Genomic DNA, 227,859 nt, shown 5'->3' on the forward strand with positions numbered 1-227,859 from the left:
GTGGCGGAGCTCCGAACGGTGTTCCCCCCGGAGTGACCGCCGCGGCGGACAGGCTCGCCACCGTCAGGGCCAGACCGCTGAGCAGGGACAGACGGCGGATGATGTGGTGCATCGCTCCTCCTCGAAGGCGTGGACGACGGACCGGGTGTGATCCTGGCCCCACGTTCTGAGCAAGCCCTCAGGTCGAGGGGAATGGCCGAAGGAACCACGGTGCGGTGCCAGCCCCGGGTCGACCTAGACTGCCGCCATGTTCGATCTCATCGGCGGTCTGCCGGTCCACGTCCTGGTCCTGCATGTGTACGTGGTGTTGGGGCCGATCGCCGCCCTGGCGACCCTGGTCTACCTGTTCCGCCCGGTCTGGCGGCGGGTCCTGCGGTGGCCGGTGGGCGTCCTCGCAGTCGTCGCGGGGGTAAGTGGCCTGGTCACCAAGGAGAGTGGCGAACAACTGGCGCACCGGTTGGTTCCTGACCTGGAGTCGGCATCGACGCGGGCCTCCGGCGATCCCCATGTCCAGGCGGTCCTGGACCATGCCCAGTCGGGCGACCTGGCAGGTGCCGTCGGCCTGGTCTTCATGGTCGCCACGCTGATCGCCGTGGTGTGGGCCGTGCGGGACCAGTCCGACTCGATCTTCGGCGGGTTGATGACCTCGACGGTCGTCACCCTGGTCGCCATCTCCTCTGTCGCCCTGGTGGGCTCGGTGTTCTTCGCCGGGCACAGCGGGGTCACCGCAGCGTGGGGCAACGTGATCGCGGCCACCGCCACCCCCGGTGGCAACTGAGCCGATGAGCCGGGCCCCGATCCCCGCGGGCTGGACCGCGGCGCCCCCACGCGCCGGCCGCCCCGCTTCCGTCCTCCTGGACCAGGCGGATCCCGGGACGGCACGATTGGTCGCGCACACCGAGTTCGCGACCTCCACCTCGATGAGTGAGTGGCGCGACCATGTGGTCGAGGGGCTGGGCCGTTCAGTGGCTGATTGGCTGCTGGTCGACGTCGGACCGGCCCGTGTGGCGGGGGCCCGTGGCTTCCGGGTACTGGGCGCCAGCAGTCCGAACGGCGGGACGGCACGGATCCACGAGACCTGGGGCGTGGTCCGGGACCGGCACCGGTGTACCGTCACCCTGACCTGTCGCGTCGGTGCCTACGACGACATCATCGATGCAGTGTCCGCGGCCGTCCGCGACTGGCATCCGCCGCTCGACGAGGGGGCCTGATGGGTGTCGAGTTCGACCCGGCGGCCGGCACCGTACGCCTCGGGCCGGGCTACTTCGAGACGCTGCTGGACATCTACCGCGATGGCCGCGCTCGGGAGACGGATCCCCGACTGGTCGCTGTCCTGCGCGACGCCGGCGTCCTGGGGCCAGACGGACCCCATCCGGCGCTCGCCCGTACGGTCCGGGTGCTGCTGGCAGAGCGGGCGCGGTTGCGTACGCAGCTGGCCGGGCCGCAGGGGCGCCTGGAGAGCTCGTGCTGGATGCTGGGGGAGGACGCAGCCTGGTGGGACGGGGACTCCGGCGACGGAGGCACGCTCAGCGCCCTCGCCGTCGACCAGGTCCCGGCCCGGCTGGCGCGCCTCGTCGGGCTGGGGCCGAGGCCGGCGTGGACGCCAACCCAGTACGCAGCATCTGTGCACACGCGACGCCATGTGGTCGACGCGATCCTGGGGGGCACCCCGGCGAACCGCCAGGAGGGTGCGGACATGCTCGCCCATCGGGCCCCCGAGCCATTGGCCGCCCTCGCTGCCGACCTACGGTCGGGGGAGTGGCGGGCCTGGCATGCCGAGACGGTGTGGTACCCGCCCCACCCCGAGCCCGGTGGGCCGCACGCGGGAGGCCGGGGCGTCGTGGTGGTCGACACATCGCACGGTATGCTCACGGTCGAGCCGGAGGGCGCAGGCCTGGTCTTCCTGCCCGCGAGCCCGACCCAGGTCTGGCGCAGGGTGCTGAGACTGCTCCCGCCGGCGGCCGAGATCGCTCCCTGAACCGTCGATCGGCGGGCGCCCCGGGGCCGTACGAGGCCTGAACCTGAGGTTCAGACTGATAGTTGCCCATACTCTCGACGTTGGTTGAGGGTGAAATCGTGGCACGAACAATACGAGTAATCCTGACCGCGGCAGCGTCGGTCCTTCTCGTGTTCGGTGGAGCGATCTTCTCCCCGTCCGCGCGAGCCCTCGCTCCCTCCACGTACATCGCCAAGACCGTCGAAGCGGCCCAAGGGGTCCAGCAGGACTACAAGGTTCCCGCCTCCGTGGCCCTCGCCCAGTCGATCCTCGAGTCCGGGTGGGGGGACTCCACCCTCTCCCGCGACTACAACAACTACTTCGGCATCAAGTGCACGACGACGACCAGCCAGTACCAGGCCGGTTGCGTGTCCCTGCGCACCAAGGAGTACTACGCCTCCGGTGCCACCTACATCACGGACGGGTTCCGCACGTACGACACGCCGCTCGACTCGTTCAAGGACTACGGGCGACTGCTGACCTCGCTGAGCCGGTACGGGAATGCGTTCAAGTACACGGACAACCCGGACCAGTTCATCCGCGAGATCGCCGACGGCGGGTACGCGACAGATCCCTCGTACGCTGCCTCGGTGATCAAGATCATGCGGCAGTACAACCTGTACAAGTACGACACGCTGCCGTCCAAGCCGGCGTTCGACGCTGCCAACGTCGCCGTGACCACGACCGTCAGCTCGTCTGTGTCGGCCAGCCCGTCCGAGGAGGCGAGTGCGTCGGCCAGCCCGTCCGCGTCGGCCAGCCCGTCCGCGTCCGCGTCTGCGAGCGCGAGTGCGTCGGCCAGCCCGTCCGCATCTGCGAGCGTGAGTGCGTCGGCCAGCCCGTCCGCGTCCGCATCTGCGAGCGCGAGTGCGTCGGCCAGCCCGTCCGCGTCCGCCAGTGCCTCCGCCTCCCCCAAGGCTTCAGTGCTTCCCAGCTCCACCCCGACCGCGTCGTCCGCGACGACCCGGGTGCCCCCGCCCATGGGGAACATCGATCCCGCCGCGCCGGCCGACGTCAGCAAGGTCGTCTGGGTCATCGACCCGGAGACCAAGAAGATCTTCTTCACCGGACCTGTTCTCAAGGCCGACGGCCAGGCGTACGTGAACTCCGCCTTCACGGTCGTCGACACCACCGGCGCCACGCTGGGCATCGTGACGACCGACAGCAAGGGGTGGCTCGGCGACAGCCTGACGCTTCCCTCCGGCTGGGCCTCGACCACGAGCTTCGAGGTGAAGATCGTGATCCCCGGTGGCGCAGGAACCCAGCACACCGAGGGTTCGACCACCATCGAGGATCCGACCAAGGTCCAGCCGCAGGAGACTGGCACGCTGACGGGTGCCGACCCCGAGGTCGTCTCGTCGACCGATAGTGGCCTGGACCGTGACCGGGTTCCCGAGAACCAGGTCGGCTCCTCCGCCTCGGTCTCTCCGTCGGTGTCGGCTTCGCCGGAGGCTTCTCCGTCGGTGTCGGCTTCGCCGGAGGCTTCTCCATCGGTGTCGGCTTCTCCGGAGGCTTCTCCGTCGGTGTCGGCTTCTCCGGCTCCGTCGGTATCGGCCCTTCCGCTGTTTGCGCTGCCCTCGGCCAGCCCCTCGACGGTTCCGAGCGCCCCTGAGGCCGGTGCCTCCGAGCAGCCGGCACCGCTCAGCGTCGCGGAACGCTCGAGGACGCTGCAGCCCTCGGCCAGTGCCAGCGCGCTGCCGACCCCGCGCGACACCTCCCGTGGGCATGCCAACCCGGTCGACCGTTCCGCTGAGTATGTCACTGCCAGGCTGCCGCGTACGGGTGGGCCGGCGGTGATCTTCGGCCTGATCGGTCTGGCTGTTACCGCGTCGGGTGCCACGCTGCTGGGCACCTCGCTCGGTGGTCGCCGCCGCAAGGGCTGATCCGCCCACTGAGGACAAGGAATGAGGGTGGGGCTGGCCTACGGGCCGGCTCCACCCTCATGTCCGTGGGTCAGTGCTGGTCGGAGCCGCGCGGTCGGACCGCTCCATCCTTCGATGGGCGATCCGGCCCCGCGCGCCTCACTGGCGCGTGCGCAGCTCCGGGAAGTCCTCGTAGCGGTACTCGCCGGCCTCGCGTACAGCGGGGTCGGTGGCCTTGGCGCGATCGTGCTCCTGGGCGCGCAGGACGACCCGGCGGATCTTGCCCGAGATGGTCTTGGGCAGCTCACCGAACTCGATCCGGCGTACACGCAGGTAGGGCGCGAGGTGATCCTTGGCGTGGGAGAGGATCGACAGCGCGGTCTCCCGGCTGTGCTCGATGCCCGGGGCCAGAGTGATGTAGGCCTTCGGCACGGCGAGCCGGACGGCGTCCGGCGCCGGCACCACCGCGGCCTCCTGGACGGCCGGGTGCTCCATCAGTACGCTCTCCAGCTCGAACGGGGAGATCTTGTAGTCCGAGGCCTTGAACACGTCGTCGGTCCGCCCGACGTACGTGATGTAGCCGTCGGCGTCCCGGGAGACCAGGTCGCCGGTGTGGTAGTAGCCGCCGTGGATCGCTGCGGCGTCCAGCTCGGGCATCCCGTGGTATCCGCTCATCAGGTTCAGCGGCCGGGGGTCCATCCGCAGGCAGATCTCGCCGAGGTCGGCGGGCTGGCCGGTCTCCGGGTCGACGATCTCGATCGGGACACCCGGCAGCGGCTTGCCCATCGAGCCGGCCTTCACCCGCTCCCCGGGCACGTTCCCGACGGTGGCCGTGCTCTCGGTCTGGCCGTAGCCGTCCCGGATGGTCAGGCCCCACGCATTGCGGACCTGGTTGATCACCTCGGGGTTGAGGGGCTCACCGGCACCGACGACCTCGCGCAGCGACGCCGGACGCTCGCCGAGGTCGGCCTGGATCATCATCCGCCACACGGTCGGCGGGGCACAGAACGTCGCGACGTCGACCCGGCGCAGCTGCTCCATCAGGTCGGCGGCGTCGAACCGCTGGTAGTTGTAGACGAAGATCGTGGCCTCGGCGATCCACGGGGCGAAGAAGCTGCTCCACGCGTGCTTGCCCCAACCGGGGGCACTGATGTTGAGGTGGACGTCGCCGGGGCGGACGCCGATGAAGTACGTGGTGGTCAGGTGGCCGACCGGGTAGGACAGCTGCGTGTGCTGGACCAGCTTGGGGGCCTTGGTCGTGCCGGAGGTGAAGTACTCCAGCACCGGATCGTCCGCGTCGGTGATGACCTCGCGGGGCTCGGCCGGGTGCGCGTAAGCGTCGTCGAAGGCGATCCAGCCGTCCTGGCCGGCACCCGCCACGATCCGCACGTACTCGCCCGCAACGGTGCTGAACTTGTCCGTGTCGGCGGGGTTGGTGATGACCGCCCGAACGTCCGCCCGGACCACGCGGTCGGCCAGGTCCTCGGAGGTGATCGCCTCGGCGGTCGGCAGGATGATGCCGCCCACCTTCATCACCGCGAGCATGGCGTCCCACAGTTCGATCTGGTTGCCGAGCATCAGCATGACGGTGTCGCCCTTGCCGATCCCCAGGGTGTCCAGCCAGCCGGCCACCGCATCCGAGCGGCGCACCATGTCGTCGTACGTGTAACGGGCCTCGGAGCCGTCGGTCTCGCGGATCCACAGCGCTATCCGGTCGTTGCCCCGGCCCACGGCGTCGAACCAGTCGATCGCCCAGTTGAACGGCCCGGTGATGTCGGGCCAGGTGAAGGCGGCGCACGCCTCGTCGATGCGTCCGTGGAAGGACAGCAGCAGGTCTCGGGTGGCGCGGATCTGTTCGGTGGCTCGGCTCAAGGCAGGTACCTCTGTGAGGGGATCGTGGCACTGGTTACGCCAGCGTAGGTTGAACGATACGCGCAGGGTTCGTCGCGCGGGAAGGCGGATCCGACAGCCGGCGCGGGGAGCGATTGTGTGACTCCGACAACGGGCCGAGGGGGAGCATGGGCTGTGACCGTCGGATCGATCAGGGCTGGCGGGCACGGCGACGCAGCCAGCCGGTCAGGACCGGGGTGAGCGCCAGCATCATGAACAGCCGGACCGCCTGCACCCCCGTGATGACGGTGATGTTGCTGCCAGCCCCGGCTGCGACGGCGAGCACCGCGAACATCCCGCCGGGGGTGGTGGCCAGGTAGCCGTCCATCGCGGGCAGGCCGAGCAGCCGGGCCAGCCACAGGCCGCTGGCCGCACTGGCCAGGACGAGCACGACGACCAGGCCGAAGGCGAGCGGCAGGATCCGGGCCACCATCGAGATCGCGCCGCGGGTGAAGCCGAGCGTTGCCGTCCACCCGATCACCACGTACGCCGCGGTGGACACCAACAGGGGAAGACTGGGGGTCGGCAGGCCACCCTGGATCCCGACGGCTGCGGCCACGATCATCGGTCCCAGCAGGTCACCTGCTGGCACTCGGGCCAGACGCGCCAGCGGGGCGCCCACGACCATGCAGCCGAGCCCCACCAGCGCCCCGAGGGCAGGGTCCTGGGTCGCCGGTACCGGCGGACTCGAGGCGGCGCCGAACACGTACGCGGCCACCATCGGGGTGGCGGCGGTGATCAGGAGCACCCGCGCGTACTGGAGCATCCCGACCACGCGGACATCTCCACCCAGTTCCTGGGCGACCGCCACCAGCCCGCTCGCACCACCGGCCGCCATCGACAGCACCCCGGTGACCCGGTCGACGGCCGGGTGGAGGGCAAGCAGGAAGCCGGAACCGAAGCTGATTGCCAGCGTCAACACGGTGACCGCCAGGACTGCGGCCCAGTCGTGCGCCAGCGCGCGCAGTTCGTTGCTGCTCACCATCGAGCCGAGCATCACGCCGATCGCGGCCTGGGCGACCACGTTGCCGGCCGCCGGGACAGCGCGTGGTCCGCGACCGGACAGTGCGAGGGCGATGCCACCGACCATGCCGGCCAGGATCTCGGGGGAGGGGAGTCCCACGGCCCGGGCGCCGAGCAACACCACCAGCGTCACCACGAGCAGGACGACCCAGGCGCCGACGCGGGCCCGCTGTCGGCGGATCGGGAGAGTGCTCATGGCAGCCAGTCGATCACACCTCTGTCGCGGAGCGCCCCCGGTGTCACGGGGCGGGGCTAGGGTGTTGGGCAGACCACGACGACGAGGGAGGCCGAGCACGATGAACCCCGGTGAGATGACGCCTGACGGCACCACGCCTGCAGCCACGACGCCCGCAGTCACGACGCCCGCAGCCACGACGCCCGCAGCCACGACGCCCGATACCCAGGGCCCGCAGCGGATGCGGGCCATCCAGATCACCGAGCACGGCGGGGCGGAGGTGCTCTCCTACACCGAGGTGGACGTGCCGGCGCCCGGTCCGGGCCAGGTCCGGGTTCGGGTCCGGGCCGCTGGCCTCAACCCGGCTGACACCTACATGGTCCGGGGAGGCTACGAGTTCTTCCACAACCCACTGCCGTGGGTGCCAGGCTTCGACTCCGCCGGAGACATCGAGGCTGTGGGTGAAGGAGTGGAGGGCCTGGCGGTGGGGGACCGAGTGTTCGTCGCCGGCGTCCTCGCGCCGTCCTCGGGAGCGTTCGGCCAGTACCACGTCGCCGACGCCTCGGTGGTGCGGCAGCTTCCGGACTCCGTGTCGTACGCCCAGGGTTCCGCCATCGGCGTGCCCTACCAGACCGCCTACCACGCATTGTTCCAGCGGGCCGGGCTGCGGCCCGGTGAGACCGTCCTGATCCATGGCGCCAGCGGCGGCGTCGGCCAGGCCTGCGTCCAGTTCGCCCGCGCCCACGGGGCCCGGGTGATCGCAACGGCCGGCTCGGCCGAGGGGCTCGACCTGGCGCGTACGCAGGGCGCGCACGTCGTACTCGACCACACTGCGGAGGACCACGTAGAGGCGATCCGGGCTGCCGCGCCCAAGGGCATCGATGTCGTCATCGAGATGGCAGCCAGCACCAACCTCGAGCACGACCTCGGGCTGCTCGCTCGTGGCGGTCGGGTGGCCATCGTTGGTGCCAGGACCCCGGTCGAGATCACCCCGCGCCTGGTGATGCGCACCGAGGCGGCCATCCTCGGTATCGCCCTGTGGTACATGACCCCCGGCCAGGTCGCGGAGGCACTCGCCGCGACCGCCGCCGGGCTGGAGACGGGCACGCTGTCGCCGACGGTGGGCCACGAGCTCCCGTTGGAGCGGCTGGCAGAAGGCTTCGCACTGGTCACCACCGGGCATCGCGCCGGCAAGGTCGTGCTCACCGTCGAATGATCCTGGGCGGTCGGTGGATCGGCGCCCCGTGCCGATCCACCGACCCCTCCGGCGTGTCTCGCCCGACTGGCTGACCGACCGTGTGACAGTTGTCCTGTCGTGCAACTTCCCCGGTATGGCACACGCAAGGAGCATTGCGGATGAGCACCGCTGTCGAGAGGACCCGCTTCGGCTGGTCCCGTTGGGCCGAGTCCTCCGGAGGACTGGAGCGTTCGTACACCATCTGTGCGCCCGGACTCTCGTCCTGGCGGCGTGACGTCGTGCACGTGACGCTGTTCCGTGACGACCGCCGAGGGATCATCCAGTTGGCCGCCCGCTGGCTGGTCCGCGGTCTCTTGGTCGCACTGGTGCTCGGCGGGGTGCTGGCACTGATCCTGCAGTCCAGCGTGGTCCTCATCCCGGTCACCCTCTCTGTCCTCGTCGCCGCCGCGGTGGTGCTGGCCGCGCTGCCCAACTTCGGTCGTCAGGTCGCCGAGCGGCACACCATCACCGTCACCGGGGACGCCTGCCGGGAGGTCTGTCGGATCGCTGCGGTGCTGGACCGGATCGAGCCGGACCCCTCCGACGTGGAACGCGACGACGCCCGCACCATGTGGCGGCTGGCGCACACCGACCCCAAGTTCCTGCACACCTACGGACGTACGGTGCGCGACTGGGAACTCTCGTACGACCGACTCCGTGCCACCCTGGCCCGGGATGGGTCGACTCCGACGCAGGACGTCGAGCGACGTACCGGGATCCTCACCACGGACGTGGCCTGAGGAGCCTGACCGGGGCCGGGCACCGACCGGCGATATGGGGCATTGACGGGAAACCTTGGCGTCCACCGCCCTCGGGGGTACTGAACCCCGACGTGGCGCTGGTCGGCAACCACTCGCACCGGCCGGCGCCCCTGGCCCGACCGACAACGTGGCCCGATCGAGGGGGTCCCACCCCCTGACGACAGGCCCCCGTGGGCCTAGGCTGTTCTCGTACTGCGGCGGGGGGTCGGGTACAGGAGGGTGTCACGGTGTCGTCATCGGTCGGGTCCGGTCCAGGATCCGCATCTGGGCTCTGGCGGAGCGCGCTCGAGGCCGTCTCCGTCACACTCATCGGCTTGCTGCTGGTGGCTGGGTTGGCGATGACGAGCCACGCGGTAGGTTCGCTCACCGGGCCTGATGTCGCAGCGGCCACCGGCACCCCGACCCGCGCCGTTTCCGACCAACGACTCGTGGCGGTCGGCGCCGGTGCCAACGTCACCGGACAGGTCGGGCACGATCCCGCCTCCACCGGCGCCGGCATCGGCGCCCTCACCGGCACCGACAAGGACGGGCACAAGAGCTCGCAGGCTGCCCCGCCACGCCCCGCGGCGGCGGCCGAGGTCAACTCGGAGCAGGCCTACCTGGATTCGGCGGCCGCTGTCGCGGCCCGCGCCGAGCGGGAGGCCGCGGCCCCGGCGTTCGACCAGGCGATGGTCGGGCTCAGCGCCGCAGAGCGCGCCGCCGGCCAGGGGGTCCGCGCGGGCCAGGCGCTGCACGAGGACAACCGGTTGCAGCAGGACCAGCGCAGCCAGGGGCAGGCCGAGGAGGCCGCCGGGATCGCCTCCGAGGTCGCCCGCCTCGAGGAGGAGAAGCGGCTCGCCGAGGAGGCCGCAGCCAAGCTGGCGGAGCAGGCCCGACTGGCGGAGGAAGCCCGGCTCGCGGCGGAACAGGCCGCCGCAGCGGCAGCGAACGGGACACTCCTGGAGGGCACACTCGTTCGGGTGCCCACCTTGGCCCCGGTTGCCGGCGCCTCCGTTGCGGCAGCGGTCGCACCCATAGTGCCCGGCAGGTATCAGATCGCCGCGCGCTTCGGGGCTGTCGGCACCTGGTCCCTCTACCACACGGGTGTCGACCTGGGCGCCCCCATCGGCACGCCGATCCGGGCAGCCGCGGCCGGCATCGTGACCGCGCCGGTGGCCGGGGGATGGGCCGGGACGCATGTGATCATCGAGCACGCCGACGGCTCGACCCTGTACGCGCACATGATGGCGACCACGGTAGTTCCGGGTCAGTCGGTCCGGGCAGGCGAGGTGATCGGCTTCGTCGGGATGACCGGACGTACCTTCGGGCCGCACCTGCACTTCGAGTACTACCCGCCGGGGACGAGCCAAGTGTCCCCGTACGCGGCCACGGACCCGGTCGTCTGGATGGCCCGCCGGGGGATCCAGCTCTGAGTCGGCTATCCCGCCAGCAGCTCGCGGTCGGCGACCGTGAGCTCGACCCGATTGCGCTCCACCGCGTCGATACCGACCTCGACCGTCCAGTCGTCGATCCGCCAGCGGTAGACGGCGTCCTCCTGGCCACGGATCACGTGGGGGTCGCCGAAGACGACGGTCATCTCCCGAACCACCTCGGCCTGCTCCGCCTCGACGTCGGCGGGGTCCACCGGCATGCTGGCGGTGACGGTCGCGATGTGGCCGCGCCAGCCGTCCCAGCGGCCAGGGCCGATCCCATCGATCGAGAGCACGCCCTCGGTCGGGCTGTCCTCGGGGGAACAGGCTCGCTCCGAGGCCCCGATCCGCTCCCACAGCTCGGCGCGGTCCGCGATGGGCACGAAGCCTGCCAGGGCACACCGCTCCCCGAAGTCCAGCAGTGGATGGTCGTACATGGATCTCTCCTCGGGCCGACCCGGTGGCAGCGCGCCGCAGCGGATCTGCTCATGTTACCGGACCTGCACCCCCACGATCAGGAGCGTGGCCGCACCGCTCGGACGGTCCGGACCGCTGTCAGGGGGACATGACAAGATATTGCCCATGAGTCAGCGTCCGCAGTCCGCCGAGGAATCCTCGGTCGGGATCGTCGAGACGCAGTCGGTCCGGCTGTTCGACCAGGACAATCCCCTGGTCCTGGCCAGCGGCGCCGTCGTGCCCGAGGTTGACGTGGCCTACGAGACGTACGGAACCCTGGACGAGACCGGCAGCAACGCCATCTTCATCTGCCATGCCCTCACCGGTGACGCGCACGCGGCCGGCCGGCACCGGTCCGAGGACCACCGGCCGGGCTGGTGGGACACCATGATCGGGCCGGGCAAGCCGATCGACACCGATCGCTTCTTCGTGATCGCTGACAACCTGATCGGCGGCTGCCAGGGCACCACGGGACCGGCCTCCACCAATCCGGCCACCGGACGGCCGTACGGCCTGGACTTCCCGCTGCTGCAGATCGCCGACTTCGTCACCGTGCACCGGGCGCTGCTGGACCACCTCGGGGTCCGTCGCCTGCTGTCGGTCATCGGCGGGTCGATGGGGGGGATGCAGGCGCTGCAATGGGCGCTGTCCTACCCCGAACAGGTCGGCAGCGCCGTCATCATCGCTGCCTCGAGCCGGCTCAACGCGCAGAACATCGCCTTCTCCGCGGTGGCCCGTGAGTCGATCATGCGCGACCCGGGATTCGCCGGTGGTCGCTACCTGGAGACCGGGACGAGTCCGGACACCGGCCTGTCGATCGCGCGAATGATGGCCCACATCACGTACCAGTCCGGCCAGGGCATGGACCAGAAGTTCGGCCGCCGCTACCAATTCGGGGAGGACGCGACCCGCGGGTTCGGGGTGGACTTCGCGGTGGAGAGCTATCTGGACTACCAGGGCCGGATCTTCCTGTCGCGCTTCGACGCGCTGTCCTACCTCTACCTGACCCGCGTGATGGACTACTTCGATCCCTTCGCCGAGGAGGATGCCGCCCAGGCGCTGGCCGAGGCGGGATCGCCCTGTCTGGTGCTCTCCTTCGACTCCGACTGGCGATTCGACACGACGCACTCGCGGGCGATCGTCCGCGCCCTGGAGCAGCAGAGGGTGCCGGTAAGCTTCCGGGAGATCCGCTCGCCCTGGGGACACGACTCTTTCCTGCTGACCATCGAGGACTACCACGCGACAGTGGCGGCCTTCCTGCGTCGGGTGTCCGTCGCTGCCGCGCAGGGTCGGCGTGACCGGGGAGGAGTGCGATGACCCTGCGACCGGACCAGGCCATGGTCTCCCGCTTCGTCCCCGATGGGTCCCGGGTACTGGACCTCGGCTGTGGCCGGGGGAGCCTGATGCGCTACCTGATGGATCGACGCGGTTGCACCGGTACCGGCGTGGAGATCGCCCCCGAAGCGGTGGTCGAGACGATCTCGAAGGGCGTCCCGCTCATCGAGTTGGACATCGACCGTGAACTCGACGAGTTCGGCGACAAGTCGTACGACGTGGTCGTGCTCTCCCGTGTCCTGCAGGCGACGTACAAGCCGCGGGAGGTGCTGTCCCAGATGGCCCGGATCGGCTCGCGATGTATCGTGTCGGTCCCGAACATGGGCTACTGGCGCCACCGGTGGGTGCTCATGCGCGGCCACATGCCGATGTCGAAGGAACTGCCGCACGCCTGGTACGACACCCCGAACATCCACCTGTCGACGCTGGCCGACCTGGAGGAGTTGTTCGACGTCGTCGGCCTGGACGTGTGGGAACGCCAGCTCTTCACCCCGGACGGCCGCCTGCGCAACTACCCGGACCGGGTGGCCAACCTGATGGCCGCCAACGCCATCTACGTGCTCACCCCGCGAGGCTGACCGCCGGCGGGTCCATCCACCGCCCACTGCCGACGGCCACCCGCCGCCGAAGCGGCCCTCCGGTTCAGCGCTTCGGGCCGCCGTCGGCCTGTCGCCCGCCCTCGGTCGGGGCTTCGCCCGTCCGTTTCGCGGCCGCCGAGGCCGCTGCCTTCCGGGCACCCGCGGCCAGCCAGCCCTTGAACATCGGCGCGAGTACCCGCGGCATCATCAGGTAGGTCATCACCGCGGTGATGGCCAGGGTGATGAAGAATGTCCGTACCAGGAACGGCACATTGGTCAGCAGCGCACTGCCGTCGGGGAAGACCGGCAGCACGCTGAACAGCCAGATGAAGAACGTCGCGGTCGGCCAGATGCCCAACCAGGTGACGAAGCCCATCCGGTGCTTGGGCGGGTTCATGCTGGCTGGCACGACAGCCGGCTCGAACCACGCCTCCAGGCCCGTGAGCCGGCGGTGCTGGGGCTCGCCCTCGGCAACCGCATGCATCCTGGCGAGGATCTCGGCCCGCTCGGGACTGGTGTCCCAGGCCTCGAACCCTTCATCGTCGCGGTACCGCACGACCACGTGGTAGGCCTCGCCCGGGGTCTCCGGCGGGATCAGGTCGGCACCGAGGAAGCCCGGCTTGAGCCTCATCAGCGCGAACATCTCGCGCACCATGGCCTCGTACGAGGCCTCCTGGCCGGGTTTGGCGTAGCGGGTCGCGATCCTGGTGATCGAGCCGGGCTCGGAGGGGGACTGCCTCATCGGAGTGTCTTCCTGGTCACAGGCCGAGGGCCTTGGTCAATCGGGCTGCGGGGGAGGCGATGCCGTACGCCTCGACCAGATCGTCCCACGCCGCCCGGTCCCTGACGTCAGGGGGCAGTGCGAGGTCCTCCAGCGTCGTTGGCAGGTCGAGGTCACGGACGATGGCGATCACTCGGGGGGCGACGTCCAGGTAGGGGCCGGCCTGTCGGATCGCCTCGGCGTGCCGGGCGGTCAGGCCGCCCTTCTCGACCGACCCCAGGGCAGCGGCCCGACGCACGCCGGCGAGGTCACCGTAACGGGCCAGCAGGCGGGCCGCGGTGCGGTCGCCGATCCCGGCCACCCCCGGGATCCCGTCGGAGGTGTCCCCGCGCAGGGCGGCCAGGTCGATGTACGAGCCCGGGGCGACGCCGTACGCCTCCAGGACCTCGGCCTCGTGCACCTCACGCCAGCCCGACGTCCGCCCGACGGGGGTGATCAGCCCGATCCCGCGCGCATCGTCGACCAGTTGGGTGAAGTCCCGGTCGCTGCTGGCGACGTCGACCCGCACCCGGCCGGCGAAGCGGGTGGCCAGGGTACCGATCACGTCGTCGGCCTCGGCCCCGCTCGTCCCGACGACCCGGATTCCGATCGCCTCCAGCGCGGCCCGGATCGGCGCCACCTGCTCGGCGAGCTCTGCAGGCACGTCCTCCCCCGAGCCGTCGGTCGCGACCCGATGGGCCTTGTACGACGCGAGCAGGTCGACCCGCCAGCGCGGACGCCAGTCCACGTCCCACGCGCATGCCAGGTGGGTCGGGGCCCGGTCCTCGACCAGCCGCGCGATCGCGTCGAGGGTGCCGCGCAGTGCGTTGACCGGCTGCCCAGCCGGACCGCGCAGGCTCGAGGGCACGCCGTGGAAGGCCCGGAAGTACAGGTAGGCGGTGTCGACGACGAGCAGTGTGGGCATGGCCATGGGACCATCCTGCCGTGCCCGACCGCCGGGCGTCCCAGGGACACCTGGGCAGAGCCGCGCAGGGACACCGGAGCGGGGCCTGGCGGGGTCACCTGAGCAGGGCCTGGCGCGAGGGTCGGGGTGGTGCCGGTATCGTGTGGGCATGAGCGATCCCCGCATCGGCCTGACGGTGACCCATAGTCGTTACGTCGGCCACAACCACACGCACTACTCGGGCAGCCAGGTCGATCATTCGTACACGATGTCGCTGCTGTCCGATGCCGCTACGGAGGTGTGCATCCGCACCGACGCGGACGAGGGCGCCGTGGTGGCCTACAACGAGATCGACTTCCTGGCCCCGATCTACGCCGGCGACGTGCTGGAGGTCGAGGCGTTCGTGGTCGGTGTCGGTTCGACCAGCCGCGAGCTGGGGATGGAGGCGCGGGTGATCTGCCGCGAGGCCAACCGCCTCGTCGAGGAGCACACCAAGATCGCCCCGACCGCCTCGTACGTCCTGGAGCAGCCGCTCGTGGTGGCCCGCGCCAGTGCGACGGTCGTGGTCGCCGATCCGCTCCCCGAGCCGCCGGCGCCCTGGGGCAGCCAGGTGCCGGAACTGCCCGACCGTCCCGAGCGGGACGCCAAGGCAGGCCTGAAGGACCTGCAGGACACCTGGCTGAGGTGGACCAAGGACACCCGCGAGCAGATCGAGAAGCGCGCCGCCGAGCTGCGCACCCGCTCGCAGCCGCAGGCCCCCGCCCAGGACGACATCGAGGAATGACCGACCCCATGACCGAAGCCACTACCCGACCCGAGGCTGCGCGCCCCCTCGTCGACCACGAGGAGACCCGGATCCTGGTCTGTATCCCCACCTACAACGAGGCACTCAACCTGGAGGGCATCGTCGGACGCCTGCGGACCGCGGTGCCCAGCGCCGAGGTGCTCGTGGTCGACGACAACTCCCCGGACGGCACCGGGCAGATCGCCGACCGGATGGCCACCGCCGACGCCAACGTGCACGTGCTGCACCGGGTCGGCAAGGAGGGCCTGGCCGCGGCGTACGTCGCCGCCTTCCGGTGGGGCCTGGAACGGGGCTACGACGTCCTGGTCGAGATGGATGCCGACGGCTCGCACCGTCCGGAGGAGCTGCCGCGACTGCTGGCCGCGCTGGACCGGGCGGACATGGTGAAGGGCTCGCGCTGGGTACCGGGTGGCTCGGTGGTCAACTGGCCGAAGTCGCGGGAGTACCTGTCCCGCGCGGGCAACCTCTACACCCGGCTGATGCTCGGCGTACCGGTCAAGGACATCACCGGCGGGTTCAACGTCTTCCGGGCGCAGACGCTGCGCGACATCGGCCTGGACAACATCGCCGCGGCCGGCTACTTCTTCCAGACCGACATGACGCTCCACACGATCGAGACCGGCCACCGGGTCGCCGAGGTGCCGATCACGTTCGAGGAGCGGCAGTTCGGGGAGTCGAAGCTGGACAGCAGCATCTTCTTCGAGTCGCTTGCCCGGACCACGGGCCGTGGCCTGAAGCGCCGCGGTGCCCAGTTGCGCCGAGTGGTCGGCGACCGTCGCCGCGGTGGAAGCTCCCTGAACGCATGAGCCGCACGTATTCTGTCGAAGGGCTGGTGCGCGTAGGCGCCCGGCTGCCCCTGGGGCCCTACCTGCGCGAGGTATGGGAGCGCCGCGACTTCATTGCGGCGATGGCCTCCTCGCGCATCCAGGCCGAGAACGAGCGCAACCGGCTCGGCATGGGCTGGGTACTGCTGCGCCCGCTGCTCAACGCCCTGATCTACGGCCTGATCTTCGGGTTCATCCTGGGCGGCAACCGTCCGGCCAACTACGTGCCGTACCTCATCGCCGGTGTCTTCCTGTTCGAGTTCTTCTCGAACGCGGTGCTCATCGGTGGCCGCTCGATCACCTCGAACTTCCCTCTGGTCCAGTCACTGAGCTTTCCCCGGCTGGCACTACCGGTCGCGGTCGTCTACCAGCAACTGCTCTCGTTCCTGCCCACCCTGATCCTGATGATGGTGCTGGTGATGCCGTTCGGCGGGCACATCTCCTGGCGGGTGTTCCTGCTGCTGCCGCTGACAGCGATCTTCGCTGTCTTCAACCTCGGGGTGGCGCTGGTCGTCGCGAGGTTGACGGTGCACTTCCGGGACCTGAGCCAACTGATGCCCTTCATCACGCGGATCCTGTTCTACACGGCCGGCGTCTTCTTCGACCCGGTCAGTGTGTTGAAGCACCATCCGACGGCCCTGACCGCGTACCACCTGTACCCCTTGAACGAGGTGCTCGCCATCGGGCGCTCCCTGCTCATCCCGGGCCACCATGCCCCGCTGTACTACTGGTGGGCCCTGATCATCTGGGCCGTTGTCGCCCTGGTCGTCGGCATCGTCTACTTCTGGTCCGCCGAGGAGCGCTATGGCCGAGATGAGTGATTTCACGATCGACCACCACGGCATGCCCGCTGTCGTCGTCGATGACCTGCACGTGGACTACCGGGTGCTGGCGACCGGGCGCCGGGCGGGCTCGGAGCAGCGCTCCAGCCTGTTCGAGCGGCGCCGCGAGATGCTGGTGGTGAACGCACTCAAGGGCATCAGCTTCACCGCGTACGAGAACGAGTCCATCGGAGTGATCGGTTCCAACGGTTCAGGCAAGTCCACGCTGATGCGGGCGATCACCGGTCTCACCCCGGCGTCCAAGGGAGCGGTGTACGCAGCGTCCCGCCCGAACATGCTGAGCGTCGGCGCGGCCCTCCTGCCCGACCTGAGCGGTGAGCGCAACATCATCCTGGGGGGTCTCGCCTTGGGCATGTCGAAGGCCGAGGTGGCTCGGCGCTACGACGACATCGTCGAGTTCACCGGGCTGCGGGACTTCATCCGGATGCCGATGCGGACCTACTCCAGCGGTATGTCCGCCCGACTGAAATTCGCGATCGCCACGGCCACCCAGCACGACATCCTGATCGTCGATGAGGCACTCTCGGTGGGCGACAAGGAGTTCCAGGACAAGTCGGAGGAGAGGATCCGCCAGATCCGGGAGGCGGCCGGCACGGTCTTCTTGGTCTCGCACTCGATGCCTTCGATCCTGGACACCTGCAACCGGGTGTTGTGGCTCGAGAAGGGCGACCTCCTGATGGACGGAGACCCGCAGACGGTCGTCGACGCGTACGAGAAGTCCCAGCGGGTACCCAAGGACGGGCCCGGGCTCCGCTTCGTCGAGCACGTCCAGGGTCTGCCCGCCCTCCAGAAGACGCCTCCGGCCCAGGAGGGCCAGGAGGAGCTGTTCGTCATCCGCGCCAGGCGTTGGTCGGAGCTGCTGCGCAGGTCAAGACAGCGCCTGGTCGAGGTGGTGGGCGCCGACCGCGTCATCGTCGTGCATGACGTCCGCGGCGAGGAGGACCGCGACACCCAGTGGCCGGTCGGTTGGCAAGTACTGACCCTGGATGCGGCAAAGCTTCAGGAACTGGGCCTCCTCGATGGGGATGCAGGCCTTCGGTACCAGACCGGCGACCACGCCCTGATCGCTGCTGCGGCGAGCTTCACCGCCGATCGTTACTGGCTGTTCGAGAGCGACGCCTACCTCGCTGTGGACCTCCCTCGTTTCCTCGACTCCACCCGTGGGGACGACTCCGGCATCCTCGCCCTCGAGCTGAAGTCGGCGCCGGAGAAGTGGACCTGGACGCGCCCGATGCACCAGCTGGGCTACGGCGAAGTGTATAGCTGCAAACTCCCCGTGATCCGGTTGAGTGCAGCGGCCCTGGACGAGTTGGCGTCGGCGCGACGGCATCTGACCACACTCGTGCACGATGAGCCGGACGTGGTCTATCCCAATCTGGAATCCTTCGTCCCCACCGTGCTGCAGGCCCGGGGATTCAGTGCGACCGATCTGGGAGAGCTGGCAGGAGTGGCGACCGATACGGTGAAATTCGGCGTGGGGTACTTGCTGCCGGAGGCACTGGAAGCCATGGGCGGGGAGCGGATTATCTATCCGGGCTTCGGGCCCGAGGAATTCGACGCCTATCTCGCGGATCCTGTCGTCAAGCAGATGCTCGCTTCGGCGCCGGTCTTCTGGTTCCGCGTGGAGGAGTCACTGAAGTTCCTGCCTCGAGAGTACCAGCTCGCCTATTCTGCGCGCCTCGGCGAACTGCTCGGCGACGCAGTGGCCCAGCGGATGGGCGACGAGGAGGAGTAGCGGTCCCGGCGCGGCGCTACGTCGCGCGACCCTGACGCCATCGCGCCCCGGCAGGTAACTGCTGCCGGGGCGCGATCATGCCTGCGCGTGTCAGCGGCGACGCTTCGCCGGGGGAGTGGTCCGGCGCATGTACTCGTCGGTGCTGATCGCGCCGACCTGCCGGACCTCCTCGAGGCGCTCGGAGAGCAACTCCTCCAGGTCCGCGAGGGAGCGGCGCTCCAGCAGCATGTCCCAGTGCGTACGGACGTGCTTGGCCTCCTTGACCTCACCCTCGACGCCATCGGAGCGCCTGCCCTCCTGCCCACACCGCGGGCACTCCCACACGGTGGGCAGCTCCGCCTCCTCGGCGAAGATCATCTCGAAATGGTGTCCCTGCGGGCAGTCGAAGCCGACCTCTCGACGCGGAGCGAAGTCGACGCCGACCTCGTCCTCGAAACTCTTGGCCCCGAGGCCCGATCCTCGCAACGAACGATCAGCCATGGTGGTACCTCCTAGGATGTTCCGGTCCGACCGAAGAACACCACGGCAGCGAAATTTCTTCCCGCCGATGACCATCGGTGACTATCGATCGTCGTCCAGCCTAGCGGTTCGGGCCAAGGACCGCGCCGAGCGGCCCTTGGCGGCCGGTACCCGCAGCAACATCAGGGCCCCGGCCACGAGGATCAGGACGATCGCGATGATGCCCCAGCGGTCGTTGCCGGTGGCGCCGGCGAACAGGCCGAACAGGGCGGGGGACACGAACGACACGGCCCGCCCCGAGGTGGTGTAGAGGCCGAACATCTGGCCCTCGCGCTGCGGCGGAGCCATCCGGGCCATCATGGACCGGGACGAGGACTGGGCCGGTCCGACGAACAGGCACAGCGCCAGCCCGAACACCCAGAACAGCTCCAGGCTGTGCACGCCCAGCAGGATGGTTGCGGACACGATCAGCCCGATGATCGAGCCCAGGATGACCGTACGCGCCCCCAACCGGTCCTCGAGCAGGCCGCCGGCGCCGGCACCGACGGCGGCGACGATGTTCGCCGCGACGCCGAAGATCAACACCATCGCGGATGGCATCCCGTACACGCTGACCGCCAGGACGGCACCGAAGGTGAAGACTGCGGCGAGCCCGTCGCGGTAGATCGCCGAGGCGACCAGGAACCGTACGGCGTCCGGGTCGTCGCGCCACAGGGCACGTACGTCCTGTACCAGCCTCCGGTAGGCATTCACGGGGCCGAGGCGCTGCACGCCGGTGCGGGCCGGGGGCTCCGGGACGGTGACCAGCACCGGCAGTGCGAACACCAGGTACCAGGCGGCGACCACGAGGCAGACCAGGCGCACGCCCAGCCCGTCGGTGGCGGGCACGCCGAACCAGTTCGGCTGCGCGATCAGCCCGAAATACGCGAGCAGGAGCAGCAGGATGCTGCCGGTGTAGCCCATCGCCCAGCCGAGCCCGGAGACCCGGCCCATGTCCTCGTCGACCGAGACCTGCTTGAGCATCGCGTAGTAGGACACGTTGCTGAACTCGGCGGCGACCACCCCGATGCCCATCAGCACCAGCCCGAGGACCAGGTAGGAGGGGTCGGGACGGACGGCGAACATCGCGGCCGTCGCGGCGATGACGATCCCGGTCCAGACCGCCAGGCTGCGGCGGCGGCCGCCGCCGTCGGCTTGCTGGCCCATCACCGGCGCGGTCAGCGCGATGACCAGCCCGGCGAGGGAGGTGGAGATGCTCAGGGCCGTCGCACCGCTGATCGGTCCGTTCTTGACCGCCACCGTTCCGGTCAGGTACGTGGAGAAGACGAAGGTGACGATCACCGCCTGGAAGGCCGAGGAGCCCCAGTCGTAGGACACCCACGACCATATCTGCGTCCGGCGGCTGAACCGTCCGGGCACGGGGGGTCCGGCCGGTCCGAGGTCGTGGCTCCCGGTGTCCGTCTCAGTGCTCGTCATGCCACCGGCCCCGCTCGACCAGGACGTCCTTGAGGACGTCGATCCGGTCGCTCACCAGCCCGTCGACCCCCAGGTCGATCAGCTCGCGCATCTCGTCGGCGTCGTCGATGGTCCACACGTGCACGACCTTGCCGGCCGCATGGGCGGCGTCGACCAGGGCACGCGTGACGACCCGGAACCGCTCGCCGCGGACGTCGATGTCGTCGCCCAGGGCTTCGAGCACCAGCGGGGGAAGGGACCGGACGGCCTGCGGCAGGGGATGCCAGTGCGGAACCTGCAGGGCGTTGCCCGGTGCCGCGAGGAGGCCGGCGACCGAGGGCAACAGGCGCGTGTAGCGGATCCCCGACGGGGCGACCGAGGTCGAGACCTGCGTGCCGGCCAGCCGGCGAAACGTCCGCAGCGTACGGTCGGAGAAGGAGGCGACGTTCACCCGCTGCTGGGCGTGGTGGCGGTTGAGCGCCTCGACCAGCGGTTCGATCGCGGCATCGGACTTCAGGTCGATGTTGAAGAACGTCTCCGGGAAGGTCTCGAACACCTGGTCGAGGGTCGGGATCGGATCGGTGCCGCCGATCCGCGCCTCGGTCACCTGCGCAAAGGTCAGGTCGGCGATCATTCCCGTACGATCGGTCACCCGGTCCAGCCGGTCGTCGTGGAACGCCAGCAGCACCCCGTCCCGGGTGGCGTGCACGTCGGTCTCGACGTGCGTGTAGCCCAGCGCTACCGCCTCACCGAAGGCGTGCAGGGTGTTCTCGCGCCCCACGTTCGGTGGATAGGTGGAGCCCCCACGGTGGGCCAGGGCGAGGAAGGGCTGCGCGAAGAATGCGCGATCGGCGACCGTCATGGGGCCAGTATGCGCGTATCCAGGTGTCCAGAAGGTGACCGGCGGCCGGCCGGGCGGCCAGGCTCAGGCGATCTTCTGCGCCACGAAGGTCGTGCTGGGGGAGACGAACTCCTCCTGCGCGGGCACCAGGGCCAGCTCACGGCGGCCCAGCTCCAGGGTGCGGCCCAGCAGGCCGTACATCGAGCCGGCGGTGTTCTCCACCGCGCGGCGTGAGGACCCGGTGGCCAGCAGGTGGGCCAGGAACAGGGCGGAGGTGACGTCACCGGAGCCGGTGAAGTACGCGTCCAGCCGCGGCGTGGTGACCAGGTACGCGCCGGAACCGTCGACGGCGAGCATCTGGATGGTGTCGGGGTCGGTCTCTGCGCTGACCATGGAGGTGACCAGCACGGTCTCCGGTCCGCGCTCGCGCAGTTCCTCGGCCGCCGACAGGATCTCCGCCAGCGTGTTCGTCTCCCGCCCCACCAGGTAGTCCAGTTCGAAGTGGTTGGGCGTGACGACCTGGGCGTGCGGCAGGATCCGGTCCCGGAACATCGGCGGCACGTCCTCGCGCACGAAGAAGCCCCGGCCGACGTCCCCCATCACCGGGTCGCAGCACCAGATCGCCCGCGGATTGCGCTCCTTGAGCAGGGCGTCGGCCGCCAGCACCGTCTCCCCGGTCGCACCGTTGCCGAGGTATCCCGACAGCAGGGCGTCGCAGCCGGCCAGGGCGCCCCGGTCGTCGATGCCACGGACGACCTCGAGCACGTCGGCGGGGTCGAGCAGCGGACCGCGCCAGGCGCCGTAGCCGCTGTGGTTGGAGAAGTGCACGGTCAGCACCGGCATGACCTCCAGCCCCATCCGCATCAACGGGAACGACGCCGCACTGTTGCCGGCGTGGCCGTACGCGACGGAGGACTGGATGGACATGATGGAGGTCATGGGATCCATCATGCCGCAGCCGCCCCGGGCCCCTGCCGGGTGCCGCGATCCGATCGGGCCAGCACGGCCGCCATCCCTCCCCTCGGCGGCATCCCCGCCGTCGGCCCGGACCGCGCGACGGCCCCCGACCCGCAGTGGGGTCGAGGGCCGTCGTCGGGACAGCAGGGTGCTCAGCTGGTGGTGACCTGGACGTTGGCGCCCAGGGCGTTCAGGCGGTTCGGCAGGTCCTCGTAGCCGCGGTTGATCACGTAGACGTCGCGGAGCACGGACTCGCCCTTGGCGGCGAGCATCGCCAGCAGCAGGCAGACGCCCGGACGCAGGGCCGGTGGGCAGGTGACCTCGCGGCCACGCCACTTGGTCGGACCGGTGATGATCAGCCGGTGCGGGTCGAGCAGCTGGATGTTCGCGCCGATCTTGGCCAGGTCGAGCAGGTGGATCGCCCGGTTCTCGTACACCCAGTCGTGGATCAGGGTCTGTCCCTCCGCCTCGGCGGCGATGACCGCGAAGAAGGGCAGGTTGTCGATGTTCAGGCCCGGGAACGGCAGCGGGTGGATCTTGTCGATCGGCGCCTTCAGCTGCGAGGGCCGGACAGTGATGTCGACCAGGCGGGTCCGACCGTTGTCGGCCATGTACTCCTCGGTGATGGAGAAGTCCAGGCCCATCTCCTCCAGGATGGCCAGTTCGATCTCGAGGAACTCGATCGGCGCGCGCTGGATGGTGAGCTCGGACTTGGTCACGATCGCCGCGGTGATCAGGCTCATCGCCTCGATCGGGTCCTCGGAGGGGAAGTACTCCACGTCGACGTCGATGTCCCTGACGCCACGAACGACCAGCGTGGTGGTGCCGATGCCATCGATCTGGACCCCGAGCCTCTGCAGGAAGAAGCACAGGTCCTGGACCATGTAGTTCGGCGAGGCGTTGCGGATGGTGACCGGGCCCGGGACCATGGCCGCGGCCATGATCGCGTTCTCGGTGACCGTGTCGCCGCGCTCGGTCAGGATGACGGCGCGCTTGGGGGCGTGGACGTCGGCGGCCCGGCAGTGGTAGAAGCCCTCGGTCGCGACCACGTCGAGGCCGAAGTGGCGCAGCACCTGCAGGTGGGGCTCGATCGTCCGGGCGCCGAGGTCGCAGCCACCGGCGTACGGCAGGAAGAACTCCGGGTAGGAGTGCATCAGCGGGGCGAAGAACATGATGATGGAGCGCGTCCGCCGGGCGGCGTTGACGTCCATGGCGGCCAGGTCGAGCTCGGCGGGGCGGATCAGCTCCAGGTCGGTCTCGTTGATCCAGGTGATCCGGTAGCCGATGCTGATCAGCACCTCGCAGATCCGGTTCACCTCCTCGATCTTGGCGATCTTCCGCAGGACCGTACGGCCCCGGTTCAGCAAGGAGGCACAGAGGAGGGCGACGGCGGCGTTCTTGGAGGAGCGGCAGTCGATCGCCCCCCTCAGCCGGCGACCACCCTCGATGGTCAGGTGCATGGCGGCGGGCTTGGTCGTCTGCATCGGCTGTGGCGCGAAGACTTCCTGCTCACCGGCGCTGAAGTCGGACTCGAGCGCCCGGGCGATCCTGTCGATCGCTTCCATCGACAGGGCCATCGAGCCGTTCTCCACCTCCTGGAGGGTGGCGGGCTCGGTCCGGAGCTTGGTGGCGAGTTCGGCGATCGAGAGGCCCCGCTGTTCGCGGGCGTCTCGGATCAACTTGCCGATCTGGGGGGAGGACGAACTGGAAGTCACCACGACACAGTAACCCACGGGCCTGAGCTCCATGCTGTGCACAGCAGCCGCAGCCGTCGGCACACCTCTCGGTCGCGGCGACAGGATCACTCGCGGGTCGATAGAGTTGCGGCCATGACCGCACACTTTGACGTCGTAGTCCTGGGCGCCGGTCCCGGAGGGTATGTCGCGGCAATTCGCGCCGCCCAGCTGGGCCTGAAGACCGCCATTGTCGAGAAGAAGTACTGGGGTGGTGTCTGCCTCAACGTGGGCTGCATCCCCACCAAGTCGTTGCTGCGCAACGCTGAGCTCGCGCACATCTTTACGCACGAGCGTGACTTCTTCGGCTTCAGCATCGACGGCGAGGTCAAGCTCGACTACGGCAAGGCGTACAGCCGGTCCCGTGACGTCTCCAACAAGATGGTCAAGGGCGTCCACTTCCTGATGAAGAAGAACAAGATCCAGGAGTTCGACGGCTGGGGCACCTTCACCGACGCCAAGACGATCGAGGTCACCAAGGACGACGGCTCCGTCGAGACGCTGACCGCCGAGAACATCATCATCGCGTCCGGTTCGGTGACCCGGATGCTGCCGGGGATGGAGCGCTCGGCCAACGTCGTCACCTACGAGGAGTTGATCCTCTCCGAGACGCTGCCGCAGAAGATCATCATCGGCGGCGCCGGCGCCATCGGCACCGAGTTCGCCTACGTCCTCAACTCCTACGGCGTCGACGTCACGATCGTGGAGTACCTGGACCGGATGATCCCGGTCGAGGATGCCGAGCTGGGCAAGGAGCTCGGCAAGGCCTACAAGAAGCTCGGTGTCAAGGTGATGACGGGTACCGCTGTCAAGAAGGTCGAGGACACCGGCTCCGGCGTCCGGATCACCGTGGAGCCCGCCGCCGGCGGTGACCAGCAGGTCCTCGAGGCCGACATGATGCTGTCCGCGTTCGGCTTCGCGCCCCGCACCGACGGCTACGGCCTGGAGAAGACCGGCGTCGCCCTCACCCAGCGAGGTGCGATCGAGATCGACGACTTCATGCGCACCAACGTGCCGGGCGTGTACGCCATCGGTGACGTGACGGCCAAGCTGATGCTGGCCCACACCGCCGAGGCCCAGGGCGTCGTCGCCGCGGAGACCATCGCCGGCGCCGAGACCATGCCGCTGAACTACGACATGATCCCGCACGCGACCTACTGCCAGCCCCAGATCGCTGCCTTCGGCTACACCGAGGAGAAAGCCAAGGAACTCGGCTACGACGTCAAGGTCGCCAAGTTCCCGTTCTCCGCGAACGGCAAGGCCAACGGGCTCGGTGAGACGGTCGGCTTCGTCAAGATCGTCGCCGACGCCACGTACGGGGAGATCCTCGGCGCGCACATGATCGGCCCGGAGGTCACCGAGCTGCTGCCCGAGCTCGTGCTCGCCCAGCAGTGGGACCTCACCGCCGAGGAGATCGGCCGCACGGTGCACTCGCACCCGACGCTCTCCGAGGCGATCAAGGAGGCCGCCGAGGGAATCGGTGGCCACATGATCAACCTCTGACCGCGGTCAGGCCCGGACGGTTCCGAGCCGGCACGAGCCCCGTCACCCATCGCTGGGGGACGGGGCTCCTGCCGTCGCAGCCGTCCCGGCCCTACCATGGCGTGATGGGTGCTCGCTTGTTCACCGCCATCGTCCCGCCGGATCGGGTCGTCGAGGAACTGGATGCCTTCCTCGAGCCCCGCCGGGTAGCCGAACCGCGCCTGCGCTGGACCCGCCCGGAGACCTGGCACCTCACCACCGCGTTCATGCCCGACGTGCCCGACGGGTCCCTGGACCGCCTGGTCGAGGGCCTCGACCAGGCAGCTGCACGCACCCCCGCCTTCGACCTGGCACTGGCCGGCGGGGGAGCGTTCCCCCACGCGCTGGAGACCCGGCTGCTGTGGCTCGGCGTGATGGAGGCCGCCGTGCAGCCGCTGGCGCAGCTGGCCGAGCGCAGCCGGAACGCGGCCGTCCGGTCCGGGGTCCGCGTCGACGGTGCGCGGTTCACGCCCCACCTCAGCCTGGCCAGGGCCGGCCGGCCGCTGGACACCACGCGGCTGATCCGGGTGCTGGACACGTTCGAGGCGCCAGGGTGGTTCGCCGACGAGCTGGTCCTGGTCCAGTCCCACCTGCACGACCAGGCCCGGCGCTACGAGGTGCTGGAGCGGTTCACGCTGGCCGGGCATCCGGGCGAGGAGAGGACGCGGAAGCCGTACGACACCGGCGAATGAGCCCTGGTGGCAGGAAGCCGCCCACCACCGCGTTGTCCTCCCGGCCGCGGCGCCCACTCCGGCACCCGTCGCGCGGGAGCGGCCCGGAGCCATGAAAGAGTGAAGCCATGAGCTTCCCTTCCGGCCGCCGCCTCGTCGTGGGCGCGGCGCTCGTCGACGACCTCGCCCGGCCGACCCGCATCCTTGCGGCTCGGCGCTACGCCACCTCGCAGGCGGGCGGCTGGGAGTTTCCCGGCGGCAAGGTCGAGCCCGGAGAGGCTCCGCTCGCCGCCCTGCACCGCGAACTGCGCGAGGAGCTCGACCTGCCGATCACCGTGGGCCGTGAGGTCCACGGCCCGATGCCCGACGGGGCCTGGCCCATCTCCGAGAGCTGGCGGATCCGGGTGTGGCTCGCCGAACCCGCGCGCAAGGACATCCGTCCGGGTGACGCCCATGACGCGGTGCGGTGGCTGGGCGTGGACGAGCTCGACAGCGTCGGTTGGCTGCCCGCCGACGACGCCATCGTGGCGGCCCTGCGGGCGCTGATGATCCCGGCTCGCGCCTGAGCGACACTGCACCGCTACGGATCGCCACCAGCCGGATCACCACCAGCCGACCCACCTCGCCCGGACCAGGAGGAACCACCATGACGCACCGGCCGCCGGAGCTGGGGGAGTTGTGTTCGCAGATGTCACTGGCCGCGGCCGAACCGGCCATCGGCACCGCTGCCGAGGCGACCTGCTGGGTGGTGCTGGAGCAGGACGGGCCCTGGGGTGCCAAGGCCGCGGTCCAGTCCAGGCTCGACCCCGTCCTGGGCGCCCGTATGGACCGTGCGGTCGCGGCGCTGGGTGGACGGTTCGCCCTGATGCGGGAGCCGGGAGCGCACCCCGATCGTCACCACGACGTACGACGGATCCTGGTCGCCGCCGGGCCGGTCGAGGCCCCCTGGCTGGTGGAGGGGACCATCGACGATCCCGACCAGCTGCTCCGGCTGCCCCTGGAATGCCTGGCCGACCCCTCTCCGGCACGACTCCTCGCGGCCATGCCGCAGTTGCGGATCGCCACCCGCCCGGTCCTCCTGGTGTGTACGAACGGCAAGCGGGACCGCTGCTGCGCGCTCACCGGGCGTCCGGTCGCCGACTCCGCCGGCCAGGCGTTCCCGGACCGGGTGTTCGAGACCACGCACCTGGGCGGCCACCGGTTCGCTGCCACCGCCGTGGTGCTGCCCTCGGGCCACGCGTACGCCCGCCTGGATGCCGACGCCGCGATCGCCGTCCTCGCCGCGGCCGATGAGCGCCGGATCTGCCCCGAGGTGGCCGACCCGGACCACTACCGCGGCCGCAGCGGTCTGCAGCGCCCCCAGCAGGTGGCCGAGTTCGCCTTCCGTGACGCTGTGGACGACTGGAGCGTCCCCGGTCCGCCGGTCGACCGGCCCGTCCCACTGGGCGAGGGCCGCTGGAGCGTACGGGTGGGCGGCGGGTCCGAAGGCCTCACGTTCGAGGTGGCCGCCGTCCTCACCGATCGGATGCGTCCGGAGTCCTGCGGCAAGCCCTCCGTCCCGGTACCGGAGTGGCGGACGACCCTCCTCGAGGACCCCGTGGCCGTCTGAGGGACCCACGGTCGTCCCTTCCGATGGACCGACGGGTTTTGCATTTTGCTATGGGATCATTAAGATCCCTGAATACCGGCGGGGAGTCGTTGACATCTCCCCGAGTGCCTCCCCATGAGGGATGCCGCGGTGTGATTCAGCCTGATGCCGAGGAGGCCCCGTGTCCGACGATTCCACCCCCACGACCACGACGCCGAGCGCGGCCCCGGCCGCGCGTGAGCACGTACGTGGCCCCCGGAAGGGCCGGCCCAACGGCCAGTGGGCCGTCGACGGCAAGAGCCCCCTGAACCACAACGAGGAGTACAAGCAGGAGGACGACGGCCTGAGCGTCCGCCGGCGGATCCTCGACACGTACTCCAAGGAGGGCTTCGACTCCATCGCGCCGGACGACCTCTTCGGTCGGATGCGCTGGTGGGGCCTCTACACCCAGCGTGCCCAGGGGCTGGACTCCTCCCACACCGGCAAGAGCGACGCCGAGCTCTCGGACACCTACTTCATGCAGCGGATCCGGGTCGACGGCCAGATCCTGAGCACCGAGCAGGTCCGTACGATCGCCGGCATCTCGCGGGACTTCGCCCGCAACACCCTGGACATCACCGACCGGCAGAACATCCAGCTGCACTGGGTCGCCATCGAGGACGTCCCCGAGCTGTGGGACCGCCTGGACGCGGTCGGCCTGAACACCATCACCGCCTGCGGCGACACGCCCCGCGGCTTCCTCGGCAGTCCGGTGGCCGGCATCGCCGCCGACGAGATCATCGACCCGACGCCGCTGATCGAGGAGATCCGCGAGCGCTTCATCAACGAGCCGCAGTTCACCAACCTGCCGCGCAAGTTCAAGACCGCGATCACCGGCCACCCGAGCCTGGATGTCTGCCACGAGATCAACGACATCTCCTTCGTCGGCGTCCGCCACCCGGAGCTGGGTGCCGGGTACGACCTGTGGATCGGTGGCGGCCTGTCGACCGCCCCGCGGTTCGCCGAGCGCCTCGGCGTCTTCGTCCGGCCCGAGGAGGCCGCCGATGTCTGGGCCGGGGTGATCTCGATCTTCCGCGACTACGGCTACCGCCGCCTGCGCAACAAGGCCCGGCTGAAGTTCCTGATGGCCGACTGGGGCCCGGAGAAGTTCCGCCAGGTCCTGCAGGACGAGTACTTGCACCGCGAGCTCCCGGACGGGCCCGCCGCGACCAGCAACGGCACGCCCGCCGACCATGTCGGCGTGCACGACCAGAAGGACGGCCGCAAGTACGTCGGCTTCGCCGCGACCGTCGGCCGTGTCGGTGGCGACAACTTCGCCCGGATCGCCGACCTGGCCGAGGCTGCCGGCTCGCACCGGGTCAGCCTCACCCCGCACCAGAAGCTCCTCGTCCTCGACGTTGACCCGGACAAGGTCGACCAGCTGGTCGAGGCGATGGCGGGGATCGGCCTGCAGGCCGACCCAGGCCCGTTCCGCCGTGCCACCATGGCCTGCACCGGCATCGAGTACTGCAAGCTCGCGTTCGTGGAGACCAAGGGCCTGGCCGCCCGGGTGATCGAGGACCTGGACCAGCGCTTCGACGGCGTACCGCTCGATCCGCCGATCAGCCTGAACATCAACGGCTGCCCCAACTCCTGCGCCCGGATCCAGACCGCCGACATCGGCCTCAAGGGACAGCTGCTGGGCGGGGAGTTCGGGTTCCAGATCCACCTGGGTGGTGGCCTGGCCTCCAAGGACCGCGAGGAGGCTGGCCTGGGCCGTACCGTCCGTGGTCTCAAGGTGAGCTCGGAGGACCTTCCGGGTTACGTTGATCGAGTGGTCCGGCGATTCCTGGACCAGCGACAGGGCGAAGAGACCTTCTCCGCCTGGGTAGCACGCAGTGATGAGAAGGAGTTCGTGTGACAACCGCACCCGACACAGCCCCCCGTAGTCACGGCCCCGGACGCCGTCGCACGGAGGATGAGCTGAAGGCCATCGCGGAGGAGGCGTCCGAGCGGTTCGCCGACGCCACCGCCGAGCAGGTCCTGGCCTGGGCGGCCGAGGAGTTCGGCGACGCCCTGGCGGTCGCCTGCTCGATGGCCGGGGACACCGTCCTGCCCGCCATCGTCTCCAGCGTGCACCCCGGTGTCGACGTGCTGTTCCTGGAGACCGGCTACCACTTCGCCGAGACCCTCGGGACCCGCGGCGAGATGGAGACGGTGCTGCCGGTGAACATCATCGACGTCCTGCCGGTGCTCACCGTCGCCCAGCAGGACGAGAAGTACGGCAAGGACCTCTTCGCCCGCGACCCGGGCCAGTGCTGCGCGATGCGCAAGGTCGAGCCGCTCAACCGTGAGCTCGGCGGCTACGAGGCCTGGGTGACCGGTGTCCGCCGCGAGGACAACGAGCTGCGCCGCCACGCCAGGCTGGTGGAGTGGGACAACACCCACCACATGGTCAAGATCAACCCGATCGCCGGCTGGACCTTCGACGACGTGATCGAGTACGCCGGCGAGCACGGTGTCCCGATCAACCCCCTGCTGACGGAGGGCTACCCCTCGATCGGCTGCGAACCCTGCACCCGAAAGGTGCTCCCCGGAGAAGACCCCCGGGCCGGCCGCTGGGCCGGTCTGGCCAAGACAGAATGCGGGATCCACCTGTGACGACCGAGATCGTGACCATCCTCGACGACGACAGCGACCTCCAGCCCTATGAGCTCAGCCAGCTCGACGTGCTGGAGAGCGAGTCGATCCACATCTTCCGGGAGGTGACCGCCGAGCTGGAGCGCCCCGTGCTGCTGTTCAGCGGCGGCAAGGACTCCGTGGTGATGCTGCACCTGGCGGCGAAGGCGTTCTACCCGGGTCGGGTGCCGTTCCCGGTGCTGCACGTGGACACCGGCCACAACTTCCCCGAGGTGCTCGAGTACCGCGACCGTACGGTCGAGCGGCTCGGCCTGAAGCTGATCGTGGCGAAGGTCCAGGACTACATCGACGACGGCCGGCTGGTCGAGCGTGCCGACGGCACCCGCAACCCGCTGCAGACCCAGCCGCTGCTCGATGCGATCGCCCAGGGCCGCTTCGACGCCGTGTACGGCGGCGGGCGGCGCGACGAGGAGAAGGCCCGTGCCAAGGAGCGGATCGTCAGCCTGCGCGACGAGTTCGGCCAGTGGGACCCGCGCAACCAGCGACCCGAGCTGTGGGACCTGTACAATGCCCGGCACCGTCCCGGCGAGCACGTCCGCGTGTTCCCGCTGAGCAACTGGACCGAGCTGGAGATCTGGCGCTACATCGCCAGGGAGAACATCGAGCTGCCGAGCCTCTACTACGCCCACGAGCGCGACGTCTTCCAGCGCGACGGGATGTGGCTGGCCGACGGACCGGTCTCCCGCCCCCGTGAGGGTGAGGAGATCGTCCGCAAGCTGGTGCGCTACCGCACGGTCGGCGACATGTCCTGCACCGGCGCCGTCGAGTCCGATGCGACCGACGTCTCGGGGGTCATCGCCGAGGTGGCCGCCACCACCCTGACCGAACGTGGCGCCACCCGCGCCGACGACCGCCTCTCCGAGGCGGCCATGGAGGACCGCAAGAAGGAAGGCTACTTCTGATGAGCACGCTGCTACGCCTGGCCACGGCCGGCTCCGTCGACGACGGCAAGTCGACCCTGGTGGGTCGCCTGCTGCACGACACGAAGTCGATCCTGGCCGACCAGATGGATGCGGTCGAGCGCGTCAGCCGCGAGCGGGGGATGACCGGTGCCGACCTGGCACTGCTCACCGACGGCCTGCGGGCCGAGCGCGAGCAGGGCATCACGATCGACGTGGCCTACCGCTACTTCGCCACCCCGCGGCGCTCGTTCATCCTCGCCGACTGCCCCGGCCACGTGCAGTACACCCGCAACACGGTGACCGGGTCCAGCACCGCCGACGTGATCGTGCTGCTGGTCGACGTCCGCCACGGTGTGCTCGAGCAGACCCGGCGCCACCTGGCGGTGGCCTCGCTGCTGCGGGTGCCGCACGTCATCGTCGCGGTGAACAAGATCGACCTGGCCGGTTACGCGGAGGACACCTTCCGCTCGATCGAGACCGACATCCGCCACGTCGCCGACGGACTCGGCCTGACCGACGTGATCGTGATCCCGGTCTCGGCACTGGTCGGCGACAACATCGCCGACGGGTCGGAGCGGACGCCCTGGTACGACGGACCCTCCCTGCTGGAGGTGCTGGAGGAGTTGCCGACCGGCGAGGACCCGACGCACCAGCCGTTCCGCTTCCCGGTCCAGTACGTGATCCGGCCGCAGTCCGGTGCCGTCGACGAGCGCTTCGCCGAGTATCGCGGGTACGCCGGCCGGATCGCCGCGGGTGTCGTCCGCCCCGGTGACGAGGTCGTCGTGCTGCCCTCGGGCAAGCGGTCCACGGTGGTCGGCATCGACCTGGCCGACAAGGAGCTGGAGGAGGCCTTCGCGCCGCAGTCGGTGACGCTGCGCCTGGCCGACGACATCGACATCGCCCGTGGTGACCTGATCGCCTCGGTCGACGACGCCCCGACCCCGACGCGCGACCTGGACGCCCTGGTCTGCTGGCTGGCCGAGCGCCCGCTGGTCGAGGGCAGCCGGGTGCTGGTGAAGAACGGCTCGCGCACGGTCCAGGCCGTGGTGCGGTCCCTCGACGCCAAGCTCGACCTCGACACGCTGCTGGGCGAGCACACCGAGCGGCTGGAGCTGAACGACATCGGCCGGGTCCGGCTCCGCCTGGCCTCCGAACTGCCGACCGAGGCGTACGCCCGGGCCCGCCACACCGGCGCCTTCCTGCTGGTCGACGGCCAGCAGGGCGGCACCCTCGCCGCCGGCATGGTGGTCAGCGCGGATCCGGACGGCGAGGCCGGCCCGGACTGGATCATCTGATGCTCCTGTCTGCCGTTCGCTCCCTAGGCCGTCGGGTCGCCGTCACCATCGGCGGCCCGGCGGTCCCGGGGCGGAGCGGGGCGGCATGACCCGCGTCGTGCTGGCCGCCCACGGCACCCGCGACCCCGGCGGCGCCCGCGTCATGGAGCTGCTCGCCCGGGCCGTCCGGGAGCGGTTGCCCGGCACGACCGTGGACCTCGGCTGGCTCTCGGTCCTCGAGCCGGAGCTGGCCCGGGTCCTCTCGGACGCTCCCACCGACATCGTCGTGCCGGTGCTGCTCAGCTCCGGCTACCACGTACTGGTCGACATCCCGGAGCTGGTCCACGCAGGGTCCGGGGCAACCGTCACCCCCCACCTGGGGCCGCACCGCCACGTCGTCCGCGCCCTGGCGGACCGGATCCACGAGGTCGACGCCGAGCCGGTCGCGGTCGTCCTGGCCGCGGCGGGCACCTCCCACCCGGTCGGACGCAGTGAGGCCCGCCAGGCCGCCGACATGCTGTCGGGCGTCCTCGGGGTCCCCGTAGGCGTGGCGTACGCGAGCGGCGAGGGACCGGACGTCCCCTCCGCCGTGGCAACGTTCATGGACGCCGGGGTGGCCCGGGTCACGGTGGCGCCCTACCTGCTGGCCCCCGGAATGTTCGCCGACCGGGTACGGACGGCCGCGTCGGCCGCCGGTGCCCGCTGCGCGGAGGTGCTGGCCGACCACCCTGCGATCATCGACCTGGTGGTCGAGCGAGTGCTCGGGGCCGCCGCACGCTCCGGCGGCTCCGATTCCGCACCGCGGCGGGAGAGCGCCGCGTAGACTCGTGTGCTGGCACCGGACCGCACCCTCGTGGTCGACCCGGCCCCCGGACGAAGGAGTCAGGACGCCATGGCCAATCGGGATCCGCGTGAAGCCGTGTTCGAAGCCGCCCTCGAGCGCGCCGACGTACACGATCGGGAGAACCTGCTGATCCTGCTCCGGGCCTTCTGGCGCGACCTGAGCACCGAGACCCTGTCCAAGCTGCGCCCCGAGGACGTGGTGGGTGCCGCCCTCTCCCATCGTGGCCTGGGCGAGGTGCGTCGGCCTGGGGAGTGCCTGGTCCGCGTGTTCACGCCGACCGTCGAGGCCAACGGGTGGGGCACCCGGAACACCGTCGTCCAGGTCATCAACGACGACATGGCGTTCCTCGTGGACTCGGTCACCGCGGCCCTGACCGCTGCCGGTGCCACGATCCGCTTCCTTACCCATCCCCAGCTGTCCGTGCCACGGGACGCCGAGGGGCGGCTGGTGGACGTCGCACCGATCGAGGAGGTCGAGGGGGCGGAGGGCGACGAGGCCGTCGAGGAGAAGTCCCACCGGGTCGAGGACCAGGTCGAGTCCTGGATCCACGTGGAGGTCCAGCGCACCACCGACCCTGACACGGTGCACCTGCTGGAGAGCCAGATCCGCGCCACCCTCGCCGACGTACGCACCGTCTACGAGGACTGGGAGGCGATGACCAAGCAGGCGCTGCGCTGTGCGATCGAGCTTGATCCCTACGTCGCGGCCAAGAACGCCGAGGCCCAGCAGGCATGCGACCTGCTCGACTGGCTGGCGGACGGGAACTTCGTCTTCCTGGGCTACCTGCGCTACCGACGCGACCGGGAGGGCGGACGCATCCCCGTCCCGGACAGCGGCCTGGGCCTGCTGCGCGAGGACACCGGGGACAGCGCCCTGCCGCTGACCCTGCCCTCGGCCCGGGAGGCCTGGGAGAAGTCGCTGTTCCTGGTCACCAAGGGCAACCGGCGGACGACAGTCCATCGCCGCGTCTTCCCCGACCACATCGTGGTGAAGACGTACGACAAGCAAGGACGGGAGACCGGCCACCACAGCTTCCTGGGACTGTTCACCTCCAACGCGTACAACGACTCGGTCACCAAGGTGCCCTACCTGCGCGACAAGGTGCGCGCGGTGCTGGAGCGGGCCGGCTTCACCCGGGAGGCCCACACCGGCAAGGCACTGCTCGCGGCCCTGGAGACCTATCCGCGCGACGAGATGTTCCGTTCGCCGATCGAGGAGCTCACCCGCCACGCGCTGGCGATCGTCCAGTTGCACGAGCAGACCCGGACCCGATTGTTCCTGAGCAAGGACCCGTTCGGGCGCTTCATGTCCTGCCTGGTCTACCTGCCGCGCGACCGCTACAACACCGTCGCGCGGATGAACGTGGCCGAGATCCTCCGCGAGACCTTCACCGGCGACTCGGTGGAGTACACCACGCGTGCCTCGGAGGAGGCGCTCGCCACCTTGCACTTCGTGATCCACGTCGCCCCGGACGTCGTCCTGCCCGACGTCGACCCCGACATGGTCGAGCACCAGATCGTCGAGGCCACCCGGGACTGGGACGAGGACCTGGCCGTGGCCACCGTCGAGGAGTTCGGCGAGGGCCTTGGCGACCGGTACGCCAAGGCGTTCCACGGCGGCTTCACCACCGCGTACAAGGAGGTCTTCCCGCCGCGCGTCGGCGCGGCCGACCTGCGCGAGCTGGAGGACATCAGGCCCGGCGAGCTGCGCCTGAACCTCTACACCACCCCGACCAGTCGCCCCGACGAGCGTCGGCTCAAGCTCTACAGCTACGGCCGGCTCTCGCTGAGCGCCCTGCTGCCGGTCTTCACCCACCTGGGGACCGAGGTGATCAGCGAGCGTCCGTACGTGCTGGAGCGCAGCGACGGGGCCGAGTTCCACATCTACGACTTCGCGCTCCGTCCCCAGGGCAGCGCAGGCTGGGGCGCGGGGGACAGCGACACCCGGGCCCGCTTCCAGGAGGCCTTCGCGGCGGCCTGGGAGGGTCGTACGGAGCCCGACGAGCTGGAGGGACTGGTCCTCGCGGCCGGGCTGACGTCGCGGCAGGTCGTCATCCTGCGCACCGTCACCGGCTACCTGCGCCAGGTCGGCATCGCCTACTCGCAGGCCTACCTGCGCTCCACCCTGCTCAACCACCCGCGGATCGCCGCGATGCTGGTCCGGCTCTTCGAGGTCCGGCTGTCTCCGGACCTCTTCGCCGGGACGCAGGTCGACGACTCCCGCCGGCTCGCGGAGGAGGAGATCGTCGGGGAGCTGGCCGAGCTGATCGCCTCGGTGCCCTCGCTGGAGCAGGACCGGATCCTGCGCCGGTACGTGGAGGTTATCCGGGGCACGCTGCGGACCAGCTTCTACCAGTACGACCGGCGTACGCCCGAGGATGCCGGATCGATCCAGCCCACCGTGGCACTGAAGGTCGACCCGTCCGGCATCCCCGGGATGCCCGACCCGCGACCGGCGTTCGAGATCTGGGTGTACGGACCACGCGTGGAGGGGGTGCACCTGCGCTTCGGCAAGGTCGCCCGTGGCGGCCTGCGCTGGTCGGACCGCCGCGAGGACTTCCGCACCGAGATCCTCGCGCTGGTCAAGGCCCAAGTGGTCAAGAACGCGGTGATCGTCCCGACCGGGGCCAAGGGCGGCTTCTACCCCAAGCGGCTCCCGAACCCGAACGTCGACCGCGAGGGCTGGGCCGCCCAGGGTCGTGAGGCGTACGCGACGTTCGTCGCCTCCCTGCTGGACGTGACCGACAACCTGATCGAGGGCAGCGTCGTCCCGCCCCCGCGCGTGGTGCGGCACGACGACGACGACACCTACCTGGTCGTCGCGGCGGACAAGGGCACCGCCCACTTCTCTGACCTCGCCAACGAGATTGCCCGGTCCTACGGCTTCTGGCTCGACGACGCCTTCGCCTCGGGCGGGTCGGCCGGCTACGACCACAAGGAGATGGGCATCACCGCCCGCGGCGCCTGGGAATCGGTCAAGCGGCACTTCCGCGAGCTCGGCCGGGACGTGCAGAGCGAGGCGTTCACCGTCGTCGGCATCGGCGACATGTCGGGTGACGTGTTCGGCAACGGGATGCTGCTCTCCCAGCACACCCGGCTGGTGGCCGCCTTCGACCATCGCGACATCTTCGTGGACCCCGAGCCGGACGCGGCCGTATCCTTCGCCGAGCGCCGCCGGCTCTTCGCACTGTCCCGGTCGTCCTGGCAGGACTACGACCACGGCCTGATCTCCGAGGGAGGCGGCGTCTTCTCCCGGAGCCTGAAGACCATCACGGTCACCGACCAGATGCGGGCGGCTCTGGGGATCGATCCCTCCGTGGAGACCATGACCCCGCAGGAGCTGCAACGGGCCATCCTGCTCGCGCCGGTGGACCTGCTGTGGTGCGGTGGCATCGGGACGTACGTCAAGGGCTCCGAGGAGTCGTCCTCCGACATCGGGGACCGCGCCAACGACGCGATCCGGGTCGACGGTGGCCAGTTGCGGGTGCGGGTGGTGGGCGAGGGTGCCAACCTCGCGTTCAGCCAGCGAGGCCGGATCGAGGCCGCCGGCAACGGGATCGGGATCAACACCGACGCCATCGACAACTCCGCCGGGGTGGACACCTCCGACCACGAGGTCAACCTGAAGATCCCCCTCACCGCGCTGATCCGCAGCGGTGAGATGACCTTCCGGCAGCGCGACCAGCTGCTGGTGGAGATGACCGACGACGTCGCGCAGCTGGTGCTGGAGGACAACTACCAGCAGAACCAGGTCCTCGGGCACTCCCGCGAGCGCGAGGGCCAGCGGCTGGGTGCGTACAGCCGGCTGATGGCCCAGCTGGAGGAGCGCAGCCTGCTCGACCGTGAGCTGGAGTTCCTGCCCTCGGACGCCGAGCTCCAGGTCCGGGAGAAGTCCGGGAAGGGGCTCACCAGCCCCGAGCGCGCCGTCCTGGTCGCGTACGTGAAGCTCGCCCTGAAGGACGCCATCGCGCCCAGTGGCCTGCCTGACGAGGCCTGGTTCGCCCGCGAGCTGAGGAATTACTTCCCGCGCCGGATCCGCAAGGACTATCCGCACCTGGCCGACTCCCACCCGCTGCGCCGGGAGATCATCACCAACGCCGTCGCGAACTCGGTGGTCAACCTGGGCGGGATGACCTTCACGCTGCGCGCCGAGGAGGAGACCGGGGCGACGCTGCCGGACATCTCCCGGGCGCTGGTGATAGCGCGAGAGGTCTTTGACATCAACCGGTACATGGCCCGGATCAAGGCGCTCGACAACAGGATCAGTACCCAGACCCAGGCCCGGCTGCACCGGGAGTCGCGCCGGTTGCTGGACCGCGCCACCCGCTGGTTCCTGCTGGAACGTCCCTCCGGCAGTGAGGTCGGGGCGGAGATCGACCGCTACCGTCCGGGGGTGGCGGCCTTCGAGGAGCGGATGGAGGAGCTGCTGCGCGGCGGTGAGCGCGACCGGTTCCACGCCGATGTCGTGGAGCTGGCCGGGGCCGGGGTCCCCGACGACCTCGCCCGGTGGGCGGAGGGGCTGCTGAGCGTCTTCGCGATGCTGGACGTCACCGACCTGGCCCGCGAGGCGGGGGAGGACATGACGGAGGTGGCCGAGCTCTACTTCTCGGTCTCCGAGCACTTCGCGATCGACAAGCTGCTGGACTCCATCAGTGCGCTGCCGCGCGACGACCTGTGGGACTCGATGGCTCGCAGCGCCGTCCGCGCCGATGTCTACGCGGCTGCCGAGGGCCTGACCTCCTCGGTGCTGTCGACGACCGACGGGGCGTCCGAGGTGGACGAGAGGTTGCGGCGCTGGCTCGACGCGAACGCCGCCGCCGCGGAGCGCGCGCACAGCTCGCTCGGGCAGCTGCAGAAGATCCCGGACGCCGGGCTGGCCCCGGTCTCGGTCGTCCTGCGGCACCTCAGGGCGATCTCGCGGTCGGGCTCCGCGGCGCGCTGAGCGGTCCTGTATCTGGCCGTCGGTCCGCGGGCTGGTCCGGGGGACCTAGGCTGGGGCCCGGACATTCGATACGGAGGACCCATGCCTGAACTGCGTTCCCGGGCCACGACCCATGGTCGCAACATGGCCGGAGCCCGCGCCCTCTGGCGCGCCACCGGCTTGACGAACGAGGACTTCGGGAAGCCGATCATTGCGATCGCCAACTCGTTCACGCAGTTCGTCCCCGGCCACGTACACCTCAAGGACATGGGCCAGTTGGTGGCCGAGGCAGTCAAGGAGGCCGGCGGCATCGGTCGGGAATTCAACTCCATCGCCGTCGACGACGGCATCGCGATGGGCCACGACGGCATGCTGTACAGCCTGCCCAGCCGCGAGCTGATCGCCGACTCGGTGGAGTTCATGGTGAACGCGCACAAGGCCGATGCGCTGGTGTGCATCTCGAACTGCGACAAGATCACCCCCGGCATGCTGCTCGCCGCCCTGCGCCTCAACATCCCCACCGTCTTCGTGTCCGGTGGCCCGATGGAGGCCGGCACGGCGGTGATCCACGCGGACGGCACCGCCGAGACCCGCTTGGACCTGATCGATGCCATGGTCTCCGCGGTGGACCCCAACGTGACCGACGACGAGATCACCCGGATCGAGGAGAATGCCTGCCCGACCTGCGGCTCGTGCTCGGGCATGTTCACCGCCAACTCGATGAACTGCCTCACCGAGGTGATGGGCCTGTCGCTGCCGGGCAACGGATCGACCCTCGCCACCGCTGCGGCCCGCAAGGGCCTGTTCGAGCGGGCCGGAGCCCTGGCCGTCGACATCGCCAAGCGCTACTACCACGAGGGCGACGAATCGGTGCTGCCCCGCAGCATCGCCACCAAGGACGCCTTCACCAACGCGATGACGCTCGACATCGGCATGGGCGGGTCCACCAACACGATCCTGCACCTGCTCGCCGCCGCCCAGGAGGCCGGCGTCGACTTCGACCAGGACGACATCGACGCGCTCTCCCGGCACACTCCCTGCATCTGCAAGGTGGCCCCGAACACGCACAACTACTACATGGAGGATGTCCACCGGGCCGGCGGCATCCCGGCGATCATGGGCGAGTTCGCCCGTGCGGGGATGCTGAGGAGCGGCGTCCACGCGGTGCACAGCCCGGACCTGGCCAGCTGGCTGGACGACTGGGACATCCGCAGCGGCAGGACCACCGACCAGGCGCTCGAACTGTTCCACGCCGCCCCCGGCGGGGTCCGTACCACCGAGCCGTTCGGCTCGACCAACCGCTGGAAGACCCTGGACACCGACGCGGAGAACGGCTGCATCCGCTCGGTGGAGCACGCGTACACCACCGACGGTGGCCTGGCGATCCTCAAGGGCAACATCGCCGTGGACGGCTGCGTGGTGAAGACCGCCGGCGTCCCCGAGGACCAGTGGACCTTCAGCGGGCCCGCCAAGGTGACCGAGTCCCAGGACGAGGCCGTCGAGGCGATCCTGGGCGGCCGCATCGTCGCCGGTGACGTGGTGATCGTGCGGTACGAGGGTCCCAAGGGCGGACCGGGCATGCAGGAGATGCTGTACCCGACGTCCTACCTGAAGGGCGTCGGGCTCGGGCCGAAGTGTGCGCTGGTCACCGACGGCCGGTTCTCCGGCGGATCCTCGGGCCTGTCGATCGGCCACGTCTCCCCGGAGGCGGCCTCCGGCGGTGCCATCGGCCTGGTCGAGGATGGCGACATCATCGAGATCTCGATCCCGGATCGTACGATCAACGTCAAGCTGTCCGACGAGGAGCTCGCCGCCCGCCGCGCAGCGCGGGACGAGAAGGGCTGGAAGCCGGTGAACCGTGACCGGCCGCTCTCGAACGCGCTGAAGATCTTCGGCGCCCTGGCGCAGTCGGCGGACAAGGGCGCGGCCCGCCGCCAGCTGGACTGACCAGCCCTCCGGGCACCCCGGAACCGACAGCGACAAGGGCCACCACGCACATCGGCGCGTGGTGGCCCTGTCGTCCTTGCGGGCGGTCATGGATACTGGAACATCGTCGTTTCCGTCGCCCACCCGTGGAGGAGGTCCGCCATGAACGTTCTCATCGTCTGCGAATCGAGCTTCGGCAACACCCGTCACGTCGCCGAGGCGATCGCCGCCGGACTGAGGAAGGAAGGCCACCAGGCCCATCTGTACCCCGTCGACCAGGCACCGCGGGAGATCTCCAGGGACGTCGACCTGCTGCTGGTCGGCACCCCGACCCACAACATGACGATGACCACCGCCGCCACGCGTGCGCGCGCGGTCGACGAGGGGGCGACCGAATCCCCGACGATCGGCATCCACGAGTGGATAGAGCTGGTCACCCCGATGCGGCACCTGCCGGTCCGCACCTTCGACACCCGTACGACCGGTGGTTTCCTGCCCAGCGCGGCCAGGGATGCGACCCGTGCGCTGAAGTCCAATGGCTTCCACGCAGCCAAGACCGGACAGTCGTTCCTGGTCGACCCGATCACCTCTGGATTGCGTGACGGGGAGCTGGAGCGCGCCCTCAACTGGGGGATGTCGCTGGGCTCGGTCGTGTCCGGCACCCCGAGGGCCGGCTGAGGGGCGTCCTTGCCGCACCGTCCGGTGGACCGGCCTCTGGTGGGTAGTCCGGCCGCTGGGTAAGGTCAACCTCAGATCGCAGGCCGGGCGGCGCTCGCACTGCGAGCAGCTCAGCCGTCCGATCACCACTCGTAGCCCGAGCACCACTCGGCATTCCCGAGCAACACTGAGGAGTCACCTATGGCATCGACCGCTTTGAAGGGCAATCCCGTCGCGACAGTCGGCGAGCTGCCGACCGTCGGCTCGAAGGCCCCCGAGTCCTTCCTGATCGGATCCGACCTGGCCGCCATCACCCGGGAGTCCTTCGCGGGGCGCCGCATCGTGCTGAACATCTTCCCCAGCATCGACACCGCCACCTGCGCCACCTCGGTCCGCACGTTCAACAAGCTGGCCGCCGACCTGGACAACACCAGCGTCGTCTGCGCCTCCGCCGACCTGCCGTTCGCGGCGAGCCGCTTCTGCGGGGCCGAGGGCCTCGAGAACGTGGTCACGGGCTCGTCGTTCCGCTCGGACTTCGGCCAGGCCTTCGGCGTGACGATGACCGATGGCCCGCTGGAGGGGCTGCTGGCCCGCTCCGTCGTGGTGCTCGACGTCGACGGCACCGTGCTGCACTCGCAGCTGGTCCCCGAGATCACCGAGGAGCCGAACTACGACGCAGCGCTCGCCGTCCTGGCCTGATCAGACCTGCCCGAACGCCCGGCCCCTCACGGGCCGGGCGTTCGGCGTCCCCGAGGAGCACCCCGTGACCCCTGACTTCTGTCCCTGCCAGAGCGGCCGGACGTACGACGACTGCTGCGGCCCGCTGCTGGCCGGTGCCCGCACCGCCACCACCGCCGAGGAGCTGATGCGCTCGCGCTACACCGCGTTCGCCCGCGGCGACGCCGATCATCTGCTCCGTACCTGGGCTCCCGCCACCCGACCCGAGCCGCTCGACCTCGACGACGGCCTGGCCTGGCGGCGACTGCAGGTGCTGGAGACGACGGCCGGCGGCCCCGGCGACGAGGAGGGATGGGTCCGGTTCATCGCCCACTACCGCTCCGGGACCGATCGGGGAACGCTCAGCGAGCACAGCCACTTCGTCCGCCTGCGCGGATCCTGGTACTACCTGGACGGCGAGATCGGCTGATCTCCGGCCATCAGGTCGATCAGGCGGCGCAGGTCGGTGATCCGCTCGCCGTCCTCGACGACGGGGATACCCGGCGTCTCGAGGATCACGCAGTCCAGCCCCACCTGGCGGGAGGCGACCGCATCGATCGCCCGGTCACCGACCGCCAGGCAGTCGGCCGGGTCCAGGCCGTTGCGATCGAGCACGGCACGGTACATCTGCGGGTCGGGCTTGCGCGGGAACCCGTCACTGGCACACACCAGGTCGTCGACGTCCAGACCGGTGGCGGCGAGCAGGGCCGACGCGCTGGTCCGGTCACGGTTGGTCACCACGATGTTGCGCCCGCCGACGGAACGTACGTGCGAGAGCACCTCCCTCGCCCCGGCCATCACCGGGGGTGGGGTGGTCGTCCAGGACCGCTTCAGCCGGGCGTACGCGGCATCGAGGTCGGTGTGCGGGACCCCGTAGCGCTCCGACAGTTCGTCGATGGCCACCGCGATCGCCCGGCGGGTCAGCCGCGCCACCAGGTCCTCCTCGATCGGCTCGCCGTGAGCGCGCACCACCCGGGCGAGCGTGCGGTCGACGGAAGGATAGGTGTCGATCAGGGTGCCGCCCATGTCCCAGACGATGCTGTGGTACCTCACCCGGCCATTCTCCCCGATGCCGGAGCTTGCCGCGGGGCCAACCTCGGTCCTGGCCGGGTGCGCCGACCGGCAGCGGTCGGGCACGGGGGGCCGGCGGGGGCACTAGGGTGGGCCTGCCGGAGGCCTCTCCGGGCAGCGGACAACTCCAGACCCCAGGGGGATCACACCATGATGCAGTCGTTCAGCCGCCGAACCATGTTGGCGGGGACCGGCCTTGCCGCCGCCGCGATCGGCACTCCGCTGCTGGGTGGCTGCTCGGGGACACAGTCCGCCGCCGGTGGCCTGTCCACCTCGCGCGTGCCCGTAGGCGGGGGACTCATCCTCGAGGCCGACCACAAGGTCGTCACGCAGCCGACGGCCGGGACGTTCAAGGCCTTCAGCAGCACCTGCCCGCATGCCGGCTGCGCCGTCAGCCGGGTGACCGCGGAGTCGATCGAGTGCACCTGTCACGGCAGCCACTTCTCCCTGGCCGACGGCGCGCGCATGAGCGGCCCGGCGACCACCGGACTGACCGAGGTGCCCGTCACCGTCGCCGGCGACACGCTCACCATCGGCTGAATCCGGCACGCCTGCCGCTGGGCCAGGTGCGTCCAGGCCTGCTGGCCGACGCTCGTGGCAGGCCACGGGACTAGACTGTGACAAGGCACACATCCGGGCGCGTTCCGGGTTCCCGGATCAGATCGGTGCCGGGGGGGAGCGCAACATGTCGTACGTCATCACTCGACGAAGCCTGCTCGGCGGGACAGGTCTGGCCGTCGCAGCAGTCACCGGTTCATCCTTGTTGGCCGGGTGCTCCGATACCTCGGGCGGCTCGGGCTCGGGTGGCATCCCGGTCAAGGACGTGCCGGTCGGGTCGGCGTACATCCAGCAGAACGGCGACTACGTGGTCATCCAGCCGACCGCCGGGCACTTCCGTGCCTTCAGCAGGGTCTGCCCGCACGCCGGCTGCAAGGTCAACAAGGTGGAGGGTGACAACATCGTCTGCCCGTGCCACGGCAGTCGGTACTCTGTGGTGGACGGCAGCCGGGTCAGTGGACCGACGCCCCGGGGCCTGACCGAGGTGCCCGTCAAGGTCGATGGGAAGACTCTGGAGGTCGGGTGAGTGCAGACGTCGTGGCCACGGTGGTGGCGGGCCTGCTGGTTCTGGTGGGCCTGGTCGGCATCGTGGTCCCCGTCCTGCCCGGGACCATCACCGTCCTCGTGGGGCTGCTGCTCTGGGCGGTTGTCATCGGTGGCCCGATCGGCTGGGTCACCTTCGCCATCGGCGCGGCCTTCTGCCTGGTCGGCGTCACGGCCACGTACGTCCTGACCGGTCGGACCCTGAAGCGCGCCAGCATCCCGAACCGATCGGTCGTCATCGGCCTGCTGGCCGGTGTCGTGGGGATGTTCGTGATCCCCGTCGTGGGGCTGCCGATCGGCTTCGCCGCCGGCCTGTTCCTGTCCGAGCTTGCACGTGTCCGCGAGCCGGCCACTGCGCTGCGTACGTCGGGGCAGGCGCTGCGGGCCACGGGAATCGGCATGCTCGTCGAGTTCGGGTGTGCCAGCGCGGCCGGGATCGTCTGGATGGCCGGCGCCGCGGTCCGCTTCCTCTGAGCCGGACCGCATCACCGGCTCACGACCCGGGAGGTCTCAGGCCGCCGCCGACGTACTGAGCGCGTGGGTCCGGGTGTAGCCGGTGGCCAGGTCGGTGATCCGTACCCGGACGATGCCGTTCGCGTCGATCTCGTACCGCTCCTCGACCATCGGGCCGTTCGTACGCCGGATCTCCACCGTCGTGACATCGGCCCCCTCCGACTGGAGGGCAGGGTCGAACGGGAACAGGATCTGGGCGAACGGCATGATGTCGCCGCGAGGCTCCCCCGACCGGTCGACCTCGGTGTACTCCACGAAGCGGTACCAGCCGACGTTGTGGGCGGCGCGATAGCGGCGCGTGATGACCACGTCACCGTGCTCGGGCACCCGCTGGTCCCGGGTGACGATCGGATCGAAGCTGACCGTCGTGCCGGCGTCCGCCTCACGGAAGACGCCGAAACCGCGCGACAGCTTGTCGGTGAGCGAGTAGCCGGCGTCCTCGTCGGCCGCGATGGCCAGGCCGATCGCCGTCGAGGCGGCCGGATAGGGGGAGCGGTACACCCGTCGGCCGAAGGTCTCACGCAGGAGCCGGGGGACGAGGGGAAGCCCGGAGGCGCCGCCGACCAGGTAGATGCCGGCGATGTCGGAGGCCAACGTGGAGCTGCCGTCGAGGTCCTCCACGAGGGGGGCCATCGCCTGCATCGAGGCCTGGACCAGCGGGGTGGCGCGTTCGTAGAAGTCGGCGACCGGCACCGTGAGCTGCTGGCCGTCCAGCTCGAGCAGGATGCGGCGGGACTGTGGCGACAGGTGCTCCTTGGCGTCCCGGCAGTCGTCCAGCAGGGCAAGGTAGGTCCGCAGGTCGATGTCGTCCAGGGTGAGGCCGGCGGCCTCGAGCGCGCAGTCGGCCAGGGCGGCGTCGAAGTCGTCGCCCCCGAGCATGTTGAGGCCCAGGGAGCCGACGATCTCGTGGTCGACGCCGTCCACGCTCACCAGCGAGGCGTCGAATGTGCCGCCACCCAGGTCGTACACGATGACCCGGGTCCGGCGGGAACTCAGGGTGCGGCCCTGGCGGTGGGTGTACTCGAACCCCGCGGCGGAGGGCTCGTTCAGCATCGCGGAGACCGCGAACCCTGCGCGGCGGAAGGCCTCCAGCGTCAGGAACCGCTGCGCGCCGTGGGCGTGGGCGGGCACCGCGACGACGGTCGCCTCGGCCTGTGCCGGGTCGTACTCGTCGCTGATGCTGGAGTTGGTGGCGAGCGCCTCCTTCAGCGCCCCCAGGTACCCCACCATCAGGTCGAGCAGGGCCACCTCCCGGTCACCGACGGTGATGGTGGTGTGGGCGTTCACGTCGCCGGCGCCGAGGGCACGCTTGAAGGACCGCACCAGGGTGGCGCCGTTGTTCGCAGCGGTCAGGGCATCGAAACCGTACCGGAGCCGGTCACCGTCGAGGGCGACGACTGAGGGGAAGTACTCCTGGGCGTCCCCCGCGGCATCGGGGAAGCTGACGACGGGGTAATTGCCCCGATCGACGAGGGCCACCGTGGTGCGGGTCGTGCCGAAATCTATCCCGAGACGCATACGAGGAGCCTACCAACCCTCGGGACCTCCTCGAACTGTCGCCGGGGGCTGTCCCCGGACCTAGTAGAGGGTGAGCGCCCAGCGTGCCGTACCGGCCCAGGCACAGGCCCACAGCACGCTGACGAAGGTGCCGATGATGAACCGTTCGGCGGCTGCACTCGTCGTCGCCTTGAGCTCCGGGTACCTGGCGAGGGCCTTGACCGCCACGCTGACCGCAACACCGTTCGGGTAGCCGGCGGCGATGCTGACGAAGACGGCCAGCCGCTCGAGGTTGCCGATCCAGCGGCCCCCACGCAGGATGCTGCCGGCGGCCTGCAGGCTGGCCGGCGACTCCTGTCCGGGTGGTGTCCCGGCTCCTCCTGGGGTGTCGGCGCCCGGCTGGCCCGGTCCACCGGTGGGTCCGGAGCCGATGCCCTCGGGCCGTTCCGGAGCCGCGGACAGCGCCCGTCCCGCGTCGGCCCGGTCGATCCGGCGGAACACCCACGTCACCAGTGGGCTGCCGGGCAGGACCGCGACCGCGCCGAAGGCGATCATGACTCCGGTGTCGAGCAGGAGGTGGACCAGGTCGGGCATCACTGTGCTCCTTCGGTGGCGGCACGGGCGAGGAGCTCGGCGGCGAGCGCCGCTCCTCGGCGTCCCTCGGAATAGGCGGCGCGGGCGGCTCGTTGGCTGGCGGCCGAGGGGGAGATGCCAAGTCCGGCGGCGGCCGCCCGGTTGGTGAGCCCCCGGTCGAGCAGGTCGCAGACCTCCCAGCCCTCGGGGGAGCGGCGGGACAGCAGGTATCCCCACAGCAGGAGGGCGGTCTCCGCCTGCCAGCCGGCCCGGCCCGGGTCCTCCGCCGGGAGGTCCTCCCTGCTGTCTCGGACGGCCAGCCCGACGGGGTTCCCCCGGGCGGCCTCGATCGCCTCCCGGGCTGCGAGGTAGGCCCCGCCACGCGCCGCCCGGGTCGAGTCCGGCAGCGGCCGCTCGACCGGGCCGACCCCGATGCCGATCCTCCACTGTCCCTGCCGCAGCAGCACCTGCAGGGTGGCGACGACGGCGTGGGCGGAGGAGAGCAGGCCCTGGATCTCGTCACCGGCCGTACGTTCGAACCCGAGCAGCACGTCCTGCTGCGGGAGCGCCGCCAGGGCGTCCAGGGCGGCGGGGACCGCGTCGGCGCCCCGGCGACTACGACGCTGGTCGGCGGTCACCACGAACGGGGTCATCAAGCCCTTGTCCTTCATATCTCACAATTTAGCCCAGAAGCTTCATGGATCCCATGCATCGGGACGGCCCCCCGCCTGTCCCTGTTCCACATGGGAGCACCCGGGGCCGATCAGCTGGCGCACCCGCCTGCAACGCGAAAAGCTGTGTCCACACCCGCTAATGCATGCCACGACCAGGAGGACCCAGTGTCGGACCCCGAAGACCGCAAGTACATGCTGACCAACCACAACCTCGGACTCGACCTGATGCGAGCCACCGAGGCTGCCGCCCTCGCCGCGGCACGCTGGGCGGGACGGGGGCAGAAGGAGTCCGGCGACGGGGCGGCCGTGGGAGCCATGCGCGAGATCCTCTCGCACGTACGGATCGACGGCACGATCGTGATCGGCGAGGGTGAGAAGGACGAGGCCCCGATGCTCGCCAACGGCGAGAAGGTCGGCAACGGCGATGGTCCGGCGATGGACATCGCCGTCGACCCGGTGGACGGTACCCGCCTGCTCGCCTGGGGGATGCGCAACTCGATCGCGCTGCTGGCCGGCGCCGAGGGCGGGTCGATGTACAACCCGAAGGAGTGCTTCTACATGGAGAAGCTCGTCGTCGGTGCCGACGCCGCCGACGTGATCGAGCTGGACGCCCCCATCGCCGAGAACCTGCGCCGGGTCGCCAAGGCCAAGGGCAAGGGCGTGGACCAGATCACCGTGGGCGTGCTGAACCGCGAGCGCCACAACGACCTGATCAACGCCATCCGCGAGGCCGGCGCGGCCACCCGCCTGTTCACCGATGGTGACGTCGCCGCCGCCGTGATGGCGGCGCACCCGGACATGCCGGCCCTGGACATGATGGCCGGCATCGGCGGCAGCCCGGAGGGCGTCGTCACCGCGTGCGCGATGAAGGCCCTCGGCGGACGGATCCTGGCCCGGCTGTGGCCGACCTCCAGTGAGGAGCGCCAGCGTACGATCGACGCCGGCCACGACCTCGACCGGATCCTCGACACCAACGACCTGGTCACCAGCGACAACACCATCTTCGTGGCCACCGGTATCACCCCGGGCGACCTGGTGGAGGGTGTCACCTACCTGCCCAACGGAGGCGCGCACACCCAGTCGATCGTGATGCGGTCGGCCTCCGGCACGATCCGCTACGTCGACGCCTACCACCACCTGGACAAGGTGGAGGCCTACCGCCAGCGCCACGAGGTCGCCGGTATCGACTGGAAGTGAGACCTGGAATCCCGCTGTCCGCCTTCGCCGGCGGACAGCGGGACCCGGAATGGACCCAAGGAACGACAGAAGGATGGCGGTGGACCAGGTCCACCGCCATCCTTCTGTCGTTTGGAGCACTCGGGCGGCGATCGTCGAGGAGCGCCGCCCGAGTGCGGGGCCGACTACGTCAGAACGGTCGTGAAGCGCTCGTTGAGCTCGCGGGCGTGGTAGAAGATGCCCTTGCCGAGCTGGTCGACGGTCCACGTGACGGTGGGGCGGTCGGCGAAGGACAGGTAGCCGCCGGCGAAGACCTCGTTGCGGTTGCCGGCCGGGTCGAAGAAGTAGACCGTCTTGCCGCGAGTGATGCCGTGGCGGGTCGGGCCGACGTCGATCGGGACATCGTCCATCGACATCAGGTCGGCGGCGCGGTTGACCTCCCAGCCCTCCTCCAGACGGAAGGCGAAGTGGTGCAGCTTGGCCTCGGGGCCCTCGATGAACGCGAGCTGGTGGATCTGGTTCGACCCGGTCATCCAGCAGCCGATCTTGTGGGCGTCGTCGTCGAGCGAGGTCGCGACCTGCTCGGCGGTCCAGAAACCGAAGACGTCCTTCATGAACTTCTCCATGAGCGCGACGTCCGGGGTGGTGATCAGCGAGTGGTCCAGCGCGGGGGCGCCGATGCCACGCAGGTCACGCGGGAAGGCCTCCGGGTTGACGTTGCCGACGTCGACCTGGCCACTGGTGATGTCGTGGTAGACCTCGAAGACGTGGCCGGAAGGCGTGAAGATGCGGACACCGTCACCGACCTCCAGGTTGTCGCCCTTGGAGAAGCGCTCGGTGCTGGCACCGAACTTCTGGGCGTTGTTCTCGATCTCGGCCAGGTCCTCGGCGTACTGGGCCTTCCAGCCGTACTTGACGACGCCGACGCCGCCCTCCTCGAGGACGACGGAGTGGTGGTCCCACTCGTCCCAGCCGCGGAAGTACACCTTGTTGTCGACCGCGGCGACCTCGTTCAGGCCCAGCGTCTGGGTGTAGTGCTGACGAGCTTCGGCCATATCGGTGACTCGCACGTGGGCATAGCCCATACGCATGATTGCCATGATTACTCCTTCGTACGATGGCGGCGGTCCCCCGTCCGGTCCCCGAGGGGGCCCGGCTCCGGGTGTGGACCGTGACCTGAACGCTAGCTGGCCCGAGCTGTGATCCGGGTCACGATTCCGTCTTCCGGCACGCGCCCCCGGACTTCGGGCATTAACCGGGGTGGAGGCTGGGCAATACCCGAGGCCTATCGACTGCGGCACGGGTGGAACCACCCCCTGCCGGAAGCGGGAATGTTCGGGCCGGAGGGGGCGTTCTACTACTGAATGCCCGCGAAGATCCGGAGGAAATGGTGACCACGTCGAACCCGCTCTTTTCCTACGAGAGCCATGTCGACCCGCGCCCCGTACGTGCCCACACCCTGGTGGTGACGATGGGGAGCTTCGTCGACGCCGGCCATATCCAGCGATTGGTCAACGACCAGGTCACCGACCGGCTCGAGAACCACCGCCTGGGCCACTTCGACGCCGACACCCTCGTGGACTACCGCGGCAACCGGCCGCCGATCGTCTTCGCCCACGACCACTTCACCCGGTACGAGGCGCCCGAACTGACCCTGGTGCAGGCCACCGACGCCAAGGGCACCCCGTTCCTGCTGCTCACCGGACCGGAGCCGGACTTCCGCTGGGAGGAGATGGCCGCAGCCATCGAGCGGATCATCGACGACCACGAGGTTCGCCTCACCGTGATGGTGCAGGGCGTCCCGATGCCGACCCCGCACACCCGTCCGGTGCACGTGACCCAGTGGGCCAGCCGTCCCGAGCTGATCCCGGACAACCGCCCGATGTTCGGCACGATCGCGATGAGCGCCGCCTTCCCGGCCATGCTCGCGGTCCGGCTGGGGGAGGCGGGCCACGACGTGATCGGCCTTTCGGCCGGCATCCCGCAGTACCTGGCGCCCGGTGACTACCCGGACGGCGCCATCGCCGCCATCCACGCCCTGGGCTCGGTCTCGGAGCTCGCGCTCCCCACCGCCGGTCTCGAGCTCGTCTCGGGTGCCGTCCGCGCGGAGATCGACAAGCAGGTCGAGCAGTCCGAGGAGGCCCGCGAGATGGTCGCCGAGCTGGAGGCCAACTACGACCGCTTCACGGCGCGCCACCCGCTGCTGCCGGCCGCCGACGCGGCCGACCTCCCCACCGCCGACGAGATCGCCGCCGAGGCCGAGAAGTTCCTGCGCAGCCTCGACGAGCCGCCGGAGGAATGACCTCGCGGCAGTCCAGACCGGGCCGGTCTGCGCGGAGCGCCGCCGTCTGCCGGGCACGCACGCCCGGGGTGCCCGCCATCGGCCGCGGATGGGGTCGTACGCTGGTCGGTGATGAGCACTACATCTGTATCCACGGCCCCGACCACGTCCGACCTGCTGACCGGATGGGGTCGCACCGCGCCCTCCCGCGCCGACGTGCTGCACCCGTACGACGTCGAGACGCTGGTCGACGCCGTACGGCGGGCGGCAGATCGACGGTCCGAGGGCGGGCGCGGCGTCCTGGCCCGCGGCCTGGGACGCTCGTACGGCGATGTCGCACAGAACGCCGGCGGCCTGGTCATCGACATGACCGGCCTGGCCACGATCCACTCGATCGACCCGGACGCCGCAGAGGTCGACGTGGACGCCGGGGTCAGCCTGGACGCGCTGATGAAGGCGGCCCTCCCGTACGGGCTGTGGATCCCCGTCCTGCCCGGCACCCGCCAGGTGACCGTCGGTGGGGCGATCGGCAACGACGTCCACGGCAAGAACCACCACAGTGCCGGCTCGTTCGGCGACCACGTGCGGTCCATGCAGCTGCTGGTGGCCGACGGCCGGGTGCTCGAGGTCTCGCCGGAGGGCACGCCGGACGACCCGGACGCCTCGATCTTCTGGGCCACGATCGGCGGCATCGGCCTCACCGGCATCATCCTGCGCGTACGCCTGGCGATGACCCGGACCGAGACGGCCTACTTCATCGCCGACGGCATCGTCACCCACGACCTGGACGAGACGATCGCCGTGCACTCGGACGGGTCGGAGTCGCGCTACGAGTACTCCAGCGCCTGGTTCGACGCCATCAGCGCCCCGCCGAAGCTCGGACGAGCGGCCATCTCGCGCGGCTCGCTGGCGAAGCTGGACCAGCTTCCGGCCAAGCTACGCAAGGATCCGCTGGCCTTCGACGCCCCGACCCTGCTCACGCTCCCCGACGTCTTCCCGAACGGGCTGGCCAACAAGGTGACATTCGGTGCGCTGGGCACCGCCTGGTACCTGAAGAGCGGCAACTACACCGGCAAGGTGCAGAACCTGACGCAGTTCTACCACCCGCTCGACCTGTTCGGGGAGTGGAACCGGGCGTACGGCACCGAGGGGTTCCTGCAGTACCAGTTCGTCGTCCCGCCGGCGGCGGTCGAGGAGTTCAAGAGCATCATCGGCGACATCCAGAGGTCGGGTCACTACTCCTTCCTCAACGTGTTCAAGCTCTTCGGACAGGGCAACCCGGCCCCGCTCAGCTACCCGATGCCCGGCTGGAACGTCTGCGTCGACTTCCCGATCCGCCGCGGCCTGGACACCTTCCTGAACGAGCTGGACAAGCGGGTGCTCGAGTTCGGCGGACGGCTGTACACCGCCAAGGACTCCCGCACCAGTGCGGAGAACTTCCACCGGATGTATCCCAGGCTCCAGGAGTGGATCGCCACGCGTCGCCGGGTCGATCCCGAGGGGCTGTTCGTCTCCGACATGGCCCGACGCCTGGAGCTGGTCTGACCTCCGGCGGCCGTCGGCACCGTCGCCGTCCCGGGTCGCCGGGCGCGGAGACATCCGGCACCCGGCCGTCCTGCGGCACGACGACCGGTGCCCGCCATTGGGCGGCCGCGTACGCTCGACATATGCCGCAGACCTCCGCAACCTCCCAGGATCCCGCCCGGTCGACCCGACCGAGCGCAGCCGAGCGCTTCCTGGCGATGCGGCTCCGGCTGTGGCGGCTCCTCCCGGGCTGGCTGCGGCGGATCCTCCCGGAGAGCTTCATCGGGTTCGCGATCCTCAACCTGACCACGTTCGCGGTGGACATGGCAGTGCTGGCCGCCCTGTTCCGCCTGGCCCAGTTGCCTTACCCGCTGGCCACCACCATCGGCTACCTGACCGCGCTGGTGCTGGCGTACTTCCTCAACCGCTGGCTGAACTTCCATTCCCATGGCGCTGTCGGTCCCCAGTCCGCGCGCTACGTCTTCGTGGCCGCGGTGAACTACTTCGCCCTCCTCCAGGGCGTGGGCAGCGGGCTGCAGGCCCTGGGCGTCAACTTCCTCCTCGCGCGGATCATCGCCGCCTGTTGCGAGGGGATCTGGACGTACGTCGGGATGCGCTGGATCGTCTTCCGCACCGATGGACGCAGCGAGGCCCCGGCCGCACCGGCAGCCTCCACGACCTCCGTCTCCACGACGGCCGTCTCCACGACTGCCGCGGCCACCTCCGGGGCCGACCCGGAGGACGAGCTGGAACAGGCGCCGGTCCGGTCCTGAACCGGGATCGATCCTGGGCCGGGATCGAGCGGATCCCATTCCTTCGAGGGGGCCAGATCTCAGCGCTTCGAGGGGGCCCCGTCGCCCTCGGGAGCCGCGGGGCCCGTCGGCTCGGCGTCCGGGTCGACCGCTGACGGCGGAACCGAGCCACGCAGCAACGTACGGCGCAGCACCCAGTCGATGATCGGCCCCAGCGCCATCCCGGCGGCGATCGCCACCACGATGCCGAGGAACTGGTGGTGCTCGAACCATGCTCCGGCCAGGCTGCCGACGAGCACGCAGTACATCGCCCACAGGGACGAGCTGACCGCCACCACCTTGCGGTAGCGGTGCCGCGAGTAGCCGACCAATCCGCACATCATGTTGATCGCGATCCGCACGCCGGGGATGAAGCGGCCGATGATGATCAGGGTGGCGCCGCGGGCGAACAGTTCCTTGCGGGCCCAGGCGAAGGCCCGGGCGATCTTGGGCCGCTGGAACAGCCGGTTCTCGTGCAGCCAGCGCATCCGCCCGATCTGGTAGGCGATGTTGTCGCCGCACCAGGCGGCGAGGGCGGACACCAGGAACAGGACCAGCAGTAGTCCGCGGTGGCCGTGCACGAGGACCGACGCCATCGAGATCACCAGGGACTCGCTGGGCACGACCGGGACCACCGCGTCGAAGATGATGAACGGCACCAGTGCCAGGTATCCCCAGACCGATGTTGCGGCACCGAGGATGAAGGCGGTGATGTCGTTGAGCATGCGGTCGTCGTCTCCCAGGGTCGGTCCCACCAGTCTGGCATGTCCGCGCAAGGCGTCCGGAGCCCGTGCCGGCCGACGGGCGCTAGGGTCGTGCCATGGCTGAGACAGAGAACGAGAAGCCCGTCGTCGACCTCCCGCAGGGGCCTGCGCCGGTGAACCTGGAGATCAAGGACCTCTCGGTGGGTGACGGTCCCGCCGCGGCCAAGGGCGACACGGTCCGGGTGCACTACGTGGGAGTGGCCCTGGGGACCGGCCGGGAGTTCGACTCCTCCTGGGAACGTGGCGAACCGCTCGCCTTCACCCTCGGTGGCCGCCAGGTGATCCGTGGCTGGGACATGGGCATCAAGGGCATGAAGGTCGGCGGTCGGCGCCGACTGGTCATCCCCAGCTTCCTCGGCTACGGCTCGCAGGGGGCCGGGCCCGAGATCGCTCCGGGGGAGACACTGGTCTTCGTCTGCGACCTGGTCGGCATCGGCGACGAGGGCTGAACCGACGCCGTCCGCCGGTACCGGCGCCGCCTACGATGGGCCGCCTACGATGGAAGGCGTGGCCTGCTGGGCAGGTGGTGACGGACCGGAGGACCTGTGGAGACTGCACTGATCATCTTCGGCGTGCTCGCGGTGATGGCCGCCCTCGCCGGCGGCGCAGCGCTGAGCGTGCTCGTCCACCGGGCCGTCGTGACCTACCGGGCGCGGCGCCCGATCACCATGGGTGAGCGGAGCACGACACCTGCCGAGGTGTTCTGGGAGGCCCGGGAACTGTCCGAGTCGCCCCACGTCCGGGCCATCGCCAGGCGCGACATCGGTACGTCCGAACAGGCCGTGCTGGCGGTCCAGGAGACCTTGGCCTCGCTGCCGCCGAACCATCGGGCCGACGCGCGGCTGCAGCACGAGCTGCTGAGCTCGGCCCGCGCGGCGCGCGCCTCCACCACCGACGGCGTCCGGCTGGCCGAGCAGGGCAGCCCCCGGGAACTGGCGGCGGGCGTCTCGGAGGGGCTGCTCAACGCCCTCTCGCAGACGGCGCTGCCCGGTCGTCCCGCGATCACCGCCGCGCTGGAATCGGGTCGGACCGCCCAGGCGATCCCCGGGACCGGGATCGAGGCCGTGGACCGGGCCGTGCGGAGCGTACAGGGCTGGCTGGGGACGTACGTCCCGGTCGCCGCGCGCCCGGGTTTCAACGCCCTGGGCGGCACCGTCGGCCAGCTGACCTCGGGCCTGGGTGCGATGGCGCGTGACCTGGCCCAGTCGTTCAGCTCCTCGACCGGCTTCGACTTCGGGGCACTCGGTACCTCGACCGGTCCCGCGGGCAGCAGGCTACTGCGCTCGATGGACGACCTCGGCCAGCAGGTCTCGCCCGCGATGCTGCACCAGCTCGTCGAGCGCAGCGACGAGGCCGTCGCCCACGTGACCGCCTGCGTCGACCAACTGGAACGCGAGTTCCGCCCGGCCGGCCGGCGCGAGACCTGGCGCCGGACCTACTGGCCGAGCCTGGGGGACGTCGTCGCCCAGGACGCCCTCGTGCACGGCCGCCAAGTGCTGGTGCGCGAGAACGAGACGCATCGGGCCCTGCAGGACGCGGTCCGGTCACTCGACCTGGCCGAGGCCCGGGTCCGCGGCACCGCCTGGGCACTGGTCCAGCGCGACGTCCGACCCGGCACGTTCGTGGGACCGGACCTGGCGTCGTTCGCCGGACAGCTGGAGGACTACGTCAGCGAGCAGCGCCGGTCGTCACGCTGACCCCTGGTCGGGGATGGGGAAACGCGCACCGATCATCCCGCCCACCATGGCGCGCAGGGGCCCGGTCAGTCCCTGGCGTACGTGCTGAAGAAGTTGCGCAGGAACCGACGGGCATGTGGCACGGGGGAGCGCCGGGCGACCTCCTTGAGGTCCTCCGACTCGTGCGGCTCGAAGTAGCCGTGGTGCTTGTACTCCTCGATCCGCGTGCAGAGCCCATCGGCGTCCAGCTCCGGATGGAACTGGGTGGCGTACACGTGCTCCTTCACCCGGAACATCTGGACGGGGCAGGCATCCGACGTCGCCAGCAGCACGGCGCTCGCCGGCAGCTCGCGGACCGCCTCCTTGTGGCCGACGAACGCCTCGAAACGACTCGGGACCCCCGCGCATACAGGGTCCTTGCGGGCGGCCAGGGTCAGCTCCACGGTCACCGGACCGACCGGCTCGCCATAGGTGCGGTCGATCACGGCACCCTGGTGCGAGCCCAGCGTGCCGATCCCGTAGCAGGCACCCAGGAAGGGGAAGTCCTGCTCCACCACGTCGTCGAGCACCCGGGCGAGGTCGGCCTCCACCCGCAACTGGAGTTCCGACTTGGTCTCGACCGGATCAGAGGAGTTGAACGGGCTGCCACCCAGGACGATGCCGGAGTACGCGTCCAGGTCAATGGTCTCCAGCGGGGTCCGGTCCAGCCGCATCCAGTCGAGCTGGCCGGGCTTGAGCCCACCCAGGCGGGCGAAGGCCGCGAACTCCTCCTCGGCGATACCGTCCTCGGCCCGGGTGGCCAGCAGCAGAAAGGGGCGCATGGGTGCATTGTGCCGTGTCGTGGGGGCCGATGGCCCGGTGCGCCGCTGCGTGGCACGCCGGCGAGTGCTCCCGCGCCAAATTCCGGCCTGCCATCGGGGAGTGGATAGCATGCTTCGTGTCCGGACGGTAGTGGAGGAGACGGTGATGGAGACCTTGGCGGCACTGGTCTCGCGCACCTCGTCCGGCTGGCTCGATGCGATGGCGCTCCACCTGGACGTGGCCCGGATGCTGCAGGATCCGCTGGGCCAGACGGCCGCGATCCTGGTCGCCGTCGGCGCCTGCCTGTCGACCCTGCTCGGCCGGTCCGTGGTGCTGGCCGTCAACCGGATGCGACGACTGGGACTGCTCTTCGCGCTGCTGCTGAACTTCGGCACCCTGGTGCTGACCTACGTGGTGCTCGGCCTCCTCGTCTGGGGCGCCGGCACCGCGATCCTCGACGTACGGGCGGATCCGCGCGATGTCACCTGGGCGGTGGTATGGGCCGCCTCGCCGCTGGTGCTCGGGTTCGCCACCGCGATGCCCATCCTGGGTATTGCCGTCGACCGCGGTCTGGGGCTGTGGTCGGTGCTGATCCTGTGGTCCATCATCGACGACGTCTACGGCACCAGCGGTCTGGCCGGTGGAGCGATCGCGGTTGGTGCCTGGCTGGTCACCTGGTTGCTGCAGAGCCTGTACGCCCCTCTGCTGGCCCGCGCCCGGGACTGGATCTGGCGGCGCGCGACCGGCCGCCCCCTGTACGACTCCGCGCGCTTCGTCCTCGACCAGGCCAGCATCGACTTCAGCGAGTCCCAGCTCGACTGGCCCGCCGCCTCTCCGGCGGGCGAGGCCATCGAGGCCTCCCGCGGCACCCCGGCCGTGTCCCACCCCGGGGAGCGCCGGACCGGCGCGGGCGAGAAGCACCGCGGGAGGAGGCGATGATCACCCAGGTCCTGGTGGGGTTCCTCCTCCTCTTGCTCTTCTTCGTCCTGATCGCGCCGACCGAGTCGATGCGGTGGTGGGCCACCCAGAGTCCCGACGAGGCGCAGGAACGCGCGGACCGGGTCTCCGACCTGCTCAACGCCGCAGAGGGCGGCCAGGACGACAAGCTCAGCTACATCGTCTACATCTCGGGGGTCGGGGCGTTCGAGCCGGAGGCGAGCCTGGCAGGGGAGCGCCCGCTGCTCGAGGCGGTCCGAACCAGACTGGACGGCATCGGTCTGGTCAGCCAGATCTACCCCTACTCGATGACCAACCAGGGTCTGTTGGAGGCGCGCCTGAGCAGCTGGTGGTGGCGGATCGTGCAACGGCACACCGCCGGTGGCCCGGCGGCTCCGCTGGCCCGGATCGTGATCAACTTCCGCAACGCCCTCCAGGTGGGGGTGTCGCTGGACCGCCGGTACGGGCCGCTGTACTCCCTCGGCATCGCCAACGTCATCTGGGACGAACTGCTCGAGGCCGGCTACCACCCCGCCGACCAGCGGCCGATCGTGCTGCTGTCCTGGAGCGGCGGGGCCCAGATCGCCCTGGGTGCCAGCTGGTACCTGGCGGCCACCGGCGCACCGGTCCACCTGTTGTCGATCGGCGGCTTCATGGACTCCGATCCGGGCTTCGACAAGCTCACCCACGCCTGGCTGTTCAAGGGCACACGGGACTGGGTGCAGGGCGTGGCCCGGCTGTTCCCGGGACGCTGGCCGATCAATCGCACGAGCTCCTGGAACCGCGCCCTGGCCGAGGGACGACTGTCGATCAGTACGATCGGGCCGCTCAAGCACCTTGGCCGCGGCAGCTACCTGTCGCAGGGAGTGAAGATGCCGGACGGACGGACGGGCCGGGAGATCACCACCGACACCATCTGCGAGACCCTGATCGGGGCAGGCCTGGCGGTGCCGCGGGCGCCGGGCAAGCAGCCCGAGCCGGTCAAGCCGCCGGCGACGAGCGCTCCGGCCGTCAGTCGTGGTGTCCCGCGAGGGACGCCAGGTCGACAGTCCCGGACCTGACCAGCAACGGCAGGATGAGATCGTTCTCCTTGGCCTGGTGGGAGTCGAACGTCGCGGACAACGCCCGGCCCCAGGCCGCGGCGGCCAGAGGCGGGTCGATCTCACGTACCGCGTCGGCCATGGCGCGGATCAGTACGTGCTCGCGCAGCATGGCATCGATGAGCAGGGCGGCCTCGGGTAGCCCGGCGGCAGCGGGGTAGGTGCCCCGTTCCTCCTCCTCCGCGTGCGGCAGCAGCACGTCCTCGGTCCAGGCGACCAGTGCGGCGCGCTCCCGCGAGGAGTCCCGGCCCTCGAGGGCGGCGGCCCGCAACTCGGTGGCCAGCCGCTCCAGCTCGACGACCATGTGCGCATGGTGGTGACGCATCTGCTCGGCGACGGCCTCGTTGCTGCTCATGGGATTCTCCCTTCGGTGTCCTCCGGCCGATCCGGGGTGTTGCTTCCAGCCAACACCGAAGCGCGTGAGGATGGCTGCCCTTTCGCCCAAATCGCCGGCAGCTTACGGTGGGACGCTCGCTCGGACCCCTGCCGGCGAGCGTCCCGACGCCCCGCGTGCCCCGGAGGAGGGCGGCGCCACATGGTATTTTGACCGGCATGACGACCCCCGAACCAGGCGTTCCCGCCAGCGACTTCGTCCGCGACACCGTACGCCGCGACAACGAGCAGGGAACCTACGGTGGCCGGGTCCAGACCCGCTTCCCCCCGGAGCCGAACGGCTACCTGCACATCGGCCACGCGAAGGCGATCACCGTCGACTTCGGGGTCGCCGAGGACTTCGGTGGCATCTGCAACCTGCGCTTCGACGACACGAACCCGGAGACCGAGGAGGACGAGTTCGTCCGGTCGATCCTGGCCGACGTCGCCTGGCTCGGCTACACCCCGAACGAGGTGGTCTACGCGTCGGACTACTTCGAGCAGCTCTACCACTGGGCCGAGCACCTGATCAAGCACGGCCTGGCGTACGTCGACGAGCAGGACACCGAGGCGATCTCCGTCCAGCGGGGCGGCTACGGCAACCCGGGCATCGAGAGCCCGTTCCGGGACACCCCGGTGCAGGAGAACCTGGCGAAGTTCCACGGGATGCGCGCGGGGAAGTACGCCGACGGCGCCATGGTGCTGCGGGCCAAGATCGACATGCAGCACGAGAACATGCAGCTGCGCGACCCGATCATGTACCGCATCCGCCGCGGACACCACCACCGCACCGGCGACGCGTGGTGCATCTACCCGACCTATGACTGGGCCCACGGCCAGAGTGATGCGATCGAGCGGGTCACGCACTCGCTGTGCACGCTGGAGTTCGACAGCCACCGGCCGCTGTACGACTGGTTCCTGGAGCACCTGCCGCTGCCCGCCGAGAAGCCGAAGCAGGTGGAGTTCGCCCGCCTCGAGCTGACCCACACCGTCACCTCGAAGCGTCGCCTCGCCACGCTGGTCAACGAGGGTCTCGTCGACGGCTGGGACGACCCCCGTCTGCCCACCCTCAGCGGCCTGCGCCGGCGCGGCTACCCGGCCTCTGCGATCACCGACTTCTGCCGGTACGTCGGGGTGACCCGGACCAACAGCCGGCCCAGCATCGAGCTGCTGGAGTCCTTCGTCCGCAAGCAGTTGAACGCCACGGCACAGCGCCGGATGGCGGTGATCCGCCCGCTCAGGGTCGTGCTCACCAACTGGCCGACCGAGGCCGACGGGACGCCCGTGGTGGAGTACTTCGACGTGGTCAACAATCCCGAGGACGAGGCGGACGGGGTCCGGCAGGTCCCGTTCACCGGTGAGCTGTACATCGAGCAGGAGGACTTCGCCGAGGTCCCGCCGCCGAAGTACTTCCGGCTCTCGCCGGGGCGTGAGGTGCGGCTGCGCGGGGCGTACTTCATCACCGCCACCGACGTGGTGAAGGACGCCGACGGCAGGGTTGTCGAGGTGCACTGCACGTACGATCCGCAGACCCGCGGCGGCAACGCCTCCGACGGACGCAAGGTGAAGTCGACGATGCACTGGGTCTCGGCCGCCCATGCGGTCGATGCGACAGCGGTGCTGTACGACCGGTTGTTCAGCGCCGAGGTTCCCGGCGCCGAGACCGGCGAGCCGCTGGACGACCTCAACCCCGCCTCGCGCGAGGTGCTGGCCGGCTGCAAGGTCGAGGCCGCGCTGGCCGACACCGCACCGGGCCAGGTGGTGCAGTTCGAGCGGATCGGCTACTTCGCGCACGACCCGCGGACGCCGATGCTGTTCCACCGCACCGTCGGGCTCAAGGACGAGTGGGCGGCGATCCAGAAGCGCCAGGGGAAGTAGCAGCCGGGGCAGGCAGGATCCGGGTGCCCTGGTCCGCTCGGGCCACGGCTCGCGGCCGTGCTGCCGCTCGTGTCCGTGGGCTTCACTAGAGTGGGGGGCACCAGTACCCGCCGCTCGAAAGGTGCCCGTATGTCCGCGATCCTGATGGTGCTCACCTCCCACGACCAGCTCGGCGACACCGGCCGGAAGACCGGCTTCTGGCTGGAGGAGTTCGCAGCCCCGTACTACGTCTTCGTCGATGCCGGCCAGCAGGTGACCCTGGCGTCTCCCGCGGGCGGGCAGCCGCCGCTGGACCCGAAGAGTGACGACGAGGGTGCCCAGACCGAGGCGACCCGTCGGTTCAAGGAGGACCCGGCCGCCCAGCAGGCCCTGGCCACCACGCTGCGGCTGGCCGACGTCGACCCCGAGGCATATGACGCGGTGTTCTACCCGGGCGGCCACGGCGTGGTCTGGGACCTGCCAGTGGATGAGGACAACCTGCGCGTGCTGCGCTCCTTCACCACCACCGACCGTCCGCTGGCGGCGGTCTGCCACGCTCCGGCGATCTTCCGCGACGCCGTCGACGCCCAGGGCGAGCCGTTCGTCAAGGGTCGCCGGGTCACCGGCTTCACCAACACCGAGGAGGAGGGCGTCGAACTGACCGAGATCGTCCCCTTCCTGGTCGAGGACGCCCTGCGGGCCAACGGGGCCGAGTACTCCAAGGGGCCGGACTGGGGCGCCCATGTCATCCGCGACGGCAACCTGGTGACCGGGCAGAACCCGGCCTCCTCGGCCGCCGCCGCCGAGCAGTTGCTCGACGTGCTGGCGGGTCGCTGAGACTCAGTTGGCCCCGGTCGGTGGCCACGTCTCGCCACTGGCCGGGGTGCCCGGCTCGTCGAAGTCACCGCGCGTGAGCGGCACCCACTGCTCGGCCTGCGCCGGCTGGCGCGAGGACGGGAAGCCCTTCAGCGATCCGGTGGGCTGCGCGTCCCACTCCTCGAAGGTGAGCGGTGAGGCGAGCCAGCGGGCGAGCAGCGCGTACGTCGCCTCGAGCGAGGACACCTGCGTACGCTCCCAGCCGTGGCTGCCGTCCAGGCCGAACGCCACCAGGGCCGCCCGGGCCATCGCACCGGCCTCGATCGCGGCGGCGACGTCGGAGCGGTAGAAGTGGAAGATGTCCCGGGTGTACGGGATCCGGTCCGCGGCCGCCATCCGGCACAGCCGCCGGGTCAGGTGGTAGTCGAAGGGGCCGTGCAGGTCGGCCATCGGGATGGTCACGCCGTGCTCGATCGAGTGCTGGCCCGGCGCGCAGACCGCGTTGTCGATCGAGACGAGTTCGGCGACCTCGGGCGAGAGGCCGCCGCTGGCGCCGTGACCGACCTCCTCGGTGATGGTCACCATCAGGTCGGTGCGGTGCGGCAGCACCAGCTCGCCGCGGGAGGCAGCCCGGGCCAGCGCAAGAGCGATCGCGACGCCGGCCTTCCCGTCCAGGTGGCGGGAGACGATGAAGCCGGTGTCGGTCAGCTCGGGACTGGCGGCCAGCGCCACCGTGTCGCCGACCTGGATCCCGAGCCGGCGCAGCCCCTCGGCGTCGGAGACCTGGGCATCCACCCGGACCTCGACGTTGTCCCAGTCGCCGGGCTGGGAGTCGATCGCGTCGCCGAAGGCGTGGCCGCTGGCCAGCAGCGTCATGATCGTGCCGGTGAGGAAGTGCTCGGTCCCGTCGCGGAAGATCCTTACCCGGCTGCCCGCCGCGAAACGGGCGGAGAAGGTGCCGATCGGGATCACCTTCAGCCGGCCGTTGTCCTTCAGGTCGGCGACCATGCACCCGATGGTGTCGGCGTGGACGACCAGGGCCCGGTCGGTGGTCGGCGAGGCCCCGGGCAACTGCGCGACCATGGCACCTCGCCGGGTCAGGCTGAACGGCAGTCCGAGGTCGGTGACGATGTCGCCGACGAGCTGCATGACGGCATCGGTGCGCCCGGACGGGCTGGGGGTCTGGAGCAGGGACAACAGCGTGTCCAGCATCCAGTTGCGGTCCTCCTCACCCATCAGCGGCACGGGGGAGCCGGGTACCGATCGGGGGCCGTGGGAGGCAGGGGTGGGGGACAGCGGAGCAGGGTTCAGTGGCACAGGGGGTCCTTGCGGGGAACGGTCGGGCGTGGCGGGGGAGGCGTCGGGTCAGGGCATGCCGACGGCGTCGCCGGGGCCGGTGGTGTCCGGTCCGGGGCGACCAGGTGGGGTCGGCTGCCAGGCCCACGAGGTCGACATCGACCGGGGGAACAGGAAGTCGATGTAGGCCCGGGCGGTGGGCCGCGGCTCGTGGTTCGCCAGTCCCGGCCGCTCGTTCGCCTCGATGAACACGTACTTCTCCCCGTCCACGCGTGGCACCATCAGGTCGATCCCGGTGACCGGGATGTCGAGTGCCGCGGCGGCGGTGACGGCGGCCTGCGCGAGGGTGGGATGCAGCTCGTCGGTGACGTCGTGGATCGTGCCGCCGGTGTGCAGGTTGGCGGTGCGCCGGACCCGTAGGTGCTCCCCGCGGGGCAGCACCTCGTCCAGGTCCCAGCCCTCCTCGCGGACGGTGGCCTCGGTGAGCTCGTCCAGCGGGATCCTGGACTCCCCGCCGGTCGCGGCCTCGCGCCGGCGGCTCTGCGCGATGATCAGCTCGCGGACCGTACGGGTGCCGTTGCCGATCACCTCGGCCGGGTGCCGGACCGCGGCGGCCACCACGGCACCGTCGATCACCACGATGCGTAGGTCGTCGCCGGCACACTGCTCCTCCAGCAGGACCGAGGTGCCGGAACCGCCTGCCCGGGCCAGGGCCTCGTCGAGGTCGGCGTGGCCGGTGACGTTGACGGTGATGCCCTGGCCCTGCTCACCGCTGGCCGGCTTCACCACGACAGCGCCGACCTGGTCCAGGAAGGCGTGGTCGTCCTCGTCGAAGGTGGCCGTCCGTCCCCGGGCGACCTCCACCCCGGCCGCCGAGACGACCTTGCGGGTGATCCGCTTGTCGTCGCACCGGCTCATCGCCACCGCCGAGGTCAGCTCGGACAGCGACTCGCGCATCGCCACCGTGCGGCCGCCGTACTCCAGCCGCAGGTAGCCGCCCTCGGCGTCCAGGACGGTGACGTTGATGCCGCGTCGGATCGCCTCGTCGGCGATGATCCGGGCGTACGGGTTGAGGTGGTCCAGGTCGTCGGGGGCCGCGGTGAACAGGTGCTCGTTGATCGCGTTCTTCCGCTTGATGCCGAGGATCGGGACCTGGACGAAGCCGAGCTTCTCGTACAGCCGGATGGCCGGCAGGTTGTCGTGGATCACCGACAGGTCGACGTAGGCACGGCCCCGCTCCTGGAACAGCTCGAGCAGCGTACGCACCAGCAGCTCGCCGACACCGGGCCGGGGACAGGCCGGGTCGACCGCCAGGCACCACAGGCTGGAACCGCCCTCGGGGTCGTCGAACAGGACGGCGTGGTCGACCCCGGTGACGGTGCCGAGGACCTCACCCGTGGCGTCGTCGACGGCCACCAGGTAGAGCACCGAGGCGGCATGCTCCTCGTTGTGCCACATCAGGGCCACGTCGGCCGGCACCATGTGGTTACGTACGTAGACCCGGTTCATCTCGGCGCACTCGCCGGCGGAATCGGGCGCCCGGACGCTCACGCCGGGGACCTCGCGTGCCGGTGGCCGCCAGCCCGCCAGCTCCACCCGGTAGGTGAAGCTGGGGTCGATGAAGTACTCCTGCGGGTGCTGGGAGACGAAGACGTGCGGGGCGCCCAGGTACAGGCAGATGTCCCGCCGCCCGGACGCCTCGGCGCGCAGCACCTCGCCGAGCGACTCGGGGTCGTCGAAGGTCTGGCCCATCACCAGGCGTCCCCAGCCGAGGTCCTGCACCACGTTGCGCGGTGTCCTCATGCGGCCACCCCCGTGATGCCATGCTTGTCCAGCCATAGCTCGAGCAGCGCGACCTGCCACAACGGATTGCCGCGCAGCGGGGTGAGCCGGCCGTTCGGGTCGGCGAGCAGTGCATCGACCGCCTCGGGTCGGAAGAGCCCTCGCTGCCTGGCGGCAGAGCTACCGAGCGCGTCGCGGACCAGGTCCAGGTAGGGGCCCTGCAGGTGCTTCAGGGCGGGCACGGGGAAGTAGCCCTTGGGCCGGTCGATCACCTCGTGCGGGATCACCCGGCGGGCGGCCTGCTTGAGCACGCCCTTGCCGTCGTGGGCGGTCTTCAGGTGCGGCGGGCAGGTGGCGGCCAGCTCGACCAGCTGGTGGTCGAGGAAGGGCACCCGGCCCTCCAGCCCCCAGGCCATCGTCATGTTGTCGACCCGCTTCACCGGGTCGTCGACGAGCATCACCGTGGTGTCCAGCCGCAGCGCCCGGTCGGTGGCGGTGTCGGCCCCCGGGTGCGCGAAGTGCCTTCGGACGTATTCCTCGGAGACGTCGGAGTCGACGTGCCACTGCGGTTGCAGCAGTGCGCCGACGTCCCGGTGGCCACGGTCGAAGAACGCTCGACGGTAGCTGGCGAGGGCCGCCTCGACGTCGTCGTCGGCGGCCTGCGCCATCGGCGGGTACCAGTGGTAGCCGGCGAAGACCTCGTCGGCGCCCTGGCCGGACTGGACCACCTTGACGTGCTTGCTGACCTCCTCCGACAACAGGTAGAACGCCACCGCGTCATGGCTGATCATCGGCTCGCTCATCGCCCCGATCGCGCCCTCGAGCGCCGGCAGCATCCGTGCGGTGTCGATCCGGATCTGGTGGTGGTCGGTGCCGTAGTGCCGGGCGACCAGGTCGGAGTACTGGAACTCGTCGCCGCGCTCGCCGCCGAAGGCCTCGAAGCCGATCGAGAAGGTCTTCAGGCCGTGCTGGCCGGCCTCGGCGAGCAGGCCGACGATCAGGCTGGAGTCCAGCCCACCCGAGAGCAGGGCCCCGACCGGGACGTCGGCCACCAGCCGTCGCTCCACCGCGGTGCGCAGCGCGGCGATGGTCGCATCCTCCCAGTCCCGGTCGCTCCAGCCCGCGCGCTCCGCGCTGCGGGTGAAGACCGGTTCCCAGTAGGTCCGCTCGGTCGTCGTACCGTCCGCCTCGATCCGCATCAGCGTGCCGGGGGAGAGCTTGCGGACCCCGCGCAGGATGGTGTGCGGGGCCGGCACCACGGAGTGGAAGGTCAGGTAGTGGTGCAGTGCCTCGGGGTCGATCCGGGTGTCGACGCCGCCGGCCGCGACCAGGGCGGGCAGGGCGGAGGCGAAGCGTACGGCGTCGCTGGTCCGCGACCAGTAGAGCGGCTTGATGCCGAGCCGATCCCGGCCCAGCAGAACCCGGCCGGAGTCACGCTCGGCGATCGCGAAGGCGAACATCCCTTGCAGGTGCTCCACGACGTCCTCGCCCCACTCGACGTAGCCGCGCAGCAGCACCTCGGTGTCGGAGTGGGAGGTGAACCGGTGCCCCTTGGCCTGCAGCTGTTCGCGCAGCTCGGGGTAGTTGTAGATACAGCCGTTGAAGGCGATGGACAGGCCGGAGGCCGGGTCGGTCATCGGCTGCCCACCTGCCGCCGACAGGTCGATGATGGCCAGCCGGCGGTGGCCGAGACCGAGGTGGCCCTGAGCCCAGACCCCTGAGCCGTCGGGGCCCCGGGGCACCATCGCATCGTTCATGGCGGCGATGGCCACGACGTCGGCGTTGCGCCCGAAGGCGATTTCTCCAGCGATACCACACATAGGGTGCTTCCGTCTCGGGGGACGCCGACCCGGCTGCCGACCACCGGGCCGACGAGCTCCCGCGTGACGCCGTGGGGTGTCCGAGGCGCCGAGCCGACGCGGGTTGTGGTCCCCACCATACGTGAGCGTCCGGGGCAGCCCGAAAGATCGGCCTCCTACGGCCTGTCGGGGTCGAATGGGGAAGCGTAAGTTGGTCAGGAGGTTCCTCCGGCGGAGCAGCCGCCGAAGCTCTCGCAAAGGAGCGGGAAATGAAGGCACTCGTCTACCACGGCCCCGACGCAAAGGCGTGGGAGGAGGTCCCGGACCCGACGATCCAGGACCCCACCGACTGCATCGTCAGGGTCGAGGCCACGACCATCTGTGGCACCGACCTGCATATCCTGAAGGGCGACGTCCCGGCCGTCACCGACGGACGGGTCCTGGGCCACGAGGCCGTCGGCACCGTCACCGAGATCGGCCCCGCCGTCACCAACTTCGCCGTCGGGGACCGGGTGATCGTCTCCTGCATCACCAGCTGCGGCACCTGCAGCTACTGCCGCAAGGGCCTGCCGAGCCACTGCCAGACCGTTGGCGGCATCGGCTGGATCCTCGGCCACCTGATCAACGGGACCCAGGCCGAGTACGTCAGGATACCCTTCGCCAACACGAGCCTCTACCACCTGCCCGAGGGCGTCAGTGCGGAGCAGGGCCTGTTCATCTCCGACATCCTGCCCACCGGCTACGAGATCGGCGTCCGGGACGGTGGCGTCCATCCCGGCGACGTGGTCGCGGTGGTCGGTGCGGGGCCGGTCGGACTGGCCGCGATCATGACAGCCGGGCTGCACGGCGCCTCCCGGATCGTCGCCATCGACCTCGACGACAGCCGGCTGGCCGCGGCCGCGCGAGACTTCGGTGCTACCCACACGGTGAACTCGGGAGACGCCGACTGGGCCGACCAGGTGATGGCGCTCACCGACGGGCTGGGCGTCGACGTCGCGATCGAAGCGGTCGGTGTTCCGGCCACGTTCGCCGCGGCACTCAAGGTCGTCCGCCCCGGCGGCCAGGTGGCGAACATCGGTGTGCACGGCGAGGCCGTCGAACTGCCGATCAACGAGAAGTGGATCGACAACATCCGGATCTCGATGGGCCTGGTGAACGCCGTCACCGGCGAGATGCTGCTGCGCATGGTCGCGGAGGGGAAGCTGCCGGCGGGCAAGCTGGGAACGCACCACTTCACACTGGACGAGATCGACAAGGCGTACGACGTCTTCGGCCACGCGGCCGAGCACCAGGCCCTCAAGGTGGTGATGACGGCGGCGTCCTGACCGGATCGGGGCCCACGATGATCCGGCCCTGACTCCGGGTACCCGAAGGGGTCGGCAGGCGCCGGACCGGCTCGGAGCCGGTCCGGCCCGGTCCGCCCGGGCCCGATCAGCGCACGATCGTGCGCAGCTCGGCCCGCAGGCGGCGGAAGTGGTCGATCGGGTGGGCCTCGCCGCCCTCGAGCTCCAGTTCGCCCCAGTGCCGCCAGGTCGCCCGCCACACGGCCACCGCCACCTCGGCGACCAGCAGGACCGCGAGCCGGTCGGCCCCCTCGAAGCTGGCGGCCAACCGGTCGCGGAGCCGTTCGGTGAGCACCTCCTCCTGTGTCGCCGCGAGGGCGCGCAGGTCGGGCTCGCGCGCCAGCAATCGCGTCACGCGACGGTACTCGACCATCTCGGGGTCGTTCTCCTGGCCGACGGCTGCCTGCAGGAGGCCCTCGATGTCCTCCAGGACCGAGGAGAGTTCGGCGCTGCCCAGCTCCAGGGTGTCGATCGCCTCGAGGAGGCGTCGCTGGCCGGGGAGGGCCGCCTGTTCCTTGCTGGTGAAGTAGCGGAAGAACGTCCGCGACGAGATGCCGACCCGCTCGGCTATCTGTTGCACCGTCGTCTCGCGCACGCCCTGGGACTCGAAGAGCTCCAGGGCGGCCTGGTGGATGGCGTCGGAAGTCTCCGTACGTCGGCGGCTGCGCAGGTCGTCGGCGGGTTGGGCGGTCACCATCACTTGGTAGCACCTCTTCCGGCTGTTGGGGGGACGGTCCGCCAACTCCCGGAGAGGGGCGGCGTTCCATTCTCGCTTTGTGTCACAAAGTGACATTGTGGCAGAGTGTGACATCGCACGGCATTCTTGTGGTGCGTCTGACAGATGAAGAGGAAAGGTGACCTATGGACGATCAGTCCCGGATCCCCGATGAAACGGCCAATGGCGGCCCCACCCACAACCGTCCCTTGCAGAGCCGCGCCCAGAAGGTCATCGAGGACATCGTCTTCGAGCAGCCGGCCTCGGTCTCCGAGTTGACCGAGCACGAGGTCGAGCAGATCGAACCGGAGCACATCACCGGCCGTGTCACCGCCACCATCAGCGTCCTCGTCCTGGCCGCCCTCGTGGCCATGCTGAACGAGACAGCCCTCAGCGTCGCCCTGCCCGCAGTGATGGCCGACCTCAACGTCGTCGCCTCGACCGCCCAGTGGCTGACCACCGGCTTCATGCTCGTGATGGCCATCGTCATCCCGACCACGGGCTTCCTGCTCCAGCGCTTCACCACCCGCGCGCTCTTCGGTGCCGCCATCGTGGTGTTCCTCGCGGGCACCGTGCTCGCAGCCTTCGCCCCCTCCTTCGGCTGGCTGCTGATCGCCCGCTTCCTGCAGGCCGGCGGTACTGCCGTCATCCTGCCGCAGCTGATGGCCACCACCCTGACGGCCGTCCCGGTCAAGCACCGTGGCACCGTCATGGGCCTGAACTCCGTCGTCATCTCCGCCGCCCCGGCGCTCGGCCCGACGATGTCCGGCTTCGTCGTCGATGCCCTCGGCTGGCGCTGGCTGTTCGGGATCATGGCGCCGATCGCGCTGGTCCTGCTCATCGCCGGCCTGGTCATCCTGCGCACCGATGGTGACACCCGCAAGGCTCCGTTCGACGTCCCCTCGGTGATCCTGGCCGCTCTCGGCTTCGGTGGCCTGGTCTACGGCCTGTCCTCCATCGGTGCGGTCCTGAACGGCGCCTGGGTGCCGCTGGTCGTCCTCGTCATCGGCCTGGCCGCCCTCGTGGTGTTCGTTAACCGCCAGCTCCAGCTCCAGCGCCGGACCGGCGCGGCCCTGCTGGACCTTGCCCCCTTCAGCGTCCCGACCTTCCGTTGGTCGGTCATCATCGTGGTCATCGCCATGGCCACCATGCTCGGCACCGTGATGGTGCTGCCGATCCACCTGCAGCTCGGCATGGGCGTCAGCACCATGCTGACCGGTCTGCTGCTCCTGCCCGGTGGCCTGATCCAGGGCGTCATCTCGCCCGCCGCGGGCAAGCTGTATGACGTCTTCGGCCCCCGACCGCTGGTCATCCCCGGCGTGGTCCTGCTTGCCGTGGGCCAGTTCTGGATGAGCACCATCGGCACCCAGACCCCGCTGTGGTACGTCGTCTCTGCCCATGTCCTGTTCTGTATCGGCATGGCAGCTGTCATGACCCCGCTGATGACCGTCAGCCTGAGCTCGCTGCCCCGGCACCTGTACGGACACGGCTCCGCGATCATGAATACCCTCCAGCAGCTGGCCGGTGCGGCCGGCACCGCGATCCTGATCGCAGCCATGTCGCTCGGCGCAGCTCGGGCCGCCACCGGTGGGGCAGAGGCAGCTACTGCCCAGGCCACCGGCACCCAGCTCGCCTTCATCGTCGGCGGCATCATCGCCCTGGTTGCGGTGGCCGTCTCGCCGCTGGTCAAGCGCCTCCCCGTTGCCCCGTCGGCCGCCCCTGCCGAGGCGTCCGCGGCCGAGGACCAGACCGAGTCGGTCAGCGTCAACGCCTGACACACGCGTTCGCCACTCGGGCCGCAGCGGGACTCTCCCGCTGCGGCCCGAGTCCATCCCCGCTCAACGGGACGGCCAATTCGGGGTGAGCCGAATCTGACGCCCCAGCCAGTGGCCCTCCCTCGCCCCGCTCGAAGAACGACGCAGGGACGGGGATCGTCACGGTTCTCGCTCCAGGGTGGCGAGTCGAGGTATCAGATTCGGCTCACCGCACGGGGGTCCGGCCCGATTGTCCGCTTCCGCCTGATGCACGAGTGCCGCCCGCCCCGATGGGCGGACGGCACTCGTCGGTTCCGGGCGGGGCCGGGGGGATCAGCGCTTGGCGTTCTCCACGTTCGCGTTGCTCGGGTCACCGAACGGGCCGGTGATGGCCAGGGTGTAGCCCGGGCCCTGGATGTTCACGAACAGCGTGCTGCCGGCCTGGTTGAAGGCGGGGCCGCAGAACTCGGAGTCGCCGGACGTGTTGAGGGCCAGCGGGTAGGCCTTGCCCTCCTTGGTCACGCCGACCAGGTGCGACTTGCCGTCGCCGTCCTCGGCCAGGATCAGGCCGCCGTCGGGGGAGACGGTGATGTTGTCCGGGCCGTCGAAGTTGTTGCCCTCGGCGTCCGGGTCGGTGTTGACCGCGAAGATGGTCTTCAGGGTGACGGTCTGCGACTTCGGGTCGTAAAACCAGACCTGGCCGTCGTGTTCCTTGGCCGAGCCGTCGCTCGTGCGGGCGAAGCTGGCGACGAAGTAGGTGCCGCCGTCGGCCCACCACATGCCCTCGAGCTTGCGCGAGCGGGTGATCTCGCCATCGGCGAACTGCTTGCGGATGGAGGTGACCTTGGCGTCGCGATCGGGGACGTCGATCCACTGGACCTTGTAACGGGTGCCCGGCTGGGTCGCCTCGGACAGGTCGCCGACGAAGGTGGAGCCGGCGAAGCATTTCATCGCCTCGAGGACTCCGGCGGTGTCACCGCCCTCGGACTTGGCCAGGTTGACCAGGGCCTCCTTGCCACCCTTGAAGCCCTTGGGGGCGGTCCAGCGGAAGAAGAGGCCGTTCGGGTTGCCGGCGTCCTCGGTGCCGTAGACGGTCCAGTCGCTCGGGTCGATGGCGACGGCCTCGTGCGCGTAGCGGCCGAGGAACTTCAGCGGGACGTTCGACTTGCCGTAGTTGGCGGCCTGGGAGGTCGGGTCGACCTCGAAGACGTAGCCGTGGTCCTTCTGCAGGCCGCCGGCCTTCGCCTTGGCCTCGGTCTCCTCGCAGGTGAGCCAGGTACCCCACGGGGACACGCCGCCGGCGCAGTTGTTGTGCGTGCCGGCGACCGAGACGTACTGCTGGGTGTTGTTGTTGGCGGCATCGACGACGATCGTCGTGGTACCGCCGATGCTCATGGCGTCGTAGACCAGGCGCTCGTCGACATGGGGGACAGGGAACTTCTCGCTGCCGCTGTTCTCATGGTTGGTGACCAGGACCGAGCCACCGTTGGACCCCGGGAAGACACCCATGGCGTCGGGATCGGACGGGTGCACCAGGCCACCAGCTGTCTCGCCGGCCTTGGCGATCACCTTGTAGTCAAAGCCCTCGGGCAGGGCCAGGACGGCGCCTGGCTTGTGGACGAGCTTGCCGTAGCCCAGTGACGGACGGGTGTCGGCGGCCGCTGTGCGGACGAACGGTGCGAGGCTGCCGGCGCCGGCCAGGGCGAAGCCCAGGCTGACGGCCGAGCCGCCGAGGAAGCCACGGCGCGAGACGTTGGAAGTCATTCTTCTCCTTCGGGACTGCTCAGGGGATAGGTAAACCTCACCTACCTTGTCCCGCTCCCGTCAACTCAGGGAGCCCTCAGGATGACCACGAGGTGAACGACTCCCGACCGTTGGGTGACGCAGGGCATTGAGGGCCCCCGGGAGGTCCTCGCCAGGAATCACTCCGCGTCGTACACGCCCCTGAGTAGCCGGGGGACCGGGACGTCTCCCTCGGGCCGGGACGCCAGGGCCCGTGCCCACGAGACCAGGGCGGACACGTCGATGCCATAGGGCTCCTCGGCCGCGTACGGCTCGAGGGCATCGGCGCCCCGGGTCGTCACCGCGACCGCGCCGTGCGTGTTGCCGCGCCGCTGGTGGGTGAGCCCGACGGCGAGCTGCGCGAGTCCTTGCCAGAGCCCGCGATGCGCGGGATCCGACGCCTTCCACTGGTCCTCGAACACCTCGTGGGCGTGGAAGGGCATTTCGCGATCCAGGTAGTCCTGCGCGGCGTCGAGGGCCTCGGCGGCGGTCCGGGACCGGTACTCGACCTTCTCGATCCCACTGGTTCCGCGGGGCAGCGGACGTCCGAGGCCGTCCCGAGGACGAGCGTTCTCGGGACGGCCCTCGGCATTGCGGTCACGGGTGGTCATGTCCCCAGTGTGCCGCGACGTCCGCGGCTGTGGCGGGTCGCCAGCCCGGGCCCCGGCGCAGTCGGTCTCGTCTGCCGTGTCAGTCGCGCGGCAGGGCGGAGGCGATCACACCGGTCAGCACGCCGATGCCCACGGTCAGGGCCGACACGCCGTAGGCCAGGACGGAGGTGAAGAGGGAGGCCCGCAGGAAGTTGGCCTGCATCACCATCTCGCGGGTGCCGGCGATCTCGCCCGCACGCTCGGTGTCACCGGCGGCGTTCGCCTCCATCCACTCCTCGCTGATCTCGGCGAAGGTGCGGCCACCGCCCATGTTCAGCGCGTGCTTCTCGATCACCGCTGCCTGGGCGAAGGCGGTGATCGGGTCGGCGACGGGTCGGCCCTTGAACTTCTCGGAGTCCGGGTGGACCTCGATCTTCTGGGCCTTGAGCTGCTGGGTGATGACGACCCAGGCCGCGCCACCGGCGGTGACAAGGAGGGGACTGGCCAGACGCAGCAGGACACGAGCAGTACTCATGGGGGGTTCCTCTTCCGTAGGGGGATGTTCAGCCGTCAGCCTATGCCGAGAACATCTGGCCGCTCAGTACGCGACCACCCGGGCGAGGATCCGGCGGGTCGCTGGACCGGATGCCGGCCGGGTCCCTCGGCACCGCCTCGATGCCGCCTCGGTGGCACCGAGGTCAGGCGTCGCTGGTGCGCGCGGCGAGACGGCGTACGGACAGTCCCTGGAGGATCATCGAGGCGGCCAGGCAGGCGCCGACCCCCTCACCTGCCCGCATCCGCAGTGCCAGTAACGGCTCCAGGCCCAGCTCGTCGAGTACGACCCGATGGGCCCGCTCCCTACTGACCTGTCCCGCGACGAGGTAGGCCTGCACCGCCGGTTCGATCCTGGCCGCGCACAGCCCCGGCAGGGAACCGGCCAGGCCGTCCAGGACCACCGGGGAGCCGGCCTCGACCGCACCCAGCACCACGCCGGTCAGGACGGCGATCTCCCCACCGCCCAGGACCGCCAACAGCTCGGAAACGCCGTTGTGGCCGCTGACCGACTCGGTCGGCGCCTCTGCGGGTGTCCCGGCCCGCCAGCGCGCCAGGGCCGCCTCGACGACCCGCTGCTTGCGGGCCAGCATCGCGGCATCGGCGCCCGAGCCCAGCCCGACCGCCTGTCCGGGCTCCAGACCGGTCAGGGCACAGGTCAGGGCCGCGGCCACCGTGGTGTTGCCGATCCCGACCTCGCCGATCGCCACCAGCCCATGGCGGGCCACCTCCCGCCCGATCTCCCGACCGGCCTCCAGCATCCGGTCCACATCGGCGCGGCCGAGGGCGTCGGAACCGGCGAGGTCACCTCGCGGGCCTGACGGGAGCACGTGGCGGACGCCGGGGACCGGGCCCCCGTCGATCCCGGCATCGATGACCAGGTGCGCGAGACCGGCCGAGGTCGCGGCGGCCACGCCGACCGAGCGGCCGGCCGCGGCTGCCTCCACCACGTCGCGTCCCGCGCTGGACGGGAAGGCACTGACGCCGTACGCAGCCACCGGATGGTCCGCGCCCGCCAGCACGAGGATGCCGCTGTCGAGGGCGGCACCGCCGATCGCGGTGATCCGGTTCAGGACCCGGTCCAGGAGGCCGAGGGACTCGGGTGGTGACAGCAGCTCGTCGCTGCCGTCGGTCGCCTCGACCATCCGGTCGGCCGCCGGTGCGGTGACCTTCAGGTGGGAAGCGGGACGTGCGGGTTGGTCGGCGTGGGGCCAGTGGTCGTGCAGCAGGACGTCTTCCACGGGGAGGCGCCGGGACCAGGCGGCCCGCTCCAGGCCGGGGGAGGGCGGGCGCTCGTCCGGCCAGCCCAGGCAGAGCCAGCCCAGTGTCTCGACCCCCTCGGGCAGGCCCAGCAGCCCGGCCAGTTCGGCGGGTTCGAAGAGGGTCACCCAGCCCATGCCGAGCCCGAGGGCTCGCGAGGTGAGCCACATGTTCTCGATCGCCGCCGCGCACGACCACATGTCGGCGTCAGGAAAGGTGGCCCGGCCGAGTACCCCGTCGGCAGGGACCCGCCGGTCACACGCCACGACGATGCCCAACGGGGCCTCGCGCAGTCCCTCCAGCTTGAGGTCCAGCAGGCGTGCGGCCCGGTCCTCGGTCATCCCGGCGGCCTGCCGGACCCGTCCGCGGTCGGCCATGGCGGCCGCCCGGTCGCGGATGCCCGGATCGCCGACGACGATGAACCGCCAGGGTTGCGAATGCCCCACGGAGGGACCGTGGTGGCCGGCCGTCACCACCCGCTCCACCAACGCGGCCGGCACCGGGTCGGGACGGTAGCGGCGGATGTCGCGGCGCGCGTCGATGATCCGGGTCAATGCATCGACGTCCGCCTCCGGGAACCCCCAGCCGGCCGGGTCGTCGCGGCGCGTCCGGGCCGAGGTGGTGTCGCCGACGGTCGGCACCGGCCGCGGCCACGTCATCGGTGCGCCCGGTCGCTCTCGTGTGTCATCGCTCATGGTCCGCTTCCTCCTGGTGCCCGATGCCTGGTCATGCACGCCAGGAGTCCGCCCCTTGGCGGGTGGCAGGGAAGGCTCGACGTGACGCCGTTGTCACGCCGAGCGGTGGACGGCATTCAGGTGGCCGGGAACTCTCGTACCCGCGTGCGATCTGCCGTCGGGGCCAAGTTACGACATGTCTGCGGGGCGCTCGTGGTGGGGGTCGGAACCGGGGCACACGGGCCGGGGCCGTCAGCTGTCGGCCGACGGACGGGAACGGCCGCGCTTGACCTCGGAGCGCCGATGCTTGGTCTCGAGTCGGCGGCGCCGCGAACCTCGCGTGGGGCGGGTCGGCCGCCGTGGCGGTGGTGGTGGTCCCAGTGACGTACGGAGGAGAGCGGCCATCCGTTCCCGAGCGGCGCGGCGGTTGCGCAGCTGGGAGCGGAACTCGGCGGCCTCCACGGTGAGGATGGTGTCGGCCAGCCTCCCGGCGAGCTGTTCGGCCAGTCGCTCCCGCTGTGCGGTGGTCAGCATGTCCAGGGCGGCGAGGTCGAGGCTGAGCTGCACCCGCGAATCGGAGGTGTTGACACCCTGGCCACCGGGGCCGGAGGCGTGCGTGAAGCGCTCCCGCAGCAGGTCGCCGGGGATGACGAGGCCTTCGGGCAGGCCGGGTCCGGGCGCGACGAGGAGGTCTTCCACCCGTCCAGTGTCGTCCCTCTCGGCGCACCTACGCTGGTGGTGGGAGTGAGGAGGTCCCGGGGATGGCGACGGTGTGCTTCGTGGGACTGGACGAGCTGGGGCTCGCCCAGCTCGCCGAGGGGATGGCGCGCGCCCGTGCCGAGGGCGACTTCACCACCGACAGTGCCAACCGGCAGCCGTACGACGAGGTCGCCCCGCAGGTGTGCCGGGAGATGGCGGCCACGCGCCGTCCGGTGGAGCTGGCCCGACCGCGGCTCCTGCAGCCCGACGAGTTCGCCCGGCACCAACAGGTCATCGTGCTGGGGTTCCGCAATCCCCAGGGGTTCGTCGCGCTGCCCGCCGGGATCCGGCCGTCGGCCGAGGTGTGGGCGATCGACCCGGCCGGCCCGGACGAGGACCAGGCGCACTGGCTGCACGGCGTGCGTCGCGGGCTGGAACGGCGCCTGGCCCGACTGGTGTACGACCTGAAGTCCCCGGACCGGGAGTGCTGCCACAGCGGCTGCGTGAACTGCGTGCTGGACCGCTGACCCTGCTGCATGCCCCACAGCCTGGCCGGGTGGCACGGCCCGGGGAATACTCCCGGGTCGGCGATGCGCTACAACGACTGACCGTCCGACCACAGAGGAGCGCAGATGAGCCGCATCATCCAGAGGTTTTCCATCGCCGAGGGTCCCTGGCCGGGCGTGGACCCGTTCCTCTTCACCGCCCACCACCTGGATGCCTTCCCTGCCGCCGATGGCGACAGCATGCGCCCTTCGTCGGGGCGGGAGGGTCGCCAGGAGGGGATGGACTTCTCCGGCAAGGACGGCTGGAGCATGTACCACGGCGAGACGGTCCCGGGGTTCCCGCAGCATCCGCACCGCGGCTTCGAGACCATCACGGTGGTCGAGGAGGGACTGGTCGACCACACCGACTCCGAGGGTGCCGTGGCCCGCTACGGCGCCGGCGACACCCAGTGGCTGACCGCCGGCCGCGGGGTGGCGCATGCCGAGATGTTCCCGCTGGTCCACGACGACGCACCCAACCCGCTGCACCTGTTCCAGATCTGGATCAACCTGGCGCCCGAGGACAAGCAGGCCGACCCGCACTTCGCCATGTTCTGGGCCGAGGACACCCCGGTGGTCGAGGTGCAGGACGTCGCGGGACGTACGTCCCGGGTGAAGGTCGTCGCCGGAGTGTACGGGGAGGCCCGCCCGCTCACCCCGCCGCCGCACTCCTGGGCGGCACGGCCCGAGGCCGGGGTGGCGGTCTGGCATGCGACGCTGGAGCCGGGGGCGACCCTGACGCTGCCGGCGGCCACCGTCGCGCAGGTCGTCCGGACCATCTACGCCTACGACGGTGAGCTCACGGTCGATGGCCAGACGCTGGTCGCCGAGGGTGCGGTGGTGGAGGCGGACAGCCCGCTGCCGGTGACCGCCGGGGGCGACGGCGCCCGGCTGCTGGTCCTGCAGGGGCGTCCGATCGGGGCGCCGGTGGTCCAGCAGGGACCGTTCGTGGCGAACTCGCGGGACGAGCTGGTGCAGGCGTTCACCGACTACCGGGCCGGGGAGTTCGGCCGGTGGACCCTGCCGGTCGACGACCCGGTGCAGCCCCGGGAGGCCGGCCGCTTCGCCCGCTATCCGGACGGGACCGTCCTGACGCCCGCTGGGCCCACGTCCAGCTGAGCTCAGGCCCCGCGGGGCGCGTACATGATCACTGCGACCCCTGCCAGGCAGAGCAGGGCGCCGGCCACGTCGAACCTGTCGGGCCGGAAGCCATCGATGGCCATTCCCCACAGCAGCGAACCGGCGACGAACACCCCGCCGTACGCCGCCAGGATCCGGCCGAAGTTGGCTTCCGGCTGCAAGGTCGCGACGAACCCGTAGAGCCCGAGGGCGATCACGCCAGCCCCGATCCAGGCCCAGCCGCGGTGCTCTCGCACCCCCTGCCAGACCAGCCAGGCGCCGCCGATCTCGGCGAGTGCCGCCGCGACGAACAGGACCAGGGACCGTACGACATCCATCCCCGGACCCTAGCCCGCCCGGGCCACCAGCAGGGCACCGCCCAGCGCCAGTACGTTCACCAGCACCGTGCCGCACAGGCCCAGCAGCACCGATCGGCCGCTCGCCCGGGCCAGGGCCGCCCGGCTCACGCCCAGGCCGAGGGCGAACATCGCCATCGACAGCAGCAGGGTCTGGGCGGTACCCGCCAGGGCGAGGGCGGGGGCGGGCAGGGTCACCGAGCTGCGCAGCAGCACCGCCAGGACGAACCCGACCACGAACGGCTGGACCAGCGGCGGCCGGCGCCCGCTGGTGCCCGTCAGGCGGCGCTGCTGGATGCCGAGGACCACGGTGACCGGGGCGAGCAGGACGACGCGGGCGAGCTTGACCACCACGGCTGTGGCCAGCAGTGTCCCACCCCCGGCGATGCCGCCGATCGCGACGACCTGCGCCACCTCGTGCGTACCGCCACCGGCCCAGATCGCGACGACCTGCGGCGGCAGACCCGCCACCCGGGCGACCAGGGGGACGATCGGGATCATCGCGGTGCCGAAGAGCACCACCAGGGCCACCGCGGTCGCGACGTACTCCTTGCGCGGGCGGATCACGCCCTCGACGGCCGCGACGGCGGCGGCGCCGCAGATCGAGCAGCCGCTGGCCACCAGGAGGGCGCCCTCCCGCGGCAACCCGAGCGCCCGCCCGATGCCGTAGGTACCGAGCAGGCCGACGGTGACGATCACCGTCACCAGGGCGAGCACGGCCCAGCCCAGGCCGGCGATCGCCTGCAGGCTGATCCCCAGGCCCAGCAGGACGATCCCCGCCCGCAGCAGGTGGCGGGCGGCGAGGCCGACCCCCGGCTGCCAGGCCTCGACCGGGCGACGGGCATTGGCGACCAGCACGCCCAGCAGGATCGCCACCAGCAGGGGACTGGCCGCCGGGACGAAGTGGCGGACCACCAGCCCGACCAGGGCGGCGGCGAGGCAGGCGACCAGTCCTGGTAGCAGGGCCCGGCCGGTCGAAGGGCGAGGACCGGAGACGGCAGGGTCCGACACCTGCTCCACGCGGGGGAGAGGCGCCATCGGGGTCTGCAGCTGGTTCGTCACGCCACCAGTCTTCGGCCGGGCGGACATGGTCGGTAGTCCCCGGATCGGCAGCAGCCCCTATCATTCGGATATGACTCAGTGTCCGAGCCTGGAGGTCCTCGGCCTCCTGGTCGCCGTTGCCGAGCACGGCAGCCTCGGGGCGGGAGCGCGTGCGGTCGGGATGGCCGAACCCAATGCGAGCCGCGCGGTCCGGCGGCTGGAGCGTGAGCTCGGGTTGGTGCTGTTCCGGCGTACGCCGCGGGGGAGCCAGCCCACCGACGCCGGGCAGTTGCTGGTCGCCTGGGCACGGCCCCTGCTGGCCCAGGCGGATGCCCTGGCGCTCGGGCTGCGGTCGCTGGAGTCGGCCGCGGCCGGTGAGCTCGACGTGGCCGCGTCGATGACCATCGCCGAGCACCTGGTGCCCGGCTGGTTGGCGCGGCTGCGTCGCCAGCACCCGAACGACAGGGTGCACCTGAGGATCGAGAACTCGGCCGAGGTGGCGCGACTGGTGCATGACGGCGAGGTGGACCTGGGCTTCGTCGAGGTCGACGTCCCGACCCCCGGCCTGCGCCACCACGTGGTCACCCACGACCGGTTGCACCTGGTGGTCGCGCCGGGCCACCCCTGGCAGGAGCGTACGGCGGTGGCGCCCGACGAGCTGGCCCGGACCCCGCTGGTCACCCGCGAGGTCGGCTCGGGGACGCGGGCCGTGCTGGAACACGCCCTGGCGCCCCGGATCCTGGCCCCGGCGGCGCTCGTCCTCAACAGCAACGCCGGGGTGCGGGCGAGCGTACGGGCCGGGGTAGCCCCGGCCGTGCTGAGCGAACTGGTCGTCGAGGACCTGGTCCGTGCCGGCCACCTGGTGGTCGTCCCGATCGAGGGCCTGGACCTGGTCCGCCCCCTGCACGCCGTGTGGCGGACGGGCCAGCCGCCCCGCGGGATCGCCGCCCAGCTCGTCGCGGTCGCCGAGGGCGCTGTCACCGAGAGTGGGACCGGCTCTTGACCACACCACCGCGATGATTAATACACTGCAGCCGGAGTTAAGCGACGAGAGGACCTCCATGACCGTCGAGCAAGCCACCGATCCGGCCCTGGCCGCCGCGGCCCTGGACCAGGCCGGCGACGCCATCATCGCCATCGACCACGCCGGCACCATCACGCTGTGGAACCAGAAGTGCACCGAGCTCTTCGGCTTCACGGCCGAGCAGGCCATCGGGGAGCCCGTCGAGATCATCATCCCGGAGAACCTGCGGACCGCCCACGAGCACGGCTTCGGTGCCGCCATGGAGTCGGGCCACCTCGCCTCGGACGGTCGGGCCCGCCGGACCAAGGGCATCACGGCCGACGGCGGTAAGGTCTACGTGACCATGACCTTCGCCGTGATCAACGATGCCGAGGGTACGGCCATCGGTGCCGTCGCTGTGGCGCGGGAGTACGTCAAGGAGTCCTGATGGGCGTCCCTGCCCACGCCGGCGTGCCCGAGGGGGCCCTCCCGCATCGTCGACCGGCGCCCTTTCCCTCCCCAGGAGCATCCGTGAGCGAGACGATGGCAGGGGTTGTCCGAGGGTGCCTTCGTGCCGTGGCCGTCGTCCTCCTCGGCGGCCTGGCCGCGGGCGTGGTCGGTGGCGGGATGGTCCTCCTGCTGCACGTCGTGCAGGCCCTGGCGTACGGCGCCCACGGCCCGCACCTGATCGACGAGATCATCGGGGCCTCCCCGCTGCGCCGGGTGCTGGCCCCGACGATCGGCGGGGTGCTGGCCGGGCTGGGCTGGTGGGGGCTACGGCGCCGCGGCCCGATGGTGACGCTGGAGAAGGCCATCGGATCCGCCCCAGACCAGACCGCCCCACCAGGAGGTGGGGCTCCCGGCCCACGCAGCAGCCTTCGCGTCCTGCCGATCACCCTCGACGCGATGCTGCAGATCCTGGTGGTCGGTTCCGGCGCCTCGATCGGTCGCGAGGGTGCGCCGCGGCAGACCGCCGCCGTGCTCGCCGACCTGGTCCGGCGCCGCCTCGGCGTTGACGAGCCCTTCGGCCGGATCGTGCTCGCCGCTGCGGCCGGAGCAGGCCTGGCCGCGGTCTACAACGTCCCGACGGCGGGGGCACTGTTCGCCCTGGAGGTGCTGCTGCGCACCCGGGCGCCGAGAGCGGTGGCCACCGCGGTGGCGATGTCCGCGATCGCGACCGTGACCGCTTGGCCGGTCGTCGGCCGGGAGGCGGTCTACGCGTTCGCCCCGGCGGCCTCGCCCGACCTCGCCACCCTGGCCTGGCTGCTGGTCGCGATGCCACTGGCCGCGCTGCTGGGACACGGTTTCGACACCCTGCGCGACGGGGCCACACGCCGGCGCCCCTCACCCGGGTGGCGGTTGCCCGTGATGATCGGCTCGGCCGGCACCGTCGTCGGCGCCCTGTCCATCCTGCTGCCGGAGCTGCCGGGCAACGGCAAGGACATCATGCAGGTGGCCTTCGCCGGCCAGGGTGGACTGCTGTTCTTGGCGGTCATGGTCGTGCTCAAGCCCCTCGCCACGACGCTCTATATCCGGGCCGGGGCCGTCGGTGGCCTGCTGACACCGGCTCTGGCGACGGGGGCCGCCCTCGGCGCAGCGGCGTCACTGCTCGTCCAACCCTCTGCCGGACCGGCCGACGTCGCTCTGTGGGCCCTGGTCGGAGCCGCCGGGGTCCTCGCGGTGACCCAGCGCGCGCCGTTCTTCGCTGCGGCGATGGCCTGGGAACTGACCCGCCCGCCGCTCTGGACGGTGCCGGTGCTGGTGGCCGTAGCCTACGGTGCGGTCATCCTGGACCGGACGGCGCGCCAGCGGGTGCTCAGCGGTGGCCGGCGCGTCCTCCGACGCTGAGCAACCTGCGGCCTGGCCGTACGATCAGGCGGGGGAGTCCGCGAGCCAGGACTCGGCGGCACGGGCGGCGTCCAGGCCACCGGCGGCGTACGCCTCCCAGTCCCGGCCTGCTCCGGCCCGCCGGTCGACCTCCGCTTGCCACTCGCCAACCAGCCCCGCGACGATCGTCCGCAGGTCGGCGCTCCCCGCGGAACGCAGCCGGCGGCCCAACCTCCCGAGAGCGGCAGCACGACCCTCGTGGTACTTGTACGCGGGGAAGGGGCGTCCATCGCGACCCATCGCACAGGTCGACGTGTTCCCGCCCAGCGAGGTCATCGCCGCGGCCGCGGCTGCCCGCTCCTGTCGGATCCGGTCGACCAGGCCGTGGGCGTCGGGGGAGCTGTCGGACATGCCATGAAATATACCCACCTGGGTATGTGGGCGGGCGGGTGCTGCCGGGCGTCCGGGTCACCGGCCCGTGGGGGAGGCAGCTCGAGTTGACCGGCCGGCCGTCCTGGGCACGGACGGGTGCCCTTGCCGGATCCAGCAGGGGCACCCGTCCACGAGGCAGACTCGACGTGGATCAGCCGACGGTGAGCTCCTTGTCCGTGACCGCGCCGAGGGCGGCACCGATCGGGCAGTTCTCCTTGGCCCACTTCGCGGCCGCGCCGAACTCGGCGTCCGACATGCCGGGGACGTCCCCCTTCACGTTGATGGCGATCTTCTCGATCCCCACGCCGACGTTGAAGGTCACCGTCACCGACGTGTCGATGCTGTTCGGCGGGAAGTCGTTGCCGGCGAGCTTGTTGGCCAGCGCCATCGTGAAGCAGGTGGCGTACGAGGCGGCCAGCAGTTCCTCGGGATTGGTGGCGTCGGCGCCCGCTTCGGCGCGCTTGGCCCATGAGACGTCGAAGGAAGCGATGCCCGAGGTGGTCAGCGCAGTGGTGCCGCTGCCGGACATGAGGTCGCCGTCCCAATGGGTGGTGGACGTGGAACTGGTGAGATTTCCCATCTGATGTCCTCCTGTGCGTTGGCTTGCTGTGCGTTACCCCCAGCCTCACGAGTACGGCCGGATGCGTCAAGGGCCGGGCGGTCCCGAACCGGTCCGGGCCGGGGCTCCGACACGCCCGGCGGTCGTTCGGGCACACTGGGGGCAGGTGCCCGCGGCCGAGCGCTCGCGCCACCTGACCCGAGCTGTACCGAAGGCTCGTTCCACCGCATGCCCTCACCGACCCGCTCGTACCGCCGAGCCGGCGGCCGACCCGGAGGTCCCCATGGCCCAGATCCTTCTCTTCCACCACGCCTATGGCCTGACCGACGGGATCCTGGCGCTCGCCGAGCGGTTCCGTGCCGCCGGCCACACGGTGCACACCCCCGACCTGTTCGAGGGTCGGCGCTTCTCCAGCGACGACGAGGCCTTCCCGTACGTGGAGGCCCTGGGCGGGGGGATCGTGATGGAACGTGGTGACGACGCGGCGGCGGCCCTGCCCTTCGACCTGGTCTACATCGGTGTCTCGCTGGGCGTGATGCCGGCCCAGCGGCTGGCCCAGACCCGCCCTGGCGCCCGGGCCGCGATCCTGCTGGAGGCCTGCGTGCCGCGCACCGTGTTCGCCGACGAATGGCCCGCCGGGGTGGCCGTCCAGGTGCACGGCCACGACAAGGACCCGTTCTTCGCCGGTGAGGGCGACCTGGAGTCCGCCCGGGAGCTCGTCTCCTCGGTCGAGGACGCCGACCTGTTCCTGTACCCGGGGGACCGCCACCGGTTCACCGATTCCAGCCTCGACTCCTACGACGAGCAGGCCACCGACCTGGTCGTGCAGCGGGCCCTGGGGCTACTCGCCAGGCTCGGCTGAGGCCGCTGCGCCGCCACGCACGCAGACGTGACCGATCCGTCATGCCGACGAAACAGGGACGGCCCTAGAATCCGGTCCATGGCAGCCCCACAGGTGCCCGTGACGACCCGTCCCGGCGCCGTCCGGATCCCCGCTGCGGAGCACCCATGGTGACCCGCAGCGTCGATCCGTTCATCGGCTGCGAGCCGACCGACCTGGCGCCCCGTACCGGCATCGCGGCCACCTGGTGGTCGCCGAAGCCGCAGATCGGCAACACCCACCCGGGAGCCACGTTCCCGCTCGGGATGGTCTCCGCCGCGCCGTACTCCGGTGCCTACCCGACCGGCTACGGTCGCTACGACCTGTGCACCGAGGGTGTGCCCGAGCAGCTCTTCGAGCACCAGCAGGTCTCCGGGATCACGCACTTCCAGCAGTCCGGGACCGGTGCCATCCGTCGGTACTACAACTACTTCCGCGTCACCCCGACACTGGACCGCCTCGACGACCTCGGCCGTTCCTGGCGGTTGCACGACGAGGAGGCCGCACCGGGGTGGTACGCGGCGACGCTGGACTCGGGAATCCGCTTCGAGGTCACCGTCGGCCCGCGCAGCGCGGTGCACCGCTTCACCTTCCCCGCCCACCACGACGCCCGGGTGATCGTCGACTTCTCCCACGGCGGGCTGCAGATCCCCTTCGGTGGGACGTTCCCCCTGCGCGCCGCGCTCCAGGTGCTGGGCCCGGGCAGGGCATCGGGGGAGGTCGTGATGGAGGGTGCGCCACTGGCCGCCCACCTGGAGTGCACCGCCCCCCGGTGGCGGACCATGCTCTGGTACGACCACCGGCTGATGCCGGGCGGCTCCCGCCTCGACTTCTCCTCGATCCGCCCGACCACACTCCGCCCGTTCGGCATCATGTGTGCCGGCCCCACCACCGCCGGGCAGGTGGTCGAGCTGCTGATCGGGTTCTCCCTACGCGGCACCGAACAGGCCGAGCGCAACCTTCGCGGCGACCTGCCCGACGAGCGCGAGGCGTTCGAGTCCCGCCGGAGCCTGACCGTACGATCCTGGAACGATGTGCTGGACCGGGTCCGGGTCGACGCACCGAGTGCCGAGCGGCAGACGGTCTTCGACACGGCCCTCTACCACTCCCTGGTCAAGCCGTGCCTCGCGCCGGGGGAGTCGCCGTTCTGGCCCTCGGCCTCGGACGGCCCGTTCGCCTTCGACATCTGCACCATGTGGGACATCTACCGTACGCAACTGCCGCTGCTGACCACCGTGCTGCCAGAGCGGGCGGTCGAGCTGGCCACCGCGCTGATCACCATCTCCGAGGAGGAGGGCAACCTGCCGATCGGCTACCGGATGGCCAAGGGGACCGACCGGTTCAGTCGCCAGGGCAGCGCACTGGCCCACACCTTCCTGGCCGACCTGTGCCAGCGCGGGCTGCCCGGGATCGACTGGGACTGGGTGCTCACCCACCTACAGCTGGACCTGCGCCGCGGCTACGGCGAGGACTACCTGCGCCTGGGCGAGGCCCATCCGCTCAGCCACACCCTGGACCTGGCGACGGGATACTGGTGCACCGCCCGGATCGCCGAACGGCTCGGCGACACCGTCCTGGCCCCCGAGCTGGACCGGCTCGCCGACGGCTGGCGCATTGCCTGCGACGAGGATGGCCTGCTGCGTCCCTCGACCTACTACGAGGGCACGCACTGGAACTACTCCTTCCGGCTGCTCCCCGACATGGCCGGCCGGATCGCCCTCGCCGGTGGTGACGCCGCCTTCGTGGCCCTGCTGGACAGGTTCTTCGGGTACGGGCAGCCGGCGGTGACCCAGCCCGGAGTCGCACCCGGGCGGGCCGAACTGGCGGCCGGTGCCGCCCTCGGCCGCTTCCAGGGCCTCAACAACGAGCCGGACATGGACGCCCCGTGGGCCTACACGTACGCCGGCCGACCCGACCGCACCGCCGAGGTGGTGCATGCAGTGGTCAACCAGCAGTTCGGCACCGGCCGCGGCGGCCTGCCCGGCAACGACGACTCCGGCGGCCTCAGCTCCTGGTACGTCTGGGCCGCGCTGGGCCTGTTCCCGGTCGCCGGCCAGAACCGGTTCCTGCTCCACCCACCCGCCCACGCCCATGCCCGGATAGACCTGGGGGACACCGACCTGACCATCGACACCCGCGGCTTCCGGCCGCCCGAACCGGACCGACCACCCCAGTACGTCGCCGCCGTCACCCTCGACGGTCGCCGGCTGACCGCCGCCTGGATCGACGGCAGCACCCTCCACCGAGGCGGCGAACTCGTCGTCGACCTCGTCGACCATCCCACCGACTGGGCAACCGCCCGACGTCCCCCCTCGGCTTCGACCTCCAAGGAGATCACCCCGTGAACGTACGCCCCGACCGCCGACTCGTCATCGTCGTCCGCGCCGACCCGGTCATCTGCGGCCATTCGGGCGAGGCCCGCAACCTCGCCGAGGCCGCCCTGCACCGCGGATTCGACGACGTCCGCATCCTCAGCTGGCCGATCGAACGCCTGCAGGCCACCGGCCTGCCCCTCAAGCCCCTTGACTCGATCCTGCCGTACAGCCCCGGGATCACCGTCGAGCGACCCGACCCGGTGGGCGACTACAAGGTCCCCGACGGCCGCTACCTCGCCGGACTGACCGGGCGACTGGTCGAGCTGTTCACCGACGGGGTGCCGACCGTGTGCCTGTCCCTCTACCTCAGCCCGCACACCGTCGCCGTCACCGACGCGGTCCGGGCCGCCCGCGACACCGGCCTGCCGATGGACGTGGTCACCCTGGCCGAGGCGGTCGGGTCCGACGTCACCAACGTGGTCCGCAGCTGCGTGGAGAGCGGCCGGTACGGTGCCGCCGCCCACCTGCTGAGCAGCTACCTGGCCCAGGACCACTGCCTGGCCGTCTCGGAGTACACCCGGGAGATGATCATCGAGGAGGCCGCCCTGCTCGACCTGCAGCACGGCACCACCTTCGCCGCCCGCTGCCGGGAACGGATCGGGATCTCCTACCCGGCCATCGACACCTCGGCGTTCCTCGACCTTGACCCCGCCGAGACCCGCTCGCGACTAGCGGGGCGTGGCCTGGAACCCGGCGGCTACGTGCTGTTCCTGTCCCGGCTCAGCTCGGCCAAGGGCGTGGAGGACCTGATCGCCGGCTACGCCGCGAGCCGGGCCAAGGCCCGCGTGCAGCTGGTCATCGCCGGCCGGGGACCGGCGGAGGAGGAGCTGCGGCGGGTGGCCGCCCAGTCCCCGTTGGCCGACCGGATCCACTTCCTGACCGACGTGGACGACGCAGAGAAGCCGCACCTGATGGCCGGCTCGGCCGCGTACGTCCTGGCCAGCAAGCCCCAGAAGGACTTCATCGAGACCTTCGGGATCGCGTTGACCGAGTCGATGCTCGCCGGCGGTGGCCCGGTCGTCACCACCGACGTCGGGGGCATCCTGGAGGCCGTCGGGCCGTGGGCGGCGATCGTGCCGCACAGCGACCCGGCCGCGATCACCGCGGCGATCGACCACGCCATCTACGACATGACCGACGAGCAGCGCTTCCAGCTCGCCGCGCATGCCCGCGACCATGCCCTGCAGTTCGATCGGCTGGCGATCTTCGACCGGATGATGGCCAGGCTGGAGGTCCCGCAGTCGGTGCAGGCTCCCGCCTGAGTTGCCGGACCGGTCCTGCGGGCGGAGACTGGCGCAATGGTCCGGTCCGCGCAGGACGACCCGGCGGGAACCCCCGGCCCTTCGCTGGCCCGGGGCTCCCGCCGGGGCCGCCTCACCCTGGCCGCCGTCACCCTCGGGTCGGGCATCGCCCTGCTGGACGGCACGGTGGTCACCATCGCACTGCCCACGATCGGCCGGGAACTGGGCAGCTCGCTCGGCGGCCTGCAATGGGTCAACAACGGCTACCTGCTCGCGCTCGCCTCGCTGATCCTGGTCGGGGGCAGCCTGGGGGACCGCCTCGGCCGCCGCCGGATCTACCTGGTCGGTGTGGTCTGGTTCGCCCTGGCGTCGGCCGGGTGTGCGCTCGCACCGAGCACCGAGTGGCTGGTCGCCGCGCGCATCCTGCAGGGAATCGGGGCGGCCCTACTGACCCCTGGTGGACTGGCGATCATCCAGGCCTCCTTCCGGCCCGAGGACCGGGCGGGGGCGATCGGTGCCTGGGCCGGGGTCTCCGGGACGGCCAGCGCGGCCGGCCCTTTCGTCGGGGGCTGGGTGCTGGCCCACCTCGGCTGGCCGGGGATCTTCCTGATCAACGTCCCGCTCTGCGCCCTGGTCGTCGGCCTGGCCCTGGTGGCCGTGCCGGAGACGCGGGACACCCACGTCCAGGGTCGGGCAGCCTTCGACCTGCCGGGGGCGGGGCTGACCCTGGTCCTCCTCTCGATCACCACCTTCCTGCTGATCAGCGGCTCCGCGCTGCCGACCGCCGGGTTGGTGGCCGGCGTGCTGGTGGCCGCAGTGGCGGGGGTCGCCTTCATCGCGGTCGAGCGCCGGGCCCGCTCCCCGCTGGTGCCGCTGGCGCTGTTCTCCTCCCGGGTGTTCAGCACGGCCAACCTGATGACCTTCCTGGTCTACGGCGCGCTGGGGGCGGTCGGCTTCTTCCTGGTCCTCCAGCTGCAGACCAGCGCCGGCTTCACCCCGCTGGAGTCAGGACTGGCCAACCTGCCCACAACGGTCCTGCTGCTGCTCTTCTCCTCGCGGATGGCGGTGCTGGCCAGGCGCACCGGGCCGCGGCTGCCGATGAGTGCGGGACCACTGGTCTGCGCTGTCGGCGTCCTGTGGCTCTCGAGGGTCGGTGCCGGATCCGGGTGGGGCATCGTGCTGGGCGCGATGAGCGTCTTCGGCCTCGGCCTGACCATCCTGGTGGCACCGCTGACCGCCGCCGTCCTCGCAGCCGCCCCGGACCGGTTCACCGGTGCGGCCAGCGGGATCAACAATGCGGTGGCCCGGACCGGTGCCCTGCTCGCCATCGCCGCCCTGCCTGCCCTGGTCGGCCTGGCCGGCTCGGACTACCGGGACCCGGACGTGTTCACCGCGGGCTACCGGACGGCCTCGTACGTGATCGCCGGGCTGCTCACGGCCGGCGGCCTGGTCAGCTGGCTGGGGTTGGGCGGCTCGGCGAAAATCGTCACGCCCGCAGCCGGGCGGGAATAGGATTCCGCCCATGAACCAGCGTCCCCGGCAGGGGCCGGTGCGGACGCTGCCCGGTCTGCGAGCGACGACGATCGTCGCGCTGTGGCTGGGGATCGTCACGGTGCTCATGATCGTGGGGGCACTGGGCTACGTCTGGCTGCAGAAGGGCTGGAGCTTCTTCGACGGCTTGTACATGTCGGTGAACGTGCTGGCCACCTTGGGCTTCGGCGGCGACCACGCCCTGGGCCGGGCGGGCAAGGTCTGGACGATGGTGCTCTCGGTGATGTCCGTGGGCGTCATCTTCGGCACCGTCGGACTGATGGCGCAGTTGCTCATCGAACAGGCCGGTAGCGGCCGACGGAGGGACAGACGGATGCAGAAGCAGATCGACAGGCTCCAGGGCCACTACATCATCTGCGGCTACGGCCGGGTCGGCTCGATGGTCGCGGACGAGCTGATCGGGGAGGGCCGTGACGTCGTCGTGGTGGACATCGACCAGACGTCCACGGTCCGGGCGCAGGAGGACGGCCTGTTGACGGTGCCCGGGACGGCCACCGACGACGAAACCCTGCTGCAGGCCGGCATCGTGCGGGCCCGCGGGCTGGTCACCTGCGTCGACTCCGACCCCGACAACGTCTTCGTGGTGCTGACCGCCCGCGCGCTCAATCCCGACCTCTTCATCGTCGGACGGGCCGGGTCGAAGGAGGTGCTGGCCAAGCTGCAGCAGGCCGGCGCCGACCGGGCGGTCTCCCCGTACGTGATGGGCGGTCGGCGGATGGCCCAACTGGCGATCCGCCCGGCCGTGGTGGACTTCATCGACTCCGCGATGTCCACCTCGACGCTCGACTTCTCCATCGAGGAGATCCCGGTACCGGCCGACAGTCGCCTGGTGGGGATGACGGTCGGCCGGCTGCGGGCGCACGGGATCTTCACGCTGGCGATCCTGAAGGGGGCGGCCGCCTACCGCCATGCCCCGCTCGACGACCAGCTGATCGAGAGCGAGGACCACCTGATCGTCTCCGGCACCAGCGATTCCCTGCGCGCCCTCGACGAGGTCTGAGCCGTCAGGTCTGAGCCGACGAGGTCCGGACCCTACCGGCGCCGTTCGCCGCGGACCGTGCCGCTGCCCTTCAGGTGCACCTGCATGGTCCCGTTCGACGTACGGGTCTCCAGGTAGGGCTGCGCCGCGACCAGGGTGCTCAGCTTGCGATGGCCGAAGTCCCGCGGGTCGAAGTCGGTGTGCGCCCGGTTCAGGTGCTGGCCGAGCAGGCTGAGGCCCACCCACCCGTCGTCCCCGCTGGTCGCGTTGACCGCCCGGACCAGGGCGCTCTGCAGGTTGATGCCGCTGGACTGCGGACCGGCGTCGGCCTCGGCGACCGGCTCCGCGGTGTCCTCCGGAGCCGCCGCTGCCCCTGGGATCGTTGCTCTCCCAGGCGTCATCGCGCCGGCGTCCGACGGCGTCGTGGCGGAGGCCGGGACTGCCGCGGTCGGTTCGGGCACCGCTTCCGAGTCGAGGTCCTTGTCCAGCAGCTCGAGGTAGATGAACTGGTCGACCGCCTTGCGGAGCGACTCGGGGGTATGACGACGCCCGAGCCCGAACACCTTCTTGCCGGACTCCCGCAGCCGGGTCGCCAGCCGGGTGAAGTCGGAGTCGGAGGAGACCAGCGCGAACGCCTCCACGTTGCCCATCCACAGCAGGTCCATCGCGTCGATGATCAGGGCGGAGTCGGTGGAGTTCTTCCCGACGGTGTATGCGAACTGCTGGACCGGCGTGATGGCGAGCCGGTTCAGTTCCCGCTTCCAGCCGGCCAGCCGGCCGGTGGTCCAGTCGCCGTACGCGCGCTTGATGGTGGGCGTGCCGTACGTGGCCAGCTCCTCCAGCACCGCCTCGGCGTGACTGGCCGAGACGTTGTCGCAGTCGATCAGCACGGCGATGCGGGTGGAGGCGCTGGTGTTGGTGTCCATAGTGCTCAGGATAGGGGCGTCGGTCCGGGCTCAGCGGAAGTCGGCGCCGAGACGGCCGTAGCGCTGGAGGATCCGGGGCACCTCGTAGTGCATCGTCTCGTAGACCTCCCGGGCCGCATCCGAGACGACGATCCGGGTCTCGGAGGAGTCCCCGCGCAACAGGTCGTAGCCGTCCTGCAGCGTGTCGACCACGCCGAGCGCCTGGGCGCCCAGGATCGCCGCGCCCAGCCCGGACCCCTCGGCCGCCCCGGTGACGATGAGGGGGCGGTTGAGCACCCCGGCGACCACGTCGCGCCAGAGCTGGGAGCGGAAGACGCCCCCGGTGGCGCGGACCTCCTCGACCCGGTTGATCATCCGCAGCCGCCGCAGGATCGTCCACAGCTGGTAGGCCACGCCCTCGACGCCGGCCCGCAGGAAGTGGTCGGGGGTGTGGGCCTGGCGGACGTGCAGGAACGCGCCGCGAATCTCGGAGTCCCACAGCGAGGCGCGCTCGGCGACCAGGTAGGGGATCATCAGCAGGCCGTCCGAGCCCGGCGGGATCATCGCCCCGCGTCGGCAGGCCTCGGCGTCGTCGGCGCCGGGTGCGTACGTCTCGGTCAGCCAGCGCTGCACCATGCCGCCGTTGCTGACCGCGCCGCCGGCCACCCAGACGTCACTGGTCAGTGCGTAGCAGAACAGTCCCGACACCACGGCAGGGGTGCGCACCACCATGCGTACGGCTCCGCTGGTGCCGATCGACAGGCCGGCCTTGCCCGGCTCCATCGCGCCGGTGCCGAGGTTGCCCAGCGGACCGTCGCCTGCGCCGAGGACGACGGGCAGTCCGGCGGGCAGGCCCAGGGTCGCGGCGGTGGCCGGGGCGAGCGGGAGGATGTCGGTGGTGTTGCGGATCGGAGGCAGCTGGTCGGGTCGGATGCCGGTCAGCTCGATCGCCTCGGGGTTCCAGGTCCGCGCCTCCATGTCGAGCATGCCGCTGCCCGAGGCGGTGGACAGCTCGGTGGCGACCTGGCCGGTCAGGACCACCAGGATCCAGTCCTTCAGGCCGATCCAGTGCGCGGTGCCGGCGAGCAGGTCGGGGTGGGTGTCGCGGAACCAGCGCAGCTTCACCAGTGGGGACATCGGGTGGGTCGGGGTGCCGCTGGTGTAGTGCAGGCGCGGGCCGGTGGAGTGCTCGTTCAGTATTTCGGCCTGGGCCCAGGCGCGAGAGTCCGCCCAGGTCAGCAGCTCGGTGACCGGCCGCAGGCTGGCGTCCAGTCCGATCAGTCCGTGCATCGCGGTGCTGATCGAGATGCCGATCACCCGGCCCGCGTCGATCCTTGCGACCGCCTCCCGCATCGCCTCGAGCACGCCGCGCGCGATCGCGTCAGGGTCCTGGATGTGCCAGCCGGGCTGGGGGTTCAGCAGCGGGTACTCGCGGGAGACCGTCAGGCGTACGTCGCCGTCGAGGGAGAAGAGGGACGCCTTCGCCGCGGTGGTGCCGACGTCCAGGCCGAGGATGATGTCGCTGGCGGGGCTCATGGGTGGGATCGTTCCTTCCGCGATGGCATTGCCTCCACGCTAGAGGGGGCTGGTGCCGACGTCGCGGGGATGCCGGATGTTTCCGGACGGTCCCTACCGGCTCGGGGCAGGTAGCTGGGCTGCAGAGCTGGTGGTCCGCAGATCTGGATGGTCCGGGCGTCAGGCGGTGATCCCGCCGCCGGTCACGGGCAGGGTCGCGCCCACCACGTAGCTGGACTCCTGGGAGGCCAGGAACACGTACGCCGGTGCGAGTTCGGCCGGTTGCCCGGCGCGGCCCATCGGCACGCCCTCGCCGAAGCTGGCCAGCTTCTCCTTCGGCTGGCCGAACGAGGGCTGCAGCGGGGTCCAGATCGGGCCGGGGGCGACGGCGTTGACCCGGATGCCCTTCTCGATCAGCTGCTGGGCCAGGCCCTTGGTGAACGTGTTGATCGCGCCCTTGGTGGTCGCGTAGTCCAGCAGGGTCGGAGAGGGCTGGTAGGCCTGGATCGAGGTCGTGTTGATGATCGAGGACCCCGGCTCCAGGTGCGGTAGTGCCGCCCGGACCAGCCAGAACATCGCGTAGATGTTCGTCTTCATCGTCCGGTCCAGCTGTTCGTCGGAGATGTCCTCGATCGAGGGGGTCCAGATCTGGCGGCCGGCATTGTTGACCAGGACGTCGAGCCCGCCCAGGCCCTCGACCGCCTCGCGGATGACGCGGTCGCACTCGGCCGAGGTGCTGATGTCGGCCTCGATGGTCACGGCCGTACGACCGGCCTGCTCGATCAGGGAGGCGATCCGCCGGGCGTCCTCGGCCTCGGCGGGCAGGTAGGTGATGGCCACGTCGGCGCCCTCACGGGCGAAGGCGATCGCCACCGCGGCGCCGATGCCGGAGTCGCCGCCGGTTATCAACGCCTTGCGCCCCTCCAGGCGGCCCGAGCCGCGGTAGCTGTCCTCGCCGTGGTCCGCCGGCGGCTGCAGCTCGGCATCGAGGCCGGGCTCGGGCTGGGTCTGCTCCCCGGGCGAGACCTGCGGGTACTGCGTACGTGGGTCCTGCATGCTGTACTGGTCGCTCATAAGTCGACATTAGTGCGATGTGCGGTGCATGACCAGTGCCCCTAGGAACTCCCTCGCTGCCCCGGGGCGCGACCGAGGGTGGGACCCGGCGAGACTTCCCTGTGGCCGGGCTGAGGCAGGCATACCCCCCCCGGCACTGCAGCGTGTGCTCCAGATCACCTACGGTGCTAATGGTCCTGCCAATGGAGGTGGGCCGGTTCCGGAGGGGGCAGATATGAAGAAGATCCTGGCGGCAGCCGCACTGGCCGCCGTACCGCTGATGGCGGCGGGAGTGCCGGCCCATGCCGCACCCAGCTACCAGCCGAACAGGGCGGGCAACGGCGTGACCCAGATGACGCTGGAGTGTGACAACGGGCAGACGGTGGACGTCCTGGTCGCGGGCAACCACAGCAGTGACATGGGTGGCTGGGCCGCCGCCCGCGTGGTGGGCGATGGTGTCCTGCTGCCCACCTCGTTCACCTTCGCCCTGGTCGACCTGAACGATCCCGCCACTCCGCTCTGGCAGGGAGTACAGGCCAAGGGTGGCGGCAAGGCCCAGTCCCGGCAGCAGACGATCACCTGTTCGGTGCTGATGCCCGCCGATGCGACGATCGGTGAGGTCCTGTCCACTGCACCGGGACCGATCACTGTGCCCGAGGACCAGCTCGGTGATCCGGCAGGCTTCCTGCTCACGGTGACGGCTGTTCCCAGACCCTGAGCATCGGCGACGTGACGGCCGCGGCTGGCGAGCCGCGGCCGCCACTCACTTGTCAGCGTGTTCCCGCGCCAGCTGGTACCTGGCCAGTGTGACCTTCCGCTCCCGGTCGTGGTCGACGATCCGGTCGGGGTAGCCTTGGTCCGGACCCTTCGGGGACTTCCACGGCTCGTGGGCCAGCACGCCGGGCAGGTGGCGCAGCTCGGGCACCCAGCGGCGTACGTAGTCGCCGTCGGGGTCGAACTTCTTGCCCTGCAGCACCGGATTGAAGACCCGGAAGTAGGGCGCGGCGTCGGTCCCGGTGCCGGCGGTCCACTGCCAGCCGTGCGCGTTGGAGGCGAGATCCGCATCGATCAGGCGCTGCTCGAACCACGCCGCGCCGGCCGGCCACCACTGGTGCAGGTCCTTGGTCAGGAAGCTGGCGGTGATCATCCTCACCCGGTTGTGCATCCAGCCGGTCGCCAGCAGCTGGCGCATCCCGGCGTCCACGATCGGGTAGCCGGTGCGCCCCTGCTGCCAGGCCTGCCGCAGCTCCGTGTCGTCGTCGTACGCCAATCCCTGCAGCTGTGGGCGCAGGTCGCGCGCCAGGCTTTCCGGGTGGCGCCACAGCACGTCGGCGTAGAACTCGCGCCAGGCCAGCTCGGTGGCGTACGTCGTGGCGCCGGGCCCCGAGCAGGACGCCAGGTCGAACAGCAGCGTGCGGGGGTGCACCGCACCGAGGGCCAGGTAGGGCGACATCATCGAGGTGCCATCGAGGTCGGGCCGGTCGCGGTGGTCAGCATAGTCGGCCAGGCCGTGCTCCAGGAACTGTGCCCACCGGCGCAGCGCCGCCTCCTCGCCGGCCTCGGGAAGCTCGGGCAGGCCCGGTCGCCCGGCGACCTCGGTGACCATCCGCCAGACGTCCTCGTCGCCACCGGGGTGCAGCAGGCGCACGCCCTCCGGTTCCTCGGCGGGGGCGCGCCACCCGTGGTCACGCCACGCCCAGCTGAACGGGGTGAAGACCTGGAACCCCGCTCCTTGCCGGTTCACCACCCGCCCGGGAGTCACCGCGTACGGGCTGCCCGTCTCCACCCAGGCGATCCTGTGGCGCTCCAGCTGCTCCCGCACGCGGGCGTCCCGGGCCGCCCCGGCCGGCTCGGTCTCCCTCGACACGTGTACGGAGGTGGCCCCGATCGCCGAGGCCAGTTCGGGGATGAGCTCGACCGGGTCACCCCGGCGCAGGGACAGCCGGCCCTCGTACGACTCCCGCAGCGCCAGCAGGGTCCGTGCCAGCCAGGCCTGCCGCACCTCACCCGCGGGCTCGAAGAACTCCGGGTCGACGACGAACACGGCAGCCACGCCCGCATCCTCGCCGGCCGCACGGGCGGCGGCACCCAGTGCCGGCAGGTCGGCTCGGCGCAGGTCGCGGCGCAGCCACAGCAGTGCGGTCATCTCAGGGCCCTTCCTCGGTGGTGCTGGGGTCCGACGGCAGCCGCAAGCTACCACGGCCCGACCTGCCGATCACGTCGCCCGCGCGAGGGGGGTCGTGGTGTGAGGCGAGCCGCGCCCGGGTCCTTCCCGGGACCGGGCGCGGTAGCGTGACGTGGGTGAGGATCGCCACCTGGAACGTGAACTCGGCCAAGCAGCGAGTGCCGCGCCTGCTGCCCTGGCTGGAGGAGCGACGCCCCGACGTCGTCTGCCTGCAGGAGACCAAGTTGTCGGATGCCGCCTTCGAGGACCTGTTCGCCGCGCCCCTCGCGGAGCTGGGCTACCAGGCGGCCCACCACGGACAGGGCCAGTGGAACGGGGTGGCCCTGCTGTCCCGGGTGGGTCTGGACGACGTCGAAGCCGGCTTCGCGGGCCAGCCCGACTTCGGTGGCCGGGCCGAGGCACGGGCGATCAGCGCCACGTGCGGCGGCGTCCGGGTCCACAGCCTGTACGTCCCGAACGGCCGCGAAGTCGGCTCGGACCACTACGCGTACAAGCTGGAGTGGCTCGAGGCGCTGGCCACGACCCTCCCCTCGGGACCGGCCGAGGTCGCGCTGTGCGGGGACATGAACATCGCGCCCGCCGATGCTGACGTGTTCGACCCGGCGGCCTTCGTGGGCCACACCCATGTGACGCCGGCCGAGCGGGAGCGGCTGGCAGCCTTCGGACTGACCGACCTTGTCAGGGCACACTGGCCCCGGGCGCGGGTGTTCTCCTACTGGGACTACCGGGCCGGGATGTTCCACCAGGACCTTGGCATGCGGATCGACCTGGTGCTCGCGTCCGCGCCGGTGGCCGAGCGGGTCGCGGCCGCCTGGGTGGACCGTGCCGCCCGCAAGGGGACCGGCCCGAGCGACCACGCCCCTGTCATCGTGGACCTCGACGAGGCCCCGGACGGGGACATCGGCCCGGTCGTGCCCCCGCCGTCGAATCCCCGCCGTGGCGGGCGCACCCGACTGCCCCAGGAACGCTGAACAGGTCCGGCCCGCCGTCCCCCAGAGGGATCACCGGTAGACGATGACCTTGTCGCCGACGCGGACCTGGTCGAAGAGGCGCGCGATGCCGTTGTAGTCACGGACGTTCACGCAGCCGTGGGAGGAACCGTTGTAGCCGTTGGCGGCGAAGTCCGGGGAGTAGTGCACGGCCTGTCCGCCGGAGAAGAACATCGCGAACGGCATCGGGGTGTGGTAGATCGTCGAGACGTGGTCGCGTGACTTCCACTCCACCTGGAACTGCCCTTCCCTGGTGGGAGTCAGCTCGGAGCCGAAGCGTACGGCGAACCTCGACTGCGGCTTGCCGTCGATCACCCAGACCATCGTGCGGGTGGTCTTGCTGATGCACAGGGCCCGTCCGGTCATGCATCGTGGATCCAGGCCGGAGGCGCTCGGTGCGGGGGGAGCGTTGGTGAGCTCGGCCGCCGTGGGGGTCCGGGTCATCGCGTAGAGGCGATTCAGTGTCGTCCGGTCGACCGCGCCGGTGACCGGCAGGCCACGCTTGGCCTGGAACCCCCGGACGGCCGCGGTGGTGGCGTCACCGTAGTAGCCGGTCACAGCCCCGGAGAACCAGCCGATCTGCTTCAGCCGGGCCTGGAGGTCCTTGACCTCCGATCCTGTGGCTCCGTGCTGCATCAGTGCCGGCCCCGCCTTCGCGGTCGGGGTGGCCGATGGTGAGGGCTTGGAGGTGCTGGGGGTGGGGGTCGGGCTGGCGGACGGGGAGGACGTGGCACTCGCGGTCGGCGTGGGCGCTGTGGACGGGCTCGGCGTCGGCGTGGGCGAGACGGACGGGCTCACCGTCGGCGTTTCGGTGGGGGTGGTGCTCGCAGCCGGGGTGGGGGCGGCCGCTGGAGTCCCGGTCCCCGAGGGCGCGCACCCCGCGACGACCAGGGCGACCGACGCGACGAGCGCGAGGATCCAGCCGCGCAACCGGCGAGTTGATGACATGACGGTCCTCCGACCTTTCAAGCCACGCCGTACGTCATCGTCGACGCAGGCATCGGAACCGCCGCTGTCCACAAAGCTGGGGGTGGTCCGGGACAGCTCAGATCCTCTTCCCATCATGCGTGCGCCGCCTCCCGAAAGCACGTGCGACGAACCCGATCAGAGGAATCGTTATCGCTTCCTTCCCGATTCGTGATGCCACGGTTGTATAGGAGCGGAGCGAGGCGGAGGGTGTCCAGGTCCTTGCCCGAGCCCGATGGCTCTGCGGCTTGCCGTCCGGTCAGCGGATCGCCCCGACCTGGTGTGCCCTGCCGGGACCGACCTCAGGGCAGGATCCAGGCCATCGCCTGGTTGTAAGGGGTGGGGATCGCATGCCGGGCGCCGAGAGCGACGACGCGACCGGCGAAGATGCCGACCTCGGTGGGGCGACCGGCCAGCACGTCCTGGTACATCGAGGTCAGGCCCTGCGGGGGCTGGCCGGCCAGGACCTTGTGCCAGGTGTCGAGGTCGGCCGGTCCCAGGTCGATGCCCTCGGCCCCCGCCACGGCGATCACCTCGGCCATCAGCGCGAGCATCAGCGAGCGGGCCGGGCCCTCGGACCGGAACCGCCCATAGGGGGCGCGGATCACTGCCGAGGCCTGGTTGATGCCCACGTTGACCATGAACTTCCACCACATCTCGTGGCGCATGTCGGCGGGTGCCTCCCAGGCCAGGCCCGCGCGGTCCAGGGCGACCTGGACCGCGACGAGGCGCTCGGCCGTGCCCAGGCCGCCGCCGGTCCCGATGGCCAGCCGACCGGCCTGCCGGTAGGTGATGCTGGTCCCGTCGCGCTGCGCATCCATGGCCAGCGCGATACAGAGGAGCACGCGCTCGGCACCGTAGCGCCGGGCGATCGCCTCCTCGCTGTCGAGGCCGTTGAGTACGGACAGGAACGTCGTCCGCTCCCCGACCAGCGGAGCGACCTCCTCGATCGCCTCGGCCAGCTGGTGGTGCTTGACGGCGATCACCACGAGGTCCGCAGGCCCAGTCGTGACGGTCCCGGCCGGGTCGACGACCTCGGCCGCCACGGGCACGCCGTTGACGCTCAGGCCGGGGGAGCGCAGGCGTTCGGCCCGGTCCCCGCGCGCGACGAGCCACGTGGTCAGGCCCCCGGCGGCGAAGTGGGCGGCGTACATCGCCCCCATGGCTCCGGCACCCACCACGGCAACGGTCTGGATCGGTCGAGCAGTCACCCGGCCAGCGTAGCCAAGTCCTGGAGGACAGACGGCTGCCCGCCGGAGGGGTGAAACTGGGACGAACACGTCGATGTTGGGAGGTAGCGGCATGGATCACCTGGCTTTCCGACCCTCGCAACCACTCGGTCGGTCAAGATGAGCCCCATCCCGGGCGGGGGCGCCGTCGCCGTCTTCGACGAGCACGCAGGCGGGTACGACAGCTGGTTCGATGCCCATCCCGACGTCTTCGGTGCCGAGCTCGCGGCCATCGCCGGCCTGCTCGACCCGGTCCGGACCGCCGCGGGCCCGCAGGCCCAGGGACTGGAGATCGGGGTCGGGACCGGGCGGTTCGCGGCTGCCCTGGGCGTCGGCCAGGGCCTCGAGCCGGCTCCTCGGATGGCGGCGATCGCCCGGTCTCGGGGCATCTCCGTCGTCCGTGGGCTGGCCGAAGCGCTGCCCTATGCGAGGGGGTGCTTCACCTGGACGCTCTTCGTCACCTCGTTGTGCTTCGTCGTCGACCCCGCTCGTGCCCTGGTGGAGGCGCGGCGGGTGACGAGGTCCGGCGGGGTCGTCCTGGTGGCCTACCTCAATCGGGCCAGTCCCGAGGGGCGTGACCTTGCCGCGCACCGGGCGGAGAGCCCGTACTACTCCCAGGCCCACCTGCTGTCCACGGCCGAGGTCGAGGCGCTGCTGCAGGGTACCGGGCTCGTGCCGGACGAGGCGGCCCAGGTGCTCACCGACGCCGCCGGTCGACCCGAGGTCGTGCGCGGGGCCAACCGGGGGCTGTTCTGCGTGGTCCGGGCCCGGGTGCGCTGAGGCGGGCCGGTCCCGGATGTCGCAGGTCCCCGGCCGGGATCCGCGCCGTCGCAGAAGTGTCGGTGACCCGTGGCACCGTAGGTCCTGCTGAGGAACGACGGAGGGGGAGACCGATGGGGCGGAACAACCAGGAACGGCGCCGGACCAAGCACGCGGCACGCAAGCGGACGCCACCGGGCGCGCCGGCGTGGATGCGGCACGAACCGCCGGGCAGGGACCATTCCACGTCGACCGGTGCGGCCGGGCCGCGACAGGCCCATCGCCTGGCGCCGGACGAGGGTGCAGTGCTCGCAGCACGCGCCACGGTGCTGGCCCGGGGTGCCGGCGAGGCGCTGGTCCGCGGGGACGGCTCCTCGGCCGAGTCGGCGCTGGATGCCCTTGTCGCCCTGGCGCCCGGGCCCGCCGAGTTGCGGATCGTGCAGCAGGCGATCATCGACCTGCTACGTACGGCGATCCGGGCGGCCTGGAAGCGCGGGTGGCAGCCCCGCGACGTGTACGAGGTGCTGGGCCGCGGTGATGACCGTTTGGCCACCGAACTGGCCGGGGACGTGATGGCGGATGACCTGGCCGGCTATGCCCGACCGCTGGTGGACCCGCGCTGGTTCGAGCAGCTGTCCGGGATCGGGGCCTCGGTGTGGTGGCCGGCGGACAGCACGTGGCCCCGCGCCCGGTCGGCTGCCTCGTCGGCGAATGCCTCGTCGGCAGGGTGGGCCCTGGTGCTGGAGGCCGCCGTCGGACTGCTGGGCCGGTTGAACCGGCTCGGAACACTGCAGGCGTTCCTGCCGTTGCCCGGCCACGCGTCCGCGACCGCAGCGCCCCCCGCCCATGTGGACGACTCGGTCCTGCACCGGGTGCGGCAGATGCTGGCCCAGGCCGAGTCGACGTCGTTCGAGGCGGAGGCCGACAGCTTCACCGCTGCCGCCCAACGGCTGATGGCGCGCTACAGCATCGACCAGGCCATGCTCGCCGCCACCGGACAGGTGGGGCCGGCCACCGGCCCCACCGGCCGCCGGATCTGGGTGGCCCGACCGTACGTGAAGGAGAAGGTAGTCCTGCTGAACGAGGTCGCCGATGCCAATCGCGCACGCGCGGTCTGGGCCAAGGAGTTGGACATGGTCTCCCTTCTGGGCCACGAACCGGACCTGGACGCGGTCGAGACCCTCTACACCTCGCTCCTGGTCCAGGCCACGCGGGCGATGTACGCCGAGGGCAAACAGGTGGCCTCCTGGGGCGGATCGGGCACCCGAGGGTTCCGACAGTCGTTCCTGGCCGCCTACGCCCTGCGCATCGGCGAACGGCTGCGCGCGGCGTCGGTGGAGGAGACGCAGGCGGCAGCCGCGGAGGCCACTCGCCAGGGCGGACGTGCACTCGTGCCGATCCTGCAGGCACGAGAGGAGGCTGTCGACGGGTTCACCGAGGAATTGTTCCCCGGACTGGTCCACCACCGGGTGTCCGCGGGCAGTGACCCGCAGGGCTGGGCCAAGGGGCGCCAGGCGGCCGACCGCGCCGAACTGGCGGATGGGACGGGCAATCGGCTCGGCAGATGAGGAGATGATCGCAGCCCCACCGCTTGATACCCCCACCCGTATAAGGGAGACTGGATTCCTCGCGCCGGACCGGCTGCGACCGCGACGCCCCAGGAGGCCCCTCGATGACCGAACGCGTGTGCTACTTGTTCTCCTGCCCGAGGTTCGGGACCTGCGAGCGGCATCGCGGCGGTGCCTGCTCCACCCGGGCGGCGGACTACTCCTCCACGCTCGGCCCGGCGGACGAGATCCTGCCGGGGGAGTGCACCCCGGAGCAGGGCTTCCCGTTCTACCTGCCGGACTCCTGGACGCGGCGCAAGCTGTTCCGGGAGCGGATGGGCCTGGAGAACTGACCCCCGTGGCACCGCGGGGTTGGCGGAGCCTGCCCCCGATCCGGGCCTAGGCTGGGGCTGGAGCACAGGCGGTACCCGCCACGGTCCGCTGTGGCCCAAGGGACTCGCCGCACGAAGGGAGCCGGATGGACACCGACGTGATCGTCATCGGCGCTGGTCTCGCGGGCCTGCGCGCCGCGCAGCAGCTCACCACAGCAGGCCACGCCGTGGTCGTCCTGGAGGCCCAGGATCGCGTCGGCGGACGGGTGCGCACCGATGCGATGGACGGCTTCCTGGTCGACCACGGCTTCCAGTTGCTCAACCCGCGCTATGACGAGGTGCGCGCCAGCCTGGACCTGGCAGCCCTGGACCTGCACGAGTTCGGTCGCGGCGTCGCCATAAGGGACGCGGGCCGGGTGACCGTCCTGGCAGACCCCCTCCGGCACCCGGGGCTGGCCGCCCGGGCCTTCGGCAGCCGGTACCTGCGTCCCGGCCAGCTGGCAGCGCTCGGGTCCTGGGCCGCGGGCACGCGCTCGGCGGACCAGGACGAGTCGCTGGCGGCCTCCTTCGACCGGGCCGGGCTGACCGGTCCGATGCGCGCCCTGGCCGAGGTGTTCCTGTCCGGAGTCCTCGCCGACACCCGGGCGGAGACCTCTGCGGAGTTCGCCCGTTCCCTGGTCGGCTGGTTCCTCAAGGGCACCCCGTCCCTGCCGGCCGCCGGCATGGCGGCGGTCCCGGCTCAGCTGGCCACCGGGCTGGACGTCCGACTGTCCCGGCGCGCGGACGCGCTGACCCGTGGCGCGGACGGGGTGCAGGTCGATGCTGCGGGGGAGAGGCTGGCGGCCCGTGCGGTGGTCGTCGCCGTCGACCCGGTGGAGCGCCGGGAGTTGGCCGATGGTCCGGTGGTCCCGATGCGTGGGCTGGAGACGTGGTGGTTCGCCACCGAGCAGCCTCCTAGCAATCTGCCGTTCCTCCATGTCGACCCCGAACGGCGGGGGCCGGTGGCGAACACGGCCGTGATCAGCAACGTCGTCCCCAGCTACGCACCCGCCGGGAGCCATCTGGTCGAGTGCTCGGTCGTCAAGGACGGCGCGGCGCACTCCGAGGGGGACGTCCGTACGCATGCGGCCCTGATCTACGGGGTTCCCACGGACGACTGGCAGGTGGTGGCCCACCATGACCTGCCCCGCAGCCTGCCGGCCATGCCTCCCGGGCGCACTCGCCCCGATATCGACCTGGGCGGTGGAGTCTTTGTCGCGGGCGACCATGTCGAGGGCGCATCGATCCAGGGTGCGATGCTCTCGGGACGGCATGCCGCCGAAGCGGTGGCGGCCTTCCTGTCGAGGCGGGACTGAGTCGCGGCCTGGTGGGCGTCAGGCCCTGGCCTGCTGGTGGCTGCGCCGCCTCCCGTCCAGCACGGCGACCGTGATCGCGGCCAGGAAAGAGAATTCGGTGATGTGCAAGGACATCGAGAAGGCACCCGAATAGGTCGCGTTCGCGATGCCGGCCACGTGGTCCCCCCGACGCGCGAGCGCCGGAAGGGAGGCGTAGAACGCCAGGGTCATCGCGGTGATCGAGATCGTGGCCCCGATGCGCTGCATGGTCTGCTGGAGGGCGGCAGCCGTCGATGACCGCATGGCCGGGACCTGCTCCAGGGTGAGCGCCACGTTCGGCGTGATGACCGCACCGGAGAAGGCGCCGGTGACCAGCAACAAGGCGCCGAGGAGCCAGGGGTTCACCGAGTCCGGATGCAGGTTCGTCATGGCGTCGACGCTGAGGAATCCCACCAGTGCCCCGGCGAGGCTGGTGGTGACCAGCCGTCGCCCCCACTTGTTGACCCAGCGCCCGGCCCGCGCGGCCGCGGTGGCGGAGCCGATCGCGAACGGCATCTGGGTCAGCCCCGCCTGCCAGGCAGGCATCCCCAGACCCGCCTGCAGGTAGAGCGCCAGGGACAGGAAGAATCCGGCGAAGCCGAGGAAGTACAGCATGCCGATCACCGTCCCGTAGACGTACGACTGCGTGCGTACGAGCTCGCCGGGAGCAACGACGGAGTGGCCGACGGCATCCTCTCGGCGCTCCCAGACGACGAACACGACGATGCCGACCACCGCCACCACCAGCAGCCACCACGGGGCATCCGACACCCGCGCCCTCGAGGTGGCGAGCACGAACGGCAGCATGATCGCGATGGTGCTGATCGAGACCAGCAGGATGCCGGGCACGTCGAGACGGAGGCTGGTGCGCGCCTCGCGGTTGTCCGCAGGCAGCCGACGGGCGGCCAACGGCACGATGATCGCGGCGATCGGTACGTTGATGAAGAAGATCGAGCGCCACCCGAGTTGCTCGGGCAGGGCGGAGACGAGGAAGCCGCCCAGGACGGGTCCCACCGCCGTGGAGACCCCCACGACCATGCCTAGATAGCCGAACGCGCGGGCCCGAGGCGGGCCGGTGAACAGCTGCTGGATGAACCCCGACACGGTGGGGATCAGGATCGCGCCCGTCATTCCCTGGACCAACCGCAGGACGATCAGCATCGCCGGGGTGAGGGACAGCCCGCACAGGAGCGAGACCAGACCGAAGCCGCTCGCCCCGACCAGGAACATCCGCTTGCGTCCGTAGACGTCGGCGGCCCTGCCGGCAGCAGCGAGGGCCAGGGCGAACGAGAGGGAATATCCCGCGACGATCCATTGCTCATGGGTCGGGTTCGCCCCGAGCTCACGGCTCAGGGTGGGCAACGCCACGTTCACGATCGAGGTGTCGAGCAGCGCCATGAAGGACGCCGTGACGATGACGGCGAACAGCCGCCACGGTGGCGGGTCTGGCTTCTCGGCGCTCACCCCTCCGAGGCTAGCCCGCTGCCCGGCGGCAGGGAACCGTCCGTGACCGTCAGGGGTCCAGACAGCCGGGGCTGGTGGCCGCCGGAGGCGGGGGAGCCCGGCGCGATGGAGACGGGTGGGAGACTGGTCACGATGAGTGAGAAGACGGCCGAGCCGGCCCATGTCAGCGTCGAGGGGGTCTCGCGCCATTTCGGTGCGGGGGAGTCGCGCGTCGAGGTGCTGCACGACGTCTCCTTCGCCGTGGACAGGGGAGCCTGCTGCGTGATCGTCGGCGCCTCCGGGTCGGGCAAGTCCACCCTCCTCAACGCCATCGGCGGACTCGACAGCCCTGATGCCGGCACGATCCACGTCGCCGGCCAGGAGGTCACGTCCTTGTCACCGCGCGGGCTGACCCGGTACCGCCGCCAGCACGTCGGCTTCGTGTTCCAGTTCTACAACCTGGTGCCGGACCTGACCGTCCGGGAGAACATCCAGGTCACCGCCCAGTTGGTCCGCCGTCCGCTGGACATCGACGACCTGCTGCGGCACCTGGGCATGTACGAGCACCGGCTGAAGTTCCCGGCCCAGCTTTCCGGCGGCCAGCAGCAGCGCTGCGCGATCGCCCGGGCCCTGGTGAAGGGGTCGGACGTGCTGCTGTGCGACGAGCCGACCGGGGCCCTGGACCGCCACACCTCCCAGCAGATGCTGGAACTGCTCGACGACGTCCACCGTCGGTACCGGGCCACGTTGGTCCTGGTGACGCACAACGAGGCGATCACAGCCATGGCCGACCAGGTGATCGAGCTGCGCGACGGCCTGATCGTACGGAACGAGACCAACCCCCACCCGCGCGCTGCCGGAGACCTCGACTGGTGAACGGTCCGGCCCTGCTGCTCACCCTGCGGCGCAACTGGCGCAGCTTCCGCACCACCTGGGCGCGCTGGAGCGCGATACTGGTGCTGCTCACGATCGGACTGGGGGTCGTGGTCGGCCTGCTGACCTCGGCGACCGCGACACTGCGGGGCATCGACGAGGGTGCCCGCAGCGGGGGCCTCGCCGACGGGACGGTCATCACCGAGGTCCCGTTGACCCCCGGCCAGCTCGCCGACGCCGAGGCCGTGGGGGCCACCATCCTCCCCACCCCGTACGTGGACGTCCCCGGCAGATCCGCCGGCGAGGACACCACGGTCCGGGCCTTCCGGTCCGACCAGGCCGTCAGCCGCGCCACGGTCGATGCCGGCACGCTGCCGACCGGCCCCGACCAGGTCCTGGTCGAGAAGCTGCATGCGGCTGCCCTCGGCCTGCGGGTGGGTGACCAGGTGACAGTCTCGGGCCGGGTGCTGCGGATCAGCGGTGTCGGCAGCCTGCCCGACTACACGCTGGCCAGTCCCCAGCTCGGCCAGACCAGCGACCCGGAGCGGTTCGCCCTGATGGTGGTGACACCGGCCACCTTCGAGGCGCTGGCCGCGCAGCATCCCGACCAGGCCGTCTCGGCCTACGGGTACGTGCTGCACGGAGCCTCCGCCGACAAGCTGCGCGAGCACCTGCAGCGGGTCACGCTCGACCCTGCCCTCGCCCACAACTCGTACGTCGCCCGGGCGGTCGCCGCGGCCCGGGGGGCCGGACTGCCGCTCAGCTATCCCGCGATGTCGCTGTTCCTGCCCGCCGACGACAACCCGCGGATCACCGGCGCCATCTCGGATGCGCGGACGACGATGAACGTGACACTGGTGACCACGATCCTGGTGATGGTCCTGGTCGCGTACGTGCTGGGGGAGTTCTCCCGGGACCGGATCCTGCGCGACTCGGTGGTGATCGGCACCCAGTCGGCGCTGGGCACCAGTGAGTCGGCCCTGCTGCGCTACTACCTGGCGCTGCCACTGGCCGTCACCGTACTCGGCTCGCTGCTCGGCACCGTCCTCGGTCGGGGCCTGGCGCCCAACCTGGACATCATCACCGGCTACTACTCCTTCCCCGCCGTGCCGGTCGAGCCGTCGGCACTGATCGTGGCGACCGGCATCGGCGTCCCGCTCGCCGTCGTGGCGCTGGTGAACGTCTTCGTCGTACGGACCGCGCTGCACCGACCCACGCAGGAACTGCTCCGCCCCCAGGTCACGGCGGGCCCCTCCCTGCCGCTGCGCCTGGAGCGGATGCCGTTCGTGCCGATGTTCCGGCTGCGCCAGGCCATGCGGACGCTCGGCAGCTACCTGCTGATCGTGGCGGGCCTGTTCCTGTGCATCCTGCTGATGGTCTTCGGGCTGGGGATGCGCAGCTCGATGGACACCTACCTGGCCCGGGCCGAGACAGACATCAGCTTCCACGACTACTACACGCTTCGGTTCCCCGACCTCAGCGGCGTACCGGCTGGGGCGCACCAGGCCGTCGCCGTGCCGCTGCAGGTGCTCCAGGACGGCGGGCCCGGCAAGACCCTGACGGTGCTCGGCGTCCCCCCGGACAGCCGGTACTTCCCGGCGGACGTGGCGGGACTCGGACCCAACCAGCTGGTGCTCTCCCGGGCCGCGGCGCACAAGTATCGCCTGGGTGTCGGCGACACGATCGCGCTCAGCGACGGCTCGCTGAACTGGGCCTTCCGGATCGTCGGGATCGCCGACTACACCACCAGCGCCTTCGGCTTCACCACCCCGGCGAACGCCCAGTCGCTGCTCGACCCCGCCATCCCGGTCGCGAGCGAGCGGATGACCACCGCGGCCGGAGGCAAGGCCGTGCCGTACTACAACGCCCTGTTCTCCGACCATCCGCTCGACCTGGACCCCGACCGGGTCCTCACCCACAGCACCCGCGACGAGATGTTGGCGGGGGTGGCCAAGTTCAACGCGTTGCTGACCCGTATCGTCGCGCTGGTCACCTGGTCCTCGATGCTGATCATGGTGGTGGTGCTCTACGTCCTGATCCGCATGGTCGTTGCCCGGCAGCGCTACTCCATCTCACTGCTCAAGGCACTCGGCTACACCGACCGGGAGGTGGGCCGGCTCTACCTCGACAACTACCTCTGGCTGGTGGTGGGCAGCGTGGCACTGGCGATCCCGGTGTCAGTGGGGATCATGAGCCAGGTCTGGCGGCTGATGACCGCCCACCTGCCGATCGGCATCCCCTTCCTGCTCAGCGTCCGCGACGTCGCGGTGATGGTCGGGCTGGCCCTGGGCGCGTACGCCGTGGTGCGCGTGGTCACCTCGCACGACACCCGGTCGGTACCGGTGACCGAGGTCCTGAAGTTCCGGGAGTGACCGGTGGGGACGAGTCTGCACCGGTGACCAGCCGCGGAACCAGCCACCGCAGGGCCGGCCGAGGCCGATGACCCGCTTCTACGGCGTACTCTGGTCGGGTGGTGCTGCTCATCCTCGTGCTGGTGGCCGTGGCCCTGTCGGCGGGATTGCGGCATGGGTGGCGCTGGACGCTGTGGCTCCGCCGCCAGTGGCGGCGGGTGCAGCCTCCTGTGTGGACGTGGGTACGGAGTGCTCCGCTGACGTACGGCTACCTGGGCCTGCTCGGGTTCACGACCTGGCTGCTGGTGCGTACCCGCCCTGCCCTGCGCACCGAGTTCCTCGCGGCGCAGAGCACCAACCTGCACCAGCTCAGCATCAACCCGGTCGGCGTCCTGCTGCGCAGTGCCTTCTACGTCACCCCCCTCGAACTGGCCGGCTGGCTGGTGGCGTTCACGCTGGTGCTGGCCCCGCTTGAGCGCTGGGTGGGCCGCTGGCGGATGCTGGCCGGTTTCTGGACCGGCCATGTCGGTGCCACCCTCCTCACGGCAGCGGTCATCGCGTGGAGCGTCAGCCACCACCGGGTCCCGGCCGGCATTTCCTTCTCGGTCGATGTCGGGGCCAGCTACGGCTTCATGGCCCTGCTGGCGATGGCCGGCTACTGGTTCACCGGGTGGCTGCGCTGGGTGTGGGCAGTCGGCTTCACCCTGGTGTGGGGCGCACCGGTGATCGCGGAGCCGAACTTCACCAACGCCGGACACCTGGTCGCCTTCCTGCTGGGCCTGGCGATGTATCCGGTGGTTCGCAGCCTGCCACCGCAGGCGATGGCGGCGCGGGGATGGCGACACCGGCCCGGGCACTGACCCTGCCGACCACGACTGCCTCCCCTGGTTCACAGCCGGGCTGCTGCACGGCGAGCTCGGATCACTGCCGACGCCTGACCTGGACGGCGACGTCGAGGGCGACATCCTCGAGGCCCGCAAGGCGCTGGGCGTGCCCGGCATGCAGGTCGATGCCAAGTAGCCCCCTTCAGCGCCGCGCGCCGATGCCCTCGGTCCGATAGATCCGGTCCAGCTGCTCGGCCACGCGCCTCACATCAAGCTCCTCCGCGGCGCACCGCCCGGCAGCAGTCAGATCGGGGAGCCGACCGGCCAGCAGGTCGCGTACGCTGCGTTCGACGTCACTCACGAAGGCCTCACCGTGCCCCCGGACCATGTGGGTGACCTGCCCGTCGGGGAGCCAGTCGCGATAGATCGGGATGTCGCGGACGATGACCGGTGCGCCGCAGGCGAGCGCCTCCAGCAGGACGATGCCCTCGGTCTCCTCCTTGGTGAGGAAGCAGAACGCATCGGCCCCGCAGTAGGCGTCCCGCAGCACCTCCTTGGCCACGTAGCCCGGGAAGTGGCAGTTGGGCGGCGCCGTGGAGACGGCGGTGGCGACGTCCCGGGTGACCAGGCGAGGGTCCGTCTGGCCGTACCAGAGGAAGTGCACCTCGGGCATCCGGCGGGCAGCGGCCACCCAGTCGAGGATGCCCTTGCGCACCATCTGGAGGCCCACGCTCACCACCACCGCGGCGTCAGGCTCCAGTCCCAGGGCCCCTCGCAACCTGTTCCGGGCCGTGGGATCGGGCCGGAAGAATCCCGTGTCGACACCGTTCGAGAGCACGTGGATGGTGGTGCGGATCCCGTAGGCCGGCCGGGTGATGATCGAACGTGCATACGGGGTGGGGGTGACGACCGCGTCGCCAAGGCGGTAGATCGAGGCGATCCAGCGGCGGAACGCTCCGGCGAGGCGGTTCGCGCCGGTGAACGAGTCGCGGAAGTCCTCCTCGGTGGAGTGCGCCCACACCAGCACCGGACGCCGACGCAATCGGGCCCAGAGAGCCAGTAGCGGCGTGTCGGGGAACGGCGTGTTGAGGTGGATCACGTCGAACGGCCCGAACGGGTTGGTCACCACCTCGTGCCCGAGCGACCGCACGGCCCACTGCTGGTGGCGGATCGCCTCGCCGACCCCCGACTGGGTGGCCAGCGACGTGAGCCCGGTGGGGAAGAGGACCCGGATCACCAATGCAGGACCCTCTCCACTAGCGCACTGACGCCGAGCCCGTAGGCCATCAGGGACCAGGGCTTGCCCAGCACGATGATCAGCACGAACGTACGCCACCGCATCCGGGTGGTCCCGGCCAGGTAGCAGAGCAGGTCATCGGGCGCGACGGGGAGGGCGATCGCCAGGGCCAGGGCCCGGGTGAAGTGGGCGCTGCGCGTCCAGCCGAGGTAGCGCTCTACCGTCCTGGGCGCGAACATCCGCTCGACGATACCGAGACCGATCCGCCGTGCGATCAGGAAGTTGAGCAACGAGGCGGGGACGATCGAGATGTAGTTGAAGATGGTCCCCTCGACCGGGCCGAAGAGCACCGGGGCGGCGATCACCAGCAGGCCGGCGGGAATGATCGGGAACACCACCGACGCGCCGTTGGCCAGCAGGAAGATCAGTGGGCCGAAGAAGCCCAGGGAGTCGATGAAGGACCGCAGGCTGGCCAGGGAGTCCAGCACCCCGCTCTGCAGGCCCACGAGGATGATCGCCACGGAAATGGCGAAGCCGACCAGCGGGACCAGCAGCCTGGCCCAGCGCAGGGGGTCGCGGGGCCGCAGCGGGCCTTGGTGGGTGGGAGGGTCGACCGACCCCGGGTCGGAGCCGCTCATGTCACCCGGCGACCAGTACCCGATCAGCGCGGAGGTGGCGTCGCCGTTGGGTGCTGGCGTAGACGTCGAGGACGCTGCAGCCGAACGCCCGCGCGCTGAAGCGCTCCGCATGCGTGGCGGCGGCCCGGGACAGCTGGCCGAGCTGGGCCGGATCGGCCAGCATCCGGGTGAGGGCGGCGTCGAAGCCGGCGCTGTCGTCGTACTGCCAACCGGTCACGCCGTCCAGGACGACGCCGGCCAGGGACGGGTCACGGCGGCACAGCAGGGGCAGGCCGCAGGCCAGCGCCTCGATGTACGTCAGGCCCTGTGTCTCGCTGAGCGATGCACTGACGTACACGTCACCCAGACGGTAGTAGGTCGGCACCTCGGTGTGGTCCACGGGACCGGCGAACCGGACCCGCCTGCTGATCCCGAGAGCTGCCGCCAACTCCTGCAGCTTCGAGCGGTGCGGACCGTCCCCGACGACCACCAGGGTGATCGCCTCGACACGGCTGGCCGCGAAGTCCTTGAGGACTTCCTCGAGGTTCTTCTCCTTGGCCAGACGACTCACCGACACCAGGACGCGGTCGCCCTCCGGGATGTGCAGACGCTTTCGAAGCGCCTGGACATCGGCACGCTCGTCCGCGCTGCGTGCCGGACGGAACAAGTCCAGGTCGAGGCCCGTGGGGACCACCCGGATCGGCGGGGTCACCCGGTAGCCGGTGAGCAGCCGGCTCACCTTGAGCGTCGGCGCGATGACGGCGTCGGTCCGATTGAGCATCCTGCGGGAAAAGGTGGCGGCCACCTTCTTTCCGACCGTGAGGCTCGGCGAGTAGTAGTGGGTGTAGTCCTCATAGATCGTGTGGTACGTGTGTACCCAGGGCACCTGGAGTTCACGGACGAGGCGTCGGGCCCACACGTAGGTGGTGAACTCGGTATGGGAGTGCACCACCTGCGGCGCCCATCGCAGGATGTCCTGCTGGATAGGGTCCTGGCGCAGGGTGCCGAAGCGGGCCGACTCGTAGACGAGGGAGGCGGGCATCGATCCGAGCCCGTACAGGTCACCCTCGTGGTGCGAGGAGCGACCGTCGGCAAGCGTGAGGACCCGCACGTCGTGCCCGGCACGGATGAGCTCCCGCTTGAGGGTGGTGACACTGGCGACAACCCCGTTTACCGCGCCCCACCAATCCGTGCACAGCAGGACGCGCAGTGGCTCAGCGGTTGTCTCGTTCATGGCTCCATCAGATCGTTCCCCCGGTACCGGGCCTCCCGGCCGGCCCGACCCACGGTGCGCAGGATGCTGCCGTCGGTGTCTCGGACCGCCCCGATACCGGGTCGCCCATCGGCAGGCTAGCAGGCGTGGAGCGCAGCCCTTGCGCCCGGACGCGGGACGACTGGCGCGTCTCGGTGATGATCCTCCGGCTGCCGGCCCGAATTTCCTGCATCGCCGCGTGCCTTCCTCCTTGGTTCCCGCTAGTGCTCCTGCTGTCGCCGGACCATCTCGGCGACCCATAGCGGCACGTACGGCGAGGTGCAGTTCGGGGGAGTGGGATAGTCCTTCAGCACCTCGAGGCGCTCCCCGATGGCCAGCACGCGGTCGCGGTGCTCGGGGTACTCGATGCCGATGTTTCCCAGGGTCTCGTTCATCGCCCACTGCAGGCGATCGGGAGCGTCCTTCAGCTGAGCCTCGATGACGTCCAGCAACCCGTCCAGGTCGATGCCCTCCGGCTGCTTGCGTACGCGTTCGGTGGTGAGCGCCCACCCGGCACTTGCCACCACCGGATCCGGATCCGCGAACCAGGCCAGCCGGAGCGCCTCGGCGTAGGGGCTCTTCTTCACCACGTAGTTGACCAGCCAGTCCTGCACCTTGGGCGTACGCGCCTCGCGCAGCATCGCGTCCAGCTCGTCGCGCCCGAACGACTTGGGGCGGCAGACCAGGATCGCCAGCAGCCGGGCGGCGCTGTCCCGGGTCAGCCAGAGTTCACCGGCCAGGCCCTGCTGGGTCTTCAGTCGCTTGGCGACGCCACGAAGCTGGGTGAGGTTCACCGCGTGGTCGTCGCCGTGCCGGTCGTTGACCTGCCGGACCCGTGGGTCCTCGAGCTCGGCCAACTCGGCCATGATCTCGGCCACAGTCGTCACGGTCATTCCGGTTCCTGTTCCCCTGGGAGGGCACCAGCGTACGAGGGCAGCGGGCCGACCGGGTACCCGATCGGCCAGGGTGGCCTGCGCCCTTACCCCCGTCCACCAGAACGTCTTCGTCGCCCTCTCATTCCTCGCTCTGGGCCCTCGACCGGAGCGTTCTTCCCCCGGGCGCGTTCCCTGGTCCGGAAGCGGACACAGGAGCGCGAGCCAGACTGACGGCCCGCGCTCCTGCGCATCCTCCCGTTGTTCTATCTCCGAACCGCCGGTCTCCGTGGGTGGGCCAGCGGAGCGCGGCCGGGATCAGAGGTCCCCGGGTGCTCCTCCATGCTCGGCGGCCGCGGCGTCGGCCTTCGCATCGTCGACGGCCCGCCTGGCCATCTCGGCCGCCTGGTCGAGCGTCGCGGCCACGTCGTACGCCGGGTGGGCGCCGCCGGTCAGCGCTCGGGGACCGTCATCTGGGCCTTCCCGGTCCTGTTCGAGGGCATCCGGCGCATCCGCCCCGGGATCGGTGGGCGGGGCGGGTACCTGCGAGGCCTGCGGACGGGTGCCGGCGGGGGACTGGTCGGAGAACGCCTCGGTGACGGTCTGGATCGCGCGGGTGAGTTCGCCGGGGATGACCCACAGGGTGTTGTTGTCGCCCTCGGCCAGTTGCGGCAGCATCTCCAGGTACTTGTAGGCCAGTACCTTCGGGTCGGCGTCGTTGCGATGGACGGCCTGGAACACCAGGTCGATGGCCTTCGCCTCGCCGTCGGCACGCAGGATCGCTGCCTGCTGGTCACCCTGGGCCTCCAGGATCGACTGCTGCCGGGTTCCTTCGGCGGTGAGGATCTTCGCCTGCCGTTCGCCCTCGGCGTGCAGGATCGTGGCGCGCTTGTCCCGCTCGGCGCGCATCTGCTTCTCCATCGCCTCCTTGATGGTGGCCGGTGGATCGATCGCCTTGATCTCCACGCGGTTCATCCGGATGCCCCACTTGCCGGTGGCGTCGTCGAGGACCGTCCGCAGCTGGGCGTTGATCTCCTCGCGCGAGGTCAGCGTGCGCTCCAGGTCCATGCTGCCGATCACGTTGCGCAGGGTGGTGACGGTGAGCTGGTCGATGGCCTGCAGGTAGTTCGCCACCTCGTAGACGGCGGCGCGCGGGTCGGTGATCTGGTAGTACAGCACGGTGTCGATGTTCACCACGAGGTTGTCCTGGGTGATCACCGGTTGGGGGGCGGAGGTGAACACCTGCTCGCGGATGTCGAGGCGGCTGTTGATCCGGTCCACCGCCGGGATGATGAAGTTCAGGCCGGGCTGCAGGGTGGTGCGGTAGCGGCCGAATCGTTCGATGATGTACCGGCGCGCCTGGGGGACGACGCGGACGGTACCCATGACAAAGAAGACCATCAGGATCGCTGCGACGATGATCGGTACCAGCACGAAATCCATGGCTCCTCGCCTCCGTTCAGTGTGTGGGGATCAGGGCAGGAGTTCACGGGGGTAGACGACGGCCCGTGCGCCGTCGATCTCCATGACCTCGACAGTTGTTCCGACGGGGATGACCTGGGACTCGTCGAAGGATCGGGCGGACCACTCGTCCCCGGCGAGCTTGACCAGGCCCTGGTCCGCGGTGACCTCCTTCAGCACCACTGCGGAACGGCCGATCAGGGCATCAGTGCCCTCGCGGGACAGCGGAGGAGTGTTCAGCTGGCGGCGGGCGATCGGGCGGACGACCAGCAGGCCGAGCGCTCCTGACACGGAGAAGGCCAGGATCTGGGCCAGGAGTGAGCCGCCGAGGCCGGCGACCACTGCAGCGACCAGGGCTGCTGCGGCGAGCAGGCCCAGGGCCAGGGTGAGGGTGAAGATCTCGGCAGCACCCAGCACTGCGGCCACGATGAGCCACAGGAACCACTGCATGGGTTCGGCCTCCCCTCTGAGGGCGTACGACAAGGCTAGCGGGTGGCGCCAACGACTGGCGTGGTGCTGGTCGAGCCCAGGCCGCGACCACTCCACGGGCCACGCCATCCGGCGACCGAACCGGAGTCACGAAACAAGAAACGAAACACGCAGACCGCGTGGTTTCGCGAACGTCGTGAAGTTTCGTACGACCCCGGTTGCGCGCGATGCTGATGTTTCGCATGGTCCGGATGACCAAGCCGGCACGGCGGAGAGAGTGGTCGGGGGGACTGTCGAGGCCGACACCGGAGCACCTTCCGCGAAACCCGACGGCTGACCCCGACGAAACCATGTCGTGCAAGACCGGCGGGCCGATGCGAAAGCTGCACGAAAGGTTCGCCTCCGAGTTTCGCAATGCTTCAGCACGCGGCTTTCGCGGAGTCGTTGGCTTTCGGATGTTTGGCTCGCGGTCCGGACTCCGGACGGGGCGTGGCGATGTTTCGCGGGTCACGTCCCCGGCGCCGCTGCCGCACAGGTCGGCCGGCGGTGACGAGTTCCCCTGGCCACGTGCGACAGCACGAGCGTGGTGGGCGCAAGTAGCGCGCGAACTATGGCAGGATGCGGTTTCGTGAATGATTTGCTGACGACGGCCGACGTCGCGACCCTGTTGCAGGTTTCTCCGCAGCGGGTGCGTTCGCTTGCCCGGGACGAGGTGCTCCCGGCGGTCCGTGACGAAGGCGGTGCCGGCTGGCTGTTCCGGGCCACCGATGTGCGGGACTACCAGGAGCGCCGCACGGTGCGTCGGGGGCCGAGGTCCCAGCACGAGGGGGGCCGCCCGGCGGCGGTTCCCGCTCGTGAGGAGATGACCTCGACACCGCGGCCGGATCCTGCCCGGCTGCGGGCCGACACCGAGGCCCTGCGTACGGAGAACGAGGCGCTGCGTACGGAGAACGAGGCACTGCGGGCCGAAGTCGCCCGGCTGCGCACCGAGCACGAGGACCTGGCGACCAGGTTGCAGCGGTCGCTGGCGCTCAGCGAGGTGCTGGTCCGGGAGTTGGGGTGATCCAGTAGGCCCAGGCCAACCGGCGGACGGTCGAGAGGCGCTGGGGGGCATCGATCTCGGGCTCGAGGGTGGCCAGGGTCCCGATGGCGCGCTGGTGGGCCCGGACCAGGCCCCGGGCGTGCAGCGGCATTCCGGGGGGGACGTTGCGCCCGTTGGGTGCGCAGGTGACGAACAGTGCCCGGTGGTCGGCTCCCTCGAGGGCGCTGACCAGTCGGCGGCGCAGGCCCATCCAGACGCGTACGGCTCCCCATCCCCAGGGCGGGAGCGGGGCGTACACCTCGCCGTCCTCGGGGTCCTCCTGCCAGGCGGCCGGCAGGTGCTGCGGGGGGTCGGTGCGGATCCAGGCGCCGGTACCGGTGCTCCGGAGGTCGTCGGTACGCAGGGAGACCAGCTGCTCGCTGGTGAGGCCGGCGGCGGCGACCAGGGCGATGGCTGCCGCGGCGCGGCTCATCATGTCGTTGTCCTGGTGACGCAGCGCCCGCACGGTGAGGACGGTGTGTTCGGCCAGGTGGGGGGTCAGCTCGATCAGGGGGGTGGGGTCGTGGACCGCCGGGGGAGCGGGTTGCTGGGTGCGGGTGGCCAGCCAGCGCAGCGCCGAGGCGCGGGCCCGGACCGTACGGGGCGACTCGGGGATGATCCGTTCCGGGCCGCCGGCGCGCCGGCGCAGGCGGCCCTCGGTGGCCGCAGCCAGGTAGTCCTGGACGGCCGCGGGGGAGAGCAGGTCGGCCACGGTGACGCGTGCCATCGCCTTGACGCCGGCGCCTTGCGTGTAGTGGTCCAGGGCCCCGGTGATGGCCCATTCGCGTTGTCGGGTGGTGGAGGAGGAAGCGTGCGAGGAGAGCTCGTCGATGAGGTCGGGGAGCACGGCCAGGACCCGGTCAGAGGGTGAAAGCACTATCACGAGGCAATAATAACAGGCCTGGGCGACCCTCCCCTCATTGCTCTCCGGAACCCCCCACGTACCTGAACGGGGGCGGGGCGGAGTCATCACCGAGGGAGAGGTGCCCAGGCCTGTTATCAGATCTTCGTGGAGGGACGATCTGAGCGAGGCAGCCGCCCCAGGAATTCCCTGCCGCCGACGGCCCCCTCCAGGTCCCGGGGGCGGCTCGTCTGGAGCGCTGATCTGCGATCATCACCCGACCACGGAACCGACCCTGGCGGGGGAGAGTGCCGACGAGCGAGCACGGCGTGGGGGCCCACTGCAGGGCGACTTCCCAAAATCTTGGCGAGGCCCGACCATCATGGAGGGGCCGACCGGCACCGCCGGAGGCGACCACCAGCTACGAGAGAAGGACCGGCTCATTCATGTCAACAGTTGGCCACCCTGCCGTCGGAGTGCCCGGGAGGGCTGCGGACGATGAGGGGATCTTCCGCCGTTCGCCCTATCCGCTGGTACTGATCACCCTGGCGATCATCGCCGTGCTGGTCATCACCGGCGCGGGCTTCCTGCTGAAGTACGTCCCGCTCGACCGGGGCCTGTCGCTGTGGCTCAACGGGTTCCATGTCGGCGTCATCGGAGCGCTGACCTCAGCGGTGTACCACGTGTTCAGCCCAGGACCCGCGATCGCCCTCACCATCCTCGCCGCTGCCGTCATCTGGTGGGTCCACAAGGACCTGCGCCCCGCCGTGGCGTTCGGGGGAGTGGTCGCCGTGACCTGGCTGCCCTCGGCGATTGTGAAGCTGCTCGTGCACCGCCCACGCCCGGACACGGCCCTGCAGCCCCACCACTTCGTCCCCGTCCAGGTGGACGCGTCCTATCCGAGCGGTCACATGGTCTTCATCGTCGCCATCGTCATCGCCCTGGTGTACGTCCTGCGGGACACCCGGTGGTACCGGCTGACCGTGGCCCTCGGCACGATTCTCGCCGTGGTCGTGGGCCTGTCCCTGATGATCGATGGCGTGCACTATCCGACCGATGTGGCCGCCTCGATCGCCTGGTCACTCGCCATCGCCCCGGCCGTCCGCGTGGTCGGTGTCGACCTGGTCATGCCGCAGCTGCGCTTCCTGAACCGGAGCAGCGCCCAGCGCGCCCTCCCGCGCTAGCGTCCGGTCCGACGCGGCTCACAGGCCCGCCACCACCCATGGACTGGACGGGGGCGCCGGCCGTGTCACGATCTCCCCGCAGTCCAGGGATCGCGCCGGGTGCATCGGGACCGCGAACCGCCGGTCCGGTCCCAACCCACGGGACGGCCGGTTCTCGAACTCCAGCGCCGCCTGGATCAGGCTGCGCATCCTCCTGATCCCGGACCATGCCACCCAGGCGAGGATGCCGGCCGTCGGCAGCTCGACGAACACTGCCAGGGCGACCTCCCGAAGCAGTTCCTGCAGGGTCACGGTCGTCATGATGTCGAACCAGGCGTCCATCACGAAGATCGGCAGTGTTCCCAGCGCGATCAGCGGCGCGGCCCAGTGCCCACGGCGCAGGGCCACGCCCGTCAGGGCCAGGCCGAGCACCTCGAGCGCATCGATGCCGACCCAGGTCAGCTGCCAGTTGGCCAGGCCGGTCCAGGCCACCGACCAGTCCTGGGCGAACAGGTCGACGGGCAGGACCAGGCCGAGCCAGTACGCCCAGAGGGCGAGGACGGTCGCGGCACCGATGAGCCCGGCACCGACTCGTGGACGGGCCAGCACCGGCACCGGCGGGAGCGGGACACGCATCTGTGGGGCAGCCATGACTGAAGATTGCTGCCCGATTCTGTGCGGGGCATCGGAAGACACCCCGACCACCACTGAGAAGGAGCAGGCCCCGAGGAGCGGGGGGAGCGATGCCCTCCCGGTGGGTCGGGGACGGGCACTCGATCGCGGACGCCGTTCAGGCCTGACGGAGGAACCTGAAGTAGAAGGCCGCGAAGACCAGGACGATGCCGACGTTGGCCATCAGGCGCGGCCAGAGGTGGCCCCGGAAGAACAGCAGGTCCACCCCCACCACGAGCACTACCATCACCAGCACGTACAGCACCGATGCCATGGTCAGGTGTCTTGCCATTATCTGCTCCTGCCGACCGGCCGGTTGGGCGCCGGCCACCCCTTCAGGATGCTTCGCAGAGGCCTGTCCGGCAAGAGTGGGAGGGGGAAGGGGTCCGTCGGTCACATAGCTGGCGGGAGCAAGCAACCCCTTGTATCGCGTATAGATACACGATACGCTTTGCCGGTGATCGTCAGCTTCCGGCACAAGGGTCTGGAGCAGCTCTATCGCACGGGGACCAAGAAGGGTGTCCAGGCCACCCACGTGCCGAAGCTGCTCCGCATCCTGTCAGCACTCGATGTGGCCGACAGCCCGGACGACCTGTCGATCCCATCGTTCCGCACCCAGCAGCTGAAGGGTGACCTGACCGGACACTGGTCGATCTGGGTGAACGGCAATTGGCGGGTGACCTTCCGATTCATCGAGGCGGATGTGGAACTGGTCGATTATCAGGACTACCACTGAGAAGGCAGGTGATGGCAATGATGAAGAATCCGGTGCATCCGGGAGAGATCTTGCGGGAGGACGTGCTGGCCCACCTCGGCCTGACCGTGAGTGAGGCGGCGTCGCGTCTGGGCATCTCGCGAGTGGCCCTGAGCCGGGTGTTGCACGGCCACGCGGGGATCAGCCCGAACCTCGCCGTTCGACTGGAGGAGGCCGGAGTCGGAACAGCCCGGGCATGGCTTGCCATGCAGGCTGCCCATGACCTGGCCAACGAGCGCGCAGCCGCACGTCCCAAGGTGCGCAGGCTCGACGACGTCGCCTGACGTCCGGCCAGTCAGCTAGGAGGCCGACAGGGGATGGGCAGCAACCGCTGCCGCGAGCTCTCCCGGGAGCTCATCCAGGTACTGTCCCGTAGTGGCGATGGAGGAGTGGCCGAGCATCTGCGCGACGACCTTCACGTCCCAGCCGGCCGACAACATGATCGTGGCAGCCGTATGGCGCAGGGCATGAGGCGTCACCTCCCTGGCCTTCTCCGGCGCCGCGAGCAGGACCCGTTGTTCGGCCCGGCGCAGCAACCGCTGGACATCCCGCGGATTCAGGCGGGCGCCCCGACCGGTACGGACCAAGGCCCGGGCAGAGTCCTCGCGCTGGTCCTGCGGCAGCTGGGGCCCCGGCGCCGGCCGTACGGCGAGGTAGGCATCGCGCCGTGCGACGAGCCAGGGGGAGAGGGGGACCTTGCGTACCTTGCCGCCCTTGCCATCGATCCGCCACACCACCTGGCCGTCCTCCATCCGCATGTCATCCAGATTGGCCTGACAGAGCTCAGAGACGCGAGGTCCCAGGATCGACAGCACCGAGAGGATGAAGCGGTCCCGGGCCCAGTTGCGTTCGTGCGGACGGGCAGTCGCAGGATCCTCCTCACCGGGTCCGAACTCCAGCAGCGCCAGGGCCTGGTCACCGGTCAGGGCCGTCCGGGCGATCCGCAGCCCACCGCGGACTGTCGGGTTGAGGACCGACCACTGCATGGGGGAGAGCTGTACCCAGCCGTTCTGGGCCGCGTGGCTGAAGAACTTGGAGACCGATTGCCGGAACCTCTTCTGGGTCGCCACACTGATCCCGGGGGCATGCTTGCGCGTCGGGTCGACGAACCGTCGGTCGGGGAGTGAGCCGAACCGAGCGATGGCCGTGTCGACGTCCTGGCCGGTGATGTCATCCACGACGACGTCACCACCGAGGATCCTGGTGAAGTCCGCCAGGTCGGCGGCGTAGTTGTCGCGGGTGGCAGGGGAGAGGTTGCCGACCGTCACCTGTGCGGAGACTGCGTCGAGATAGCGGTCGACCGCAGCGCCCAGCGTGATGCGTAGCGCCTTCGGCGGTGCCACCATGGTTACCCCTCCAATTTTCCGAAATCGCCCAGCGTCGTCCTTTTGTAGTACTACGACATTAAAGCCGAGACCGGTCGGGGCGTCGCAACACAGGCGAGTGGACCACCGCGCACGCCGACACCCGACCTCCAGGCACCCACGTCACCGATCCGCACGCACCGACGATTCAAGCGCACGGGTCAGACACTTGCCGCCCAAGCCGTCCCGTGGTCACCAGTCGCCGACCTGGACCAGGTGTACGAATCCGTCGGCGGATCGATTCGAACACCGACACAGCCAAGCGGAGATTCGACGACAGGAAGAGCCCAGCGCGGTGCGAACCCAGAGCGCCGGGCTCGCCTGGACGCCCAGCACGCCGAGGAGGAGGCGAGCAGCGCAGGGGTGCGCGCACAGCAAGCCCGAAGGGGAGCCGCAGAGTCCTCTCTCAGGGCTCCAGATTTCCTGTTTCTGACATAATGTGCATTATCGGTCATGTCAGACCAAGACTCTGGGCCACCGCCCGGGCTCTCGCCGCCTCATCAACCAGATGGCCGATCGACGGCGCTACCGCGGTTTCGGGCAAGTTCCAGAGGCAATCTCCAGGCGATCGCACCGACGAAAGGCAGAGTGGCTCCGGTTTACCGGGACCGGCGCGAGGTCACCCATGGCCGGTGCTTGCACGGGCTCCACCATGTCGTGGCACGCGAAGGCCAACCAGCCCCTGCCGGGCCGGCATCACAGCAGTCGGGCCCTCGACTGCTGCTTTACTTTCATCGCCAAGCACTACCCCTGCACGACATCCTTTGATTCATCACAATCCATTGCTAGCATCTACCCCAGGAGGTGCTAGCAATGGCCACGATCACCGTCCGGGGTCTCCCCGATGAGGTTCGCGACGCACTCAAGCGACGCGCCGCCAGAAAGGGCCACTCCATGGAGGCCGAGGCCCGCGAGATTCTTGCTGACACCATCAGGGCCGACATACAGGTACCCAACGCCCTGGTTGCCCTCCACCTGGCGACTCGCGAAAATCCTGTCGACCTGGAACTCCCCGAGCGCAACGTCGAGCCACCCCGCGAGGTGTTCTGATGCGGGTGGCGCTCGACACCAATGTCGTGTCGGAGGTCATCAAGCCGCACTGTGACCCCAACGTCCTGAGCTGGATTCGCGGGCTCGCCACGGCGGATCTCGCACTGCCGGCTCCTTGTCTTGCCGAGTTGCATGTGGGCCTCCATCTGCTTCCAAACGGTGCGCGGCGGCAGCGACTCGAGCGCGCCGTGGAGGCCTTCATCGACGAGATCCCCATGATCCTGCCTTTCGACCGCAGCGCCGCCGAAGCTTTTGCCGATATTGCCACCGCACCAGGACGGCCTCGTCCGACCATGGACGCCCTGATCGCGTCCATCTGCGTAGGCCAGGGACTTCCCTTGGCCACCCGCAACGTCCGCGACTTCGCCGGCTGCGGCATGGGGCTCATCAACCCCTGGGAACCGTGACCCGGCAGGGGCCCCAGGTAGGAGGTCGAGGCCAGGTGGGCTCGCTCAGGTGTCCTCCCCCGCCTTACCGTTTGGCTGTTCCCGGGACCCAAGCGAGGCAGCGCTCATCGCCACCCTGCGAGAAATGGGCTTGGCTCCGGGAACCTCGCGGTTTCCGAAGCCAAGCAATCGAGCGGCCAACGAGCCCATACCCTATCCCGAAAAAAGCTCTGAGGCGGGGCGGTGGGCATCTCTCGCCCGCTCCTTCGCGGCCACCCAAGTCACTGTGCAAGGATCGCGCAAATGTCAGTCTTTAGGCGGGTACCTGGATTCCTGAAGCGATCCCGGAAAACGCTCCGAGGCATCGAGCCATGATCAAGAGCCCTTCGGCCAGTCCTCCGGGGTTGGCTGATCCGGGTCCTCGACCTTGTCGGAATGGTCGGTCCAGCGGTCCTTGGGCCGGTAGCCCAACTCCAGCATGGTGTTGGTGATGTCCCAGCGCCGGTTCGGGTTGTCCGAGACCGCGTAGTACAGGCCGAACCGCACCTTCGCCTCGATCGCGCAGCGTACGACCTGTTCGGTGTCGTCCTCGCTGAGCCACATGGCGCGCAGCACGTCCTTGTCCGGGCCCTCGTCGGGATCCGCGATCGACCAGCCGATGCGCAGCGCGATGAAGTCGATGCCGTACTCGTCGTGGTAATAGCGGCCGATCGCCTCGCCGAACACCTTCGACAACCCGTAGAACGAGTCAGGGCGGGGCGGGGTCGTCGAGTACACCGGCCACTCCCCCAGCCTGTCGTACATGCCGAACGCATGGTTGGACGAGGCGTAGACGAAGCGGCGCACGCCCTTGGCGCGGGCGGCTTCGAGCACGTTGCGCATCCCAATGATGTTGGCGTCCAGCACGTCCTGCCAACTGGCCTCTGGGGACGATGCGCCGGCCAAATGGACCACGGTGTCCACGCCGTCCATCAGGGCCTCGATCGCCGGGTAGTCGTCCAGTTCGGCCCGGCGCAGCCGCTTCGCCATCTCCTCGGAATGCGTGTGCCGACCGTGCAGCACCAGGTCGTAGTCCGCGTCGAGCCGCTCGAACAGCAGCGATCCGATACCTCCGGTGGCCCCGGTGATCAGCACTCGGCGCCTGGGATCCGTCGGCGGCTTCAGGTCATGGGGGTCCTGCGGTGTGACAGCCATGGTTCACCATTTCCTCTGCTCGGATGCACCACCATCCCCGTCGACGACCCGGGCGCCGGGCAGCGGCGCGCCGGGTCATCGCGGGATGTCCGGGTCGGACTCAGAGTTCGTCGATCGCTTTCACGAACACGTCGAGGTCCCCCGGGTTGCGGGAGGTGACGAGCGTCCAGCCGTTGGCGTCGTCCTTGACCAGGGCCTGGTCCTGCCAGGTCGCGCCGGCATTCTCCAGATCGGTGCGGATCGAGGGGTAGGACGTCAGGTCCTTGCCCTTGGTCAGTCCATCCTCGACCAGGATCCAGCCGGCGTGGCAGATCGCGGCGATCGACCGACCGGCTCCGGCCTGGGCCTTCACGAGCCGGCGGATGCCCTCATCGGTGCGACCGTGGTCGGCATTGAGTGCACCGCCCGGCAGGACGATCACGTCGTACGTGCCGGTGGCCTCGGCGACCGTCGTATCAGCGGGCACCTTGTCGGCCGGGTCCTTGTCGTGCTTGAGCGTCTGTACCGGATCGCCGCTGGGAGTGGCCAGCGTGACGTCGTGGCCCAGTTCCTTGAGCTTCTCCAGGGGCACGACCAGCTCGTCGCGCTCGGTGCCGTACTCGGTGGACAGGATCAGGATGTTCTTCTTGGGCATCTGTCGCGGTCCCTTCACTCGGATGTGACCATCTCCGGCAGGCGGCCCCGCCGGCCCCTTCCAATCTAGCCGCAGCAGCCCGATCAGCAAGGGAAATGTCGACACATCGCCAGCGAATCAGCCACACGGGAGGCGTACGGCTCCGAGGCCCCCGTTCCGCGTACGGAACCAGACCGCGCCGCACTCGCAGCGCAACAGCGTCACGGTGGCTGGCTGTTGGCACCGCCGTGCGGTCGCTCAGACCGCGCGGGCGCAGGTCCAGCCGTACGGCATCGTCCCTGAGGCAAGGAAGTCCTTGATGACAGTGGCGTCATAGGAGGACAGTGCCCTGTTCGCCACCGGATAGACGATCGGCTCCTCCTTGGCGTTGTGGTTCTCCAGCAGGGTGGTCAGGGCCTCCAGGTCGCCGGTGACGTCGGCGCCGGCCGAGCCGTCGGTGATCGCGGTCTGGAGCGCATCCAGCACGGACCAGATCTCGCCGTGCTCGCGCTCCATCACCATGATGGGCATGACGAGGCCAGCCTCCCGCAGCTGGGGGAACATCATCGCCTCCTCCACGTAGATGTGGCGACGCAACAGGTCCATCGAAGCCCGGAATGCCTCGTCAGGCATCTCGCCGTTGCCGAAGCGCACGATGTCCTCGTCGATGCTGCGGTGTTCTGCCTCGAGGATCGCCCCGACCGTCTGCTCGTCCATCTGCCAACCTCCATGGGGTGCGGCTGTTCGTGTGCTCATCGTGTCACGCCCCCGAGCACTCCGGTCTCCGGCAGCGTCCGCAGCCCCGGAGTGGCGGCGACGTCCTGGCGTACGCTGCCGAGCACCACCTCCCCCTCGGGCGCGTACCCGCGGCCAGTGACCTCGTACCACTCCCCCCCCCCGGCAGCCACAGGCGCGGCACGGTCTGCTCGATCTGGGGCCGGGTGCCCGTTGTGTCCGGGCAGATCACGGTGGTGCAGCCCAGCGTGCCCACCGACAATTTCTCCACCAGGGCGTTCTGCCGGCGCCATCCGCTGCACGGCCAGCGTGAGTGACAGCGTCCCGTGGGAGCCAGTGGTGAGCGTCGGATGGGGCGAGGGAAGAGGTCAGTCCAGGTCGATCCAGTAGCGCCGGTACGGCCGCCCGGCCAGCCCGGGCACCACGTCCTGGAACACTCCCCCCGCGCCCTCGATGGTTCGCCGCGAGCCGATGTTGTCCACGTCGCAGGACACCATCACGCGCCCCAACCCCCGCTCCCGGGCGATGTCGAGGATGCCTGCCATCGCGAAGCGGGCCAGTCCGCGCCGACGCGCCGAGGGCCGGACTCCATACCCCACGTGCCCGCCGACCGCAGCCAGGAACTCGTTGAGCTCGTGGCGCAACTGCACCGATCCGAGCACCGCATCGTCCTCGACGATCCACCGAGTGGTGGAGGTGACGAAGGACGGCTTGCGGGGGACGGTCTCCTCGGCCAGCAGCGTACGAACCCAGGTGGCGAACCCGTCCGGAGTGCTGACGTCGTCCTCGGGCTCCAAGCTGAAGCCGTGCATCAGGCCCTCACCCCACTCCTCCACCAGCTCGAGGAAGGAGGCGTGGAATCGGATGTCGGGCTCGACGAGCACTGGTGCCATCGGTGTCGGTCCCCTGTCGTCGTCGCGGATTGCGGCGCTCCATCCTACCGAGCACGCCGAGCGGCGGTGAGTCCCTCGATGATCTCCTCATCCGACAGGATTCCCGGCAGGGGGATCACCATCGTCCAGTCCCACTCGTCCTTAGTGCCGTCTCCTCCTTGGCGTGAGCAGTGCGCGGCCGTCGTGGATCCCGGTCAGGCGCCCACGTACGCCGCCAGGTGCTGGCCGGTGAGGGTGGACCGGGCCGCGACCAGGTCGGCCGGGGTGCCCTCGAAGACCACCCGGCCGCCGTCGTGGCCGGCACCCGGTCCCAGGTCGATGATCCAGTCCGCATGCGCCATCACGGCCTGGTGGTGCTCGACCACGATGACCGACTTGCCCGAGTCCACGAGCCGGTCCAGCAGGGCCAGCAGTTGTTCGACGTCGGCCAGGTGCAGCCCGTTCGTCGGCTCGTCCAGCACGTAGATGCCGCCCTTGTCGCCCAGGTGGGTGGCCAGCTTCAGCCGCTGGCGCTCGCCACCGGAGAGCGTGGTCAGCGGCTGGCCGATCGTCAGGTAGCCGAGCCCGACGTCGGCCAGGCGCTGCAGGATGGTGTGGGCCGCCGGGGTACGCGACTCCCCCACCCCGAAGAATTCGAGCGCCTCGTCGACCGGCATCGCCAGCACCTCGCTGATGTCGCGACCGCTCAGGTGGTACTCCAGCACTGCCGGCTCGTACCGCTTGCCCTCGCACACCTCGCAGGTGGTGGAGACGGTCGCCATGAACCCGAGTTCGGTGTACGTGACGCCGGCGCCGTTGCAGTTCGGACAGGCTCCCTCGGAGTTGGAGCTGAACAGGGCCGGCTTGACACCGTTGGCCTTGGCGAAGGCCTTGCGGATCGGCTCGAGCAGCCCGGTGTAGGTGGCCGGATTGCTGCGCCGTGACCCCCGGATGGCGCCCTGGTCGATCGCCACCACCTCCGCGCCGACGGGCAGCGAGTCGTGCACCAGGGAACTCTTGCCGGACCCCGCCACGCCGGTGACCACCGTCAGCACCCCCAGCGGGATGTCGACGTCGACGTCGCGCAGGTTGTGGGCGCTGGCGCCGCGAATCTCCAGCGCCCCGGTGGCCGTACGGACCGAACGCTTCAGCGCGGCCCGGTCGTCGAGGTGCCGACCGGTCAGGGTGTCGCTCCCCCGCAGCTGCGCCACCGTCCCCTCGAAGCAGATCTCGCCGCCCGCGCTGCCGGCTCCGGGCCCCAGGTCGACCACGTGGTCGGCGATCTCGATCATCTCCGGCTTGTGCTCGATGACGAGCACGGTGTTGCCCTTGTCCCGCAGTTCGAGCAGCAGCGTGTTCATCCGGGCGATGTCGTGCGGGTGCAGGCCGATGCTGGGCTCGTCGAAGACGTACGTGACGTCGGTGAGCGAGGAGCCCAGGTGCCGGATCATCTTGGTCCGCTGCGCCTCACCGCCCGACAGGGTGCCGGAGGGCCGGTCCAGCGACAGGTAGCCCAGCCCGATCGCGACGAAGGAGTCCAGGACGTGCTGCAGCCCGGCGACCAGCGGCCGCACCGACGGCTCGTCGAGGTCCCGCAGCCACTCGGCCAGGTCGGTGACCTGCATCGAGCAGGCCTCGGCGATGTTGAGGCCCTTGATCCGGGAGGAGCGCGCGGCCTCGCTGAGCCGGGTGCCGCCGCAGTCCGGGCAGACGATGAACGTCACCGCCCGGTCGACGAACTCGCGGATGTGCGGCTGCATCGACTCCCTGTCCTTGGACAGCATCGACTTCTGGATCCGCAGGACCAGGCCCTCGTAGGTGGAGTTGATCCCCCGGAACTTCATCCTGGTCGGCTCGCGGTACAGGAAGTCGTACCGCTCCTTCTCCGTGTAGTCCCGGATCGGCTTGGCCGGGTCGAGGAGGCCGGACTCGGAGTAGAAGCGGACGTTCCAGCCGCCCGCGTTGTAGCCCGGGATGGTCAGCGCGCCCTCGTCGAGCGACTTGGTGTCGTCGAACAGTTGGGTGAGGTCGAAGTCGGTGACGTTGCCCATCCCCTCGCAGCGCGGGCACATGCCGCCCTGGATGCTGAAGGTGCGCTTCACGGCCTTCTGGTGCTGTCCCTTCTGGACGGTCATCGCGCCGCTGGCCGATACCGAGGGGATATTGAAGGAGTACGCCCGGGGTGAGCCGAGTCGCGGCTCGGCGATCCGGCTGAACAGCAGCCGCAGCACCGCCACGGCGTCGGTCGCGGTCCCCACCGTGGAGCGGGGATTGCCGCCCATCCGCTCCTGGTCGACGATCAGTGCCGGGGTGAGACCCTCCAGCAGGTCGACGTCCGGGCGGGCCATCGTTGGCATGAAGCCCTGCACGAAGGTGCTGTAGGTCTCGTTGATCATCCGCTGGGACTCCGCGGCGATCGTGGCGAAGACCAGCGAACTCTTCCCCGAGCCGGAGACCCCGGTGAAGACGGTCAGCCGTCGCTTCGGGATCTCCAGGCTGATGTCCTTGAGGTTGTTCTCGCGGGCGCCCTGGACGCGGATCCGGTCATGGCTGTCGGCGAGGAAGGGTTGGGGCTCCAGGCTCGGGGCTGTGCTCATCGGTCTTCTCTCCGGTGCGTGGACGGGTCAGCGCACCTCGTCGGTGCCCAGGTCGATCGTCAGGATCTGCATCACCGTCAACGGCAGCGGAACGACCCCCCGCGAGACCAGGAACACCACGGACGGCGCCGCCTCGGCCATGTTGCTGGTCAGGATGTAGGTCAGGAACTTGCGGATGTTCTCGTAGACGCCGCGACCCTCGTCGATCGCCCGCACGATCGACCCGAAGTGGTCATCGGTGAGGACCATGTCCGCGGCTTCCTCGGACACGTCGGTGCCGGTGCGGCCCATCGCGATGCCGATGTCGGCCTTCTTCAACGCGGGCGCGTCGTTCACCCCGTCGCCGGTGACCGCGACGATCTCCCCCATCGCCTGCAGCGCCTCGACGACCCGGAACTTCTGCTCCGGGGCGACCCGGGCGAAGATCGCCTCACCGCGCAGTGCCTCGGTCAGCTCTGCATCGGACATCCGCTCCAGCTCCGGACCCGGGATGATCCGCGGATCGTCCCCGCGCACGATGCCGATGCTGCGGGCTATCGACTCGGCCGTCAGTCCGTAGTCCCCGGTGATCATGATGATCCGGATGCTGGCCCGATGACAGGTCGCGACCGCCTCCGAGACCCCCTCGCGCGGTGGATCCTCCATCGCGACCAGCCCGAGGAAGGTGAGCTCCCGCTCGGCCTCCTCGGTGGTCAGGCCGGTCGGGTCCACTCCCGCCTCGACGGTACGGATCGCCACGGCCAGTACCCGTAGACCGTTCCGGGCGAAGTCGTCGTTCACCGCGGCGATGTCACGGCGGTCCTGGTCGCTCATCTCCTCCCGTATCCCTTGGCGGATGATCCCGCTGCACAGCTGCGGCACCTCCTGCGGAGCACCCTTGACGTACGCGATGTTGCGGCCGTCGACCCGGTGGACGGCCGTCATGCGCTTGCGGCGGGAGTCGAACGGAAGTTCCTTCACCCGGGGACGGTCCCGGTGCAACGCGTCGACGTCGAGACCGCCCTTCGACGCCACGACGAGCAGGCACGCCTCGGTGGGGTCGCCTTGCACGCTCCACTCCTGCTCCCCCGTCGCCGGCTCGTGCACCGTGCTGTTGTTGCACAGGCTGATCGTCTCTAGCAGCGCGCGCAATCCGGGGTTGCTGGCGACGTCCTGGCGTACGCCGTCGAGCAGGACCTGGCCCTCGGGCGCGTACCCCCGCCCGGTCACCTCGTAGGACTCCCCCGGCAGCCACAGCCGCAACACCGTCATCTCGTTCTGGGTCAGGGTGCCGGTCTTGTCGGAGCAGATCACCGTGGTGCAGCCCAGCGTCTCCACCGACGAGAGCTTCTTGACCAGCGCGTTCTGCTTGGCCATCCGCTGGACGGCCAGGGCCAGGGACAGCGTCACCGTCGGCAGCAGGCCCTCGGGGATGAAGGCCACGATCATGCCCAGGCCGAAGACGAACGAGCGGCCCCAAGGCTCGCCCACGAACAGGACGGCCACCAGCACAAAGAACGCCCCCAGCGCCAGCGCGAGGACCGACAACTGGCGGGTCAGGCGGCCGAGCTCCTTCTGGAGCGGGCTGGGCTCGTCGTGCACCGACTGGGTCAGGTCGGCGATCCGGCCGAACTCGGTGTGCATGCCGGTGGACGTGACCACCACCCGGCCATCACCGCTGGACACGGTGGTGCCGGCGTAGACCATGTTCGTCAGCTGCGCCATCGGCAGGTCCTCGTCGATGGACCGGGCGTTCTTGTGGACCGGGCGCGACTCCCCACTGAGCGTGGACTGGTCGACCTGCAGGTCGTTGGCCTCGACCACTCGGGCATCGGCACTGATCCGGTCGCCCTCGGTGACCAGCACCAGGTCCCCCGGCACCAACTCCTCGCTCGGGACCTGGCAGACATCACCGTCGCGTACGACGGTCGCGCAGCTGGTCAGCATCTTCTTGAGTTCCTCGGTGGCCCGCTCGGCGCGGTACTCCTGCCAGAAACCGAACACGCCGTTGATGACGTTGACCGCGAAGACGGCGACACCGATCTCGACGATGCCGGCCACCAGGGCGATGAGTCCCGCGACCCACAGCAGGATCGCCATCGGGCTGGTGAACTCCGACAGGAAGGTCAGGATGACCGGCCGCTGCTTCTGCTCGCGCAGCACATTGGGGCCGTAGTGGGCCAGCAGCTCGCGTGCACGGTCCGGGGCGAGACCACGCTCATCGGAGCCGAGCAGCTCCAGGACCTTGTGCGCCTCGAGACGGTGCACCCCTGCCCCGGGCAGCTCGGAGGCTGTGGCGGTGGCCGATCCCCTGGCTGTGGTCATGCTCCTCACCCCCGGACGGAGCCGCCCGCCCCGACGTCCGCAGGTACAGACCATCCCGTCTCGACACGCTAGTGCGCTCAGCTGAGACGACACGAAGAGCGTGGTTGCCCCCGGGTGGCTCGCGATCCTGTGGCGGGCGAGGGGCCCCGAGGTGTCGGACCCCTCCAGTAGCCTTGCGGCAGCCGCTCGACACAGGAGACGCCCATGGCCAGCGACGGCGTACGCCCCGACCCGGAGTCCGTGCTGTCCCGGTTCTCCCCTGCCACCGCGGCCTGGTTCTCCGGGGCCTTCGCCTCGCCCACCCACGCGCAGGTGGGGGCCTGGGACGCCGTTTCCTCGGGACGGCACGCGCTTGTGGTCGCCCCCACCGGCTCCGGCAAGACCCTCGCCGCGTTCCTGTGGGCACTGGACAGCCTGCTGCGCGACAGCGAGGCCGCCCAGGACGGGGCACGGACCCGTACGACCCGGGTGCTGTACGTCTCCCCGCTCAAGGCCCTCGGCGTGGACGTGGAGCGCAACCTGCGCGCCCCGCTGGTCGGCATCACCGCGACCGCCCGCCGACTCGGCCTGTCTGCGCCCGAGGTCCGGGTCGGCGTACGCTCCGGCGACACCCCGCCCCAGGAGCGGCGCCGGCTGGTGAAGGATCCCCCGGACATCCTGATCACCACCCCGGAGTCACTGTTCCTGATGCTCACCTCCCAGGCCCGCTCGGCGCTGGCCGGGGTGGAGACGGTGATCATCGACGAGGTGCACGCGGTCGCGGGCACCAAGCGTGGCGCGCACCTGGCGGTCAGCCTGGAGCGGCTGGACGCCCTGCTGGCGCGGCCGGCCCAACGGATCGGGCTGTCCGCCACCGTGGAGCCGGCCGAGGAGGTCGCCCGGTTCCTGGGCGGGATCCAGCCGGTCCGCGTGGTCGCCCCACGGGCCGAGAAGTCCTGGCAGCTGACCGTCACCGTGCCTGTTCCCGACATGACCGAACTGCCTGCCCTCGCCGAGGGCCAGCAGGAGGCTCCCCGGACCGGCCTGCAGCCGCACGCCTCGATCTGGCCGCACGTGGAGGAGCGGATCGTCGACCTGGTGGCGGCGCACCGCTCCACGATCGTCTTCGTCAACTCCCGGCGGACCGCCGAGCGCCTCACCGCCCGGCTGAACGAGATCCGACAGGAGCGCAGCCCGGACGAGGACCCCGACGAGGGGACGGAGTTCGCCCGGGCCCACCACGGATCGGTCTCGAAGGAGCAGCGGGCCCTGGTCGAGGATGGCCTGAAGACCGGTCGGCTGCGCTGCGTGGTCGCCACCAGTTCGCTGGAACTGGGCATCGACATGGGCTCGGTGGAGCTGGTCATCCAGGTCGAGGCGCCGCCGTCGGTGGCCTCCGGGCTGCAGCGGGTGGGCCGCGCCGGCCACCAGGTGGGCGAGACCTCCGTCGGCTGGTTCTTCCCCAAGCACCGCGGCGACCTGGTGAACACCACGGTGGTGGTGGAGCGGATGCGTGCCGGCCGGATCGAGTCCCTGGCCGTACCGGCCAATCCGCTGGACATCCTGGCCCAGCAGACGGTGGCGGCCTGTGCCCTCGACGAGATCGATGCCGAGGAGTGGTTCGACCGGGTGCGGCGCTCGGCACCGTTCGCGACCCTGCCGCACTCGGCGTACGAGTCGGTGCTGGACCTGTTGTCAGGGCGCTACCCCTCCGACGAGTTCGCCGAGCTGCGGCCTCGGCTGGTCTGGGACCGGGAGGCCGGCGTGCTGGCCGGGCGGCCCGGCGCCCAGCGCCTCGCCGTCACCTCCGGCGGCACGATCCCCGACCGAGGGCTGTTCGGGGTCTTCCTGGCCGGCTCGGAGGCCGGGTCGTCGGGCCGGACCGGTGGACGTCGGGTCGGTGAGCTGGACGAGGAGATGGTGTACGAGTCCCGGGTCGGGGACGTGATCACCCTGGGCGCCACCTCCTGGCAGGTCCAGCAGATCACCCACGACCGCGTGCTGGTGGTCCCGGCCTTCGGCCAGCCCGGCCGGGTCCCCTTCTGGCGAGGTGATGCGGAGGGCCGGCCGGTGCAGCTGGGCACCGCCGTGGGGGCCTTCCGCCGTGAGGTGACCGCACGAGCGGGCACCGCGACCGCCGATCAGGTCCAGGAGCGACTGGCGGCGGCCGGGCTGGACCAGTGGGCCCGCGACAACCTCACCGCCTACCTGGCCGAACAGCAGGAGGCGACCGGCGTCCTGCCGACCGAGAAGACGCTGGTGGTGGAGCGGTTCCGTGACGAGCTGGGCGACTGGCGGGTCGCGCTGCACTCCCCCTACGGCCTGCCGGTGCACGCCCCCTGGGCGCTCGCTGTCGCGGCACGGCTGCAGGCCCGCTACGGGATGGACGGCCAGGCCATGGCCGCCGACGATGGGATCGTGCTGCGGGTGCCGATGATGGAGGACGAGCCGCCCGGCGCCGACCTGTTCCTGTTCGACCCCGACGAGCTCGAGGAGCTGGTCACCCGCGAGGTGGGAGGGTCGGCGCTGTTCGCGTCCCGGTTCCGGGAGAACGCCGCGCGGGCGCTGCTGCTGCCGCGCCGCGACCCGGGACGGCGCTCCCCCTTGTGGCAGCAGCGACAACGCTCGGCCCAGCTGCTGGAGGTGGCCCGCAAGTACCCACAGTTCCCGATCGTGCTGGAGACCGTGCGCGAGTGCCTGCAGGACGTCTACGACCTGCCCGCCCTCAAGGGCCTGGCCGCGCAGGTCGGCTCCCGGGCCGTCCGCCTGGTCGAGACCACCACCGCAAACCCTTCCCCGTTCGCGCAGTCGCTGCTGTTCGGCTACGTCGCCCAGTTCCTCTACGAGGGCGACTCGCCGCTGGCCGAACGTCGGGCCGCCGCGCTCTCCCTCGACCCGAGCCTGCTCAACGAGCTGCTGGGCCGGGCCGAGCTGCGCGACCTGCTCGACCCGGCGGTGATCGCGTCGGTGGAGGCGGACCTGCAGCGGCTGTCCCCGCAGCGCAGGGTCCGCGGCGCCGAGGGGCTGGCCGACGCGCTGCGGTTGCTCGGCCCGCTGACCGTCGACGAGGCGGCCGCGCGCCTGGCGGCCGAGGAGGACAACGTTCGGAGCGGTCGCGAAACTTTCGAGAATCAAGAAGAAACCAAGGAAACCTCAAAGAGTGAGGGGTTTGGGGAAAGCCGAAACCTACGGGAAATGGGAACCCCTCCCTCGAACGAAAGCCTTTCCGGATCCAGGTCCGCGGACGAACCTCGAAACCTTGACAAGAGCGGGGGGCTGGGAGCTTCGCACGGTTCGCCGACCCCCGGGAAACCAAAGAAACCTGAAGCTCCGGCGGAGCCTGCGAAACAGCACGAAACAGCGAACATCCGGGCGCGAGCCCTGCTGGACCTGTTGGTACAGGAACGACGGGCGCTCCAGTTGCGGATCGGCGGCGAAGCGACGTACGCGGTCGTGCAGGACGCGGCCAGGCTCAGGGACGCCCTGGGCGTGGCTCTCCCGATGGGCGTGCCGCTGGCCTTCCTGGAGCCGGTGCCCGACCCCTTGGGCGATGTGGTCTCCCGCTACGCGCGCACCCACGGCCCGTTCACCGCGGCCGAGGCAGGCCGGGCGCTCGGGCTGGGCCCCGCGGTCGTGCTGCAGGTACTGCAGCGGTTGGCCGCCGAGCACCGGGTGACGGAGGGGGAGTTCCGGCCGGCCCACTCCCCCACTGGCCGATCCACCCCGTTGGACACCGAGTGGTGCGACGTGGAGGTCCTCCGCCGGATCCGGCGCCGGTCCCTGGCTGTCCTGCGGGCCGAGGTCGAACCGGTCGAGCAGCCAGCGTACGCCCGGTTCCTGGCCGACTGGCAGCACCTGGACGCCCCGGCCGGCGGCGGCTCGCCGGCGACCCTGCGCGGCGTGGACGGGGTCGCGACGGTCCTGGAGCAGTTGGCAGGCGTCGCGGTCCCGGCCAGCGCCTGGGAGAGCCACGTCCTGCCGGCCCGGGTCGCCGACTACTCCCCCGGCCAGCTCGACGAGTTGCTGGCCGGCGGGGAGTTCCTCTGGAGCGGCACCGCGCCCGCCACCGGCAACGACGGCTGGATCGCGTTCCACCCGGCCGAGACCGCCGACCTGACAGTGACCCGCGCGGAGGACTTCGAGCCCGGTCCGCTGCACCAGGCGCTGCTGGCCGCCCTGTCCGGCGGCGGGGCCTGGTTCGTCGGCCCGCTGGTGGACCGGGCCCAACAGGTGCTGGCCTCCCTGCCGGACGCGCCCGAGAGGGAGGCCTCCGGGATGGGTGCCGCCGCCGAGTGGGTGCAGGCGCTGTGGGACCTGGTCTGGGCCGGGCTGGTCGGCAACGACACCTTCGCCCCGGTCCGTGGCCTCCTCGGCCTGGGCCGTACCGCCCACCGGCAGCGGTCCCGACCGCCCCGGGTCCGCAGTGCCCGATCGGGCGGGCTCGGCCGTTCGGGGCGGCTGGCCCGCCTGCGGGAGCTGGGCGGCCCGCTTCCTGCCGGCACCACCGGCGCGTCGGCAGGCGTAGGGCTGGCGCTGTCCCCGTTCGAGGCCGCGCGGGTGGCGGGCCGCTGGTCGCTGCTGCCCGCGCCGACCGACGATCCCACGGTCCGCTCCCATGCCGCCGCCGAGGTGCTGCTGGACCGGTACGGCGTCATCACGCGCGGCGCGGTGGTGGCCGAGGAGGTCCCCGGAGGCTTCGCGACCCAGTACCGGCTGCTGACCCGGATGGAGGAGGCCGGTCAGGTGCGCCGCGGCTACTTCGTGGAGCACCTGGGCGCCGCCCAGTTCTCCACCGGCGCGACCGTCGACCGATTGCGTGGCTTCGCCCGGGCGGACGACGAGGAGGTCCCCTCGCCCACTGATCCTGCGCCGTGGCGCGAAACGCCGGACCGCCCGGCCCGGCATGCCCTCGCCCTGGCCGCCACCGACCCGGCCAACCCGTACGGTGCTGCCCTGCCCTGGCCCGAACTGCCGGCCGACGCCGACGGCGTCCGACCCACCGGACACAGGCCGGGTCGGAAGGCCGGCGCAGTGGTGGTGCTGGTGGAGGGCCGGCTGGTGCTGTACGTGGAGCGCGGCGGGCGGACCCTGCTGTGGTTCGCCGAGGACCCGACCGACGTACGGCTGCTGGACCCGACCGCCACGGCACTGGCCTGTGCGCTGCGCACCGCACAGGTGGAGAAGATGGCCCTGGAGAAGGTGAACGGACGATCGCTGCTGGCCACCCCCCTGGCGGAGGCACTGCTGCGCGCAGGCTTCTACTCCTCGCCCTCAGGGGTTAGGTTCAGGGCATGACCGAGTCGCCCACACTCCCCGGCACCCCCTCCGTCACCCCGTTCCTGATGTTCGAGGGCTCGGCCCGCCAGGCCGTCGAGTTCTACGTCGAGACCTTTGCGCCCGTCGTGGGGGGCACGCAGGTCACCTCCCTGGAGTTGTACGGAGCCGACGGGCCCGGCCCCGAGGGGACGGTGGCCGCCTGCTCGTTCACCGTGGCCGGTCAGCCGATCCGAGCCTTCGACTCGTTCGTGCACCACGGGTTCACCTTCACCCCGGCCGTGTCCTTCTTCGTCGAGCTGCCGAGCGCCGCGGACGTCCGTACGCTCGCCGCCACCCTCGGTGAGGGCGGCGGGGAACTGATGCCGCCGGACGCGTACGGCTTCTCCGAGTTGTTCGCCTGGGTCAACGACCGCTGGGGCGTGTCCTGGCAGCTCAACTCCGCCACCCCCGCGGAGCCGGGTGCCTGAGGGCGACTCGCTGGTCCGGCTGGCCGACCGGCTGCGACCGGTCCTGGAGGGCCGGCGCCTGACCCGGACCGACTTCCGCGTCCCGCAGCTGGCGGTGCTGGACCTGACCGGCCGCACCGTCGAGGAGGTCCGGCCACGGGCCAAGTACCTGCTGATGAGGGCCGGTGACCTGACCGTTGTCTCCCACCTGAAGATGGAGGGCAGCTGGGAGGCCTACCCGCTCATCGGCCCAGCCGGAGGCCCACAGGCCCCCCGCTGGCGGCACCCGGGCTGGCAGGCCCGCTGCGTACTGGAGACCGCCGAGCACCAGGTCGTCGGGTTCCAGCTGGGGCTGCTGGAGGTCGTCCCCACCTCCGGCGTCGAGGACCGGTTGGGCTTCCTCGGGCCCGACTTGCTGGACCCGGCCTGGCAGGACCCGGCGCAGGCCGAGGGATTGCTGGCCGAGGGCGTACGCCGCCTGCGGCAGGATCCCGAGCGGCCGATCGGGCTGGCCCTGCTCGACCAGCGGCTGGTCTCCGGGATCGGGAACATCTACCGCTGCGAGACGCTGCTCCTGGCCGGACTGGACCCGCATCGGCCGGTCTCCTCCGTGCCGGACCTGCCCGGGCTCGTCCTGCTGGCCCGGGACCTGTTGCGCGCCAACGTCTCGCCCCACCCCGGCGGCGACCTGCGCACCACCACCGGCGTCGAACCCCGGGCGGAGGCACCGTACGGGGTCAGGGTGCTGGTGCCCACCACCACGGGCGGCCCAGCAGAGGCGGCCGGACGGCGGACACCCATCCGCGGCCTGCCCACCCGCCGTACGCCGGCGTACTGGGTCTACGGGCGTGAGCACGAGGGGTGCCTGCGCTGCGGCGGGCCGGTCCGTCGGGAGGACTACGTCGACCCGCGTGATCCGGCCTCGGGCGCCCGCCAGCTGTGGTGGTGCCCGCGCTGCCAGCGCTGAGCCCTGCGCCCGACCTGGTCGGGCACCTCCATCCCCCCGGGCACCATCCGCCCCGGGCACCATCCGCCTGGGCTCGGGGGAGCGTCCCTGACCCGGCCCGGAACGCTCCCCCGAACACCCCTCGCGAGCTGGTCGATGGCCCCCCAGCGCGCCACGATGGAGACATGCAGACCTCTTCGTACGACCCCACCACCGGTCGCGCACCCTCGATGACCTCCGGCGAGGAGCGTTCGGTCGCCTCCCTGGCCCACCTGTCGGCTATCATCGCGATGATCGTCAGCGCCGGCTGGCTCAGCTTCATCGGCCCGCTCGTGGTCTGGTTCCTCTACAAGGACCGCAGCGCCTTCGTCCGCAACGCAGCCGCCGGCTCCTTCAACTTCAACATCTGGGCCTGGGTAATGAACGTAGTCGCCTGGATCCTGGCGTTCACCGTGGTCCTCCTGCCCGTCGCCGTCATCCTGTGGGTGGTGGCCGGCGTGATGACCCTGTGGTGCCACATCCGGGGCGCGATCGTCGCGCAGCACGGCCAGGCCTACCGCTACCCGGCCAGCATCGGCCTGCTGCACTGACCCGGTGGACAACCGCCACCGCGATGAGCGGGGCCGGTGACACCGGTGCGCTCGGGGCCTACCCTCGGAGCATGAGCGACACTTCCGTGGAGGAGCTCCACGCCGTCGTCCACGGTCATGTCCAGGGCGTCGGCTTCCGCTTCTGGACCGAGCGCCAGGCCGCCAGGCTCGGCCTGGTCGGCTGGGTGGCCAACCGCAACGACGGCAGCGTCGAGATCGTCGCGCAGGGCACCCACGACCAGGTCGTCGCGATGCTGCGCAAGCTGAAGTCCCCGATGACCCCCGGCAGCGTCGACTTCCTCGACCGGGAGATCCGTACGCCCACCCAACGGTTCCGCGACTTCCGCGTCACGTACTGAGGGAGCCGCCCGCGGGTCAGCGCTGCGGAGTGGACCGCACCGGGCGGTCCGGGGTCCGGTGATGAGAGCATGTCCCCCGTGAATGGGCGACGGGCGTGGTTGGTGTGGTTGACAGGTGTGCTCGTCTACGCGGTGGCCGTCATGCAGCGCAGCAGCTTCGGGGTCGCCGGACTCGAGGCCGCCCAGCACTTCAGCGCCGGCGCCGGCATCGTGTCGATGTTCGTGGTCCTGCAGCTGGGCGTGTACGCCGCCGCCCAGGTCCCGGTCGGCCTGGCGCTGGACCGGCTCGGCTCGCGCACCGTGGTCACCGCCGGAGCCCTGGTGATGGCCGTCGGCCAGCTGATGGTCGGCTCGACCGACTCGATCACGGTCGCGATCATCGGCCGGATCCTGGTCGGCCTGGGCGATGCGATGACGTTCAACTCGGTGATCCGCCTGGTCCCCTACTGGTTCGCCAACCACCGGGTGCCGATCATGACCCAGCTGACCGGCATGCTCGGCCAGCTCGGGCAGATCCTCAGCGCCGTCCCGTTCCTGTCGGTGCTGGTCACCTACGGCTGGCGTCCGGCGTTCTTCGCGGCAGCCGGGACGGCGGTCCTCGGCGCCGCCCTGATGTGGGTCTTCGGCCGCAATGCCCCGCCCGGGCGGTGGCAGCCGGACACGACGGCCTCACTCGGTGCGGTCACCGCGAGCCTGCGGGCCATCCTCCGGGAACCGCACACCTCGGTCGGCTTCTGGATCCACTTCACCACCTGCTTCTCCACCATGATGTTCCCGCTGATGTGGGGCTATCCCTACCTCACCGCGGGCCTGGGCTACTCCCCCGCGGTGGCCAGCGCCCTGTTGTCCGTCTTCGCCCTGGTCGCGATCCCCGTCGGCCCGCTTGTCGGCCGGCTGACCGCCCGCCATCCCCGGCACCGCTCCGGCCTCGCCCTGGCGCTGATCACCCTCCAGCTGGTCGCCTGGACCGGCGTCCTGCTGTGGCCCGGGGTGCCGCCGGTCTGGGCACTGGTCGTGCTGATCACCGCGCTGGCGATGGGCGGCCCGGGCTCCAACATCGGCTTCGACTACGTCCGTACATCGCAACCGCCCCAGCGCGTCGGGACCGGAACGGGCATCGTGCTGATGGGCGGGTTCACCGCGGCCCTGGTCAGCGTGCTGTTCATCGGTCTGGCCCTGGACCTGCTGACCGGCGGGGGCGGCTACGACCAGCGCTCCTTCACGATCGGCATGACCACCCAGGCGCCGATCTACGCCGTCGGCCTGGCCGGGATCCTGCTCTCCCGCCGCCGTCTGCGCACCCACCCCAGGTGAGCCGCCGGGCCGGCGCGAACCCCCCGGCCCAGGCCGAGACCCCGATGGCACAGGATTTCCCCTGTCCCCCTGCGGGGCATGAGATAGTGGCCCAAACATCAGAACGGAGTTGTCCTGTGCCGAGTCGATCCCCCGTGGAGACCCTGCGGTTCCTGGCCGCACCCACCGATGTCCTCTTCGACGGGGAGAACATCGTCAACGGCGGGAAGATCCTGGAATGGATCGACAAGGCGGCGTATGCCGTCGCCGCCGGCTGGAGCGGCAGCTACTGCGTGACCGCCTACGTCGGCCACGTCTCCTTCCGCCACGGCATCCCCTCCGGGCACCTGGTGGAGGTCGAGGCCCGGATCATCTACACCGGCCGTACGTCGATGCACATCCAGTGCACCGTCCGCAACGCCGACCCGAAGCGACTGTCCTGGACCGAGGCCACCAGCTGCCTGGTGATCTTCGTCGCGACCGACGGCAAGGGCAAGTCGGTCCCGGTGGTCGAGTTCGACCCGATCACCGCCAGCGAGCGGGCCCACGCCCGGGCCGCGATCGGCCGGGCGGACATCCGCCGCGAGATCGAGAACCAGATGGCCCAGCAGGTCTACACCGCCGCGGGCACCGCGCCGCGGATGGTCACCCGCTTCCTGGCCCAGCCGACCGACGTCAACTGGGGTGGCAAGGTCCACGGTGGTACCGCGATGGAGTGGATCGACCAGGCCGCCTGGCTCTGCGCCACCCAGTGGTCCGGCATGACGCCGACGGTGGTCTACTCCGGCGGCGTACGGTTCTACCGGCCCATCCACATCGGCCACGTCGTCGAGCTGGAGGCGCGCCTGCTGCGCACCAACCGCAAGACGATGGACATCGCCGTGCACGTACGCTCCGGTGACCCCCGCACCCCCGAGCGCCAGCTGACCACCCACTGCGCCATCACGTACGGCGTCCGCGGTGACGACGACCGGCTGGTCGACATCCCGCAGTGGGAGCCGCAGAACGACGAGGACCGGGCCCTGGCGGACCACGCCTACCGGCTTCGCAAGATTCGCGGCCACCGCGTACCCGGCCTGTCCACCGGCTAGCCCCACCGGCGACGGCACCGCCCTCCCCCGCGTCGCTGCCGGCCCACGCCTCGCTAGGCTGGCCGACAGCTACCCCGACCAGGGAACAGGAGGGGATGGGATGTCCTCGTCGTTCATATCGGCCGCCCAGCTCATGCAGGAAATGGCGGACGGCACCATCAAGCAGGTCAACCCGTTCACCGGGACCGAGGTCTGGACCGTCCCGGGCCGGGCGCACCGCCCGCTCGGGATCCACCATCCGGACCCGCAGCCGCTCCGCAACGAGGACCACGGCCGCTGGTGTTCGTTCTGCGAGTCCCGCTACCTGGAGACCCCGCCGGAGAAGAGCAGGCTCGTGCGCGAGGGGGACACCTGGCAGCGGCACGACGGGGTCCCCGCCGACCGCCTCCACGACAGCGTGGCCGAGTTCCGACGCATCCCCAATCTGTTCGAGATCGTCTCCTACGACTACTGGGACAAGAACTACGGCTACCGGATGCCCGCGGAGCTCCAGCGGCGGATGGACGACTACCTGGCCACCACCATCGGGCGGGACCACGTCTTCCGGATCATCCAGGCCAGGATGAAGGCCGCCGGGCTGGACGCGAGCGACTGGGCCTCCCTGACCGAGGACGAGCGCCGCGAGCACGCAGCCGGATTCTTCGGCGGTGGCCACGACGTCATCGTGGCCCGTCGACACTTCGCCGACGGCGCGTTCGACGACACGGGACTGGCCTCCTCCGGCACGCTCACGCCCGAGGAGCACTACCAGTACACCCAGTTCACGATCAGGGGGATGCAGGACCTGTACCGGAACAACCGCTACGTCCGGTACGTCGCGACGTTCCAGAACTGGCTCAAGCCCGCCGGCGCCTCGTTCGACCACCTGCACAAGCAACTGGTGGCCATCGACGAGCGCGGCATGAGCAACGAGCTGGAGATCGAGCGGCTGCGGGCCAACCCCAACCTGTTCAACGACGCGGCGGTCAACTACGCCGGCTACCACAACCTGGTGATCGCCGAGAACGACGAGGCCGTCGCCTTCGCCGGCTTCGGGCACCGCTACCCGACCCTCGAGGTGTACTCCAAGAGCTCGGCCGCCACGCCGTGGGAGGCCAGCGACGCCGAGGTCCGGTCGATGTCGGACCTGCTGCACGCCTGCCACTCCGCGACCGGCGCCGACGTGCCCTCCAACGAGGAGTGGTACCACCGGCCGGTCGACTCGCTGGAGCCTGCGCCCTGGCGGATCATGCTGAAGTGGCGGGTGTCCAACCTGGCCGGCTTCGAGGGGGGCACCAAGATCTACCTCAACACGCTGTCCCCGACGACCGTCCGGGACCGGGTGGTGCCCAAGCTCTACGAGCTGCGTGACCAGGGCAAGATCGCGCCGATGCGGATCGCGACCGAGGCACGCTGCGAGCCGAACTCACTGCGCTACATCGACCAGCTGCGCTGGTACTGATCGGCCAGCTGCGCTGGTAGTGAACGACTGTGGGGGCCGGTGCCAAGCACCGGCCCCCACAGGATCGAGGCGTCGAGGAGCCGCCGCTCAGCTGGCGTGCTGCTGGAGGAAGGCCACGGCCCGACCCCAGGCGAGCTTGGCGAGCTCGGGGTTGTAGGTGCCCATCAGGTTCTCGTCATTGTGGAAGGCGTGACCGGCGTCGTAGTAGAAGTCCTCGACCTCCACACCTGCCTCGTCGCGGATCTGCTGCGCCTGCTCGTGGGCCTTCGCGACAGGGAACATCCTGTCCTGCTCCGCGTAGTGGCCCTGCACGGCGGCCTTCAGCCCGGAGAAGGAGCCGGGGACGCCCTGGCCGACACCGTAGAAGGGCACCGCGGCGGAGATCCGGTCCCCCTGCTGGACGGCCAGGGCGAGGACGAAGCCGCCGCCCATGCAGAACCCGATCACCCCGACGCGTTCACCGGTGACGAAGTCCTGCCCGAGCAGGTAGTCCACTGCGCCGCCGAGCAGCCGGGCACCCTCCTCGGCCGGGAGCCTGGACATCAGCTCACTGGCCTCCTTGGAGTCATGGGTGGTCCACCCGCCGAACAGGTCGGGGGCCAGCGCCACGAAGCCCTCGGCCGCCAGCCGGTCGCAGATGCTCTTGATGTGGTCGGTGAGACCCCACCACTCCTGCACCACGATCACGCCCGGCCCCTCCCCGGACTCGGGGCGGGCGAGGTAGCCGTAGGCCTCGCCCTCGGTGGAGGGGAAGGTCACGTTCTGGTAGGGCGTCTTAACGGCCATGGGTCCTCCTAGAGTCGCTCCGCGGGCCCCCTTCGGGGCGGAATGCGGCCAGTCTAGGGGACACGTTCGTCACTGGAAGGGCGTCGGGTCGCCGGCCCCCACCCGGTCCACGACGACCTCGTCGCCGGTGAAGTTGACCACGGTGGTCGGCTCCACGCCGCAGTCGCCCGAATCGATCACGGCGTCGACCTGGTGGTCGAGCGCCTCCTTGATCTGCCAGCCGTCGGTGAGCGGCTCATCGTAGCCGGGCAGCAGCAGGGTGCTCGACATCAGCGGCTCGCCCAGCGCATCGAGGAGGGCCTGGGCCGTGACGTGGTCGGGCACCCGGACGCCGACGGTGCGCTTCTTGGCATGGATCATCGCCTTGGGCACCTCGCGGGTCGCCGGCAGGATGAAGGTGTACGGCCCGGGGGTCGCCGCCTTGACGGCGCGGAAGACCGCATTGTCCATCTGCACGTACTGCCCGAGCTGGGCAAAGTTCGAGCAGACGAGCGTGAAGTGGTGCTTGTCGTCCAGCCGGCGGATCTGGCGGATGCGATCCAGCCCCTCCTTGTTGCCGAGCAGGCAGCCCAGCGCGTAGCAGGAATCGGTGGGGTAGGCCACCAGTCCCCCCTTGCGCAGGATGTCCACGGCCTGCTGGATGGAGCGCGACTGCGGGTTCACCGGATGGACGTCGAAGTACTTCGCCATGGGGGCCAGCGTACTCGGCACCCCTCCCCGCCGGTGGTCCGGCGCACTAGTCTGCTGGGGTGACCTACGAGATCTTCACCGTCCCCCTGGCCGAACTCCGTACGCGGACGTCGATGAAGTGGCGTCGCTACCCCGAGGACGTCCTGCCGCTGTGGGTCGCGGAAATGGACTGCCGAGTCGCCGAACCGGTCGCCGCCGCCCTGCACGCCGCGATCGACCGCGGGGACACCGGGTACCCGGCCGGCCCGGTCTACGAGGAGGCGACGACCCGCTTCGCCGCGGACGCCTGGGGCCTGGAGCTGGACCCGGACCGGATCGGCCTGATGCCCGACGTGATGGGTGGCATCCGCAACGCCCTGCAGGTGGTCACCGCCCCGGGCGACCACGTGGTGGTCAACCCGCCGGTGTACATGCCGTTCTTCCCCGCCGTCACGGGCACCGGCCGCCGGCTGCTGGAGGTCCCGATGCAGGCCGACGGCAGCCTGGACCTGGCCGGACTGGAGGAGGCCTTCACCGGGCGTCGCGGCCCGCGACCGACCGCCTACCTGATGTCCAGCCCGCACAACCCCACGAGCCGGGCCCACGGCGCCGAGGAACTCGCCACCGTCGCCCGCCTCGCCGCGGAGAACAACATCCGGGTCGTGGTCGACGCGATCCATGCCCCGCTGACCGCGCCGGACGTCCCGTACGTGCCGTACCTGGCGCAGGCCGGCGCCGAAGATGCCCTGGTCCTGTTCTCCGCCTCCAAGGCCTGGAACCTGGCCGGCCTCAAGGCAGCGGTGATGGTCGCCGGCCCCGCCGCCGTCGACAGCCTGGCCGCGGTGCCGTACGACGCGGCCCGGGGCGCCGCCAGCCACCTGGCCGTGCTCAGCCACGCGGTCGCCCTCGACGAGGGCCGGCCCTGGCTGGCCCAGCTGCGCACCGAACTCGCCGCGAACCGTGAGCTGCTGGACCGGCTGCTGGCCGCCCACCTGCCGCAGGTCACCCAGCTGCCCGGCAATGCCACCTACCTGGCCTGGCTCGACTGCACCGCGCTGGGGCTGGACGACCCTCAGCGCCACTTCCTGGACCGGGCCCGGGTCGCGCTGAACCCCGGGCCGGCGTTCGGTGCGCCGGGTGAGGGCCACGTACGCCTCAACCTCGCCACCTCGCCGGAGATCCTGACCCGGGCGGTCGAGCAGATGGCGGCCAGCCTGTAGGAGGTCTCAGGGCACCGCGACCAGGTCCGCGGTGGCCCGCGAGGTGCCGGTCACCGACCCGATCCCGACCAGGGACAGGAAGATGGTCGGCACCTGCGACCTGGTCTCGACCGCCACCCGGGGACCGGGTAGCACCTGGACCGTACCCGCGACGTCCGGGTCGGCCGCCAGCACCTCCCGTGCCGCGGCAGCCGCCACCCCGGTGTCGGGGCGACCTTCCAGTGCTCCGGCGGCGGCCGCATCGGTCGCGGCCCGGGCGGCCTGTTCGGCGACCGCGGAGGCCCGCCGGGTCGCGCTCACCTGTTGGCCGCCGTCCACGACCAGTCCGGCCATCAGGACCAGCGCGGTGGTCACCACCAGCACCATCACCGAGAGGGCCTGGCCCCGGCTGTCACGCAGCGGTGTCCGCCTCGTCGTGAGGTCGGCCGTGCGGCCGTCCTGAACCCACCGGACCATGTCGTCTCCCCCACTCCCACCGTCGACCTCCGGGCACGTTGCATGATGGCACGGCCGAGGGCCGCCCCGCCGAGAGTGCTCCGGGGGCCGCCCCCTAGGGTGAGTCCGTACACCAAGCACGAACGAAAGGTCTTCACATGCCGGGCAAAGTAGCTCTGTTGACGGCGGGTGGCTTCGCACCCTGCCTGTCCTCGGCCGTCGGCGGTCTCATCCAGCGCTACACCGAGATCGCCCCTGAACGGGAGATCATCGCCTACCGGCACGGGTACCAGGGTCTGCTCGAGGGCGAGTACTACACCATCACCCCGGCCGTCCGCCAGAGCGCAGGACTGCTGCACACCTTCGGCGGCTCCCCGATCGGCAACTCGCGCGTCAAGCTCACCAACGAGAAGGACCTGCTGGCCCGCAGGCTGATCCAGCCCGGCGAGAATGCCCTCAAGGTGGCGGCCGACCGCCTCGTCGCCGACGGGGTCGAGATCCTGCACACCATCGGTGGCGACGACACCAACACCACCGCCGCGGACCTGGCCGCCTACCTGCGCGAACACGACTACGAGCTGACGGTCGTCGGCCTGCCCAAGACGATCGACAACGACGTGGTCCCGATCCGCACCTCCCTCGGCGCACGCACGGCCGCCGAGTACGGCGCGATCTTCGCCCGCAACATCGTGGCCGAGCACAACTCGGTCGCCCGCCAGCTGATCGTGCACGAGGTGATGGGTCGCAACTGTGGCTGGCTCACCGGTGCGACGGCCCACGAGTACCGCAACTGGCTCGACACCCTGGCCTGGCTGCCGGATATCGGCCTGAGTCGCGAGGCCTGGGAGGTCCACGCGGTGTACGTCCCCGAGGACGCGTTCGACGTGGATGACGAGGCGATCCGGCTCAGGGAGATCATGGACCGGGTCGGCAATGTCACGATCTTCCTGTCGGAGGGTGCCGGCGTCGAGGCGATCGTGCGCGAGATGGAGGAGGCCGGTGAGGAGGTCCCGCGGGACGCCTTCGGCCACGTCCGGCTCGACAAGATCAACCCGGGCAGCTGGTTCGCCCACCAGTTCGCCGAGCGCCTCGGCGCCGAGAAGGTCCTGGTGCAGAAGTCCGGCTACTTCGCCCGTTCGGCCGCCCCGGTCGAGTACGACGTCGACCTGATCTCCGAGATGTGCGACCTCGCCGTGGAATCGGCCCTGGAAGGCGTGCCCGGCGTGATCGGCCATGACGAGGAGCGTGGCGACGAGCTGCGGGCGATCGAGTTCGAGCGGATCAAGGGTGGCAAGCCGTTCGACGTGACCCAGGACTGGTTCACCGAGATGCTGCGCCAGATCGGCCAGCCGATGCCGAAGTCGACCGCTCCGCTGAGCGACTGATCGCCCCTCCCTCGCCGCGCCCCTGACCAGGGAGCCCGAAGAACGCCGACCGGTCATGACGAAGGGCTGTCCGCCTCATCGCGGACAGCCCTTCTGCTTGTGCGGCCGGCTGCTCGTGCGGGCACTCAGTCGGAGTCCCTGCCGCCGGGCATGAAGCGGGTCGCGAACCCGGTGACCGCAGCGAGGACCGCCCCGATCCCGACGCCCGCCACTGCGCCCGTGACCCAGCCGACCTGCAGGGAGGCGCGCGCATTGCGTACGGCGGAGGCCCGGCTCACCTGTGACGCTGTCCCGGCCCCGGTATCCGGAGCTGTCGCTGTTTCGGTGGCAGTGCCGGTGGCAGTGCCAGCCGCACTCGCCGCGGTGGAGGTCATCGCGGTGGAGGTCATCGCCTCGTCGGACCGCCCCGCCGGTACTTCGAGCCCTGGCCGGCCCGCTCCCGCGGCGGTGCGCCCGGAAGTGTGCGACTCTGCTTCGGCGGACTCGGGTTCGCCTCCGGCCCGCTTGCCAGCGTCCGGCCGGTGCTCCTCCTTGTCGAAGGGGCCACCGATGGGCAGCCCGCTGGCCGCCCGCAGCCGCTCTCCCCACGTACGATGCTCGTCCTCCTGGTCGGCCTGGTCGGCAGCGAGGGCTTCCTCCCGTTCCTGCCGGCCCTCGGCGGCACGGACGTCCGCGGCGGTCACCGGACTCTCCTCCACCTGGGCCAGCGGCTCGTCGAACTCCTGGAGCAGGACCGGATTGGCCTGCTGGATCGCGGTCGCCATCCACGCGGCGACGTACAGGATCAGGCGGGCGAAGAGGTTGAAGAACAACATCAGCACGATGACGGGGCCGAAGAGCGCGGCCGCTGGGTTCCCGAGGAAGCTACTGACCAGGAAGCTGGCCAGGTACTGCAGGATCGCCAGCCCGACCGACCCGATCACCGCGGCCCACGCCTTGACCCGGAACGGGAAGCGCTTCTCGGGGAAGACCGACAGCACGTACATGAACAGGACCCAGCCGGCCACGGCTGAGCCGATCGGGCCGACGAGGCGCAGCCCCACCTCGATGCCGGCGACCCCCTCGAGGCCCATCACTCGGACCAGCCAACCGGTGAGGGTGGTGGAGGCGTTGGCGAGGGCGAAGGTGAGCGGGATCAGCACCAGCAGGCCCAGCAGCAGGACGATGTTGACCAGCTTCTCCAGGATGAAATTGGGCCCGCCCTCGGACATGTCGAAGTCGGGCCTGGTCTGCGCCCGGATGGCACCCTTCAGGTTGCCGGCCCAACCCGCTGCCGAGTAGAGCGCCGACAGCAGGCCGACGATGCCGACCCCGGCCCAGTTCCTGAGGAAGTTCTCGATCAGTGCGCCGATGTTCTTCTGCAGGTCCGGTCCCATGCCGGAGATCTGGCTGGTCACCGCGTCCTGCACCTGCTGGAGCAGGTCCGGCCGGATCACGGTGAGGGTGAAGCCCAGGGCCGCGAAGGCGAACATCAGCACCGGCACCAGCGCGAGGACAGAGAAATACGTGATCGCGCCGGCGAACTGGTTGCCCAGCCGATTCGAGAATCGGTCCTGCATGCGCAGCACGTGCGCCACCCACGGCTTGTGCTTGAAATCGGCCAGCATGTCCTTGAACCTGCCCATCGCTGCTCCCTCGAAAGAGTCGACAGATCACCGCTCCTCGACACTATCCGAACCGCGCCCCGGCGCACAGGAACACGCGAACGGCCGCCCCTGTCGGGACGGCCGTGAGGGTGGGTGCCTTGGCGCACCCGGCAGGGCGGGGTCAGCTGGCGGCTCGGCGACGTCGCCGCGCCGCCAGCTCGTCCCCCTGCTGCGGACCCTCTGCATGCTCGGAGTTGCGCTCGGCCGGGAGGGCGGCCAGTGATCCCTCGACGTCGCGCCAGACCGATCCGATGGCGATGCCGAACATCCCCTGTCCGCCCTTGAGCACGTCGATGACCTGGTCGTCGCTGGTGCACTCGTACACCGACGCACCATCACTGATCAGCGTCACCTCGGTCAGGTCCTCCACTCCGCGGTCCCGCAGGTAGTCGACCGCCGTACGGATCTGCTGCAGCGACACACCGGCGCTCAGCAGGCGCTTGATCACCTTCAGCATCAGGATGTCTCGGAAGCTGTAGAGGCGGGCCGAGCCCGAACCGCTCGCGCCGCGGACCTCGGGGGTGACCAGGCCAATACGGGCCCAGTAGTCGAGCTGGCGGTAGGTGATGTCGGCGGCCTTGGCCGCGATCGGGCCCCGGAAGCCGACGTCGTCCGGCATGGGCGAGAAGTTGCCGTCGAAGAGGGCCTGCTGTGCGACCGGCGACTCCGGCTCCTGAGCGGTGGTACCCGACGTGCTGCTCATGATCTCCGCCTTCCGACGTGGTGCTACTGGCGTGCTGACAACGTCGACACTAACCTCGGGGCAGCCGGGCACCCGGTGCCGCCAGCACGACACGCCAGCGACTCCCCTCAAGCTCAGGGTCGGGTTGAGGGTTCAGGTGAGACTCTACGCCGAGCGCTGATCGTCGGCATCCCCGTCGTCATCGGGATCGTCGCCTTCGTCCCCGGGACCGTCCGGCCCCTCCTCCACCTCGAAGTCGTCGGCACTGACGTGGTCGAGGAATTCGCGGAACTTCTCGACCTCCTCCTCGGCCTCTTCCTCCTCCTCGAAGCCTGCGGTGTCGAGGACGTCGTCGGCGCAGTACACCGGCGCGGAGCACCGAAGGGCCAGGGCGATGGCGTCGGAAGGTCGGGCGCTGATCTCGACGCCGTCGACGAGCAACACGGCGTAGAACGTCCCACCGTCGAGTTCGGTGATGTGCACCTCTTTGATCCGATGTCCGAGTCCGGCCAAGGTATCGATCAGCAGGTCGTGCGTCAGCGGTCGGGGTGGGCGAAGACCTTCGAGTGCCTCGGCGATCGCATTGGCCTCGTTCCAGCCGATCCAGATCGGGACCATGCGATGGCCGCCCGCCTCGCGCAGCAACACGATCGGCTCGTTGTTCGGCATCTGGGCCCGAACTCCGACCACGTCCATCTCGCGCATGGCTCCAGACTACCCGGGGGCGAGGCGTACGCCACCCGTGCGGAGGATCGGGCTCAGGCTCTCATCCCAGCTCGCGCTGCACGCCGGAGCGCACCATGGCGAGGTGGGTGACATTGATCAGGCGGGTGAGTTCCTCGATCGTCTGGCGGGAGCTGCCACGCCGCGTGTGGGCCGCTGTCGCCTGGTTGATCAGCCCGACCTCCTTGTCGGCCGCGATCTTGATCTGGCGCAGGTGACGGGGGTCGATGCCGTAGCTGGCCAGCTGCTTGGCCGCCACCGCGACGGCGAAGGCGTCCTGGTCGTAGTAGTGCGTGCCGCGCCGTGGCGTCACGACCAGCAGCCGTTCGAGCTCGGCGAGGATGGGCTCGGAGATGCCGGACTTCTCGATCAGCTCGACACGGCTGAGCCGGACCGGACGGTGCCTGCGCTGGTCGTTGCCGTTCGCGCCCGGATTGCCGTTCGTGTTCCCGTGGTGGTGCACCGGATCAGCGGGGGGTGGATCATCCGGCACCTGCGCCGAACGAACCGCCGGCGCCGTCCCCTGCGGCGCCGGCACACCTGGGCTCGGGGTATCGATCTTGGGCGGTGTCAGTCCCCGGTCGATCTGGTCAAGGTGCTCACGAATGACCTTCAGCGGCAGGTAATGCGTCCGCTGCATCGTGAGGATGTAGTGCAGCCGCCTGACGTCACCCACCGAGTACTTTCGGTACCCGGAGGGTGCTCGCTCGGGACTGAGTAGTCCTTCGGTCTCCAGATAGCGGATCTTGGAGATCGACAGGTCCGGGAACTCCGGCGTCAGCTCTTTAACCACCCACCCGATCGAGTGTCGGGCTTCAGCCATCAGCGCGTGCCGTGCCCGGCTGCGTAGTAGACCATACGGAACTTCCCGATCTGGACCTCGTCGCCATCCTGCAGCAGGATGTCGCCGTCGACCAGGCTTCGGTTCACGTACGTCCCGTTGAGGCTGCCGACGTCTCGCAACAGCACCTGGTCCCCCACGCGCAGGAACTTCACGTGGTGGCGCGACACGGTGATGTCGTCCAGGAAGACGTCGGAGTGCGGGTGGCGTCCGGCGGTGATCTCGTCCCGGTCCAGCAGGAAGCGGGCACCGACGTTGGGGCCGCGTCGGACCACCAGCAGGGAGGATCCCTGCGGGAGGGCGCTGACGGCAGCCTTCTCCTCAGGGTTCAGCTCGCCCGCCTCGTCCTCGTCGGGGACGATCGGGATGACCTTGGTCGCCTCGGACGCCGTGACCAGGCGCTCGCCGCACTGGGAGCAGAACCTGCTGCCTTCGGAGTTCTCATAGCCACAGGAGGGGCACAACATAGTCGATTCGTTCCTTGGTCTCGGCGGGAAGGGGGGTCAGGAGTCGATGATGTCGGCGTACGCGTCGGCCTCGAGCAGATCGTCGAGACCATCGTCATCGGACATCTCGACCTCGAAGAGCCATCCGTCCCCATAGGGGTCGTCGTTCACCAGCTCGGCGTTCGTGTCGATCTCTGCGTTGACTGCGCTGACCACGCCGGCAACGGGCGAGAGGATGTCACCTGCGCTCTTGACGGATTCGATCTCCCCGACCACATCCCCCACCACGATCTCGTCGCCCACGCTGGGCAGCGAGACGGAGACCACCTCGCGCAGCTGGTCAGCGGCGTACTCGGTGAAACCGATCCGAACCGAACGTCCGTTGCCGGACCTGATCCACAGGTGATCCTCGCTGTACTTGAGGTCTTCGGGAAGATCCATCCTGCCTCCTGCGTCTGGACGTGCCGTTGTCGCTGAACACTGAACCCTAGCCTAATGCCGCGCCGGGAGTCGCGGTCAGCGGGTCGGGCCGGGTCCGGATGAAAGTCGTGCCGCTAGTTGCCGGGGGTGCTCGGGGCCGGAGCGGAACCCTTTTGAGGGCGAGCGTACCGAGGTGCCTGCGGTTGGTGCAGCGAACTGATCACAAGATTGTCCGATCGTGTGATGGTTACGTGGCCGCCGACCCGCGGGTCGGTGATCTGGCTCACCAGGCCGCCGCGGAAGCGGGCGGCCTCCTCGAGCGAGTGCGGGTCGCCGATGACCTCCATCTTGATGGGGGTGGACACGGCCTGTCCGTCGATGATGATCCCGGAGGGTCCGGTGCTGAACCAACTGCTCGCCACGATGCGCACCGTGCCGTTGACCTGGATCGCTTCCGCGCCGGCGTCCCGCATCTCCTCGACGGCGTCCAGCAGCGTACCGGGCTTGATGTTGTTCGCAGGGTCGGAGATCGTCAGCGTGATGCCCGGGCCCTGTGCAGCCAGGGTGCCCGCAAGGATGCCCAACGAGGTGAGGCGCTGCTCGGCCTGCGCCCTGGCCAGCGCGGCACTGTCCTGGCCCGACTCCAGCTCGGTCTGCGCCTGCCGCAGGGACTCCAGCTCACCCTGGAGCCGCTGGGACTCCTGGTTGAGCCCGTCGATCATGCCGACCAGATCGGACTGGCGCAGCGAACTGTAGGAGTCGACCTGGTCGCGGGTGTGGATCTGGGTCACGACGGCGAACGAGAAGGCGGCCAGCACGATGGCGATCACGCTCTGGCTGAAGTCCGGCCGCAGCCAGTCGCTGAGCGTCAGGCGGTGGCCTCCCCGGCCCGTACTGCGCGGCGGCGTGGACTCCTCGGGGGCTTGCGGCTCCTCGACCGGAAGGCTGGCGACCGGCGCCCCTTCCTCCTCGTCGGGTTCCAGCCCAGTCGGCGGGGTGGAGGTCTCCTGGACGACCGGGTCCGCATCCGTGCCGACTGCGGCTGCGGGCACGACGCCCGACCGCGGCGTGGTGGGCGACTCGCTCTCGGACTCCGAAGGGGTGGGCGTGTCGCGCTCGGACTTCGAAGGGGCGTCGCCCACGTCCTCCGTCAGGTCCTCCGCGGGGAGGACGGGTGCGACCGCACCGCCCTCGGACTCCGGGGTGACGGGATGTTCGGTCTCGACCTCGGGTTGAATCTCGGTCTCAGGCCCAGCGCCGTCATCCCGCTGCGCTTCATTCCCTTGCTCGGGCGCGTCCACCGACTGCGTCTCGGTTGCGAGTGGCGGCTCTGCCCCAGCACCTGACCCGGGCTCAGCTATCGGCTCCGCCTCAGCCTCAACGTCCGCCTCAGCCTCAACGTCCGACTGCGCCTCAACGTCCGACTGCGCCTCAACGTCCGACTGCGCCTCAACGTCCGACTGCGCCTCAACGTCCGACTGCGGACTGCTTGCCGCGGCCTGCCGGTCCTGGTCCGCCGAGGTCGTCCCTTCAGCAGGTCCCGCAGCAGGCAGGTCCACCGAGTCGTCGACCGTCTCTGTGTCCTCCCCCACTTCCGGGTCGATGGCGGGGCGTACGGCCGTGGAATCGTCGGAGTCGGAGGACACCGCGGGGCGTACGGTCGTCGCGGAGTCCGCCTCATCGGGGGATCCGCCGGTCGACTCGGATGCCGGGACGTGCCCGGAGCGGCCTGCCGGGTCGTCGGGCACTGCCTCCTCGGGCCTCGGTCGGAAGAGCTCGTCCTCAGGCATGGAAGATCGCCCGTCGGATGGCAGCGGCGTTGGTGAAGATGCGGATGCCGAGCACGACGACCACGCCGGTCGACAGCTGGGAGCCCACGCCGATCTGGTCACCCACCCACACGATCAGCGCCGAGATGAGGACGTTGGAGAAGAAGGACACGACGAAGACCCGGTCACTGAAGCGGCCCTCGAGCCATGCCCTGAACGCACCGAACAGTGCATCCATCGCGGCGATGATCGCGATGGGCAGGTACGGCTGCAGGACCGGTGGGACCGAGGGCTGGACGAAGATGCCGAGCAGGATGCCGACGACCAGTCCGATGATCGGGATCACGGATTGCCTCCCTTTGCATAGCGCAGCGTCACCCGGCTGGCCGCCGGTAGCTCGAGCGCCTTCTCACGAGTGATGTTCATGGTCATGCCGAGGTTGTTCTGCAGGTAGGACCACCAGGTTCCCCCTTCGGTCGCCACGAACCGCTGCTGGAGCGTCTCCGGGTCCCCGATCACCTCGACAGTGTACGGACGTGTTAGCGAACGATAGTCGACAGTGATGGCGTCACCGGCACCGCGGATGGCGGTCAGGGTGGTGAGGCGATGGCCGTTGATGCTGATCGCCTCGGCACCCGCCTGCCACAGCCCGTTCGTCATTTGCTGGAGGTCGGTATCGATCACGCGGGAGTTCGGATCGTTGCTGGTCGCGTCGTCCACGACAATGGTCAGACCTGGACCGGTGACGGCGGTCGACGCGCTGGCCACGGCAAGGCTGTCCGACTGCGCGTTGATCCGCTGGCTGCCCGCGTCGTTGGCGAGCGCCTGCTGCTGCAGGTCGTACACCTTGGCCTGGGTCGTCGCGATCTCGTTGCGCAACGCATCCTGCTGCTGTTGCGACTGCTCGATGCTCTGCACCATGGCCTGGCGATCCTTCTCGATCTGGGGAGCGGCGCGGGTGGTCATCACGGCAGACATGGCGAACAGCATCGCGGCGATCGCGAAGACCGGCAGTTGCATCCACCTGGCACTGCGGCCACCCTGGGACCAGGCCCGCTCACGGGTGTAGTCGGGGTCGACCGCATTGACCTGGATCTCCCGCAACAGGTCCATACTCGCGTCCGGGCGCGACGAAGCCGTCGCCCGAGCCCCCCGCGCAGTGTTCACGCGTCTAACTTATGCGATGTTCCACAACGGCCCCGCCTGACGTTCCCCGGCGGCGGGCCAGCAGCCCGGCGAGGAGGAGTCCGCCCAGCCCGATCGTAGCGGCGATCCCTTGGTAGGCGGGGCCGAAGCGTACGGCCGGGGTGATGGTGCTGGACAGTGGCACGTCCACCGTCATCACGGCCGGGGTGTACCAGGGCTCGCGCGCCAGTTCTCGGCCGTCGGGGCCGAACGCGGCCGTGTGGCCGACGGTGGAGACCTGGACCACCGAGCGTCCGGTCTCCACGGCGCGGAGCCGGGCGAAGGCCAACTGCTGGTCCAGCTCGTCGGTCCGGCCGAAGTCGGCGTTGTTGGTCGGCGAGACCAGCCAGGTGGCACCGTCGCGGACCGAGGTACGGCCCAGGGCGTCGTCGATGATGTCGTAGCAGATGGCCACGCCCACCGGTGCCGGGACCCCCGATCGGGTACTCAGCGGCAGCACCGGGCTACCGGTGCCCGGCGTGTAGTCCCGGCCGATGAGTCCGACCAGGTTCGGCACGATCTTCTCGTAGACCGACCGGTCGGGGACGTACTCGCCGAAGGGGACCGGGTTGTGCTTGTCGTAGATGTGCCGCTGGCCCCCGGTGACGGGCCAGACGTACTCGGACTGGTAGCTCGTCCCGTCCCGCTCGGTGCCGGAGCCGAGCAGGAAGGGTGCGCCGTAGCGGGCGACCAAGGCGTCGAACTGGGACGCCAGTTGCGGGTAGCGGGTGGGATCCCATTCGGCCGAGCCCTCGGGCCAGACGACCACGTCGGGCTTGCTCGCCGGGTCGAGCAGGCCGGTGGCCCTCAGGTGGGCGGCCAGGACGTCGCCCGGCGCTCCGCCCATGAAGTACCCGGCGCGCTCGTCGCCGCCCTGGACCCCGGCCACCCGGATGGTTCCGGCGGTCGCCACCCGATACCCGGGAAGCGCCGCCAGCCCGAGGGACAGCAGGGCCACCCCCGCCAGCGGCCACACCCGCAGGGACGGGCGGACGCCGGCGGTGAGCAGCAGGCGTACGGCCTGCACCAGCCATTCGGCCACCAGGACAAGGACGAAGCCGGTACCGGCCAGGCCCAGCCAGGAGACGACCTCGAGCAGTGGGCTCCACGCCAGCGACTGCGCCAGCCGGCCCCAGGCGAATCCGCCGTACGGCCATGAGCTGGACAGTGCGTCCCGCGCGGTCCACAGGCCGGCCACGACCGCGGGCACCACCAGCCACGAGCCGATCGGTCCGGGCCAGGCCCTCCGGCCCCACCGGTGGGCCCAGGCGATCGCGACGTAGCCGAGCGCCCAGCCCAGGGCCATCATCGTGCCCAGGGCGAGCCATGGGAGCCAGCCCAGGAACAGGCTCGACCAGTGCACCAGCGGCAGGTAGAAGGCCCAGCCGCCGAGCAGTCCGGCGGCCAGCACCGTACGCGCTCGCGACTCCACCGCAGCGGAGGCGAGGACCAACCCCAGAGCGGGCACGAGCAGCCACCACCAGCCGGGCTGCGGGAAGGCCTGGCGCATCGCGAGCCCGCCGGCGACGGCCATCGCCACCACCACCCAGCCGGGCGTGGAGGGTCTCGGCCGGGTCTGCTCCGCGACCACTGCAGCGGGGGCCGGCAGTGGGCCTGCGGACATGGTGGTCTCCGGCGCGGTCATTGCTGGGTGAGGAGCTCGGCCTGGGCACGGACCGCGAACAGCCGTTGGGCCACGGTGACGGTACCGGCGGCGGCGAGCAGGACGACGGCGACCTCGACGGCCCAGGGCACGCCCAGGCCGGCGAGCAGCAGGCCGAGCAGGACCACCACGAGCCGATCGGCCCGGGCGGCGATCCCGACGTCGGCACGAAAGCCCTCGGCCTCGGCACGCGCCTTCACGTACGAGGTGATCTGGCCGACCGCCAGGGCCCAACCGGCGACCCCGACCAGCACGGACGGCGCGCCGACCTGGACCAGGTGGACCAGCGTCGCGGTCATCACCGCTGCGTCGCTGACCCGGTCCAGGGTCGCGTCGAGGAAGGCCCCGTAGCGGGAGGTCCGTCCGCTGAGCCGAGCCATCTGGCCGTCGATCGAGTCCGACAGCACCAGCAGGCCCATGCCCAGCGCGCCCTGCCAGAGCAGGCCGTAGGGAACCGTCAGGAAGGCGACGGCGACCAGGGCGAGCGTGCCGGCCCAGGTCACGGCGTTCGGCGAGATGCCCAGGGACAGCAGCAGGCGGGCCGGGGGCGTCACGACCTGCCGCCACCCGTGGCGGAAGCGTTCCAGCATCAGGCGGTCCCGCCGGTGACTGGAGCGGCCCACTCCCCCGCGGCCCAGGCCGTGGCCAGCAGCTCCCGCGTCTCGCCCAGGATCTGCGGGACGGCCTTGGTCTGCGCGATGATCGGGAAGAAGTTGGCGTCGCCCCGCCAGCGCGGCACCACGTGCTGGTGCAGGTGCGCAGCGATCCCGGCACCCGCGACCTCGCCCTGGTTCATGCCCAGGTTGAAGCCCTGCGGGTGGCTGACCGCCCGCATCACCGTCATCGCGGTCCGGGTCAGCTCGCCGACCTCGGTCATCTCCTCCACCGTCAGCTCGGTGAAGTCCGGCACGTGCCGGTAGGGACAGACCAGCATGTGCCCGGCGTTGTACGGATAGAGGTTGAGCAGGACGTACCCTGTCCGTCCCCGGTGGACGATCAGGCCGTCCTCGTCGGAGCCGCTCGGTGCGGTGCAGAACGGGCAGGTGTCCCCGGCCTCGCCCCGCGGGTGCTTGTCGGCGCTGACGTACGCCTGGCGGTGCGCCACCCACAGGCGGTCGAACACGTCCGGGTCGCCGGCCATCGTCGCGGCGTCGACGCTGACCGGCTCCTGCCCGTCCTGGAACCCCATCGGTTCAGACCTGCACCTTCCGCGCGATGGCGTCGACGATCTCCTCGATCGCCTCCTCCACCGGCACGCCGTTCTTCTGCTCACCGCTGCGATAGCGGAACGAGACGGCTCCCGCGGCGCGGTCGTCGCCACCGGCGATCAGCATGTACGGCACCTTCTGCTTCTGGGCGTTGCGGATCTTCTTCTGCATCCGGTCGTCGGAGGAGTCCACCTCGACGCGGACGCCGCGCGCCCGCAGCTTGGCGGCGACCTCCTCGAGGTACTCGGTGAACTCACCGGCGACCGGGATCCCGACCACCTGGACCGGGGCCAGCCACACCGGGAACGCGCCGGCGTAGTGCTCCAGCAGGACGCCGAAGAACCGCTCGATTGACCCGAACAGTGCCCGGTGGATCATCACCGGCTGCTGGCGGCTGCCGTCGGCGGCGGTGTACTCCAGGTCGAACAGGCCCGGCTCGAAGAAGTCCAGCTGGATCGTGGACAACTGCCAGGTCCGGCCGATCGCGTCCTTGGCCTGGACCGAGATCTTCGGGCCGTAGAAGGCGGCGCCGCCCGGGTCGTCCACCAGCTCCAGCCCGGAGGACTGGGCGACCTCGGCGAGCGTACGGGTCGCCTCCTCCCAGGTCGCGTCATCCCCGACCGACTTCTCCGGATCACGCGTCGACAGCTCGAGGTAGAAGTCGTCCAGGCCGTAGTCCTTGAGCAGGTCGAGGACGAAGGTGAGCAACCGGGTCAGCTCGTCCTTCATCTGTTCGCGGCTGCAGTAGATGTGCGCATCGTCCTGGGTGAAGCCGCGTGCGCGGGTGAGGCCGTGCACCACGCCGGACTTCTCGTAGCGGTACACCGAGCCGAACTCGAACAGCCGCAGCGGCAGCTCGCGGTAGGAGCGCCCCCGGGACTGGAAGATCAGGTTGTGCATCGGGCAGTTCATCGGCTTGAGGTAGTAGTCGATGCCCTGCTTGGTGACGTTGCCGTCCGCGTCCCGCTCCTCGTCGACCCGCATCGGCGGGTACATCCCGTCCGCATACCAGTCGAGGTGCTTGGAGGTCTCGAACAGGTGGCCCTTGGTGATGTGCGGGGTGGAGACGAAGGAGTAGCCGGCCTCCAGGTGGCGCTGCCGGGAGTAGTTCTCCATCTGCATCTTGATCAGCTCGCCCTTGGGGTGGAACACCGGCAGGCCGGAGCCGATCTCCTCGGGGAAGGAGAACAGGTCGAGCTCGCTGCCGAGCTTGCGGTGGTCGCGCTTGGCGGCCTCCTCCATCCGGGTCCGGTAGGCCTGCAGCTCCTCCTTGGAGGGCCACGCGGTGCCGTACAGGCGCTGGAGCTGCTGGTTCTTCTGGTCACCGCGCCAGTACGCGGCCGACGAGCGGGTCAGCGCGAAGGCCGGGATGTAGCCGGTGTGCGGGACGTGCGGCCCGCGGCACAGGTCTTCCCAGGCGCGCTCGCCGTTGCGGCGGACGTTCTCGTAGATCGTCAGCTCGCCGGCCCCGACCTCCATGCTGGAGCCGTCCTCGGCGTTGGCCGAGCCCTTGTCGGTGATCAGCTCGAGCTTGAACGGCTCGTCGGCCAGCTCGGCGCGGGCCTCGTCGTCGCTGACGACGCGGCGGCGGAAGCTCTGCTTCTCCTTGACGATCCGCTGCATCTGCTTCTCGAGCGCCTTGAGGTCCTCCGGGGTGAAGGGCTCGGCGACCTGGAAGTCGTAGTAGAAGCCGTCGGTGATCGGCGGGCCGATGCCGAGCTTGGCCTCTTCGTGCAGGTTCTGCACGGCCTGGGCCGCGACGTGCGCGCAGGAGTGGCGCAGGATGTTCAGCCCGTCGGGGCTGTCGATCAGCACCGGCTCGACCGAGGCGCCGTCGGGAAGCGGCAGGTGGAGATCCCTGATCTGCCCGTCGACCCGGCAGGCCACGATCGTACGATCCTGGCCGAACAGGTCCAGACCCGTGGTGCCGTCGTCGAGGGTCTCCTGCGAGGTGGTGGACTCCCGGACCAGGGTGACGTTGATGGACACGGCGCATTCCCTTCTCCCCGCACGGGGGTCGCACACAAACCGGGTGTGCGGCCGTACGGGCTCGTGATCGCAGACGCCGGGGGCGGCGCCGCGTCCGAAGCTTAGCGCGCCGGGCGGTCCCGGCCTCCGCACCGCGGTAGGCAGACCTCAGGCGCCACCGATCTGCACGGGGACGCGGAGCTGGCCGAGCAGCCCCAACTGGTCGAAGTACCCGACGACACTGGTGACACCGCCCGGTCCGACGGTGATGACGTCGATCCCCGGCAGGTCCACCGAAGCACCCGTCGGTCCGCCGAGTCCGGGGAAGGGCCCGGTGTTGGTCCCGGTCATGTGCCACGCGACGACAGTGCGGTCGGCCTCGGCCGTGGTCTCGTCCACGGAGAAGGCGAGGTCGGGGAACACCCCCAGCAGTGCCGCGGCATAACCCGCGATGGCGTCACCGGTCACCGGTTCGGGCAGGCTCGGGTCCTGGTAGGTGCCCTCCTCACTGAAGACGGCCACGAGGGCTGAGGGGTCGTGGCCGTTCCAGGCGCGGAAGTAGGCCTCCACCAGATCTTCGGACGATCCGGTGGATGGCGGAGTCGTGGTGATGTCGGTCATGGTGTCCCCCGGTTGCCTAGGTGTGATACAAGTCACATCGTAGGCCTGATCGGGTTCGCGCACCGGCCCGACGGTCAGACGGCCCCGGAGAGGCGCCGCTGGGCAGACCGGACGAAGCCCCGCACCAGGAGGGCCGTACGGGTGGCCAGCGATCGATCGTGGTCGGCCAGGGCCGCCCTGTCCTCCACCCAGGCGGGATCGTCGGCAGCGAGGGAGGCGTTGGTCCCGTAGAAGGACGTACGCCAGGTGTCGATGGTGGCCGGGGAGGCCTCGGGGTGGAACTGGACGCCCAGGTGGGGGCCGTACGCGAACGCCTGGACGCAACTCTCGCTGGAGGCGAGCACCTCCGCCCCCGGGGGCGGCACGATGTGGTCGCGATGGTGGGCGTACCACCGGCCGGCCGGGACACGCTCGGGGTCCTCGGAGCACACCTCCACCATCCCCCGCTCCCCTGCTCCGTCGGAGACGACCCTGCCGCCGGTGAGCCGGGCCAGCAGTTGGGCCCCGAAACAGATGCCGAGGACGGGGATCCCCCGCCCGATCGCCGCGCACACGAAGCGGCTCTCGGCATCGAGCCAGGGCAGGGAGTCATCGGTGCACGAGTCGAGTGAGCCCATCACCACGAGCATCCGCAGGTCTTCCAGCCGGAGCCGTGGCGCGTGGTCGGGGTGGGTGAAGGACGCGGTGCCGACATCGTGGCCGGACCGGGCAAAGGCACCGGTGAGGTGTCCGAGCATGTCTGCCTCGGCACCCGGCTGCACGCCATGGACCAGGGCGAGGACGGATTGACGCATCGGGGCTCCTCCCACTTCGGAGTATTGCCACCATGCTCCTCGGGCCATGTTGCGGCGGCGTTAACGCCACGTACCGATCCGGGGGCGGGCGTACGGAGGAACGGACAAGGCCCACGGAGATCCGTGGGCCTCGTCTCATCGGTGGGCGGTACTGGGATCGAACCAGCGACCTCTTCCGTGTCAGGGAAGCGCGCTACCGCTGCGCCAACCGCCCGAGGTGGAGACGGGATTTGAACCCGTGTACACGGATTTGCAGTCCGTTGCCTCGCCTCTCGGCCACTCCACCAGGTTCACGGGCCCGGCCGAAACCGGACCCGATCCGAGCGGACGACGGGATTCGAACCCGCGACCCTCACCTTGGCAAGGTGATGCTCTACCAGCTGAGCCACGTCCGCAACGATTCCAGCCACCCGGGATGGCGGTGGCCTTTCTCATCAACTGCTCCGCAGGCTTCCCTGCGGCGCGCTCAGGAACTCTAGCAGACTTTTCGAGGCACGTTGCCCACCCCCTCGACCGGGCCGCTCCCCCACCCGCCGAAGCCGCGAGGCATCCGGACGAGGGGCGGGCCGAAGTCGGCGGCAGGGAGGCAAAAAACCGTCCTGGCCACTTCGGCCAGGACGGTTCTTGTTCTCGGTGGGCGGTACTGGGATCGAACCAGCGACCTCTTCCGTGTCAGGGAAGCGCGCTACCGCTGCGCCAACCGCCCGAGATGGACACGGGAGTGGATCTGCCTCCCGATGGGTCCAAGGGCGAGACCCGTTTCCGAGCGGACGACGGGATTCGAACCCGCGACCCTCACCTTGGCAAGGTGATGCTCTACCAGCTGAGCCACGTCCGCAACGATTCCGACCACTTGGTACTGCGGTGGCCTTCCTCATCAACTGCTCCGCAGGTCTCCCTGCGGCGCGATCAGGAACTCTAGCAAGCCTTGTCCAGAACTTCAAATCGACCATTTCGCTCGATCGTCATCGTCCTGTTGCCGGCTGTTACCCCTGACGATGCCGCTCGCTCGTTTCCGTGCGGCGTAGAGATTTCTAGCAGAGCCCGGACGCCGGACGCAAACCACGCCACCCGACGCCCGGCGCCGGGCCCGTCGGCGACAGGTCGAGCCCTGCGCAAGCCTCGCCGGGCACCTGGAAGGCGCCAGGGCCACACCCCAGGGTGGCCGACCCCAGCGGGCACCGGTTTGGCGATCCGGCCGGATCTCGCTATTGTTGGCTCTCGCACGGGCGGTTGGCGCAGCGGTAGCGCACTTCGTTCACACCGAAGGGGTCGCTGGTTCGAATCCAGTACCGCCCACCGATTGAAAGCCGTTCTGACCAAGTGAAACACACCCGGTCAGAACGGCTTTCTTCGGTCCCGCAGGATTCACGCCGAGGCGCTTCCGGCGACACCTGACGAACTGCCCCGAGCCATTCCCCGGTGACCCGCAGCACGAGGTCTGGGTCGAAGTGATTGCAGGAGCCGCGTGAACAGTGGCGGCGAGGGGCGTATTGGGCGAAGATTCGTAGGTGAGTACCGCATTCGCACTCCGGGCCTCCGATGGCACCGAACTCCAGGTGCGTCGCTGGCTGCCGGAGGGGCCACCGACGGCGATTGTGCAGGTGGCGCACGGAATGGCCGAGCACTCCGCCCGCTACGAACGGTTCGCGCAGGCTCTCACCGCTGTGGGCTATGCGGTCTACGCCAGCGACCACCGCGGGCACGGCGGCACCGCCGCCGATGCCGACGTGGGCTACTTCGGCGACACCGACGGTTGGGACACCGTGGTGGCGGACCTTGCCGAGGTCGGGGCGCACGCGCGGGCCGAGTACCCGGACATTCCGGTGGCACTCTTCGGTCACAGCATGGGCTCGACGCTCGCCCGCGCCTACGTCACCCGCTACCCCGACGACGTGGATGCGCTCGTCCTGTCCGGCACTGCGGGCGATCCGGGCGTGGCCGGCAAGGTGGGCCTCGGTATCGCCCGCCTGGAGGCCCGGATCCGGGGACGGCGGCACGTGAGCACACTGATGAACTCATTGGTCTTCGGGCGGTTCAACGCCCCTTTCAAGCCTGCCCGTACGGACTTCGACTGGCTCTCGCGCGACCCGGCGGAGGTCGACAAGTACGTCGCCGACCCACGCTGCGGTGCCGTGTTCACCAGCGGCTTCTACTGCGACATGCTCGGTGGCCTCGCTGCGGTGAGCCGCGACGAGGTCGTCCGTCGTACGCCGCACGACCTCCCGGTGCTGCTCATCAGCGGGGAGATGGACCCGGTCGGGGGCAAGGGCGGCAGGGGCGTGAAGGGCGTGGCGGCCCAGCTACGGCGAGCAGGAGTGCGTGACGTCACCCTCAAGATCTATCCCGGCGCCCGCCACGAACTGCTCAACGAGACCAGTCGCGACGAGGTGACTACGGACGTGATCGACTGGCTCCAGCGCCACGGACTCGCGTAGGACCGGGAGGAACCCCACCCTGGGGTCGGCGTCCTGCGTCACGGCGCCCGGAGACGCCTGCGGCATCTCACACTTCGAGACCGTGTCTCACATTTTGGATCGACAACTTGCAATACTCAAGTTGGACAGGGAAAGTTCTGGTATCCACTTTTTGAGACGCCGTCTCCCACGACGGCCCTCCTGTCTAGCACGCCCCGGTCGCCGAGCCTTGATTGTCCTTCGGCTGGGGGAAAGGAACCGGCACAATGACGGCCCCGGCCCTCGTCCTGCTCGCCCATGGCCACAGCGATCCCCAGATCGCCGAAATCACCCACGTGATGCGCCACGAGCTCATGGCCAGGAGTCCGGAACTCACCGTACGTGCCGCGTATCTGGGTTCGAGTGGCCCCTCCCCCGTACAGGTCGTCTCCAAGCTGGCCCGGCTGGGCACCGAGGAGGTCGTGCTCGTCCCCCTGGAGATCGGTTGCGCCTACCGCGCCAGCGCCGTCGCCCGCGACGAGCTCGGTCGACTCACCTCGGCCTTCCCGGAGCTGCGCTTCGAGCTGGCCCGCCCGATCGGGCCCGAGCCGGTGCTGCTCACCCTGCTGGACCGTACGCTGCGGCAGGCGCTGAGCGACCACCACGTGACCGAGCTGGACGGACTCGTCCTCTCCTCGGCCGGCAGCGAGGACATCCGCAGCCGCTCGTTGCTGGCGCGTCGCACCCGGCAGTGGGGCCTGCACCACAAGCTCGCCTGTGTCACGGCGTTCACCGATGACACCGGTCCGTCGGTCGAGGACGCGATCGAGACGCTGTGGCACCAGGGCCGACGGCACATCGCCGTCGGATCGTGGTTCCTCAGTGCGTCCGACGTCTGGGTCCAGCAAGCGGAGTCCGCGCTGGCTGCGGGTGCGATCGCCGTCAGCCGCCCGATGTCGGCCGGTCCCGAGATCGCCGAGCTCGCGATGCACCGCTACCTGGTCGGCGCGATGGACCTGATCGACTTCGGCGACCTCTTGCCGGAGGAGGAGTCCTTCGAGGACGACTCCGAGGAGACCCCGAGGCTGCAGGCCATCGGCGCCTGACGGTACGGCCGGCCCGGCCTACTTCCTCGCGGGGGTCTCGAAGGTCCTCGACAGGCGCTCCTTCTCCGCCTGCACGTCGAAGTCGCCGGCCGGCCAGTCCAGGTTGAGGCCCTGCAGGTGCTCGGCCAGCAGCTGGGCCACAGCCCAGTTGCGGTACCACTTCTTGTCGGACGGGATCACGAACCAGGGTGCCGCGACGGTGTTGCAGCGCTCCAGGGCGACGGTGTAGGCGTCCTGGTAGGCCGGCCACTTCTGGCGCGCCTCGACGTCACCGGGGTTGTACTTCCAGTGCTTGTCGGGGCGCTCCAGGCGCTCCATCAGCCGTTGGCCCTGCTCGGCGTAGGACATGTGCAGGAAGCACTTGATGACCACGATGCCCCGGGCGACCAGGCCCGCCTCGAACGCGTTGATCTCGTCGTAGCGCTGCTCGATCTCCTCCGGCGGGGCGAGCTGCTCGACCCGGCTGACCAGGACGTCCTCGTAGTGCGACCGGTCGAACGTCCCCAGGAACCCCGGCTCGGGGACCTCCTTGGCGATCCGCCACAGGAAGTCGTGCTCGAGCTCCTCGGGCGTCGGCTTCTTGAAGGCCGCGACGCTGAGGCCCTGGACGTCCACCATCCCGACGGTGTGTCGCAGCACACCGCCCTTGCCGGAGGTGTCCATGCCCTGCAGCACCAGCAGGGCCGCCGGTGCCGTGTCCGGGTAGGTACGACCGTTGGCGAACAGTCGCTCCTGCAGCTGCGAGAGCGTCTCGCCGAGCTCGGTCATCCGCTCGTCCACCCCGTCCTTCTCCCCGGGATAGCCGGTGGTGGCTGCGCAGTCGTACGATCCGAGGTCGACCGGTCCGGGCGGGACGCGCAGCAGCGCGGACAGCGGGACATCGAGGCTGGGAACGTCAGGTTGTGTGGCCATTCCACGATTGTGCCGCGCCCGGGCGGCGGCGTCACGGGCCGCGGCCCGATCCGGTCGCATTACACTGGCCGACATGGACCACACCCCGGACCGGAGCCTGCCGACCCCCGCCCTGCAGCTGTCGGACGACGAGTGGCGCGACCGGCTCTCCCCCGCCGAGTACCACGTGCTGCGCGAGGCGGGCACGGAGCTGCCCTTCAGCGGCGAGTACGAGACGCTGACCGCCGAGGGCATCTACTGCTGCCGAGCCTGCGGGGCCGAGCTGTTCCGCAGCACCGAGAAGTTCGACGCGCACTGCGGCTGGCCCTCGTTCTTCACCCCGTTGGCCGAGGACCGGGTCACCTACATCGTGGACGAGAGCCTGGGCATGCGTCGCACCGAGGTGCGCTGCGCCAACTGCGGCTCGCACCTGGGCCACGTCTTCGAGGGTGAGGGCTTCGACACCCCCACCGACCTGCGCTACTGCATCAACTCGATCAGCCTGACCTTCGACCCCGAGGGGTCGGCCCGCTGATCGGTCCCGGCACGTGACAAGGGTCCGACACCCACACGGTGTCGGACCCCTTGCCGCTCGTCCGGACCGCTCAGGCGGTCGGGTTCCACCTGGCCACGAGCTCCTCGAGCTCGTAGCGCCGCCCGGTGTAGAACGGGGTCTCGATCCGGGTGTGGCGACGGGCATCCGCTCCGCGCAGGTGGCGCATCAGGTCGACGATGCGGTAGAGCTCGTCGGCCTCGAAGGCCAGCATCCACTCGTAGTCGCCCAGGGCGAACGAGGAGACCGTGTTGGCGCGGACGTCGGCGTACTCGCGAGCCATCATCCCGTGCTCGGAGAGCATCCTGCGACGCTCCTCGTCGGGCAGCAGGTACCACTCGTACGAGCGGACGAACGGGTAGACGCACACGTAGTCACGGACGTTCTCGTCGGCCATGAACGCCGGCACGTGGCCCTTGTTGAACTCGGCGGGGCGGTGCAGGGCGACCTGCGACCAGACCGGATCGAGCGTGCGGCCGAGGGCGGAGGCACGCAGCGTGTGGTAGGCCAGCTGCACGGTCTCGATCTCGGGGGCATGCCACCAGACCATGACGTCGGCGTCGGCGCGCAGGCCGGACACGTCGTACCAGCCGCGGATGGTCAGGTCCTTGTCCCCCTCGTACGGGGCCAGCGCGGCCAGGGCGTCCCGGGCCGCGGCGGCCCCGACATCGGGATCGGTCCGCCGGAAGACCGACCACATGGTGTATCGGATGGTGTCGTTGATCTCTCGCGCCTTCATCGCGGCGTTCCTTTCGTTGCGGCTCTCGTGGCTGGTGGTGTCAGCGGGTCGCTGCCTCGGCACGCAGGGCCGGGCCCTCCTCGTGCACGAGCGCGACCAGCCTGGTCAGGACATCGGGATCGGCCGTCGCCGGGACCCCGTGCCCGAGGTTGAAGATGTGGCCGGGGGCCTTGGCGCCGGCCCGGATGACGTCGCGGGCCCGCTCGGCGATGACCTCCCACGGCGCGGTGAGCAGCGCCGGGTCGAGGTTGCCCTGTACGGCGTGGAGGGGGCCGATCCGCCGGCTCGCCTCGTCCAGCGGGACCCGCCAGTCGACGCCGACGACCTCCGTGCCGGCCTGGGACATCAGGCGGAGCAGCTCACCGGTGCCGACGCCGAAGTGGATCCTCGGCACGTCGGCCACGTGCGCCATCACCCGCCCGGAGTGCGGCAGCACCCGGGTGGCGTAGTCCATCGGGGCCAGGCTGCCCGCCCAGGAGTCGAACAGCTGGATGGCCTGGGCCCCGGCGTCGACCTGCACCCGCAGGAACGTCGCCGAGATCCGCGCCAGCTTGCCGCACAGCTCGTCCCACAGCACCGGGTCGGCGGCCATCAGCGCCTTGGTCCGGGCGTAGTCCTTGCTCGGTCCCCCCTCGACCAGGTACGAGGCGAGGGTGAACGGCGCGCCGGCGAAGCCGATCAGGGCCTTGTCCGCCGGCAGCTCGGCCCGGATGCCCCGGATGGACTCGGCAATGTCGGGGATCGCCTCGGGGTGGAGCTCGGGCAGCTCGTGCACCTGCTGGGCGGTCCGGATCGGGTCGGTGATCACCGGACCGACACCGGCCTTGATCTCGAGCCCGACACCGGCCGCAGCGAGCGGCACCATGATGTCGGAGAAGAAGATCGCCGCGTCGACGTCATGGCGGCGCACGGGCTGCATGGTGATCTCCACGACCATCTCGGGTCGGCGGCAGGAGTCCAGCATCGCTGTGCCCTCGCGGACGGCGCGGTACTCGGGCAGGGAGCGGCCGGCCTGCCGCATGAACCACACCGGCAGGGCGTTCCCCTGCTCCCGAGCAGCAGCGGCCAGAAGGGTCGGTTTCTGAGTCACCCGGCCATCCTCGCACGCGCGGACGAAGCGGCGCCCGAGGTCCGGGACGCGGTGCCGAGCCGTGGGACCGCGACCCCGCGGGGTGCCCGAGGCGGGGCTCCGTACGGTGCCCGCCGGCCGCGCTCCGGTCCGGCGAGTCAATACGCACCAAGCCGTCGGCGGACGCCTACGCTGCTGGGGTGGCAGCTCACTCCGATCCCGCGTCTGCTCCACCCGCGTTCCAGCGGGTGGTGGCAGACCTCCAGGCACACCGCTGGCGTGCCGAGCTGGCGGTGGAGGAGATCCCCTCCCCCCAGCGGATCGCCCCGTACGCCGTGGCGATCGCGGCCGACGTCAGCCTCCGGGAGCACGACCTCGGCTCGGGGCGCCTGGTCATCCTGCACGACCCCGCCGGTGTCGAGTCCTGGCAGGGCCAGTTCCGCGCCGTGGCGTACGCCAAGGGCGAGGTCGACCCGGAGATGGTGACGGACACGATGCTCGCCGAGGTGGGCTGGTCCTGGCTGGTCGAGGCCCTGGAGGCCAACGGCGCGGACTACATCGCCCCCAGCGGAAACGTCGCCTGCACCTGGAGCCGTTCCTTCGGCGGCATGGAGGAGCAGCCGGCCCGTGCCGAGGTCGAGATCCGGGCCTCGTGGACCCCCCGCCTGTCCCCCACCGGTGAGGGCGTGACCGCTCACCTGAACGCCTTCGCGGAGTTGCTGGCCAACACCTGCGGGATCCCACCGCTACCCGAGGGCGTCGTGATGATGACCCCGCTGCGCCAACGACGACAGGACCGCTGACCATGTCCCCCACCGACGGCGACCCCGCCCTTCCGCACCCGACCGACGCCGACCCGCCCAGCTCGGTCGAGCATCCCACGCTGGACACCGCCACCCTCCCCGAGGAGGAGCTGCCCGTCCTGCGGGCGCCCAAGGACGGGGTGCCCGTGGTCAGTGACACCCAGGCGGCGTACGAGGAGCTGGTCGCCGCCCTCGCCGCCGGTGAGGGGCCGGTCGGCATCGACACCGAGCGAGCCCACGGCTTCCGCTACTCCCCCAAGGCCTGGCTGATCCAGCTACGCCGCCGCGGCTCGGGCACCTTCCTGCTCGACCCGGACGCGTTGGCGCCGGCCGACGAGCTGGCCGACCTCTCCGCCCTGCGGGAGGCCATCGGGGACGCCGAGTGGATCATCCACGCAGCCTCGCAGGACCTGCCCTGCCTGGTGGAGGTCGGCCTGCGGCCGAGCACGATCTTCGACACCGAGCTGGCCGGCAGGCTGCTCGGCTACCCGCGGGTCTCCCTGGGCGCGATGGCCGAGCGGTTCTGCGGTGTGCACCTGCTCAAGGAGCACTCGGCGGCGGACTGGTCGACCCGGCCGCTGCCCGAGGACTGGCTGGTCTATGCCGCCCTCGACGTCGAGCTGCTGCGCGACCTGCGCGATGCGATCGCCGAGGAGCTGCGCATCGCCGGCAAGGACGAGTGGGCGCGCCAGGAGTTCGCCTACCTGGTCCAGGAGGCGGGCACCCCGAAGACACCCCGCGAGGAGCCCTGGCGACGGGTCTCGGGCATCCACGACATCCGGTCCCGGCGCGAGCTGGCCCTGGTCCGGGAACTGTGGCAGACCCGCGAGGCGATCGCGGCACGCCGGGACAAGGCGCCCGGGCGGCTGCTCAACGATCGGGTCATCATCGCGGCGGCGACCCGCAAGGGCCTCACCGCGGGAACGGTCGGCGAGATGTCCGGCTTCCACAAGGGCGTAGCCAAGCGCTACCTCAACGACTGGTCCGACGCCGTCCGTCGGGTCGAGGCGATGGATCCGACGGACTATCCGGCCCTGCGACCTCCCCGGCGCGGCAACGGCGCCCCCCGTACGTGGCAGGGGCACCACCCCGAGGCGTACGCCCGGTTCATGGCTGCCCGGGAGGCGATGAACAAGCTCGCCGAGGAGCACCAGCTGCCGCCGGAGAACCTGCTCACGCCGGACACCTGGCACCGCCTGTGCTGGGAGCCGCCGACCCCGCTGTCCCCCGCCACGGTCGAGGAACACCTCGCGGCCGCCGGTGCCCGCCCGTGGCAGCGTGATCTCGTCCGGGACGCGTTGGCGCAGGCCCTGGCCACCACCGCCTGACGGCTAGGCGCCCTCGGGACCCCCGGGCTCCACCTCACCGGAGGGCTGTGCGCCCTCCGACACGTCCGTCGGCATGCCACCCGTCGACACGTCGTCCGTCGCCACCGCGGAGCGGTCCAGCCGCACCACGTGCTCGACCACGGAGCGGGCGATGTCCTGGCCGGTGAGTCCCAGCTCGGCGATGATCTCGCCCCGTGAGGCGTGCGCCAGGTAGCGGTCCGGGATGCCGAAGACCCGCACCGGGGTGGTGATCTCCCGTTCCGAGAGCTCCTGCTCGAGCCGTGCGCCCATGCCACCGACGACGCAGTTGTCCTCGATCGAGACCAGCAGGTCGTGGTCGGCGGCCAGGCCGAGCAGGTCCTCGCCGACCGGCAGCGCCCAGACCGGGTCGACCACGGTGTTCGAGATGCCCTGCTGGGACAGGCGGCGGCCGACCTCGATGGCGGTGCCGACCATCTGCCCATAGCCGACGACCAGCACGCGGGGACGGCCGTCGGAGGCGTACAGCACGTCGACGTCGCCGACGTGGGCGATCGCCTCGATGTCGTCGGGGAGCTTGTCCTTGGAGAAGCGGACCACCGAGGGACCGTCGGAGATGTCCGTCGCGGTGTTCAGGGCGGCCCGCAGCCGGGCGGCGTCGCGGGGCGCGGCGATGTGGATGCCGGGCACGACCTGGAACACCGACATGTCCCACATGCCGTTGTGGCTGGCCCCGTCGCTGCCGGTGATGCCGGCCCGGTCGAGCACGAAGGTCACTCCGGCCCGGTGCAGCCCCACGTCCATCAGCACCTGGTCGAAGGCGCGGTTGAGGAAGGTCGCGTACACGGCGACGACCGGGTGCAGGCCCATCGCTGCCATGCCGGCGGCCGAGGTCACGGCATGCTGCTCGGCGATGCCGACGTCGAACGTACGATCCGGGAACGTCGCCGCGAACCGGTTCAACCCGGTCGGGTGCAGCATCGCCGCCGTGATCGCCACGACATCGTCGCGCCGGGTACCGATCCGCACCAGTTCCTCGGCGAAGACGTCGGTCCAGGTCGCGGTGACGATGCTCGAGAGCGGCTCGCCGGTGTGCGCGTCGATCTGGCCGATCGCGTGGAAGCGGTCCTCCTCGTTCTGCTCGGCGGCGCGGAAGCCGTGGCCCTTCTGGGTGATGCAGTGCACGATCACCGGTCCACCGAACTCCTTGGCCTGGACCAGGGCACGCTCGACGGCCGCCTCGTCGTGTCCGTCGATCGGGCCGACGTACTTCAGGCCAAGGTCGGCGAACAGGCCCTGCGGGGCGATGACGTCCTTCAGGCCGATCTTCAGACCGTGCAGCAGTTCGTACGCGGGCCGGCCGACGAGCGGGGTCCGGCTGACCTGGCGCTTGATCAGGTCGAGCAGGTCCTCGTAGCGCCGATCGGTGCGCATCACCGCCAGGGACTGGGCCAGGCCGCCGACGGTCGGGGTGTAGGAGCGCCCGTTGTCGTTGACCACGATGACCAGGCGCAGGTCGTCCTGCACAGCGATGTTGTTCAACGCCTCCCAGGCCATCCCGCCGGTCAGTGCACCGTCACCGACGAAGGCGACGACCGTACGGTCGGTCTCGCCCTTGATCTTCAGGGCCTTCGCCATCCCCTCGGCCCAGGACAGGGCTGCCGAGGCGTGCGAGTTCTCCACCCAGTCGTGCGGGGACTCCTCGCGACTGGGATAGCCGGACAGGCCGTCGCGCTGGCGCAGCCGGTCGAAGCCCTCGCAGCGTCCGGTGAGCATCTTGTGGACGTAGCTCTGGTGCCCGGTGTCGAAGACGATCGGGTCCCGTGGGGAGTCGAACGTCCGGTGCACGGCCAGGGTGAGCTCGACCACACCGAGGTTGGGCCCCAGGTGGCCGCCGGTGCGACTCACGTGGGTGATCAGGAACTCGCGGATCTCCGCGGCCAGCTCGTCCAACTGGGCATGAGTCAGGCCACGCAGGTCCGCGGGACTCTGGATCCTCTCCAACAACGGCATGTGATCCAGTCTAGGGGTCGGCCCCCATGATCATCGACTTTCCCGGCCGGGGACGCTCCGGAGCGAGGGGCCCGGGAACCCCGGACCGTCGCCGCGCTGCCTCTCCCGGGCGGGCGTCCACCCCTGCCCACCGGTATCCTGCAAGGCAGAACGTCGGTGGTCCCGCCCGCCCGGGACGGGACGCCGCGCAGGGGGAATCCGATGCTGCAGATCTCGCACCTCACCCACCGCTTCGGGAGCAAGGTCGCCGTCGACGACCTCACCCTGGCGGTCCCCGCCGGGAGCATCACCGGGTTCATCGGTCACAACGGCGCCGGCAAGTCGACCACGCTGCGCTCAGTGGCCGGCATCCTCCCGTTCACCGCCGGGACGGTGACGGTCGAGGGCCACGACGTCCGCGCCGACCCGATCGCGGCCAAGAAGGTGATGGCCTTCCTGCCGGACAGCCCCGACCTGTACGACTTCATGACCGGCCAGGACTTCCTCGGCTTCGTCGCCGACCTGTTCCGCATCCCCGGCCCGGAACGGCGTGCCCGGATCGCCAGGTACGCCCAGGCCTACGGACTCGAGGAGGAGCTCGGCGACGTCATCGGGTCCTACAGCCACGGCATGAAGCAGAAGCTGGCCCTGATCAGCGCGTTCATGCGGCGCCCCCGGCTGCTGCTGCTCGACGAACCGTTCGTCGGCCTGGACCCGGTGGCCGCCCACACGCTCAAGGGCCACTTGCGCCGGCTGTGCGACGACGGCGGCTCCGTCCTGTTCTCCACCCACGTCCTCGAGGTCGCCCAGGCACTGTGCGACGACCTGGCCATCATCCGCCGCGGACGGCTGGTGGTCAGCGGCCCGACGGCCCAGGTGACCGGCGACTCCTCGCTCGAAGAGGTCTTCCTCGAGCTGCAGGAGTCGGCCCGATGAGGCCGGCACTGGCGCTCACCCGGGTCCAGTTGTGGGCCCTGCTGGTCGCCATGGGTCGCGGGAACCGGACCCGGCGACGCTGGTCCGTCGGCGCCCTCGTCGCTGTCGTCGCCGCGGTCACGGTGACCCTGAGTGCGGTCTACTCCTTCGGCTTCGCGGCCATGCTGGACCAGGTCGGCGCGGTCGACCTGGTCCTGGTGGTCATGCCGGCGCTGGCCGCGGTCGGCGTCATCAGCGGCGGAACCTTCGGGGTGAGCCGGTCCGTGCTCGGCGGACGCGACGACGACCTGCTGCTGGGCCTGCCGATCCGTCCCCGGACCATCGCACTGGCCAAGATGTCGGCCGTCGCCGCACAGAACGCCCTGCTGATGGTGCTGGCCGTTGTCCCCAGCGGGGTCGTGTACGGGCTGCACGAGCCGACCCACGCCTGGTTCTGGCCGGGCCTGCTGGCCGGGACGCTCGCCCTGGCCCTCGCGGCGACGGCGGTCTCCGTCGTGCTGGCGTTCCTGGTCACCCTGATCGCCCCCAGTGGCCGGGGGCGGGCCGTGGCGAACGTGGCCATCCTCCTGGTGACCAGCGGCGTCGTGTTCGCCTCGATCCCCTTCAGCCAACGGCTGCAAGGCCTGCTCGCCGACGATCCGGCGGCGTTCGCGCATACCGTGGGCAGGTGGGCGTGGGGGTTCGGGGCGGTGCGCGACCTCGCCATCGACGGCTCGGGGCAGGCCGCCGCCCTCCTGCTGGCGCTCGGCCTGCTCCCCTTCAGCGCGGTCCTCTGGGCGGTCTCGGCGGCGTACGTCCCACTCATCACCCGACGCGCGGAGAACGTGCCTGCACTGGGGCGCCACAGCCGGGTCCCGTTGTCGCGGATGCGTCCCCACTCCCCGTTCGTCGCCCTCCTGGTCCGGGAGGTGCACCGGTTCCTCAGCAGCACCGTGTACCTGGTCAACAACGGCTTCGGCGTGGTGGTGCTACTGGCCGGCGCGGCGTGGCTGGTGGCGGCCGGGGTGCCGGAGGGCATCCGGGCACTGGCGACGAGCCCGGGACTGCCGCTGCCGGTGCTGGCCGCCGGCGCCGTGTGCCTGCCGGTGGCAATGACCTGCACGACGGCCCCGAGCATCTCGCTGGAGGGCGACAGGCTGTGGATCGTACGGTCCGCGCCGGTCGACCCGCTCGTGGTGCTCGGCGCGAAGGTGGCGCTCAACCTGCTGGTGGTGGTCCCTGCCCTGCTGCCGATCAGCGTCGTCCTGGCGGTGCGGACCGACATCGGGGTGCTCGGCGGCGTGCTGGTCCTGCTGGTCGCGGCGATGTTCACGCTGGTGGTCGCCGAGACCGGCCTGCTCACCAACCTGGTCTGGCCGGTGCTCGACGCCCCTAGTGATGCGGTGGTCGTCAAGCAGAGCGTGAGCGTGCTGGTGGCCCTCGTCGGGTCGGTCGCCTGCTACGTCATCCTCGGGGTCGCCGGTGCGGGGACCGCCTCGGTCGCCGGTGCCGTGCCGGGGCTGTTGGCGATGCTGCTGGCTGCTGCGGTCCTGGCGCTGGCCATGTTCAGGATCTTGCGGAGCTGGGGCGTACGGGCGTTCAACCGGCTGGGCTGAGGTCCCCGACGACCCGCTGGCGGGGTGCCGGACCGGCTCAGAGGCGGGGCACGAAGGCCATCCCGCGCAGCGCATCGTCGACCAGGGCGATCCCCTCGCGGACCGCACGCAGCCGGACCAGCTCCTCCTGCCAGGTGCGGACCGCCTCCTCGACGACCGGCGGCTCGACCTGGTCGCGCAAACTGAGGCGGGCCCGGGCCAGGCCGTCCTCCGATGCCCGCACCTGGCCGGCCACGAACTGGGCGGCGAACTGGGCCAGGACCACCGGGTGTCGCCGCAGCACCGGGTACCCGCGGAAGTCGGCCGGGCAGCAGTCGAGCAGGAACGCCGTCGCGCTCTGCTCCCAGTCCTCCGCACCCGGCGGCAGCACGCCGCTCGGCCAACCGGGGGGCAGGAAGGGCCGTGCCCCTCCCCCGGCACCCTGGCGCGCCGTCCGGCCGCCCCGGACCTCCCGGCCCGACCGGCCCGACCGGCCGTCGGGCGTACGCCCATGGGTGTCCTGTGGGCTCACCGGCCCGCGCCCCGGGGAGCCCTGTTCCCTGAAGTCCTGTGCCATGACACCCTCCGCCGCTATTCGTACATGTGTTCGTACACCTTGAGTGTAGGAGGTGGCCCGGGAAGCGACAAGCGGCTCCTGACGGGCGCTGCGGGGTGGAGGAGGCCGGAGAACGGCGGGCTCAGCCCCAGCCGAGGGCCCGCGTGAGGGCGGCCGCGGCGGCCCCCAGTACGACCACGAGCAGGAACGGTGCCCGCAGTACGAGGGCGACCACCGCCACGACGAAGGCTGCGACGCGGGCGTCGGCGACCAGCGCCGTACCGGAGGCGAAGGTGTTCATCACGACCAGGGCGGAGAGCAGCCCGAGGGTAAGCACCCACGTGACCCGTGCCATCCGGGGGTGCTCCAGTACCCGCTCCGGCACGAGGTACCCGGTGAGCTTGAGCACGTACGCAGCCAGCGAGGCGACGATGATCCAGATCCACATGGTCATCGGGCGGCCACCTCGGAGGACGTCGGCCGGAGCGGCCGGTTCCCCCGGGGTTCACCGGGCCCCCACAGCGCCCAGGCGACGGCGACCACGGCCGCGACGAGGATCGGGATACCCACCGGCAGGAACGGGGTGGCCAGCGCGGTGGCCAGGGCGCAGACCACGGCGATGGACCCGGCCTCGCGCGAGCGCAGTCGGGGCCAGAGCAGGCCGAGGAAGGCCGCGACCGCCGCCCCGTCGAGCCCCCAGGCCCGGGTGTCCCCCACTGCCGACCCGAGCAGTGCGCCGACCAGCGTGAAGATGTTCCACAGCGTGAACACCCCGAGCCCGGCGGTCCAGAAGCCGCGACGCTCCTCCAGCGGGTCGGTCCGGCTGGACGCGACGGCGACCGACTCGTCGATGGTCACCTGCGCGAAGAGCAGCCGCCGCCAGCCGCGGGGCCGCAGCAGCGCGCTCATCGACACCCCGTAGACGGCGTTGCGTACGCCGAGCAGGGTGGCGGCCAGTGCGGCTGTGGAACCGGCCCCGCCTCCGGCGATGGTCCCGATGAAGGCGAACTGCGAGCCGCCGGTGAACATCAGCAGCGAGAGCACACAGGTCTGCAGCGTGCTGAGCCCGGCGGCCACGGCGAGGGCACCGAACGAGACGGCGTAGAGCCCGGTCGCGACCGAGACCGACAGTCCCAGGCGTACGGCCGGGGATGTCAGGAGAGCTCGCACGCGGGCATTCTAGGGGTGGACGATCACGCCGGCGGCGGCCAGTTGCCCGGCGAGACCGAGCAGTGCGTGGTCACTGCCGAGCGGTCCGACCAGGCTGAGCCCGCACGGCAGCCGTCGCCGGGTGGCCAGCGGGAGGGTCACGGTGGGCAGTCCCCCCAGGGTGGCGAGGGAGAGCAGCTGCTGGGTACGGTCGCGTCCGCGGCGGGCGGTGGCCCCGGCCCGGTCCCGCACCGGGGCGACGGTGGCGGTGGTCGGCAGCAGGAGGACCCCGTTGCCGACGAGTTCGGCAGTGGCGGCCCTGGCCGCGGCCTGGGCGCGGCGGGCCCCGCGGAGCCGGGCATCGTCCATCGCCAGCCCGGATCGGATCGCGGTCCGGACATCGGCGCCCAGCCCGGCCAGGTCCGCGTCGCCGGCCCTGTGTCGTCCGGCCACCTCGGCATCCCGGATCTGGCGGCAGGTCTGTGCCCAGCCGTCGAGGACGTCGCGGTCCTGGCCGACCATCCGCATCGGCAGCACCGAGCTGTCCCAGCGGTCGAGCACGGCCTCGATCGCGCGGACGACGTCCGGGTCGGCGAGCCCGAGCAGGTCCCTGCCGAGCAGCGCCTCGTCCAGCCCGAGCAGGCCCGCCTGGGGCAGGAGGACATCGGCGACCTCGGCCAGCACCGCCAGATCGCGTGCCACCCACCCGACCGAGTCGAAGCTGGGCGCCACCCCGGCCACGCCCTCGAGGGGGACGACACCATGGGTCGTACGGATGCCGAACAGCCCCTGGTAGGAGGCCGGCAGCAGCAGGGACCCCCACGTGTCCAGGCCAAGACCGAGGTCCGCCTGCCCGAGGGCGACGGCAGCAGTGGGCCCCGACATCGCCCCACCGGGCAGCCGGCCGGCGGCGCGCGCGTTGCGCGGCATCCCCGCAGGGTCATCTCCGGTGTCGCCCAGGCCGAGCCCGTCGATCCGGGCCAGGCCGACGACCGAGGCACCGGCCTGCTGCAGCCCGGCAAGTGCCTCCGCGGTCCGCGCAGGGGCGTCGGCACCCACGGGCAAGGATGCGAGGCTGTGTCCGGCCAGCGGGAACAGTTCGGCGGCGGCCACGGACATCCCCTCGAGCGGTCCGCTGCCAGTGGCGGCGGCCAGCGGCGCACCGGCCTGGCGCCAGACCGCCGGGTCGATCGCGGGATCGGGCTCGCCGACATGCGCCGAGGCGATCCGCCAACCCTCATCCGTACGCTCCCACAACAGCGTCATCACGCCCTGGCCGCCGGTGGCGGTCCGATGGGTGGCGGTGACCAGGGTGCCGTCGGGCCCGATCTCCCGCAGGTGGCTCTGCAGTAGCCTTCCGCAAGGGGCAAGTGGATCGGCCCGGACCGCCTCCACGATGCTCGCGAAGCCGACCACCATCCCGCCGCGGCGGACCAGCAGCGTCTGGTCGCCGGGGACGAAGAACCGTTCGACCAGACGGACGTCCCCGGCCTCCAGTGCGTCGACGAATCGGCGGAACATCGGGGCCAGCCCGGCGTCATGGCTCGGCATGCGTGGCGTCACGGTCCTCACGCTAGCGGGTTGGCCCTCCCCCGGGGACGAACGCAGGAGAACCTTCGCACAATCACCCAACGGTCAGGGACGGACGCAACGGCGCCCCGGGTACCGAGGTACCCGGGGCGCCGCGTGGTACAGGGACCGATGCGTCAGGCAGCGGCCTTCATGTGGCGCAGCACGTACTGCAGGATGCCACCGTTGCGGTAGTAGTCGGCCTCACCAGGGGTGTCGATCCGGACGACGGCCTCGAACTCGACGGTGGAACCGTCGGCCTTGGTCGCCGCGACGTGGACCGTCTTCGGGGTGGTGCCGTTGTTGAGCTCCTCGACACCGGTGATGTCGAAGGTCTCCTCACCGGTCAGGCCGAGCGACTCGTGCGACTCGCCGGCCGGGAACTGCAGCGGGAGGACGCCCATGCCGATCAGGTTCGAACGGTGGATCCGCTCGTACGACTCGGTGATGACGGCCTTCACGCCCAGCAGCGCGGTGCCCTTGGCGGCCCAGTCCCGCGAGGAGCCGGAACCGTACTCCTTGCCGCCCAGGACGACCAGCGGGGTGTTGGCGGCCTTGTAGTTGGCAGAGGCGTCGTAGACGCTGGTCACCGGGCCGTCGGCCTGGGTGAAGTCGCGGGTGACGCCACCCTCGGTGCCCGGGGCCAGCTGGTTGCGCAGCCGGATGTTGGCGAAGGTGCCGCGGATCATCACCTCGTGGTTGCCACGGCGGGAACCGTACGAGTTGAAGTCCTTGCGCTCCACACCGTTCTCGGCGAGGTACTTGCCCGCCGGGGAGTCGGCCTTGATGTTGCCGGCCGGGGAGATGTGGTCGGTGGTGACCGAGTCGCCCAGCTTCAGCAGGACGCGGGCGCCCGTGATGTCGCTGACCGGTGCCGGGGTCTCCGGCATGCCCTCGAAGTAGGGCGCCTTGCGGACGTAGGTGGAGGCGTCGTCCCACTCGAACGTGTTGCCGGTCGGGGTGGGCAGGGCCTGCCACTGTGCGTCGCCGGCGAAGACGTCGGCGTAGTCCTTGGTGAACATCTCCTTGGTGATCGAGGTGCTGACCACCTCGTCGATCTCGGCCTGGGTCGGCCAGAGGTCGCGCATGAAGACGTCGTTGCCCTCGGTGTCCTTGCCCACCGGCTCGCGGTCGAGGTCGATGTCCATGGTGCCGGCGATGGCGTAGACGACCACCAGCGGCGGGGAGGCCAGGTAGTTCATCTTGATGTCCGGGCTGATCCGGCCCTCGAAGTTGCGGTTGCCCGACAGCACGGCGGTGACCGCGAGGTCGCCGTCGTTGACGGCCTGGGAGACCTCGGGGATCAGCGGTCCGGAGTTGCCGATGCAGGTGGTGCAGCCGTAGCCGACCAGGTTGAAGCCGAGCTTCTCCATGTAGGGGGTCAGGCCGGACTGGTTGTAGTAGTCCATGACGACCTTGGAGCCGGGGGCCAGCGAGGTCTTGACCCACGGCTTGCGGGTCAGGCCCTTCTCCGCGGCCTTCTTCGCCACCAACGCGGCGCCGATCATGACGCTCGGGTTGGAGGTGTTGGTGCAGGAGGTGATCGCCGCGATGGTGACCGCACCGTGGTCCAGGTTGAACGAGTCGCCGCTGGCCAGGGTGACCGGCATCGGGTTGCTCGGCCGACCGCTGATCGGGACGCTGTCGAAGTGGTGCGGCTGGTCCTCGGGGTCCCCACCCTCGGTGTTCGCGGTGAAGCTCGGCGAGTCGGAGGCCGGGAAGGACTCCTCCGAGGCCTCGTCGATCCTGCCCTCGGCCACCTCGTCGCCGTCCTCGACGTAGTCGGCCAGGGCGGAGCGGAAGTCGCTCTTGGAGTCGCTCAGCAGGACGCGGTCCTGCGGGCGCTTCGGGCCGGCGATGCTGGGCACCACCGTGGACAGGTCGAGCTCGATGTACTCCGAGTAGGCCGGCTCATGGTCGTCGTCGTGCCACAGGCCCTGCTCCTTGGCGTACGCCTCGACGAGCGCGATCTGCTGCTCGTCGCGGCCGGTGAGCCGCAGGTAGTCGGTGGTCTTGTCGTCGATCGGGAACACGGCGATGGTCGAGCCGTACTCGGGGCTCATGTTGCCGATGGTGGCGCGGTTGGCCAGCGGCACGGCGGAGACGCCCGGGCCGTAGAACTCGACGAACTTTCCGACGACCTTGTGCTGGCGCAACATCTCGGTGATGGTGAGCACCAGGTCGGTGGCGGTGACGCCCTCCGGGAGGGTGCCGGTCAGCTTGAAGCCGACCACGCGCGGGATGAGCATGGAGACCGGCTGGCCGAGCATGGCGGCCTCGGCCTCGATGCCACCCACGCCCCAGCCGACGACGCCGAGGCCGTTGACCATGGTGGTGTGGGAGTCGGTGCCGACACAGGTGTCCGGGTAGGCCTGGAGCACGCCGTTGACCTCACGCGGGAAGATGACGCGGGCGAGGTTCTCGATGTTGACCTGGTGCACGATACCGGTGCCCGGGGGGACGACCTTGAAGTCGTCGAAGGCGCTCTGGCCCCAGCGCAGGAACTGGTAGCGCTCACGGTTGCGCTCGTACTCGACCTCGACGTTCTTGGCGAACGCCTCGGGGGTGCCGAAGTGCTCGACGATGACGGAGTGGTCGATGACCATCTCGGCCGGCGACAGCGGGTTGACCTTCGACGGGTCGCCACCCAGCTCGGTGATGGCCTCGCGCATGGTGGCCAGGTCGACCACACACGGCACGCCGGTGAAGTCCTGCATGATGACGCGAGCCGGGGTGAACTGGATCTCCTTGCTCGGCTCGGCGTTGGGATCCCACGCGGCGAGGGCCTTGATGTCCTCGGCGGTGATGTTGGCACCGTCCTCGGTGCGGAGCAGGTTCTCCAGGAGAACCTTCAGGGAGTACGGGAGGTTCTGGGAACCTTCGACCGCATCCAGACGGAAGATCTCGTAGTTCGTGCCATTGACCGAAAGTTCGGCCTTGGCACCCAGGCTGTTGACGCTCATGAAAGCAGCTCCCTCGACAAATTTCTCTCGACGTCAAGATATCACGGTTCCCGTGCTCGTACGATCCAATCACGAGAAGAGATCTCCCGCAGGCTGCTCACGCATCGGTGTGGCGCGGCCGGCCCTGTGTTCCTCGCCACGGCGGCACCCGCCTCGAGACCGGTACCCGGCTCCCTACGGCGACCGGGCAAGTCGCCAGTCCGAGCGCCCCGGCTCCCGGCACTCACATGGACCACACAGCACCCGAGGCATGCAGCCCGGTCCCGGCGGACTACGTTGGGGTTCGCAATCCATCACGCGGGAGCTCGCAGGGCCGTCGACACGGCCGCGGCGCGGGCTGAGAGGACACCGGCATCGGGTGTCGACCGCTATGACCTGACCGGGTAATGCCGGCGAAGGGAGAACAACCATGGGCACCTCTCTGCCCTCTGCTGCTACTGCCAGCGACATCACCATCGGCCCGATCCGGGGCAGCCACAAGGCCTGGGTCACCGCCACCACCGTCCGCGGGGAGGACCTGCAGGTCCCGGTGCGCCGGATCGACCTCACCAACGGCCACCACCTGGACGTGTACGACACGTCGGGCCCCTACACGGCGTACGGGTCGGCGGCCCAGGTGCATGACCTCACCACCGGCCTGCCGGGCCTGCGCGGGGACTGGGCCCACAACGAGGCGGTACCCGCCGATCCGGCGGTGCCCGGATCCCCGCTGGTCCGCACCCAGCTGGCGTGGGCTCGCAACGGGGTCATCACCCCCGAGATGAGCTACATCGCAGCGCGCGAGTGCCTGCCGGTCGACTTGGTGCGGGACGAGGTCGCCCGCGGGCGTGCCGTCATCCCGGCCAACCACCGCCACCCCGAGGCCGAACCGATGGTGATCGGCAAGCGCTTCGCGGTCAAGATCAACGCCAACATCGGCAACTCGGCGGTCCGCAGCTCGATCGCCGACGAGGTCGAGAAGATGGTCTGGGCCACCCGTTGGGGCGCCGACACGATCATGGACCTGTCGACCGGGCGCGACATCCACGAGACCCGCGAGTGGATCCTGCGGAACTCCCCCGTACCGGTCGGCACCGTGCCGATCTACCAGGCCCTGGAGAAGGTGGACGGCGACCCGACCGCCCTGACCTGGGAGGCCTACCGCGACACGGTGATCGAGCAGGCCGAACAGGGCGTGGACTACATGACCGTGCACGCCGGTGTCCTGCTGCGCTACGTGCCGCTGGCCGCCAAGCGGGTGACCGGCATCGTGTCCCGCGGTGGGTCGATCATGGCCGCCTGGTGCCTGGCGCACCACACCGAGTCGTTCCTCTACACGCACTTCGAGGAGCTGTGCGACATCCTCGCCGCGTACGACATCACCTTCTCCCTGGGTGACGGCCTGCGTCCCGGCTCCATCGCGGACGCCAACGACGCCGCCCAGCTGGCCGAACTGCGTACACTCGGCGAACTCACCGGGATCGCCAAGGCACGCGGGGTCCAGGTGATGATCGAGGGCCCGGGCCACGTCCCGATGCACAAGATCGTGGAGAACGTACGCCTGGAGGAGGAGTGGTGCGACGAGGCGCCCTTCTACACCCTCGGTCCGCTGGCCACCGACATCGCCCCCGGCTACGACCACATCACCTCCGCGATCGGCGCGGCGATGATCGCCCAGGCCGGCACCGCGATGCTGTGCTACGTCACGCCGAAGGAGCACCTGGGGCTGCCGGACCGCGATGACGTCAAGGTCGGGGTGATCACGTACAAGATCGCGGCGCACTCCGCCGACCTGGCCAAGGGCCACCCGGGCGCCCAGCAGCGCGACGACGAGCTGTCCAAGGCCCGCTTCGAGTTCCGCTGGCAGGACCAGTTCAACCTCGGCCTGGACCCCGACACGGCCGTCGAGTTCCACGACGAGACGCTGCCCGCGGAGCCGGCAAAGAACGCGCACTTCTGCTCGATGTGCGGGCCGAAGTTCTGCTCGATGCGGATCAGCCAGGACGTCCGTGACTACGCCGAGGCGCACGGATTGACCTCGGTGGAGGCGATCGAGGCCGGGATGGCCGAGAAGTCCGCCGAGTTCGCCGAGCGCGGCTCGCGGGTGTACCTGCCGGTCGTCGGCTGAGACTGGGCACCGAGGGGATCCGGCCGGGCGCCGGGTCCCCTCGGCCTTCCGTGACAGTGCGGTCGCACCGTGGCCACGGCACTGTCAGTCCCCGCCCCTAGCCTGCGGGCATGTCCTCGCGCATCGGCTCCGACTTCGGCTCCCTCGGCGACCGCACGGCCGAGGGGGCGGGGGCTCGGCAGCCGGTCGGTGCCGGCCGGGAGGGGCGTACGCACTGGGTCGAGATCGACGACGGGGCCTGGCTGCCGGGCCTGCTGGTCTCCTGGTCACGCTCACCGGCCGGCTGGCTGGCGCTGGTCGCGTGGGTGGCGGACGGACAGCTGATGGTCGCCACGGTGCCCAGTGACCGGGTGCGTCCGGTGAAGTGAGCCCGGTGCGGTGGGCCCGCCGGCACGTGGGGCACCCTTGACCGCCTTCTGCCTAGGATGGGGACGTGAACGTCTCCGCCCGCACCGAGTACGCCATCCGCGCCATGGTGCACCTGGCGACGGCGAATTCGCCCGAGCCGATGACGTTGGAGTCGGTCGCCGAGCAGGAGGACCTGCCGCGCAAGTTCATGGAGGCGATCTTCGCCGACCTGCGGCGGGCTGGTCTGGTCTCGAGCATCCGCGGCTCGCGGGGCGGCTACGTGTTGCCGCGCAGCAGCGAGCAGATCAGCGTCGGCGACATCATGCGCGCCGTCGACGGGCCCCTGTGGGAGGTCCGTGGCCTGCGCCCCCAGGACACCGAGTACCGCGGCGTCACCTCGCACCTGCCGACGCTGTGGGTGGCGGTCCGCGCCGCACTGCGGGACGTGGTGGACACCACCACCCTGGCCGATGTGGCCGCCGGGCACTTCAACGAGCACGTGACGGCCCTGACCCGGACCCCTGAGGCCTGGACCAACCGCTGACCCTCCCCCGCCCGACCCGTGCCCTTGTGGCGGCCGCCCCGCCACGGAGCGGGCCCGCCACGAAGCGAGCCCGGCCACAGCAGGGCCTCAGATGACCACGGCGGGCACGCAGATCGCCACGCACTCGATGTGGTGCGTGTTGGGGAACAGGTCGAACGAACGCAGCGACTCCAGCTCGTAGCCCTGCTTGCGCAGCCGACCGAGGTCTCGGCCGAGAGCCGCCGGGTCGCACGCCACGTACGCAATCGCCCGCGGGTTGCGGGACGCCACCGCGTCGATGACGTCCTTGCCCGCGCCGGTGCGGGGCGGGTCGAGCACGACGAGGTCGGTGGCCCGCGGCATCCGGCGGACGACCCGGTCGACCTTGCCCGCGGTGAAACGCCCCTGCGGCACGTTGGCCTGGGCCAGCTCGACGGCCCGCTTGTCGATCTCGACACCCCAGACCTGCACGCCGGCATCGACCAGGGCACCGGCGAACAGCCCGACCCCGCAGTAGAGGTCGAAGGCGCGCTCACCCGCCTCCGGGGCCAAGCCGTCCAGGACCGCCTCGACCAGGGTGTCCGCGGCCGCGGGGTGGCCCTGCCAGAAGCCGTCGGCATCGACGCGCCAGTCGCGTCCCGCCGCGTGCTCGACCAGTTCGGGTTCCCCGCTGGACAGCACTCCGTCCACCAGGACGCTCGTCCGCCCCTCGGCGGAGGTCGCCACCCGCAGGAGGTGCTCGTCCGGCCCAAGGGGGGCGGCCAGGGCGTGCGGGTTCGGCTGGGCCTCGATCGCCAGTGGGCACCCGTCCGCGGGAACCTCGACCAGCTCCTTGCTGCGGTGGCGCCGCATCGTGGCCCGGCCGTCCCGGGTCACGTACCCCATCCGGGTCCGCCAGCCGAAGGTGCCGCCGGGCAGTTCCTCGACCTCGACGTCGACGTCAATACCGGCCAGGTGGGCCAGCTGCTCGCGGATGACCGAGGCCTTGAGCTCGCGCTGGGTCTGCGGGGTGGCGTGCTGCCAGTCGCAGCCGCCGCACATCCCCGGCCCGGCGACCGGGCACCGGGGCGTCGTACGACCCGGCGAGGCCTGGAGCACCTCCACCGCGTCACCACGCCAGAAGGAGGCGTGCGAGGTGTCGGTGAGCCGGACCCGCACCACCTCCCCGGGCAGGGCATGGCGGACGAAGATGACCCGGCCGTCCAGCCGTGCGACACAGTGACCGCCGTGCGCGACGGAACCGACCTCGACCGGGCCGACGATCCCGTCCGCGGGCAGCGTCGCTTCGTCGATCCCCTGGGTGGTGCTGGTGGTCCGGCGTGCTGCTGCTTCGTCGCGGGCACTGGGGCCCGGCATGCTCGTGTTCGGCACCGGGTCAGCCCTGGATGGCGGTCGACTGGCCGGATGGCTCCGGCAGGGTACGGCGCTGGCCCGGGACGTCCGGCTGCTGGGCAGCCTGCTCGGCCTGCTCGGCGGTCGCCTGGCGGATCTGCTCCTCCAGCTCGGTCGGCAGGGTGAGCGGGATCAGGGTGCCGGGGGGCATCGGCTGGGTACCACGGCGCACCACGGTGTCCCGCAGGACCTCGCGCAGTTCGGCCGTGACGCCGGGATCGTCGACGTTGATGGCGGCCTGGCCGTAGACCACGGCGCGCAGGGCCCAGCGGGGCCCCTCGACCATGAGCATCCGGGTCGGCTGCAGGCCCTGCTGGCCGTCGGGGGTCGTCATCGGCATCATCCGGCGTACCTCGACGCCGAACGGTCCCTCGGCGAGTTCAGCGGTTCCGCCCTGCTGCCGCGAGATCTCGACGACCTCCTGGCGGACATCGGCCCACAGCCCACCGCTGCGCGGGGCGGCGTAGAGGCTGAGCTCCATCGCCGAGCCCTCGTGCTGCAGCAGGACGGCGGTCGCGCGGACGGAGGTCTGCTCGACCTGGAAGCGCACCTCCATGCCGTCGATCGGGGTGATCACCAGCGCGCCCAGGTCCATCCGGCCGATGCTGTCACCCTCGAGGTCGACCTCCTCGATGTCGAACGGCCCGTCGGTACGCCAGTCCTTGGCGTCGAGGCCGGCCCATACGTCGGTCTCCTCGGTGCCCCGCCAGTCCGTCGCCCCGGCGGCGGCCTGCTCGCCGTCGCCGGCGGTCGTGCCCTGGTCTGTCGTGGTGCCCTGGTCTGTCGTGGTGCCCTGGTCTGTCGTGGTGGCCTCGTCGGTCGCCGTGACCTGGTCGGTCGCCGTCGCGTCGTCGGCGGTGGTCGTCCCGGTGTCAGGGGACCCGGCCTGCCCGTCGGCGTCCCGGTCCTTGCGCTTGCGTCCGAAGATCATGTGTTCTCCTGTCCTGCGCCCGACCGTGTGCCGGTCGAGCCATGTCCGCCACGGCCCCGTTCGGAGCCCGGCAGCTCGCCGACCTCGGTGAATTCCGCACGGAGCACGGGCTGCACCACCAGTTGGGCGATGCGGTCACCCCGCCGGATGCTGATGGTCTGGTGCGGGTCGAGATTGATCAGGCTGACCTTGATCTCACCACGATAACCCGCATCCACAGTACCGGGGGCATTCACGATCCCCAGCCCGTACCGGGCGGCCAGCCCCGAGCGCGGATGGACGAAGCCTGCCGTGCCCGGTGGCAGGGCGATGGCCAGGCCGGTCCCGACCAGCCGGCGCTCCCCCGGCGCGAGCTCGACGTCCTCGGCGGCGTGCAGGTCCGCTCCTGCATCGAGTGCCCTGGCGTACGTGGGCACGGGCAGGTCCGGGTCGAGGCGGACGATCCGGACGGCGACGACCTGCTCGGCGGGCTCAGCGCTCACGGCCGGATCCTGCGGATCGCCTCGGCGAGCTCCTCGGGGTGGCGGGAGCTGACCAGCCAGTACGGGTGCGGGTCGGCCGGGTCGGCGACGGTGACCTCGACGGCCCGCGGGACGTAGAAGCGGGTGACCAGGAATCCCCGGGTGTCCGCTCCCCTGCCCAGGCGATGGCGCGTCTCCTCGGCACTGAGCGCGCGGGCGTCGCCCACGTAGGACGGCTCCAGGACGTTGTGGCCGCAGCGCAATCCGGACGGTTCCACGGCGATCCGCGTCGCACCCGCCATGGTCACGGCGGCGGCGAGCGCCACCAGGGCCAGGGTGACCGCGCCGGCGACCTGCGGGGGTTGGTAGACGAAGTAGACGATCGCCACCGAAAGGATCAAACCCGCGATGACGACGATCCACCACCACGAGAGTGTGAGTCGTTCCCGATATGCCACCCCGCTAGCTAACCATCTCCTTGTCCCCGGGCGGGACGGCCGCCCTAGGATGGACCCAGCGCTCACGTTGACCCAACGCCCCTGTTGACCCAACGCCCACCACGTGGAAGGACAGTCGATGGCCCTCGCCGAGACACTCGTCTACAAGGTCTACACCAGCCTCGCCGGAACGATTGCGACCGTTGGTACGCACAAGCTGCTCACTGCCGGCTGGCGCTTCGTCACCGGTGAGGAGCCCCCGGAGCCGACGGACCCCGATGCCGACGTCCGGACCGCCATCCTGTGGGCCCTCGCCAGCGCCGCCGGCCTGGCCGCGACCCAGGTCATCGCCCAGCGGATCGGCAACCGCTACCTGTACAGCAGCAGCGGGGCCAAGCCGAAGTTCCGCAAGATCGCGATGAAGATCTGACCGTTCCCACCCGGGTGGGAACGGCGAAGGGGCCCGGGCGAATGCCCGGGCCCCTTCTGCAATCCCGCACGAGGTGCGGGCAGAGTCACGACCGCACGCAGTCGGTGCAGTAGATCAGGTTGCCATCGATCTTTGCGATCTGGCTCCGCTTGCGCACCAGGAAGCAGCTCGCACAAGTGAACTCGTCCTGCTGCTTGGGCAGCACCTTGACCGTAAGTTCCTCGTGCGAGAGGTCAGCTCCCGGCAGCTCGAAGGATTCAGCAGCAGCGACCTCGTCCTCGTCCACCTGACCTGACTGCTGGTCATTGCGGCGGTTCTTGAGGCCCTCGAGCGAGTCTTCGCTCACATCCTCCTCGTTCTTACGAGGAGCGTCGTAGTCAGTGGCCATCGTGCCTTCCCAATTACAGCCCCGCGGTGGTGCGGGACTTCCCGGTGCGTTTCAATACAGGGGCATTAATACCATGCTTGTCAATACCCCGGGTGCCGGTGAGAACCCGCGGGGTCCCCACCGGCGGCAACCGGGCGCCGACCGCGTTCCGGCCGGGGACAGCAGCCGGCGGGACAGGCCACCGGATCCGCGGCTGCCGCCTCCAGCTGGTCGACCAGCCCGGCGACGAACGCCGGGTGGGTCCCTGCGGTCGGGGTCCGGCGCACCGTGATCCCCAGCTCGGCGGCCGTCGCGGCAGCCTCGACGTCCAGGTCGTAGACGACCTCCATGTGGTCGCTGACGAACCCGATCGGAGCCAGCACCACAGCATCCACGCCCCGGCCGGCCAGGTCGCGCAGGGCGTCGTTGACGTCGGGCTCGAGCCACGGGACGGCCGGCGGGCCCGAGCGCGAGCAGAAGACCAGGTCCCCGTTCAGGACCGGGCCGCCGTCCTCGGCCAGCTCGGCCAGGATCCGGTCACCGACCTGCTCCAGCTGGGCGACGTACGCGCCGCCGGGGTTCCCGGTACGCTCGGGCGAGCCTTCCGGCCCGGACGTACGGGCCATCGACATCGGGATCGAGTGGGCCACGAACAGGACGTGGGGACGCGGATGGCCCTCGCCGCGCAGCTCCTCGACCCCGGCACGGACTGCTGCCAGGTTCGCGGCAAGGAAGCCCGGCGCCAGCCCGAAGGGCAGTACCTTGTCCACCTGCAGACCCTCGGGACAGGCGCCCGCGATGTCCTCGATGTACTGGCGGCAGCCGGAGTAGGACGGGAAGGCGCTGGTGGCGACCACCAGCGCGCGGCGGGCGCCGCCGGCCGCCAGTTCCGCGAGCGTGTCCGCGAGGTAGGGGGCCCAGTTGCGGTTGCCCCAGACCAGGGGCACGTCGATGTCGCGACGGTCCAGTTCGGATCGCAGGGACGCGAGCAGGGCACGGTTCTGGTCGTTGATCGGGCTGCGCCCCCCGAACATCGCGTAGTGCTGGCCCACCACCGCGAGCCGCTCGTCCGGGATGTCCTTTCCTCGCGTGACGTTGCGCAGGAACGGAAGCACGTCCTCCTGCCGTTCCGGTCCCCCGAACGAGAGCAGGACCACGGCATCGTACGAGGCGAGAGGTGAGGTCACGCCGCGAGTATAGGTTGAGGGTTGGACTAGGGCAGTTCGGTCCCGAGCGGTATCTTGGCCGCCATGGACAGCTCCCTGACACTGCGCGAGATCCAGGACCGCCTGCGGTCCGGTTCGAGTGTCGAAGAGGTCGCTGTCGAGGCCGGCGTGGAGGCCCAGGAACTGGCCATCTACGCCGCGCCGATCATGGCCGAGCGCGAGTACATCGCCGGCCGGGCCCGCGACTCGAACGTACGCCGCTCCGGCGACTCCCCCGCGCACCGGGACCTCGATGCCGTCGTCACCGAGGAGATGCGGGCCCGCGGGATCGATCCCACGTCGGTCGTCTGGGACGCCGCCCGCGTGGAGCGGCGCCGCTGGCAGGTGCTGGCGGTGGTCACCGAGGACGGCACCACCCGCCGCGCAGTGTTCAACTACGACGTCGATGGTCGCTTCTCCGTCGCGGCGAACGAGGATGCCCGCTGGATGCTGGGCGAGCTCCCGCTCCCGCCGGTCGATCAGGAGGCCGAGCCGACGGTCGAGCTGACCGAGGAGCAGCGCCGGACCCGCTTCGAGGACGAGGACGAGGACCTGGACGATGACTGGGGCGACGACGGCCCCAGTGACATCCAGACCCTGCACGAGATGCTGAGCAACTACGAGGAGACCGTCACCGGCTACGAGGACACCCTCAGCATGTTGCGCGGCTACGGCGGCGACCGCGAGACGTACGCCGGGCCCCGGCTCGTCCCCGATCCCGACGACGTCGGGCCCACTGACGACGACTCCTCCGACCACGACCCGCCCGACGACGAACCGCCCGAGCGCCGGGCCCCCCGCGGCGACCGGTCCCGGCCGACCGTGCCCGCCCCGTCATCACGGCGCCCCCGTCCCCCGGAACCACCTCCGGCCAGTGCCGACAGGCCGGCCCCCCGAGCCCCCTCGAGCCGCCGGCCCGGGGCCGATTCCGGGGATTCCTCACCGGTCGAGGGGGAACAACCGCCCCCGCCTCCTCGTCGCCGGACCCCGCGCAAGCGTGCCCAGGTGCCGAGCTGGGACGAGATCGTCTTCGGCAGCGGGAACGACGACCACAAGGACTGACCGTCGCGCCGCGGCGACCCCCGAACCGCTCGGCTCCCCGGAGCGCTCGACACCGGAGCGAGCGCCCGAACGGGTCGGTCAGTCCTGCGGGCCGGTGGCCACCGGACGGGAGGGATCGGAGATCCAGTCGCTCCACGAGCCCGCGTACACCGCCACGCCATCGGCCCGGCCCGCGTGGCGCAGGGCCAGCAGCTGGAGCATCGCGGTCAGCCCCGAGCCGCAGGAGAGCACGTCGCCGGGAGAAACGTCGGCGAACAGACCGGCCAGTTCCCCGGGATTCCTGAGTGTCCCCTCGGCTGTGAAGACCAGCGCGGCCGGCTTGCTGCTCGCCCCGGGGATGTGGCCGGCGACGGGATCGATGGTCTCGTACTCACCCCGGAAACGGTCGGCGGCGCGGACGTCCCAGACGGCATGTCCCGCGGCCAGGGCCGACACGACACCGTCGGCATCCACCACCGGGAGTCGGCCGCGCCGACCTGTGAGGTCCCCCGGCTCGGCCCGGGTCTCCCCGGACATGATCGGCAGGCCCGCCGCCAGCCAGGCCGGCAGTCCCCCGTCGAGCACGCGGACGTCCCGGTGGCCCAGGTCCTCCAGCAGCCACCAGACCCGGGCGGCGCCGAGCTGGGATCCGCCGTCGTACACCACGACCGGACGATCGTCGCGGACACCACAGGCACGCAGCACCCGCACCGCGGTGTCGGAGTCCGGCAGCGGGTGACGACCGCCCCGACCGCGCTCGCCGCGAGGACCGCAGAGCGCCTGCTCCACGTCGACCCAGACGGCACCCGGCAGGTGCGCGTGGAGGTACTCCTGGTGGGCGTCCGGCCCTTGCAGGTTGAACCGTGCGTCGAGCAGCGTCAGTGGGGTCCCTGCCGACAGCAGGTCGACGAGCCCGGCCACGGGGATGAGCGGTGAGCGATCGGATCCGGACATGCGCGTCAGCCTCTCTGCTGGGTCGGCACGGATGCCTGTCGTGCGGAAGCGGAAGCCCCCGGCACGGAGGAGGGCAGCCCGGACGGCCGCCCGGCGGGCGTGAGGGCGTCCTGGTCGGGGGCGAAGGGCAACGGCTCGGGCGCCGAGCCGAGCGCCACGACCTTGCGGGTGATCCCGTTGCGGTGGTGCTTGCGGCAGAGCACCTCGTAGGCGATCGACCCGCCGTCCGCGCTGTCCGTACCCTCCAGGGCGACGTCCCCGACCACCTTCTGGTCGCCCTCGGTGACGATGTAGCCGTCCAGGGTCCGGGTGTTGGTCGTGCCCTTGGCACCGCACCAGCACAGCGGCGTGACCTGCAGGGTCTCGATCCTGTCGGCCAGTTCCACCAGCCGGCGCGACCCGGGGAAGATCCTGGTCCGGAAGTCGGTCAGCAGCCCGAACGCATACACGTCGATCGCCAGGTCGTCGACGATCCGGGCGAGCTGGTCGACGTGGCCCGGCCGGTAGAACTGGGCCTCGTCGCAGATCAGGTACTCGACCCGGTCGCCACGGGTCAGCGATCCGATCACGTGGTGCCAGAAGTCGAAGTCGTCGGTGACCTCGACGGCCTCCCGGGCGAGCCCGAGGCGTGAGGTCACGATCGGACGGCCCGACCGGTCATCACAGGTGAAGACCGCGCCACGCCGACCACCGGCCGTCATGGTGTGGTCCAGCTGGAGGGCCAGGGTCGACTTGCCCGACTCCATCACGCCGGTGAAGAAGACGAGCTCGGCCACTCAGTCCACCACCAGGGGGACGTACATCTCCGCCGCGGTGAGCGAACCGTGCATGCCGACCAGGCCGAACTCCCCGGGCAGGCCGCGGGTCATCAGCGCCCAGGTGCCGAGCATCGCAACGGTCACGTCGCCGTAGCGGGGCAGGACCTCGTCGGCGACCGGTCCGTACCATCCCCGGTGAACCGCCTCCTCGCGGGTCAGGACGACAGCGCGGTCCCCCAGCTCGTTGCGCCAGCGAGCGGCGACCGCCTCGGCCTGGCCCGGTTCGGTGTAGAGCTGGCGCAGCCGTCCCTCGCCGGCGACCATCTCGACGCCACGCTGGAGGACGGGGACGTCCTCCACGACGATGCGCTCGTCGGTGGGGATGTCGATCATGCCGTGGTCACCGGTCACGATGATCCGGACGTCATCGGGCAGTTCGTCGCGCAGCCGCTCGGTCAGCGCATCGATCCGGCGCAGCTGGCGCCGCCACTCCGCTGAGGCCACGCCCTGGCTGTGCCCGGTGTGGTCGAGTTCGCGTTCGTACGCGTAGACGACGCTGCGGTCCCCGGCCGTGGCGGCGGCGGAGACCAGGTGGATGCGCTGGTCCTCGTCCCGCTCGTCGTGCACCGGGAAGAACCGTCCCCCGGCCAGCGAGACGCTGGTCAGGCCGGAGCCGTCGAACCGTGCCGGCGCGACGATCCCGACCTCGGTGCCGGCCTCGCTGAGCCGACGCCAGTAGGTGGGGTGCGGCTGCAGGGCGGTCGGGTCGTCCTCGCCCTCCCAGGTCAGCATGTTCAGGAACTGGCCGGAGCGCGGATTGCGGCAGGAGTAGCCGATGATCCCGTGCTGGCCGGGCGCCAATCCGGTACCGAGCGTGGTCAGGCTGGTCGCGGTGGTGGAGGGGACGGCCGCGGTGAACCCGTCGAACGGCGCATGCTCCCCCTCACCGCGCAGCAGTGAGGCCAAGTAGGGGGCGTGGTCCGCGTGGTCGGCGAGCTGGAGGGCGCCGAGTCCGTCGATCAGGACGACCACCCATCGCTGGGCCGGCGGCAGGCCGACCAGGTCCTCGCCGCCGAGCCCGAGCCGGGACCCGATCGCGGGCAGCAGGTCCGCCAGCGTGCCGTGGCCGTAGCGTGGGACGGTGAGCTGGCCGGCGGCGGGGTAGGAGAGTCCTGCCATCCGCCTCACCATCCGTCTCGGGTGCGCTGCATCGCCAGCCCGAACCTGACCAGCTGGCCCACCGATTCGGCACCATCGGCGTCGACGCTCATCCGGATCACCAGGTCGTCGCCGACAAGCTGGCCGGTCAGGCCGTGGTCGGCCTCGCAGTTCGGGTCACCGCAGGTCGCCGGCTCCAGGTCGATCCGGGAGGCGAACCCCCAGGCGACCGTCAACAGGACCTCCTGCAGGTCGACCTTGTCGGGCTGGTAGGTCGAGGGCTCGCTGACTATCCGGCTGAGGCTGACCGAGGAGATGTGGTCGAGAGTGACGACCTCGCTGGTCGACGCAGCCTGGGCGCCGACACCGGGACTGGCGTCGGCGTCGTCGGTGTGGTTGATGATCAGCCGGGTCGGGGTGAGCAGCGCCACCGTGACGTGGCGGTGGATCCCGTCGGGGGTGATGGTCGGCTCGTGCTGCACCACGTACGAGACCATCTCCTCTCCGCCGAGGGAGATCATCACACTGTCGAAGACCAGCGCGGGGAAGTACCCGAACGACTCGATCGCGAGGCGTAGCGCATCGATGTCTGACTTCTGCTCCGGACGTATCACGTGTGCCATCCTCGCATATCACCCCAACCCGGCCACCGTCGTCTGCGCCACGCAACCGGTCCCCCGGGGCGGGTGGGACCCGTAGCGAGGCCCTCGCGGGTGTGTAGTGTCAGGACCATGTCGCGACCGTTCTTCGCCGCTCGCCTCGAGGAGGCGACCAATCGCAGGCTGGAGCGCCTCCTCCGCCGGATGGGCTGGAAGGAGCGCGTGGTCGCCTTCACCGGCTACGGCGATCCCACCTTCGTACGGGTGATGGCACGGTTGATCCTGGTGCCGGACCGCTCCACCGCCGGTGTGCTCAGCCGCGAACTGCTCAAGCGCCGGGGCTGGCGCAACTTCATGGCCCAGCCGGTGGTGCGCGGCACCATCGTGGTGCACACCACCCACGGGCCGGTCGAGGTGCCCACCGACCGCTCCGGCTACATCGACGTACGACTGGAGAACCGGGGGCTGAAGCCCGGCTGGCAGCGGCTGACCTACTCCACCATCGATGGCCGGACGACCGAGGGAGAGATCCAGATCGTCCGCTCCGACGAGGAGTTCGGCATCATCTCCGACATCGACGACACGATCATCACCACCATGCTGCCGCGCCTGTTCCTCGCCGCCTGGAACTCCTTCGTCGTGCACGAGTCGGCCCGGCAGGCCGTCCCCGGCATGGCCCAGCTCTACCACGACCTGCTCGTGGACCACCCGGGGGCACCGCTGGTCTTCGTCTCCACAGGTGCCTGGAACACCCAGCCGACGCTGACCCGCTTCCTGCACAGCCGGCACTTCCCGCTGGGCTCGATGCTGCTCACAGACTGGGGCCCCACGAACGTCGGCTGGTTCCGGTCCGGGCGCGAGCACAAGGAGCGGGAGGTGCGCCAGCTGGCCGAGGACTTCCCGAACATCCGCTGGGTGGTGTTCGGCGATGACGGCCAGCACGACCCGACCATCTACAGCGAGTTCAGCCGCGATGCCCCCGGTCGGGTGCGGGCCGTCGCGATCCGGCACCTGTCCATCGCCGAGCAGGTCCTGGCCCACGGCACCCCCGACACGTTGGAGGCCCGACAGCTGGACCGTGAGCACTCGGTCCCGTGGGTGACCGGCGACGACGGCTGGGAGCTGCGTGGCAAGCTTGGTCCGGTCCTGGCGGAGCTCGCCCCCACGAACCTCGACCCGGCCGGTCCGGGCGACACGCCGTGACCACCGATCCGTCCAAAAGGACGATTCGGGGGCGACAATGCGCCTGTCGCGCGGTTCAGCGCCGCGGAGGCTTGACGACCTAGGAGAGGACCACGATGGCTCGCAGGAGCACCCCCGTCATCGATGACGAGTTCGAGGAACACGTCATCGACGTCGATGTCTCCGACGAGATGCAGTCGTCCTTCCTGGAGTACGCCTACTCCGTCATCTACGCCCGGGCCCTCCCCGATGCCCGCGACGGGCTGAAGCCGGTCCAGCGGCGCATCCTCTACTCGATGAACGAGATGGGACTGCGCCCCGACCGCGCCCACGTGAAGTGCGCGCGCGTCGTCGGCGAGGTGATGGGCAAGTACCACCCGCACGGTGACACCGCGATCTACGACACCCTGGTCCGGCTGGGCCAGCCGTGGGCGATGCGGCTGCCGATGATCGACTCGCACGGCAACTTCGGTTCCCTCGATGCCGGCCCCGCGGCCATGCGGTACACCGAGGCCCGGATGGCCCCTGTCGCGCTGGCGATGACCGAGGGCATGGACCTCGACACTGTCGACTTCCGCCCCAACTACGACGGGCACGAGACCGAGCCGGCGGTGATGCCGGCCTCCTTCCCCAACCTGCTGGTCAACGGCTCCACCGGTATCGCCGTCGGCATGGCCACCAACATCCCGCCGCACAACCTGATCGAGGTGGTGCACGCGCTGCGGCACCTGCTCGCGCACCCGGACGCGGACCTGGACGCGATCATGCGGTTCATCCCCGGGCCCGACTTCCCCACCGGCGGCACGATCGTCGGCCTGGACGGGATCCGCGAGGCGTACGAGACCGGGCGCGGCAGCCTCAAGGTCCGTGCCAAGGCACGGATCGAGCAGGTGACCGCCCGCAAGAAGGGCATCGTGGTCACCGAGCTGCCCTACATGATCGGGCCCGAGAAGATCATCGAGCAGATCAAGGTGCTGGTGCAGGGCAAGAAGCTGCAGGGCATCTCCGACGTCAAGGACCTCTCCGACCTGCAGCACCCCACCCGCCTGGTGGTCGAGGTCAAGAATGGGTTCAATCCCGAGGCTCTCCTGGAGCAGCTCTACAAGAAGACCAAGCTGGAGGACTCCTTCGGTATCAACACCGTCGCCCTGGTCGACGGCCAGCCCCGTACGCTCAGCCTGATCGAGGCGCTGCAGGTCTACCTCGAGCACCGGCTCGAGGTCACCCTGCGCAGGGCCCTGTTCCAGCGGGCCAAGGCCGAGGACCGGCTGCACCTGGTCGAAGGACTGCTGCTCGCCATCCTCGACATCGACGACGTGATCGCGATCATCCGCCAGGCCGACGATGCCGCAGCCGCCCGGGCCCGCTTGATGGAGGCATTCGAGCTCAGCGAGGTGCAGGCGAACTACATCCTCGACATGCAGCTGCGACGGCTGACCAAGTTCTCCCGGATCGAGCTGGAGGGCGAGCGCGACGAACTCGCCGCGCGGATCGCGGAACTGACCGAGCTGATCGACTCCGAGGAGCGACGCCGCGAAGAGGTCGGCAACGACCTCCTCGCGGTTGCCAAGCAGTACGGGGACGCGCGCCGGACCGTGCTGCTCTCCGCCGCCGGCGTCTCCGCGGCGGCCACCTCCACCCCGCTCGAGGTCGCCGACGACCCCTGCTGGGTGGTCGCCTCCGCGACCGGCCTGCTGGCCCGGACCACCGACGACAGCCCGCTGCCCGCCGACGGCCCCCGGACCCACCACGACGTCATCGCCGCGATCGTCCGTACCTCGGCACGCTCCGAGGTCGGCGTGGTGACCTCGACAGGCCGACTGCTCAAGCTGCCGGCCCTGGACCTGCCGACACTGCCCCGCACCGCCGCGGCCCCCGACCTGCAGGGCGGCTCACGCCTGTCGGAGCTGCTGGCGCTCCAGCCCGGTGAGGAGTTCCGCGCCCTGGTACCGCTGCGCGCCGACTCCCCCGGCCTCGCCGTCGGCACCCGGCAGGGAGTCGTGAAGGTCATCAGGCCCGAGATCCTCGGCAAGCCCGAGTGGGAGATCATCCGGCTGGAGGCGGGCGACGAGGTCGCGGGTGCCGTCTGGCTCGACGGTGCCGCCGATTCCTCGCTGTGCTTCATCACCTCCGATGCCCAGCTGCTGCACTTCCCCGTCAGCTCCGTCCGGGCCCAGGGCCGGACCGGCGGTGGGATCGCCGGGATCAAGCTCTCCGCCGGCGCCCGGGTGATCTGGTTCGGGGCCGTTCCGCGCGACGACTCGGTCGTGGTCACGGTCGCGGCCGCCGGTGATTCCCTGGGCGTGGATGCCGGGACGGTGAAGGTCGCCCGCTTCGAGGAGTTCCCGCCCAAGGGCCGCGCCACGATGGGCGTACGCTGCCACCGCTTCCTGCGCGGAGAGACGGCCCTGCAGCAGGCCTGGGCCGGCCCGGCACCGGCGATCGCCTGTGCCGCCTCCGGCTCGCCGATCGACCTGCCCCCGGCCGACGGCAAGCGGGACGGATCAGGCGTGCCCGTCGCCCAACCCATCCTTGCGATCGGGACCAGGACGTTCGCCCTCACCGACGACGCCCCGGCGACCGGGTCCGCCGCGGACGACTTCAGCGGTGAGCAGGAATCGCTTCTGGAAGGCGACGGCTCGAGCGCCGACACGGAGTAGCCTCTCGGCCATGCGCGAAGACTTCTCCGACCTGCTCGCAAGCAACGAGCGCTATGCAGCCAGCTTCACCGACAGCAACTTCGACGGTATCGCCAAGGCGGGGGTGCTGGTAGTCACCTGTATGGACTCCCGGATCAAGCCGCTGGAGATGATCGGCCTGAAACTGGGAGACGCCAAGATCCTGCGGACTCCCGGCGGCCGGATCACCCCCGATGCCCTGATCGGCTGCATCCTCGGGGTGCACCTGCTGAACGTGGACCGGATCATGGTCGTCCCGCACAGCCGCTGTGCCGTCGGGTCGGGCGATGACAAGTTCATCGCCGACAAGGTCCGCGAAGCCACCGGCGCCGACATCTCGGGCATGGTGCTGGGCACCACTCCGGACCAGGAGGCCGGGCTCCGCTACGACGTGGAACTGCTGCGCACGCATCCGCTGCTGGCCGGGCACGACGTGCTGGTCGGCGGGTTCTACTACGACGTCGACTCCGGCAAGCTGATCCAGCACCACTGATCCAGCCGCCCTGCCCCCGTCCCGACTCCCTCCCCACGGCCCGTCGACCCCTCGGTCGACGGGCCGTCGGCCGCCCGGGGTCGATCAGATGTCGATGTGCTCCTGGTCCAGCCGGTAGGCGCCGTCGATGATGAACTCCTTGCGCGGGGCGACCTCGGTGCCCATCAGCATCTCGAAGACGCCCTCGGCGCCCTCCGCATCGTCGAGGGTGAGCCGGCGCAGCGTACGGTGCCGGGGGTCCATGGTGGTCTCCATCAGCTGGTCGGCATCCATCTCGCCCAGGCCCTTGTAGCGCTGCGGCTCCTTGAACCGGATCCCCTTCTTGGTGAACTCGGCCAGCTTGCGCTCGTACTCGGCGTCCGAGTACGTGTACACGTACTTCTCCTGGCCCTTCTTCGGGTTGATCAGCTCGAAGCGGTGCAACGGCGGCACCGCGCTGTACACGTGGCCGTGCTCGATCATCGGCCGCATGTAGCGGAAGAAGAGCGTGGCCAGCAGCGTACGGATGTGGGCGCCGTCCGAGTCGGCGTCGGCCATGAAGATGACCTTGCCGTAGCGGATCCCGTCGACGTCGAAGGACCGTCCCGAGCCGGCGCCGACGACCTGGATGATCGAGGCGCACTCGAGGTTCTTCAGCATGTCGGTGATCGAGGCCTTCTGCACGTTCAGGATCTTGCCGCGGATCGGCAGCAGCGCCTGGTACTCGGCGTTCCGCGCCCGCTGGGCGGTGCCGAGCGCCGAGTCGCCCTCGACGATGAACAGTTCGCACTTGTCGACGTCGGTGCTGCGGCAGTCCTTCAGCTTCGCCGGCAGGGTCGAGGACTCCAGCGCGTTCTTGCGGCGCTGCGCCTCCTTGTGGATCCGTGCCTGGACCCGGGTACGCGAGGCCGCGACGATCTTCTCCAGCACGGTCCGGGAGGCCTGCTTGTCATCGCGCCGCGGGGAGGAGAAGTACTTGCCCAGCTCGGACTCGACGACCCGGGTGACGATCCGGCTGACGGCCGGGGTGCCGAGCACCTCCTTGGTCTGGCCCTCGAACTGCGGCTCGGCCAGCCGGACGGTGACGACGGTGGTGAGGCCCTCGAGGATGTCCTCCTTGGAGACCTCCTCCCCGCTCTTCAGCAGGCGGGTGCCCTCCAGCGCCTTGCCGACTGCCCGGACCAGGCCGCGGTCGTAGCCCTGGACGTGGGTGCCACCGGAGGGGGTGGCGATGATGTTGACGAAGGACTTCGTCAACGTGTCGTAGCCGGTGCCCCAGCGCAGCGCGATGTCGACGCCCAGGTCGCGGGTCACGTCGGCCGGGGCCATGTGCCCCTTCTCGTCCAGGACCGGCACCGTCTCCTCGAAGGTGTCATGGCCCTGCAGGCGGATCACGTCGGTCAGCGGCTGGTCCTGGGCGAGGTACTCGCAGAACTCCGAGATACCGCCCTCGTGCAGGAACACCTCGGTGGACGGCTCCTCGCCGCGCTCGTCGGTGACCTCGATCTTCAGTCCTGGCACCAGGAAGCTGGTCTGCCGGGCCCTGTTGTGCAGGTCGGCCAGGGAGAGCTTGGCGTCCTTCAGGAAGATGTGGCGGTCGGGCCAGTAGCGGATCCTGGTGCCGGTGGTGCCCTTCGGGACCCGGCCGGACTTGACCAGGCCGCCGCCGGGGGTGAACGGGGCGTCCGGGCCATCGCCGGCGAACGTGCCAGGGATACCGCTCTGGAAGGACATCGTCCAGCGGGCGCCGTTGCGGGCCACCTCGACGTCCAGCCGGGTGGACAGGGCGTTCACCACCGAGGCACCGACGCCGTGCAGGCCACCGGAGGCCCCGTACGACCCGGAGCCGAACTTGCCGCCGGCGTGCAGCTTGGTCAGCACCACTTCCACGCCGCTGAGGCCGGTGCGCGGCTCGGTGTCGACCGGGATGCCGCGGGCATGGTCGGTGACCGTGATCGAGCCGTCGTGGCCGAGCACGACCTCGATGCTCTCGCCGAATCCACCCAGGGCCTCGTCCACGGCGTTGTCGATGATCTCCCAGAGGCAGTGCATCAGCCCCTTGGTGTCGGTCGATCCGATGTACATGGCCGGACGCTTGCGCACCGCCTCCAAGCCCTCCAGCACCATCAGGCTGCGGGCATCGTACGTACGGGGTTCGTCGGGGCGGCTGGTGGACGGCACCAGCCGAGCCTACCCGCGTCGGCCCACCAGTTCGGCGGGCGACATGCCTGCGGGCACCCAGGGATGACCCTTGTCCGGCAAGAAGGTACTGGACGTCTTGGCGTGCCGCGGTAGGCTCACAGGGAACAAGGACACGATCGCATGCGTTGCACCAGTGTTCGAGTTCCCCGCCACGAGGCACCGGCCCCAGGTCGGAGAAAGTGAGGCCACCATGAGCACGACGACCACCGCGGTCCAGGAGACCCCGCTGACCGCCGCCGATCGTTGTGATCGCTGCGGCTCCAAGGCCTACCTCCGGGTAACGCTGGCCAGCGGCGGAGAACTCCTCTTCTGCGCCCACCATGCCAAGGAGCACGCCGAGGCGCTGGCCAAGGTTGCTGCAAGGATCCAGGACGAGACGCACCTGCTGTCCTGAGATTCCCCTCCCGTACCAACAATGACGGACTCCCCGTCGCCCACCGGGCGGCGGGGAGTCCGTCGTCGTTGGGGCGCCTACGGGGCCGAGGCAGTCGGACCAACTGTCGCACGGGTGAATTCTTTCAGGCCCGGCGCGACCGTTACACCCCCCTCAGGGTGTGTAACGAAATGATAACGGTACGTACCTTGGAGATGTGGCCCGGTGTCATGCAAGGACGACATCGGCCCGACCGAGGACCTGAAGGTTCACACCCACTGCGAAGGGAACCACTCATGTTCGACGAGACCACCATCAACCAGCTCCGCGGCTCGACCATGGTCGACCAGGACGGCGACAAGGTCGGCCGCGTGGAGCAGGTCTACCTCGACGACGCGACCGGGCAGCCGACCTGGGTCACCGTCGCCACCGGTCTCTTCGGGACCCGCGAGACGTTCGTCCCGCTGGACCGGACCGCTTGGGAGGGCGACGCGCTCCGTGTCCCGTTCCAGAAGGGATTCATCAAGGACGCGCCCAACATGGAGGCCAATGGCCACCTGGATCCGTCCGAGGAGGACCAGCTCTACCGCTATTAGGGCATCAAGGGTTCCGATGGCGGCGACCTGACCAGCCGCGACGTCCGCGACACCGACGCCACGTCCGCCGCCCAGGAGCCCACGCTCCCCCAGGAGCGCGTTGACGTGGGCGACGAGCTTCGTGGCACCGGTCGGGCACGACTGCGCCGGTACGATCGGACCGGCGACGAGCGGTACTCCACCGACGCGCCCCGCGACGACGTCGACCCCGGCGGATTCCGCCGCTGACACCAGCCATGTCGGCGCAGAGCCAGGAAGAGAGGAGGGCGGACCCGTACGGGTCCGCCCTCCTCCTGCTGCGACGCACCGCCGGCCATCGGCCCTCAGGAGACTCGAACTTCCTCGACCGGGCGGTCCCAGGCGTCGGAGATCTTGGTGAGGTCCAGCCGGGGCAACTGGGCCGGGTCGAACTTCGGCGACTCACCGCTGGCGCGCTGCGTTTCGTAGTCGCGTAGCGCCAGGATCACCCACCTGCCGAGCAACAGCAGGGCTGCCAGGTTCACCACGGTGATCAGAGCCATGGCGGTGTCCATGAGCGCCCACACGGTGGTCAGCGCAAGCACCGCACCGATTCCGGTCGTGAGCACGACCACGACGCGGAGGACCCAGTAGCTCCACCGGGGCGCCCTCAGGAAGCCCATGTTTACCTCGGCGTACGCGTAGGCACCGAGGATGGACGAGAAGCCGAAGAAGAAGATGATGATCGTCATCGGCCAGGCCATCCAGCCACCCAGGCTGAAGAGCACGGCATCGGTGGTGAGCGTGCCCGCGGCCGTGGGCGTGGTGACCCCGGGCACGTAGTTCCCGGCACCGGAGGCGAAGATGATGAAGGCGGTCATCGTGCAGATGAAGAACGTGTCGAAGAAGACGCCGAACGACTGGATCAGGCCCTGCTGCACAGGGTGGCGGACGGTGGCGGTGGCCGCCGCATTCGGGTTGGTGCCCATACCCGCCTCGTTGGAGAACAGCCCGCGGCGGACGCCGTTGAGGATGGTCGCCCAGACGCCGCCGGCGACGCCGGCCAGCCCCTCGCGGACGCCGAAGGCACCGGCGAAGATGTCGCCCAGGAAGCCGGGCACCGATCCGACGTTGAGCAGCACGATCGCGATCCCGGCCACCAGGTAGACCAGGGCCATCAGCGGGGTGAGCCACTCGGCGACCCGCGCGACGCCCCGTACGCCACCCATCACCACGACCCCGGTCAGCGCCGCCAGCACGATCGCCATCGTCCAGGCGGGGACGCCGTGCGAGCCCTGGGCCACGCTGGAGATGGCGTTGGCCTGGACCATCGGCATCGCGATGACCATGGAGAAGATGAGGAGCACGGCGAAGACGCCCCCAAAGGTGCGCGAGCCGGTTCCCCGGGCGATGTAGAAGGCCGGTCCGCCGCGGAACGTGCCGTCCCCCGCCCGTTCCTTGAAGATCTGGGCCAGGGTCGCCTCGGCGAACGCCGTGGCCATGCCGACCAGCGAGACCAGCCACATCCAGAACACGGCGCCCGGGCCGCCGAGGATGACGGCCAGCGCCACGCCGGTGATGTTGCCGATGCCGATCCTGGTCGCCATGCCGATGGCGAAGGCCTGGAACGAGGAGATGCCCCCCTCACCGCCTTCGCGGGAATGACCGATGTAGCGCAGCATCTGGCCGAACAGCCGGAACTGCACCGCACGGGTCCGGACGGTCATGACCACACCGACCAGGACCAGCAGACCGATCACCACCCACAGGTAGAGCCAATCGTTGATCCCACCGAGTCGCTGGGTGAATCCGGCAAGCATCATTCTCCTCGTTGTACCAAGACAAGCATCATTGCGGCCCCATCATTCCACCCGCGCCGGCTGACCGATCAGTACGCCCCAGCGACGGGATGGCCACGGCACCACCGACAGACGGCGTCACCGACAGACGGCATCACCGACAGACGGCATCACCGACAGACGGGGCCGAGGCGAACCGGGAGGGCGCTCCCCCTTCGCGCACCCAGAGCCCCCACAGCGCACGAGGGCCCCTCCGGATGGAGGGGCCCTCGTCCTCGGCGGTAGGCCGCCGGGATGTCAGTCCAGGTAGTCGCGCAGCACCTGCGAACGCGACGGGTGGCGCAGCTTCGACATCGTCTTCGACTCGATCTGGCGGATCCGCTCACGGGTCACGCCGTAGACCTTGCCGATCTCGTCCAGCGTCTTCGGCTGGCCGTCGGTCAGGCCGAAGCGCATCGAGACCACGCCGGCCTCGCGCTCCGAGAGGGTGTCGAGCACGTCGTGCAACTGCTCCTGCAGCAGCGTGAAGCTGACCGCATCGGCCGGCACGACCGCTTCGGAGTCCTCGATCAGGTCACCGAACTCCGAGTCGCCGTCCTCGCCCAGCGGCGTGTGCAGCGAGATCGGCTCACGACCGTACTTCTGGACCTCGATGACCTTCTCGGGGGTCATGTCGAGTTCCTTGGCCAGCTCCTCCGGCGTGGGCTCCCGACCCAGGTCCTGCAGCATCTGGCGCTGGACGCGGGCGAGCTTGTTGATCACCTCGACCATGTGCACCGGGATACGGATCGTACGAGCCTGGTCGGCCATCGCCCGGGTGATGGCCTGCTTGATCCACCAGGTCGCGTACGTGGAGAACTTGTAGCCCTTGGTGTAGTCGAACTTCTCGACCGCACGGATCAGGCCCAGGTTGCCCTCCTGGATCAGGTCCAGGAACAGCATGCCGCGACCGGTGTAGCGCTTGGCCAGCGAGACGACCAGGCGCAGGTTGGCCTCCAGCAGGTGGTTCTTGGCGTTGTGGCCGTCGTTGGCGATCCACTCGTAGTCGTCGAAGTCGTTCTGGGCGAGCTTGCCCTTGCCCTCGCCCAGCTTCTCCTCGGCGAACAGGCCGGCCTCGATGCGCTTGGCGAGCTCGACCTCCTGGGCCGCGTTCAGCAGCGCAACCTTGCCGATCTGCTTGAGGTAGTCCTTGACCGGGTCGGCGGTCGCACCGGCGACGGTCACCTGGACCTCGGGCTCGTCCGAGTCGTCGGACTCGTCGAGGCTGAAGCCCTCCTCCTCGGTGATCTTCTTCTCTTCGACCTCGGCCTCTTCGACCTTGAATTCCTTGTCGTCGACCTCGTCGAGGTGGCGGCCCTTCTTGCCGCCGCCGACGGTGAGGACGACGTCGTCGCCGTCGAGCTTGGCCTCGATGGTCGCCTCGGCGACCGGGGCCGTCGTCTTGGGGGCGGACGCGCGCTTGGCGGTCGTGGCCTTCTTGGCCGGGGTCTTCTTGGCCGGGGCCTTCTTGGTCGCCGCACCCTGGGGCGAGCCGGTCCCGCTCGTCGCCTTGGTGGCGGACTTACGGGCCACAGTCTTCTTCGCGGTGGCCGGCACACCTCCCAGAGTGTGGTCGGAGGAGCTTTCCTCAGCAGCTGATGACACAGACAACCTCTCTGCTCGGTGTCGCGATAACACGGGCGCGCAGAACCAGAGCGGCCGCTGCGCAGACCTGCAGGCCATTGTGACACGCGGGGCCAAACACGGCCTAATGCGGGTCTCCCCTGCGCGCCCTGGTCCGGCCCTGCTCGGGGCTCTCAGGCCGTCGCCGGAACGGTCAGGCGCACTTGACGGTGACCACCGGGCAGCTGGCTTCCAGCAGCACCCGCTCGGCGGTCTGTCCCAGGGACAGTCGCCCTTCAGCCGTTCGCCGGCGCAGCCCGATCACGATGGCCGGATCGCCCCACACCTCGCCCTCCGGCGGCACCGCTGCCTGGAGAACGCGGCTGGCCAGGTCCGACTCGGGCTCGCAGTACTCCCACTCCCAGGTGACCTCGGAGAGGCGCTCCTCGATCTCCGGGGGAACGGCTGGTTCACGACTCACCACGTGCAGCACTGAGCCGCTCCGGCGAACACGTTCGATGGCGAACGTGAGGGCTGCGCGACTTTCAGCGGACGAGGAGTAGGCCACCACGGTGCACACGCTCGACGATCCTCCAGATTCCTGTGCGGCGGCCTGAAGGACGCCGATTCGATCACTGGGACGACGATGGCCACTCGTGGACGGGGGTGTTCGACCGCATCAGGTCGATATACGTGGACAGCATAGACCCCAGGGCGGCCCGACGGTCCAGTCCGTCCGCCTCCCGGGCCGCGACCTCCTGCACCTGCCAGGTCGAGCCGTTGCGCCCGAGCAGGCAGCGTTGCTCGACGATCCCGAGCAGCCGGTCGACGTCCGCCCCGTCCACCCCGCGATCCGCCAGCCCGGCCGCCGCCAGCGGCAGCAGCGTACGAACGACCAGCTCGTGGCCCGGTACCTGGCCGACGCCCGGCCAGTACTGCTCCGCGGCGATCCCGCCCCTGACTGCCGCGCGGAAGTTGTCCTCCGCGGCATGGAACGACATCCGGGACCAGATCGGCGTCGCCTCTCGCGAGAGGGCATGGACCAGCCCGGTGTAGAAGGCCACGTTGGCCATGGTGTCGATGACCGTGGGACCGCCGGGCAGCACCCGGTTCTCGATCCTCAGGTGCGGGCGCCCGTCCGGGGCGGAGTAGATCGGTCGGTTCCAGCGGTAGATCGTGCCGTTGTGCAGGTTCAGCTCGGCCAGCTGCGGTGCCCGGCCCCGCTCCATCTCCGCTTCGGGGTCCTCCGCGCCGGTGATCGGCAGCAGCGCCGGGAAGTACCGGGCGTTCTCGGCGAACAGGTCGAAGATGGAGTTCACCCAGCGCTCGCCGAACCAGACCCGGGGCCGTACGCCCTGGGCCACCAGCTCGGCGCTGCGGGTGTCGGTGCTCTGCTCGAACAGCGGCACCCGTGTCTCCGCGACCAGGTGCCGGCCGAACAGGAACGGCGAGTTGGCGCCGACGACGATCTGCGCGCCGGCGATGGCCTGGGCCGCGTTCCAGTACGAGGCGAACTCATCGGGGCTGACCTGCAGGTGCACCTGGGTGGAGGTGCAGGCGGCCTCCGGCATGATCGAGTCGGACTCGATCACCAGGTTCTCCTCCCCGCGGATCTCTATCAGCAGGTTCTCCTGGCGCGACTCCAGGATCTGGTCGTTGAGCAGCAGGTAGCGGCCGCCCTCCGAGATGTTCGCGATGTCCAGGTGCCGCGGTTCCAGGGTCGGCAGCGTGCCGATCATCACCACGGCCGGCGGTGCCGAGAGCCCGGAGTCGTCGATGCGCTGCTGCGCACGATGCAGGCTGCCGCTGACCGACTCCTCGAAACCGGTCAGGCCGTCCTCGTCCAGCGGCCGGGGATCGACGTTCAGCTCGATGTTGAACCGTCCCAGTTCGGTCGTGAAGTCGGGATCGTCGATCGCCTCCAGGACCTGCGAGTTCAGCATTGCCGGGCGCATCCTGGCGTCGACGAGGTTCAGCTCCACCTCCAGCCCGACCAGCTGGGGCTCGGTGACGAAGTCCACCTCCTCCAGGAGTCGGCCCAGCACGGCGACGTCGCGCTGGACCTTGCGCCGGTAGCGACTGCGATCGCGGCGGTCGAACGTGCGGATCTCGACTTGTGCACCCATGGCACCATCATTCTGGCCCGGGGGCCGGCGCGCAAAGATCCGGCCGTTCCGGCCTGTCCGGATGATCGACGGGCGACCTCGGCCGGCGGCCCTAGGCTGGGGGCGTGTCCGACTCCGCACAGACCCGCCCGCTCGGAGCGCCCCGCGCCCGGCGCCTCCCCCGAACCCGCTCCCACCACGGCCGGACGTTCGACGACCCGTACGAGTGGCTGCGCGACGACGACCCGGCGGTGCTCGGCCACCTGCAGGCGGAGAACGACTGGTTCGATGCCGCCACGGCCGGCCAGGAGGGGCTGCGCGCATCGCTGGTGGCCGACATCTCGGCCCGTACCCAGCAGACCGACCTGAGCGTGCCGGTCCGGGTGGTCCACGACGGCCCGGACGGGCCGCTGGCCTACTGGTACTACGGGCGGACGATCGAGGGCCAGAACTACCCGGTCCAGGTCCGGCTGCGCACCACTGCCGGCCCCGACGAGCTGCCACCGCGACCGACCGACGCGCCGGCGGACGAAGAAGTGCTGCTCGACATGAACCAGGCCGCCCAGGGCCATGACTTCTTCCAGGTCGGGCTGCTCCAGCCCTCCCCCGACGGCCACCTGCTGGCCTGGTCCGAGGACACCACCGGCGACGAGCGCTTCACCGTGCACTTCCGCGACCTGGCCACCGGCGCCGACCTGCCGGACCTGGTCGAGGATGTCGCCTGGGGCGGTGTGTGGGCAGGGAACGACACGTTCGTGGTCTCCCGCTGCGACGACGCCTGGCGACCGTTCCAGGTCCTCGCCCACCGCCTCGGGACCCCGACGCCGCAGGACCGGGTCGTCCTCACCGAGACCGACGAGAGGTTCTGGCTCGGGGTGGACTCCTCGCGGGATCGGCGCTGGGTGGTCATCGGCGCGGCGAGCAAGGACAGCTCCGAGTACGCACTTCTGCCCGCGGACCGTCCGGACAGCCCCCCGCGAGTGGTCACGCCCCGCTCCCCCGGGATCGACTACGACGTCGAGGTCGGTCCCGATCGGCTGTGGATCACCCACAACGCCACCCTTGGCGGGGAGGCCGCCGTCGACTTCGCCGTCGCCACCGCCCCCCTGGAAGCCACCGGGATCGCCGACTGGACCCCGGTACTGCGCCCGTCCCTGGGCGTACGGGTCCTCGGGGTCGATGCCTACGCGACCCACCAAGTCATCTCCGTGCGGCACGGCGGGCAGTTGGACGCGTACGTGGTGGGCGCCGATGCATGGTCCGTGACCGGCAGCGCACCGGCCGCGGACCAGGTCCCGGGTCGGTCGCTCGCCTCGGTCATCGCCGGCGACGAACCGGGCGCGATCGTGCCGGAGCGGGTCCTGACGGTGCAGGCAGTCTCGCTGCCCGAGCTCGACTGCACCCGGGTCCGGGCCATCTACACCTCGATGCTGGACCCGCAGACGGTGGTCGAGTGCGACCTGGACGCCACCGGCGCCCTGGCGGTCGCCCCGGCCCACGTGCTGCGCCGTACGCCGGTCCTGGACCATCCCGAGCACGGACCGTACGACCCGGCCGAGTACGTGCAGCAGCGTCTCTGGGCGACCGCCGAGGACGGCACCCAGGTGCCGCTGTCGGTGGTTCACCGCCGCGACGTGCCGCTGGACGGGTCCGCCCCGGCCCTGTTGTACGGCTACGGGGCCTACGAGGTCAGCATCGATGCCGAGTTCAGCATCTCCCGGCTGTCGCTGCTCGACCGCGGCTTCGTGGTGGCGCTGGCCCACGTACGGGGCGGGGGCGAGCTGGGCCGGTCCTGGTACGAGCAGGGCCGGCTGATGCACAAGCGCAACACCTTCACCGACTTCATCGCCTGCGCGCACCGGCTCGTGGGGGCCGGCTTCACCTCCCCCCACCGGCTGGTGGCCGAGGGTGGCAGCGCCGGTGGGCTGCTGATGGGGGCCGTGGCGAACCTCGCCCCGGAGTCCTTCGCGGGGATCCTGGCCGAGGTGCCGTTCGTCGATCCCCTGACGACGATCCTGATGCCCGAGCTGCCGCTGACCGTCACCGAGTGGGAGGAGTGGGGCGACCCGCTCACCGATCCGGCGGTCTACGACTACATGGCCGGCTACTCTCCGTACGAGAACGTCCGGGCCCAGGCCTATCCGAGGATCCTGGCCACCAGCGGCCTGCACGACACCCGCGTCTCGTACGTGGAGCCGGCCAAGTGGGTGGCCGCCCTGCGCCACCTCGCCACCAACGACGACGCCGACATCCTGCTGCGGGTCGAGATGGAGGCCGGGCACGGCGGGGTCAGCGGTCGCTACGCCGCGTGGGCGGAGCGGGCCCGCGAGCTGGCCTGGGTGATCACCGTCGTGGGTGCCGCGGGGGTGGACGCGGAGGCGGCGACCGGGGCGTCGGGCGCCTGAGGGAGGCGGGTGCGCGGCGGTCGTACGTCATCTCGATGACGGGGCATCCCTGACATCCCCGGGTGCTAACTCAGGGTCGGATCAGGGGGACGCGGGAATGAATTCCACGGTACCCGGCGTTGAATGGTCCGTAGGCGATCGAAAGGGACCCCTATGGCTACGAACCGCACACGCACCAGTGACGGCATCGACGGCAAGGACGCGGTCGGCCTGTACCTCGACGAGATTGCCCGCACCCCGCTGCTGACCGCCGAGCAAGAGGTCGAACTCGCCCGCACCATCGAGGTCGGCCTCTACGCCGAGCACATCCTCTCCGGCGAGGTGACGACCGCGGACCGCCGGGCGGCTGCGGCCGAACGCGAAGGACTCGTCGTCCGACGCCCCACCCATGAGGAACTGGAGTTCCTCGTGGCGCAGGGGCAGGAGGCGATGCAGCGCTTCATCCAGGCCAACCTGCGCCTGGTCGTCTCGGTCGCCCGCAAGTACGGCCGCGGCCAGATGCCGATGCTGGACCTGGTGCAGGAGGGCAACACCGGCCTGATCCGCGCGGTCGAGAAGTTCGACTACGCCAAGGGCTTCAAGTTCTCCACCTACGCCACCTGGTGGGTGCGCCAGTCGATCTCCCGCGGGATCGCGCAGCAGGGCCGGATCGTACGGCTCCCGGTGCACGTGGCCGAGCAGGTCAACCAGGTCGGCGCGGTGCGTCGCACGTTGGAGCGCCAGCTGGGTCGCGAGCCGGAGCTGGCGGAGATCGCCCAGGAGATGGGGCTGGAGGTGGAGAAGGTGATCGACCTGATCCGCTTCGGCCACGACCACGTCAGCCTCGACGCGCCGGTCGAGCAGGACGGCGACACGGCACTCGGCGACCTGATCGCCCGCGAGCCGATGCCCGGGCCCGACGAGATGGTCCTGGACGCGGAGGACCACGCCTACCTCGAGGACCTGCTGGGCACGCTGGACGACCGGTCCGCGGACGTCGTCCGCCGCCGCTATGGTCTGCTGGACGGTCGCCAGGCCAAGCTCGCCGACATCGGTGCCGTCTGGGGCATCACCGCCGAGCGGGTCCGCCAGATCGAGCGGCACGCGATCAGCCAGCTGCGGGTGCGCAGCGAGGAGATGGCTGCCTGACGCCGACCACAGGTCGGACGCTACGAGGAAGGATCGGCCGGTGCACAGGGCCCTGCGCACCGGCCGATCTGCGTCCCCGCGTCCTCTGGCCGCCTGCCGCACGGGCACCGACCACCGGGCGCCGCTAGGTCCGGCGGATCAGCCCCTCCTGGGCCTGCGTCGAGACCAGCTCACCATCCTGGAACACCCGGCCCAGGGCCAGCCCGACCGCCGCCGCGGCGGAGGGCGACACCTGCTCGAACAACATCCAGTCGTCGACCCGGAAGGGGCGGTGGAACCACATCGAGTGGTCCAGGGACACCGCCATCAGCCCGGGGCCGAGCGAGACGCCGTGGGTCACCAGCGTGGTGGAGAGCAGCGAGACGTCCGAGAGGTAGGCCAGCGTGCAGTCGTGCAGGCGCTGGTTGACCAATGGTTCCAGGCCCACGTCGGCGATCCGTCCGTTGGTCCGGTACCAGAACCGCTGCGCCGAGGGATGGGCGGCGTTCTCCGCCGCCTCCCCGACCCAGCGGACGTCGAGGACGCCCCATTCCTGCTGGACGTCGAGGAAGGGCAGCCCCATCCGCTGGAAGACCCGCTGGGTCTCCGGTCCCCCGTCCAGCTTGTGGCACTCGTCCGGGCCGGGGATGCCCAGCGGCTGGGAGTCCTGGTGCTCCAGGCCTGTCTCGGGGATCTTGAACGAGGCGGCGAGCCGGAAGATCTGCTTGCCGTGCTGGCGTGCCACCACCGACCGGGTGGTGAAGGTGGCCCCGTCGCGCTCGGCCGTCACGGAGTAGACCAGCGGGGCGTCGTACTGTCCGGGGCGCAGGAAGTAGGCGTGCAGGGAGTGCACCCGCCGATCCTCGGGAACCGTGCGGTAGGCGGCCATCAGGGCCTGGGCGAGCACCTGCCCGCCGAAGACCCGCTGGAGCCCCGATCGCGGATTGGCGCCGCGGTAGAGTCCCGGCTCGACCTCCTCCAGCTGCATCAGGTCGACCAGGTCATGGATGCTCTTGGGCACCTGTCATCCTTCCTCGGCGTCACCGTCGCCGGTGTCGCGCCCACGATCGTGCTCGGCCAGGAAACGTTCGAACTCCTCCCCCAGCTCATCCGCGCTGGGAAGCTCACCGACCAGGGTCCGGAACTCGTCGTACCCCGACTCCAGGATCGCGAGCACCTGCGGCCCGTTCTCGGTGGCCGCTACCTGTGCATCGATCTCGGCCCTGTTCAGGGCGACCCGGTCCTCCAGCGGTGCCGGCACCAGGTTAAGGCCGCACGAGGACTGGAGCACCTCCAGGGCCGCGGCGGCGGACCCGAGGTGCTCGGCCTTGCCGAGGTAGTACGGCACACACACGTCGATGCCGAGCGTACGGCGGCCGTTCTCGGCGAGGACGACCTCGAGGTAGGTACCGAAGGTCGCGGCGACCGTCAACGAACCGCTGAAGGCGTCCCAGGGCTGCAGGACCAGCTCCGGGTCAGCGGAGTGGGTGAAGACCTGGGTCGGCCGGGTGTGCGGCACCCGCATCGGCACGGCCGTGACGTTGACGACGAGCCGGACCTGCAGGGTAGTGATGATGTCGGTGATGGCGGCGACCACCCGGTCCCACAGCAGCATCGGCTCGGGGCCGGCCAGCACCAGGAACGTCTCGCCCGCGGCGTCGGTCATCGCCCAGAGGATCAGCTCGGCTGTCCGGGGACGGACCAGCATCCCGTCCTCGAACTCGAGCACCGGTCGCCTGTCGGCGTACTGCGTCAGCCGGTCCAGGTCGAAACGGGCGATCGGGCGGCCGGTGCAGTGCTCGCCCAGATGCGTGGCGACCAGGTGCTGCACCCGGCCAGCACTACCGGCGCCGTCGAGGAGCACCAGCAGCACAGGGCGCTTGCCTCGCAGGTCGTCCCAGCCGTCCTGACTGGACTGGTACAGGCTGCGAGGATCGGACATGCCCCTCACCCTACCCGCGGGCGCCAGCCGGGGCCGTCGATCCGTGACGGGCCAGGTCCGTACGGCGGCTCCTCAGTCGCCGCGGGCCTTGCGGGTCTCCCTGTCGTTGGCCTTCTGCAGCGCCTGGACGAGTTCGTCCTTGTCCATCCTCGAGCGGCCCTCGATGCCGAGCCGCTGGGCGAGCTCGTAGAGGTGCTCCTTGGAGGCGTTGGCGTCGACGCCTCCGGCGGTCGCTGCCGGGGAGTCACCGCTGCCCTCGGCATGCTCGTCCGAGGGCCCGGCCTTCTCCTTGGGCTCCCAGTGGTCGCCGACCTTCTCGTGGGTGTGCTTCAGTGAGGCGTACGCGGTACGGGCGGCGCGCTGCTCCTCGCCATAGCTGTCCAGCGCGGAATCGTAGGTCTTGGCGAACGTGTCCTGCGCCTTCTGCTCCGAGCGCTTCAGGGTGGAGGGCAACTCGCCCTTGCGGGCGTGCCCGTCCTTGCCGGTCTTGGGCATGGTCCGGACTCCTTGATCAGGGGATCGGTCGTTGCGTCCCTTCCACTGTAGGTCGGACCCCGGGTCCGTAGCCGCCCCCGGTCGGCGCTGCGGCCGGCTGCATGCCGTCGTCCCGGCGGGACTGCCAGGGCCAGCGGCCGGTGATCTCCAGTTCCAGGGAGAAGCTGAGGAAGGTCCGGATCAGCACGATCACGCCGAGCACGCCCACGGACCGGTAGGTGGGGGCGACGGCCACCGTACGGATGATGTCGGCGGCGACCAGCAGCTCCAGTCCGAGGAGGATGGATCGTCCCAGCCACTGGCGGTACCGGTGGTACACGTCCTCCGGGGAGCTCCGGCGCAGCATCGCGGCGCCGGCGACGAGGGTCGAGATGACGGCCCCGAGGACGATCGCCACCACTCCCGCGGCGTCGACCACCTTGCCGACCGACTCGATCATGTCCTGGAAAACCATGGTCCCCCCGTACTGTCGGCCCCGATGTCACGGCCGACGGACAGCTGTGGTGGCTCCCACTCTGGAGTAACCGGACGGCCGGGCACAAGGCCCCGCCGGAGGGTGGCCGGGCCTGGGTGTGAACCGAGCCTGGGTGTGGACCGGGCCTGGGTGTGAACCGAGCCTGGGTGTGGACCGGGCCTGGGTGTGAACCGGGCGTGGAGGTGGTCCGGGCGTGGCACAGCCGGGCTCAGGCGGCGGCCCGTTCGATCGCCTTGCGGACCCGCTTCGCCGACACGGTCGTACGGGTGCCGAGGGTCTGGGCGAACAGGCTCACCCGCAGCTCCTCGATCAGCCAGCCGATCTCCTCCACCTCGGGCCGGAGCCGACCGGGCGGCTGGGCTGCACACAACTCGGCGTAGGCGTCCTCGACGGCGTTGACGGTCTCCATGGCCTGCCGGTCCCGCAGGGCGGCCCCGGGCAGTGCCGCCAGTCGTACGCCGATGGCCTTCAGGTAGACGGGGAGCCGCTCGTACGCAGCCCCCTCGGTGGCGGCGATGAAGCCGGGGAAGACGAGGTTGGCGCGCTGCTCGGTGACGTCCGCCATGACGTCCGGGTCCCGCACCGAGGCCAGGGCCAGGCTGGCCTGCTGGTCTGCCCGCAGGACCTCGGCCGCGACCGCGACCACCCGGCGCATGTGCTCGGGATTGTCCTGGCGGACCGTGTCGCACAGCCGCCGGAACGCCGCGGCGTCACGGATGTCGGTGGGGTCGACCGCGGCGGCGACCAGGTCGGCGACCGACTTGAGCCGGGCGTCGGCGAGCAGTTCGGGGACCGAGGCGTACGGGCTGGAGCCGAGCGTGAACTTGTCCGGGTTGGACAGGTGCGAGACGACCCAGCGGGTGGGGTCGGGGGTGTTGAGCACCACCAGGCGGCGCAGCCCGGCGCGGTGGCTGGTCGCCGCGCGCGCCGGCGTGTCCTGCACGATGCTGCCGACGGTGGTGCCCTCGTCGGTCAGGGCCGGGTAGCCGGTGGCCCGGGTCCCGTGGCGCTCGATCGTCACCTCGCGCGGCAGCTCCCCGAACTCCCAGGTCGTCGACCCGGCGTGCCTGGCGGCCCTCGATGCCTTCGACAGGGTGGCTGCGACCTTGCCGGCGTGTTCCTGCTGCAGGGCGGCCAGGTCCTTGCTGCGGGCCATCTCGGTCCCGCCGCCGTCCTTGCCCTCGCGGGGGGACAACACGACGAAGGTCACCCGGAGGTGCTCGGGCAGCTTGGCCAGGTCCCACTCGTCGTCGGCGATCCGCAGGCCCACGTCGGTGGCGAGTCGGGCGGTGAGCGCGCGGGTCAGCGAGGTGCGCTCGGGGTCGAGCTCACCGGCGGCAATCGACGCGTCGAGTTCGCCGAGCAGGCGGCGGGCCCAGTCCGGCGCGGGCACGACCCGGGTGCGATGGGCCTTGGGCAGCGAGCGGATCAGCTGGGTGACCAGGTCCAGGCGCAGCCCGGGAACCTGCCAGCTGAACGGTTCGGAGGGCAACTGGCTGAGGATCGGCAGTGGCACGCGCACGCTGACCCCGTCGGCGCCGGCACCCGGATCGAAGACGTACTCCACGTCGAGGGTGTGCTCCCCCACCTGCCAGGTGTCGGGGAAGTCACCGGCGCTGCCGATGTCGGCCGAGTCCTGGACCAGGTCATCCATGGCCAGGTCCAGGAAGGCGTCGTCCTGCTGCCGCTTCCTGCGCCACCAGGCATCGAAGCCGGCCACGGTGCAGATGTCGGCCGGGACGCGGGCGTCGTAGAAGTCGAAGATCGCCTGGTCGTCCACCACGATGTCGCGGCGGCGGGTCCGCTCCTCCAGCTCCTCGGCCCGGCGGCGGGTGGCCTCGTTGCGGGACCAGAAGTGGTGGCGGGTGTGCCACTGCCCCTCGACCAGGGCCGAACGCAGGAAGATCTCCCGGGCGGCGACCGGGTCCACCCCGCCGTACGCCACCTGGCGCCGGCCGATGATCGGGACCCCGTAGAGGCTGGCGGTCTCGTACGCCACGACCTGACCTGCTCGCATCGCCCAGTGCGGCTCGGCATAGTGGCGCTTGAGCAGGGGTCCGGCGATCTCCTCGATCCACTGGGCCCGGATCCCGGCCACCGTGTGGGCCCACAGCCGCGAGGTCTCCACCAGTTCGTTGGCCATCACCAGTTCCGGCGGACGCTTGGCCAGCGCCGAGCCCGGGCTGATCGCGAACCGGGTGCCCCGGGCCCCCAAGTACTCGCGCGGCCCACGCCGCGGACGGCCACGGCCGTCGCGAGGGGTGGACTTCTTCTCGTCCTTCAGGTCGGCCAGCCCGACGTGGGAGAGCAGGCCGGTCAGCACGGCCATGTGGACGCGGTCGGCATCGGCGGGAAGCTCGTTGCGGGTCATCTCCAGGTCGCGGCAGATGTCGCGCAGCTGGTTCTGCAGGTCCTGCCACTCCCGGATCCGCAGGTAGTTCAGGTACTCCTCGTGGCACATCCGCCGGAAGGCGTTGCCGGACATGTCACGGCGACGGGCGGTGAGGTAGTCCCACAGCCGCAGCAGCGCGACGAAGTCCGATCCGTCCGGGTCGGGGGCCTCCTCACCCTCGGCCGCCATCGGCGCCCAGAACCGCCGGTGCAGCTGGTCGGCCTTCTCACGCTGCTCCCGCGGACGCTCGCGGGGGTCCTGGATGGTCAGGCCCGCAACCAGCACCACCATCTCGCGCAGGCAGCCGTAGTGGTCCCCGGCCAGCAGCATCCGGCCCATCCTCGGGTCGAGCGGGATCCGGGCCAGCGCGTGTCCCACCTTGGTCAGCCGGGGCTGCGTACGGGTCGCATTCGGCGAGAGCGCCCCGAGCTCGTCGAGCAGGCGCATGCCGTCGGTGATCTGCGCCGACTCGGGCGGCTCGACGAACGGGAAGCGCTCGATGTCCCCCAGCCCGGCCTGGGCCATCTGCAGGATGACCGAGGCGAGGTTGGTCCGCAGGATCTCCGGTTCGGTGAACTCCGGTCGGGCGGCGAAGTCCTGTTCGGAGTACAGCCGGATGCAGATGCCCGGCGCGACGCGGCCGCAACGCCCGGCCCGCTGGTTGGCGGAGGCCTGGGAGACGGGTTCGATCGGCAGGCGTTGCACCTTCGTACGCGTCGAGTAGCGCGAGATGCGGGCGGTGCCGGGGTCGATGACGTAGCGAATGCCCGGCACGGTGAGCGAGGTCTCGGCCACGTTGGTGGCCAGCACGATCCGCCGGCCGGTGTGCGGGGAGAAGACCCGCTGCTGTTCGGCCGAGGTCAGCCGGGCGTACAGCGGCAGGATCTCGGTGCGGGGCAGCTTGAGGTCCTCGATCGCCTGGGCCGCGTCGCGGATCTCTCGCTCCCCGGAGAGGAAGACCAGGACATCCCCGGGCGCCTCGGCGGACAGCTCGAGGAGGGCCTCGCAGATCCCCTCGTTCTGGTCGCGCTCTACCGCCGGCCTGCCCCCCTCGTCACTGCCGTCGTCGACCAGCGGGCGGTAGCGTACGTCGACCGGGTACGTACGTCCCGAGACCTCGATCACCGGGGCGTCGTCGAAGTGGCGGCTGAAGCGTTCGGTGTCGATCGTCGCCGAGGTGACGATGACCTTCAGGTCCTTGCGCCGCGGCAGCAGTTGCTTGAGGTAGCCGAGCAGGAAGTCGATGTTGAGGCTGCGCTCGTGCGCCTCGTCGATGATGATCGTGTCCCAGGAGCGCAGGTCGCGGTCATGGGAGATCCCGGCCAGCAGGATGCCGTCGGTCATCACGGTCAGGGCCGTGCTGCGCTGCGCCTTGCGGGTGAACCGGACCTGGTAGCCGACCTCCTGCCCCAGTTCGACGGCCATCTCCGAGGCGATCCGCTCGGCGACGGTCCGGGCGGCCAGGCGGCGTGGCTGGGTGTGCGCGATCCGCTGGCGGCCCAGCTGCAGGCACAGCTTGGGAAGTTGCGTGGTCTTGCCCGAGCCGGTCTCCCCGGCCACGATGACGACCTGCGACTCCTCGAGCGCAGCCCGGATGTCCTCGACCCGCGAGCTGATCGGCAGCTCGGCGGGGAACGTGATGGTCGGGCTCAGGAGGGCGCGCCTCCCAGCGCGTCGTCCTCGTCGAGCGGGCCGGCATCGTCGGCACGGTCACGGATCAGTGCCAGCGGGCACTCGGCGTGGGCCATCACGCCACGGACGACGCCACCGACGCCGAAACCGGCGGTCGTGTGCACGCCGAGCCAGAGCAGGTCGAGCTCCCTGGAGCGGGCGACCATCTCCTTGACCGGGTGGCCCTGGACCAGGTGGGTGGTGACGGGGACCTGGGGGTAGCGGTCCTGCAGCGGGCCGAGCAGGGCCTGTACGCCGCCGATCGCGGCCTGGCCGGCCACCTCGACCGCGTGCTCACCGGAGCGGCGCACCGCGCCGGGAACGTCCCAGGCATGGATGACCTCCAGGCTGACCTTGCGCAGGTCCGCCTCGGCGAAGGCGGCCGCGAGGGCCGCCGCACCGTTCGCCGTCGCGTCGACACCGACGCCGATCCGGCGCTTCGCACCGGTCTCGCCGGGCGAGGACGCCGCAGAGATCATCACCACGGGGCAGTGCGCGGTGGCCGCGACGCCCACGCTGGTGGAGCCGACGAAGATGCGCTCCAGCCCCGACAGGGAACGACGGCCGACGACCAGCAGGTCCGCGCCGCGGGACAGCTTGGTCAGCGCCGCCGCGGCGTTTCCCATGGCCACCTCGGTGCGGATCCGGTCCGCCGGCATGCCGGCCGCCCGACAGCTCTCCGCAGCCTCGGCGACGACCGCCTCACCGGCGTCCTGCAGCACCGACGGGTCGTAGACGACACCCCAGGCACCGGCCAGGACTGCGTCGTCGACAACGTGGACGATCATCAGGTCGGAACCACGGAGCTCTGCGGCACCACGGGCGTAGACCAGCGCACGGTTGGCGTCGGGGGAACCGTCGACACCGACCAGCACGGCACCGCGACGGATGTTTTCTGCGGACATCATTGCCTCCTAGTCAGAAGTGTTCCACGTCTCCGAGCGGTCCACCACGCGTCCGCTGATCTGGCGCACCCGCAACGTGATCAACAGATCACGGTCGCCGATCGCCCACGGTTCCGGACCATCCTTCTCGAGCTCGTCCAGCTCGGGTCCCGGCTTCGGGGTGGCGGACTCGCCCTGGGCCATCACGCTCCAGCCGTTGCCCGTCTCCACGTCGACGTCGTCGACCTGGAAAGCCACCTCTCGACCCTCGGCGAGATCGGCCAGCACCGAGTCGCGCGACGTCCGGAAGACCACCAGGTCACCACGCATCGCGTAGTTGACCGGCAGGACGAGAATTCCCGCGTCGGCCGAGGTCCAGGCGACGCGGCCGACCTCCTGGGTCCGCAACAGCGCGCGACAGTCCTCGGGCTCGAGTGCCTCGAACATGCCTTCGTGCATGGTCCTCCTCCTGTCTCTCGACCGCATGTTATCGGAGTGGGAGGGACCGCCCTGACACTCACTCCACCTCGAACGCCGTGCGGCCCCCCAATTTGCGGGCCAGGTCGTCGTCGATCGCGTCGGCGATGTCGCTCATGATTCGTACGGCCTGGTGCAGGTGCGCGGGGACGAAGGGGTGGGTCAGCACCGACAGGCTCGCGAAGACCCGGTCACGGACGAGGTGGAACTTGACCATCCGCGCCTCGGCATTCAGGTCGTTGAGGACCTCGGTGGCCCGGGAACGGCCCACCACGTCGTGGACCAGGACCGAGAAGAGGATCAGCTCGCGACCATCGGCGCTGACCCGGAGGAAGAGCATCGCCGAGCCGACCCGCAGCGCGATGTCGCCCTCCTGGTCGCGCAGCGGAGCGTGGCCGAACATGTCGGTGAGCTCGGCCTCCACCATGGTGTCGAGGTGCTCGGGTCCGGCCGGCATGGTCGCCACCACGTCCTCGGCAGCGAACTCGGTGGTGGCTGCCAGCGGCTCGGGACGAGGGGTGAGGATCTCGGCCAGGTCGCCCGGGTCGAGGAAGATCGGATGCTGCACCCCGAACACGTCGCGCAGCGCCCCGACGGTGGCGGCGGCGAGTCGGTCCGAGGCCTCCTGGTCCATCTCCAGCCAGAAGTTCGCCGTCGGGCGGGGCCCCTCGGTGGTCGGCGCGAGCCAGCCGAGACGTTCCATCTCGGCTAGTTGCTCGGGGCCGAGCTGATAGGCCTCGCCCAGCACGGCGTTGCTCGAGGCCTCGGCGCGGATCGTCGTACGGTCCAGTGCCGTGAACGTGACGTACGGGACCTGGTCCTCGTCCACGGCGGCGCAGCCGATGGTGAAGTCCGCGGAGTCGTCGATCACCGAGATCACCTCTCCGAGGCGGATCTCGAAGCCGTCCCAGGCCTGGGCGATGCTGCGGTCCAGGTCGAAGTCTTCGTACTCAGGCACGGGCCCGACGCTAGCGCACAGCGGGTGAGGATCAGGCCAGCAATGCAACGATCCCGAAAATGGTCAGGACCGAGAGGACCGTCGTGATGAAGATGGTGTCGCGGGCCATCACCACACCCCGCCCGTACTGGCTGGCGATGACGAAGACGTTCTGGGCGGTGGGCAGCCCTGCCATCAGGGTCACCGCGAGCAGGTCGGGAGCAGCCAGGTGCAGGACGAAGGCACCGAAGGCCCACGCCACGGCAGGCATCGCGACCAGCTTGAGGAAGGTCTGCCAGGCCAGTACCGGCCCGGTCCGGCGATCGGGGCGCGGTCCCAGGCGCAGGGAGATGCCGAAGGCCAGCAGCACGGTCGGCACCGCCATCCCGCCGACCATCCCCAGCGGCGTGGCGAGCAGCGTGGGGATCCTGATCGAGAAGACCGACAGGAGCACGCCGACCAGGGTCGCGATGGTCAGGGGGTTGCGGACGAACCGGCCGACGAACGCACCGACGGTGAACCGCGTCGCGGTGCCGGTGGCCAGGTCGAGCAGGGCCAGTCCGACCGGCTGGAGGAACAGCAGTTGGGTGAGGATCACCGGAACCACCCGGGCCGGCGAGTCCAGCACGTACGTCGCGATGGGCAGGCCGAGATTGCCCGCATTGACGTACGCGGAGGCGAACGTCCCGGTGATGGTCTCCGGCAGGGGCAGCTTCCACACCCACCGCACCGAGGCCAGCCAGAGCAGGCTGACGGTCACGATCGAGACCACGGAGGCGACCAGGTCGGTCGACAGGAGGGCCGAGATGTCCTCCTTCGCCATCATCGTGACGAACAGGACGGGCATCGCCACGTAGAAGGACAGGCGGGCGAGCATGTTCTGGGTCTGCGCGGTGAACACCCGCAGGTGCGCCAGGAGGAAGCCGATACCGACGACCACTCCGATGACGAAGAATCCGGACAACACTCCCTGCACGCCCTCACTGTAGGCGCCCGATCCGAGCGTTCCGGCGCCGACCGGACGCCGGGGGTGCGGTGATCCGGGACGAGGGCACCGCCCCGTTGCTGCGATACTGGGGGGCATGACCGACCCCCAGCAGCCGTGGCGTCCCCCCGCTGGTGCCGGACTTCCGCCCTTCGCTCCGTTCGGCAGCGCCCCGGGTGGCCCCGAGCGCACCCCCGAGCCCGGCGCGGGTACGCCTGGCCCTGCTCAGGTCCCGCCGGCGAGGCCCGAGCCCGCGCGCGTACCCCCGACCGAACAGGACGCCGGAGAGATCCCCCCGTCGAACGGGACGGGGTCATGGTGGTCGGACGACTCCGACGCCACCCAGCCGGTCCCCCGCGTGCCCGAGGCGGACCAGGGCCATCACGACACCCAGGAGATGCCTGTGGTCCCGGTGCCGGCTCCGGCTCCGGCTCCTCCGATCGTGGGTAGCGGTGCGCCACACGCCTCTGGTCCGGGCCGGGCCCCCGAGCGCCGGCGGCCCCGGCGGAGGGGCCTGCTGGTCGTGGGCATCATCGTCGTGGCGCTGGTCCTCGGCGTCGTCGGTTGGCGCCTCGTACAGGCCCAGCGGTTCGACCAGCGACTGGCATCGGACGGCGAGGCCGCCCGCCAGGTGGTCCAGACCTACTACACTGCGCTGCGCGACGGAGACGCGAAGGCCGCCCTGGCGACGGCTGCGATCCGACCCGAGGAGACCTCGCTGCTCACCGATGAGGTGCTCCGATCCGCCCAGGAGGCCGGCGGCATCCAGAACCTGTCGGTGGGCGAGGCGGCACTGGCCAACGACAACGGAGCGCGGATCGTCGGCGATGCGGGCACCGTCGCCGTCACGTACGCGGTGGGCAGCACACCCGTCAGGATCGACCTGCCGGTCACCCGCGACGGTGGGACCTGGCGGATCTCCGCGGCCACCTCCCGGGTCGACCTCGGTGGCAAGGGCGTCTCCCGGACCGTCAACGGCCACCAGGCCGGCGCCGACGTGGTGGAGCTGTTCCCCGGTACGTACACGGTCGGGGCCGCCTCGAAACTCGTGACCCTGGGGCACCCCCAGCTGCTGGTGACCGCTCCCGACCCGCTCGGGGCAGCTGCCCAGACCTGGGGCGGCGGCGATGCGACACTCAGCACGGACAGCCGCGATGCCGTGCTGGGCGCAGCCCGCGCCTCCCTGACGTCGTGCCTGGCCCAGCGCTCGCTGGCGCCCGAGGGCTGTCCGATCTCGATCGAGACCGGATCGGAGATCCAGATCGACGAGTCGACCATCCGCTACCAGCTGGTCAACGATCCCTGGTCCAAGACAGAGGTGCAGCTCGCGAGCGACGGGCGTGCCACCGGGACGATCGACGTGGAGTACCGGATCGAGGCGTCGGCCAAGAGCAAGGGCGTCGAAGGCGTGGTCCGGCAGACGTACACCCAGTCGGCGGTGACCTTCAACGCAGACCTGTCCGGCGACAAGCCGGTCATCTCCTGGCAGTGAGGACCTAGCCCGCCTTGCCCCGTCGCTTCGCCGGCGTGCCGGCCTGCTTGGTGCCGCCGGTCCCGTCCTCCTGGTCGCCCTCGGCCTTGTTGGCTGCCTTGGCCGACCTACTGCGGGTGGCCTGCGTGGGCTCGGCCGACGTGCCCGTGGTGGCCTTGCGTGCCTTCCCCGAGCCCTCGCCGGAGCCGGCACCCCGGGCGGCACCGCGCTTGCGGTCCAGCGAGGCCTGCAGGGCGGCCATCAGGTCGATCACCTCGCCCCCCGCGGCAGGCTCTTCGCCGGCTGCCGGCCCGGCCACCTCGGTCGTCTCCCCCGAGGTCAGCTTGGCCTCCACCAGTTCGTGCAGCTGCAGCTGGTAGTCGTCGACGTAGCCCTCGGGGTTGAAGTCCTCGGAGAGCTGTTCGACCAGGGCGTTCGCCATCTTCTGCTCGGCGGCGGTCACCTTGGCATCGGCCCGGCCGGAGAACTCCGGTTCGCGCAGCTCGTCGGGCCACATCACCGACTGCAGCACCATCAGGTCGTCCCGCACGCGTAGCACGCCCAACCGGGTGCGCTGGCGCAGCGCGTACTTGACCACGGCGGTGCGCTCGGCCTGTTCGAGGGTGCTGCGCAGCAGGGCGTACGGCTTGGCCGCCTTGGGATCGGGCTCCAGGTAGTAGGCGTCGCCGAGCATCAGCGGATCGATCTGGTCACTGGGGACGAACTCCAGGACCTGGATCTCCTTGGACGCCTCTGCCGGCAGCGAGGCCAGCTCCTCGTCGCTGAGGACCACGACCTTGCCGTCCTCCTCGTACGACTTGTCGATGTGCTCGTACGCGACGATCTCACCGCACACCTCGCAGCGGCGCTGGTAGCGGATCCGCCCACCGTCCGCGTCATGCACCTGGTGCAGCGGCAGGTCGTGCGACGACGACGCCGAGTACAGCTTGACCGGCACGTTCACCAGCCCGAACGAAATCGCTCCCGACCACATGGCCCTCATGTCTCCATTGAACCTGAGAGCACCACGAGATGGAACAACCTACAGTGTCGACAAGGAGGCAGGATGACAGGCTCCGTGTCCCAGATCGACGTCGACGGTCGCCGGCTGCGGCTGACCAACCCGTCCAAGGTGCTGTACCCGGTGACCGGCACGACCAAGGCGGACGTGCTGCGCTACTACCTGGCCGTGGCCGACCGGCTCGTGGCGTGGTCGGCGATGAGGCCGGCCACTCGCAAGCGCTGGCCGAACGGCGTGGGGACCGCCGACCAGCCGGTCGAGGCCTTCTTCACCAAGAACCTCGAGCACGGCGCCCCCGGCTGGCTGGCCACGCACACGATCCAGCACCACCACCGCCCGGTGCGCTACCCGTTGGTGAACGACCGGGCCACCCTCGCCTGGCTCGCCCAGGTCGCCGCGCTGGAGATCCACGTCCCCCAGTGGCGCGTCTCCGGCGCGGACGAGGAGCTGAACCCCGACCGGCTCGTCCTGGACCTGGATCCCGGCCCGGGCGCAGGCCTGCAGCACTGTGCGGAGGTCGCGTTCTCGGCCCGCGATCTGCTGGAGGACATGGGACTGCCGGTGGTTCCGGTCACCTCCGGCTCCAAGGGCCTCCACCTGTACGCCGGACTGGACGGGTCCCGGACCTCCGAAGAGATCAACTCGTTCGCCAGGGAGTTCGCCCAGGCGCTGCACCGACTGATGCCCGACCTGGTGGTGCACGACATGAAGAAGTCGCTTCGCGAGGGCAAGGTCCTGGTCGACTGGTCGCAGAACAACGGGAACAAGACCACCATCTGCCCCTGGTCGCTGCGCGGGCGGCTCCGGCCGACCGTCGCGGTCCCACGCAGCTGGGAGGAGATCGCCGACCCCGGCCTGGACCACCTGTCGATGGAGGAGGTGCTGCAGCGGATCACGGAGGCCCGAGGGGACGACCCCGGCCCACCGGGCTCGGCCGCCCGCGGACAGCCGGAGGGGACCGACCGGGACCGGCTCGCGACGTACCGAGGGATGCGGGATGCCGACCGGACCCCCGAACCCGTCCCGGTCACTCCCCCGGCCGCGGGCAACCCTGTCCCGACGTTCGTGATCCAGGAGCACCATGCCCGACGACTGCACTGGGACTTCCGTCTCGAACGTGACGGGGTGCTCGTGTCCTGGGCGGTACCGAAGGGGCCGCCGACCGATCCGACCCAGAACCACCTCGCGGTGCACACCGAGGACCATCCGCTGGAGTACGGCAGCTTCGAGGGCGAGATCCCCCGGGGCGAGTACGGCGCAGGCCAGGTAACGATCTGGGACGCGGGGACGATCGAGGTGGAGAAGTGGCGCGAGGGCAAGGAGGTGATCGTCACGCTTTACGGCCGTCCCGACGGCGGCCTCGGCGGTGAACCGGCGAAGTTCGCGCTGATCGCCACCCAGGCAGGCGGGACGGAGAAGAACTGGCTGATCCACCGGATGGAGACCACGGCCGAGGCCGGTGTTTCCCCGCCACCCGACGTGCTGCCGATGCTCGCCTCCCCCGGCACGCTCGGGTCGATGGGGACCGACGACTGGGGCTTCGAGATGAAGTGGGACGGCATCCGGGCCGTCGCCACTGTCTGGGGTGGACAGGTGCGACTCACCAGCCGCACCGGTCGCGACATCACCGCGGTGTACCCCGAGCTGGCGGAGCTGGCCTCCACCGTGACCGGGAACGCCCGGCTGGACGGGGAGATCGTCGCGCTGGACGCCCAGGGTCGCCCCAGCTTCTCGATCCTGCAGGGACGGATGAACCTGACCCATCCGGGCGAGATCGAGGCCGCCCGGCAGCGCATCCCGGTGCACTACATGGTCTTCGACCTGCTCCAGCTCGGCCCTCGGTCGCTGCTCACCAGGCACTACTCGGAACGCCGAGAGATGTTGGAAGCGGCTGTCCGGGAGGGCACGCACGTCCACGTCCCGGCGTGGTTCGACGTCTCGGCCCACGACGCCATGGAAACCTCCGCCGAGCTGGGCCTGGAAGGCATCATCGGCAAGCGCCTCGACTCCGTCTACCGTCCCGGCAAGAGGACGAAGACATGGCTGAAGGTCAAGCACCGCGCCACCCAGGAGGTCGTCCTGATCGGCTGGCGACCGGGCCACAACGGTCACGGGATCGGTTCCCTACTGCTCGCGGTTCGCGGCGACGGGGACGGGTGGATATACGTCGGGAGGGTGGGCAGCGGGTTCACCGGGCCCCAGCTCGCCCTGTTGGCCGACCGGTTCGCCACCTTGGGCCGTCAGCAGCCGGCAGCTGACGGGATCCCCACCGACGTGGCCCGGGACGCCCAGTGGGTGGAGCCCGCGCTGGTCGGCGAGGTCACCTACCAGGAGCGCACCCCGGACGGCATCCTGCGCCATCCGGTCTGGCTCGGACTGCGCGACGACAAGGCTCCGGAGGAGGTCGTTCGCGAATGATGGGCCCGACGAGCGCAGCGCTCGTCGGGCCCATCACGGCTCGTGCTCCGGGGGGACCGGCAGGTCCTCCCCGCCGATCCTCTCCTACTAGCTGCAGCCGCTGGTCGAGCCGCAGCCCTCACAGACGTAGCAGGAACCACTGGGACGCATCTTCGTGCCACAGGTCAGGCACAGCGGCGCGTCGACCGAGGTGCCGGTCAGCTCCTCCATCAGCTCGGCGCTGGTGCGCGCGTCGTGCGTCGCCGGACGGGCCGACTCCGCGACGATCAGCTCGGCCACTGCCGGAGTGACCTGCTGGGTCTCCTTGAGGGACGTGGTCGGCTGGACCGAAGGGGTCTCCTTGACCTCCTCGATCGGCTCGATCTCGGGGGTCTCCGGCTCGTAGCTGCCCGTGTCGAGGTAGCGGGTCCGCTCGGCGGCGGTGTAGATGCCGAGGTCGGCCCGGTCGTCGAAGCTGAGGTAGTCCAGCGCCAGGCGACGGAAGATGTAGTCCATGATCGACTGGGCCATCCGGATGTCGGAGTCGTCGGTCATGCCGGCCGGCTCGAACTTCAGGTTGGTGAACTTCTGCACGAACGTGGTCAGCGGCACCCCGTACTGGAGGCCGATCGAGACGGCGATCGAGAAGGCGTCCATCACACCGGACAGGGTCGAGCCCTGCTTGCCCAGCTTGAGGAAGATCTCGCCCAGGCCGTCGTCGGGGTAGGACCCCGTCGTCATGTAGCCCTCGGCGCCACCGACCGTGAAGGAGGTGGTGTAGCTCGGGCGCTTCTTCGGCAGGCGCTTGCGGATCGGGCGGTACTCGATCTTCACCTGGGGCTCGACGACCTTCTCGGTCTTCTGCTCCTTCTTGCCGGTGGAGAGCGGCTGGCCGACCTTGCAGTTGTCGCGGTAGACGGCCAGGGCCTTCAGGCCCAGCTTCCAGCCCTGCATGTAGACGTCGGCGATGTCCTCGACGGTTGCCGTCTCGGGCAGGTTGACGGTCTTGGAGATCGCGCCCGACAGGAAGGGCTGTACGGCGGCCATCATCCGTACGTGGCCCATCGGCCGGATGGCCCGCTGGCCCATGGCGCAGTCGAAGACCTCGTAGTGCTCCGGCTTCAGGCCGGGGGCGTCGACGACATGGCCGTGCTCGGCGATGTAGGCGACGATCGCCTCGATCGTCTCCTCGGTGTAGCCGAGCTTGGCCAGCGCACGGGGCACGGTCAGGTTGACGATCTGCATGGAGCCGCCACCGACGAGCTTCTTGAACTTGACCAGCGAGAAGTCCGGCTCGATGCCGGTGGTGTCGCAGTCCATCATGAAGCCGATGGTTCCGGTCGGGGCCAGCAGCGACGCCTGGGCGTTGCGGAAGCCGTTCTCGGAGCCCACGGTGATGACCTGGTCCCACTCCTCGGTGGCCGCATGCTGGATGTCGGCGTCCATGGTGTTGACCGTACGCAGCTCGTCGTTCGCGGCCTGGTGCTTGCGCATGACGCGCTGGTGGGCCTCGGCGTTGCGGGCGTAGCCGTTGTACGGGCCCTCGACACCGGCGAGCTCGGCCGAGCGGCGGTAGGCGGCCCCGGTCATCAGGGAGGTGATGGCGGCGGCCAGTGCACGGCCCCCGTCGGAGTCGTAGCCGTGGCCGGTGGCCATCAGCAGGGCACCCAGGTTGGCGTAGCCGATGCCGAGCTGGCGGTAGTTGCGGGTGGTCTCGGCGATGGCCTCGGTCGGGAAGTCACCGAAGGTCACCGAGATGTCCATCGCCGTGATGATGATCTCGACGGCCTTGACGAAGCGCTCGATCTCGAACGTGTTCTCGTCGCTGAGGAACTTCAGCAGGTTCAGGCTGGCCAGGTTGCACGAGGAGTTGTCCAGGCTCATGTACTCCGAGCACGGGTTGGACGCGGTGATCCGTCCGGTCTCGGGGTTGGTGTGCCAGTCGTTGATCGTGTCGTCGTACTGGAGGCCCGGGTCGGCGCAGGCCCAGGCGGCCTGGGAGATCTTGCCGAACAGTTCACGGGCGTCGACTGTCTGGATCACGTCGCCGGTCAGGCGGGCGCGCAGGCCGAACTCGTCGCCGTCCTCGACCGCACGCATGAACTCGTCGGTGACGCGCACCGAGTTGTTGGCGTTCTGGTACTGGACCGAGACGATGTCCTTGCCGTCCAGGTCCATGTCGAACCCGGCATCGCGCAGCGCACGGATCTTGTTCTCCTCGCGCGCCTTGGTCTCGACGAACTCCTCGATGTCCGGGTGGTCCACGTCCAGGACGACCATCTTCGCCGCACGACGGGTCGCGCCGCCGGACTTGATGGTGCCGGCCGACGCATCCGCGCCGCGCATGAAGGAGACCGGTCCGGAGGCGGTGCCACCGGAGGTGAGCAGTTCCTTGGAGGAGCGGATCCGGGAGAGGTTGACGCCCGCGCCGGAGCCGCCCTTGAAGATGCGTCCCTCCTCGGCGTACCAGTTCAGGATCGAGTCCATCGAGTCGTCGACGGACAGGATGAAGCAGGCGCTGATCTGCTGGGGGGCCTCGGTGCCGACGTTGAACCAGACCGGGGAGTTGAAGCTGAAGTACTGGTGCAGGAGCATCCAGGTCAGCTCGTCGCCGAAGACCTCGGCGTCGTGCGGGGTGGCGAAGTAGCCCTCCTGCTCGCCGGTGGTGCGGTACTTGGTGACCACGCGGTCGATCAGGGCCTTGAGGCTGGACTCGCGGCGGTCGGTGCCCACCGCACCACGGAAGTACTTCGTGGTGACGATGGTCGACGCGTTGACGCTCCAGAAGTCCGGGAACTCGACGCCCCGCTGCTCGAAGACGCTGGCACCGGTCTTCCAGTTGGTCTGGACGATGTCACGCTTCTCCCAGGTGACCTCGTCGTACGGGTGCACACCCTCGGTGCTGAATACGCGTTCGACCACGAGGCCGCTGGCCTTCGCAGGCTTGGGACGGTTCGACCGCGACTTGCTGGTCGCCGGACGAGTGGTTTCGGACATGGCTGAACCCTCTCCTGGTTGGAGGCTACGAATGCTGGGGCTGGAATTGCTGGGGCTACGAAATGCTCTGGTGCGGCGAGGGCGAACCCGCGCGGAGCGCGGCGATCTCTGTCTCGAAGTCATCGACGGACGCGAACTGGCGGTAGACACTGGCGAAGCGCAGGTAGGCGACCTCGTCGAGCTCACGCAGGGGTCCCAGGATGGCCACCCCCACCTCAGGTGCCGGGATGATCGTCTGCCCGGAGGCACGAACCGCCTCCTCGACCTTCTGGCCGAGCCTCGCGAGCTGGTCCTCCGTCACCGGACGACCCTTGCACGCCTTGCGCACCCCTTGGACGACCTTGTCCCGATCGAACGGCTCGACGACGCCGGAACGCTTGCTGACCGACAGCTGCATCTGTTCCAGGGTCGAGAACCGCCGTCCGCACTCGGGACACTGACGCCGTCGACGGATACTGCATCCGTCCTCGGCCGCCCGGGAATCAAGAACGCGGGTGTCCGTGTGGTGGCAGTAGGGACAATGCACGACGAACACCTCCTCCCGAGGATCAGCTCCCAGACCCCCCTGTGGACAAACCTGCGGAGGAGCCTGTTGAACAAGTGTGGACAACGTGTGGGTGACAACCACAATCTGTGGATGAACCACATGCCTGTAACTACTAGATGTTGTGATCATAGGACGCCACTCCCCCAAGGGCAACCCTCGGCGCGTCGTCGCCCCAGCAGCAGTCATCACCGACCCTCGCCGCCTCGCGCCACCCCCGGGAAGCCCTCGGCGAGGCGGTGGATGGGCCACCTCCGGCGGCCGCACGGGCGAAGGATCAGGCTCCCGGCTCAGTCAATCAGACCGGTCATCACACCGAAGGTCACCCAGGCGATCACAATGCCGGCGACGACCATCAGGGCCAGCAGCCCCAAGGTGAACAGGCGTTCCAGCACAGAACCGGCTCGGACCAGTAGGTCCGACAGGTCGACGGCAAGGAGGCGTGCTCGGCCGGCCGCGCCGACGTGGCGAAGCGGTGCAACGCCCATGGGAATGACAGTCATGCTGGTCTCCTCAACGGATCGAACCTACGTTCGAAAACTCTACCGAACATCTGATCGAATGCAACCCCGGCACACCGTCCCGCCCGACCAGTACCTCCATCACACCCGAGGGGTCTGACGTTTCCCCGCACCGGATCTCCCCCTCGACGCGCCCAGGGATTCGGCGCACCTTCCGACATGCTCGAACAAATGTTTGAATGAACGGATCAGGCAGGCTAACGTCTTGCTATGGCTGCAGATCCGGAGGACATCAGCGCGCCACGTCGGGGACGCCCGCGTGCGAGCGCGGTCGAGCAACAGGTACGAGCCGCACGGCTGGCCAGGCGCCAGGAGCTGGCCGAGCGCCAGGAACACCCCGCACCGTCCCCGGCCGCACCCTTGGCCGGACTCACGGCGCGCCAGCAGCTGATCCTGGACATTATCCGGGCAACGGTGGAGGACCGCGGTTATCCGCCCACCGTCCGCGAGCTCGGCGATGCCGCCGGCCTGTCCAGTCCCTCGAGCGTCTCCCACCAGCTGAAGGTGCTCGAGGAGAAGGGCTACATCCGGCGTGACCCGAACCGCCCCCGCGCCCTCGAGGTGGTGACCGCTCCGGCGGCCACCGCTGCCTCCGCGTCGGGGACCGCTGCCGCCAGCGACGCGACGGGCCTGCGCGATGCGATGCCGACCGCCGTCAACGTGCCGATCGTCGGCCGGATCGCCGCTGGCGTACCGATCACGGCCGAGGAGCACATCGAGGACGTC

Annotated in this window: 209 protein-coding genes, 6 tRNA genes and 1 pseudogene (2 of these 216 cut by a window edge); 102 read left to right on the forward strand and 114 right to left on the reverse strand. The window is 70.3% G+C overall.

Going from position 1 to position 227,859, the window contains the following annotated elements; genetic code table 11:
- From GA0111570_RS07030 to GA0111570_RS07050, 5 genes are all read left to right on the forward strand, one after another.
- A protein-coding gene (locus GA0111570_RS07030) for a competence/damage-inducible protein A (RefSeq protein ID WP_092608454.1) crosses the window boundary here: on the forward strand, positions 1–36 show its end. It extends 696 nt beyond the left edge of the window; 36 of the gene's 732 nt are visible here — the last part of the coding sequence; its start codon lies off the left edge, out of view; it ends in the stop codon at positions 34–36.
- A 211-nt stretch (positions 37–247) separates the two neighbouring features.
- Positions 248–778, forward strand: coding sequence for a DUF2231 domain-containing protein (locus GA0111570_RS07035; RefSeq protein WP_092608457.1), 531 nt, complete (start codon positions 248–250; stop codon positions 776–778).
- A gap of 4 nt (positions 779–782) precedes the next feature.
- Entirely contained in the window at positions 783–1,211 is a 429-nt protein-coding gene (locus GA0111570_RS07040) for a hypothetical protein (RefSeq protein ID WP_092608460.1), read from the forward strand.
- Positions 1,211–1,978, forward strand: coding sequence for a hypothetical protein (locus tag GA0111570_RS07045; RefSeq protein ID WP_092608463.1), 768 nt, complete (start codon positions 1,211–1,213; stop codon positions 1,976–1,978). The genes GA0111570_RS07040 and GA0111570_RS07045 overlap by 1 nt, the downstream gene beginning before the upstream one ends.
- 98 nt (positions 1,979–2,076) lie before the next feature.
- The gene (locus GA0111570_RS07050) at positions 2,077–3,876 is read left to right on the forward strand and encodes a glucosaminidase domain-containing protein (RefSeq protein WP_175557373.1); all 1,800 of its coding nucleotides are present in this window, start codon (positions 2,077–2,079) and stop codon (positions 3,874–3,876) included.
- 138 nt (positions 3,877–4,014) lie between these two features.
- Here GA0111570_RS07050 and GA0111570_RS07055 read toward each other — a convergent pair whose 3' ends face one another.
- Positions 4,015–5,727 carry an AMP-binding protein gene (locus GA0111570_RS07055; RefSeq protein ID WP_092608469.1) on the reverse strand — a complete coding sequence of 571 codons (1,713 nt, stop codon included), beginning with the start codon at positions 5,725–5,727 and terminating at the stop codon, positions 4,015–4,017.
- 169 nt (positions 5,728–5,896) lie between these two features.
- Complete coding sequence (locus GA0111570_RS07060; protein WP_175557374.1) at positions 5,897–6,964, reverse strand: AbrB family transcriptional regulator; 1,068 nt, start codon at positions 6,962–6,964, stop codon at positions 5,897–5,899.
- 100 nt (positions 6,965–7,064) lie between these two features.
- Here GA0111570_RS07060 and GA0111570_RS07065 point away from each other — a divergent pair, with 100 nt between their 5' ends.
- The 3 genes from GA0111570_RS07065 to GA0111570_RS07075 all read left to right on the forward strand — a co-directional run bounded on the left by GA0111570_RS07065 (position 7,065) and on the right by GA0111570_RS07075 (position 10,353).
- Complete coding sequence (locus GA0111570_RS07065) at positions 7,065–8,159, forward strand: NADPH:quinone reductase (RefSeq protein ID WP_139283174.1); 1,095 nt, start codon at positions 7,065–7,067, stop codon at positions 8,157–8,159.
- Positions 8,160–8,299: 140 nt separating this feature from the next.
- On the forward strand, positions 8,300–8,920 hold the full coding sequence (locus GA0111570_RS07070; RefSeq protein ID WP_092608478.1) for a hypothetical protein: 621 nt from the start codon (positions 8,300–8,302) through the stop codon (positions 8,918–8,920).
- Positions 8,921–9,264: 344 nt separating this feature from the next.
- Positions 9,265–10,353 carry a M23 family metallopeptidase gene (locus GA0111570_RS07075; RefSeq protein ID WP_245703081.1) on the forward strand — a complete coding sequence of 363 codons (1,089 nt, stop codon included), beginning with the start codon at positions 9,265–9,267 and terminating at the stop codon, positions 10,351–10,353.
- A 5-nt stretch (positions 10,354–10,358) separates the two neighbouring features.
- Here GA0111570_RS07075 and GA0111570_RS07080 read toward each other — a convergent pair whose 3' ends face one another.
- Complete coding sequence (locus GA0111570_RS07080) at positions 10,359–10,787, reverse strand: hypothetical protein (RefSeq protein WP_092608483.1); 429 nt, start codon at positions 10,785–10,787, stop codon at positions 10,359–10,361.
- A gap of 145 nt (positions 10,788–10,932) precedes the next feature.
- Between GA0111570_RS07080 and metX the strand changes: the two genes are divergently transcribed.
- Positions 10,933–12,123, forward strand: a complete 1,191-nt coding sequence (gene metX, locus GA0111570_RS07085) for a homoserine O-acetyltransferase MetX (protein ID WP_092608486.1) — start codon at positions 10,933–10,935, stop codon at positions 12,121–12,123.
- Positions 12,120–12,719 carry a methionine biosynthesis protein MetW gene (metW, locus tag GA0111570_RS07090; protein WP_092608489.1) on the forward strand — a complete coding sequence of 200 codons (600 nt, stop codon included), beginning with the start codon at positions 12,120–12,122 and terminating at the stop codon, positions 12,717–12,719. Before metX ends, metW begins: the two co-directional genes overlap by 4 nt.
- Before the next feature lie 64 nt (positions 12,720–12,783).
- Here the strand turns inward: metW and GA0111570_RS07095 are convergent, their stop codons facing one another.
- Positions 12,784–13,461, reverse strand: a complete 678-nt coding sequence (locus GA0111570_RS07095; RefSeq protein ID WP_092608492.1) for an antibiotic biosynthesis monooxygenase — start codon at positions 13,459–13,461, stop codon at positions 12,784–12,786.
- Positions 13,462–13,477: 16 nt separating this feature from the next.
- The gene (locus GA0111570_RS07100) at positions 13,478–14,410 is read right to left on the reverse strand and encodes a 5'-3' exonuclease (RefSeq protein WP_245703054.1); all 933 of its coding nucleotides are present in this window, start codon (positions 14,408–14,410) and stop codon (positions 13,478–13,480) included.
- A 142-nt stretch (positions 14,411–14,552) separates the two neighbouring features.
- Here GA0111570_RS07100 and GA0111570_RS07105 point away from each other — a divergent pair, with 142 nt between their 5' ends.
- From GA0111570_RS07105 to GA0111570_RS07120, 4 genes are read left to right on the forward strand one after another with little or no spacing between them, the layout of a single operon-like run.
- Positions 14,553–15,167: a hotdog fold domain-containing protein gene (locus GA0111570_RS07105; RefSeq protein ID WP_092608495.1), complete on the forward strand. Its 615-nt coding sequence runs from the start codon at positions 14,553–14,555 to the stop codon at positions 15,165–15,167.
- 8 nt (positions 15,168–15,175) lie between these two features.
- Entirely contained in the window at positions 15,176–15,994 is an 819-nt protein-coding gene (locus tag GA0111570_RS07110; RefSeq protein ID WP_217634066.1) for a polyprenol monophosphomannose synthase, read from the forward strand.
- Complete coding sequence (locus GA0111570_RS07115; RefSeq protein ID WP_092609212.1) at positions 15,991–16,833, forward strand: ABC transporter permease; 843 nt, start codon at positions 15,991–15,993, stop codon at positions 16,831–16,833. The genes GA0111570_RS07110 and GA0111570_RS07115 overlap by 4 nt, the downstream gene beginning before the upstream one ends.
- Positions 16,826–18,589, forward strand: coding sequence for an ABC transporter ATP-binding protein (locus GA0111570_RS07120; protein ID WP_217634067.1), 1,764 nt, complete (start codon positions 16,826–16,828; stop codon positions 18,587–18,589). The genes GA0111570_RS07115 and GA0111570_RS07120 overlap by 8 nt, the downstream gene beginning before the upstream one ends.
- 90 nt (positions 18,590–18,679) lie before the next feature.
- Here the strand turns inward: GA0111570_RS07120 and GA0111570_RS07125 are convergent, their stop codons facing one another.
- The 5 genes from GA0111570_RS07125 to GA0111570_RS07145 all read right to left on the reverse strand — a co-directional run bounded on the left by GA0111570_RS07125 (position 18,680) and on the right by GA0111570_RS07145 (position 24,016).
- The gene (locus GA0111570_RS07125) at positions 18,680–19,069 is read right to left on the reverse strand and encodes an RNA polymerase-binding protein RbpA (RefSeq protein WP_092608504.1); all 390 of its coding nucleotides are present in this window, start codon (positions 19,067–19,069) and stop codon (positions 18,680–18,682) included.
- 81 nt (positions 19,070–19,150) lie between these two features.
- A complete protein-coding gene (locus tag GA0111570_RS07130; RefSeq protein WP_245703056.1) occupies positions 19,151–20,425 on the reverse strand; it encodes an MFS transporter in 1,275 nt (424 codons plus the stop codon).
- An 85-nt stretch (positions 20,426–20,510) separates the two neighbouring features.
- Positions 20,511–21,365 (reverse strand): glycerophosphodiester phosphodiesterase family protein, encoded by an 855-nt coding sequence (locus tag GA0111570_RS07135; RefSeq protein WP_092608509.1) that lies wholly within the window; start codon positions 21,363–21,365, stop codon positions 20,511–20,513.
- A 63-nt stretch (positions 21,366–21,428) separates the two neighbouring features.
- A complete protein-coding gene (gene pdxY, locus GA0111570_RS07140) occupies positions 21,429–22,283 on the reverse strand; it encodes a pyridoxal kinase PdxY (protein ID WP_092608512.1) in 855 nt (284 codons plus the stop codon).
- Between the two features lie 170 nt (positions 22,284–22,453).
- The gene (locus GA0111570_RS07145; RefSeq protein WP_245703057.1) at positions 22,454–24,016 is read right to left on the reverse strand and encodes a UDP-N-acetylglucosamine 1-carboxyvinyltransferase; all 1,563 of its coding nucleotides are present in this window, start codon (positions 24,014–24,016) and stop codon (positions 22,454–22,456) included.
- A 114-nt stretch (positions 24,017–24,130) separates the two neighbouring features.
- On the opposite strand from GA0111570_RS07145, the gene lpdA reads away from it, so the two are divergent.
- The 14 genes from lpdA to GA0111570_RS07215 all read left to right on the forward strand — a co-directional run bounded on the left by lpdA (position 24,131) and on the right by GA0111570_RS07215 (position 42,163).
- Complete coding sequence (gene lpdA, locus GA0111570_RS07150) at positions 24,131–25,537, forward strand: dihydrolipoyl dehydrogenase (protein WP_092608518.1); 1,407 nt, start codon at positions 24,131–24,133, stop codon at positions 25,535–25,537.
- Positions 25,538–25,641: 104 nt separating this feature from the next.
- On the forward strand, positions 25,642–26,247 hold the full coding sequence (gene thpR, locus GA0111570_RS07155) for an RNA 2',3'-cyclic phosphodiesterase (RefSeq protein WP_092608521.1): 606 nt from the start codon (positions 25,642–25,644) through the stop codon (positions 26,245–26,247).
- 107 nt (positions 26,248–26,354) lie between these two features.
- Complete coding sequence (locus GA0111570_RS07160; RefSeq protein WP_092608524.1) at positions 26,355–26,792, forward strand: (deoxy)nucleoside triphosphate pyrophosphohydrolase; 438 nt, start codon at positions 26,355–26,357, stop codon at positions 26,790–26,792.
- Positions 26,793–26,872: 80 nt separating this feature from the next.
- The gene (locus GA0111570_RS07165; protein ID WP_092608527.1) at positions 26,873–27,835 is read left to right on the forward strand and encodes a ferredoxin family protein; all 963 of its coding nucleotides are present in this window, start codon (positions 26,873–26,875) and stop codon (positions 27,833–27,835) included.
- 160 nt (positions 27,836–27,995) lie between these two features.
- Positions 27,996–29,714: a nitrite/sulfite reductase gene (locus tag GA0111570_RS07170; RefSeq protein ID WP_092608530.1), complete on the forward strand. Its 1,719-nt coding sequence runs from the start codon at positions 27,996–27,998 to the stop codon at positions 29,712–29,714.
- Complete coding sequence (locus tag GA0111570_RS07175; RefSeq protein ID WP_092608533.1) at positions 29,711–30,454, forward strand: phosphoadenylyl-sulfate reductase; 744 nt, start codon at positions 29,711–29,713, stop codon at positions 30,452–30,454. The genes GA0111570_RS07170 and GA0111570_RS07175 overlap by 4 nt, the downstream gene beginning before the upstream one ends.
- Positions 30,451–31,395 (forward strand): sulfate adenylyltransferase subunit CysD, encoded by a 945-nt coding sequence (gene cysD, locus GA0111570_RS07180; RefSeq protein ID WP_425438611.1) that lies wholly within the window; start codon positions 30,451–30,453, stop codon positions 31,393–31,395. Before GA0111570_RS07175 ends, cysD begins: the two co-directional genes overlap by 4 nt.
- A complete protein-coding gene (locus GA0111570_RS07185) occupies positions 31,395–32,690 on the forward strand; it encodes a sulfate adenylyltransferase subunit 1 (protein ID WP_092608539.1) in 1,296 nt (431 codons plus the stop codon). The genes cysD and GA0111570_RS07185 overlap by 1 nt, the downstream gene beginning before the upstream one ends.
- Positions 32,691–32,775: 85 nt before the next feature.
- Complete coding sequence (locus GA0111570_RS07190; RefSeq protein ID WP_092608541.1) at positions 32,776–33,492, forward strand: sirohydrochlorin chelatase; 717 nt, start codon at positions 32,776–32,778, stop codon at positions 33,490–33,492.
- 69 nt (positions 33,493–33,561) lie between these two features.
- Positions 33,562–38,454, forward strand: coding sequence for an NAD-glutamate dehydrogenase (locus GA0111570_RS07195; protein ID WP_092608544.1), 4,893 nt, complete (start codon positions 33,562–33,564; stop codon positions 38,452–38,454).
- A gap of 81 nt (positions 38,455–38,535) precedes the next feature.
- Positions 38,536–40,380 carry a dihydroxy-acid dehydratase gene (gene ilvD, locus GA0111570_RS07200; RefSeq protein ID WP_092608547.1) on the forward strand — a complete coding sequence of 615 codons (1,845 nt, stop codon included), beginning with the start codon at positions 38,536–38,538 and terminating at the stop codon, positions 40,378–40,380.
- Between the two features lie 141 nt (positions 40,381–40,521).
- Positions 40,522–41,037, forward strand: a complete 516-nt coding sequence (locus GA0111570_RS07205; RefSeq protein WP_092608550.1) for a flavodoxin family protein — start codon at positions 40,522–40,524, stop codon at positions 41,035–41,037.
- A gap of 180 nt (positions 41,038–41,217) precedes the next feature.
- Positions 41,218–41,715 carry a thiol peroxidase gene (tpx, locus tag GA0111570_RS07210; RefSeq protein ID WP_092608553.1) on the forward strand — a complete coding sequence of 166 codons (498 nt, stop codon included), beginning with the start codon at positions 41,218–41,220 and terminating at the stop codon, positions 41,713–41,715.
- Between the two features lie 64 nt (positions 41,716–41,779).
- Entirely contained in the window at positions 41,780–42,163 is a 384-nt protein-coding gene (locus GA0111570_RS07215; RefSeq protein ID WP_092608556.1) for a YchJ family protein, read from the forward strand.
- Here GA0111570_RS07215 and GA0111570_RS07220 read toward each other — a convergent pair.
- Positions 42,139–42,786, reverse strand: coding sequence for an HAD-IA family hydrolase (locus GA0111570_RS07220; RefSeq protein WP_245703058.1), 648 nt, complete (start codon positions 42,784–42,786; stop codon positions 42,139–42,141). The two genes, GA0111570_RS07215 and GA0111570_RS07220, sit on opposite strands and share 25 nt — an antisense overlap.
- Positions 42,787–42,954: 168 nt before the next feature.
- Between GA0111570_RS07220 and GA0111570_RS07225 the strand changes: the two genes are divergently transcribed.
- The 3 genes from GA0111570_RS07225 (at position 42,955) to GA0111570_RS07235 (ending at position 44,379) form a co-directional block, all read left to right on the forward strand.
- Positions 42,955–43,344, forward strand: a complete 390-nt coding sequence (locus tag GA0111570_RS07225; RefSeq protein ID WP_092608562.1) for a Rieske (2Fe-2S) protein — start codon at positions 42,955–42,957, stop codon at positions 43,342–43,344.
- Between the two features lie 145 nt (positions 43,345–43,489).
- Complete coding sequence (locus tag GA0111570_RS07230) at positions 43,490–43,888, forward strand: Rieske (2Fe-2S) protein (protein ID WP_092608565.1); 399 nt, start codon at positions 43,490–43,492, stop codon at positions 43,886–43,888.
- Entirely contained in the window at positions 43,885–44,379 is a 495-nt protein-coding gene (locus GA0111570_RS07235) for a DUF456 domain-containing protein (protein ID WP_092608568.1), read from the forward strand. The genes GA0111570_RS07230 and GA0111570_RS07235 overlap by 4 nt, the downstream gene beginning before the upstream one ends.
- Positions 44,380–44,415: 36 nt before the next feature.
- On the opposite strand, the gene GA0111570_RS07240 is transcribed toward GA0111570_RS07235, so the two are convergent.
- Genes GA0111570_RS07240 through GA0111570_RS07250 form a run of 3 tightly spaced genes read right to left on the reverse strand, consistent with a single transcriptional unit; the run spans position 44,416 to position 47,159 of the window.
- Positions 44,416–45,936: an Hsp70 family protein gene (locus GA0111570_RS07240; protein WP_092608571.1), complete on the reverse strand. Its 1,521-nt coding sequence runs from the start codon at positions 45,934–45,936 to the stop codon at positions 44,416–44,418.
- A gap of 60 nt (positions 45,937–45,996) precedes the next feature.
- A complete protein-coding gene (locus tag GA0111570_RS07245) occupies positions 45,997–46,509 on the reverse strand; it encodes a hypothetical protein (protein WP_092608574.1) in 513 nt (170 codons plus the stop codon).
- A complete protein-coding gene (locus GA0111570_RS07250) occupies positions 46,509–47,159 on the reverse strand; it encodes a hypothetical protein (protein WP_245703059.1) in 651 nt (216 codons plus the stop codon). Before GA0111570_RS07250 ends, GA0111570_RS07245 begins: the two co-directional genes overlap by 1 nt.
- A 168-nt stretch (positions 47,160–47,327) precedes the next feature.
- Here GA0111570_RS07250 and glpX point away from each other — a divergent pair, with 168 nt between their 5' ends.
- The gene (gene glpX / locus GA0111570_RS07255) at positions 47,328–48,359 is read left to right on the forward strand and encodes a class II fructose-bisphosphatase (protein ID WP_245703060.1); all 1,032 of its coding nucleotides are present in this window, start codon (positions 47,328–47,330) and stop codon (positions 48,357–48,359) included.
- A 164-nt stretch (positions 48,360–48,523) separates the two neighbouring features.
- Here glpX and GA0111570_RS07260 read toward each other — a convergent pair whose 3' ends face one another.
- Positions 48,524–49,438 carry a catechol 2,3-dioxygenase gene (locus GA0111570_RS07260; RefSeq protein WP_092608577.1) on the reverse strand — a complete coding sequence of 305 codons (915 nt, stop codon included), beginning with the start codon at positions 49,436–49,438 and terminating at the stop codon, positions 48,524–48,526.
- Positions 49,439–49,728: 290 nt separating this feature from the next.
- On the opposite strand from GA0111570_RS07260, the gene GA0111570_RS07265 reads away from it, so the two are divergent.
- From GA0111570_RS07265 to GA0111570_RS07275, 3 genes are all read left to right on the forward strand, one after another.
- Positions 49,729–50,640, forward strand: coding sequence for a PAC2 family protein (locus tag GA0111570_RS07265; RefSeq protein WP_175557375.1), 912 nt, complete (start codon positions 49,729–49,731; stop codon positions 50,638–50,640).
- 111 nt (positions 50,641–50,751) lie between these two features.
- On the forward strand, positions 50,752–52,164 hold the full coding sequence (dprE1, locus tag GA0111570_RS07270) for a decaprenylphosphoryl-beta-D-ribose oxidase (RefSeq protein WP_092608583.1): 1,413 nt from the start codon (positions 50,752–50,754) through the stop codon (positions 52,162–52,164).
- A gap of 122 nt (positions 52,165–52,286) precedes the next feature.
- Entirely contained in the window at positions 52,287–52,916 is a 630-nt protein-coding gene (locus tag GA0111570_RS07275) for a GtrA family protein (protein WP_092608586.1), read from the forward strand.
- A gap of 59 nt (positions 52,917–52,975) precedes the next feature.
- Here the strand turns inward: GA0111570_RS07275 and GA0111570_RS07280 are convergent, their stop codons facing one another.
- A complete protein-coding gene (locus GA0111570_RS07280; protein WP_175557376.1) occupies positions 52,976–53,659 on the reverse strand; it encodes a DedA family protein in 684 nt (227 codons plus the stop codon).
- 95 nt (positions 53,660–53,754) lie between these two features.
- Between GA0111570_RS07280 and GA0111570_RS07285 the strand changes: the two genes are divergently transcribed.
- Together GA0111570_RS07285 and GA0111570_RS07290 are read left to right on the forward strand one after the other, a co-directional pair.
- Positions 53,755–54,147 (forward strand): FKBP-type peptidyl-prolyl cis-trans isomerase, encoded by a 393-nt coding sequence (locus tag GA0111570_RS07285; protein ID WP_092608592.1) that lies wholly within the window; start codon positions 53,755–53,757, stop codon positions 54,145–54,147.
- Positions 54,148–54,243: 96 nt separating this feature from the next.
- The gene (locus tag GA0111570_RS07290; protein WP_092608595.1) at positions 54,244–55,395 is read left to right on the forward strand and encodes a hypothetical protein; all 1,152 of its coding nucleotides are present in this window, start codon (positions 54,244–54,246) and stop codon (positions 55,393–55,395) included.
- Positions 55,396–55,460: 65 nt separating this feature from the next.
- On the opposite strand, the gene GA0111570_RS07295 is transcribed toward GA0111570_RS07290, so the two are convergent.
- Positions 55,461–56,195, reverse strand: coding sequence for a glutamine amidotransferase (locus tag GA0111570_RS07295; RefSeq protein WP_092608598.1), 735 nt, complete (start codon positions 56,193–56,195; stop codon positions 55,461–55,463).
- A 145-nt stretch (positions 56,196–56,340) separates the two neighbouring features.
- Here GA0111570_RS07295 and GA0111570_RS07300 point away from each other — a divergent pair, with 145 nt between their 5' ends.
- Entirely contained in the window at positions 56,341–57,114 is a 774-nt protein-coding gene (locus GA0111570_RS07300; protein ID WP_092608601.1) for a hypothetical protein, read from the forward strand.
- Positions 57,111–58,172, forward strand: a complete 1,062-nt coding sequence (locus GA0111570_RS07305; protein ID WP_092608604.1) for a hypothetical protein — start codon at positions 57,111–57,113, stop codon at positions 58,170–58,172. The genes GA0111570_RS07300 and GA0111570_RS07305 overlap by 4 nt, the downstream gene beginning before the upstream one ends.
- Here the strand turns inward: GA0111570_RS07305 and GA0111570_RS07310 are convergent.
- Positions 58,123–58,566: a hemerythrin domain-containing protein gene (locus GA0111570_RS07310; protein ID WP_092608607.1), complete on the reverse strand. Its 444-nt coding sequence runs from the start codon at positions 58,564–58,566 to the stop codon at positions 58,123–58,125. The genes GA0111570_RS07305 and GA0111570_RS07310 overlap by 50 nt on opposite strands.
- 197 nt (positions 58,567–58,763) lie before the next feature.
- On the opposite strand from GA0111570_RS07310, the gene GA0111570_RS07315 reads away from it, so the two are divergent.
- A complete protein-coding gene (locus tag GA0111570_RS07315) occupies positions 58,764–60,461 on the forward strand; it encodes a glutamine--tRNA ligase/YqeY domain fusion protein (RefSeq protein ID WP_092608612.1) in 1,698 nt (565 codons plus the stop codon).
- A gap of 129 nt (positions 60,462–60,590) precedes the next feature.
- Positions 60,591–61,277: a type 1 glutamine amidotransferase domain-containing protein gene (locus GA0111570_RS07320; RefSeq protein ID WP_092608615.1), complete on the forward strand. Its 687-nt coding sequence runs from the start codon at positions 60,591–60,593 to the stop codon at positions 61,275–61,277.
- A gap of 3 nt (positions 61,278–61,280) precedes the next feature.
- Here the strand turns inward: GA0111570_RS07320 and GA0111570_RS07325 are convergent, their stop codons facing one another.
- Genes GA0111570_RS07325 through GA0111570_RS07335 form a run of 3 tightly spaced genes read right to left on the reverse strand, consistent with a single transcriptional unit; the run spans position 61,281 to position 66,154 of the window.
- Positions 61,281–62,573: an osmoprotectant NAGGN system M42 family peptidase gene (locus GA0111570_RS07325; RefSeq protein ID WP_217634068.1), complete on the reverse strand. Its 1,293-nt coding sequence runs from the start codon at positions 62,571–62,573 to the stop codon at positions 61,281–61,283.
- A gap of 48 nt (positions 62,574–62,621) precedes the next feature.
- The gene (ngg, locus tag GA0111570_RS07330) at positions 62,622–64,355 is read right to left on the reverse strand and encodes an N-acetylglutaminylglutamine synthetase (protein WP_217634069.1); all 1,734 of its coding nucleotides are present in this window, start codon (positions 64,353–64,355) and stop codon (positions 62,622–62,624) included.
- The gene (locus tag GA0111570_RS07335; protein ID WP_092608621.1) at positions 64,352–66,154 is read right to left on the reverse strand and encodes an N-acetylglutaminylglutamine amidotransferase; all 1,803 of its coding nucleotides are present in this window, start codon (positions 66,152–66,154) and stop codon (positions 64,352–64,354) included. Before GA0111570_RS07335 ends, ngg begins: the two co-directional genes overlap by 4 nt.
- Before the next feature lie 248 nt (positions 66,155–66,402).
- On the opposite strand from GA0111570_RS07335, the gene GA0111570_RS07340 reads away from it, so the two are divergent.
- Positions 66,403–67,458, forward strand: coding sequence for a zinc-dependent alcohol dehydrogenase family protein (locus tag GA0111570_RS07340; protein ID WP_092608624.1), 1,056 nt, complete (start codon positions 66,403–66,405; stop codon positions 67,456–67,458).
- A gap of 106 nt (positions 67,459–67,564) precedes the next feature.
- Here GA0111570_RS07340 and GA0111570_RS07345 read toward each other — a convergent pair whose 3' ends face one another.
- Positions 67,565–68,170: a TetR family transcriptional regulator gene (locus GA0111570_RS07345; protein WP_175557377.1), complete on the reverse strand. Its 606-nt coding sequence runs from the start codon at positions 68,168–68,170 to the stop codon at positions 67,565–67,567.
- Positions 68,171–68,337: 167 nt separating this feature from the next.
- Between GA0111570_RS07345 and GA0111570_RS07350 the strand changes: the two genes are divergently transcribed.
- Positions 68,338–69,966 carry an MDR family MFS transporter gene (locus tag GA0111570_RS07350; RefSeq protein WP_092608630.1) on the forward strand — a complete coding sequence of 543 codons (1,629 nt, stop codon included), beginning with the start codon at positions 68,338–68,340 and terminating at the stop codon, positions 69,964–69,966.
- Positions 69,967–70,278: 312 nt separating this feature from the next.
- On the opposite strand, the gene GA0111570_RS07355 is transcribed toward GA0111570_RS07350, so the two are convergent.
- The 5 genes from GA0111570_RS07355 to arfB all read right to left on the reverse strand — a co-directional run bounded on the left by GA0111570_RS07355 (position 70,279) and on the right by arfB (position 75,502).
- Positions 70,279–71,709 carry an alkaline phosphatase PhoX gene (locus GA0111570_RS07355; protein WP_092608633.1) on the reverse strand — a complete coding sequence of 477 codons (1,431 nt, stop codon included), beginning with the start codon at positions 71,707–71,709 and terminating at the stop codon, positions 70,279–70,281.
- A 158-nt stretch (positions 71,710–71,867) separates the two neighbouring features.
- On the reverse strand, positions 71,868–72,338 hold the full coding sequence (locus tag GA0111570_RS07360) for a DUF309 domain-containing protein (protein WP_092608636.1): 471 nt from the start codon (positions 72,336–72,338) through the stop codon (positions 71,868–71,870).
- 79 nt (positions 72,339–72,417) lie between these two features.
- Positions 72,418–72,852, reverse strand: coding sequence for a hypothetical protein (locus GA0111570_RS07365; protein ID WP_092608639.1), 435 nt, complete (start codon positions 72,850–72,852; stop codon positions 72,418–72,420).
- A 163-nt stretch (positions 72,853–73,015) separates the two neighbouring features.
- Entirely contained in the window at positions 73,016–74,824 is a 1,809-nt protein-coding gene (gene bluB, locus GA0111570_RS07370) for a 5,6-dimethylbenzimidazole synthase (RefSeq protein ID WP_245703061.1), read from the reverse strand.
- 231 nt (positions 74,825–75,055) lie between these two features.
- The gene (gene arfB, locus GA0111570_RS07375; protein WP_092608645.1) at positions 75,056–75,502 is read right to left on the reverse strand and encodes an alternative ribosome rescue aminoacyl-tRNA hydrolase ArfB; all 447 of its coding nucleotides are present in this window, start codon (positions 75,500–75,502) and stop codon (positions 75,056–75,058) included.
- Between the two features lie 62 nt (positions 75,503–75,564).
- Here arfB and GA0111570_RS07380 point away from each other — a divergent pair, with 62 nt between their 5' ends.
- Both GA0111570_RS07380 and GA0111570_RS07385 read left to right on the forward strand, forming a co-directional pair.
- A complete protein-coding gene (locus tag GA0111570_RS07380) occupies positions 75,565–76,029 on the forward strand; it encodes an oxidoreductase-like domain-containing protein (protein WP_092608648.1) in 465 nt (154 codons plus the stop codon).
- A 105-nt stretch (positions 76,030–76,134) separates the two neighbouring features.
- Entirely contained in the window at positions 76,135–77,166 is a 1,032-nt protein-coding gene (locus GA0111570_RS07385; protein WP_092608651.1) for a pirin family protein, read from the forward strand.
- Positions 77,167–77,168: 2 nt separating this feature from the next.
- On the opposite strand, the gene GA0111570_RS07390 is transcribed toward GA0111570_RS07385, so the two are convergent.
- Positions 77,169–77,504: a YnfA family protein gene (locus GA0111570_RS07390; protein ID WP_092608653.1), complete on the reverse strand. Its 336-nt coding sequence runs from the start codon at positions 77,502–77,504 to the stop codon at positions 77,169–77,171.
- Positions 77,505–77,513: 9 nt separating this feature from the next.
- On the reverse strand, positions 77,514–78,584 hold the full coding sequence (locus tag GA0111570_RS07395) for a YeiH family protein (RefSeq protein ID WP_245703062.1): 1,071 nt from the start codon (positions 78,582–78,584) through the stop codon (positions 77,514–77,516).
- A 70-nt stretch (positions 78,585–78,654) separates the two neighbouring features.
- Here GA0111570_RS07395 and GA0111570_RS07400 point away from each other — a divergent pair, with 70 nt between their 5' ends.
- The 3 genes from GA0111570_RS07400 (at position 78,655) to GA0111570_RS07410 (ending at position 81,414) form a co-directional block, all read left to right on the forward strand.
- A complete protein-coding gene (locus tag GA0111570_RS07400; protein ID WP_092608656.1) occupies positions 78,655–79,566 on the forward strand; it encodes a LysR family transcriptional regulator in 912 nt (303 codons plus the stop codon).
- Positions 79,567–79,624: 58 nt separating this feature from the next.
- Positions 79,625–80,014, forward strand: a complete 390-nt coding sequence (locus GA0111570_RS07405) for a PAS domain-containing protein (protein WP_217634070.1) — start codon at positions 79,625–79,627, stop codon at positions 80,012–80,014.
- Positions 80,015–80,142: 128 nt separating this feature from the next.
- Entirely contained in the window at positions 80,143–81,414 is a 1,272-nt protein-coding gene (locus GA0111570_RS07410; RefSeq protein WP_175557378.1) for a chloride channel protein, read from the forward strand.
- Positions 81,415–81,438: 24 nt separating this feature from the next.
- On the opposite strand, the gene GA0111570_RS07415 is transcribed toward GA0111570_RS07410, so the two are convergent.
- Together GA0111570_RS07415 and GA0111570_RS07420 are read right to left on the reverse strand one after the other, a co-directional pair.
- Positions 81,439–81,804 carry a hypothetical protein gene (locus tag GA0111570_RS07415; RefSeq protein WP_092608662.1) on the reverse strand — a complete coding sequence of 122 codons (366 nt, stop codon included), beginning with the start codon at positions 81,802–81,804 and terminating at the stop codon, positions 81,439–81,441.
- Between the two features lie 172 nt (positions 81,805–81,976).
- Entirely contained in the window at positions 81,977–82,405 is a 429-nt protein-coding gene (locus GA0111570_RS07420; RefSeq protein ID WP_092608665.1) for an OsmC family peroxiredoxin, read from the reverse strand.
- Positions 82,406–82,466: 61 nt separating this feature from the next.
- On the opposite strand from GA0111570_RS07420, the gene GA0111570_RS07425 reads away from it, so the two are divergent.
- The 5 genes from GA0111570_RS07425 to GA0111570_RS07445 all read left to right on the forward strand — a co-directional run bounded on the left by GA0111570_RS07425 (position 82,467) and on the right by GA0111570_RS07445 (position 89,431).
- Complete coding sequence (locus GA0111570_RS07425; protein ID WP_092608668.1) at positions 82,467–83,246, forward strand: dienelactone hydrolase family protein; 780 nt, start codon at positions 82,467–82,469, stop codon at positions 83,244–83,246.
- A gap of 146 nt (positions 83,247–83,392) precedes the next feature.
- Positions 83,393–85,609: a glycoside hydrolase domain-containing protein gene (locus tag GA0111570_RS07430; RefSeq protein ID WP_245703064.1), complete on the forward strand. Its 2,217-nt coding sequence runs from the start codon at positions 83,393–83,395 to the stop codon at positions 85,607–85,609.
- Positions 85,606–86,901 carry a glycosyltransferase gene (locus GA0111570_RS07435; protein WP_092608671.1) on the forward strand — a complete coding sequence of 432 codons (1,296 nt, stop codon included), beginning with the start codon at positions 85,606–85,608 and terminating at the stop codon, positions 86,899–86,901. Before GA0111570_RS07430 ends, GA0111570_RS07435 begins: the two co-directional genes overlap by 4 nt.
- A gap of 36 nt (positions 86,902–86,937) precedes the next feature.
- Positions 86,938–88,392: an MFS transporter gene (locus tag GA0111570_RS07440; RefSeq protein ID WP_092608675.1), complete on the forward strand. Its 1,455-nt coding sequence runs from the start codon at positions 86,938–86,940 to the stop codon at positions 88,390–88,392.
- 10 nt (positions 88,393–88,402) lie between these two features.
- On the forward strand, positions 88,403–89,431 hold the full coding sequence (locus GA0111570_RS07445; protein ID WP_092608677.1) for a potassium channel family protein: 1,029 nt from the start codon (positions 88,403–88,405) through the stop codon (positions 89,429–89,431).
- Between the two features lie 32 nt (positions 89,432–89,463).
- Here the strand turns inward: GA0111570_RS07445 and GA0111570_RS07450 are convergent, their stop codons facing one another.
- The 3 genes from GA0111570_RS07450 to GA0111570_RS07460 form a co-directional block, all read right to left on the reverse strand.
- On the reverse strand, positions 89,464–90,336 hold the full coding sequence (locus GA0111570_RS07450) for an NYN domain-containing protein (RefSeq protein WP_092608680.1): 873 nt from the start codon (positions 90,334–90,336) through the stop codon (positions 89,464–89,466).
- Positions 90,337–90,366: 30 nt separating this feature from the next.
- Positions 90,367–91,851 (reverse strand): gluconokinase, encoded by a 1,485-nt coding sequence (locus tag GA0111570_RS07455; protein ID WP_092608683.1) that lies wholly within the window; start codon positions 91,849–91,851, stop codon positions 90,367–90,369.
- A gap of 159 nt (positions 91,852–92,010) precedes the next feature.
- Positions 92,011–92,904, reverse strand: coding sequence for a glucose 1-dehydrogenase (locus GA0111570_RS07460; RefSeq protein ID WP_092608686.1), 894 nt, complete (start codon positions 92,902–92,904; stop codon positions 92,011–92,013).
- A gap of 214 nt (positions 92,905–93,118) precedes the next feature.
- Between GA0111570_RS07460 and GA0111570_RS07465 the strand changes: the two genes are divergently transcribed.
- Positions 93,119–93,601 carry a hypothetical protein gene (locus tag GA0111570_RS07465; protein ID WP_092608688.1) on the forward strand — a complete coding sequence of 161 codons (483 nt, stop codon included), beginning with the start codon at positions 93,119–93,121 and terminating at the stop codon, positions 93,599–93,601.
- 45 nt (positions 93,602–93,646) lie between these two features.
- Here GA0111570_RS07465 and GA0111570_RS07470 read toward each other — a convergent pair whose 3' ends face one another.
- A complete protein-coding gene (locus GA0111570_RS07470) occupies positions 93,647–95,029 on the reverse strand; it encodes a cryptochrome/photolyase family protein (protein WP_092608691.1) in 1,383 nt (460 codons plus the stop codon).
- 155 nt (positions 95,030–95,184) lie between these two features.
- On the opposite strand from GA0111570_RS07470, the gene GA0111570_RS07475 reads away from it, so the two are divergent.
- Positions 95,185–96,039 (forward strand): exodeoxyribonuclease III, encoded by an 855-nt coding sequence (locus GA0111570_RS07475; RefSeq protein ID WP_217634071.1) that lies wholly within the window; start codon positions 95,185–95,187, stop codon positions 96,037–96,039.
- Positions 96,040–96,069: 30 nt separating this feature from the next.
- On the opposite strand, the gene GA0111570_RS07480 is transcribed toward GA0111570_RS07475, so the two are convergent.
- Together GA0111570_RS07480 and GA0111570_RS07485 are read right to left on the reverse strand one after the other, a co-directional pair.
- Positions 96,070–97,005 (reverse strand): L,D-transpeptidase family protein, encoded by a 936-nt coding sequence (locus GA0111570_RS07480; RefSeq protein ID WP_092608697.1) that lies wholly within the window; start codon positions 97,003–97,005, stop codon positions 96,070–96,072.
- Between the two features lie 320 nt (positions 97,006–97,325).
- Complete coding sequence (locus GA0111570_RS07485; protein ID WP_175557379.1) at positions 97,326–98,234, reverse strand: ketopantoate reductase family protein; 909 nt, start codon at positions 98,232–98,234, stop codon at positions 97,326–97,328.
- Between the two features lie 138 nt (positions 98,235–98,372).
- On the opposite strand from GA0111570_RS07485, the gene GA0111570_RS07490 reads away from it, so the two are divergent.
- From GA0111570_RS07490 to GA0111570_RS07505, 4 genes are all read left to right on the forward strand, one after another.
- The gene (locus tag GA0111570_RS07490) at positions 98,373–99,032 is read left to right on the forward strand and encodes a class I SAM-dependent methyltransferase (RefSeq protein ID WP_092608703.1); all 660 of its coding nucleotides are present in this window, start codon (positions 98,373–98,375) and stop codon (positions 99,030–99,032) included.
- Positions 99,033–99,316: 284 nt separating this feature from the next.
- Positions 99,317–100,579: a DUF2786 domain-containing protein gene (locus tag GA0111570_RS07495; RefSeq protein ID WP_139283176.1), complete on the forward strand. Its 1,263-nt coding sequence runs from the start codon at positions 99,317–99,319 to the stop codon at positions 100,577–100,579.
- A gap of 104 nt (positions 100,580–100,683) precedes the next feature.
- Entirely contained in the window at positions 100,684–100,911 is a 228-nt protein-coding gene (locus GA0111570_RS07500; RefSeq protein WP_092608709.1) for a hypothetical protein, read from the forward strand.
- A gap of 125 nt (positions 100,912–101,036) precedes the next feature.
- Complete coding sequence (locus GA0111570_RS07505; RefSeq protein ID WP_092608711.1) at positions 101,037–102,245, forward strand: NAD(P)/FAD-dependent oxidoreductase; 1,209 nt, start codon at positions 101,037–101,039, stop codon at positions 102,243–102,245.
- 18 nt (positions 102,246–102,263) lie between these two features.
- Here GA0111570_RS07505 and GA0111570_RS07510 read toward each other — a convergent pair whose 3' ends face one another.
- Positions 102,264–103,727: an MFS transporter gene (locus tag GA0111570_RS07510; protein ID WP_175557380.1), complete on the reverse strand. Its 1,464-nt coding sequence runs from the start codon at positions 103,725–103,727 to the stop codon at positions 102,264–102,266.
- Positions 103,728–103,859: 132 nt separating this feature from the next.
- Here GA0111570_RS07510 and GA0111570_RS07515 point away from each other — a divergent pair, with 132 nt between their 5' ends.
- The 3 genes from GA0111570_RS07515 (at position 103,860) to GA0111570_RS07525 (ending at position 107,790) form a co-directional block, all read left to right on the forward strand.
- Entirely contained in the window at positions 103,860–104,582 is a 723-nt protein-coding gene (locus GA0111570_RS07515) for an ABC transporter ATP-binding protein (protein WP_092608717.1), read from the forward strand.
- A complete protein-coding gene (locus GA0111570_RS07520) occupies positions 104,579–106,951 on the forward strand; it encodes an ABC transporter permease (protein WP_092608720.1) in 2,373 nt (790 codons plus the stop codon). Before GA0111570_RS07515 ends, GA0111570_RS07520 begins: the two co-directional genes overlap by 4 nt.
- 98 nt (positions 106,952–107,049) lie before the next feature.
- Positions 107,050–107,790, forward strand: a complete 741-nt coding sequence (locus tag GA0111570_RS07525; RefSeq protein WP_092608723.1) for a rhomboid-like protein — start codon at positions 107,050–107,052, stop codon at positions 107,788–107,790.
- Between the two features lie 166 nt (positions 107,791–107,956).
- Here the strand turns inward: GA0111570_RS07525 and GA0111570_RS07530 are convergent, their stop codons facing one another.
- The 6 genes from GA0111570_RS07530 to GA0111570_RS07555 form a co-directional block, all read right to left on the reverse strand.
- Positions 107,957–108,991 (reverse strand): glycosyltransferase family 4 protein, encoded by a 1,035-nt coding sequence (locus GA0111570_RS07530; RefSeq protein ID WP_245703083.1) that lies wholly within the window; start codon positions 108,989–108,991, stop codon positions 107,957–107,959.
- Positions 108,988–109,629 carry a TVP38/TMEM64 family protein gene (locus GA0111570_RS07535; RefSeq protein ID WP_092608726.1) on the reverse strand — a complete coding sequence of 214 codons (642 nt, stop codon included), beginning with the start codon at positions 109,627–109,629 and terminating at the stop codon, positions 108,988–108,990. Before GA0111570_RS07535 ends, GA0111570_RS07530 begins: the two co-directional genes overlap by 4 nt.
- A 1-nt stretch (position 109,630) precedes the next feature.
- Positions 109,631–110,842 (reverse strand): glycosyltransferase, encoded by a 1,212-nt coding sequence (locus GA0111570_RS07540; RefSeq protein ID WP_092608729.1) that lies wholly within the window; start codon positions 110,840–110,842, stop codon positions 109,631–109,633.
- 239 nt (positions 110,843–111,081) lie between these two features.
- Positions 111,082–111,753, reverse strand: a complete 672-nt coding sequence (locus GA0111570_RS07545; RefSeq protein WP_092608732.1) for a DNA alkylation repair protein — start codon at positions 111,751–111,753, stop codon at positions 111,082–111,084.
- Between the two features lie 297 nt (positions 111,754–112,050).
- The gene (locus GA0111570_RS07550) at positions 112,051–113,175 is read right to left on the reverse strand and encodes an SPFH domain-containing protein (RefSeq protein ID WP_092608735.1); all 1,125 of its coding nucleotides are present in this window, start codon (positions 113,173–113,175) and stop codon (positions 112,051–112,053) included.
- A gap of 30 nt (positions 113,176–113,205) precedes the next feature.
- Complete coding sequence (locus GA0111570_RS07555) at positions 113,206–113,643, reverse strand: NfeD family protein (RefSeq protein WP_092608738.1); 438 nt, start codon at positions 113,641–113,643, stop codon at positions 113,206–113,208.
- Between the two features lie 607 nt (positions 113,644–114,250).
- Between GA0111570_RS07555 and GA0111570_RS07560 the strand changes: the two genes are divergently transcribed.
- A complete protein-coding gene (locus GA0111570_RS07560) occupies positions 114,251–114,685 on the forward strand; it encodes a helix-turn-helix domain-containing protein (protein WP_175557381.1) in 435 nt (144 codons plus the stop codon).
- On the opposite strand, the gene GA0111570_RS07565 is transcribed toward GA0111570_RS07560, so the two are convergent.
- Entirely contained in the window at positions 114,654–115,586 is a 933-nt protein-coding gene (locus GA0111570_RS07565) for a hypothetical protein (protein WP_139283177.1), read from the reverse strand. The genes GA0111570_RS07560 and GA0111570_RS07565 overlap by 32 nt on opposite strands.
- Before the next feature lie 404 nt (positions 115,587–115,990).
- On the opposite strand from GA0111570_RS07565, the gene GA0111570_RS07570 reads away from it, so the two are divergent.
- Complete coding sequence (locus GA0111570_RS07570) at positions 115,991–116,728, forward strand: phosphatase PAP2 family protein (protein WP_092608746.1); 738 nt, start codon at positions 115,991–115,993, stop codon at positions 116,726–116,728.
- Between the two features lie 18 nt (positions 116,729–116,746).
- Here the strand turns inward: GA0111570_RS07570 and GA0111570_RS07575 are convergent, their stop codons facing one another.
- A complete protein-coding gene (locus tag GA0111570_RS07575) occupies positions 116,747–117,358 on the reverse strand; it encodes a hypothetical protein (protein WP_139283178.1) in 612 nt (203 codons plus the stop codon).
- A gap of 139 nt (positions 117,359–117,497) precedes the next feature.
- The gene (locus GA0111570_RS17650) at positions 117,498–117,671 is read right to left on the reverse strand and encodes a hypothetical protein (protein ID WP_175557382.1); all 174 of its coding nucleotides are present in this window, start codon (positions 117,669–117,671) and stop codon (positions 117,498–117,500) included.
- Between the two features lie 165 nt (positions 117,672–117,836).
- Here GA0111570_RS17650 and GA0111570_RS07580 point away from each other — a divergent pair, with 165 nt between their 5' ends.
- Positions 117,837–118,115, forward strand: a complete 279-nt coding sequence (locus GA0111570_RS07580; RefSeq protein ID WP_092609233.1) for a type II toxin-antitoxin system RelE/ParE family toxin — start codon at positions 117,837–117,839, stop codon at positions 118,113–118,115.
- Between the two features lie 11 nt (positions 118,116–118,126).
- The gene (locus GA0111570_RS07585; protein ID WP_217634073.1) at positions 118,127–118,417 is read left to right on the forward strand and encodes a HigA family addiction module antitoxin; all 291 of its coding nucleotides are present in this window, start codon (positions 118,127–118,129) and stop codon (positions 118,415–118,417) included.
- Between the two features lie 15 nt (positions 118,418–118,432).
- Here the strand turns inward: GA0111570_RS07585 and GA0111570_RS07590 are convergent, their stop codons facing one another.
- On the reverse strand, positions 118,433–119,479 hold the full coding sequence (locus tag GA0111570_RS07590; RefSeq protein ID WP_092608753.1) for a tyrosine-type recombinase/integrase: 1,047 nt from the start codon (positions 119,477–119,479) through the stop codon (positions 118,433–118,435).
- An 831-nt stretch (positions 119,480–120,310) separates the two neighbouring features.
- Here GA0111570_RS07590 and GA0111570_RS07595 point away from each other — a divergent pair.
- Both GA0111570_RS07595 and GA0111570_RS07600 read left to right on the forward strand, forming a co-directional pair.
- Positions 120,311–120,547 carry a FitA-like ribbon-helix-helix domain-containing protein gene (locus GA0111570_RS07595; protein WP_092608755.1) on the forward strand — a complete coding sequence of 79 codons (237 nt, stop codon included), beginning with the start codon at positions 120,311–120,313 and terminating at the stop codon, positions 120,545–120,547.
- A complete protein-coding gene (locus GA0111570_RS07600; protein WP_092608757.1) occupies positions 120,547–120,954 on the forward strand; it encodes a type II toxin-antitoxin system VapC family toxin in 408 nt (135 codons plus the stop codon). The genes GA0111570_RS07595 and GA0111570_RS07600 overlap by 1 nt, the downstream gene beginning before the upstream one ends.
- 354 nt (positions 120,955–121,308) lie before the next feature.
- Here GA0111570_RS07600 and GA0111570_RS07605 read toward each other — a convergent pair whose 3' ends face one another.
- From GA0111570_RS07605 to GA0111570_RS07630, 6 genes are all read right to left on the reverse strand, one after another.
- Positions 121,309–122,127 (reverse strand): NAD-dependent epimerase/dehydratase family protein, encoded by an 819-nt coding sequence (locus tag GA0111570_RS07605; RefSeq protein ID WP_092608759.1) that lies wholly within the window; start codon positions 122,125–122,127, stop codon positions 121,309–121,311.
- Between the two features lie 100 nt (positions 122,128–122,227).
- The gene (locus GA0111570_RS07610) at positions 122,228–122,761 is read right to left on the reverse strand and encodes a DJ-1/PfpI family protein (protein ID WP_092608761.1); all 534 of its coding nucleotides are present in this window, start codon (positions 122,759–122,761) and stop codon (positions 122,228–122,230) included.
- A 237-nt stretch (positions 122,762–122,998) separates the two neighbouring features.
- Positions 122,999–123,457: a hemerythrin domain-containing protein gene (locus GA0111570_RS07615; RefSeq protein ID WP_175557383.1), complete on the reverse strand. Its 459-nt coding sequence runs from the start codon at positions 123,455–123,457 to the stop codon at positions 122,999–123,001.
- A gap of 386 nt (positions 123,458–123,843) precedes the next feature.
- Entirely contained in the window at positions 123,844–124,368 is a 525-nt protein-coding gene (locus GA0111570_RS07620) for a GNAT family N-acetyltransferase (RefSeq protein WP_092608767.1), read from the reverse strand.
- Between the two features lie 194 nt (positions 124,369–124,562).
- The gene (locus tag GA0111570_RS07625; RefSeq protein WP_092608770.1) at positions 124,563–126,944 is read right to left on the reverse strand and encodes an ATP-binding cassette domain-containing protein; all 2,382 of its coding nucleotides are present in this window, start codon (positions 126,942–126,944) and stop codon (positions 124,563–124,565) included.
- 27 nt (positions 126,945–126,971) lie between these two features.
- On the reverse strand, positions 126,972–129,248 hold the full coding sequence (locus tag GA0111570_RS07630) for a cation-translocating P-type ATPase (protein ID WP_092608773.1): 2,277 nt from the start codon (positions 129,246–129,248) through the stop codon (positions 126,972–126,974).
- Positions 129,249–129,452: 204 nt separating this feature from the next.
- Here GA0111570_RS07630 and GA0111570_RS07635 point away from each other — a divergent pair, with 204 nt between their 5' ends.
- The 8 genes from GA0111570_RS07635 to GA0111570_RS07670 all read left to right on the forward strand — a co-directional run bounded on the left by GA0111570_RS07635 (position 129,453) and on the right by GA0111570_RS07670 (position 140,670).
- Complete coding sequence (locus GA0111570_RS07635) at positions 129,453–134,522, forward strand: Lhr family helicase (protein WP_092608776.1); 5,070 nt, start codon at positions 129,453–129,455, stop codon at positions 134,520–134,522.
- The gene (locus tag GA0111570_RS07640) at positions 134,519–134,971 is read left to right on the forward strand and encodes a VOC family protein (RefSeq protein ID WP_092608779.1); all 453 of its coding nucleotides are present in this window, start codon (positions 134,519–134,521) and stop codon (positions 134,969–134,971) included. Before GA0111570_RS07635 ends, GA0111570_RS07640 begins: the two co-directional genes overlap by 4 nt.
- Complete coding sequence (locus GA0111570_RS07645) at positions 134,964–135,917, forward strand: DNA-formamidopyrimidine glycosylase family protein (RefSeq protein WP_092608782.1); 954 nt, start codon at positions 134,964–134,966, stop codon at positions 135,915–135,917. The genes GA0111570_RS07640 and GA0111570_RS07645 overlap by 8 nt, the downstream gene beginning before the upstream one ends.
- A 164-nt stretch (positions 135,918–136,081) precedes the next feature.
- Entirely contained in the window at positions 136,082–136,486 is a 405-nt protein-coding gene (locus GA0111570_RS07650; protein WP_092608785.1) for a DUF4870 domain-containing protein, read from the forward strand.
- Between the two features lie 71 nt (positions 136,487–136,557).
- Complete coding sequence (locus GA0111570_RS07655; RefSeq protein ID WP_092609236.1) at positions 136,558–136,845, forward strand: acylphosphatase; 288 nt, start codon at positions 136,558–136,560, stop codon at positions 136,843–136,845.
- Between the two features lie 69 nt (positions 136,846–136,914).
- A complete protein-coding gene (locus GA0111570_RS07660; RefSeq protein ID WP_092608788.1) occupies positions 136,915–138,159 on the forward strand; it encodes an MFS transporter in 1,245 nt (414 codons plus the stop codon).
- Between the two features lie 134 nt (positions 138,160–138,293).
- A complete protein-coding gene (locus tag GA0111570_RS07665; RefSeq protein WP_217634074.1) occupies positions 138,294–139,229 on the forward strand; it encodes an acyl-CoA thioesterase in 936 nt (311 codons plus the stop codon).
- Between the two features lie 100 nt (positions 139,230–139,329).
- The gene (locus GA0111570_RS07670) at positions 139,330–140,670 is read left to right on the forward strand and encodes a DUF4921 family protein (RefSeq protein ID WP_245703065.1); all 1,341 of its coding nucleotides are present in this window, start codon (positions 139,330–139,332) and stop codon (positions 140,668–140,670) included.
- Between the two features lie 87 nt (positions 140,671–140,757).
- Here GA0111570_RS07670 and GA0111570_RS07675 read toward each other — a convergent pair whose 3' ends face one another.
- Both GA0111570_RS07675 and GA0111570_RS07680 read right to left on the reverse strand, forming a co-directional pair.
- A complete protein-coding gene (locus GA0111570_RS07675; RefSeq protein ID WP_092608794.1) occupies positions 140,758–141,456 on the reverse strand; it encodes a dienelactone hydrolase family protein in 699 nt (232 codons plus the stop codon).
- 69 nt (positions 141,457–141,525) lie between these two features.
- On the reverse strand, positions 141,526–142,146 hold the full coding sequence (locus tag GA0111570_RS07680; protein ID WP_092608797.1) for an L-threonylcarbamoyladenylate synthase: 621 nt from the start codon (positions 142,144–142,146) through the stop codon (positions 141,526–141,528).
- 59 nt (positions 142,147–142,205) lie between these two features.
- On the opposite strand from GA0111570_RS07680, the gene GA0111570_RS07685 reads away from it, so the two are divergent.
- On the forward strand, positions 142,206–143,345 hold the full coding sequence (locus GA0111570_RS07685; RefSeq protein WP_245703067.1) for a MalY/PatB family protein: 1,140 nt from the start codon (positions 142,206–142,208) through the stop codon (positions 143,343–143,345).
- A gap of 6 nt (positions 143,346–143,351) precedes the next feature.
- Here GA0111570_RS07685 and GA0111570_RS07690 read toward each other — a convergent pair whose 3' ends face one another.
- Entirely contained in the window at positions 143,352–143,801 is a 450-nt protein-coding gene (locus GA0111570_RS07690) for a pilus assembly protein TadG-related protein (protein ID WP_092608800.1), read from the reverse strand.
- A gap of 137 nt (positions 143,802–143,938) precedes the next feature.
- Here GA0111570_RS07690 and GA0111570_RS07695 point away from each other — a divergent pair, with 137 nt between their 5' ends.
- A complete protein-coding gene (locus GA0111570_RS07695; RefSeq protein WP_092608803.1) occupies positions 143,939–145,165 on the forward strand; it encodes a pyrophosphate--fructose-6-phosphate 1-phosphotransferase in 1,227 nt (408 codons plus the stop codon).
- Positions 145,166–145,290: 125 nt separating this feature from the next.
- Here GA0111570_RS07695 and GA0111570_RS07700 read toward each other — a convergent pair whose 3' ends face one another.
- The 20 genes from GA0111570_RS07700 to GA0111570_RS07795 form a co-directional block, all read right to left on the reverse strand.
- On the reverse strand, positions 145,291–146,790 hold the full coding sequence (locus GA0111570_RS07700) for a YhjD/YihY/BrkB family envelope integrity protein (protein WP_092608806.1): 1,500 nt from the start codon (positions 146,788–146,790) through the stop codon (positions 145,291–145,293).
- A 142-nt stretch (positions 146,791–146,932) separates the two neighbouring features.
- Positions 146,933–147,514, reverse strand: coding sequence for a MerR family transcriptional regulator (locus tag GA0111570_RS07705; protein WP_092608809.1), 582 nt, complete (start codon positions 147,512–147,514; stop codon positions 146,933–146,935).
- A 144-nt stretch (positions 147,515–147,658) separates the two neighbouring features.
- Positions 147,659–148,198 carry a bifunctional nuclease domain-containing protein gene (locus tag GA0111570_RS07710; RefSeq protein ID WP_092608812.1) on the reverse strand — a complete coding sequence of 180 codons (540 nt, stop codon included), beginning with the start codon at positions 148,196–148,198 and terminating at the stop codon, positions 147,659–147,661.
- A gap of 61 nt (positions 148,199–148,259) precedes the next feature.
- Positions 148,260–149,039, reverse strand: a complete 780-nt coding sequence (gene ftsR / locus GA0111570_RS07715; protein WP_092608815.1) for a transcriptional regulator FtsR — start codon at positions 149,037–149,039, stop codon at positions 148,260–148,262.
- The gene (locus tag GA0111570_RS07720) at positions 149,039–149,524 is read right to left on the reverse strand and encodes an FHA domain-containing protein (RefSeq protein WP_092608818.1); all 486 of its coding nucleotides are present in this window, start codon (positions 149,522–149,524) and stop codon (positions 149,039–149,041) included. Before GA0111570_RS07720 ends, ftsR begins: the two co-directional genes overlap by 1 nt.
- Before the next feature lie 36 nt (positions 149,525–149,560).
- On the reverse strand, positions 149,561–149,944 hold the full coding sequence (gene gcvH, locus GA0111570_RS07725) for a glycine cleavage system protein GcvH (RefSeq protein WP_092608821.1): 384 nt from the start codon (positions 149,942–149,944) through the stop codon (positions 149,561–149,563).
- A gap of 113 nt (positions 149,945–150,057) precedes the next feature.
- Positions 150,058–151,065 (reverse strand): DUF881 domain-containing protein, encoded by a 1,008-nt coding sequence (locus tag GA0111570_RS18045; RefSeq protein WP_245703068.1) that lies wholly within the window; start codon positions 151,063–151,065, stop codon positions 150,058–150,060.
- Between the two features lie 640 nt (positions 151,066–151,705).
- The gene (locus tag GA0111570_RS07735) at positions 151,706–152,038 is read right to left on the reverse strand and encodes a small basic family protein (RefSeq protein WP_092608823.1); all 333 of its coding nucleotides are present in this window, start codon (positions 152,036–152,038) and stop codon (positions 151,706–151,708) included.
- Positions 152,035–152,796, reverse strand: a complete 762-nt coding sequence (locus GA0111570_RS07740; protein ID WP_175557384.1) for a DUF881 domain-containing protein — start codon at positions 152,794–152,796, stop codon at positions 152,035–152,037. Before GA0111570_RS07740 ends, GA0111570_RS07735 begins: the two co-directional genes overlap by 4 nt.
- Positions 152,797–152,863: 67 nt before the next feature.
- Positions 152,864–154,501, reverse strand: a complete 1,638-nt coding sequence (gene lnt, locus GA0111570_RS07745; RefSeq protein ID WP_175557385.1) for an apolipoprotein N-acyltransferase — start codon at positions 154,499–154,501, stop codon at positions 152,864–152,866.
- A gap of 17 nt (positions 154,502–154,518) precedes the next feature.
- Positions 154,519–155,130, reverse strand: a complete 612-nt coding sequence (pgsA, locus tag GA0111570_RS07750) for a phosphatidylinositol phosphate synthase (RefSeq protein WP_092609247.1) — start codon at positions 155,128–155,130, stop codon at positions 154,519–154,521.
- Positions 155,130–155,729, reverse strand: coding sequence for an HIT family protein (locus GA0111570_RS07755; RefSeq protein WP_092608831.1), 600 nt, complete (start codon positions 155,727–155,729; stop codon positions 155,130–155,132). Before GA0111570_RS07755 ends, pgsA begins: the two co-directional genes overlap by 1 nt.
- Positions 155,730–155,733: 4 nt before the next feature.
- Positions 155,734–157,737, reverse strand: a complete 2,004-nt coding sequence (thrS, locus tag GA0111570_RS07760; protein ID WP_092608834.1) for a threonine--tRNA ligase — start codon at positions 157,735–157,737, stop codon at positions 155,734–155,736.
- A 147-nt stretch (positions 157,738–157,884) separates the two neighbouring features.
- Positions 157,885–158,337 (reverse strand): ester cyclase, encoded by a 453-nt coding sequence (locus GA0111570_RS07765; protein WP_092608837.1) that lies wholly within the window; start codon positions 158,335–158,337, stop codon positions 157,885–157,887.
- A 74-nt stretch (positions 158,338–158,411) separates the two neighbouring features.
- Complete coding sequence (locus tag GA0111570_RS07770) at positions 158,412–159,131, reverse strand: type 1 glutamine amidotransferase (protein ID WP_175557386.1); 720 nt, start codon at positions 159,129–159,131, stop codon at positions 158,412–158,414.
- 142 nt (positions 159,132–159,273) lie between these two features.
- Positions 159,274–159,345: transfer RNA gene (locus tag GA0111570_RS07775), tRNA-Val, on the reverse strand.
- A gap of 1 nt (position 159,346) precedes the next feature.
- Positions 159,347–159,417, reverse strand: a tRNA-Cys gene (locus GA0111570_RS07780).
- A 36-nt stretch (positions 159,418–159,453) separates the two neighbouring features.
- Positions 159,454–159,526 (reverse strand) — tRNA-Gly (locus GA0111570_RS07785).
- Between the two features lie 239 nt (positions 159,527–159,765).
- Positions 159,766–159,837 (reverse strand) — tRNA-Val (locus tag GA0111570_RS07790).
- 59 nt (positions 159,838–159,896) lie between these two features.
- Positions 159,897–159,969: transfer RNA gene (locus tag GA0111570_RS07795), tRNA-Gly, on the reverse strand.
- Between the two features lie 389 nt (positions 159,970–160,358).
- On the opposite strand from GA0111570_RS07795, the gene GA0111570_RS07800 reads away from it, so the two are divergent.
- The 3 genes from GA0111570_RS07800 to GA0111570_RS07810 all read left to right on the forward strand — a co-directional run bounded on the left by GA0111570_RS07800 (position 160,359) and on the right by GA0111570_RS07810 (position 162,633).
- A tRNA-Val gene (locus GA0111570_RS07800) sits at positions 160,359–160,430 on the forward strand.
- A gap of 212 nt (positions 160,431–160,642) precedes the next feature.
- The gene (locus GA0111570_RS07805; protein WP_092608843.1) at positions 160,643–161,569 is read left to right on the forward strand and encodes an alpha/beta hydrolase; all 927 of its coding nucleotides are present in this window, start codon (positions 160,643–160,645) and stop codon (positions 161,567–161,569) included.
- Between the two features lie 245 nt (positions 161,570–161,814).
- Positions 161,815–162,633, forward strand: coding sequence for a sirohydrochlorin chelatase (locus GA0111570_RS07810; RefSeq protein WP_092608846.1), 819 nt, complete (start codon positions 161,815–161,817; stop codon positions 162,631–162,633).
- Positions 162,634–162,651: 18 nt separating this feature from the next.
- Here GA0111570_RS07810 and GA0111570_RS07815 read toward each other — a convergent pair whose 3' ends face one another.
- Positions 162,652–163,545, reverse strand: coding sequence for a PPK2 family polyphosphate kinase (locus GA0111570_RS07815; RefSeq protein ID WP_092608848.1), 894 nt, complete (start codon positions 163,543–163,545; stop codon positions 162,652–162,654).
- A gap of 73 nt (positions 163,546–163,618) precedes the next feature.
- Here GA0111570_RS07815 and msrB point away from each other — a divergent pair, with 73 nt between their 5' ends.
- Positions 163,619–164,059 (forward strand): peptide-methionine (R)-S-oxide reductase MsrB, encoded by a 441-nt coding sequence (gene msrB / locus GA0111570_RS07820; RefSeq protein ID WP_092608851.1) that lies wholly within the window; start codon positions 163,619–163,621, stop codon positions 164,057–164,059.
- Between the two features lie 70 nt (positions 164,060–164,129).
- Here msrB and hemQ read toward each other — a convergent pair whose 3' ends face one another.
- Both hemQ and hemE read right to left on the reverse strand, forming a co-directional pair.
- Complete coding sequence (gene hemQ, locus GA0111570_RS07825; protein WP_092608854.1) at positions 164,130–164,816, reverse strand: hydrogen peroxide-dependent heme synthase; 687 nt, start codon at positions 164,814–164,816, stop codon at positions 164,130–164,132.
- Between the two features lie 40 nt (positions 164,817–164,856).
- Complete coding sequence (gene hemE, locus GA0111570_RS07830) at positions 164,857–165,906, reverse strand: uroporphyrinogen decarboxylase (RefSeq protein ID WP_217634076.1); 1,050 nt, start codon at positions 165,904–165,906, stop codon at positions 164,857–164,859.
- Between the two features lie 179 nt (positions 165,907–166,085).
- On the opposite strand from hemE, the gene GA0111570_RS07835 reads away from it, so the two are divergent.
- Both GA0111570_RS07835 and GA0111570_RS07840 read left to right on the forward strand, forming a co-directional pair.
- Entirely contained in the window at positions 166,086–166,688 is a 603-nt protein-coding gene (locus GA0111570_RS07835) for a DUF3000 domain-containing protein (protein ID WP_092608860.1), read from the forward strand.
- Positions 166,685–168,016 (forward strand): HRDC domain-containing protein, encoded by a 1,332-nt coding sequence (locus tag GA0111570_RS07840; RefSeq protein ID WP_425438615.1) that lies wholly within the window; start codon positions 166,685–166,687, stop codon positions 168,014–168,016. Before GA0111570_RS07835 ends, GA0111570_RS07840 begins: the two co-directional genes overlap by 4 nt.
- A 3-nt stretch (positions 168,017–168,019) precedes the next feature.
- Here GA0111570_RS07840 and dxs read toward each other — a convergent pair whose 3' ends face one another.
- Entirely contained in the window at positions 168,020–170,008 is a 1,989-nt protein-coding gene (gene dxs / locus GA0111570_RS07845) for a 1-deoxy-D-xylulose-5-phosphate synthase (protein WP_092608863.1), read from the reverse strand.
- Positions 170,009–170,209: 201 nt separating this feature from the next.
- Here dxs and GA0111570_RS07850 point away from each other — a divergent pair, with 201 nt between their 5' ends.
- Positions 170,210–170,923 (forward strand): ABC transporter ATP-binding protein, encoded by a 714-nt coding sequence (locus GA0111570_RS07850; RefSeq protein ID WP_092608865.1) that lies wholly within the window; start codon positions 170,210–170,212, stop codon positions 170,921–170,923.
- Positions 170,920–172,518 carry a hypothetical protein gene (locus GA0111570_RS07855; protein WP_092608868.1) on the forward strand — a complete coding sequence of 533 codons (1,599 nt, stop codon included), beginning with the start codon at positions 170,920–170,922 and terminating at the stop codon, positions 172,516–172,518. The genes GA0111570_RS07850 and GA0111570_RS07855 overlap by 4 nt, the downstream gene beginning before the upstream one ends.
- Before the next feature lie 37 nt (positions 172,519–172,555).
- On the opposite strand, the gene GA0111570_RS17315 is transcribed toward GA0111570_RS07855, so the two are convergent.
- The 5 genes from GA0111570_RS17315 to GA0111570_RS07880 form a co-directional block, all read right to left on the reverse strand.
- Positions 172,556–173,074: a hypothetical protein gene (locus GA0111570_RS17315; RefSeq protein ID WP_139283180.1), complete on the reverse strand. Its 519-nt coding sequence runs from the start codon at positions 173,072–173,074 to the stop codon at positions 172,556–172,558.
- A 121-nt stretch (positions 173,075–173,195) separates the two neighbouring features.
- The gene (locus GA0111570_RS07865) at positions 173,196–173,507 is read right to left on the reverse strand and encodes an AzlD domain-containing protein (RefSeq protein WP_092608874.1); all 312 of its coding nucleotides are present in this window, start codon (positions 173,505–173,507) and stop codon (positions 173,196–173,198) included.
- Positions 173,504–174,223, reverse strand: coding sequence for an AzlC family ABC transporter permease (locus tag GA0111570_RS07870; RefSeq protein ID WP_092608876.1), 720 nt, complete (start codon positions 174,221–174,223; stop codon positions 173,504–173,506). The genes GA0111570_RS07865 and GA0111570_RS07870 overlap by 4 nt, the downstream gene beginning before the upstream one ends.
- Before the next feature lie 9 nt (positions 174,224–174,232).
- On the reverse strand, positions 174,233–175,765 hold the full coding sequence (locus GA0111570_RS07875) for an AtzH-like domain-containing protein (protein ID WP_139283181.1): 1,533 nt from the start codon (positions 175,763–175,765) through the stop codon (positions 174,233–174,235).
- 143 nt (positions 175,766–175,908) lie between these two features.
- On the reverse strand, positions 175,909–178,734 hold the full coding sequence (locus GA0111570_RS07880) for an aconitate hydratase (protein ID WP_092608882.1): 2,826 nt from the start codon (positions 178,732–178,734) through the stop codon (positions 175,909–175,911).
- A gap of 409 nt (positions 178,735–179,143) precedes the next feature.
- On the opposite strand from GA0111570_RS07880, the gene thiC reads away from it, so the two are divergent.
- From thiC to GA0111570_RS07895, 3 genes are all read left to right on the forward strand, one after another.
- Positions 179,144–180,841 carry a phosphomethylpyrimidine synthase ThiC gene (thiC, locus tag GA0111570_RS07885; RefSeq protein ID WP_092608885.1) on the forward strand — a complete coding sequence of 566 codons (1,698 nt, stop codon included), beginning with the start codon at positions 179,144–179,146 and terminating at the stop codon, positions 180,839–180,841.
- Between the two features lie 110 nt (positions 180,842–180,951).
- Entirely contained in the window at positions 180,952–181,209 is a 258-nt protein-coding gene (locus GA0111570_RS07890) for a hypothetical protein (RefSeq protein ID WP_092608888.1), read from the forward strand.
- A gap of 65 nt (positions 181,210–181,274) precedes the next feature.
- On the forward strand, positions 181,275–181,733 hold the full coding sequence (locus tag GA0111570_RS07895) for an RrF2 family transcriptional regulator (protein ID WP_092608891.1): 459 nt from the start codon (positions 181,275–181,277) through the stop codon (positions 181,731–181,733).
- A gap of 87 nt (positions 181,734–181,820) precedes the next feature.
- Here GA0111570_RS07895 and GA0111570_RS07900 read toward each other — a convergent pair whose 3' ends face one another.
- From GA0111570_RS07900 to GA0111570_RS07915, 4 genes are all read right to left on the reverse strand, one after another.
- Positions 181,821–183,005: a class I SAM-dependent RNA methyltransferase gene (locus GA0111570_RS07900; RefSeq protein ID WP_425438616.1), complete on the reverse strand. Its 1,185-nt coding sequence runs from the start codon at positions 183,003–183,005 to the stop codon at positions 181,821–181,823.
- 82 nt (positions 183,006–183,087) lie between these two features.
- Entirely contained in the window at positions 183,088–184,035 is a 948-nt protein-coding gene (locus tag GA0111570_RS07905) for a DUF3710 domain-containing protein (RefSeq protein WP_092608897.1), read from the reverse strand.
- Positions 184,032–184,478: a dUTP diphosphatase gene (gene dut / locus GA0111570_RS07910; RefSeq protein WP_217634088.1), complete on the reverse strand. Its 447-nt coding sequence runs from the start codon at positions 184,476–184,478 to the stop codon at positions 184,032–184,034. Before dut ends, GA0111570_RS07905 begins: the two co-directional genes overlap by 4 nt.
- A 35-nt stretch (positions 184,479–184,513) precedes the next feature.
- Positions 184,514–185,020, reverse strand: coding sequence for a DUF3093 domain-containing protein (locus GA0111570_RS07915; protein WP_342689712.1), 507 nt, complete (start codon positions 185,018–185,020; stop codon positions 184,514–184,516).
- Positions 185,021–185,072: 52 nt separating this feature from the next.
- Here GA0111570_RS07915 and GA0111570_RS07920 point away from each other — a divergent pair, with 52 nt between their 5' ends.
- Positions 185,073–185,363, forward strand: coding sequence for a DUF4235 domain-containing protein (locus GA0111570_RS07920; RefSeq protein ID WP_092608906.1), 291 nt, complete (start codon positions 185,073–185,075; stop codon positions 185,361–185,363).
- Positions 185,364–185,448: 85 nt separating this feature from the next.
- Here GA0111570_RS07920 and GA0111570_RS07925 read toward each other — a convergent pair whose 3' ends face one another.
- Positions 185,449–185,751, reverse strand: a complete 303-nt coding sequence (locus GA0111570_RS07925; RefSeq protein ID WP_092608909.1) for a DUF4193 domain-containing protein — start codon at positions 185,749–185,751, stop codon at positions 185,449–185,451.
- 80 nt (positions 185,752–185,831) lie between these two features.
- A complete protein-coding gene (locus GA0111570_RS07930; protein WP_217634077.1) occupies positions 185,832–186,917 on the reverse strand; it encodes a ferrochelatase in 1,086 nt (361 codons plus the stop codon).
- 63 nt (positions 186,918–186,980) lie between these two features.
- On the opposite strand from GA0111570_RS07930, the gene sepH reads away from it, so the two are divergent.
- Positions 186,981–187,997 (forward strand): septation protein SepH, encoded by a 1,017-nt coding sequence (sepH, locus tag GA0111570_RS07935; protein WP_139283182.1) that lies wholly within the window; start codon positions 186,981–186,983, stop codon positions 187,995–187,997.
- A gap of 78 nt (positions 187,998–188,075) precedes the next feature.
- On the opposite strand, the gene GA0111570_RS07940 is transcribed toward sepH, so the two are convergent.
- From GA0111570_RS07940 to GA0111570_RS07955, 4 genes and pseudogenes are all read right to left on the reverse strand, one after another.
- Entirely contained in the window at positions 188,076–188,930 is an 855-nt protein-coding gene (locus GA0111570_RS07940; protein ID WP_092608915.1) for a sulfurtransferase, read from the reverse strand.
- Between the two features lie 122 nt (positions 188,931–189,052).
- A pseudogene (locus GA0111570_RS07945) lies at positions 189,053–189,706 on the reverse strand (thymidine kinase); the annotation flags it as partial.
- Complete coding sequence (locus GA0111570_RS07950; RefSeq protein ID WP_092608921.1) at positions 189,707–190,867, reverse strand: alkaline phosphatase family protein; 1,161 nt, start codon at positions 190,865–190,867, stop codon at positions 189,707–189,709.
- A gap of 5 nt (positions 190,868–190,872) precedes the next feature.
- On the reverse strand, positions 190,873–191,460 hold the full coding sequence (locus GA0111570_RS07955; RefSeq protein WP_245703070.1) for a DUF5998 family protein: 588 nt from the start codon (positions 191,458–191,460) through the stop codon (positions 190,873–190,875).
- A gap of 117 nt (positions 191,461–191,577) precedes the next feature.
- Between GA0111570_RS07955 and GA0111570_RS07960 the strand changes: the two genes are divergently transcribed.
- The 3 genes from GA0111570_RS07960 (at position 191,578) to GA0111570_RS07970 (ending at position 195,798) form a co-directional block, all read left to right on the forward strand.
- Positions 191,578–192,648 (forward strand): App1 family protein phosphatidate phosphatase, encoded by a 1,071-nt coding sequence (locus GA0111570_RS07960; protein WP_092608927.1) that lies wholly within the window; start codon positions 191,578–191,580, stop codon positions 192,646–192,648.
- 95 nt (positions 192,649–192,743) lie between these two features.
- Positions 192,744–195,287 carry a DNA gyrase/topoisomerase IV subunit A gene (locus GA0111570_RS07965; protein ID WP_092608930.1) on the forward strand — a complete coding sequence of 848 codons (2,544 nt, stop codon included), beginning with the start codon at positions 192,744–192,746 and terminating at the stop codon, positions 195,285–195,287.
- 10 nt (positions 195,288–195,297) lie between these two features.
- Positions 195,298–195,798, forward strand: a complete 501-nt coding sequence (locus tag GA0111570_RS07970; RefSeq protein ID WP_092608933.1) for a beta-class carbonic anhydrase — start codon at positions 195,298–195,300, stop codon at positions 195,796–195,798.
- 84 nt (positions 195,799–195,882) lie between these two features.
- Here GA0111570_RS07970 and GA0111570_RS07975 read toward each other — a convergent pair whose 3' ends face one another.
- Positions 195,883–197,904: a DNA gyrase/topoisomerase IV subunit B gene (locus GA0111570_RS07975; protein ID WP_245703085.1), complete on the reverse strand. Its 2,022-nt coding sequence runs from the start codon at positions 197,902–197,904 to the stop codon at positions 195,883–195,885.
- A gap of 265 nt (positions 197,905–198,169) precedes the next feature.
- Here GA0111570_RS07975 and GA0111570_RS07980 point away from each other — a divergent pair, with 265 nt between their 5' ends.
- The 3 genes from GA0111570_RS07980 (at position 198,170) to GA0111570_RS18265 (ending at position 199,176) form a co-directional block, all read left to right on the forward strand.
- Positions 198,170–198,373, forward strand: a complete 204-nt coding sequence (locus GA0111570_RS07980; RefSeq protein ID WP_092609256.1) for a DUF7455 domain-containing protein — start codon at positions 198,170–198,172, stop codon at positions 198,371–198,373.
- Between the two features lie 275 nt (positions 198,374–198,648).
- The gene (locus GA0111570_RS07985; RefSeq protein WP_175557389.1) at positions 198,649–198,948 is read left to right on the forward strand and encodes a PRC-barrel domain-containing protein; all 300 of its coding nucleotides are present in this window, start codon (positions 198,649–198,651) and stop codon (positions 198,946–198,948) included.
- A gap of 105 nt (positions 198,949–199,053) precedes the next feature.
- Positions 199,054–199,176, forward strand: a complete 123-nt coding sequence (locus GA0111570_RS18265; protein ID WP_281245196.1) for a hypothetical protein — start codon at positions 199,054–199,056, stop codon at positions 199,174–199,176.
- 95 nt (positions 199,177–199,271) lie between these two features.
- On the opposite strand, the gene GA0111570_RS07990 is transcribed toward GA0111570_RS18265, so the two are convergent.
- The 4 genes from GA0111570_RS07990 to GA0111570_RS08005 all read right to left on the reverse strand — a co-directional run bounded on the left by GA0111570_RS07990 (position 199,272) and on the right by GA0111570_RS08005 (position 204,433).
- Positions 199,272–200,729, reverse strand: a complete 1,458-nt coding sequence (locus GA0111570_RS07990) for an alanine/glycine:cation symporter family protein (protein WP_092608942.1) — start codon at positions 200,727–200,729, stop codon at positions 199,272–199,274.
- Positions 200,730–201,002: 273 nt separating this feature from the next.
- A complete protein-coding gene (locus GA0111570_RS07995; protein ID WP_245703071.1) occupies positions 201,003–202,427 on the reverse strand; it encodes an RNA polymerase sigma factor in 1,425 nt (474 codons plus the stop codon).
- 94 nt (positions 202,428–202,521) lie between these two features.
- A complete protein-coding gene (locus tag GA0111570_RS08000) occupies positions 202,522–202,887 on the reverse strand; it encodes a universal stress protein (RefSeq protein WP_175557390.1) in 366 nt (121 codons plus the stop codon).
- A gap of 52 nt (positions 202,888–202,939) precedes the next feature.
- Positions 202,940–204,433, reverse strand: a complete 1,494-nt coding sequence (locus GA0111570_RS08005) for a glutamate-cysteine ligase family protein (RefSeq protein ID WP_092608951.1) — start codon at positions 204,431–204,433, stop codon at positions 202,940–202,942.
- A 104-nt stretch (positions 204,434–204,537) separates the two neighbouring features.
- Between GA0111570_RS08005 and GA0111570_RS08010 the strand changes: the two genes are divergently transcribed.
- Both GA0111570_RS08010 and GA0111570_RS08015 read left to right on the forward strand, forming a co-directional pair.
- Positions 204,538–206,817, forward strand: coding sequence for a S9 family peptidase (locus GA0111570_RS08010; protein ID WP_092608954.1), 2,280 nt, complete (start codon positions 204,538–204,540; stop codon positions 206,815–206,817).
- A gap of 153 nt (positions 206,818–206,970) precedes the next feature.
- The gene (locus tag GA0111570_RS08015) at positions 206,971–207,945 is read left to right on the forward strand and encodes a sigma-70 family RNA polymerase sigma factor (RefSeq protein WP_092608957.1); all 975 of its coding nucleotides are present in this window, start codon (positions 206,971–206,973) and stop codon (positions 207,943–207,945) included.
- A gap of 124 nt (positions 207,946–208,069) precedes the next feature.
- Here the strand turns inward: GA0111570_RS08015 and GA0111570_RS08020 are convergent, their stop codons facing one another.
- The 9 genes from GA0111570_RS08020 to GA0111570_RS08060 all read right to left on the reverse strand — a co-directional run bounded on the left by GA0111570_RS08020 (position 208,070) and on the right by GA0111570_RS08060 (position 218,173).
- Entirely contained in the window at positions 208,070–208,945 is an 876-nt protein-coding gene (locus GA0111570_RS08020; protein ID WP_092608960.1) for an acyl-CoA thioesterase, read from the reverse strand.
- 3 nt (positions 208,946–208,948) lie between these two features.
- Positions 208,949–209,866: a PAC2 family protein gene (locus tag GA0111570_RS08025; protein WP_092608963.1), complete on the reverse strand. Its 918-nt coding sequence runs from the start codon at positions 209,864–209,866 to the stop codon at positions 208,949–208,951.
- A 72-nt stretch (positions 209,867–209,938) separates the two neighbouring features.
- Positions 209,939–210,361 (reverse strand): ChaB family protein, encoded by a 423-nt coding sequence (locus tag GA0111570_RS08030; protein ID WP_092608966.1) that lies wholly within the window; start codon positions 210,359–210,361, stop codon positions 209,939–209,941.
- A gap of 16 nt (positions 210,362–210,377) precedes the next feature.
- Positions 210,378–210,815, reverse strand: coding sequence for a DUF1622 domain-containing protein (locus tag GA0111570_RS08035; protein WP_092608969.1), 438 nt, complete (start codon positions 210,813–210,815; stop codon positions 210,378–210,380).
- A 229-nt stretch (positions 210,816–211,044) separates the two neighbouring features.
- Complete coding sequence (gene hrpA, locus GA0111570_RS08040) at positions 211,045–214,881, reverse strand: ATP-dependent RNA helicase HrpA (protein ID WP_092608972.1); 3,837 nt, start codon at positions 214,879–214,881, stop codon at positions 211,045–211,047.
- Positions 214,878–215,804 (reverse strand): universal stress protein, encoded by a 927-nt coding sequence (locus GA0111570_RS08045; protein WP_175557391.1) that lies wholly within the window; start codon positions 215,802–215,804, stop codon positions 214,878–214,880. The genes hrpA and GA0111570_RS08045 overlap by 4 nt, the downstream gene beginning before the upstream one ends.
- A gap of 9 nt (positions 215,805–215,813) precedes the next feature.
- Positions 215,814–216,242: a pyridoxamine 5'-phosphate oxidase family protein gene (locus GA0111570_RS08050; RefSeq protein ID WP_175557392.1), complete on the reverse strand. Its 429-nt coding sequence runs from the start codon at positions 216,240–216,242 to the stop codon at positions 215,814–215,816.
- Positions 216,243–216,300: 58 nt separating this feature from the next.
- Positions 216,301–217,218, reverse strand: a complete 918-nt coding sequence (locus GA0111570_RS08055; protein WP_245703072.1) for a T3SS (YopN, CesT) and YbjN peptide-binding chaperone 1 — start codon at positions 217,216–217,218, stop codon at positions 216,301–216,303.
- 31 nt (positions 217,219–217,249) lie between these two features.
- Positions 217,250–218,173: an AEC family transporter gene (locus GA0111570_RS08060; protein WP_175557393.1), complete on the reverse strand. Its 924-nt coding sequence runs from the start codon at positions 218,171–218,173 to the stop codon at positions 217,250–217,252.
- A gap of 532 nt (positions 218,174–218,705) precedes the next feature.
- On the opposite strand from GA0111570_RS08060, the gene GA0111570_RS08065 reads away from it, so the two are divergent.
- Entirely contained in the window at positions 218,706–219,674 is a 969-nt protein-coding gene (locus tag GA0111570_RS08065; RefSeq protein WP_092608985.1) for a hypothetical protein, read from the forward strand.
- A gap of 4 nt (positions 219,675–219,678) precedes the next feature.
- On the opposite strand, the gene ku is transcribed toward GA0111570_RS08065, so the two are convergent.
- Positions 219,679–220,656, reverse strand: coding sequence for a non-homologous end joining protein Ku (gene ku, locus GA0111570_RS08070; RefSeq protein WP_092608988.1), 978 nt, complete (start codon positions 220,654–220,656; stop codon positions 219,679–219,681).
- A gap of 63 nt (positions 220,657–220,719) precedes the next feature.
- Between ku and GA0111570_RS08075 the strand changes: the two genes are divergently transcribed.
- Positions 220,720–223,092, forward strand: a complete 2,373-nt coding sequence (locus GA0111570_RS08075) for an ATP-dependent DNA ligase (RefSeq protein WP_092608991.1) — start codon at positions 220,720–220,722, stop codon at positions 223,090–223,092.
- A gap of 87 nt (positions 223,093–223,179) precedes the next feature.
- On the opposite strand, the gene GA0111570_RS08080 is transcribed toward GA0111570_RS08075, so the two are convergent.
- From GA0111570_RS08080 to GA0111570_RS08090, 3 genes are all read right to left on the reverse strand, one after another.
- Positions 223,180–226,068, reverse strand: coding sequence for a vitamin B12-dependent ribonucleotide reductase (locus GA0111570_RS08080; RefSeq protein WP_092608993.1), 2,889 nt, complete (start codon positions 226,066–226,068; stop codon positions 223,180–223,182).
- 55 nt (positions 226,069–226,123) lie between these two features.
- A complete protein-coding gene (nrdR, locus tag GA0111570_RS08085; RefSeq protein WP_092609262.1) occupies positions 226,124–226,594 on the reverse strand; it encodes a transcriptional regulator NrdR in 471 nt (156 codons plus the stop codon).
- A 308-nt stretch (positions 226,595–226,902) separates the two neighbouring features.
- Positions 226,903–227,115: a hypothetical protein gene (locus GA0111570_RS08090; protein ID WP_139283183.1), complete on the reverse strand. Its 213-nt coding sequence runs from the start codon at positions 227,113–227,115 to the stop codon at positions 226,903–226,905.
- A gap of 228 nt (positions 227,116–227,343) precedes the next feature.
- Here GA0111570_RS08090 and lexA point away from each other — a divergent pair, with 228 nt between their 5' ends.
- A protein-coding gene (gene lexA, locus GA0111570_RS08095) for a transcriptional repressor LexA (protein ID WP_092608999.1) crosses the window boundary here: on the forward strand, positions 227,344–227,859 show its 5' portion. It continues 297 nt past the right edge of the window; only the first 516 of its 813 coding nucleotides appear in the window; its start codon is at positions 227,344–227,346; the stop codon falls past the right edge of the window.

Source organism: Raineyella antarctica, assembly GCF_900092135.1.
GTDB lineage: Bacteria > Actinomycetota > Actinomycetes > Propionibacteriales > Propionibacteriaceae > Raineyella > Raineyella antarctica.

Coding starts and splice junctions, on each gene's coding strand:
- GA0111570_RS07570 (WP_092608746.1), top strand. CDS start 115,991: ATGTCAACAGTTGGCCACCCTGCCGTCGGAGTGCCCGGGAGGGCTGCG.
- GA0111570_RS07105 (WP_092608495.1), top strand. CDS start 14,553: ATGAGCGATCCCCGCATCGGCCTGACGGTGACCCATAGTCGTTACGTC.
- GA0111570_RS07240 (WP_092608571.1), bottom strand. CDS start 45,936: ATGCGTCTCGGGATAGATTTCGGCACGACCCGCACCACGGTGGCCCTC.
- GA0111570_RS07960 (WP_092608927.1), top strand. CDS start 191,578: ATGTCGCGACCGTTCTTCGCCGCTCGCCTCGAGGAGGCGACCAATCGC.
- GA0111570_RS07590 (WP_092608753.1), bottom strand. CDS start 119,479: ATGGTGGCACCGCCGAAGGCGCTACGCATCACGCTGGGCGCTGCGGTC.
- GA0111570_RS07640 (WP_092608779.1), top strand. CDS start 134,519: ATGACCGAGTCGCCCACACTCCCCGGCACCCCCTCCGTCACCCCGTTC.
- GA0111570_RS07940 (WP_092608915.1), bottom strand. CDS start 188,930: ATGTCCGGATCCGATCGCTCACCGCTCATCCCCGTGGCCGGGCTCGTC.
- GA0111570_RS07540 (WP_092608729.1), bottom strand. CDS start 110,842: ATGAACGAGACAACCGCTGAGCCACTGCGCGTCCTGCTGTGCACGGAT.
- GA0111570_RS07535 (WP_092608726.1), bottom strand. CDS start 109,629: ATGAGCGGCTCCGACCCGGGGTCGGTCGACCCTCCCACCCACCAAGGC.
- GA0111570_RS07855 (WP_092608868.1), top strand. CDS start 170,920: ATGAGGCCGGCACTGGCGCTCACCCGGGTCCAGTTGTGGGCCCTGCTG.
- GA0111570_RS08035 (WP_092608969.1), bottom strand. CDS start 210,815: ATGGTTTTCCAGGACATGATCGAGTCGGTCGGCAAGGTGGTCGACGCC.
- GA0111570_RS07490 (WP_092608703.1), top strand. CDS start 98,373: ATGAGCCCCATCCCGGGCGGGGGCGCCGTCGCCGTCTTCGACGAGCAC.
- GA0111570_RS07545 (WP_092608732.1), bottom strand. CDS start 111,753: ATGACCGTGACGACTGTGGCCGAGATCATGGCCGAGTTGGCCGAGCTC.
- GA0111570_RS07205 (WP_092608550.1), top strand. CDS start 40,522: ATGAACGTTCTCATCGTCTGCGAATCGAGCTTCGGCAACACCCGTCAC.
- GA0111570_RS07340 (WP_092608624.1), top strand. CDS start 66,403: ATGAAGGCACTCGTCTACCACGGCCCCGACGCAAAGGCGTGGGAGGAG.
- GA0111570_RS07110 (WP_217634066.1), top strand. CDS start 15,176: ATGACCGAAGCCACTACCCGACCCGAGGCTGCGCGCCCCCTCGTCGAC.
- GA0111570_RS07770 (WP_175557386.1), bottom strand. CDS start 159,131: ATGCGTCAATCCGTCCTCGCCCTGGTCCATGGCGTGCAGCCGGGTGCC.
- GA0111570_RS07965 (WP_092608930.1), top strand. CDS start 192,744: ATGGCTCGCAGGAGCACCCCCGTCATCGATGACGAGTTCGAGGAACAC.
- GA0111570_RS07720 (WP_092608818.1), bottom strand. CDS start 149,524: ATGTTGTGCCCCTCCTGTGGCTATGAGAACTCCGAAGGCAGCAGGTTC.
- GA0111570_RS08005 (WP_092608951.1), bottom strand. CDS start 204,433: ATGGGTGCACAAGTCGAGATCCGCACGTTCGACCGCCGCGATCGCAGT.
- GA0111570_RS07700 (WP_092608806.1), bottom strand. CDS start 146,790: ATGGGCAGGTTCAAGGACATGCTGGCCGATTTCAAGCACAAGCCGTGG.
- GA0111570_RS07080 (WP_092608483.1), bottom strand. CDS start 10,787: ATGTACGACCATCCACTGCTGGACTTCGGGGAGCGGTGTGCCCTGGCA.
- GA0111570_RS07285 (WP_092608592.1), top strand. CDS start 53,755: ATGGCTGAGACAGAGAACGAGAAGCCCGTCGTCGACCTCCCGCAGGGG.
- GA0111570_RS07680 (WP_092608797.1), bottom strand. CDS start 142,146: ATGGCGAAGTACTTCGACGTCCATCCGGTGAACCCGCAGTCGCGCTCC.
- GA0111570_RS07765 (WP_092608837.1), bottom strand. CDS start 158,337: ATGACCGACATCACCACGACTCCGCCATCCACCGGATCGTCCGAAGAT.
- GA0111570_RS07690 (WP_092608800.1), bottom strand. CDS start 143,801: ATGGTCCGGTGGGTTCAGGACGGCCGCACGGCCGACCTCACGACGAGG.
- ilvD (WP_092608547.1), top strand. CDS start 38,536: ATGCCTGAACTGCGTTCCCGGGCCACGACCCATGGTCGCAACATGGCC.
- GA0111570_RS07480 (WP_092608697.1), bottom strand. CDS start 97,005: ATGTCATCAACTCGCCGGTTGCGCGGCTGGATCCTCGCGCTCGTCGCG.
- ngg (WP_217634069.1), bottom strand. CDS start 64,355: ATGAGGACACCGCGCAACGTGGTGCAGGACCTCGGCTGGGGACGCCTG.
- GA0111570_RS07925 (WP_092608909.1), bottom strand. CDS start 185,751: ATGGCCACTGACTACGACGCTCCTCGTAAGAACGAGGAGGATGTGAGC.
- GA0111570_RS07615 (WP_175557383.1), bottom strand. CDS start 123,457: ATGGACGAGCAGACGGTCGGGGCGATCCTCGAGGCAGAACACCGCAGC.
- lnt (WP_175557385.1), bottom strand. CDS start 154,501: ATGTCCGCAGGCCCACTGCCGGCCCCCGCTGCAGTGGTCGCGGAGCAG.
- GA0111570_RS07095 (WP_092608492.1), bottom strand. CDS start 13,461: ATGAGGCAGTCCCCCTCCGAGCCCGGCTCGATCACCAGGATCGCGACC.
- GA0111570_RS07365 (WP_092608639.1), bottom strand. CDS start 72,852: ATGAGTACTGCTCGTGTCCTGCTGCGTCTGGCCAGTCCCCTCCTTGTC.
- GA0111570_RS07985 (WP_175557389.1), top strand. CDS start 198,649: ATGTTCGACGAGACCACCATCAACCAGCTCCGCGGCTCGACCATGGTC.
- GA0111570_RS07185 (WP_092608539.1), top strand. CDS start 31,395: ATGAGCACGCTGCTACGCCTGGCCACGGCCGGCTCCGTCGACGACGGC.
- pdxY (WP_092608512.1), bottom strand. CDS start 22,283: ATGACCTCCATCATGTCCATCCAGTCCTCCGTCGCGTACGGCCACGCC.
- GA0111570_RS07455 (WP_092608683.1), bottom strand. CDS start 91,851: ATGAGCCCCGCCAGCGACATCATCCTCGGCCTGGACGTCGGCACCACC.
- GA0111570_RS07655 (WP_092609236.1), top strand. CDS start 136,558: ATGAGCGACACTTCCGTGGAGGAGCTCCACGCCGTCGTCCACGGTCAT.
- thiC (WP_092608885.1), top strand. CDS start 179,144: ATGGGCACCTCTCTGCCCTCTGCTGCTACTGCCAGCGACATCACCATC.
- GA0111570_RS07555 (WP_092608738.1), bottom strand. CDS start 113,643: ATGCAGTGGTTCCTGTGGCTCATCGTGGCCGCAGTGCTGGGTGCTGCC.
- GA0111570_RS08080 (WP_092608993.1), bottom strand. CDS start 226,068: ATGTCCGAAACCACTCGTCCGGCGACCAGCAAGTCGCGGTCGAACCGT.
- ftsR (WP_092608815.1), bottom strand. CDS start 149,039: ATGGCTGAAGCCCGACACTCGATCGGGTGGGTGGTTAAAGAGCTGACG.
- metW (WP_092608489.1), top strand. CDS start 12,120: ATGACCCTGCGACCGGACCAGGCCATGGTCTCCCGCTTCGTCCCCGAT.
- GA0111570_RS07260 (WP_092608577.1), bottom strand. CDS start 49,438: ATGGCAATCATGCGTATGGGCTATGCCCACGTGCGAGTCACCGATATG.
- GA0111570_RS07415 (WP_092608662.1), bottom strand. CDS start 81,804: ATGTCCGACAGCTCCCCCGACGCCCACGGCCTGGTCGACCGGATCCGA.
- GA0111570_RS07165 (WP_092608527.1), top strand. CDS start 26,873: ATGACGCACCGGCCGCCGGAGCTGGGGGAGTTGTGTTCGCAGATGTCA.
- GA0111570_RS07585 (WP_217634073.1), top strand. CDS start 118,127: ATGGCAATGATGAAGAATCCGGTGCATCCGGGAGAGATCTTGCGGGAG.
- GA0111570_RS07605 (WP_092608759.1), bottom strand. CDS start 122,127: ATGGCTGTCACACCGCAGGACCCCCATGACCTGAAGCCGCCGACGGAT.
- GA0111570_RS07355 (WP_092608633.1), bottom strand. CDS start 71,709: ATGACTTCCAACGTCTCGCGCCGTGGCTTCCTCGGCGGCTCGGCCGTC.
- GA0111570_RS07575 (WP_139283178.1), bottom strand. CDS start 117,358: ATGGCTGCCCCACAGATGCGTGTCCCGCTCCCGCCGGTGCCGGTGCTG.
- GA0111570_RS07070 (WP_092608478.1), top strand. CDS start 8,300: ATGAGCACCGCTGTCGAGAGGACCCGCTTCGGCTGGTCCCGTTGGGCC.
- GA0111570_RS07450 (WP_092608680.1), bottom strand. CDS start 90,336: ATGGACACCAACACCAGCGCCTCCACCCGCATCGCCGTGCTGATCGAC.
- GA0111570_RS07120 (WP_217634067.1), top strand. CDS start 16,826: ATGAGTGATTTCACGATCGACCACCACGGCATGCCCGCTGTCGTCGTC.
- GA0111570_RS07405 (WP_217634070.1), top strand. CDS start 79,625: ATGACCGTCGAGCAAGCCACCGATCCGGCCCTGGCCGCCGCGGCCCTG.
- dprE1 (WP_092608583.1), top strand. CDS start 50,752: ATGAGCACTACATCTGTATCCACGGCCCCGACCACGTCCGACCTGCTG.
- GA0111570_RS07065 (WP_139283174.1), top strand. CDS start 7,065: ATGAACCCCGGTGAGATGACGCCTGACGGCACCACGCCTGCAGCCACG.
- GA0111570_RS07950 (WP_092608921.1), bottom strand. CDS start 190,867: ATGGCAGGACTCTCCTACCCCGCCGCCGGCCAGCTCACCGTCCCACGC.
- GA0111570_RS07625 (WP_092608770.1), bottom strand. CDS start 126,944: ATGAGCACAGCCCCGAGCCTGGAGCCCCAACCCTTCCTCGCCGACAGC.
- GA0111570_RS07675 (WP_092608794.1), bottom strand. CDS start 141,456: ATGGCCGTTAAGACGCCCTACCAGAACGTGACCTTCCCCTCCACCGAG.
- GA0111570_RS07890 (WP_092608888.1), top strand. CDS start 180,952: ATGTCCTCGCGCATCGGCTCCGACTTCGGCTCCCTCGGCGACCGCACG.
- GA0111570_RS08050 (WP_175557392.1), bottom strand. CDS start 216,242: ATGCACGAAGGCATGTTCGAGGCACTCGAGCCCGAGGACTGTCGCGCG.
- tpx (WP_092608553.1), top strand. CDS start 41,218: ATGGCATCGACCGCTTTGAAGGGCAATCCCGTCGCGACAGTCGGCGAG.
- GA0111570_RS07610 (WP_092608761.1), bottom strand. CDS start 122,761: ATGCCCAAGAAGAACATCCTGATCCTGTCCACCGAGTACGGCACCGAG.
- GA0111570_RS07245 (WP_092608574.1), bottom strand. CDS start 46,509: ATGCCCGACCTGGTCCACCTCCTGCTCGACACCGGAGTCATGATCGCC.
- GA0111570_RS07635 (WP_092608776.1), top strand. CDS start 129,453: ATGGCCAGCGACGGCGTACGCCCCGACCCGGAGTCCGTGCTGTCCCGG.
- GA0111570_RS07550 (WP_092608735.1), bottom strand. CDS start 113,175: ATGGATTTCGTGCTGGTACCGATCATCGTCGCAGCGATCCTGATGGTC.
- GA0111570_RS07360 (WP_092608636.1), bottom strand. CDS start 72,338: ATGACCACCCGTGACCGCAATGCCGAGGGCCGTCCCGAGAACGCTCGT.
- GA0111570_RS07045 (WP_092608463.1), top strand. CDS start 1,211: ATGGGTGTCGAGTTCGACCCGGCGGCCGGCACCGTACGCCTCGGGCCG.
- GA0111570_RS07515 (WP_092608717.1), top strand. CDS start 103,860: ATGAGTGAGAAGACGGCCGAGCCGGCCCATGTCAGCGTCGAGGGGGTC.
- GA0111570_RS07705 (WP_092608809.1), bottom strand. CDS start 147,514: ATGAGCAGCACGTCGGGTACCACCGCTCAGGAGCCGGAGTCGCCGGTC.
- GA0111570_RS07225 (WP_092608562.1), top strand. CDS start 42,955: ATGATGCAGTCGTTCAGCCGCCGAACCATGTTGGCGGGGACCGGCCTT.
- thpR (WP_092608521.1), top strand. CDS start 25,642: ATGGGTGCTCGCTTGTTCACCGCCATCGTCCCGCCGGATCGGGTCGTC.
- GA0111570_RS07980 (WP_092609256.1), top strand. CDS start 198,170: ATGAGCACGACGACCACCGCGGTCCAGGAGACCCCGCTGACCGCCGCC.
- GA0111570_RS07400 (WP_092608656.1), top strand. CDS start 78,655: ATGACTCAGTGTCCGAGCCTGGAGGTCCTCGGCCTCCTGGTCGCCGTT.
- GA0111570_RS07250 (WP_245703059.1), bottom strand. CDS start 47,159: ATGAAGGACAAGGGCTTGATGACCCCGTTCGTGGTGACCGCCGACCAG.
- GA0111570_RS07295 (WP_092608598.1), bottom strand. CDS start 56,195: ATGCGCCCCTTTCTGCTGCTGGCCACCCGGGCCGAGGACGGTATCGCC.
- GA0111570_RS07035 (WP_092608457.1), top strand. CDS start 248: ATGTTCGATCTCATCGGCGGTCTGCCGGTCCACGTCCTGGTCCTGCAT.
- GA0111570_RS07315 (WP_092608612.1), top strand. CDS start 58,764: ATGACGACCCCCGAACCAGGCGTTCCCGCCAGCGACTTCGTCCGCGAC.
- GA0111570_RS07420 (WP_092608665.1), bottom strand. CDS start 82,405: ATGGGAAATCTCACCAGTTCCACGTCCACCACCCATTGGGACGGCGAC.
- GA0111570_RS07115 (WP_092609212.1), top strand. CDS start 15,991: ATGAGCCGCACGTATTCTGTCGAAGGGCTGGTGCGCGTAGGCGCCCGG.
- GA0111570_RS17650 (WP_175557382.1), bottom strand. CDS start 117,671: ATGGCAAGACACCTGACCATGGCATCGGTGCTGTACGTGCTGGTGATG.
- GA0111570_RS07600 (WP_092608757.1), top strand. CDS start 120,547: ATGCGGGTGGCGCTCGACACCAATGTCGTGTCGGAGGTCATCAAGCCG.
- GA0111570_RS08075 (WP_092608991.1), top strand. CDS start 220,720: ATGACAGGCTCCGTGTCCCAGATCGACGTCGACGGTCGCCGGCTGCGG.
- GA0111570_RS07595 (WP_092608755.1), top strand. CDS start 120,311: ATGGCCACGATCACCGTCCGGGGTCTCCCCGATGAGGTTCGCGACGCA.
- GA0111570_RS08025 (WP_092608963.1), bottom strand. CDS start 209,866: ATGTCCGATCCTCGCAGCCTGTACCAGTCCAGTCAGGACGGCTGGGAC.
- GA0111570_RS07335 (WP_092608621.1), bottom strand. CDS start 66,154: ATGTGTGGTATCGCTGGAGAAATCGCCTTCGGGCGCAACGCCGACGTC.
- GA0111570_RS07305 (WP_092608604.1), top strand. CDS start 57,111: ATGATCACCCAGGTCCTGGTGGGGTTCCTCCTCCTCTTGCTCTTCTTC.
- gcvH (WP_092608821.1), bottom strand. CDS start 149,944: ATGGATCTTCCCGAAGACCTCAAGTACAGCGAGGATCACCTGTGGATC.
- bluB (WP_245703061.1), bottom strand. CDS start 74,824: ATGAGCGATGACACACGAGAGCGACCGGGCGCACCGATGACGTGGCCG.
- GA0111570_RS07125 (WP_092608504.1), bottom strand. CDS start 19,069: ATGGCTGATCGTTCGTTGCGAGGATCGGGCCTCGGGGCCAAGAGTTTC.
- GA0111570_RS07905 (WP_092608897.1), bottom strand. CDS start 184,035: ATGATCTTCGGACGCAAGCGCAAGGACCGGGACGCCGACGGGCAGGCC.
- GA0111570_RS08030 (WP_092608966.1), bottom strand. CDS start 210,361: ATGCCCAAGACCGGCAAGGACGGGCACGCCCGCAAGGGCGAGTTGCCC.
- GA0111570_RS07670 (WP_245703065.1), top strand. CDS start 139,330: ATGTCCTCGTCGTTCATATCGGCCGCCCAGCTCATGCAGGAAATGGCG.
- GA0111570_RS07430 (WP_245703064.1), top strand. CDS start 83,393: ATGGTGACCCGCAGCGTCGATCCGTTCATCGGCTGCGAGCCGACCGAC.
- GA0111570_RS07280 (WP_175557376.1), bottom strand. CDS start 53,659: ATGCTCAACGACATCACCGCCTTCATCCTCGGTGCCGCAACATCGGTC.
- GA0111570_RS07275 (WP_092608586.1), top strand. CDS start 52,287: ATGCCGCAGACCTCCGCAACCTCCCAGGATCCCGCCCGGTCGACCCGA.
- GA0111570_RS07195 (WP_092608544.1), top strand. CDS start 33,562: ATGGCCAATCGGGATCCGCGTGAAGCCGTGTTCGAAGCCGCCCTCGAG.
- GA0111570_RS07135 (WP_092608509.1), bottom strand. CDS start 21,365: ATGACGGTCGCCGATCGCGCATTCTTCGCGCAGCCCTTCCTCGCCCTG.
- ku (WP_092608988.1), bottom strand. CDS start 220,656: ATGAGGGCCATGTGGTCGGGAGCGATTTCGTTCGGGCTGGTGAACGTG.
- GA0111570_RS07500 (WP_092608709.1), top strand. CDS start 100,684: ATGACCGAACGCGTGTGCTACTTGTTCTCCTGCCCGAGGTTCGGGACC.
- GA0111570_RS07390 (WP_092608653.1), bottom strand. CDS start 77,504: ATGGATGTCGTACGGTCCCTGGTCCTGTTCGTCGCGGCGGCACTCGCC.
- GA0111570_RS07865 (WP_092608874.1), bottom strand. CDS start 173,507: ATGACCATGTGGATCTGGATCATCGTCGCCTCGCTGGCTGCGTACGTG.
- GA0111570_RS07060 (WP_175557374.1), bottom strand. CDS start 6,964: ATGAGCACTCTCCCGATCCGCCGACAGCGGGCCCGCGTCGGCGCCTGG.
- GA0111570_RS07470 (WP_092608691.1), bottom strand. CDS start 95,029: ATGACCGCACTGCTGTGGCTGCGCCGCGACCTGCGCCGAGCCGACCTG.
- GA0111570_RS07995 (WP_245703071.1), bottom strand. CDS start 202,427: ATGGCCTGCAGGTCTGCGCAGCGGCCGCTCTGGTTCTGCGCGCCCGTG.
- GA0111570_RS07385 (WP_092608651.1), top strand. CDS start 76,135: ATGAGCCGCATCATCCAGAGGTTTTCCATCGCCGAGGGTCCCTGGCCG.
- GA0111570_RS07040 (WP_092608460.1), top strand. CDS start 783: ATGAGCCGGGCCCCGATCCCCGCGGGCTGGACCGCGGCGCCCCCACGC.
- GA0111570_RS07190 (WP_092608541.1), top strand. CDS start 32,776: ATGACCCGCGTCGTGCTGGCCGCCCACGGCACCCGCGACCCCGGCGGC.
- GA0111570_RS07975 (WP_245703085.1), bottom strand. CDS start 197,904: ATGGTGCTGGAGGGCTTGGAGGCGGTGCGCAAGCGTCCGGCCATGTAC.
- GA0111570_RS07660 (WP_092608788.1), top strand. CDS start 136,915: ATGTCCCCCGTGAATGGGCGACGGGCGTGGTTGGTGTGGTTGACAGGT.
- GA0111570_RS07460 (WP_092608686.1), bottom strand. CDS start 92,904: ATGAGCGACCAGTACAGCATGCAGGACCCACGTACGCAGTACCCGCAG.
- GA0111570_RS07445 (WP_092608677.1), top strand. CDS start 88,403: ATGAACCAGCGTCCCCGGCAGGGGCCGGTGCGGACGCTGCCCGGTCTG.
- lpdA (WP_092608518.1), top strand. CDS start 24,131: ATGACCGCACACTTTGACGTCGTAGTCCTGGGCGCCGGTCCCGGAGGG.
- dxs (WP_092608863.1), bottom strand. CDS start 170,008: ATGCCGTTGTTGGAGAGGATCCAGAGTCCCGCGGACCTGCGTGGCCTG.
- GA0111570_RS07100 (WP_245703054.1), bottom strand. CDS start 14,410: ATGGCCATGCCCACACTGCTCGTCGTCGACACCGCCTACCTGTACTTC.
- GA0111570_RS07380 (WP_092608648.1), top strand. CDS start 75,565: ATGGCGACGGTGTGCTTCGTGGGACTGGACGAGCTGGGGCTCGCCCAG.
- GA0111570_RS07850 (WP_092608865.1), top strand. CDS start 170,210: ATGCTGCAGATCTCGCACCTCACCCACCGCTTCGGGAGCAAGGTCGCC.
- GA0111570_RS08045 (WP_175557391.1), bottom strand. CDS start 215,804: ATGTCCGCAGAAAACATCCGTCGCGGTGCCGTGCTGGTCGGTGTCGAC.
- metX (WP_092608486.1), top strand. CDS start 10,933: ATGAGTCAGCGTCCGCAGTCCGCCGAGGAATCCTCGGTCGGGATCGTC.
- GA0111570_RS07300 (WP_092608601.1), top strand. CDS start 56,341: ATGGAGACCTTGGCGGCACTGGTCTCGCGCACCTCGTCCGGCTGGCTC.
- GA0111570_RS07320 (WP_092608615.1), top strand. CDS start 60,591: ATGTCCGCGATCCTGATGGTGCTCACCTCCCACGACCAGCTCGGCGAC.
- GA0111570_RS07920 (WP_092608906.1), top strand. CDS start 185,073: ATGGCCCTCGCCGAGACACTCGTCTACAAGGTCTACACCAGCCTCGCC.
- GA0111570_RS07505 (WP_092608711.1), top strand. CDS start 101,037: ATGGACACCGACGTGATCGTCATCGGCGCTGGTCTCGCGGGCCTGCGC.
- sepH (WP_139283182.1), top strand. CDS start 186,981: ATGGACAGCTCCCTGACACTGCGCGAGATCCAGGACCGCCTGCGGTCC.
- GA0111570_RS07630 (WP_092608773.1), bottom strand. CDS start 129,248: ATGACCACAGCCAGGGGATCGGCCACCGCCACAGCCTCCGAGCTGCCC.
- GA0111570_RS07160 (WP_092608524.1), top strand. CDS start 26,355: ATGAGCTTCCCTTCCGGCCGCCGCCTCGTCGTGGGCGCGGCGCTCGTC.
- GA0111570_RS07970 (WP_092608933.1), top strand. CDS start 195,298: ATGCGCGAAGACTTCTCCGACCTGCTCGCAAGCAACGAGCGCTATGCA.
- pgsA (WP_092609247.1), bottom strand. CDS start 155,130: ATGCTGGAACGCTTCCGCCACGGGTGGCGGCAGGTCGTGACGCCCCCG.
- GA0111570_RS07880 (WP_092608882.1), bottom strand. CDS start 178,734: ATGAGCGTCAACAGCCTGGGTGCCAAGGCCGAACTTTCGGTCAATGGC.
- GA0111570_RS07810 (WP_092608846.1), top strand. CDS start 161,815: ATGACGGCCCCGGCCCTCGTCCTGCTCGCCCATGGCCACAGCGATCCC.
- GA0111570_RS07620 (WP_092608767.1), bottom strand. CDS start 124,368: ATGGCACCAGTGCTCGTCGAGCCCGACATCCGATTCCACGCCTCCTTC.
- GA0111570_RS08090 (WP_139283183.1), bottom strand. CDS start 227,115: ATGACTGTCATTCCCATGGGCGTTGCACCGCTTCGCCACGTCGGCGCG.
- GA0111570_RS07990 (WP_092608942.1), bottom strand. CDS start 200,729: ATGATGCTTGCCGGATTCACCCAGCGACTCGGTGGGATCAACGATTGG.
- GA0111570_RS07310 (WP_092608607.1), bottom strand. CDS start 58,566: ATGAGCAGCAACGAGGCCGTCGCCGAGCAGATGCGTCACCACCATGCG.
- GA0111570_RS07815 (WP_092608848.1), bottom strand. CDS start 163,545: ATGGCCACACAACCTGACGTTCCCAGCCTCGATGTCCCGCTGTCCGCG.
- GA0111570_RS07440 (WP_092608675.1), top strand. CDS start 86,938: ATGGTCCGGTCCGCGCAGGACGACCCGGCGGGAACCCCCGGCCCTTCG.
- GA0111570_RS07230 (WP_092608565.1), top strand. CDS start 43,490: ATGTCGTACGTCATCACTCGACGAAGCCTGCTCGGCGGGACAGGTCTG.
- msrB (WP_092608851.1), top strand. CDS start 163,619: ATGGACCACACCCCGGACCGGAGCCTGCCGACCCCCGCCCTGCAGCTG.
- GA0111570_RS07650 (WP_092608785.1), top strand. CDS start 136,082: ATGCAGACCTCTTCGTACGACCCCACCACCGGTCGCGCACCCTCGATG.
- GA0111570_RS07350 (WP_092608630.1), top strand. CDS start 68,338: ATGGACGATCAGTCCCGGATCCCCGATGAAACGGCCAATGGCGGCCCC.
- GA0111570_RS07755 (WP_092608831.1), bottom strand. CDS start 155,729: ATGGGGTTCCAGGACGGGCAGGAGCCGGTCAGCGTCGACGCCGCGACG.
- hemQ (WP_092608854.1), bottom strand. CDS start 164,816: ATGAAGGCGCGAGAGATCAACGACACCATCCGATACACCATGTGGTCG.
- GA0111570_RS07710 (WP_092608812.1), bottom strand. CDS start 148,198: ATGCGCGAGATGGACGTGGTCGGAGTTCGGGCCCAGATGCCGAACAAC.
- GA0111570_RS08015 (WP_092608957.1), top strand. CDS start 206,971: ATGGCTACGAACCGCACACGCACCAGTGACGGCATCGACGGCAAGGAC.
- GA0111570_RS07695 (WP_092608803.1), top strand. CDS start 143,939: ATGCCGGGCAAAGTAGCTCTGTTGACGGCGGGTGGCTTCGCACCCTGC.
- GA0111570_RS17315 (WP_139283180.1), bottom strand. CDS start 173,074: ATGGCACAGGACTTCAGGGAACAGGGCTCCCCGGGGCGCGGGCCGGTG.
- GA0111570_RS07425 (WP_092608668.1), top strand. CDS start 82,467: ATGCGTCAAGGGCCGGGCGGTCCCGAACCGGTCCGGGCCGGGGCTCCG.
- GA0111570_RS07465 (WP_092608688.1), top strand. CDS start 93,119: ATGAAGAAGATCCTGGCGGCAGCCGCACTGGCCGCCGTACCGCTGATG.